Source organism: Microlunatus sagamiharensis, from assembly GCF_900105785.1.
GTDB lineage: Bacteria > Actinomycetota > Actinomycetes > Propionibacteriales > Propionibacteriaceae > Microlunatus > Microlunatus sagamiharensis.
Window position 1 is genome coordinate 3086301 of record NZ_LT629799.1, and the last position, 228764, is coordinate 3315064.

The 228764-nt window shown below is 73.0% G+C and carries 210 protein-coding genes, 8 tRNA genes and 6 pseudogenes (2 of these 224 cut by a window edge); 75 read left to right on the plus strand and 149 right to left on the minus strand.

The annotated features are described in order from the left end of the window. The 23 genes and pseudogenes from secY to rpsJ form a co-directional block, all read right to left on the minus strand. A protein-coding gene (gene secY / locus BLU42_RS14195) for a preprotein translocase subunit SecY (RefSeq protein ID WP_091075543.1) crosses the window boundary here: on the minus strand, nt 1-623 show its beginning. 685 nt of this gene lie to the left of the window's left edge; 623 of the gene's 1308 nt are visible here — the first part of the coding sequence; it begins with the start codon at nt 621-623; its stop codon lies beyond the left edge, outside the window. A 462-nt stretch (nt 624-1085) separates the two neighbouring features. Next, complete coding sequence (locus BLU42_RS14200; protein ID WP_091075547.1) at nt 1086-2069, minus strand: SMP-30/gluconolactonase/LRE family protein; 984 nt, start codon at nt 2067-2069, stop codon at nt 1086-1088. A 160-nt stretch (nt 2070-2229) separates the two neighbouring features. Continuing rightward, complete coding sequence (gene rplO / locus BLU42_RS14205) at nt 2230-2673, minus strand: 50S ribosomal protein L15 (RefSeq protein WP_091075551.1); 444 nt, start codon at nt 2671-2673, stop codon at nt 2230-2232. A 1-nt stretch (nt 2674) separates the two neighbouring features. Continuing rightward, the gene (rpmD, locus tag BLU42_RS14210) at nt 2675-2857 is read right to left on the minus strand and encodes a 50S ribosomal protein L30 (RefSeq protein WP_091075554.1); all 183 of its coding nucleotides are present in this window, start codon (nt 2855-2857) and stop codon (nt 2675-2677) included. Continuing rightward, complete coding sequence (gene rpsE / locus BLU42_RS14215; protein ID WP_091075558.1) at nt 2854-3459, minus strand: 30S ribosomal protein S5; 606 nt, start codon at nt 3457-3459, stop codon at nt 2854-2856. Before rpsE ends, rpmD begins: the two co-directional genes overlap by 4 nt. Nucleotides 3460-3493: 34 nt before the next feature. Continuing rightward, complete coding sequence (gene rplR, locus BLU42_RS14220; RefSeq protein ID WP_091075562.1) at nt 3494-3877, minus strand: 50S ribosomal protein L18; 384 nt, start codon at nt 3875-3877, stop codon at nt 3494-3496. After that, nucleotides 3877-4419, minus strand: coding sequence for a 50S ribosomal protein L6 (rplF, locus tag BLU42_RS14225; RefSeq protein WP_091075566.1), 543 nt, complete (start codon nt 4417-4419; stop codon nt 3877-3879). The genes rplR and rplF overlap by 1 nt, the downstream gene beginning before the upstream one ends. 27 nt (nt 4420-4446) lie before the next feature. Next, nucleotides 4447-4854 carry a 30S ribosomal protein S8 gene (rpsH, locus tag BLU42_RS14230; protein WP_091075570.1) on the minus strand — a complete coding sequence of 136 codons (408 nt, stop codon included), beginning with the start codon at nt 4852-4854 and terminating at the stop codon, nt 4447-4449. Nucleotides 4855-4939: 85 nt separating this feature from the next. Next, nucleotides 4940-5125, minus strand: a complete 186-nt coding sequence (locus BLU42_RS14235) for a type Z 30S ribosomal protein S14 (protein ID WP_091075573.1) — start codon at nt 5123-5125, stop codon at nt 4940-4942. Nucleotides 5126-5136: 11 nt separating this feature from the next. Further along, nucleotides 5137-5724 (minus strand): 50S ribosomal protein L5, encoded by a 588-nt coding sequence (rplE, locus tag BLU42_RS14240; RefSeq protein ID WP_091075576.1) that lies wholly within the window; start codon nt 5722-5724, stop codon nt 5137-5139. After that, nucleotides 5724-6134 carry a 50S ribosomal protein L24 gene (rplX, locus tag BLU42_RS14245; RefSeq protein ID WP_091075577.1) on the minus strand — a complete coding sequence of 137 codons (411 nt, stop codon included), beginning with the start codon at nt 6132-6134 and terminating at the stop codon, nt 5724-5726. Before rplX ends, rplE begins: the two co-directional genes overlap by 1 nt. A gap of 1 nt (nt 6135) precedes the next feature. Further along, a complete protein-coding gene (gene rplN, locus BLU42_RS14250; RefSeq protein WP_091075581.1) occupies nt 6136-6507 on the minus strand; it encodes a 50S ribosomal protein L14 in 372 nt (123 codons plus the stop codon). A gap of 126 nt (nt 6508-6633) precedes the next feature. After that, a complete protein-coding gene (gene rpsQ, locus BLU42_RS14255) occupies nt 6634-6927 on the minus strand; it encodes a 30S ribosomal protein S17 (RefSeq protein ID WP_091075584.1) in 294 nt (97 codons plus the stop codon). Next, entirely contained in the window at nt 6924-7163 is a 240-nt protein-coding gene (rpmC, locus tag BLU42_RS14260; protein ID WP_091075588.1) for a 50S ribosomal protein L29, read from the minus strand. Before rpmC ends, rpsQ begins: the two co-directional genes overlap by 4 nt. After that, nucleotides 7163-7582 carry a 50S ribosomal protein L16 gene (rplP, locus tag BLU42_RS14265; RefSeq protein WP_091075591.1) on the minus strand — a complete coding sequence of 140 codons (420 nt, stop codon included), beginning with the start codon at nt 7580-7582 and terminating at the stop codon, nt 7163-7165. The genes rpmC and rplP overlap by 1 nt, the downstream gene beginning before the upstream one ends. 2 nt (nt 7583-7584) lie before the next feature. After that, nucleotides 7585-8433, minus strand: a complete 849-nt coding sequence (gene rpsC, locus BLU42_RS14270; RefSeq protein WP_091075597.1) for a 30S ribosomal protein S3 — start codon at nt 8431-8433, stop codon at nt 7585-7587. 2 nt (nt 8434-8435) lie between these two features. Further along, on the minus strand, nt 8436-8846 hold the full coding sequence (gene rplV / locus BLU42_RS14275; protein WP_091075601.1) for a 50S ribosomal protein L22: 411 nt from the start codon (nt 8844-8846) through the stop codon (nt 8436-8438). Between the two features lie 31 nt (nt 8847-8877). Then, nucleotides 8878-9159 (minus strand): 30S ribosomal protein S19, encoded by a 282-nt coding sequence (gene rpsS / locus BLU42_RS14280; protein WP_091075605.1) that lies wholly within the window; start codon nt 9157-9159, stop codon nt 8878-8880. Nucleotides 9160-9176: 17 nt separating this feature from the next. Beyond that, complete coding sequence (gene rplB / locus BLU42_RS14285) at nt 9177-10013, minus strand: 50S ribosomal protein L2 (protein ID WP_091075609.1); 837 nt, start codon at nt 10011-10013, stop codon at nt 9177-9179. Between the two features lie 17 nt (nt 10014-10030). Further along, the gene (rplW, locus tag BLU42_RS14290; RefSeq protein ID WP_172825798.1) at nt 10031-10339 is read right to left on the minus strand and encodes a 50S ribosomal protein L23; all 309 of its coding nucleotides are present in this window, start codon (nt 10337-10339) and stop codon (nt 10031-10033) included. A 101-nt stretch (nt 10340-10440) separates the two neighbouring features. Further along, a pseudogene (gene rplD, locus BLU42_RS14295) lies at nt 10441-11127 on the minus strand (50S ribosomal protein L4); the annotation flags it as partial. Next, nucleotides 11124-11801, minus strand: a complete 678-nt coding sequence (rplC, locus tag BLU42_RS14300) for a 50S ribosomal protein L3 (RefSeq protein WP_091075618.1) — start codon at nt 11799-11801, stop codon at nt 11124-11126. The gene rplC and the pseudogene rplD, both read right to left, overlap by 4 nt. A gap of 14 nt (nt 11802-11815) precedes the next feature. Next, complete coding sequence (gene rpsJ, locus BLU42_RS14305) at nt 11816-12124, minus strand: 30S ribosomal protein S10 (RefSeq protein ID WP_091075623.1); 309 nt, start codon at nt 12122-12124, stop codon at nt 11816-11818. A 427-nt stretch (nt 12125-12551) separates the two neighbouring features. Between rpsJ and BLU42_RS14310 the strand changes: the two genes are divergently transcribed. Further along, nucleotides 12552-13997 carry a gamma-glutamyltransferase gene (locus BLU42_RS14310; protein WP_197680446.1) on the plus strand — a complete coding sequence of 482 codons (1446 nt, stop codon included), beginning with the start codon at nt 12552-12554 and terminating at the stop codon, nt 13995-13997. 165 nt (nt 13998-14162) lie between these two features. Beyond that, the gene (gene treY / locus BLU42_RS14315) at nt 14163-16439 is read left to right on the plus strand and encodes a malto-oligosyltrehalose synthase (RefSeq protein WP_091075627.1); all 2277 of its coding nucleotides are present in this window, start codon (nt 14163-14165) and stop codon (nt 16437-16439) included. Nucleotides 16440-16503: 64 nt separating this feature from the next. On the opposite strand, the gene BLU42_RS14320 is transcribed toward treY, so the two are convergent. The 8 genes from BLU42_RS14320 to BLU42_RS14355 form a co-directional block, all read right to left on the minus strand. Beyond that, a complete protein-coding gene (locus tag BLU42_RS14320; protein WP_091075630.1) occupies nt 16504-17304 on the minus strand; it encodes an amino acid ABC transporter ATP-binding protein in 801 nt (266 codons plus the stop codon). Continuing rightward, entirely contained in the window at nt 17301-18773 is a 1473-nt protein-coding gene (locus BLU42_RS14325; RefSeq protein ID WP_197680447.1) for an ABC transporter permease subunit, read from the minus strand. The genes BLU42_RS14320 and BLU42_RS14325 overlap by 4 nt, the downstream gene beginning before the upstream one ends. A gap of 164 nt (nt 18774-18937) precedes the next feature. Next, complete coding sequence (locus BLU42_RS14330; RefSeq protein ID WP_091075637.1) at nt 18938-19648, minus strand: GNAT family N-acetyltransferase; 711 nt, start codon at nt 19646-19648, stop codon at nt 18938-18940. Nucleotides 19649-19780: 132 nt separating this feature from the next. After that, nucleotides 19781-20974: an elongation factor Tu gene (tuf, locus tag BLU42_RS14335; protein ID WP_091075641.1), complete on the minus strand. Its 1194-nt coding sequence runs from the start codon at nt 20972-20974 to the stop codon at nt 19781-19783. 164 nt (nt 20975-21138) lie between these two features. Further along, a complete protein-coding gene (gene fusA / locus BLU42_RS14340) occupies nt 21139-23232 on the minus strand; it encodes an elongation factor G (RefSeq protein ID WP_091075644.1) in 2094 nt (697 codons plus the stop codon). A 155-nt stretch (nt 23233-23387) separates the two neighbouring features. Next, a complete protein-coding gene (gene rpsG, locus BLU42_RS14345) occupies nt 23388-23858 on the minus strand; it encodes a 30S ribosomal protein S7 (RefSeq protein WP_091075648.1) in 471 nt (156 codons plus the stop codon). Beyond that, nucleotides 23858-24229 carry a 30S ribosomal protein S12 gene (gene rpsL, locus BLU42_RS14350; protein WP_091075652.1) on the minus strand — a complete coding sequence of 124 codons (372 nt, stop codon included), beginning with the start codon at nt 24227-24229 and terminating at the stop codon, nt 23858-23860. Before rpsL ends, rpsG begins: the two co-directional genes overlap by 1 nt. A 291-nt stretch (nt 24230-24520) precedes the next feature. Beyond that, nucleotides 24521-25216 (minus strand): MOSC domain-containing protein, encoded by a 696-nt coding sequence (locus tag BLU42_RS14355; RefSeq protein ID WP_231918167.1) that lies wholly within the window; start codon nt 25214-25216, stop codon nt 24521-24523. Nucleotides 25217-25382: 166 nt separating this feature from the next. Here BLU42_RS14355 and BLU42_RS14360 point away from each other — a divergent pair, with 166 nt between their 5' ends. Together BLU42_RS14360 and BLU42_RS14365 are read left to right on the plus strand one after the other, a co-directional pair. Then, nucleotides 25383-26405, plus strand: a complete 1023-nt coding sequence (locus BLU42_RS14360; protein ID WP_091075655.1) for an ATP-binding cassette domain-containing protein — start codon at nt 25383-25385, stop codon at nt 26403-26405. Next, nucleotides 26402-27202, plus strand: coding sequence for an ABC transporter permease (locus tag BLU42_RS14365; RefSeq protein WP_091075658.1), 801 nt, complete (start codon nt 26402-26404; stop codon nt 27200-27202). Before BLU42_RS14360 ends, BLU42_RS14365 begins: the two co-directional genes overlap by 4 nt. Before the next feature lie 23 nt (nt 27203-27225). Here the strand turns inward: BLU42_RS14365 and BLU42_RS14370 are convergent, their stop codons facing one another. The 7 genes from BLU42_RS14370 to rplJ all read right to left on the minus strand — a co-directional run bounded on the left by BLU42_RS14370 (nt 27226) and on the right by rplJ (nt 39494). After that, a complete protein-coding gene (locus tag BLU42_RS14370; RefSeq protein ID WP_157719980.1) occupies nt 27226-27681 on the minus strand; it encodes a hypothetical protein in 456 nt (151 codons plus the stop codon). A gap of 63 nt (nt 27682-27744) precedes the next feature. Next, the gene (locus BLU42_RS14375) at nt 27745-28194 is read right to left on the minus strand and encodes a hypothetical protein (RefSeq protein WP_091075665.1); all 450 of its coding nucleotides are present in this window, start codon (nt 28192-28194) and stop codon (nt 27745-27747) included. 77 nt (nt 28195-28271) lie between these two features. Further along, nucleotides 28272-30287, minus strand: coding sequence for a PPC domain-containing protein (locus BLU42_RS14380; protein ID WP_091075669.1), 2016 nt, complete (start codon nt 30285-30287; stop codon nt 28272-28274). 238 nt (nt 30288-30525) lie between these two features. After that, the gene (locus tag BLU42_RS14385) at nt 30526-34380 is read right to left on the minus strand and encodes a DNA-directed RNA polymerase subunit beta' (protein WP_091075671.1); all 3855 of its coding nucleotides are present in this window, start codon (nt 34378-34380) and stop codon (nt 30526-30528) included. A gap of 109 nt (nt 34381-34489) precedes the next feature. After that, on the minus strand, nt 34490-37975 hold the full coding sequence (gene rpoB, locus BLU42_RS14390; RefSeq protein ID WP_157719981.1) for a DNA-directed RNA polymerase subunit beta: 3486 nt from the start codon (nt 37973-37975) through the stop codon (nt 34490-34492). A 436-nt stretch (nt 37976-38411) separates the two neighbouring features. After that, entirely contained in the window at nt 38412-38804 is a 393-nt protein-coding gene (gene rplL, locus BLU42_RS14395; RefSeq protein WP_091075675.1) for a 50S ribosomal protein L7/L12, read from the minus strand. A gap of 15 nt (nt 38805-38819) precedes the next feature. Next, the gene (gene rplJ / locus BLU42_RS14400; RefSeq protein WP_091075676.1) at nt 38820-39494 is read right to left on the minus strand and encodes a 50S ribosomal protein L10; all 675 of its coding nucleotides are present in this window, start codon (nt 39492-39494) and stop codon (nt 38820-38822) included. 417 nt (nt 39495-39911) lie between these two features. On the opposite strand from rplJ, the gene BLU42_RS14405 reads away from it, so the two are divergent. Continuing rightward, nucleotides 39912-40496 carry a C40 family peptidase gene (locus BLU42_RS14405; protein WP_197680448.1) on the plus strand — a complete coding sequence of 195 codons (585 nt, stop codon included), beginning with the start codon at nt 39912-39914 and terminating at the stop codon, nt 40494-40496. A 34-nt stretch (nt 40497-40530) separates the two neighbouring features. After that, complete coding sequence (locus BLU42_RS14410) at nt 40531-41070, plus strand: GNAT family N-acetyltransferase (RefSeq protein WP_091075678.1); 540 nt, start codon at nt 40531-40533, stop codon at nt 41068-41070. Here the strand turns inward: BLU42_RS14410 and BLU42_RS14415 are convergent. The 8 genes from BLU42_RS14415 to BLU42_RS14450 all read right to left on the minus strand — a co-directional run bounded on the left by BLU42_RS14415 (nt 41028) and on the right by BLU42_RS14450 (nt 47821). After that, a complete protein-coding gene (locus BLU42_RS14415) occupies nt 41028-42461 on the minus strand; it encodes an MFS transporter (RefSeq protein WP_231918168.1) in 1434 nt (477 codons plus the stop codon). The two genes, BLU42_RS14410 and BLU42_RS14415, sit on opposite strands and share 43 nt — an antisense overlap. Nucleotides 42462-42510: 49 nt before the next feature. After that, nucleotides 42511-43323: a hypothetical protein gene (locus BLU42_RS14420; protein ID WP_091075680.1), complete on the minus strand. Its 813-nt coding sequence runs from the start codon at nt 43321-43323 to the stop codon at nt 42511-42513. 47 nt (nt 43324-43370) lie between these two features. Further along, complete coding sequence (rplA, locus tag BLU42_RS14425; RefSeq protein WP_091075682.1) at nt 43371-44075, minus strand: 50S ribosomal protein L1; 705 nt, start codon at nt 44073-44075, stop codon at nt 43371-43373. 233 nt (nt 44076-44308) lie between these two features. Continuing rightward, the gene (rplK, locus tag BLU42_RS14430; protein ID WP_091075684.1) at nt 44309-44740 is read right to left on the minus strand and encodes a 50S ribosomal protein L11; all 432 of its coding nucleotides are present in this window, start codon (nt 44738-44740) and stop codon (nt 44309-44311) included. Nucleotides 44741-44812: 72 nt separating this feature from the next. Next, complete coding sequence (gene nusG / locus BLU42_RS14435) at nt 44813-45703, minus strand: transcription termination/antitermination protein NusG (RefSeq protein ID WP_091075687.1); 891 nt, start codon at nt 45701-45703, stop codon at nt 44813-44815. Nucleotides 45704-45739: 36 nt separating this feature from the next. Further along, a complete protein-coding gene (secE, locus tag BLU42_RS21460) occupies nt 45740-46171 on the minus strand; it encodes a preprotein translocase subunit SecE (protein WP_231918169.1) in 432 nt (143 codons plus the stop codon). Nucleotides 46172-46201: 30 nt separating this feature from the next. Beyond that, nucleotides 46202-46274, minus strand: a tRNA-Trp gene (locus tag BLU42_RS14445). A 275-nt stretch (nt 46275-46549) separates the two neighbouring features. After that, nucleotides 46550-47821 carry an aminotransferase class I/II-fold pyridoxal phosphate-dependent enzyme gene (locus BLU42_RS14450; RefSeq protein ID WP_091075689.1) on the minus strand — a complete coding sequence of 424 codons (1272 nt, stop codon included), beginning with the start codon at nt 47819-47821 and terminating at the stop codon, nt 46550-46552. A 50-nt stretch (nt 47822-47871) separates the two neighbouring features. On the opposite strand from BLU42_RS14450, the gene BLU42_RS14455 reads away from it, so the two are divergent. Next, nucleotides 47872-49452, plus strand: coding sequence for a long-chain-fatty-acid--CoA ligase (locus BLU42_RS14455; RefSeq protein ID WP_091075692.1), 1581 nt, complete (start codon nt 47872-47874; stop codon nt 49450-49452). A 103-nt stretch (nt 49453-49555) separates the two neighbouring features. Here the strand turns inward: BLU42_RS14455 and BLU42_RS14460 are convergent, their stop codons facing one another. The 3 genes from BLU42_RS14460 to BLU42_RS14470 form a co-directional block, all read right to left on the minus strand. Further along, nucleotides 49556-50599 (minus strand): alpha/beta hydrolase, encoded by a 1044-nt coding sequence (locus tag BLU42_RS14460; protein ID WP_157719982.1) that lies wholly within the window; start codon nt 50597-50599, stop codon nt 49556-49558. Between the two features lie 106 nt (nt 50600-50705). Then, a complete protein-coding gene (locus BLU42_RS14465) occupies nt 50706-52148 on the minus strand; it encodes a sensor histidine kinase (RefSeq protein WP_172825799.1) in 1443 nt (480 codons plus the stop codon). Then, the gene (locus BLU42_RS14470; protein WP_091075698.1) at nt 52145-52981 is read right to left on the minus strand and encodes a phosphatase PAP2 family protein; all 837 of its coding nucleotides are present in this window, start codon (nt 52979-52981) and stop codon (nt 52145-52147) included. Before BLU42_RS14470 ends, BLU42_RS14465 begins: the two co-directional genes overlap by 4 nt. Before the next feature lie 157 nt (nt 52982-53138). On the opposite strand from BLU42_RS14470, the gene BLU42_RS14475 reads away from it, so the two are divergent. Next, a complete protein-coding gene (locus BLU42_RS14475) occupies nt 53139-53870 on the plus strand; it encodes a response regulator transcription factor (protein WP_091075700.1) in 732 nt (243 codons plus the stop codon). Between the two features lie 21 nt (nt 53871-53891). Here the strand turns inward: BLU42_RS14475 and treZ are convergent, their stop codons facing one another. The 8 genes from treZ to BLU42_RS14515 all read right to left on the minus strand — a co-directional run bounded on the left by treZ (nt 53892) and on the right by BLU42_RS14515 (nt 59091). Beyond that, nucleotides 53892-55712 carry a malto-oligosyltrehalose trehalohydrolase gene (treZ, locus tag BLU42_RS14480; RefSeq protein ID WP_172825800.1) on the minus strand — a complete coding sequence of 607 codons (1821 nt, stop codon included), beginning with the start codon at nt 55710-55712 and terminating at the stop codon, nt 53892-53894. Between the two features lie 207 nt (nt 55713-55919). Continuing rightward, nucleotides 55920-56990, minus strand: coding sequence for a UDP-N-acetylmuramate dehydrogenase (locus BLU42_RS14485; protein ID WP_231918170.1), 1071 nt, complete (start codon nt 56988-56990; stop codon nt 55920-55922). After that, nucleotides 56987-57403, minus strand: a complete 417-nt coding sequence (locus BLU42_RS14490) for a MaoC/PaaZ C-terminal domain-containing protein (protein ID WP_091075702.1) — start codon at nt 57401-57403, stop codon at nt 56987-56989. The genes BLU42_RS14485 and BLU42_RS14490 overlap by 4 nt, the downstream gene beginning before the upstream one ends. Further along, complete coding sequence (locus BLU42_RS14495) at nt 57400-57822, minus strand: FAS1-like dehydratase domain-containing protein (RefSeq protein ID WP_091075704.1); 423 nt, start codon at nt 57820-57822, stop codon at nt 57400-57402. Before BLU42_RS14495 ends, BLU42_RS14490 begins: the two co-directional genes overlap by 4 nt. Before the next feature lie 9 nt (nt 57823-57831). After that, a complete protein-coding gene (locus BLU42_RS14500) occupies nt 57832-58584 on the minus strand; it encodes a sirohydrochlorin chelatase (RefSeq protein WP_091075706.1) in 753 nt (250 codons plus the stop codon). 22 nt (nt 58585-58606) lie between these two features. Next, complete coding sequence (gene rpmG, locus BLU42_RS14505; protein ID WP_091075708.1) at nt 58607-58774, minus strand: 50S ribosomal protein L33; 168 nt, start codon at nt 58772-58774, stop codon at nt 58607-58609. A gap of 85 nt (nt 58775-58859) precedes the next feature. Then, a tRNA-Met gene (locus BLU42_RS14510) sits at nt 58860-58932 on the minus strand. A gap of 86 nt (nt 58933-59018) precedes the next feature. Further along, nucleotides 59019-59091, minus strand: a tRNA-Thr gene (locus tag BLU42_RS14515). 404 nt (nt 59092-59495) lie between these two features. On the opposite strand from BLU42_RS14515, the gene BLU42_RS14520 reads away from it, so the two are divergent. Next, a complete protein-coding gene (locus tag BLU42_RS14520) occupies nt 59496-60227 on the plus strand; it encodes a dienelactone hydrolase family protein (protein WP_091075710.1) in 732 nt (243 codons plus the stop codon). A 21-nt stretch (nt 60228-60248) separates the two neighbouring features. On the opposite strand, the gene BLU42_RS14525 is transcribed toward BLU42_RS14520, so the two are convergent. Then, complete coding sequence (locus BLU42_RS14525) at nt 60249-61805, minus strand: dihydroxyacetone kinase subunit DhaK (protein WP_172825801.1); 1557 nt, start codon at nt 61803-61805, stop codon at nt 60249-60251. Between the two features lie 32 nt (nt 61806-61837). Further along, nucleotides 61838-61919, minus strand: a tRNA-Tyr gene (locus tag BLU42_RS14530). Nucleotides 61920-62028: 109 nt separating this feature from the next. On the opposite strand from BLU42_RS14530, the gene BLU42_RS20900 reads away from it, so the two are divergent. From BLU42_RS20900 to BLU42_RS14565, 7 genes are all read left to right on the plus strand, one after another. Next, complete coding sequence (locus tag BLU42_RS20900) at nt 62029-63063, plus strand: methylenetetrahydrofolate reductase C-terminal domain-containing protein (protein ID WP_172825717.1); 1035 nt, start codon at nt 62029-62031, stop codon at nt 63061-63063. Beyond that, complete coding sequence (locus BLU42_RS14540; protein ID WP_197680449.1) at nt 63035-63835, plus strand: methyltransferase domain-containing protein; 801 nt, start codon at nt 63035-63037, stop codon at nt 63833-63835. Before BLU42_RS20900 ends, BLU42_RS14540 begins: the two co-directional genes overlap by 29 nt. 63 nt (nt 63836-63898) lie before the next feature. After that, nucleotides 63899-64387, plus strand: coding sequence for a YajQ family cyclic di-GMP-binding protein (locus BLU42_RS14545; RefSeq protein ID WP_091075717.1), 489 nt, complete (start codon nt 63899-63901; stop codon nt 64385-64387). Between the two features lie 105 nt (nt 64388-64492). Continuing rightward, a complete protein-coding gene (locus BLU42_RS14550) occupies nt 64493-65116 on the plus strand; it encodes a hypothetical protein (RefSeq protein WP_091075719.1) in 624 nt (207 codons plus the stop codon). A 115-nt stretch (nt 65117-65231) separates the two neighbouring features. Then, entirely contained in the window at nt 65232-66212 is a 981-nt protein-coding gene (locus BLU42_RS14555; protein WP_231918171.1) for an alpha-hydroxy acid oxidase, read from the plus strand. 3 nt (nt 66213-66215) lie between these two features. Continuing rightward, nucleotides 66216-66647, plus strand: coding sequence for a VOC family protein (locus BLU42_RS14560; protein ID WP_172825802.1), 432 nt, complete (start codon nt 66216-66218; stop codon nt 66645-66647). A 175-nt stretch (nt 66648-66822) separates the two neighbouring features. Then, entirely contained in the window at nt 66823-67266 is a 444-nt protein-coding gene (locus tag BLU42_RS14565) for a hypothetical protein (RefSeq protein WP_091075721.1), read from the plus strand. 35 nt (nt 67267-67301) lie between these two features. Here BLU42_RS14565 and BLU42_RS21465 read toward each other — a convergent pair whose 3' ends face one another. The 3 genes from BLU42_RS21465 to BLU42_RS14580 are packed head-to-tail and all read right to left on the minus strand — an operon-like array spanning nt 67302 to nt 68619. Continuing rightward, nucleotides 67302-67643, minus strand: a complete 342-nt coding sequence (locus tag BLU42_RS21465; RefSeq protein ID WP_091075723.1) for a 4Fe-4S binding protein — start codon at nt 67641-67643, stop codon at nt 67302-67304. Then, complete coding sequence (locus tag BLU42_RS14575; protein WP_091075726.1) at nt 67640-68203, minus strand: NADH-quinone oxidoreductase subunit C; 564 nt, start codon at nt 68201-68203, stop codon at nt 67640-67642. Before BLU42_RS14575 ends, BLU42_RS21465 begins: the two co-directional genes overlap by 4 nt. Then, a complete protein-coding gene (locus BLU42_RS14580; protein ID WP_091075730.1) occupies nt 68200-68619 on the minus strand; it encodes an NADH-quinone oxidoreductase subunit B in 420 nt (139 codons plus the stop codon). Before BLU42_RS14580 ends, BLU42_RS14575 begins: the two co-directional genes overlap by 4 nt. Before the next feature lie 272 nt (nt 68620-68891). Between BLU42_RS14580 and BLU42_RS14585 the strand changes: the two genes are divergently transcribed. Beyond that, nucleotides 68892-70805: a 2-oxoacid:acceptor oxidoreductase subunit alpha gene (locus BLU42_RS14585; RefSeq protein WP_091075733.1), complete on the plus strand. Its 1914-nt coding sequence runs from the start codon at nt 68892-68894 to the stop codon at nt 70803-70805. Continuing rightward, complete coding sequence (locus BLU42_RS14590) at nt 70802-71890, plus strand: 2-oxoacid:ferredoxin oxidoreductase subunit beta (RefSeq protein ID WP_091075737.1); 1089 nt, start codon at nt 70802-70804, stop codon at nt 71888-71890. Before BLU42_RS14585 ends, BLU42_RS14590 begins: the two co-directional genes overlap by 4 nt. A gap of 81 nt (nt 71891-71971) precedes the next feature. Here the strand turns inward: BLU42_RS14590 and BLU42_RS14595 are convergent, their stop codons facing one another. Further along, entirely contained in the window at nt 71972-73243 is a 1272-nt protein-coding gene (locus tag BLU42_RS14595) for an RNA polymerase sigma factor (RefSeq protein ID WP_091075741.1), read from the minus strand. Nucleotides 73244-73251: 8 nt separating this feature from the next. After that, a complete protein-coding gene (locus BLU42_RS14600; RefSeq protein WP_091075745.1) occupies nt 73252-73644 on the minus strand; it encodes a YciI family protein in 393 nt (130 codons plus the stop codon). A 169-nt stretch (nt 73645-73813) separates the two neighbouring features. Between BLU42_RS14600 and rarD the strand changes: the two genes are divergently transcribed. Both rarD and BLU42_RS14610 read left to right on the plus strand, forming a co-directional pair. Beyond that, nucleotides 73814-74734 (plus strand): EamA family transporter RarD, encoded by a 921-nt coding sequence (rarD, locus tag BLU42_RS14605; RefSeq protein WP_091075748.1) that lies wholly within the window; start codon nt 73814-73816, stop codon nt 74732-74734. Nucleotides 74735-74823: 89 nt separating this feature from the next. Beyond that, complete coding sequence (locus BLU42_RS14610) at nt 74824-75828, plus strand: aldo/keto reductase family protein (protein WP_091075752.1); 1005 nt, start codon at nt 74824-74826, stop codon at nt 75826-75828. Nucleotides 75829-75924: 96 nt separating this feature from the next. Here BLU42_RS14610 and BLU42_RS14615 read toward each other — a convergent pair whose 3' ends face one another. The 4 genes from BLU42_RS14615 to BLU42_RS14630 are packed head-to-tail and all read right to left on the minus strand — an operon-like array spanning nt 75925 to nt 79611. Continuing rightward, on the minus strand, nt 75925-76830 hold the full coding sequence (locus BLU42_RS14615; RefSeq protein WP_197680450.1) for an ABC transporter permease: 906 nt from the start codon (nt 76828-76830) through the stop codon (nt 75925-75927). Then, a complete protein-coding gene (locus BLU42_RS14620; protein ID WP_091075755.1) occupies nt 76827-77657 on the minus strand; it encodes an ABC transporter permease in 831 nt (276 codons plus the stop codon). Before BLU42_RS14620 ends, BLU42_RS14615 begins: the two co-directional genes overlap by 4 nt. Continuing rightward, nucleotides 77654-78502 carry an ABC transporter ATP-binding protein gene (locus BLU42_RS14625; protein ID WP_231918172.1) on the minus strand — a complete coding sequence of 283 codons (849 nt, stop codon included), beginning with the start codon at nt 78500-78502 and terminating at the stop codon, nt 77654-77656. Before BLU42_RS14625 ends, BLU42_RS14620 begins: the two co-directional genes overlap by 4 nt. Nucleotides 78503-78510: 8 nt before the next feature. Beyond that, complete coding sequence (locus BLU42_RS14630) at nt 78511-79611, minus strand: ABC transporter substrate-binding protein (protein ID WP_091075759.1); 1101 nt, start codon at nt 79609-79611, stop codon at nt 78511-78513. 243 nt (nt 79612-79854) lie between these two features. Here BLU42_RS14630 and BLU42_RS14635 point away from each other — a divergent pair, with 243 nt between their 5' ends. Genes BLU42_RS14635 through BLU42_RS14650 form a run of 4 tightly spaced genes read left to right on the plus strand, consistent with a single transcriptional unit; the run spans nt 79855 to nt 85441 of the window. Then, nucleotides 79855-81201: a hypothetical protein gene (locus BLU42_RS14635; protein WP_091075762.1), complete on the plus strand. Its 1347-nt coding sequence runs from the start codon at nt 79855-79857 to the stop codon at nt 81199-81201. Nucleotides 81202-81241: 40 nt separating this feature from the next. Continuing rightward, nucleotides 81242-83227 (plus strand): M13 family metallopeptidase, encoded by a 1986-nt coding sequence (locus BLU42_RS14640; protein WP_231918173.1) that lies wholly within the window; start codon nt 81242-81244, stop codon nt 83225-83227. Between the two features lie 58 nt (nt 83228-83285). Further along, nucleotides 83286-84092: a GolD/DthD family dehydrogenase gene (locus tag BLU42_RS14645; RefSeq protein ID WP_091075765.1), complete on the plus strand. Its 807-nt coding sequence runs from the start codon at nt 83286-83288 to the stop codon at nt 84090-84092. A gap of 35 nt (nt 84093-84127) precedes the next feature. Beyond that, complete coding sequence (locus BLU42_RS14650) at nt 84128-85441, plus strand: NupC/NupG family nucleoside CNT transporter (RefSeq protein ID WP_091075769.1); 1314 nt, start codon at nt 84128-84130, stop codon at nt 85439-85441. Between the two features lie 12 nt (nt 85442-85453). Here the strand turns inward: BLU42_RS14650 and BLU42_RS21625 are convergent, their stop codons facing one another. The 16 genes from BLU42_RS21625 to BLU42_RS14725 all read right to left on the minus strand — a co-directional run bounded on the left by BLU42_RS21625 (nt 85454) and on the right by BLU42_RS14725 (nt 103441). Then, the gene (locus BLU42_RS21625) at nt 85454-85585 is read right to left on the minus strand and encodes a hypothetical protein (RefSeq protein WP_269457993.1); all 132 of its coding nucleotides are present in this window, start codon (nt 85583-85585) and stop codon (nt 85454-85456) included. Between the two features lie 46 nt (nt 85586-85631). Beyond that, nucleotides 85632-86612 carry a polyprenyl synthetase family protein gene (locus BLU42_RS14655; protein ID WP_231918174.1) on the minus strand — a complete coding sequence of 327 codons (981 nt, stop codon included), beginning with the start codon at nt 86610-86612 and terminating at the stop codon, nt 85632-85634. Nucleotides 86613-86738: 126 nt separating this feature from the next. Next, a complete protein-coding gene (nuoN, locus tag BLU42_RS14660; RefSeq protein WP_231918175.1) occupies nt 86739-88343 on the minus strand; it encodes an NADH-quinone oxidoreductase subunit NuoN in 1605 nt (534 codons plus the stop codon). Continuing rightward, entirely contained in the window at nt 88343-89908 is a 1566-nt protein-coding gene (locus BLU42_RS14665) for an NADH-quinone oxidoreductase subunit M (protein ID WP_091075772.1), read from the minus strand. The genes nuoN and BLU42_RS14665 overlap by 1 nt, the downstream gene beginning before the upstream one ends. A 10-nt stretch (nt 89909-89918) precedes the next feature. Then, on the minus strand, nt 89919-91814 hold the full coding sequence (gene nuoL, locus BLU42_RS14670) for an NADH-quinone oxidoreductase subunit L (RefSeq protein ID WP_091075776.1): 1896 nt from the start codon (nt 91812-91814) through the stop codon (nt 89919-89921). A 25-nt stretch (nt 91815-91839) separates the two neighbouring features. Continuing rightward, nucleotides 91840-92136 carry an NADH-quinone oxidoreductase subunit NuoK gene (nuoK, locus tag BLU42_RS14675; protein ID WP_091075780.1) on the minus strand — a complete coding sequence of 99 codons (297 nt, stop codon included), beginning with the start codon at nt 92134-92136 and terminating at the stop codon, nt 91840-91842. A 130-nt stretch (nt 92137-92266) separates the two neighbouring features. Continuing rightward, on the minus strand, nt 92267-93160 hold the full coding sequence (locus BLU42_RS14680; RefSeq protein ID WP_091075784.1) for an NADH-quinone oxidoreductase subunit J: 894 nt from the start codon (nt 93158-93160) through the stop codon (nt 92267-92269). Beyond that, on the minus strand, nt 93160-93825 hold the full coding sequence (nuoI, locus tag BLU42_RS14685; RefSeq protein ID WP_091075789.1) for an NADH-quinone oxidoreductase subunit NuoI: 666 nt from the start codon (nt 93823-93825) through the stop codon (nt 93160-93162). The genes BLU42_RS14680 and nuoI overlap by 1 nt, the downstream gene beginning before the upstream one ends. Then, on the minus strand, nt 93825-95156 hold the full coding sequence (gene nuoH / locus BLU42_RS14690; protein WP_091075792.1) for an NADH-quinone oxidoreductase subunit NuoH: 1332 nt from the start codon (nt 95154-95156) through the stop codon (nt 93825-93827). Before nuoH ends, nuoI begins: the two co-directional genes overlap by 1 nt. Continuing rightward, the gene (locus tag BLU42_RS14695; protein WP_091075796.1) at nt 95153-97690 is read right to left on the minus strand and encodes an NADH-quinone oxidoreductase subunit G; all 2538 of its coding nucleotides are present in this window, start codon (nt 97688-97690) and stop codon (nt 95153-95155) included. The genes nuoH and BLU42_RS14695 overlap by 4 nt, the downstream gene beginning before the upstream one ends. A 136-nt stretch (nt 97691-97826) precedes the next feature. Next, a complete protein-coding gene (gene nuoF, locus BLU42_RS14700) occupies nt 97827-99146 on the minus strand; it encodes an NADH-quinone oxidoreductase subunit NuoF (RefSeq protein WP_091075800.1) in 1320 nt (439 codons plus the stop codon). Continuing rightward, nucleotides 99143-99874, minus strand: a complete 732-nt coding sequence (gene nuoE / locus BLU42_RS14705; RefSeq protein ID WP_091080618.1) for an NADH-quinone oxidoreductase subunit NuoE — start codon at nt 99872-99874, stop codon at nt 99143-99145. Before nuoE ends, nuoF begins: the two co-directional genes overlap by 4 nt. A 201-nt stretch (nt 99875-100075) precedes the next feature. Continuing rightward, a complete protein-coding gene (locus tag BLU42_RS14710) occupies nt 100076-101482 on the minus strand; it encodes an NADH-quinone oxidoreductase subunit D (protein WP_091075803.1) in 1407 nt (468 codons plus the stop codon). A gap of 10 nt (nt 101483-101492) precedes the next feature. Beyond that, nucleotides 101493-102401, minus strand: a complete 909-nt coding sequence (locus BLU42_RS14715; protein ID WP_091075806.1) for an NADH-quinone oxidoreductase subunit C — start codon at nt 102399-102401, stop codon at nt 101493-101495. 23 nt (nt 102402-102424) lie between these two features. Beyond that, on the minus strand, nt 102425-102979 hold the full coding sequence (locus tag BLU42_RS21155; protein ID WP_091075809.1) for a NuoB/complex I 20 kDa subunit family protein: 555 nt from the start codon (nt 102977-102979) through the stop codon (nt 102425-102427). Between the two features lie 99 nt (nt 102980-103078). After that, nucleotides 103079-103441 carry an NADH-quinone oxidoreductase subunit A gene (locus tag BLU42_RS14725; RefSeq protein ID WP_091075812.1) on the minus strand — a complete coding sequence of 121 codons (363 nt, stop codon included), beginning with the start codon at nt 103439-103441 and terminating at the stop codon, nt 103079-103081. A 266-nt stretch (nt 103442-103707) separates the two neighbouring features. Between BLU42_RS14725 and BLU42_RS14730 the strand changes: the two genes are divergently transcribed. The 4 genes from BLU42_RS14730 (at nt 103708) to BLU42_RS14745 (ending at nt 107746) form a co-directional block, all read left to right on the plus strand. Beyond that, nucleotides 103708-104943 carry a geranylgeranyl reductase family protein gene (locus BLU42_RS14730; protein WP_091075815.1) on the plus strand — a complete coding sequence of 412 codons (1236 nt, stop codon included), beginning with the start codon at nt 103708-103710 and terminating at the stop codon, nt 104941-104943. A 285-nt stretch (nt 104944-105228) separates the two neighbouring features. Further along, nucleotides 105229-105843, plus strand: a complete 615-nt coding sequence (locus tag BLU42_RS14735) for a PadR family transcriptional regulator (protein ID WP_197680451.1) — start codon at nt 105229-105231, stop codon at nt 105841-105843. Then, complete coding sequence (locus tag BLU42_RS14740) at nt 105836-107368, plus strand: MFS transporter (RefSeq protein ID WP_091075819.1); 1533 nt, start codon at nt 105836-105838, stop codon at nt 107366-107368. The genes BLU42_RS14735 and BLU42_RS14740 overlap by 8 nt, the downstream gene beginning before the upstream one ends. 24 nt (nt 107369-107392) lie before the next feature. Then, nucleotides 107393-107746 carry a VOC family protein gene (locus BLU42_RS14745; protein WP_091075823.1) on the plus strand — a complete coding sequence of 118 codons (354 nt, stop codon included), beginning with the start codon at nt 107393-107395 and terminating at the stop codon, nt 107744-107746. Nucleotides 107747-107753: 7 nt separating this feature from the next. On the opposite strand, the gene mobA is transcribed toward BLU42_RS14745, so the two are convergent. Both mobA and BLU42_RS14755 read right to left on the minus strand, forming a co-directional pair. Beyond that, nucleotides 107754-108323, minus strand: a complete 570-nt coding sequence (mobA, locus tag BLU42_RS14750) for a molybdenum cofactor guanylyltransferase (protein ID WP_157719984.1) — start codon at nt 108321-108323, stop codon at nt 107754-107756. Between the two features lie 5 nt (nt 108324-108328). Next, a complete protein-coding gene (locus tag BLU42_RS14755) occupies nt 108329-109582 on the minus strand; it encodes an isochorismate synthase (protein WP_197680452.1) in 1254 nt (417 codons plus the stop codon). A 109-nt stretch (nt 109583-109691) separates the two neighbouring features. Between BLU42_RS14755 and BLU42_RS14760 the strand changes: the two genes are divergently transcribed. Continuing rightward, a complete protein-coding gene (locus BLU42_RS14760; protein ID WP_091075835.1) occupies nt 109692-110558 on the plus strand; it encodes a class II fructose-bisphosphate aldolase in 867 nt (288 codons plus the stop codon). Nucleotides 110559-110609: 51 nt separating this feature from the next. Here the strand turns inward: BLU42_RS14760 and BLU42_RS14765 are convergent, their stop codons facing one another. Then, nucleotides 110610-112427: a DUF6297 family protein gene (locus tag BLU42_RS14765; protein ID WP_091075837.1), complete on the minus strand. Its 1818-nt coding sequence runs from the start codon at nt 112425-112427 to the stop codon at nt 110610-110612. Next, entirely contained in the window at nt 112424-113068 is a 645-nt protein-coding gene (locus BLU42_RS14770; protein WP_091075841.1) for an ABC transporter ATP-binding protein, read from the minus strand. Before BLU42_RS14770 ends, BLU42_RS14765 begins: the two co-directional genes overlap by 4 nt. Before the next feature lie 133 nt (nt 113069-113201). Between BLU42_RS14770 and sigK the strand changes: the two genes are divergently transcribed. The 4 genes from sigK (at nt 113202) to BLU42_RS14790 (ending at nt 117352) form a co-directional block, all read left to right on the plus strand. Beyond that, nucleotides 113202-113906 carry an ECF RNA polymerase sigma factor SigK gene (gene sigK, locus BLU42_RS14775; RefSeq protein ID WP_231918176.1) on the plus strand — a complete coding sequence of 235 codons (705 nt, stop codon included), beginning with the start codon at nt 113202-113204 and terminating at the stop codon, nt 113904-113906. After that, the gene (locus BLU42_RS14780) at nt 113903-114730 is read left to right on the plus strand and encodes an anti-sigma factor (RefSeq protein ID WP_091080630.1); all 828 of its coding nucleotides are present in this window, start codon (nt 113903-113905) and stop codon (nt 114728-114730) included. The genes sigK and BLU42_RS14780 overlap by 4 nt, the downstream gene beginning before the upstream one ends. 67 nt (nt 114731-114797) lie before the next feature. Next, nucleotides 114798-115523, plus strand: coding sequence for a demethylmenaquinone methyltransferase (locus BLU42_RS14785; RefSeq protein WP_091075845.1), 726 nt, complete (start codon nt 114798-114800; stop codon nt 115521-115523). Between the two features lie 23 nt (nt 115524-115546). After that, nucleotides 115547-117352, plus strand: coding sequence for a TM0106 family RecB-like putative nuclease (locus BLU42_RS14790; RefSeq protein ID WP_157719985.1), 1806 nt, complete (start codon nt 115547-115549; stop codon nt 117350-117352). 49 nt (nt 117353-117401) lie between these two features. Here the strand turns inward: BLU42_RS14790 and menD are convergent, their stop codons facing one another. Together menD and BLU42_RS14800 are read right to left on the minus strand one after the other, a co-directional pair. Continuing rightward, nucleotides 117402-119033: a 2-succinyl-5-enolpyruvyl-6-hydroxy-3-cyclohexene-1-carboxylic-acid synthase gene (gene menD, locus BLU42_RS14795; protein WP_091075851.1), complete on the minus strand. Its 1632-nt coding sequence runs from the start codon at nt 119031-119033 to the stop codon at nt 117402-117404. Then, nucleotides 119026-120054: an o-succinylbenzoate synthase gene (locus tag BLU42_RS14800; protein WP_172825803.1), complete on the minus strand. Its 1029-nt coding sequence runs from the start codon at nt 120052-120054 to the stop codon at nt 119026-119028. Before BLU42_RS14800 ends, menD begins: the two co-directional genes overlap by 8 nt. A 21-nt stretch (nt 120055-120075) precedes the next feature. On the opposite strand from BLU42_RS14800, the gene BLU42_RS14805 reads away from it, so the two are divergent. The 4 genes from BLU42_RS14805 to BLU42_RS14820 all read left to right on the plus strand — a co-directional run bounded on the left by BLU42_RS14805 (nt 120076) and on the right by BLU42_RS14820 (nt 124912). Beyond that, nucleotides 120076-121263, plus strand: coding sequence for an AMP-binding protein (locus tag BLU42_RS14805; protein WP_231918177.1), 1188 nt, complete (start codon nt 120076-120078; stop codon nt 121261-121263). Continuing rightward, complete coding sequence (locus BLU42_RS14810; RefSeq protein ID WP_091075856.1) at nt 121260-122165, plus strand: 1,4-dihydroxy-2-naphthoate polyprenyltransferase; 906 nt, start codon at nt 121260-121262, stop codon at nt 122163-122165. Before BLU42_RS14805 ends, BLU42_RS14810 begins: the two co-directional genes overlap by 4 nt. Nucleotides 122166-122593: 428 nt before the next feature. Then, nucleotides 122594-124162, plus strand: coding sequence for a glycosyltransferase family 2 protein (locus BLU42_RS14815; RefSeq protein ID WP_197680453.1), 1569 nt, complete (start codon nt 122594-122596; stop codon nt 124160-124162). A 126-nt stretch (nt 124163-124288) separates the two neighbouring features. Next, nucleotides 124289-124912, plus strand: a complete 624-nt coding sequence (locus BLU42_RS14820; RefSeq protein ID WP_091075860.1) for a hypothetical protein — start codon at nt 124289-124291, stop codon at nt 124910-124912. Nucleotides 124913-124949: 37 nt separating this feature from the next. Here BLU42_RS14820 and cds1 read toward each other — a convergent pair whose 3' ends face one another. The 3 genes from cds1 to BLU42_RS14835 form a co-directional block, all read right to left on the minus strand. Then, a complete protein-coding gene (gene cds1, locus BLU42_RS14825; protein WP_091075863.1) occupies nt 124950-126041 on the minus strand; it encodes an L-cysteine desulfhydrase Cds1 in 1092 nt (363 codons plus the stop codon). Continuing rightward, complete coding sequence (locus tag BLU42_RS14830; protein WP_091075867.1) at nt 126031-126990, minus strand: RNase H family protein; 960 nt, start codon at nt 126988-126990, stop codon at nt 126031-126033. The genes cds1 and BLU42_RS14830 overlap by 11 nt, the downstream gene beginning before the upstream one ends. Nucleotides 126991-127192: 202 nt before the next feature. Then, a complete protein-coding gene (locus tag BLU42_RS14835; RefSeq protein WP_091075870.1) occupies nt 127193-127468 on the minus strand; it encodes a GlsB/YeaQ/YmgE family stress response membrane protein in 276 nt (91 codons plus the stop codon). 124 nt (nt 127469-127592) lie between these two features. Between BLU42_RS14835 and BLU42_RS14840 the strand changes: the two genes are divergently transcribed. Next, nucleotides 127593-128270 carry a response regulator transcription factor gene (locus BLU42_RS14840; protein ID WP_091080642.1) on the plus strand — a complete coding sequence of 226 codons (678 nt, stop codon included), beginning with the start codon at nt 127593-127595 and terminating at the stop codon, nt 128268-128270. A gap of 178 nt (nt 128271-128448) precedes the next feature. On the opposite strand, the gene BLU42_RS14845 is transcribed toward BLU42_RS14840, so the two are convergent. Then, nucleotides 128449-129345, minus strand: a complete 897-nt coding sequence (locus BLU42_RS14845) for a glycosyltransferase family 2 protein (protein WP_231918178.1) — start codon at nt 129343-129345, stop codon at nt 128449-128451. Further along, the gene (locus tag BLU42_RS14850; protein WP_091075874.1) at nt 129342-130130 is read right to left on the minus strand and encodes a CDP-alcohol phosphatidyltransferase family protein; all 789 of its coding nucleotides are present in this window, start codon (nt 130128-130130) and stop codon (nt 129342-129344) included. The genes BLU42_RS14845 and BLU42_RS14850 overlap by 4 nt, the downstream gene beginning before the upstream one ends. A 102-nt stretch (nt 130131-130232) precedes the next feature. Between BLU42_RS14850 and BLU42_RS14855 the strand changes: the two genes are divergently transcribed. Further along, the gene (locus BLU42_RS14855) at nt 130233-130493 is read left to right on the plus strand and encodes a PLD nuclease N-terminal domain-containing protein (RefSeq protein ID WP_091075877.1); all 261 of its coding nucleotides are present in this window, start codon (nt 130233-130235) and stop codon (nt 130491-130493) included. A gap of 7 nt (nt 130494-130500) precedes the next feature. On the opposite strand, the gene BLU42_RS14860 is transcribed toward BLU42_RS14855, so the two are convergent. After that, the gene (locus BLU42_RS14860; protein ID WP_091075880.1) at nt 130501-131739 is read right to left on the minus strand and encodes a hypothetical protein; all 1239 of its coding nucleotides are present in this window, start codon (nt 131737-131739) and stop codon (nt 130501-130503) included. After that, entirely contained in the window at nt 131736-133238 is a 1503-nt protein-coding gene (gene gndA / locus BLU42_RS14865; protein ID WP_091075884.1) for an NADP-dependent phosphogluconate dehydrogenase, read from the minus strand. The genes BLU42_RS14860 and gndA overlap by 4 nt, the downstream gene beginning before the upstream one ends. A gap of 127 nt (nt 133239-133365) precedes the next feature. On the opposite strand from gndA, the gene BLU42_RS14870 reads away from it, so the two are divergent. Further along, on the plus strand, nt 133366-134331 hold the full coding sequence (locus BLU42_RS14870) for a helix-turn-helix domain-containing protein (protein ID WP_157719986.1): 966 nt from the start codon (nt 133366-133368) through the stop codon (nt 134329-134331). A gap of 122 nt (nt 134332-134453) precedes the next feature. On the opposite strand, the gene BLU42_RS20650 is transcribed toward BLU42_RS14870, so the two are convergent. Further along, on the minus strand, nt 134454-134600 hold the full coding sequence (locus BLU42_RS20650) for a hypothetical protein (protein WP_157719987.1): 147 nt from the start codon (nt 134598-134600) through the stop codon (nt 134454-134456). A gap of 509 nt (nt 134601-135109) precedes the next feature. Between BLU42_RS20650 and BLU42_RS14875 the strand changes: the two genes are divergently transcribed. Both BLU42_RS14875 and BLU42_RS14880 read left to right on the plus strand, forming a co-directional pair. Next, on the plus strand, nt 135110-136603 hold the full coding sequence (locus tag BLU42_RS14875) for a protealysin inhibitor emfourin (protein ID WP_197680454.1): 1494 nt from the start codon (nt 135110-135112) through the stop codon (nt 136601-136603). A gap of 351 nt (nt 136604-136954) precedes the next feature. Beyond that, entirely contained in the window at nt 136955-137812 is an 858-nt protein-coding gene (locus BLU42_RS14880; RefSeq protein ID WP_157719988.1) for a DUF2804 family protein, read from the plus strand. Nucleotides 137813-137825: 13 nt separating this feature from the next. Here the strand turns inward: BLU42_RS14880 and BLU42_RS14885 are convergent, their stop codons facing one another. The 6 genes from BLU42_RS14885 to BLU42_RS14910 are packed head-to-tail and all read right to left on the minus strand — an operon-like array spanning nt 137826 to nt 143043. Next, nucleotides 137826-138539 (minus strand): ZIP family metal transporter, encoded by a 714-nt coding sequence (locus tag BLU42_RS14885; RefSeq protein WP_157719989.1) that lies wholly within the window; start codon nt 138537-138539, stop codon nt 137826-137828. A 9-nt stretch (nt 138540-138548) separates the two neighbouring features. Continuing rightward, the gene (locus BLU42_RS14890; RefSeq protein WP_091075897.1) at nt 138549-139565 is read right to left on the minus strand and encodes an ankyrin repeat domain-containing protein; all 1017 of its coding nucleotides are present in this window, start codon (nt 139563-139565) and stop codon (nt 138549-138551) included. Beyond that, nucleotides 139562-139954, minus strand: a complete 393-nt coding sequence (locus BLU42_RS14895) for a universal stress protein (protein WP_091075900.1) — start codon at nt 139952-139954, stop codon at nt 139562-139564. The genes BLU42_RS14890 and BLU42_RS14895 overlap by 4 nt, the downstream gene beginning before the upstream one ends. Then, nucleotides 139951-141447 (minus strand): tripartite tricarboxylate transporter permease, encoded by a 1497-nt coding sequence (locus BLU42_RS14900; protein WP_091075903.1) that lies wholly within the window; start codon nt 141445-141447, stop codon nt 139951-139953. Before BLU42_RS14900 ends, BLU42_RS14895 begins: the two co-directional genes overlap by 4 nt. A gap of 52 nt (nt 141448-141499) precedes the next feature. Continuing rightward, entirely contained in the window at nt 141500-142069 is a 570-nt protein-coding gene (locus BLU42_RS14905) for a tripartite tricarboxylate transporter TctB family protein (RefSeq protein ID WP_157719990.1), read from the minus strand. Then, nucleotides 142066-143043 (minus strand): Bug family tripartite tricarboxylate transporter substrate binding protein, encoded by a 978-nt coding sequence (locus BLU42_RS14910; protein WP_172825804.1) that lies wholly within the window; start codon nt 143041-143043, stop codon nt 142066-142068. The genes BLU42_RS14905 and BLU42_RS14910 overlap by 4 nt, the downstream gene beginning before the upstream one ends. A 174-nt stretch (nt 143044-143217) precedes the next feature. Between BLU42_RS14910 and BLU42_RS14915 the strand changes: the two genes are divergently transcribed. Beyond that, complete coding sequence (locus tag BLU42_RS14915; RefSeq protein ID WP_091075911.1) at nt 143218-144450, plus strand: TerC family protein; 1233 nt, start codon at nt 143218-143220, stop codon at nt 144448-144450. Nucleotides 144451-144522: 72 nt separating this feature from the next. Here BLU42_RS14915 and asnB read toward each other — a convergent pair whose 3' ends face one another. Beyond that, nucleotides 144523-146415 (minus strand): asparagine synthase (glutamine-hydrolyzing), encoded by a 1893-nt coding sequence (gene asnB, locus BLU42_RS14920; RefSeq protein ID WP_231918179.1) that lies wholly within the window; start codon nt 146413-146415, stop codon nt 144523-144525. 56 nt (nt 146416-146471) lie between these two features. Here asnB and BLU42_RS14925 point away from each other — a divergent pair, with 56 nt between their 5' ends. Both BLU42_RS14925 and BLU42_RS14930 read left to right on the plus strand, forming a co-directional pair. After that, nucleotides 146472-147065, plus strand: a complete 594-nt coding sequence (locus BLU42_RS14925; protein ID WP_091075915.1) for a TetR/AcrR family transcriptional regulator — start codon at nt 146472-146474, stop codon at nt 147063-147065. Between the two features lie 43 nt (nt 147066-147108). Continuing rightward, nucleotides 147109-148011, plus strand: coding sequence for a 2-deoxy-5-keto-D-gluconate 6-phosphate aldolase domain-containing protein (locus BLU42_RS14930; protein WP_157719991.1), 903 nt, complete (start codon nt 147109-147111; stop codon nt 148009-148011). 3 nt (nt 148012-148014) lie between these two features. On the opposite strand, the gene BLU42_RS14935 is transcribed toward BLU42_RS14930, so the two are convergent. The 4 genes from BLU42_RS14935 to BLU42_RS14950 form a co-directional block, all read right to left on the minus strand. Then, nucleotides 148015-148704, minus strand: a complete 690-nt coding sequence (locus tag BLU42_RS14935; protein WP_157719992.1) for a hypothetical protein — start codon at nt 148702-148704, stop codon at nt 148015-148017. A gap of 182 nt (nt 148705-148886) precedes the next feature. After that, nucleotides 148887-151361, minus strand: a complete 2475-nt coding sequence (locus tag BLU42_RS14940) for a phosphoketolase family protein (protein ID WP_091075925.1) — start codon at nt 151359-151361, stop codon at nt 148887-148889. A gap of 51 nt (nt 151362-151412) precedes the next feature. Then, nucleotides 151413-152474: a glycosyltransferase family 9 protein gene (locus BLU42_RS14945; RefSeq protein ID WP_091075929.1), complete on the minus strand. Its 1062-nt coding sequence runs from the start codon at nt 152472-152474 to the stop codon at nt 151413-151415. After that, entirely contained in the window at nt 152471-153655 is a 1185-nt protein-coding gene (locus BLU42_RS14950; RefSeq protein ID WP_091075932.1) for a glycosyltransferase, read from the minus strand. Before BLU42_RS14950 ends, BLU42_RS14945 begins: the two co-directional genes overlap by 4 nt. A gap of 93 nt (nt 153656-153748) precedes the next feature. On the opposite strand from BLU42_RS14950, the gene BLU42_RS14955 reads away from it, so the two are divergent. The 3 genes from BLU42_RS14955 (at nt 153749) to BLU42_RS14965 (ending at nt 157279) form a co-directional block, all read left to right on the plus strand. Beyond that, nucleotides 153749-154591 (plus strand): glycosyltransferase, encoded by an 843-nt coding sequence (locus BLU42_RS14955; RefSeq protein ID WP_197680455.1) that lies wholly within the window; start codon nt 153749-153751, stop codon nt 154589-154591. A gap of 105 nt (nt 154592-154696) precedes the next feature. After that, nucleotides 154697-156358 carry a catalase gene (locus tag BLU42_RS14960; RefSeq protein ID WP_091075936.1) on the plus strand — a complete coding sequence of 554 codons (1662 nt, stop codon included), beginning with the start codon at nt 154697-154699 and terminating at the stop codon, nt 156356-156358. A gap of 129 nt (nt 156359-156487) precedes the next feature. Then, nucleotides 156488-157279, plus strand: a complete 792-nt coding sequence (locus BLU42_RS14965) for a lipase family alpha/beta hydrolase (RefSeq protein ID WP_091075940.1) — start codon at nt 156488-156490, stop codon at nt 157277-157279. Between the two features lie 182 nt (nt 157280-157461). Here BLU42_RS14965 and BLU42_RS14970 read toward each other — a convergent pair whose 3' ends face one another. Genes BLU42_RS14970 through BLU42_RS14980 form a run of 3 tightly spaced genes read right to left on the minus strand, consistent with a single transcriptional unit; the run spans nt 157462 to nt 160291 of the window. Then, nucleotides 157462-158274 (minus strand): ABC transporter permease, encoded by an 813-nt coding sequence (locus BLU42_RS14970; RefSeq protein ID WP_091075943.1) that lies wholly within the window; start codon nt 158272-158274, stop codon nt 157462-157464. Then, nucleotides 158271-159215 (minus strand): ABC transporter ATP-binding protein, encoded by a 945-nt coding sequence (locus BLU42_RS14975; RefSeq protein ID WP_091075947.1) that lies wholly within the window; start codon nt 159213-159215, stop codon nt 158271-158273. The genes BLU42_RS14970 and BLU42_RS14975 overlap by 4 nt, the downstream gene beginning before the upstream one ends. Continuing rightward, on the minus strand, nt 159212-160291 hold the full coding sequence (locus tag BLU42_RS14980; protein ID WP_157719993.1) for a transcriptional regulator: 1080 nt from the start codon (nt 160289-160291) through the stop codon (nt 159212-159214). The genes BLU42_RS14975 and BLU42_RS14980 overlap by 4 nt, the downstream gene beginning before the upstream one ends. Nucleotides 160292-160472: 181 nt before the next feature. Between BLU42_RS14980 and BLU42_RS14985 the strand changes: the two genes are divergently transcribed. Further along, nucleotides 160473-161795 carry a hypothetical protein gene (locus BLU42_RS14985; RefSeq protein WP_091075953.1) on the plus strand — a complete coding sequence of 441 codons (1323 nt, stop codon included), beginning with the start codon at nt 160473-160475 and terminating at the stop codon, nt 161793-161795. Nucleotides 161796-161855: 60 nt separating this feature from the next. Here BLU42_RS14985 and BLU42_RS14990 read toward each other — a convergent pair whose 3' ends face one another. The 7 genes from BLU42_RS14990 to BLU42_RS15020 all read right to left on the minus strand — a co-directional run bounded on the left by BLU42_RS14990 (nt 161856) and on the right by BLU42_RS15020 (nt 171165). Further along, entirely contained in the window at nt 161856-162464 is a 609-nt protein-coding gene (locus BLU42_RS14990; protein WP_197680456.1) for a pyruvoyl-dependent arginine decarboxylase, read from the minus strand. Beyond that, on the minus strand, nt 162461-165904 hold the full coding sequence (locus BLU42_RS14995; RefSeq protein WP_091075956.1) for a hybrid sensor histidine kinase/response regulator: 3444 nt from the start codon (nt 165902-165904) through the stop codon (nt 162461-162463). Before BLU42_RS14995 ends, BLU42_RS14990 begins: the two co-directional genes overlap by 4 nt. A 185-nt stretch (nt 165905-166089) precedes the next feature. Further along, on the minus strand, nt 166090-167166 hold the full coding sequence (locus BLU42_RS15000) for a vWA domain-containing protein (protein WP_091075959.1): 1077 nt from the start codon (nt 167164-167166) through the stop codon (nt 166090-166092). Next, nucleotides 167163-168164, minus strand: a complete 1002-nt coding sequence (locus BLU42_RS15005; protein ID WP_091075963.1) for a VWA domain-containing protein — start codon at nt 168162-168164, stop codon at nt 167163-167165. The genes BLU42_RS15000 and BLU42_RS15005 overlap by 4 nt, the downstream gene beginning before the upstream one ends. Continuing rightward, nucleotides 168161-169180, minus strand: coding sequence for a DUF58 domain-containing protein (locus BLU42_RS15010; RefSeq protein ID WP_231918180.1), 1020 nt, complete (start codon nt 169178-169180; stop codon nt 168161-168163). The genes BLU42_RS15005 and BLU42_RS15010 overlap by 4 nt, the downstream gene beginning before the upstream one ends. A 3-nt stretch (nt 169181-169183) precedes the next feature. Further along, entirely contained in the window at nt 169184-170224 is a 1041-nt protein-coding gene (locus BLU42_RS15015) for an AAA family ATPase (RefSeq protein WP_091075966.1), read from the minus strand. Further along, complete coding sequence (locus BLU42_RS15020; protein ID WP_197680457.1) at nt 170221-171165, minus strand: S1C family serine protease; 945 nt, start codon at nt 171163-171165, stop codon at nt 170221-170223. Before BLU42_RS15020 ends, BLU42_RS15015 begins: the two co-directional genes overlap by 4 nt. A 155-nt stretch (nt 171166-171320) precedes the next feature. Between BLU42_RS15020 and BLU42_RS15025 the strand changes: the two genes are divergently transcribed. Further along, nucleotides 171321-172148, plus strand: coding sequence for an SDR family NAD(P)-dependent oxidoreductase (locus BLU42_RS15025; RefSeq protein ID WP_091075968.1), 828 nt, complete (start codon nt 171321-171323; stop codon nt 172146-172148). A 40-nt stretch (nt 172149-172188) separates the two neighbouring features. Continuing rightward, nucleotides 172189-172662, plus strand: a complete 474-nt coding sequence (locus BLU42_RS15030; RefSeq protein ID WP_091075972.1) for a DUF3592 domain-containing protein — start codon at nt 172189-172191, stop codon at nt 172660-172662. Nucleotides 172663-172774: 112 nt separating this feature from the next. On the opposite strand, the gene BLU42_RS15035 is transcribed toward BLU42_RS15030, so the two are convergent. Genes BLU42_RS15035 through BLU42_RS15045 form a run of 3 tightly spaced genes read right to left on the minus strand, consistent with a single transcriptional unit; the run spans nt 172775 to nt 175919 of the window. Continuing rightward, nucleotides 172775-173605, minus strand: coding sequence for an oxidoreductase (locus BLU42_RS15035; RefSeq protein ID WP_091075975.1), 831 nt, complete (start codon nt 173603-173605; stop codon nt 172775-172777). A gap of 47 nt (nt 173606-173652) precedes the next feature. Beyond that, on the minus strand, nt 173653-174756 hold the full coding sequence (locus BLU42_RS15040; protein WP_091080668.1) for an epoxide hydrolase family protein: 1104 nt from the start codon (nt 174754-174756) through the stop codon (nt 173653-173655). Continuing rightward, nucleotides 174753-175919: an epoxide hydrolase family protein gene (locus BLU42_RS15045; RefSeq protein ID WP_231918181.1), complete on the minus strand. Its 1167-nt coding sequence runs from the start codon at nt 175917-175919 to the stop codon at nt 174753-174755. The genes BLU42_RS15040 and BLU42_RS15045 overlap by 4 nt, the downstream gene beginning before the upstream one ends. 62 nt (nt 175920-175981) lie before the next feature. Here BLU42_RS15045 and BLU42_RS15050 point away from each other — a divergent pair, with 62 nt between their 5' ends. Beyond that, nucleotides 175982-176563 (plus strand): CGNR zinc finger domain-containing protein, encoded by a 582-nt coding sequence (locus BLU42_RS15050; RefSeq protein ID WP_091075982.1) that lies wholly within the window; start codon nt 175982-175984, stop codon nt 176561-176563. Nucleotides 176564-176875: 312 nt separating this feature from the next. On the opposite strand, the pseudogene BLU42_RS21720 reads toward BLU42_RS15050, so the two are convergent. The 3 genes and pseudogenes from BLU42_RS21720 to BLU42_RS21165 form a co-directional block, all read right to left on the minus strand. Further along, nucleotides 176876-177106: pseudogene (locus tag BLU42_RS21720) on the minus strand (SDR family NAD(P)-dependent oxidoreductase); the annotation flags it as partial. A gap of 199 nt (nt 177107-177305) precedes the next feature. Then, nucleotides 177306-177378 (minus strand) — tRNA-Lys (locus BLU42_RS15060). 12 nt (nt 177379-177390) lie between these two features. Then, the gene (locus BLU42_RS21165; protein WP_231918182.1) at nt 177391-178347 is read right to left on the minus strand and encodes a DnaJ family domain-containing protein; all 957 of its coding nucleotides are present in this window, start codon (nt 178345-178347) and stop codon (nt 177391-177393) included. A gap of 36 nt (nt 178348-178383) precedes the next feature. On the opposite strand from BLU42_RS21165, the gene BLU42_RS15070 reads away from it, so the two are divergent. The 4 genes from BLU42_RS15070 to BLU42_RS15085 all read left to right on the plus strand — a co-directional run bounded on the left by BLU42_RS15070 (nt 178384) and on the right by BLU42_RS15085 (nt 180773). Then, nucleotides 178384-179076 carry a hypothetical protein gene (locus BLU42_RS15070; protein WP_091075985.1) on the plus strand — a complete coding sequence of 231 codons (693 nt, stop codon included), beginning with the start codon at nt 178384-178386 and terminating at the stop codon, nt 179074-179076. Then, nucleotides 179073-179981: an EamA family transporter gene (locus tag BLU42_RS15075; RefSeq protein ID WP_091075988.1), complete on the plus strand. Its 909-nt coding sequence runs from the start codon at nt 179073-179075 to the stop codon at nt 179979-179981. Before BLU42_RS15070 ends, BLU42_RS15075 begins: the two co-directional genes overlap by 4 nt. Nucleotides 179982-180049: 68 nt before the next feature. Further along, the gene (locus BLU42_RS15080) at nt 180050-180430 is read left to right on the plus strand and encodes a YidH family protein (RefSeq protein ID WP_091075991.1); all 381 of its coding nucleotides are present in this window, start codon (nt 180050-180052) and stop codon (nt 180428-180430) included. A gap of 10 nt (nt 180431-180440) precedes the next feature. Continuing rightward, nucleotides 180441-180773 carry a DUF202 domain-containing protein gene (locus BLU42_RS15085; RefSeq protein WP_091075995.1) on the plus strand — a complete coding sequence of 111 codons (333 nt, stop codon included), beginning with the start codon at nt 180441-180443 and terminating at the stop codon, nt 180771-180773. Between the two features lie 25 nt (nt 180774-180798). Here the strand turns inward: BLU42_RS15085 and BLU42_RS15090 are convergent, their stop codons facing one another. Further along, a complete protein-coding gene (locus BLU42_RS15090) occupies nt 180799-181176 on the minus strand; it encodes a metallopeptidase family protein (protein ID WP_091075998.1) in 378 nt (125 codons plus the stop codon). A 310-nt stretch (nt 181177-181486) separates the two neighbouring features. Here BLU42_RS15090 and BLU42_RS15095 point away from each other — a divergent pair, with 310 nt between their 5' ends. Both BLU42_RS15095 and BLU42_RS15100 read left to right on the plus strand, forming a co-directional pair. Then, nucleotides 181487-182815 (plus strand): SH3 domain-containing protein, encoded by a 1329-nt coding sequence (locus BLU42_RS15095; protein WP_091076001.1) that lies wholly within the window; start codon nt 181487-181489, stop codon nt 182813-182815. A gap of 147 nt (nt 182816-182962) precedes the next feature. Next, a tRNA-Glu gene (locus tag BLU42_RS15100) sits at nt 182963-183038 on the plus strand. A gap of 17 nt (nt 183039-183055) precedes the next feature. Here the strand turns inward: BLU42_RS15100 and BLU42_RS15105 are convergent. Next, nucleotides 183056-184867 (minus strand): BCCT family transporter, encoded by a 1812-nt coding sequence (locus BLU42_RS15105; protein ID WP_091076005.1) that lies wholly within the window; start codon nt 184865-184867, stop codon nt 183056-183058. A 163-nt stretch (nt 184868-185030) separates the two neighbouring features. Next, nucleotides 185031-186184, minus strand: a pseudogene (locus BLU42_RS21725) (PQQ-dependent sugar dehydrogenase). 152 nt (nt 186185-186336) lie between these two features. Here BLU42_RS21725 and BLU42_RS15115 point away from each other — a divergent pair. From BLU42_RS15115 to BLU42_RS15140, 6 genes are all read left to right on the plus strand, one after another. Further along, a tRNA-Asp gene (locus tag BLU42_RS15115) sits at nt 186337-186410 on the plus strand. 64 nt (nt 186411-186474) lie between these two features. After that, nucleotides 186475-186548 (plus strand) — tRNA-Phe (locus BLU42_RS15120). Nucleotides 186549-186590: 42 nt separating this feature from the next. Then, nucleotides 186591-187154, plus strand: coding sequence for an RNA polymerase sigma factor (locus tag BLU42_RS15125; RefSeq protein ID WP_091076008.1), 564 nt, complete (start codon nt 186591-186593; stop codon nt 187152-187154). Continuing rightward, nucleotides 187135-187962 (plus strand): anti-sigma factor domain-containing protein, encoded by an 828-nt coding sequence (locus BLU42_RS15130; protein WP_091076011.1) that lies wholly within the window; start codon nt 187135-187137, stop codon nt 187960-187962. Before BLU42_RS15125 ends, BLU42_RS15130 begins: the two co-directional genes overlap by 20 nt. Beyond that, nucleotides 187959-188750, plus strand: coding sequence for a fructosamine kinase family protein (locus BLU42_RS15135; RefSeq protein WP_091080676.1), 792 nt, complete (start codon nt 187959-187961; stop codon nt 188748-188750). Before BLU42_RS15130 ends, BLU42_RS15135 begins: the two co-directional genes overlap by 4 nt. A 28-nt stretch (nt 188751-188778) precedes the next feature. After that, nucleotides 188779-189657, plus strand: coding sequence for an SDR family oxidoreductase (locus tag BLU42_RS15140; RefSeq protein WP_091076015.1), 879 nt, complete (start codon nt 188779-188781; stop codon nt 189655-189657). Between the two features lie 16 nt (nt 189658-189673). On the opposite strand, the gene BLU42_RS15145 is transcribed toward BLU42_RS15140, so the two are convergent. The 7 genes from BLU42_RS15145 to purF all read right to left on the minus strand — a co-directional run bounded on the left by BLU42_RS15145 (nt 189674) and on the right by purF (nt 197561). Further along, entirely contained in the window at nt 189674-191308 is a 1635-nt protein-coding gene (locus BLU42_RS15145; protein WP_091076018.1) for a glycoside hydrolase family 13 protein, read from the minus strand. Continuing rightward, entirely contained in the window at nt 191305-192567 is a 1263-nt protein-coding gene (locus tag BLU42_RS15150) for an NAD(P)/FAD-dependent oxidoreductase (protein ID WP_231918607.1), read from the minus strand. Before BLU42_RS15150 ends, BLU42_RS15145 begins: the two co-directional genes overlap by 4 nt. A 79-nt stretch (nt 192568-192646) precedes the next feature. Next, nucleotides 192647-193615 (minus strand): alpha/beta hydrolase, encoded by a 969-nt coding sequence (locus BLU42_RS15155; protein ID WP_091076026.1) that lies wholly within the window; start codon nt 193613-193615, stop codon nt 192647-192649. A 7-nt stretch (nt 193616-193622) separates the two neighbouring features. Beyond that, entirely contained in the window at nt 193623-194483 is an 861-nt protein-coding gene (locus BLU42_RS21170) for a DUF4870 domain-containing protein (protein WP_197680458.1), read from the minus strand. A gap of 51 nt (nt 194484-194534) precedes the next feature. Further along, nucleotides 194535-194774: a DUF3073 domain-containing protein gene (locus BLU42_RS15165; protein WP_091076030.1), complete on the minus strand. Its 240-nt coding sequence runs from the start codon at nt 194772-194774 to the stop codon at nt 194535-194537. 154 nt (nt 194775-194928) lie between these two features. Then, nucleotides 194929-196008 (minus strand): phosphoribosylformylglycinamidine cyclo-ligase, encoded by a 1080-nt coding sequence (purM, locus tag BLU42_RS15170; RefSeq protein ID WP_091076033.1) that lies wholly within the window; start codon nt 196006-196008, stop codon nt 194929-194931. Continuing rightward, nucleotides 196005-197561 (minus strand): amidophosphoribosyltransferase, encoded by a 1557-nt coding sequence (gene purF, locus BLU42_RS15175; RefSeq protein WP_091080683.1) that lies wholly within the window; start codon nt 197559-197561, stop codon nt 196005-196007. Before purF ends, purM begins: the two co-directional genes overlap by 4 nt. Before the next feature lie 65 nt (nt 197562-197626). Between purF and BLU42_RS15180 the strand changes: the two genes are divergently transcribed. Next, nucleotides 197627-198994, plus strand: a complete 1368-nt coding sequence (locus tag BLU42_RS15180; RefSeq protein ID WP_091076037.1) for an 8-oxoguanine deaminase — start codon at nt 197627-197629, stop codon at nt 198992-198994. Nucleotides 198995-199107: 113 nt separating this feature from the next. Here the strand turns inward: BLU42_RS15180 and zwf are convergent, their stop codons facing one another. Further along, a complete protein-coding gene (gene zwf / locus BLU42_RS15185; RefSeq protein ID WP_172825883.1) occupies nt 199108-200541 on the minus strand; it encodes a glucose-6-phosphate dehydrogenase in 1434 nt (477 codons plus the stop codon). A gap of 302 nt (nt 200542-200843) precedes the next feature. Between zwf and BLU42_RS15190 the strand changes: the two genes are divergently transcribed. The 7 genes and pseudogenes from BLU42_RS15190 to BLU42_RS15220 all read left to right on the plus strand — a co-directional run bounded on the left by BLU42_RS15190 (nt 200844) and on the right by BLU42_RS15220 (nt 212123). After that, the gene (locus BLU42_RS15190; protein WP_091076041.1) at nt 200844-201842 is read left to right on the plus strand and encodes a Gfo/Idh/MocA family oxidoreductase; all 999 of its coding nucleotides are present in this window, start codon (nt 200844-200846) and stop codon (nt 201840-201842) included. Continuing rightward, nucleotides 201839-202876, plus strand: a complete 1038-nt coding sequence (locus BLU42_RS15195; protein WP_091076045.1) for a Gfo/Idh/MocA family protein — start codon at nt 201839-201841, stop codon at nt 202874-202876. Before BLU42_RS15190 ends, BLU42_RS15195 begins: the two co-directional genes overlap by 4 nt. 187 nt (nt 202877-203063) lie before the next feature. Then, nucleotides 203064-205919: a hypothetical protein gene (locus tag BLU42_RS15200; RefSeq protein WP_157719994.1), complete on the plus strand. Its 2856-nt coding sequence runs from the start codon at nt 203064-203066 to the stop codon at nt 205917-205919. A gap of 71 nt (nt 205920-205990) precedes the next feature. Further along, a complete protein-coding gene (locus tag BLU42_RS15205; protein ID WP_157719995.1) occupies nt 205991-206179 on the plus strand; it encodes a hypothetical protein in 189 nt (62 codons plus the stop codon). Then, the gene (locus tag BLU42_RS15210; RefSeq protein ID WP_091076057.1) at nt 206176-207183 is read left to right on the plus strand and encodes a hypothetical protein; all 1008 of its coding nucleotides are present in this window, start codon (nt 206176-206178) and stop codon (nt 207181-207183) included. Before BLU42_RS15205 ends, BLU42_RS15210 begins: the two co-directional genes overlap by 4 nt. 79 nt (nt 207184-207262) lie before the next feature. Next, complete coding sequence (locus tag BLU42_RS15215) at nt 207263-211519, plus strand: FtsK/SpoIIIE domain-containing protein (RefSeq protein ID WP_091076060.1); 4257 nt, start codon at nt 207263-207265, stop codon at nt 211517-211519. A gap of 12 nt (nt 211520-211531) precedes the next feature. Then, a pseudogene (locus tag BLU42_RS15220) lies at nt 211532-212123 on the plus strand (DUF4291 domain-containing protein). Nucleotides 212124-212254: 131 nt separating this feature from the next. Here the strand turns inward: BLU42_RS15220 and BLU42_RS15225 are convergent. The 6 genes from BLU42_RS15225 to purL form a co-directional block, all read right to left on the minus strand. Then, nucleotides 212255-212599, minus strand: coding sequence for a hypothetical protein (locus BLU42_RS15225; RefSeq protein WP_091076061.1), 345 nt, complete (start codon nt 212597-212599; stop codon nt 212255-212257). 242 nt (nt 212600-212841) lie between these two features. Beyond that, nucleotides 212842-214836 carry a serine/threonine-protein kinase gene (locus tag BLU42_RS15230; protein ID WP_091076064.1) on the minus strand — a complete coding sequence of 665 codons (1995 nt, stop codon included), beginning with the start codon at nt 214834-214836 and terminating at the stop codon, nt 212842-212844. 135 nt (nt 214837-214971) lie between these two features. After that, nucleotides 214972-215190 (minus strand): hypothetical protein, encoded by a 219-nt coding sequence (locus tag BLU42_RS15235; RefSeq protein WP_157719996.1) that lies wholly within the window; start codon nt 215188-215190, stop codon nt 214972-214974. Nucleotides 215191-215228: 38 nt separating this feature from the next. After that, nucleotides 215229-216575 carry a dipeptidase gene (locus tag BLU42_RS15240; RefSeq protein WP_091076069.1) on the minus strand — a complete coding sequence of 449 codons (1347 nt, stop codon included), beginning with the start codon at nt 216573-216575 and terminating at the stop codon, nt 215229-215231. Between the two features lie 23 nt (nt 216576-216598). After that, nucleotides 216599-217570 carry an IS481 family transposase gene (locus BLU42_RS15245; protein WP_091079479.1) on the minus strand — a complete coding sequence of 324 codons (972 nt, stop codon included), beginning with the start codon at nt 217568-217570 and terminating at the stop codon, nt 216599-216601. A gap of 183 nt (nt 217571-217753) precedes the next feature. Next, nucleotides 217754-220021 carry a phosphoribosylformylglycinamidine synthase subunit PurL gene (gene purL / locus BLU42_RS15250; protein ID WP_091076071.1) on the minus strand — a complete coding sequence of 756 codons (2268 nt, stop codon included), beginning with the start codon at nt 220019-220021 and terminating at the stop codon, nt 217754-217756. Between the two features lie 149 nt (nt 220022-220170). On the opposite strand from purL, the gene BLU42_RS15255 reads away from it, so the two are divergent. Continuing rightward, complete coding sequence (locus BLU42_RS15255) at nt 220171-220725, plus strand: hypothetical protein (protein WP_091076075.1); 555 nt, start codon at nt 220171-220173, stop codon at nt 220723-220725. A gap of 326 nt (nt 220726-221051) precedes the next feature. Further along, nucleotides 221052-221597 (plus strand): hypothetical protein, encoded by a 546-nt coding sequence (locus BLU42_RS15260; protein WP_091076079.1) that lies wholly within the window; start codon nt 221052-221054, stop codon nt 221595-221597. 31 nt (nt 221598-221628) lie between these two features. On the opposite strand, the gene BLU42_RS15265 is transcribed toward BLU42_RS15260, so the two are convergent. From BLU42_RS15265 to BLU42_RS15290, 6 genes and pseudogenes are all read right to left on the minus strand, one after another. After that, the gene (locus tag BLU42_RS15265; protein ID WP_157719997.1) at nt 221629-222999 is read right to left on the minus strand and encodes an endonuclease/exonuclease/phosphatase family protein; all 1371 of its coding nucleotides are present in this window, start codon (nt 222997-222999) and stop codon (nt 221629-221631) included. 68 nt (nt 223000-223067) lie between these two features. Then, nucleotides 223068-225140 carry a hypothetical protein gene (locus tag BLU42_RS15270; RefSeq protein WP_157719998.1) on the minus strand — a complete coding sequence of 691 codons (2073 nt, stop codon included), beginning with the start codon at nt 225138-225140 and terminating at the stop codon, nt 223068-223070. A gap of 15 nt (nt 225141-225155) precedes the next feature. Continuing rightward, nucleotides 225156-225836: a phosphoribosylformylglycinamidine synthase subunit PurQ gene (purQ, locus tag BLU42_RS15275; RefSeq protein WP_091076088.1), complete on the minus strand. Its 681-nt coding sequence runs from the start codon at nt 225834-225836 to the stop codon at nt 225156-225158. 104 nt (nt 225837-225940) lie between these two features. Next, nucleotides 225941-226177 (minus strand): annotated as a pseudogene (gene purS, locus BLU42_RS15280) (phosphoribosylformylglycinamidine synthase subunit PurS); the annotation flags it as partial. A gap of 95 nt (nt 226178-226272) precedes the next feature. Next, a complete protein-coding gene (locus BLU42_RS15285) occupies nt 226273-227439 on the minus strand; it encodes an RtcB family protein (RefSeq protein WP_091076095.1) in 1167 nt (388 codons plus the stop codon). Between the two features lie 116 nt (nt 227440-227555). Beyond that, nucleotides 227556-228428 (minus strand): annotated as a pseudogene (locus BLU42_RS15290) (phosphoribosylaminoimidazolesuccinocarboxamide synthase); the annotation flags it as partial. 148 nt (nt 228429-228576) lie between these two features. On the opposite strand from BLU42_RS15290, the gene BLU42_RS15295 reads away from it, so the two are divergent. Then, entirely contained in the window at nt 228577-228762 is a 186-nt protein-coding gene (locus tag BLU42_RS15295; protein ID WP_091076104.1) for a PspC domain-containing protein, read from the plus strand. Here BLU42_RS15295 and BLU42_RS15300 read toward each other — a convergent pair. Further along, nucleotides 228740-228764, minus strand: the 3' end of a protein-coding gene (locus BLU42_RS15300) for an alpha/beta hydrolase family protein (protein ID WP_091076106.1). It continues 1136 nt past the right edge of the window; the window shows 25 of its 1161 coding nt (coding positions 1137-1161); its start codon lies beyond the right edge, outside the window; the stop codon is at nt 228740-228742. The genes BLU42_RS15295 and BLU42_RS15300 overlap by 23 nt on opposite strands.

Here is a 228764-nt window from a genome sequence, read left to right on the forward strand (position 1 = left end):
AGGCTCCACAGCGCGGAGGGGAAGGTGGCGGCGATCTGGGTGAAGATCAGGACCGACATGCCGTTGCCGACGCCGCGCTCGGTCACGAGCTCACCGAGCCACATGATGACGCTGGTGCCGGCCGTCATCGTCAGGATCATGACGATGACCGGGAAGTAGCCCTTGTCGTAGACGATGCCGGTGCAGCCGGTGAAGAGCCGGTCGTTGACCGCGACGGTGACGAACGCCGTTGAGTTCAGCAGCGCGAGGACCAGGGTCAGGTAGCGCGTGTACTGCGTGATCTTCGTCTGGCCGGACTGGCCCTCCTTCTTGAGGGCCTCCAGCCGCGGGATGACCACGGTCAGCAGCTGCAGGATGATGCTCGCCGTGATGTACGGCATGATCCCGAGCGCGAAGATCGCCAGCTGGAGCAGCGCCCCGCCGGAGAACAGGTTGATCAGCGAGTAGAGCCCCTGCTGGTCACCCGAGGTCGCCTGGCGCAGGCACAGGTTGACCTGGGCCGCGTTGACGTTGGGCGTGGGGATGATCGAGCCGAGCCGGAAGATGGCCAGGATCCCGAGCGTGAAGAGGATCTTCTTGCGCAGGTCCGGCGTACGGAAGGCGTTGGCGAACGCGGAAAGCACTCCGGCCCTCCCTTTCAAGTCGCGAGGCGTCCTGGCGAGGGTACGCGCCGCCTGAGGACCGCCCGAGACTATCAAGCGAATCCGCGTCCGCCGCATCCGTCGGTCGGCGGCTGTCCAGTCGGTGGAGCCCGACCCCGCCCGGCCGGGGCGCCGGCGCCTGGACGACCGAGCGGGCAGGACACGCTTTTCGTCCTGCCCGAGAGGGAGGAGGGCGCCGGACCAGAGCACCGGCCGCGTCCGAGCGCAGCGAGGACAGAAGGAACGTGCGCCGGCGCCTGGACGACCGAGCGGGCAGGACACGCTTTTCGTCCTGCCCGAGAGGGAGGAAGGCGCCGGACCAGAGCACCGGCCGCGTCCGAGCGGAGCGAGGACAGGATGCGCGAGGCGCACCCTCCCCCACCCCGCGCACCCTGCGGGGTGCGCCTCGTGGCGGAGGGTGCGCCTCGTGGCGCCGCTACCGGGTCAGCGGGCGACGCGGTTGATGCTGTACGCCAGCGTGGCCGGGTCCCCCGTGGCGCCGAAGCGGGCGTTGGGCAGGTAGAGGTACCGCCCCGATGCGGCGACGGTGCTGGGCACGTCGAAGGCCGGGCTGGTGATGGTCCGCACCAGGCGGCCCTGCGTGCCCGTCCGGTCCAGGGACACGACGGCGACCTTGTTGAGGCGGTTCTGCACGGCGTACAGCGTCCGGCCCTGCAGGAGGAGCCCGTCGCCGTTCGTCAGGGCGTAGCCGCCGAGGTCGACGAGGCTCGCCCGTCCCGAGGGCTCCACGCGGAACAGCTGGCCGGTGTCGGACTTGACCACGAGCAGCGCGCGGCCGTCGGGCGTACGCGCGATGCCGTTGGCGTTGTTGACCCCGGGCGTCTGGCTCCAGTCCCCGGTCAGCGGGACCGTCTTCACCGCGCGGTCCGGGTGGGCCCGGTCGACGCGGTAGAGCTGGGCCTGCAGCGAGTCGGTGAACCAGACGTAGCGCCCGGCGACCACCTCGTCGTTGACGAAGGTCGAGCCGGCCGGGGCCGACGTGAGCTCGATGCTGGCCCGTACGCGGCCCATCCGGGTGTCGATCACCCGGGCATCCCCGCCCGAGCCTCCGGCGACCCACAGCCGGCGCCCGTCGACCTTGAGGCCCAGGGACGGCGTGCCCGGGCCCGTCGACAGGACGCGGCCCTTGCCGGTGCGCAGGTCGGCCGCGTAGATGTCGCCGCTCACCCGGGAGCCCGAGTAGACGGTCTTCCCGCCGATGGCGATGCCCTCGGGCTGGAACCCGGTCGGCAGCGCGATGCTCGCGGGGCTCTTCGACCCGTGGTCGTGGCGAGGGCCGGCCGAGGCGGCGCCCGCGCCCACGAGGGTCAGCCCGGCACCGAGGCCGAGCGTGGTGACGGTGACGACCGCTCGCCTCAGGCTGCGCGAGAGGCGGGATCGGGTGGCGGGGCGGTGCGTCGGTTCCATGGCGGTCTCCAGTGATCGGCGGGCCTGTGGTTGAGCAGTCAACGTCACCGGGCCGGTCAGGCGGAAGGTCCACCGCCTAGGAACTCGCTGAGACCCCGGACGGATGCAGGGAACGACGAAAGGCCGCCCGCTGGTGCGGGCGGCCTTGCGACGTGCGTGCTCAGAGCTCGGTGGTGCTCCCACCGGCCGCGGCGATCTTCTCCTTGGCGCTGGTGGAGAAGGCGTGCGCGCTGACCTGCACCGCGACGCCGATCTCCCCGTTGCCGAGGACCTTGACCGGCTGGTTGGCGCGGACCGCGCCGGCGGCGACGAGGTCGTCGACGCCCACGGTGCCGCCGCCCGGGAACAGGTTCCCGAGCTTGTCGAGGTTGACGACCTGGAACTCGACGCGGAACGGGTTCTTGAACCCGCGCAGCTTCGGCAGGCGCATCTGCAGCGGCATCTGGCCGCCCTCGAAGTTGGCCGGGGTGCCCTTGCGAGCGCCCGTGCCCTTGGTGCCGCGGCCGGCGGTCTTGCCGCCCTTGCCGCCCTCACCACGACCCACGCGGTGCTTCGCGGTCTTGGCGCCGGGGGCCGGCCTCAGGTGATGGACCTTCAGAGCCATGTCAGCTCACCTCCTCCACGGTCACCAGGTGGGCGACCGTGTTGATCATGCCACGGACCTCGGGACGGTCCTCGCGGACCGACGAGTCCCCGATCTTGCGCAGACCGAGGGTGCGCAGCGTGTCGCGCTGGTTCTGCTTGCCGCCGACGCTGCTGCGGATCTGACGGACGAGGAGCTGCGTCACGACGCGCTCACCGCCTCGCGGGCCCGCAGGATCGCGGCCGGGGTGACCTGCTCGACCGACAGCCCACGACGGCGGGCGACCTGCTCGGGCTGCTCGAGGCTCTGCAGGGCCGCGACCGTCGCGTGGACGACGTTGATCGCGTTGGCCGAGCCGAGCGACTTGGCGAGCACGTCGTGCACGCCGGCGCACTCGAGCACCGCACGGGCCGAACCGCCCGCGATCACACCGGTACCGGGCGACGCCGGACGCAGCATGACCACGCCGGCCGCCTTCTCGCCCTGGACGGGGTGCGGGATGGTGCCCTGGATGCGGGGCACGGCGAAGAAGTGCTTCTTGGCCTCCTCGACACCCTTGGCGATCGCCGCGGGCACCTCCTTGGCCTTGCCGTAGCCGACGCCGACGTTGCCGTCACCGTCGCCCACCACGACCAGCGCGGTGAAGCTGAAGCGACGACCACCCTTCACGACCTTCGCCACCCGGTTGATGGCGACGACGCGCTCGATGTAGTTGCTCTTCTCGGCGGGCCCGCCGCGGCCGCCGTCACGGCCGCCACCGCGACGGTCACCACCTGCGCCGCCTCCGCGGCGCTGGGTTCCACTCATCTGACTTACCTCTTCCTATTCCGGCGCGTCGCGGTCAGAAGCCGAGGCCGGCTTCGCGGGCCGCGTCGGCCAGGGCCGCGATCCGTCCGTGGTACTTGTTGCCGGCCCGGTCGAAGACGACCTGCTCGACCCCGGCGGCCTTGGCGCGGGTGGCGACGAGCTCGCCGACCTGACGCGCCTTGGCCGACTTGTCACCGTCGTTGCCACGGAGGTCGCCCTCCATGGTCGAGGCGTACGCCAGCGTGTGGCCGGCGACGTCGTCGATCACCTGGGCGGTGATGTGACGGGCCGACCGGGTGACGACCAGCCGCGGACGGTCGGGGGCGCCGAAGATCTTCTTGCGACCACGGACCTGACGGCGCAGCCGCGAACGGGTCTTGACCGCGGTGCCCTTGTGCTGCGACAGCGAGACAGCCATCACTTACCAGCCTTTCCAGCCTTCATGCGGACGTGCTCGCCCACGTAACGCACGCCCTTGCCCTTGTAGGGCTCCGGCTTGCGCAGCTTGCGGATGTTCGCGGCGACCTCGCCCACCATCTGCTTGTCGATGCCGATGACCGAGAAACGGGTCGGCGCCTCGACGTTGAACGTGATGCCCTCGGGGGCGGTCACGTGCACGGGGTGGCTGTAGCCGAGCGCGAACTCCAGCTGCGTCGGGCCCTTGGCCACGACGCGGTAGCCGACGCCGCGGATCTCGAGCTTCTTCTCGTAGCCCGTAGTCACGCCGGCGACCATGTTGGCCACCAGGGTGCGGGTCAGGCCGTGGAGCGAGCGGCTGACGCGCTCGTCGTCGGGGCGGTTGACCTCGAGCTCGCCGCTCTCGGCGCGCTCGACGGTGATGGGACGTGCGACGACGTGGCTCAGGGTGCCCTTGGGCCCCTTGACCTCGACGTTCTGCCCGTCGAGCGTCACGGTGACGCCGGCCGGGACGGGAACCGGCAGCCTGCCGATGCGGGACATGTCTTCAGATCCTCTCGGGTGTCCGGGTCACCAGACGTAGGCGACGACTTCGCCACCCACGCCGTTGCGGTGGGCCTGACGGTCGGTCAGGAGCCCCTGGGAGGTCGAGATGATGGCGATGCCGAGGCCGCCGAGGACCTTGGGCAGGCCGGTCGACTTCGCGTAGACGCGCAGGCCGGGCTTCGACACCCGGCGGACGCCGGCGATCGCGCGCTCGCGGTTCGTGCCGTACTTCAGCGTGATCGAGAGGGTCCTGCCCACCTCGCCCTCGCTCGGCTCCTTCACCTCGTAGCCCGCGATGTAGCCCTCGGACGTCAGGATCTCGGCGATGCCGACCTTGATGGTGCTGCTGGGCATGATCGCCTCGTCGTGGAACGCCTGAGAGGCGTTCCGGACGCGGGTCAGCATGTCCGCGATCGGGTCTGTCATGGTCATGGGTGCTGCTTCTTTCTCGCGCGGTTTCCCGTCCCCGGGACCTGCAGCGTGGGATCGGTGGCCTGGGCCCGCTCAGGGGCTCTGGTCACCAGGAGGACTTGGTGATGCCGGGCAGCTCGCCCTTGTGCGCCATGTCGCGGAAGCAGATCCGGCACAGGCCGAACTTGCGGTAGACCGCCTGCGAGCGCCCGCACTTCTGGCAACGGGTGTACGCGCGCACCGCGAACTTGGGCTTGCGGGCCTGCTTGACCTTGAGTGCTGTCTTCGCCATCTGTCGATTCCTCAGTTGGTCCGGAACGGGAAGCCGAGGCCGCGCAGCAGGGCGCGGCCCTGCTCGTCGGTCGTGGCGGTCGTCACGAAGGTGATGTCCATGCCCCGCGTGCGGTCGATCCGGTCCGGGTCGATCTCGTGGAACATGACCTGCTCGTTCAGCCCGAAGGTGTAGTTGCCGTTGCCGTCGAACTGCTTCGGCGACAGCCCCCGGAAGTCACGGATGCGGGGCAGCGCGAGGCTGACCAGACGGTCCGCGAACTCCCACATCCGGTCGCCGCGCAGCGTGACGTGCGCGCCGATCGGCATGCCCTCGCGCAGCTTGAACTGCGCGATCGACTTGCGGGCCTTGGTCACCTGCGGCTTCTGCCCGGTGATCGCCGCCAGGTCCTTGGTCGCCCCGTCGATGAGCTTCGAGTCACGGGCGGCGTCGCCGACACCCATGTTCACGACGACCTTGACCAGGCGCGGGATCTGCATGACGTTCGCGAAGCCGAACTCGGTGTTCAGCGCCGGCGCGATCTCGTCGCGGTAGCGCTGCTTGAGCCGGGGCACGGCCCGCGGCTCGCGGATCGTCGGCTCGGTCTCGGTGGCCGTCATCAGATCTCCTCCCCGGTCACCCGGGCGATCCGCATGCTGCGGGTCGACTTGTACTCGCTGCCGTCGGGACGGCGCTTGGTCACCTCGACGCGCTCGTGGCCCACGCGGGTCACGACCTCGTCGCCCTCGGCGTTCTTCACGACGAGCTGGACGTTGGACGCGTTCACCGGCGCCTCGGACGAGACGATGCCGCCCTTGGTCGTCTGGCGCGACTGCGGCTGCGCCGAGCTGTCCTTGAGGTGGCGCTTGACGATGTTCACGCCGGCGACGGTCACGGTGCCGCGCTCGGGCTGGGTCGCGAGGACCTCACCGACCAGGCCCTTGTCCTTGCCGGCGATGACCTTCACGCGGTCACCCTTGCGGACGTGGAGCTTGACGCTCTTCGTGCTCTTGGTGGACGTACGGGCCATGTCAGATCACCTCCGGGGCGAGCGAGATGATGCGCATGAAGCGCTTCTCGCGGAGCTCACGGCCGACCGGGCCGAAGATGCGGGTGCCGCGGGGCTCCGCGCTGTCGGCGCGGAGGATCACCGCGGCGTTCTCGTCGAACTTGATGTAGGAACCGTCGCCGCGACGGTTCTCCTTGACGGTGCGCACGATCACCGCCTTGACGACGTCGCCCTTCTTGACGTTGCCGCCCGGGATGGCGTCCTTGACGGTGGCGACGATGACGTCGCCGATGCCGGCGTAGCGACGACCGGACCCGCCGAGCACGCGGATGCACAAGATCTCCTTGGCACCCGTGTTGTCGGCGACCTTGAGCCGCGACTCCTGCTGGATCATCTGATGTCTCCTGGTTGTCTCACCGGTTCCCTCACGGGCCTGGTGGAACTGACGTTCCCTGAGCCCGTGGGGCTCCGGGTCTTGCTGAGCCGCCCCGCGACGAGCGCGGGGCAGGCGGGCGTGGTGCTACTTGGCCTTCTCGAGGATCTCCACGACGCGCCAGCGCTTGGTCGCGCTCAGCGGCCGGGTCTCCATGATCCGGACCCGGTCGCCGACACCGGCGGCGTTCTCCTCGTCGTGGGCCTTGAGCCGCGTGCTCTGGCGCAGCACCTTGCCGTACAGGCGGTGCTTGACGCGGTCCTCGACGCTGACCACGACGGTCTTGTCCATCTTGTCGCTGACCACGTAGCCCTCGCGGACCTTGCGCGCGGTGCGCTCGGTCGCGGAGGCCTCGACGGTCTCGTTGGTCGTCTCGCTCATGCGTTCACTTCCTCGGCGTCAGGATCGGTCGTGATCCCGAGCTCGCGCTCGGTCAGCACGGTGTAGATCCGGGCGATGTCCTTGCGCACGGCGCGCAGCCGGCCGTGGCTCTCCAGCTGCCCGGTGGCGTTGGAGAAGCGGAGCCCGAAGAGCTCCTCCTTCAGCTCGCCGACCTTGCGGTCCAGCTCGCTGCGCGACAGGCCGCGCAGCTCAGCGGCGGTCAGTCCCTTGGCCATCAGATGTCACCTGCTTCGCGCTTGATGAAGCGCGCCTTCATGGGCAGCTTGTGGATCGCCAGGCGCATCGCCTCACGAGCCACCTCTTCGTCGACACCGGCGAGCTCGAAGAGCACCCGGCCCGGCTTGATGTTCGCGATCCACCACTCCGGGGAGCCCTTGCCCGAACCCATGCGGGTCTCGGCGGGCTTCTTGGTCAGCGGGCGGTCGGGGTAGACGTTGATCCACACCTTCCCACCGCGCTTGATGTGGCGGGTCATGGCGATACGGGCGGACTCGATCTGACGGTTGGTCAGGTACGAGGCCTCCACGGCCTGGATGCCGAAGTCGCCGAAGGCGAGCGACGTGCCGCCCTTGGCCGCACCGGTCCGCTTGGGGTGGTGCTGCTTGCGGAACTTGACCTTGCGAGGGATCAGCATGCTCAGGCCTCCTGCGTGCTCGGAGCGGTCTCGGTCGCCGCACCGGCGCCGGCCGTGACGGCCTCGGCCGGGGCGTCCTCGCGACGACGGGCGCCGCCGCGCTCGGGACGGTCGCCGCGGGCCGGACGGTCACCACGGGCCGGACGGTCACCACGGCCACCCGGACGGCTGCGACCGCCGGCGGCGTTGCGGGCCGCCTTCTGGGCCGCGCGCTCGGTGCGGGTGCCCGAGACGTCGCCCTTGTAGATCCAGACCTTCACGCCGATGCGGCCGAAGGTCGTCTTGGCCTCGAAGAAGCCGTAGTCGATATCGGCGCGCAGCGTGTGCAGCGGGACCCGACCCTCGCGGTAGAACTCCGAGCGGCTCATCTCGGCGCCACCCAGACGGCCCGAGCACTGGATCCGGATGCCCTTGGCGGCACCGGAGCGCATGGCCGACTGCTGCGCCTTGCGCATTGCGCGACGGAACTGCACGCGCGAGGCGAGCTGCTCGGCCACGCCCTGCGCCACGAGCTGGGCGTCGGTCTCGGGGTTCTTGACCTCGAGGATGTTCAGCTGGACCTGCTTGCCGGTGAGCTTCTCGAGCTCGCCGCGCACGCGCTCGGCCTCGGCGCCGTTGCGGCCGATGACGATGCCCGGACGCGCGGTGTAGATGTCGACGCGGACCCGGTCACGGGTGCGCTCGATCTCCACCGAGGAGATGCCGGCGCGCTCGAGGGTCTTGGTGAGCATCGCGCGGACCTTGATGTCCTCGCCGATGTACTCCTTGTACGCCTTGTCGGTGTACCAGCGGCTCTTGTGGTCGGTGCTGATGCCCAGACGGAAGCCGTACGGCTGGATCTTCTGGCCCATGCTCAGGCCCCCTTCTCGGACGTGCTCTTGGGCTCGACGACGACGGTGATGTGGCTGCTCCGCTTGAGGATGCGGCTCGCGCTCCCCTTGGCCCGCGGGCGGATGCGGCGCATCGTCACGCCCTCGTCCACGAACGCGGCCGAGATGAACAGGTCGTCGCGGCGCAGGTTGTGCGTCTGCTCCGCGTTGGCCGCCGCGCTGGCGACGACCTTGTAGACCGGCTCGCTCGCGGCCTGCGGCGCGAACTTGAGGGTGTCCAGGGCCGCGTTGACGTCCATGCCGCGCACCAGGTCGACGACCCGGCGGCTCTTGGTCGCCGAGATGCGGACCTGCTTCGCGATCGCGAACGACCCGGGACGGTCGCCGAGCAGCGACTTGCGCCGGCTCGGGCGGGAGTCCTTGTCCTTGCTCATGACTTCTCTTCTCCTCTACGCACCACCGCGGTCAGCGGCGGCGCGCCTTCCGGTCGTCCTTGACGTGGCCGCGGAAGGTCCGGGTGGGGGCGAACTCGCCCAGCTTGTGACCGACCATCGACTCGGTGACGAACACCGGGACGTGCTTGCGACCGTCGTGCACCGCGATCGTGTGACCGAGCATGTCCGGCACGATCATCGAGCGACGCGACCACGTGCGGATGACGTTCTTCGTCCCGCGCGTGTTCTGCACCTCGACCTTCTTGGCCAGGTGGTCGTCGACGAACGGGCCCTTCTTCAGGCTGCGTGGCATCTTCTACTCGCTCCTGCTCAGCGCTTCTTGCCGGACTTGCGGCGGCGGACGATCTGGCGGTTGCTCGCCTTGTTGGGGTTGCGGGTGCGGCCCTCGGGCTTGCCCCACGGGGTGACCGGGTGGCGACCACCGGAGGTCTTGCCCTCACCACCACCGTGCGGGTGGTCGATCGGGTTCATCGCGACACCGCGGACGGTCGGGCGCTTGCCCTTCCAGCGGTTGCGACCCGCCTTGCCCCAGTTGATGTTCGACTGCTCGGCGTTGCCGACGGCGCCAACCGTGGCGCGGCACCGCACGTCGACCATCCGCATCTCGCCCGACGGCATGCGCAGCGTGGCGTTCTTGCCCTCGCGGGCGACCAGCTGGATGCTCGCACCGGCCGAGCGGCCGAGCTTGGCCCCACCGCCGGGACGCAGCTCGACGGCGTGGATCGTGGTGCCGACCGGGATGCGCGACAGCGGCAGGTTGTTGCCCGCCTTGATGTCGGCGGCCTCGCCGGCCTCGACCTCGGCGCCCTGGTTCAGCCCGTTCGGCGCGATGATGTAGCGCTTCTCGCCGTCCGCGAAGTGCAGCAGCGCGATGCGCGCCGTGCGGTTCGGGTCGTACTCGATGTGCGCGACCTTGGCCGGCACGCCGTCCTTGTCGTAGCGCTTGAAGTCCACGAGGCGGTAGGCCTGCTTGTGACCGCCACCGATGTGCCGGGTGGTGATCCGGCCGGTGTTGTTGCGGCCACCGGTCTTGGGGCTCGGGACGAGGAGCGACTTCTCCGGCGTCGACCGGGTCAGCTCGACGAAGTCGGCCACGGACGAGCCACGACGGCCCGGGGTGGTCGGCTTGTACTTACGGATACCCATTCGAATCAGTCCTTCGCTCAGCTCGCCGGAGCCGAGAAGATGTCGATGCGCTGGCCGTCGGCCACCGAGACGATGGCGCGCTTGGTGTCGGCGCGCTTGCCCGTGCCCGAGCGGGTGCGCCGCTTCTTGCCGGTGCGGTTCAGCGTGTTGACGCCGGTCACCTTGACGTCGAACACCGACTCGACCGCGATCTTGATCTCGGTCTTGTTGGCGTCCGGCGCGACGAGGAACGTGTACTTGTTCTCGTCCAGCAACGCGTACGACTTCTCGCTCACGACCGGCGCGAGCAGGATGTCGCGGTGGTTCCGGATCTTGATGGTGCTCACTTGGCGTCCTCCTCGGTGACGTCGGTGCTCGGCTCGAGGACCTCGGCGACGCTGGCGGCGGAGGCCGCGAGCTCGGCGTCGGTCGGCTCGGCCGAACCCTCGACCGAGGCGGCGTCCAGCTCGGCCTCGCTGACGCGGGCCGTGGCCTTGGCCGAGCGGCCCGAGACCGGGCCGGCGACGAAGGTGTCGAGCGCGGCGGAGGTGAAGACCACCTCGTCGCAGACGAGCACGTCGTAGGCGTTGAGCTGGTCGACCGTGATCACGTGGACCGTCGGGACGTTGCGCAGGCTGACCCAGGCGAGGTCGTCGTCGCGGTGCAGGACGACGAGCACCTTGTCGGTGGTCGCGACCCGGTCGAGCGAGACGAGCGCGGCCTTGGTCGACGGCACCTCGCCGGCGACGAGGTCGCTGACGACGTGGACGCGGCCGTCGCGGGCCCGGTCGGAGAGCGCACCGCGCAGGGCGGCGGCGATCATCTTCTTGGGCGTGCGCTGCGCGTAGCCGTGCGGGACGGGCCCGTGGGCCACGCCACCGCCGGCGAACTGCGGCGAGCGGGTCGAGCCCTGGCGGGCGCGGCCGGTGCCCTTTTGGCGGTACGGCTTCTTGCCACCGCCGCGGACGTCGCCGCGGGTCTTGGTGGCGTGGGTGCCCTGACGGGCCGCGGCCAGCTGGGCCACCACGACCTGGTGGATCAGCGGGACGTTCGCGGTCACGTCGAAGAGCTCCGCGGGGAGCTCGGCGGTGCCGGCGGTGCTGCCGTCGGCGGCGAGGACGTCAACGGTGCTCACTTGGCGTCTCCCTTCTTGCTCGCGCTGCGCAGGACGACGAGGCCGCCCTTGTTGCCGGGGATGGCGCCCTTGATCAGGACGAGGCCGCGCTCGGCGTCGATCGCGTGCACCTGCAGGTTCTGCACGGTGACGCGCTCGACACCCATGCGGCCGGCCATCTTGAGGCCCTTGAAGACGCGACCGGGGGTCGCGCAGCCGCCGATGGAGCCGGGCGAACGGTGCTTGCGGTGCACACCGTGGCTGGCGCGCAGACCGTGGAACCCGTGGCGCTTCATGACGCCCGCGGTGCCCTTGCCCTTGCTGACGCCGGTCACGTCGATGACCTCGTCGGCGGCGAAGAGCTCGGCCGTGACCTCCTGGCCGAGCGTGTACTCGCTGGCGTCGGCGGTGCGGATCTCGACGAGGTGCTTGCGCGGGGTGACCCCGGCGCGCTCGAAGTGCCCGGCGTCGGGCTTGGTGACCTGCTTGGCCTTCACGGCGCCGTAGCCCAGCTGGACGGCGGAGTAGCCGTCGGAGGCGGGCGTGCGGACCTGGGTCACGACGCAGGGGCCGGCCTGGACGACCGTCACCGGGACGACGCGGTTGTTGGCGTCCCACAGCTGGGTCATGCCGAGCTTCTTGCCCAGCAGGCCCTTGACGGTGCGGCCGCTCGTGGATGTGGCAGTGGTGCTCATGCTGTTCGCGGTCCTCAGAGCTTGATCTCGATGTCGACCCCGGCCGGCAGGTCGAGGCGCATCAGAGAGTCGACGGTCTTCGGGGTCGGGTCGATGATGTCGATGAGGCGCTTGTGCGTGCGCATCTCGAACTGCTCCCGGCTGTCCTTGTACTTGTGCGGGGAGCGGATGACGACGTAGACGTTCTTCTCCGTCGGCAGCGGCACCGGACCGGCGACGCGGGCACCCGTGCGGGTCACCGTGTCGACGATCTTGCGCGCCGAGGAGTCGATGACCTCGTGGTCGTAGGCCTTGAGCCTGATGCGGATCTTCTGTCCCGCCACCGTGTCCTCTTCTCGCTTCACTCGTGCTGTCTGTGTGCGGCGTGGTGCTCGTGCCGCAGTCCTGCTCTCGGTCCTTCTTCTCCGACCCCCGCGGTCGGGCGTGTCGCCCGTCCTCCGGCAAACCACGACTGCTTCTTGCCCTGCCGTGGGATGTGGCCCGGCTGCCCGGACGAGGTCCAGGTGGCCGAGCGAGCGGGATCTCCTGGTGCGGCGGCACCGCTCGGGCCCACGGAAGGACCCCTGAACAGCGCACACCCCGGCGACCTCGTCGGAGCAACCGGACAATCTTGTCAGAAGGGCCCAGACGGATCAAATCCGGCCGCACATCCTTGGACGCGGCTCAGGGTCCGGCGCGGCGATCCGCGGCGGGGCGGGGCCCCTAGGCTGGGTCGGTGCGTCAGCAAACCGCCGCCCAGCGGCTCCGTCGGTGAGCGTACCCGTCGGGGTCGCCGCCGGGCACGAGGCGACCGTGGAGGCCGGGCGCGTCGTCCTCGAGGGCGGCGGCGGGGCCGTCGACGCGGGCGTGGCCATGATGCTCGTGAGCTGCGCGGCCGAGACGATCTTCACCGGCCTGGCCGGGGGCGGCTTCGCCACGGTCTACGAGGCGGCGACCCGCACGGTGACCTGCGTCGACTTCTTCGTCGCCGTCCCCGGTCTGGGCGAGCGGCGGGCCGGGCCGGGCACGGCCATCGAGATCACCTTCGTCGGCCAGCGCGTCCCCTACGAGATCGGGCCCGCGACGGTGGCCGTCCCCGGCGTCCCGGCCGGCGCGCGGCACCTGTGGTCGCGCTGGGGCCGGCTGCCCTGGGCCGACGTCGTCGCGCCCGGGCTCGCCGCCTCGTACGGCACCCCGTTCCCCCGCACCCACGCCGAGCTGCTCCCCCGCGTCGCGCCGGCGATGTGCGTGGGCGAGGGCGACCTCGTCTACCGCCACGGTGACGGTTCGCTGCTGGAGGCGGGCGACCCGCTGCGCCACCCCGACCACCACCGCGCGTACGAGCTGCTCGCCCGCGACCCCGACGCCTTCTACTCCGGCGAGTTCGCCGACGCCCTCCTCGAGGCCCTGGCCGACGGCTCCGCGCTGTCGCAGGCCGACCTCGACGCGTACGCGGTCGTCGAGAGCCGACCCTCCGTGGCCCGCTTCGACGACCTGACCGTGCACGCGCGCGGTGACGACCTCGACGACGTCCTCGGCACGCTGCAGGCGGCGGGCCTGGCCGTGCCCGGCGACCCCCACCACGACGTCGCCTCGACGCTGGGGCTCGTCGCCGCGCTCCGGGCGCCCGACCGCCGCGCCGAGACGACCAACCTCGTCGCGGTCGACGAGCGCGGCGACGCCTGCGTGATCACGACCAGCCTCGGCCTCGGCTCGGGGGTGTGGGTGCCCGGCTTCGGCGTGCACCTCAACTCCATGCTCGGCGAGGGCGAGCTGATCCGCGCCGAGCTCGACCCCGGCGTGCGGATGGGCTCGATGATGTCGCCGCTCGTGGCGCTGGACGCCGACGGCGCCCTCGTCGCGGCCGCCGGTGCCGCGGGCGGCAGCCGCATCCGGCCCGCGCTCGTGCAGACCCTGCTGCGGGTCCTGCGCGGCACCCCGCCGCAGCAGGCGATCGACGCCCCGCGGCTCAACGCGCTGCCCGACCTCGTCCGCCTCGAGCCGGGCTTCGACGCCGCCGTCCTCGAGGGACTCGCGCTCGCCGGCGTCCCCACCGCGGTCGCCGACGGCCTCGACCCGTACTTCGGCGGGGTGTCCGCGATCAGCACCGGCGGTGCGGGGTCGGACCCGCGGCGGAGCGGCCACGCGTGGCTTCTGCCTCCGCTCCGCTCCGGCGCGGCCGACGCTCTGACCCTCCGCCTTCCTCCCTCCCGCTGACGACGGAGAAGCGTGTCGTCAGCGTCCGGTCGTCCAGGCGGAGGCGCGTCGGCCGGCGAAAGCCGGGTTCGCTGACGCGCCGATCTGCGTCCTGGTCCAAGCGCGAGGGGTTCACGGACGGTTGGGCACATTTGAGCGTCTCCGGCGGCCTCTAGGGTTCTCGGCGTGACCGCGAACGTGCCCAGCTCGACCTACCGGCTCCAGATCACCGGGTCCTTCACCCTCGACCACGCCGCCGAGGAGACCGCGTACCTGCGCGACCTCGGTGTCGGCGCCGTCTACTGCTCGCCGCTGCTGCAGGCCGCGAGCGGCTCCGACCACGGCTACGACACCGTCGACCCGACGCGGGTCGACGCCGACCGGGGCGGGGCGGAGCAGCTGGACGCGCTGCTGGCCCGTGCGCAGGACGAGGGCCTCGGGGTCGTCGTCGACATCGTCCCCAACCACCTCGGCATCGAGGAGCCCTCGGAGAACCCGGCCTTCTTCGACGTGCTGCGCCTCGGCCAGGACTCGCCCTACGCGCCCTGGTTCGACATCGACTGGAGCGCCAACGGCGGCCGCCTGCTCCTGCCCGTGCTCGGCGACGACGCCGTGCTGAGCGTCGAGGACGGCGAGCTGCGCTACTACGACCACCGCTTCCCGCTCGCTCCGGGCACCTGGGTCGAGGGCGACCCCGACGAGACGGCCGACGCGGTGCACGCGCGCCAGCACTACGAGCTCGCGCACTGGACGCGGGCCAACGAGGAGCTGAACTACCGCCGCTTCTTCGCCGTCACCACGCTCGCGGGCGTCCGGCAGGAGGACCCGGAGGTCTTCTCCGCGACGCACGAGCTCGTCGCGAGCTGGCCGGGCAAGGGCGTGACCGGGCTGCGCGTCGACCACCCCGACGGTCTGGTCGACCCGGCCGGCTACCTCGCGCAGCTGCGCGACCTCGCGCCGGACGCCTGGATCACCGTCGAGAAGATCCTCGAGCCGGGCGAGGAGCTGCCGCCGTGGCCGGTCGAGGGCACGACCGGCTACGACGCCATGCGCGAGGTGAACGGGGTCTTCGTCGACCACGAGGCCGAGGCGGGCCTGACCGACCTCTACCGCCGCCTCACCGGCGACGAGCGCACCCTGGCCGAGCACGTCGAGACCGGCAAGCGGATGGTCGACGAGACCCTGCTGCCCGCCGAGCTGCACCGCATGGCCCGCCTCGTGCCCGAGGTGCCCGACGCCGAGCCCGCGCTCGCCGAGGTCGCCGTCGCCTTCACCGTCTACCGCTCCTACCTCCCGGCCGGCGCCGAGCACCTCGACGAGGCGCTGGCGCTCGCCGCGCAGCGCAGGCCCGAGCTCGCCGAGCGGCTCGACGCCCTCAGCCCCCGTCTGCACGACCCCGAGGACGAGCTGGCGAAGCGCATGCAGCAGCTCTCCGGCGCGACGATGGCCAAGGGCGTCGAGGACACGGCGTACTACCGCTACGCCCGCTTCATCGCGCTCAACGAGGTCGGCGGCGACCCCGACGAGGTCGGGATCCCGCTCGCCCGCTTCCACCAGCTGCAGGCGGAGCGCCAGCAGGCACAGCCCCGGTCCATGACGGCGCTCTCCACGCACGACACCAAGCGCGGCGAGGACGTCCGGGCCCGGCTCGCCGTCCTGACCGAGGTCAGCGACGCGTGGACCCGCTTCGCCGAGCGGGTGCTCGAGGTCAGCACCGTCCCCAACCGGGCCTTCGCCTACTTCGTGGCCCAGACGCTCGCGGGCGCGGGCCGGGTCGAGGACGAGCGCATGCATGCCTACGTCGAGAAGGCGATGCGCGAGGCGTCGGACGGCACCACCTGGACCGAGCCCGACGAGGCCTTCGAGAAGACCGTCCACGCGCTGGTCGACGCCGCGTACGACGGTCCGCTCGGCGACGACTGGGACGCCCTCACCGCGCTCCTCGCCGCTCCGGGCTGGTCGAACGCGCTGGGCCAGAAGCTCGTCCAGCTGACCATGCCCGGCGTCCCCGACGTCTACCAGGGCACCGAGCTCTGGGAGGACTCGCTCGTCGACCCGGACAACCGGCGCCCGGTCGACTACGCGGAGCGGCGCGCGCTGCTCGCCGCCCTCGACACGGCCGAGGAGCCGCCGGCCGTCGACCGGACGGGCGCGGCCAAGCTCTGGGTCGTCCGCCAGGCGCTGCGGGCCCGGCGCGAGCACCCGGAGCTGTTCACCGGCTACGACCCGGTCGCCGCGGACGGCCCGGCGGCCGCCCACCTGGTCGGGTTCGACCGGGGCGGGGCCATCACGCTGGCCACCCGGCTGCCCGTCACGCTCGAGGCCGAGGGCGGCTGGCGCGGGACGGCCATCACGCTGCCGGAGCGCCGCGTCGACGTGCTGACCGGGCGCGAGCACGAGGGCACCCTCGACGTCGCCGAGGTGCTCGACCGCTACCCCGTCGCCCTGCTGCTGCCCGTCTGAGGCCGCTGCGGCTGGCGAGCCGCGTCTCCCGGTCCCACCGGACCGGGCGACGCGCCTCCCGGCCTCAGATGGGGTCCAGCACCCGCTTCAGGAAGGTCCGGGTGCGGGCCTCGCGCGGGTCGGTCAGCACGGCCTCGGGCTCGCCGCGCTCGACGACGACGCCGCCGTCCATGAACAGCACCTGGTCGGCCACCGAGCGGGCGAAGCGCATCTCGTGCGTGACGACGAGCATGGTCCGGCCGGCGTCGGCCAGGTCCTTCATCACGCCCAGCACCTCCCCCACCAGCTCGGGGTCGAGCGCCGACGTCGGCTCGTCGAACAGCAGCAGCTCGGGCTCGAGGGCGAGCGCGCGGGCGATGCCGACCCGCTGCTGCTGGCCACCGGAGAGCTGGTACGGGTGCTGGTCGGCCTTGCCGCCCAGGCCGACGCTCTCCAGCAGCGCGTGGGCCTGCTCCTCCGCCTCGGCCCGCGGCTTGCCGTGGGCGACCACCGGGCCCTCGGTGACGTTGCGCAGCACGCTCAGGTGCGGGAAGAGGTTGTGGGCCTGGAAGACCATCGCGCTCTGCGCCCGCAGCCGCGTCAGGTCCCGCTTCCCGGGACGCGCGGCGTAGTCGAGCTGGACCTCGCCGATGCGCACCGTGCCGGCGTCGGCGGTCTCCAGGGCGTTCAGGCAGCGCAGCACGGTGGTCTTGCCCGAGCCGGACGGCCCGATCAGGACGGTCACCGACCCCGACGGCACGGTGAAGGCGACGTCGCGCAGCACCGCCACCGCGCCGAACGCCTTGGCCAGGCCGGCCACCTCGACGAGCGGCCGGCCGGTGCCGCCCGGCTCGTCGCGCCGCTCGGGTCCCTCGGTCTCGCTCATCGGGCCACGTACCTCTCCAGCCGGTGCTCGAGCCGGCCCTGGGCGAAGGACAGCACCAGGCAGATCACCCAGTAGTACGCCGCGGCGACGCCGTACAGCGCGAAGAACTTGAAGGTCGGCGCCGCCGCGACCTGGGCCACCCGCAGCAGCTCGGTGACCAGCACGACCGAGGCGAGCGAGGTGTCCTTGACCAGGGAGATCAGGGTGTTCGACAGCGGCGGCACGGCCGTGCGGGCCGCCTGCGGCAGCACGATGCGCCGCAGCGTGGTCGTGTAGCCCATCCCGACCGTCTGCGCCGCCTCCCACTGCCCGCGGGGCACCGACAGGATCGCGGCCCTGATGATCTCGGCCGCGTACCCGCCGACGTTCAGGCTGAAGGCGATGACGGCCGCCGTGAACGGGTTGAAGGTCAACCCGATCGCCGGCAGGCCGTAGAAGATCAGGAAGAGCTGGACCAGCAGCGGGGTCCCGCGGATCAGCGAGATGTAGACCCGCGCCACCTGCGAGACCACCGCGACCCGCGAGAGCCGCATCAGGGCGACGACCAGGGCGATGGCGAGGCCGATCACGAAGCTGATCGCGGTCAGCGGGATGGTGGCCTTGAGCGCGGCGAGGGCCATCGGGCCCGCCGTCTGCTTCACGAGCTCCCAGGTCGACTGCTGGGCCGCCGCCTGCGCGGGCGCCTCGGGCGAGGCCTCGCCCGAGCTGACGTCCTCGCCGAAGTACTTCTCCGAGATCTGCGTGAGCTGGCCGTCGGCGCGGACCTGGCCCAGCGCCGTGTTCACCGCGTCGCGCAGGGAGGTGTCGCCCTGGCGCATCGCGAAGACCTGCTCGCTCGTGTCGCCGGTCTTGGCCGCGATCTTGACGCTGGTGTCACCGGTGGTCTTGGCGTACTCGGCGACGGCGAGGTTGTCGTTGACCGTCGCGTCGACCCGGCCCTGCTTGACCAGCGTGACCGCCTGGGTGAAGCCCTCGACGGCCTGCACCTCGGCGCCGGCGTCCTCGGCCACCTGGGCCCAGTTGCTCGTCGAGCTCTGCGCGGTCGTCTTGCCCTTGAGGTCGGCGAGGCTGGTGATCGAGTCGTCGTCGGCGCGCGTGACGATGACGCCGTCGGAGACCGTGTAGGGCTCCGAGAGCGCGTACGTGGCCTCGCGCTGCGCGTTCTTGGTGACCTGGTTGGCGACGAGGTCGAAGCGGTCGGACTGCAGGCTCGCGAAGATCGAGTCGAAGGGGGCCTCGACGAACTCGGTGCGCAGCCCCATCTTGGCCGCGACGGCGTCGATGACCTCGACGTCGTAGCCGGTCAGCACGTTGGTGCTGGGGTCGTGGTAGGTGAACGGCGAGTAGGTGCCCTCGGTGCCGACCCTCAGCACACCGGACTCACGGACCTTGTCCAGCGTCGTCTCCGGAGCGCCGGACGAGCAGGCGCTCGCCAGCAGGCCCACCACCAGGGCGAGCAGCAGTCCCACGACGCGTCTGATGGCCGGTCTCCCTCGGTGCGGACGTTCCCGGGTGTCCTACCCGGGATTGCTCGACCGTAGCCGACCGGGAGCCTCGTCCGGGGGGTGGTCCGCGGCAGCGCCGCCCGCGCCGACCGGGCCGACCGCACCGACCGGGCCGACCGGGTGCGGGTTCAGGAGGGCAGCAGCACCGTGGTGCGCGTCCCGACCGGGCGGAAACCCAGCCGGCGACCCAGGGCCGCTGCGGCCACGTCGTCGCCGCGGGTGCGCCACTGCGCCACCAGACCGGAGTCGAGCGCGTCGTTCAGCGCCAGGGCGCCGGCGAGGAGCCCGTGGCCCTCCCGCCGCAGCGACGGCGGCGTGAGCACGCCGAGGTCGGCGAGGATTCCCTGCTGCTCGGCGTAGCCGGAGCCCGACACCGGGGCCTCCCGGTCGTCGAGCACCACGAAGCGCTGCGCCAGGGCACCGAGGCCCACCTGCGTCACGTCGTCGGGCGGGCACTCGCGCTCGAGGTCGTGCACGGCCTGCGGGTCGTCGGCCACCACCGCCGACTCCAGCTGGGGGTGCTCCACGTACGCGTCCGCGAACGCCAGCACCGACTCCTCCACGAGCCGGCCCCCGATGGCCCCGTCGGGGCCCTGCCCGGCCAGCCGCAGGAGGCCGGTGCCCGAGGCCAGGGTGACGTCGTCGACGTCCGTCGCGCGGTCCAGCAGCCAGCCGGGCCCGACCAGCACGCGGTGCTCCCACAGGGCCACGTACGCCACGCGCTCGGGGTTGGTCCGCGTCAGCCTCTCCCCCGGCTCCTCGAAGGAGAAGGCGTCGTCGAGCAGCCCGAGCCCGCGCGCCCAGGCCAGCTCCACGATCGCCCGCGTCCCGTCGTCCACACCCACGAGCCTAGGGAGTCGCGGCTGCGCGGACGACCCGTGGACGACCGCGGCTGGAGTCGTCCGGGACGCAGCAAGGCCCCGGGTCGAGACCCGGGGCCTTGCTGGATGGTGCTCTGGGACTGCGTCAGATCACTTGAGGATCTTGGTGACGCGACCGGCACCGACCGTACGACCACCCTCGCGGATGGCGAACTTCAGCTCCTCCTCCATGGCGATCGGCTGGATCAGCTGAACGCTCATGTCGGTGTTGTCGCCCGGCATGACCATGTCGGTGCCCTCGGGGAGGTTCACCACACCGGTCACGTCGGTGGTGCGGAAGTAGAACTGCGGGCGGTAGTTGTTGAAGAACGGGGTGTGACGGCCACCCTCCTCCTTCGACAGGATGTAGACGCGCGCCTCGAAGTCCGTGTGCGGGGTCGTGGTGCCCGGCTTGATGACGACCATGCCGCGCTCGACGTCCTCGCGCTTGGTGCCACGGAGCAGGAGGCCGACGTTCTCGCCCGCCTGGCCCTCGTCGAGGAGCTTGCGGAACATCTCGACGCCGGTGACCGTGGTGGTCTGCTTGGTCGTGCGGATGCCGATGATGTCGACGGTCTCGTTGACCTTGACGATGCCGCGCTCGATGCGGCCGGTGATGACGGTGCCACGACCGGTGATCGTGAAGACGTCCTCGACGGGCATGAGGAACGGCTTGTCGATCTCGCGCTCCGGCTGCGGGATGTGGCTGTCCACGGCCGCCATGAGCTCCATGATCGACTCGCCCCACTTGGCGTCGCCGTTCAGGGCCGGGAAGGCCGCGACCTTGACGACGGGGATGTCGTCGCCGTCGTACTCGTACTCGCTGAGGAGCTCACGGACCTCGAGCTCGACGAGCTCCAGGATCTCCTCGTCGTCGACCATGTCGCACTTGTTGAGTGCCACGACGATGGCCGGCACGCCGACCTGGCGGGCGAGCAGCACGTGCTCACGGGTCTGCGGCATCGGGCCGTCGGTGGCGGCGACCACGAGGATCGCGCCGTCCATCTGGGCCGCACCGGTGATCATGTTCTTGATGTAGTCCGCGTGACCGGGGCAGTCGACGTGCGCGTAGTGCCGGTTCTCGGTCTGGTACTCGACGTGCGCGATCGAGATCGTGATGCCGCGCTGACGCTCTTCGGGCGCCTTGTCGATCTGGTCGAACGCCGACGCCTGGTTCAGGTTCGGGTACTTGTCGTGCAGCACCTTGGTGATCGCCGCGGTCAGCGTGGTCTTGCCGTGGTCGATGTGCCCGATGGTGCCGATGTTGACGTGCGGCTTGGTCCGCTCGAACTTGGCCTTGGCCACTGCTGGGGCTCCTTCTAGGTGTTCGCCGCGCGTTCGCGCGGCGCATTCTGGGTGACTGGCTGGTTGCCGGTTCTGACCCGGCTGTCAAGTTTTCCCGCCCGTACGGCTCAGGTCAAACCGAGCCGTACGAGCGGGGGCGGCGTCCGCGCGCGGACGCCGGTGGCTCACTCGCCGCGAGCCTTCTGGATGATCTCGTCGGAGATCGACTTCGGCGTCTCGGCGTAGGAGTGGAACTCCATCGAGTACGACGCCTGGCCCGAGGTCTTCGACCGCAGGTCGCCGACGTAGCCGAACATCTCCGACAGCGGCACCAGGGCCGAGACGACCTTGTTGCCGTGCATGTCGTCCATGGACTGGATCTGACCGCGACGCGCGTTCAGGTCACCGATCACGGTGCCGAGGTAGTCCTCGGGCGTCGTGACCTCGACGGCCATGACCGGCTCGAGCAGGGCCGGGTCGGCGCGACGGGCGGCCTCCTTGAAGACCATCGAGCCGGCGATCTTGAACGCCAGCTCGGAGGAGTCGACGTCGTGGTACGCACCGTCGGTCAGGGTGACCTTGATGTCCTCGATCTGGTAGCCGGCCAGCACGCCGAACTGCATGGCGTCCTGGATGCCCTCGTCCACCGCCGGGATGTACTCGCGGGGGATGCGACCACCGGTGACCGCGTTGACGAACTCGTAGCCCGAGCCCGGCTCCAGCGGCTCGAGGCTGACGATCACGCGGGCGTACTGGCCCGAGCCACCCGACTGCTTCTTGTGGGTGTACTCGACCTTCTCGACCGGGCGACGCAGCGTCTCGCGGTAGGCCACCTGCGGCTTGCCGATGTTGGCCTCGACGCGGAACTCGCGCTTCATGCGGTCGATCAGCACCTCGAGGTGCAGCTCGCCCATGCCGGCGATGATGGTCTGACCGGTCTCCTCGTCGGTGTGGACGCGGAAGGTCGGGTCCTCCTCGGCGAGCCGCTGGATCGCGGTGCCGAGCTTCTCCTGGTCGGACTTCGTCTTCGGCTCGATGGCCTGCTCGATGACCGGCGCGGGGAAGTCCATCGACTCCAGCTGCACGGGGCTGGCCTGGTCGGACAGCGTCTCACCGGTGGTGGTGTCCTTCAGACCCATCACGGCGACGATCTGCCCGGCGCCGACCGACGCGATCTCCTCGCGCTTGTTGGCGTGCATCTGGTAGATCTTGCCGATCCGCTCCTTGCGGCCCTTGGTGCTGTTCAGCACCGTGGAGCCGGCCTCGAGCTTGCCCGAGTAGAGGCGGATGTAGGTGAGACGACCCAGGTGCGGGTCGGCCGCGATCTTGAAGGCCAGCGCCGAGAACGGGTCGTTGCTGTCCGGGTGGCGCTCGATGACGGTCGACTCGTCGCCGGGCTTGAACCCGTTGATGGCCGGGACGTCGAGCGGGGACGGCAGGTAGGCGATGACCGCGTCGAGCAGGGGCTGGACGCCCTTGTTCTTGAACGCGCTGCCGCACAGCACCGCGGTGAAGCTCGCGGCGAGCACGCCACGACGGATCGCGGCCTGGAGCAGCTCCGGGGTGACGGCGTCCTCGAGGTAGGCCTCGGCGAGCACGTCGTCGTGGTCGGACACCAGCTCGATGAGGGCGGCGTGCGCCTCCTCGGCGGCGTCGACCATGTCGGCCGGGATCTCCTCGACGGCGTAGTCCTCGCCGATCGTCGTCTCGCCGCGCCACGTGAGCGCGCGCATGTTGACGAGGTCGACGACGCCCAGGAAGCCGCCCTCGGAGCCGATCGGCAGCTGCAGCACGGCCGGCGTCGCGTTGAGCCGGTTCTTGATCGTGGAGACGCAGAAGTCGAAGCTCGCGCCCGTACGGTCCAGCTTGTTCACGAAGCAGATGCGCGGCACGCCGTAGCGGTCGGCCTGGCGCCACACGGTCTGGCTCTGCGGCTCGACGCCGGCGACCCCGTCGAAGACGGCGACGGCACCGTCGAGGACGCGCAGCGAGCGCTCCACCTCGACGGTGAAGTCGACGTGGCCCGGGGTGTCGATGATGTTGATCTGGTGGTTCTTCCAGTGGCAGGTCGTCGCGGCGGACGTGATCGTGATGCCGCGCTCCTGCTCCTGCTCCATCCAGTCCATCGTGGCGGCGCCCTCGTGGACCTCGCCGATCTTGTAGTTGATGCCGGTGTAGAACAGGATGCGCTCGGTCGTCGTGGTCTTGCCCGCGTCGATGTGCGCCATGATCCCGATGTTGCGGACCTGGGACAGGTCGGTCTTGATGTCGACAGCCATGAAGGTGGCTACTCAACCTCTCGTGTGCTCGTGGGTGCCGGTGGGTGCTGTCCAGGGACAGCGTCGCGGAGGGTGAATTTGTTCCGCAGCCGGCGTGGAAGGGCGCTACCCGGACGGCCCAGGGGCGCACGGCAGAGCCGTACGCCCCCGGCGCGTCACCAGCGGTAGTGCGCGAACGCCTTGTTGGCCTCGGCCATCTTGTGGGTGTCCTCGCGGCGCTTGACCGCGGCACCCAGACCGTTCGAGGCGTCGAGGATCTCGTTCATCAGACGCTCGGCCATCGTCTTCTCGCGACGGGCGCGGGAGAAGCTGACCAGCCAGCGCATGGCCAGCGTGGTCGCGCGGGCCGGCTTGACCTCGATCGGCACCTGGTAGGTCGCACCACCGACGCGGCGGCTCTTGACCTCCAGCGCCGGGCGGACGTTGTCCAGCGCGCGCTTGAGCGTCTGCACCGGGTCGATGCCCGTCTTGGTGCGGGTGCCTTCCATGGCGGTGTAGACGATGCCCTGCGCGACGGTCTTCTTGCCGTCCTGCAGGATCTTGCTCACGAGCTGGCTGACCAGCGGCGAGCCGTAGACCGGGTCGGCCGGGAGCGGCCGCTTCGGGGCGGGACCCTTGCGGGGCATTACTTCTCCTTCTTGGCGCCGTAGCGGCTGCGGGCCTGCTTGCGGTTCTTGACGCCCTGGGTGTCGAGCGTGCCGCGGATGATCTTGTAGCGCACACCCGGCAGGTCCTTCACGCGACCGCCGCGCACGAGCACCATCGAGTGCTCCTGCAGGTTGTGGCCGACGCCGGGGATGTAGGCGGTGACCTCGACACCCGAGCTCAGTCGGACACGCGCCACCTTCCGGAGCGCCGAGTTCGGCTTCTTCGGCGTGGTCGTGTACACCCGGGTGCACACGCCCCGGCGCTGGGGCGAACCCTTGAGGGCCGGCGTCTTGGTCTTGGAGACCTTGTCCTGCCGGCCCTTGCGGACGAGCTGCTGAATGGTGGGCACCGCGTCGATTCTCTTTCTGTTCTCCAGCAAAGTGGTCTGTGTTCCTCGCGCACCGCAGGGCATCGCCCACGGCACGGGTGCGACCACCTGCACTGGTCGACGTCCCTGCAGGAGGGCCCGGAGGCCTTCGTCGAGGGAGTCGCAGCCATGGAGCTCGCGCGAGAGGTCGGGCAAGCCCGAACACACAAGGGATTAGGTTATCCCGCCAGTCCAAAGGGGTCAAAGTAGGCCATCCGGACCCCCGGTCGCGCGCCCTCCCTCCGGCGCGCCGCCCGCTCGCCGGGGCCCGGCTCAGGCGTCGTCGAGGGCGAACGAGCCGTTGCGCCCGACCAGCGCCAGGGTCTCGGCGTCGAGGAACTCGCGCGCCGCGAGGAGGCGGGGCAGCAGCTCGCGCTGCGTGGTCGTCGCCCGGAACAGCAGGCCCGAGGTCACGTCGTGGTCGGGCACGAAGGTGCGGGTGATCTCGTCCCCGGCGCGCACCGTGCCCGCGCGCAGGACGGACAGGTACGTGCCGGTGCGCGCCTCGGCGGTGAACCGCCTGACCCAGCCCCGCTCGGACAGCCAGCCCGCGAAGGTGCGGCAGGGGACCCGCGGGTCGGTGACCTGCAGCTCCACGGAGCGCTCCGGGTCGTCGGGGTCGCCCACGACCCAGCGCTCCCCCACCAGCGCGTCGGCCAGGTCGAGGCCCACCGTCGTCAGGTTCTCCCCGAAGGTCCCGTCGCCCAGGCGACGCCCGAGCTCGGGCTCCCAGCGGTCGAGGTCCTCGCGCGCGAAGGCGTACACCGCCTGCCGGTCACCGCCGTGGTGGCGGGAGTCGCCGATGTAGTCGCCGACGAGCCCGCTGCCCAGCCCACCGCGCCGGGGCCCCGGCGGCCGGACCTCCACGGGGCCGACGACCGGGCGCTTGTCGATGCCGGTCATCCCGGTCTTGGTGCTGAAGGGCTGCTCGATGCCGGTCGACACGTTCACGGACAGGACCCTGGGCACACCCGAAGGCTAGTGGACCCGGGCCCGTACGCACCCCGGTTTCCCGACGTGGCGCGACGACCCGGCGCGCAGGACCCCGATGAGCCGGCGGCCCGCGCCGGGTCGTGAGGGCGTGCGGGCACCGGAGGACCAGGATCTGTCAGGAGGGCGGGCTAGCGTGCGCGGCATGGACCTGGGCATCGAGGCGGTCGGCCTGACCAAGCGCTACAAGGACGTGGTGGCGCTCGACGGCGTCGACCTCGCGGTCCCGCGCGGGACCGTGCTGGGCCTGCTCGGCCCCAACGGGGCCGGCAAGACCACCACCGTGCGCGTGCTGACCACGCTCCTGCAGCCCGACGGCGGGAGCGCGCGGGTGGCCGGCGTCGACGTGCTGGCCGATCCCGCCGCCGTCCGCAGCCGCATCGGGCTCTCGGGCCAGTACGCCGCCGTCGACGAGTACCTCACGGGCTACGAGAACCTCGAGATGGTCGGCCGGCTCTACCACCTGGGCCGGCGGCGCAGCCGCGAGCGGGCCCGCGAGCTGCTCGAGCAGTTCTCCCTGACCGAGGCGGCCAACCGACCGGCGAAGACCTACTCGGGCGGCATGCGACGACGGCTCGACCTCGCCGGCGCCCTGGTCGCCGACCCGGAGGTGATGTTCCTCGACGAGCCGACGACGGGGCTCGACCCCCGCGCCCGGCTCGACATGTGGGAGGTCATCTCCTCGCTCGTGGCGGGCGGCACCACGCTGCTGCTGACCACGCAGTACCTCGAGGAGGCCGACCGCCTGGCCGACGAGATCGCGGTGATCGACCGCGGCCGCGTCATCGCGCGGGGCACCTCCCGGGAGCTGAAGGCGCAGATCGGCGGCGAGCGCGTCGAGCTGACGGTGCGCGACGCGACCCAGGTCGGCGCCGCGGTGGCCGCGCTCGCCGACCTGGCCTCCGGCGAGCCCGAGGCCGACACCGGCACCCGCTCGGTCGTCGTGCCGGTCGCGGGCGGGGCGGGTTCCCTCGCCGAGGCGCTGCGCCGGCTGGCCGACGCCGGCATCGACCTCGAGGACGTCGGGCTGCGCCGCCCGACGCTCGACGAGGTCTTCCTGACCCTCACCGGGCACGCCAGCACCGACGGGGCCAGCCCGGAGCCGGAGCCGCCCGACGAGCCCGCACCGTCCGGGCGGTCCGCCCGACGGGTTGGAGGAGACCGATGAGCCTCGCCACCACCGTCGGGGACAGCTTCGTCGTCGCCCGCCGCAACCTCATCAAGATCAAGCGCGTCCCCGAGCTGCTCGTGTTCACGACGCTGTCGCCGATCATGTTCGTGCTGCTCTTCGCCTACGTCTTCGGCGGTGCGATCGCCGGCGGTGACCCCCAGCAGTACCGCGAGTTCCTGATGGCCGGCATCTTCGCCCAGACCGTCATCTTCGGCGCGACGACGACCGGCGCCGGCCTGGCCGACGACGTCCAGAAGGGCATCGTCGACCGCTTCCGGTCGCTGCCGATGGCGCCGTCGGCCGTGCTCACCGGCCGCACGCTCTCCGACGTGATCAACAACGTCATCGTCCTGGTCGTGATGTCGCTGACCGGGCTCCTCGTCGGGTGGCGCATCCACACCTCGGTCCTCGAGGCGCTCGACGGCTACGTGCTGCTGCTGCTCTTCGCGTACGCCATCTCGTGGGTGATGGCGTGGGTCGGGCTGCTCATCCCGAGCGTCGAGGTCCTCAACCAGGCGTCGTTCATCGTGATCTTCCCGCTGACGTTCCTCGCCAACACCTTCGTGCCGCTGGAGTCGCTGCCCGGGCCGCTGCGGGTCTTCGCCGAGTGGAACCCGGTCTCGGCGATCACGCAGGCCGCGCGGGAGCTGTTCGGGAACACGGCCCTCGTCGCCCCGAGCGACGCCTGGCCGCTGCAGCACCCGGCGCTGTACACGCTCGTCTGGGTCGTCATCATCCTCGCCGTCTTCGTGCCGCTGACGAACCTGCAGTACCGCCGGGCCGCCAGCCGCTGAGCCGGCTCCCGAGCCGGCCCCGCTCAGCCTCCGGGGCAGCGGGTGTCGCCGCCGCTGTGCTCCTGGCAGGCGCCCTGGTGGGTCTCGGACCGGACGGGCGCTCCCGGCGCCGGTGCGGGCACCGTCCCCAGCCAGAGCAGCGCGAGGACGAGGGTGGGCAGCCCGAGCAGGGCGAACACGGTGGCGGCGGCGTTGCTGCGCGCCTGGACCGCCAGGACCAGGCCGACGACGACGACCGCCGCGCTGACCCCGACGGCGACGCCGAGGTCGTGGTGCTGCGCGGCCCGGTCGGCGGCGTCGGGCTGCTCCCCGAAGAAGACGGCCGTCTCCAGGACCGCCCTCAGCGTGAGCACCGGCACCACGCACGTCCAGCCGAGGCCGAGGAGTGCGGCCGGGGCCAGGAGCAGTCGGCGCCACTCCTGCTGCTCCGGGGCCGAGGACGGGGGCGGGGTCGACGAAGAGGCGGGCGGCTGGGGCACGTCACGACGCTACGGACGCCGACTCCGCACGGCGTCCACCCGCAGGATGACGCGGGTCAGCCCTTAGTGGCCGCTGACCCGGGCGTAGCGCCCGCGCAGGAAGGGCGTGCGCGGCTGCCCGGTCAGCTCGAGGTCGACGGCGTACGCGAGCTGCTCGCCCTCGAGGGCGAAGAGGTGGTGCGCGCTCCCCCGGACCGTCGTCCTCACCAGCGCGAGGCGGCCCGCGTCCCACGTGCCGCGGGCGACCGGCGGCACCTGGGCCGTGGTGTCGAACAGCCACCACAGGAGCCCGGCGGGCGCCTCGGGATCGGCCAGGAGGACGCCGTGGGCCGAGAGCTCGGCCCCGTCGTCGCGGACCTGCCGGTAGTCCTGGACGACGGCCGTGCCCGCCAGGTCCTGCTTGAAGGTCATCATCGCCCGTGTCCGGGCCGCCGGGGCGAAGGGCGACGCCTGCTGCTCCTCCGTTCCCGACCAGTTGCCCAGCAGGTGCCACAGCAGCTCGGCGACGGGCACGTCCCACTCCTACGCCACCGGCCCTGGCCCGGGCAAGCCCGGCCCGGCGCCGGCGTGGTCATCGGCCGCTCGCCGGCTCAGCCCTGCGGCCGCACGAACGCCCACGCGGAGACGTTCAGCGTGTTCTCCTGCCCGGAGTAGGTCTCCAGCCGGGAGTAGGCGTCGGTGCGGAACCGGACGTCCTCGTCGTCCCTCGTGCCGCCCACGCCGTCGCGGCCGACGCCGTAGAGGTTGGCGCCGAAGTTCGACCCGCCCTCGTCCATCAGCGTGTGCGTGGAGTCCTGGCCGTCGGTGTGGAAGTTGCCGACGTAGTGCCCGACCTCGTGCGAGGCCACGTTGGCGATCGCCTGCGCGACGAAGTCGAGCCGGTCGCTGCCGGGGCGCAGGTAGTGGTTCAGCGAGGCCTCGTTGTCGGTGTCCGGGCTGGCGAGGGTGTCCAGCAGCACGAGCGCGGTGTCGGTGTGGCTGTAGTTGCCGGGGTCGATCGTCGAGGAGATGCCGATCGTGTCGATGCCGGCCTCGGCGGTCGTGCCACCGATGACGACCCGCGACACGTCCGGGCGGCCCCAGGCCGTCGACCCGGTCGCCTTGGTCGTGACGTCGACGGCGAGGCGCTTGTTGAGGCCCCGGGCGGCCAGGTCGCGGCGCAGGTTCACCTTCATCGCCGCGACGACCCGGTCCCGCAGCGCCTTCTCCTGCGACGCCTTCAGGCCCCAGGCCGGGAGGAAGTCGCGCAGCGGGGAGAGCCTCCGCTCCCCCGGGCCGCCCAGGTCGGTGGTGTCGACCGTGCCGCCGTCGAGGTCGAGCAGGATCGTCTGCGTCCGCGTGGCGCCGCGGCCCTCGGTGCCCGGGCGGTAGGCCTCCACGCGGACGGCGTACGTCCCGGGCGGCCCGTCGACCTGGAGCGCGTACGCGCCCGCCCGCTCGGCGACGTAGGCGATCGAGACGTTCCCGCCGCGCGGCAGCGGCGACTCCTCCGGGTAGAGGCCGGAGAGGTCCGACCCGCTCGCCCCGACCATCGCCGTGCCGTCGGGCCGGACGACGCGCAGCGTCGTGGCTCCGCTGGTGGCCGTCGCCCCGATCACGTCCCCGGCGGCCAGGTCCAGCCGGTAGTAGTCGGTGTCCAACTTCACCGCGCTGATGTCGAGCGCGTAGCGCCCGGTGCTGGCGTCACCGAAGCCGCTGCCGGAGTCCTCCGGGTCGGGCGGCAGCCCGCCCGAGGGGGCGAAGCCGGCGACCAGCGCGTAGTAGGTGCCCGGCTTGGTGACGGCGTAGGTGAGGAGGCTGTCGGTCGTGCCCGCCACGGCCTCGTCGTTCACGGCCAGGACGGTGCCGTAGGGGTCGTAGAGGGCGACGACCGTGTCGACCTCGCTGCCGGCCGTGCTGATGGTGATCCGCTCGCCCGCAGAGGCCGCGAGCGAGTAGAAGTCGTAGTCGTTGTTGCCGTCGGCCCCCGGCTCGGTGCCGTGCGGGCCGTCGCCGAGCACCCCCGTGCCCCGGACGCGGCCGGTCCCGCGGATGCCGGTCGGCGTGGCGAGGCTGAGCTGGCCGTCGTCCTCCTGCACCGCGGGCAGGGCGCGAGCCGCCACCTCGTAGCCGGAGATCGCCCCCGTGATGGCCACCGCGGCACGGTCGCCCTTGCCCGTGCCGAAGGCACCCACCTTCTCCGCCGTCGCCCGGGTGTCGTTCGAGCCGGGCCGCGAGGCCGGCTCGGTCTCGGGGTGGTCGAGGACCTTCGCGCTCGCCCGGCCGGTGCGGCCCACCCGGGCTTGCGCCCGGCTCCCGGCGCGCGCCTCCGCCTGGGCGGCGTCGCGCGTGCGCCAGCCGCTGTAGTCGGCGCGCCGCAGCGAGGGCAGGGTCGAGAGCGCGGGGTCGGGGTCGAGCGTGGCGCTGCGCCGGGCCGAGGGCAGACCCTTGGGGGCCACCTGGAGCCCCGCCTGCAGGGCCGCGTCCTGGGCCGCCCGCAGCTGCTCCGCCCGCGACGCGGTCGGCGGTGCCGCCTGGCTCGCCGTCGGCCCCGAGAAGGCCGCCCCGACCACCAGGAGCCCCCCGAGGACCGGTACCAGGACACGTCGGACGATCCGCTTCGACACGTGAGCTCCCCGTCAGCGCGGACGCGCTCGGCCCGCTGCGAGCGAACCGTACGGGCTGAGGAAGTCCTGAGAGTGCTCGTGTCCCGCATTTCGGGCTCAACCCGTAATTTGTTATCGGACAGTGATCCAGGGCTGGGTGAGCACCCCTGGAGACGCCGCAGGGCGGGCCCGGCCGGAGCCGGACCCGCCCTGCGGATCAGTCGTGCCGATCCAGCGAGCGGATCGGTGGTGGGACCGACTAGCGGTAGTCGCCCAGGTCGAACTCCTCGAGCGGCACCGCGGCACCCGAACCCTGGCCGAAGTCGTAGTCGAAGGTGTCGTACCCGACCATCGAGTACGCCTGCGCCTTCGCCTCCTCCGTCGGCTCGACCCGGATGTTGCGGTAGCGGTCCAGGCCGGTGCCGGCCGGGATCAGCTTGCCGAGGATGACGTTCTCCTTCAGGCCGACGAGGCTGTCGGACTTGCCGTTGATCGCCGCGTCGGTGAGGACCTTGGTCGTCTCCTGGAAGGAGGCGGCCGAGAGCCACGACTCGGTGGCCAGCGAGGCCTTCGTGATCCCCATGAGCACCGGACGGCCGGAGGCGGGGGTGCCGCCCTCGGACACGACCTGGCGGTTGGCGGCTTCGTAGGCGCGCCGGTCGACCAGGTCACCGGTGAGCAGGTTGGAGTTCCCCGACTCGATCACCGTCACCCGGCGCAGCATCTGCCGGATGATGATCTCGATGTGCTTGTCGTGGATCGGCGCACCCTGCGTCCGGTAGACCGACTGCACCTCGTCGACCAGGTGCTCCTGGACCCGGCGCACACCGAGGATCCGCAGGACGTCCTGCGGGTCTGGCGTGCCGGCGGTGAGCTGCTGGCCCACCTCGACGTGGTCGCCGTCCTCGACGAGCAGCCGCGAGCGGCGGCTGACGACGAACTCGGTCGGCTCGGAGCCGTCGTCGGGGGTGACGACGACCTTGCGCGAGCGGTCGGCGTCCTCGACGGCCACGCGACCGGCGGCCTCCGAGATCGGCGCCTTGCCCTTGGGCTGGCGGGCCTCGAAGAGCTCGACGACACGCGGCAGACCCTGCGTGATGTCGTCACCGGCCACACCACCGGTGTGGAAGGTGCGCATCGTGAGCTGGGTGCCGGGCTCGCCGATCGACTGCGCGGCGACGATGCCGACGGCCTCGCCCACGTCGACGAGCTTGCCCGTCGCCAGGGAGCGGCCGTAGCACATGGCGCACGTGCCGGTCACGGCCTCGCAGGTCAGGACGCTGCGCACCCGCACCTGCTTGACCCCGTGCCCGATCAGGGTGGCGATGTTCACGTCACCCAGGTCGACCCCGGCCGGCAGCAGCACGGTGCCGTCGGCGTCGAGGACGTCGGTGGCGAGCGTGCGGGCGTACACCGCGGTCTCGACGTGCTCGTCGGCGACCAGGCGCTCGCCCTCCTGCGTGGCGATGACCTTGGTCAGGCCGCGCTCGGTCCCGCAGTCCTCCTCGCGGATGATGACGTCCTGGCTCACGTCCACCAGACGACGCGTCAGGTAGCCGGAGTCGGCCGTGCGGAGGGCGGTGTCCGCCTGACCCTTGCGACCACCGTGGGTGGAGATGAAGTACTCCAGGACCGAGAGGCCCTCACGGAAGTTCGACTTGATCGGGCGGGCGATGATCTCGCCCTTCGGGTTCACCACGAGGCCACGCATGGCGGCGATCTGGCGCATCTGCACCATGTTCCCGCGGGCACCGGAGTGGACCATCATGTAGATCGGGTTGGTCTTGGAGAAGTTGGCCTCCATCGCCGCGCCGAGCCGCGAGGTCGCGTCGGTCCAGATCTCGATGAGCTCCTGGCGACGCTCGTCCTCGGTGATCAGACCGCGCTCGTACTGCCGGTCGATCTTGCTCGCCCGGTCCTCGTAGCCGGCCAGGAGCTCCGCCTTGTTGGGCGGGGTCTCGACGTCGCCGATGGAGACGGTGACGCCCGAGCGCGTGGCCCAGTGGAACCCGAGGTCCTTGAGCGCGTCGAGGCAGTTGGCGACCTGGACCTTGGGGTAGCGCTCCGCCAGGTCGTTGACGATCTGGCCGAGCTGCTTCTTGCCCACCTCGTAGTCCACGAAGGCGTAGTCGGCCGGCAGCGCCTCGTTGAACAGCGCGCGACCCAGCGTCGTCTCGAGCGTGATCGAACCGCGCTCGTTGAGCTCGAAGCCGGCCGGCGGACGGATGCCCTCGAGGCGCAGCTTGATCTTCGCCTGGACGCTCAGCTCGCCGCGGTCGAAGGCCATGAGCGCCTCCGACACCGAGCCGAACGCACGACCCTCCCCGGCGACGCCGTCGTTCTGCATCGTCAGGTAGTACATCCCGATGATCATGTCCTGGGTGGGCATGGTGACCGGCCGGCCGTCGGCCGGCTTGAGGATGTTGTTGGTCGACAGCATGAGGATGCGGGCCTCGGCCTGCGCCTCCGCCGACAGCGGCAGGTGCACGGCCATCTGGTCACCGTCGAAGTCCGCGTTGAACGCGGTGCAGACGAGCGGGTGGATCTGGATGGCCTTGCCCTCGATCAGCTGCGGCTCGAAGGCCTGGATGCCGAGGCGGTGCAGCGTGGGCGCCCGGTTCAGCAGGACCGGGTGCTCGGTGATGACCTCCTCGAGCACGTCCCAGACGACGGGACGCTGGCGCTCGACCATGCGCTTGGCGGACTTGATGTTCTGCGCGTGGTTGAGGTCGTCGAGGCGCTTCATGACGAACGGCTTGAACAGCTCGAGCGCCATCGCCTTGGGCAGGCCGCACTGGTGCAGCTTGAGCTGCGGGCCGACCACGATGACCGAACGGCCGGAGTAGTCGACGCGCTTGCCGAGCAGGTTCTGGCGGAACCGGCCCTGCTTGCCCTTGAGCATGTCCGAGATCGACTTCAGCGGCCGGTTGCCCGGGCCGGTGACCGGACGGCCACGACGGCCGTTGTCGAACAGCGAGTCGACGGCCTCCTGGAGCATCCGCTTCTCGTTGTTGACGATGATCTCGGGCGCACCGAGGTCGAGCAGCCGCTTCAGGCGGTTGTTGCGGTTGATGACGCGGCGGTACAGGTCGTTCAGGTCGGAGGTCGCGAAGCGGCCACCGTCGAGCTGCACCATCGGACGCAGGTCCGGCGGGATGACCGGGACGGCGTCCAGGACCATGCACGTCGGGCTGTTCTTCGTGGAGAGGAACGCGGAGACGACCTTGAGCCGCTTGAGGGCGCGCGTCTTGCGCTGGCCCTTGCCGGTGACGATCGTGTCCTTGAGCTCGGTGGCCTCGGCCTCGAGGTCGAAGGTGTCGAGCCGCTTCTGGATCGCGTCGGCACCCATGGAGCCGGCGAAGTACTTGCCGAAGCGGTTCTTCATCTCGCGGTAGAGGATCTCGTCGCCTTCGAGGTCCTGGACCTTGAGGTTCTTGAACCGGCTCCACACCGCGTCGAGGCGGTCGAGCTCGCGCTGCGCACGGTCGCGCAGCTGCTTGACCTCGCGCTCGGCGCCCTCGCGGACCTTGCGCTTGGCGTCGGACTTGGCGCCCTCGGCCTCGAGCGCGGCGGTGTCCTCCTCGAGCTTCTTCATCCGGTTCTCGATGTCGGAGTCCCGACGGCCCTCGAGCTGCTTGCGCTCGACGTCGATCCGGGCCTCGAGCGAGGACAGGTCGCGGTGGCGCGCCTCGTCGTCGACCGAGGTGATCATGTACGCCGCGAAGTAGATGACCTTCTCGAGGTCCTTCGGGGCGATGTCGAGCAGGTAGCCCAGGCGCGACGGGACGCCCTTGAAGTACCAGATGTGCGTGACGGGCGCGGCCAGCTCGATGTGGCCCATGCGCTCGCGACGGACCTTGCTCCGGGTCACCTCGACGCCGCAGCGCTCGCAGATGATGCCCTTGAAGCGGACCCGCTTGTACTTGCCGCAGTAGCACTCCCAGTCCCGCGTGGGACCGAAGATCTTCTCGCAGAACAGACCGTCGCGCTCCGGCTTGAGCGTGCGGTAGTTGATGGTCTCGGGCTTCTTCACCTCGCCGTGCGACCACTGACGGATCTCGTCGGCGGTGGCGAGGCCGATCCGGATCTCGTCGAAGAAGTTCACATCGAGCACGTTGGGTTTCTCTCTTCTTTCGTTACGCGCGGTGATTCACAGGTGGTGCGACTGGGGTGGTCCCCCGGCCGGTCCCGGGCTGAGCCGGGACCGGCCGGAGGACGAGACCTCAGACTTCTTCGACGGCCCCGAAGCCCTCACCCGGGCGGCGGGACAGGTCGATGCCGAAGTCCTCGCTGCTGCGGTAGTCGTCCTCGGAGTCGCGGAGCTCGACCTCGGTGCCGTCGGAGGAGAGCACCTCCACGTTCAGGCAGAGGGACTTCATCTCCTTCACCAGCACCTTGAAGGACTCCGGGATCCCGGGCTCGGGGATGTTCTCGCCCTTGACGATGGCCTCGTACACCTTCACGCGGCCCGGCACGTCGTCGGACTTGATGGTGAGCAGCTCCTGCAGGGCCCAGGCCGCGCCGTACGCCTCGAGGGCCCAGACCTCCATCTCGCCGAACCGCTGGCCACCGAACTGCGCCTTACCACCCAGCGGCTGCTGCGTGATCATCGAGTACGGGCCGGTCGAGCGCGCGTGGATCTTGTCGTCGACCAGGTGGTGGAGCTTGAGCATGTAGATATAGCCCACGCCGACCGGGTCGGGGAAGGGCTCCCCGGAGCGACCGTCGAACAGGTGCGCCTTGCCGTCGCCGTTCACGAGGCGGTCGCCGTCGCGGGTCGGCAGCGTCTGGGAGAGCAGACCGGTGATCTCCTCCTCCGTCGCGCCGTCGAAGACCGGCGTCGCGAGACGCGAGTTGGCCTCCACGTGGCCGACGCCGACGTCGCGCAGGCGCGCCGCCCACTCGCCCTCGACGCCCTCGAGGTCCCAGCCGGTCTTGCCGAGCCAGCCGAGGTGGGTCTCGAGGACCTGGCCGACGTTCATCCGGCTCGGCACGCCGAGCGGGTTGAGCACGATGTCGACCGGCGTCCCGTCCTCGAGGAACGGCATGTCCTCGACGGGCAGGATCTTGGAGATGACGCCCTTGTTGCCGTGACGGCCGGCGAGCTTGTCGCCGTCCTGCACCTTGCGCTTCTGGGCGACGTACACCCGGACCAGCTGGTTGACCCCGGGGGCCAGCTCGTCGTCGGAGTCGCGGTCGAAGACCCGGACGCCGATGACGGTGCCGGACTCGCCGTGGGGCACCTTGAGGGAGGTGTCGCGGACCTCGCGCGCCTTCTCGCCGAAGATCGCGCGGAGCAGCCGCTCCTCCGGCGTCAGCTCGGTCTCACCCTTGGGCGTGACCTTGCCGACGAGGATGTCGCCGGTCGAGACCTCGGCACCGATGCGGATGATGCCGCGCTCGTCGAGGTCGGCGAGCATCTCCTCGCTGACGTTGGGGATGTCGCGGGTGATCTCCTCCGCCCCCAGCTTGGTGTCGCGCGCGTCGACCTCGTGCTCCTCGATGTGGATCGAGGTCAGCATGTCCTCCTGCACGACACGCTGGCTGAGGATGATCGCGTCCTCGTAGTTGTGGCCCTCCCACGGCATGAACGCCACGAGCATGTTGCGCCCGAGCGCCATCTCCGCGCCGTCGGTGCAGGGCCCGTCGGCGAGCGGCGAACCCTTCTCGACGCGCTGGCCCTCGCTCACCAGCGGACGCTGGTTGATGCAGGTGCCCTGGTTGGACCGCTTGAACTTGCTCAGGCGGTACGTGGTGTAGCTGCCCTCGTCCTCGGCGACCTCGACCAGGTCGGCCGACACCGAGGTGACGACGCCGGCCTTCTTGGCGGTGGTGACGTCACCGGCGTCGACGGCCCCGCGGTACTCCATGCCGGTGCCCACGAAGGGGGCCTCGGAGCGGAGCAGCGGCACGGCCTGGCGCTGCATGTTCGCGCCCATCAGGGCACGCGACGCGTCGTCGTGCTCGAGGAACGGGATCATCGCGGTGGCGACCGACACCATCTGGCGCGGCGAGACGTCCATGTACTGGATGTCGTTGGCCGGCACGGTGTCCGGGTCGGCCTTGCGGCGGCGGGCGAGGACGCGCTCCTCGGCGAAGTGCCCGTCCTCGGTGAGGGCGGCGTTCGCCTGGGCGATCGTGTAGCGGTCCTCGACGTCGGCGGTCAGGTAGTCGATCTGGTCGGTGACCTGACCCTCGACGACCTTGCGGTAGGGCGTCTCGACGAACCCGAACGCGTTGACCCGCGCGAAGGACGCGAGCGAGCCGATGAGGCCGATGTTCGGGCCCTCGGGCGTCTCGATCGGGCACATGCGGCCGTAGTGCGACGGGTGGACGTCACGGACCTCCATGCCGGCGCGGTCGCGCGACAGACCACCCGGGCCGAGGGCGTTCAGACGCCGCTTGTGCGTCAGGCCGGCGACCGGGTTGGTCTGGTCCATGAACTGGCTCAGCTGCGAGGTGCCGAAGAACTCCTTCAGCGCCGCGACGACCGGGCGGATGTTGATCAGGGTCTGCGGCGTGATCGCCTCGACGTCCTGGGTCGTCATCCGGTCGCGCACCACGCGCTCCATGCGGCCGAGGCCGGTGCGAAGCTGGTTCTGGATGAGCTCGCCGACGGTGCGGAGGCGACGGTTGCCGAAGTGGTCGATGTCGTCCTCCTCCACCAGCAGGTCGCCGCGCGGGGAGTCGAGCATCTCCTTGCCCTCGTGCAGCGCCACGATGAAGCGGATGGCGGCGACGATGTCCTCGGTCCGCAGCACCTGCTGGTCGAAGGGCGCGTCCAGGCCGAGCTTCTTGTTGATCTTGTACCGGCCGACCTTGGCGAGGTCGTAGCGCTTCGGGTTGAAGTAGTAGTTCTCCAGCAGCGCCTGCGCGGCCTCGCGCGTCGGCGGCTCGCCCGGGCGCAGCTTGCGGTAGATGTCGAGGAGCGCCTCGTCCTGGGTGGTGACGTGGTCCTTCTCGAGGGTGAGCCGCATGGACTCGTACTCGCCGAACTCCTCGAGGATCTGCGCGTCGGTCCAGCCGAGCGCCTTGAGCAGGACGGTGACGTTCTGCTTGCGCTTGCGGTCGAGGCGGACGCCGACCATGTCGCGCTTGTCGATCTCGAACTCGAGCCAGGCGCCGCGGCTCGGGATCATCTTGCAGGTGAAGATGTCCTTGTCCGAGGTCTTGTCGGTGGTCTGCTCGAAGTAGACGCCCGGCGAGCGGACGAGCTGGGAGACCACGACGCGCTCGGTGCCGTTGATGACGAAGGTGCCCTTGTCGGTCATGAGCGGGAAGTCGCCCATGAAGACCGTCTGGCTCTTGATCTCGCCGGTCTCGTTGTTCATGAACTCGGCGGTGACGAAGAGCGGGGCGGCGTACGTGACGTCGCGCTCCTTGCACTCGTCGACCGAGTTCTTCGGGGGCTCGAAGCGGTGGTCGCGGAAGGACAGCGACATGGTGCCGCTGAAGTCCTCGATCGGGGAGATCTCCTCGAAGATCTCCTCCAGCCCGGACTTGGTGTTCACGTCGGTCTTGCCCTCGGCCAGGGCGGCGTCAACCCGCTCGCGCCAGTCGGCGTTGCCGACCAGCCAGTCGAACGCGTCGACCTGCAGGTCCAGCAGGTCGGGGACTTCCATGGGTTCGGCGATCTTCGCGAACGAGATCCGGCCGGTGGTCGAGATGACCGGGTTGATGTTCTTCGAGGCGGTGCGCGAGGCGGCCAACTGCTGTGTCCTTCCGAGGCACTCGGGTGCTGTCGAGCTGTGTCTCAGCTCTTGTTAGCTGGTGAGCTGCTGCCCGCGCGCACGGCAAGTGACCCGAAGGGTGATCCGGGTCGACAAGATGGCGAGGGCAAACCCCAAGGTTAGCCGCTACAACCGGTCCGGTCAAGGAACGGGAGCAGGCCAAACCGAACCACGCAAACTGCGCGGCTCGGGGAAGAGCATACCGCCGGGAGGCCGGCTGACAAGGAGTGACGCGAAAACACGGGGTCCGACCCTGCGCGTGTCGTCCTCCCGGCGCGCACGACGGGGACGCGACGAGGCCCGGCCCCCGCGGACGGGGACCGGGCCTCGGTGTCGTGCGGCGCTCCCCCGCGGCAGGAGGAGCGGCCTGCCCGTACGGACTCCGCCGTGGCGGGTCCGCGGGGCAGGCCTCAGATCACTTGTAGGAGACCTTGGCGCCGGCAGCCTCGAGGGCGGCCTTCGCCTTGTCGGCGGTCTCCTTGTTGACCTTCTCCAGGACGGCCTTCGGCGCGGCCTCGACCAGGTCCTTGGCCTCCTTGAGACCGAGGCTGGTGAGGGTGCGCACCTCCTTGATGACCTGGATCTTCTTGTCGCCGGCCGACTCGAGGATGACGTCGACCTCGTCGGAGGCCTCCTCCTCGGCAGCGGCGCCGTCGCCGCCACCGGCGGCCGGGGCCGCCGCGACGGCGACCGGAGCGGCGGCGGTGACGCCGAACGTGGTCTCGAACTCCTTCACGAACTCGCTGAGCTCGATGAGGGTGAGCTCCTTGAACGCGTCGAGGAGCTCGGCGGTGCTGAGCTTCGCCATGGTGGCAGTCCCTTCTTAGTTGTTGTCCGCAGCAGGAGCTGCCGTCTCGGCGGAGTCCTCCGCCTGGGGTGCAGCGGCTGCTGCGGAGTCGGTCTCGTCAGAGACGGGACCGGTGGTGTCGGGCTCCTGGTCGGTGCTCGCGGCGGGCGTCCCGGCCCCGGCGATGACCGCCGGGTTCTCGGTGGCGGCCTGCTCCAGCGCCGCCAGCAGTCGGGCGGCCTGGGAGAGCGGGGCGGAGACGAGACCGATGGCCTGCTGCAGGACGCCCTGCATGCCACCGGCGACCTTGGCCAGGAGGACCTCGCGGGACTCCAGGTCGGCCAGCTTGCGGAACTCGTCGGACGTCATGGACTTTCCGTCCAGGACGCCACCCTTGATGATCAGGAGCGGGTTGGCCCGCGCGAAGTCACGCAGCCCCTTCGCGACGGCGACGGCGTCGCCCTCGATGAAGGCGATCGCCGTGGGCCCGCTGAGGTGCTCCTCGACGCCGGGGACTCCGGCGTTGCGGGCGGCGATCGTGGTGAGCGTGTTCTTCGACACGGCGTAGGTGGCGTCGTCACCGAGCGAACGGCGCAGGTCCTTCAGCGCCTTCACGGTGAGTCCGCGGTACTCGGTCAGCACGGCGCCCTGCGAGCCCTGGAACTTCTGGGTGAGCTCAGCGACCGCGGCTGCCTTGTCCGGCCTCGCCATGGGTCTCCTCCACTTCGTCACGCACTACGGCTGTAGCGCTTCCGAAGGAGCTGGACCCGGCGCGGGGTGGTCACGCGCAGCGAGGCGGGCAGCGGTCACGCCACGAGGGCGTGGTCCTGCTGATCGGTCTCACCTGCGCGGGCCACCCTGACGGGCTCTTCGGGCACCGCCCGTGGGGCGGCGCCGACCAGCGGTCTTCGGCGTCGCTCATCGTACGCGGACCGTCACCGCACACCCAAATCCACCGGTCGCGCTCCACCGCACGAGGTCGCCGCCGCTCACCGGAGCGCCGATTCTTTCGACCCGAACCGGATATCACGGCGCGATCACGGTAACAGTGGGCTGAATCACGACGACTTCACAGACGTATCTCGGGTTGATAACGTCCGGCCCTGATCAAGACCAAAGGAGTTCTTCGTGAAGGTTCAGTCTTCCCGCATCGCGACCGGCCTGGTCGCGCTGGCGATGTCCGTCGGCCTCCTGGCCGGTACCGCCCCCGCCGCGTCGGCGGACGACCCGGCCCCGGCGCCCAGCGCCGCCGTCATCACCGGCACCGCCGCACCGGCCGCCGCCCCGGCGACGACGACGGCCAAGGCGTCCACGGCCAAGGCGTCGACGGCGAAGAAGGCAGCCGCCAAGAAGAAGAAGGCGAAGACCCGCGGCGACAAGGCCCTGGCGTACGCGAAGAAGCAGCTCGGCGACAAGTACAAGTACGGCGCCGCCGGGCCCAACCGCTGGGACTGCTCGGGCCTGACCATGAAGGCCTGGGGCTCGGCGGGCAAGAAGCTGCCCCACAGCGCGAAGGGGCAGTCCACGAAGGGCAAGAAGGTCAAGAAGTCGCAGCTCCGCAAGGGCGACCTCGTCTTCTTCTACTCCGGCACCTCCCACGTCGGCATCTACGCCGGCGACGGCAAGGTCATCCACGCGCCGAAGCCCGGCTCGAAGGTGAGCTACATCAAGATGAAGTACATGCCGTTCAAGACCGCCCGCCGACCCGGCTGAGCACCCGCGCGGGCTGGCCGGGCACAGTACGGCCATGACCGCCCAGCACTCCGCCGCCCCCTTCGGACCGACCGCCACCGTCCGTGAGGGACGCTCCGCCGACGTCGAGACCGTCGTGGCGATGGTCCGTGAGCTCGCCGAGTACGAGCGGGCGGCCGACCAGGCCCGCATCACCCCGGAGCAGCTGCACCGGGCGCTCTTCGAGGGCGCCGCGCCCGACGGGCACGCGGCGGCGTACCTGCTGGTCGCCGAGGTGCCGGGCGAGGACACCGCACCGACCACGGTCGGCTTCGCCCTGTGGTTCCTGAACTTCTCCACCTGGGAGGGCGTGCACGGGATCTACCTCGAGGACCTGTACGTGCGCCCGGCCCACCGCGGCAGCGGGGCCGGGCGCGCGCTCCTCACCGCGCTCGCCCGCACCGCCACCGAGCGCGGCTACGCCCGGGTCGACTGGTCGGTCCTCACCTGGAACGAGCCGGCGATCGGCTTCTACCGCCGCATCGGCGCCATCCCGCTCGAGGAGTGGCGCACCTACCGGCTGACGGGCTCGGCGCTGGCGTCGCTGGCCCGCTGAACCCGCGCGCCGCGACCGAGACCGAACCAGCTGACGCCGGCACCCACGAGCAGCGCGACGGCGCCTGCGAGCATCGCGGTCGGGAAGCCGCGCTCCAGCGCGGCGGGGTCCTCGGTGCTCGCGGTCGACAGGCCCGCCACGGCCGGGATCACGGCGACGGCCAGCAGGCCCGCCGTCCGCGCGACCGCGTTGTTCACCCCCGAGGCCGCCCCCGACAGCTGCTCGGGCGCGGCGGCGAGGACGGTCGCGGTCAGCGGGGCGACCGCGAGCGACAGCCCGAGCCCGAGCAGCACCGCCGACGGCGCGAGGTCGGTGACCCAGCGCGCGTCCGGCCCGATCCGCGCGGCCAGGGCGAAGGACGCCGCGGCGAGCAGGCTGCCTGCGCCCATGAGGACCCGGGGGCCCGTCCTCACCGCGAGCGCCCCCGTCCGCGAGGACAGCAGCAGCATCAGTACGGTGGCCGGCAGCATCGCGGTGCCGGCGGCGATCGGCGACCAGCCGGCCACGACCTGCAGCTGCAGCACGACCAGGAAGCCGTAGACGCCCAGGCCGCCGTAGATGAAGAAGGTGGCGACGTTCGTCGCGCTGAAGACCCGGTCGCGGAAGATCCGCAGCGGGACCAGGGGGTGGGCGCTGCGGTCCTCGACGACGACGAAGAGCGCACCGGCCACGACGCCGACGACCCCGGCCGCGACGACCGGCGCGGTCCAGCCGCGGCTGCCCGCCTCGGTGAGCGACCAGGTCAGCCCGGAGAGGCTGACGACCACCGCGAGCGTGCCGAGCAGGTCGAGCCGCCCGGTCGCGTCGAGGCTGTCGCGCGACTCGGGCACGTGGCGCACGGTGCCCAGCAGCACGACCGCGGCGACCGGCAGGTTGACCAGGAAGACCAGGCGCCAGTCCAGCGCGACCAGCCAACCGCCCAGGAACGGCCCGACCGCACCGGAGAGCCCGCTGAGGCCCGCCCACATGCCCACGGCCCGCGGCTGGTCGGCGGGCACGAAGGCCGAGGAGAGGATTGCGAGGCTGCCCGGCGTCAGGAGCGCGGCGCCCACGCCCTGCAGGGCGCGCGCACCGATGAGGAAGCCCGCCGACGGGCCGGCCGCGCACAGCGCCGACGCCACCGCGAACCACACGACGCCGAGCAGGAAGACGCGGCGCCGCCCGAGCCGGTCGCCCAGCACGCCGCCGAGGAGGATCAGCGCCGCGAGGGTGAGCGTGTAGGCGTTGGTGATCCACTGCAGCGCGGTGAAGCCGGCGTCGAAGTCCTGCCCGATGCGGGCCAGCGCGACGTTGACCACCGTGGCGTCCAGGAAGGCCATCCCCGAGCCGGCGATCGTCGCCGCCAGCACCCACCGGCCCTGGGCCGTCCCCAGCCGTACGGTCCCGGCCACGTCCCTGCCACCCCCCGGCCCACCGGTGCCGGCGCGGCGGGCCCCGCGCCTACTCGGCGAACCTGACGATCCAGACCGTACCGGCCACGGCCAGCACGAAGCCGAGGCCGGCGACCGGCAGCTGCCCGGGGAGCACGCCGTCCCCGAACAGGACGACGCCGAGCAGGGACGGCACGAGCAGCTCGAGCATGAAGGTCACCGCCGTGACCGTGGTGACGTCGCCGCGCTGCAGGGCGAGGGCGAAGAAGACCGTGCCCAGCACGCCCTGCACGACCACCGTCCAGACCAGCGGGTGCGCCAGGGCCGACCACGCGAAGGGCTCGGCCGAGAAGGCCCGGGAGGCGAGCGCGACCCCGGTCCAGGCGAGCCCGGCCGCGGCCGCGAGGACGACGGCGGCCGTCTTGCCCCGCAGCCGCAGCCCGACGAGGCCCACGGCGACGGGCACGACGGTCGCGCCCAGCAGGACCCACTGCCCCGCCGGCAGCAGCGGCGCGGCGGGACGCGGGTCGGCGGTGACGCACAGCAGCACCAGCCCGGCGCCGAGGGCGGCGAGCGAGGCCCAGTCGCGCCAACCGAGCCGCTGCCCGCGGAGCGCGGCGATCACGGCCGTGACCCCGACGCTGCCGACGAGGACCGACTGCACGAGGAACAGCGGGAGCCGCTGCAGGGCGACGACGTTGCCCAGGAACCCGACGCCGTCGAGCCCGAGGCCCACGAGGTACGGCAGCTGCCGCAGGATCCGGGCGACCCCCACCAGCCCGGTGGCCTCGGCCGTCCGGTTGGCGCCGACCGACTGGAGGACGGAGCCGACGCCGTACCCCAGGAGCGCGACGAAGGCCGCGACCCAGCTCAGTGCGAGCACGGGACGCGGCCTCCGGTCACTGCGGCGACGGGGTCGGCGGGAGCGGTCTACTGCTCCGCGTCGGCCTTCACACGGTTCGGGTCGACCGGGATGCCCGGGCCCATCGTCGTGGAGAAGGTGATCTTCTTGAGGTAGCGGCCCTTGGACGCGCTCGGCTTGAGCCGGAGCACCTCGTCGAGCGCGGCGTAGTAGTTCTGCTGCAGCTGCTCGCTGGAGAACGACGCCTTGCCGATGATGAAGTGCAGGTTGGCGTGACGGTCGACGCGGAACTCGATCTTGCCGCCCTTGATGTCGGTCACGGCCTTGGCCACGTCGACGGTCACGGTGCCGGTCTTCGGGTTGGGCATCAGGCCGCGCGGGCCGAGGACGCGGCCGAGACGACCGACCTTGCCCATGAGGTCCGGGGTGGCGACGACGGAGTCGAAGTCGAGGTAGCCGCCGGCGACCTTGGCGATCAGGTCGTCCGAGCCGACCTCGTCGGCGCCCGCGTCGAGCGCCTGCTGCGCACGGTCACCGGTCGCGAAGACCAGGACGCGGGCGGTCTTGCCGGTGCCGTTGGGCAGGTTGACGGTGCCGCGGACCATCTGGTCGGCCTTGCGGGGGTCGACCCCGAGGCGCATGGACACGTCGACGGTCTCGTCGAACTTCGCCTTGACGTTCGCCTTCGCGAAGTCGAGGGCCTCGCCCGGGCCGTACAGCTTGTCGGCGTCGACCTGCTCGGCGACGGCGTTGTAGTTCTTGCTGCGCTTCATGCCTGGTCCTTTCACTGGCCAGTTCTGGTACGAGCTGCGCGCTCTCCCAGGTTTTTCGTGGTGGTCGTGCTCAACCCGCGACGGGGCTTCGTGCGATCCGGACCGGCACCGAGGATCACCTCCGGTGTCTTGGCGAGGGAGGGGTGAACACGCTTTTCGTTCACCCCGAGCTCGTCAAGTCACCGGGTCAAGGTGATCCGAGCGCGATCCGCGAGCCTGCGAGCGGGCGCAGACTACTCAGCGACGGTGACGCCCATCGAGCGGGCGGTGCCCTCGACGATCTTCATGGCGGCGTCGACGTCGTTCGCGTTCAGGTCCGGGAGCTTGGTGTTCGCGATCTCGCGGACCTGCTCACGGGTGAGCTTGCCGACCTTGTCGGTCTGCGGCACGCCCGAGCCCTTGGCGATCCCGGCGGCCTTCTTGATGAGCTCCGCGGCCGGCGGGGTCTTGGTGATGAACGTGAACGAGCGGTCCTCGTAGATCGTGATCTCGACCGGGATCACGGTGCCACGCTGGGCTTCCGTCGCGGCGTTGTACGCCTTGACGAACTCCATGATGTTGACGCCGTGCGGGCCGAGGGCCGTACCGACGGGCGGCGCGGGGGTCGCGGAACCGGCGTTCAGCGCGACCTTGACGAGCGCGGCGACCTTCTTCTTGGGAGGCATTGCTGTGGGTCCTTCGTGGGTGGGTTGGTGCCTGTGCTGCCTGGTGCCCCGGGACGGGCCCGGGGCCGGAGGCTAGATCTTCTGGATCTGCGGGAAGGTCAGGTCGACCGGGGTCTCGCGACCGAGGATCTCGACCAGGGCCTTGAGACGCTGGTTGTTGACGTTGATCTCGGTGATGGTGGCGTGCACACCCGCGAACGGACCGTCCACGACCATCACGGAGTCCCCGACCGCGAAGTCGGCGACCTCGACCTTCTTCTTGCGCTTGGTCGGGGCGTCGGAGGCGGCGTTCGCGGCCGCGACGACGGACGGGGCCAGCATCTTCTCGACCTCGTCCAGGCTCAGCGGCACGGGCGAGTTGGAGTGACCCACGAAGCCGGTGACCGACGGCGTGTGACGCACGGTCGACCAGGACTCGTCGGTCAGGTCCATCCGCACCAGCACGTAGCCGGGGAGCACGGTGCGACGGACCTGCTTGCGCTGGCCGTTGCGGATCTCGGTGACCTCTTCGGTGGGGACCACGATCTCGAAGATGTAGTCCTCCATGTTCAGGGAGGTCACGCGGTTCTCGAGGTTCTGCTGCACGCGGTTCTCCATGCCGGAGTACGTGTGCACGACGTACCAGTCACCGAACTTGGAGCGCAGCTCCGTGCGGAAGGTCTCGAGCGCGGCCGCGCCAGCGTCCTGCCCCTCGTCGTCGGACCCGTCCTCGTCGTCCTCGGCCTCCGGCTTGGCACCGAAGTCGAGGTCGATGTCGCCGTCGGACTCCGCCTCCTCCGTGCTCGTGGGGCCGCCGAAGTCGAGGTCGATGTCGACGTCGTCCTCGGTGCTCGAGGAGGAGGTGGTGGGGCCGAAGTCGATGTCGAAGTCGGTGTCGCTCTCCGGAGCGGCGTCGCTGTTCAGGGCAGAGCCTTCCGTCGACCCCGCCTCAGGGCGTGTGTCGTCGTCGAAGGTGTCGGGCACGTCAGTCGTCTCCAGGTGTTTCGGGTGCGGGCGGGCTCAGCTGAAGATCGCGAAGACCAGCTTGCCGATGCCCAGGTCGAGCAGGCTCACGTACGCGATGATGAAGAGCACGAAGACCAGCACGACCAGGAAGTAGTTGCCGAGCTGCTGACCGGTCGGGTAGACGACCTTGCGCAGCTCGCCGACGGACTGCCGGACGAAGGCCGCGGGGGTGGTCCGCCGCTCCTCCGGGGCCGCGTCCCGCTTGGCGGTCGGCGTGCCCTTCGGCGTCGGGCCGGACTTGCGGGTCAGCGAGGAGGACGCGCCTGCGCCCGCCGCACCCACACCGGCGGTCTCGAGCTCGGCGGGCTCGAGGTCGTCGGACGCGACCCGCTCGGAGCCCGACGGGTCGGGCTCGGCGAGCTCGGCCGGGAGGTCGGCGTCGTCCGACGACGGGCCCGAGGGCACCGCCTCGTCCTTGTCTGCCACGTGTCCTCCCGGTCGTCTCGTTCGCGTTCGCAGGGCAAGAGGGACTTGAACCCCCAACCTTCGGTTTTGGAGACCGATGCTCTGCCAGTTGAGCTATTGCCCTTCGGCATCCCGTCCTCGCGACCTCCGGGCCCGGGTTGCGGGCACGGCGGGGCAGGGGTGGAACGCCAAGAGTCGAGTGTAGTCCAGCGGCACGGCCGGAGCGAACTGCGTCTTCGGTCCTCGCTCCGCCCGGACCCGGACCCGGCTCTGGTCCCCTGCCTTCCTCGTCGCCCGTGAGACGGAAGGTCGTCACGCGCTCCTCGTCCAGGCAGGGGCGCCTGGTCCGGCTGAGGCTGGGACCACGGCGTGCGCGCCCTGGTCAGCCGAGAGGCGGCCCTACTCCCCCAACCGCTGCTCGGCGGCGGCGAGGAGCACGCAGGTGGCCAGGCCGTCGATCGCGGCGGCGACGTCGGCGGGGGCCGGCATCGACGGGGCGATGCGGATGTTGCGGTCGCGGGGGTCGCGGCCGTACGGGAAGGCGGCGCCGGCGGCGGTCATGGCGATGCCGGCCTGCTTGGCCAGGGCCACGACGCGCGAGGCGGTGCCGTCGGGCACGTCGAGGCTGATGAAGTAGCCGCCCTCGGGGTCGGTCCACGAGGCCAGCTCGTGCTCGCCGAGGCGCCTGGTGAGGATCTCGGCGACCTGGTCGAACTTGGGCCGCAGGATCTCGCGGTGCGCGCGCATCAGGCGGCGCACGCCCTCGGCGTCGCGCAGGTAGAGCGCGTGGCGCAGGTGGTTGAGCTTGTCGGGGCCGATGGTCCGCACGGCGAGGTGGCCGAGGTACCAGGCGACGTTGGCCGGGCTGCTGCCGAAGAACGAGACACCCGCCCCGGCGAAGGTGATCTTGGAGCTCGAGGCGAAGACGAAGACGCGGTCCGGGTGCCCCGCCGCCTCGGCGAGCCCGAGCACGTCGATCGCCGGGCGCTCGTCCTCGGTGAGGTGGTGGACGGCGTAGGCGTTGTCCCAGAAGATCCGGAAGTCCGGGGCCGCGGTCTCCATCTCGACGAGCGCGCGGGTGACCTCCTCGGAGTAGACCGCGCCGTCGGGGTTGGCGTAGGTCGGCACGACCCACATCCCCTTGACGCTCGGGTCGTCGGCGACGAGGGCGCGGACCTGGTCGAGGTCGGGCCCGTGCGGCCCGAGGTCGACCGGGACCATCTCGATGCCGTACGCCTCGCACAGCGCGAAGTGCCGGTCGTACCCCGGCACCGGGCACAGGAACTTGACCGGCTGGTCGACCCAGCGGGGCCCGTCGGTGGTGCCCTTCAGGAGGCTGAAGACGAGCGCGTCGTGCATGATCGACAGGCTCGCGTTGTCGCCCGCCACGAGCTGCGCGGCCGGGACGCCCAGCAGCGGCGCGAAGATCTCGCGGACCTCGGTGAGGCCCTGCGTGCCGCCGTAGTTGCGGCAGTCGACGCCGGCGGCGTCGGTGTAGCGCCCGGCGCCCGGCAGCTCGAGCAGCTCGTTCGACAGGTCCAGCTGCGCCGCCGAGGGCTTGCCGCGCGTGAGGTCGAGCTTGAGGCCGCGCTCGAGGAGGGCGTCGTACGCCGTCTGCGACTCGGTGCGGAGGGCGACCAGCTCGTCTCGGGACAGCTCGGACAGGCGCATGGCCTCGATCCTATCGAGCGGCGCCGCGCCGTCCCTGCCATTCTTGGCGGGTGACAGCGTCGTCGAGCACCGTCCCGCCGAGCCCCTCCGAGGAGGCGCGGACGAACCTCGCGCACTGGGTGCGCGAGCGGGCGCAGAGCCACCCCGACGCCGTCGCCGTGCGCCAGGGAGCCACGACGCTCACCTACGCGGGGCTCGACCGGGCCTCGGCGGCCTTCGCCGCACGGCTGCGCGACCTGGGCGTCGGACCGAGCGACCGGGTGGCGCTCGTCGCCCCCAACGTGCTGGCCTTCCCCGTCGCCTACTACGCGATCCTGCGCTGCGGCGGCGTCGTGGTCCCGATGAACCCGCTGCTCAAGGCCGGCGAGGTCGCGTACACGCTGCGCGACGCCGGGGCGCGGGTGGCCGTCGTCTTCGCCCTCTTCGCCGAGCAGGTCGGGGCGGCTGGGGTCGAGACGGGCACCGAGGTGGTCGTGGTCGCCCCCGGCGAGATCGAGGCCGCTCCCCCGGCCGACGCCGACGTGGACCTCGAGGTCGTCGACCGGGCGCCGGAGGACGTCGCCGTCATCCTCTACACCTCGGGCACGACCGGACGCCCCAAGGGCGCCGAGCTGAGCTTCGCCAACCTGCGCAGCAACGTGCTCGCCTGCGTCGAGACGCTCTTCCTCAACGGGCCCGACGACGTGCTCTTCGGCGGGCTCCCGCTCTTCCACTCCTTCGGCCAGACCTGCGCCCTGAACACCGCGGTCGCGGGCGGCTCCTGCCTCACGCTGCTCCCCCGCTTCGACCCGCGCGAGGCGCTCGAGGTCGTGACGCGCGACCGCGTCACCGTCTTCCTCGGCGTCCCGACCATGTACATGGCGCTGCTCGGGGTGGATGCCAAGGACGCGTACGACACCAGCACCGTACGGCTGGGGGTCTCTGGCGGCTCGTCGCTGCCCGTCGAGGTGCTGCACGGGGTCGAGGAGGCCTTCGGGCTGAAGGTGCTCGAGGGCTACGGGCTGTCGGAGACCTCGCCGGTCGCCTCGTTCAACCACCCCGACCGGCCGCGCAAGGCGGGTTCGGTGGGCTTGCCGATCCGCGGGGTCGAGATGGCCCTGGCCCGCCCGCCCCAGGAGGACGAGGAGCCCGGCGCGGAGAGCGGCGTCGAGCTGCTCGACCCGGCCGACACCGACGCGGTCGGCGAGGTCGTCGTCCGCGGGGAGAACATCATGCTCGGATACCGCGGCAACCCGGACGCGACGCGGGCGGCGGTCCGCGAGGGCTGGTTCCACACCGGCGACCTCGCCCGGCGCGACGCCGACGGCTACTACTTCATCGTCGACCGGGTCAAGGACCTGATCATCCGCAACGGGTTCAACGTCTACCCCCGCGAGGTCGAGGAGGTGCTGTACGCGCACCCGGCCGTGGCCGAGGCCGCCGTCGTCGGCCTGCCCGACCCGGTCCACGGCGAGGAGGTCGGCGCGCTCGTCCAGCTCAAGGAGGGCGCCCAGGTCGGCGAGGACGAGCTGCGCGACTTCGTCGCCGAGCAGGTCGCCGCCTTCAAGTACCCGCGGGTGATCCGCTTCGGGCCGGTGCCCAAGGGCCCGACCGGCAAGGTCCTCAAGCGCGAGATCCACCTCGAGCGCTAGCGCGGCACGAGCCCGAGGACCCGGCCCGCGAGGACCGCGCCGCCCCGGGGGGACAGGGCGGCGCGGTCTCGCGCGCCGGGCTCGGGGGCCGGGCGTGGGAGCGTCAGCCGTGGTGGCGGAAGAGCCACTCCAGGCTGCTCGGCAGGTAGGCCGCGTAGTTGCGGTAGTTGTGCCCGCCGGTCGGGAAGACCACCGACGAGACGCCGGGGTCGTGGCCGACGAGGCGGAGGAAGGCCTCCGTCATCGGGTACGAGTCCTTGTCCTGCGCCCCGGTGACCACCAGCAGCCGCCGGCCCCTCATCCCGCCCGCGTGGGCGTACAGCCAGGCGGGCGAGTTCTCCTCGCGCACCTTGGGCCGGTTGCCGAAGAGGTTGCCGGTCGTGCGGTCGGTGAGCGGGGTGTAGTAGCCGCCCAGCCCGACCGCGGCGGCGTACTGCCGCGGGTGGCCGAGCACGAGCTTGGCCGCGCAGAACGCCCCCGTGCTCCAGCCGATCTCCGTCCACGGCTTGCCGTCGGTCGGCAGGTCGCGGTCCACGGCGTCGTACACGTCGTGGTCGAGCCAGGTCTCGGCCTGCGGCCCGCCGGGGACGTCGGTGCACTCGGTGTCGCGCGGCGGGTCGGTCATCAGCGGCGGGAAGACCGCGATGAACGGGGCGACCCGGCCCTCGCGGACCTCTCGGCTGGCGGTCGCGGCGAAGTCGAAGTGGCTGAAGGTGGTCACCGGGTCGGAGGGCTGGCCGGGCAGGAACATCATCACCGGGTAGCGCGTCGGGGAGGCCGGGTCGTAGCCCGGCGGCAGCCAGGCGAGCACCTGGTGGTCGCCCTCGTTGGTCGGGCCGCCCGCCACCGACAGCACCTTGAGCGTGCCCTGGCCCTGCGCGACCAGACCCGCGGTGCGGATGCCGGGCGTGGGCGCGGAGCGGCCGAGCAGGTCGTCCCAGGAGCTGTAGAAGCTGTACTGGTCGTTGACCGCGAAGAACAGGGCCGACCCCGCCACGGCCTGGCACAGCAGCACCCCGAGGAACCGCGACAGCGTGCCGAGCACCCGGCCGCGAGGACGTCCCCGCCAGCCCAGCGCCAGCGCCAGCGGCGCGAGCCCGGCCAGCACGAGCGCCAGCACGAGCAGCGAGTGGCTGGTCAGAGCCATCGGTCCCTCCTCCACGTCGGCCGCCGTCCTCGGCCCCGACCCGGGGAGCGTGCCCGGCACGGCTGAGCCCGGGCTGTGCAGCGCCCGGTGGACCGGCCGGCGTGGGTCAGGTGGCGACGGGGAGCACGACCGTGAACCGGCACCAGCCCTCGGGCGTCACGCCGGTGCTGATCGTGCCCCCGTGCGCGTCGACGACGGCCGCGCTGATCGCGAGGCCGAGCCCGCTCCCCCCGGCCTCGCGGGCCCGGCCCGGCTCGAGGCGGACGAAGCGCTGGAACACGCGGAGCCGGTCCGCGGGCGGGACCGGCGGGCCGTCGTTGTCGACGTCGACGCGGACCTCGCGGGCCCCCGGGTGGACGGTGACCGCGACGCTCGAGGCGGCGTGGCGCACGGCGTTGTCGAGCAGGTTCCGGAAGACCTGGCTCAGCCGGCCGGCGTCGCCGGGCACCTGGGCCGGCGGCAGGTCGGCCCGGACTGACACCCCGCCCAGGGCGCGCAGCCGGCGCACCTCCCCCTCCAGGACGTCGTCGAGGTCCACGTCGCGCAGGGTCGGCAGCAGCGTGCGCGCGTCCGCCTTGGCCAGGGTCAGCAGGTCCTCGACGAGGCCCTGCAGCCGCTGCACCTCCGAGCGCAGCACCGGCCCCAGCTCGAGCCGATCCACCGTCCCGCGGTCGTCGGCGGCCAGGTCGAGCGCCGCGACCAGCGTGGCCAGCGGGCTCCGCAGCTCGTGGCCCGCGTCGGAGAGGAAGGCCCGCAGCGCCTCGTCGGAGACCTGCAGCCGCTCGAGCATGGCGTTCATCGTCTGGGCGAGCAGCGCCACCTCGTCGCCGGTGGGCGGCACCGGCACCCGGGCCTGGAGGTGCTGCGCGTCCACCGCGGCCACCCGGCGCCGGATCTGCTCCACCGACTGCAGGGAGCGGCCGACGAGGAAGCGGACGGCGAGGCCCACGAGGAGCAGGAGCAGCGGGACGGCCAGGAGCAGGAAGAGCGCGACCGTGCGCACCGTGTCGGCCTGGACCTGGACGGGGGCGGCGACCAGCACCCAGTACGGCTGGCCGTCGCTGACGACGCGGCGCACCGCCACGAGGTGGTCGTCGTCGTCGTCCAGCAGCGGCAGGTCGGGCAGCGCACCGATCACGGTGCGGTCGTCGGTCGGCCGCAGCGAGGACACCGGTGCCGCGGCCGCGCGGGGGTCGGAGGTGGCGAGCACCTGCCCCTCGGCACCGACGAGCTGCGTGACCGCCCCCCGCCGGCCGCCCCGCTCCACCGCGAGCGTGGCGGCGCGCAGCCCGTCGCTGCGGACCAGCGCGGCGATGTCGCTGCTGCGGTTCGTCACCTCGGTCCGCACCGTCGAGACCAGCGCGGCCTGGAGGAGGACCAGCAGCACGGCCGAGCCGGCGAGCAGGGCCACGCCGACCACGACGACCGCGGTCACCACCGAGCGGCGGCGCAGGCCCCAGCGAGCGGGTCCCCAGACGCGCAGCAGTCCGCGGCGGGCGCCCTCGTCCGGGACCTCTTCGGCCGCCGGGGTGGAGGTCGTTCCGCTCACCGCCCCAGTGTGGTGCCGCCGTCGCCGGTGGCGCGTCCAGGCGGCGTGTCGGCGTCCGCGGGCAGGACGGGGTCGGGCAGGACGGGCCAGGTCGCGAGCAGCGCCGCGGCGACCCCGACGGCGGCGGCGCCGAGCAGCCAGCCGGCCAGGACGTCGGTGGGCCACGCGTGCGCGCGGTCGAGCTGGCCCCAGGCCACGAGGCCGCTCAGCAGCAGGCCGGCCACGACGCACAGCACCCGGCCGGCCCGGCGGCGGACGAGGAGCACGCCCGTCACGGCCAGGCCGCCCCACAGCGCGACCGCCGCGGCGGTCCGGACGGAGGGGAAGGAGCCGTCGAAGACGGGGAGGCCCAGGAGGACGGTGGTCGAGGGCCGTACGCCGGAGAGGGCCAGCGCGAGGAGCTGGACCAGCGCGGTGGTGGAGACCGCGACGGCGAGCAGCCCCGCGCCGAGCACCGGGCGCCGCGCGCCGCGCCACAGGGCGACCACGGCCGCGACCGTCGCCGCGGCCACGAGCACCGGGGAGGCCAGACCGCCCGCGAGGTGGGCGAGGCCGGTCGCGGGTCCGTCGTCACGGAGCAGGTCGTGGTGCAGCAGGTTCCGCCGCACCACGACGTCGAGCCGGTCGTGCCCGCCGCTCGCCAGCACGGCGGTGGCGACGACGGCGAAGAGGGCGAGCGCGCCGGCCGCGAGCACCGTGCCCGCCCGCGCCACCCCGCGTACGGCGGCGCGCGGGTCCACCGCCGGAGCGGGAGGTGCCGCGGCGGACGGCGGGGGTCCGGCACCGGTGGTCGGGCGGCCGTGCCGGGCCGGCAGGAGCGGCGAGTGGCGCACGGGTGATCCTCCTCACCCCGACCTGTGGTCACACTGAGCACCGAGCGATCGCACCCGGCCGTGCTCAGCCCGATCACAGGACCACGGTCGACCCTCGAGCCCGGTCGTGCGGGCGAGGTGGGGCACCGGAGGGTGCCCGGGGCGGGAAGGTGGAGCGATGCGGGTGCTGCTGGTGGAGGACGAGGCGCTGCTGGCGCGGACCGTCGTGGCCGGGCTGGTGGCGGAGGGCTTCCGCGTCGACCACCACGCCAACGGCGTCGACGGGCTGTGGGCGGCCACCGAGAACCACTACGACGTCGTCGTGCTCGACATCATGCTGCCGGGCCTCAACGGCTACGACGTGCTCAAGCGGCTGCGGGCCCGCGAGGTCTGGACCCCCGTGCTGATGCTGACGGCGAAGGACGGCGAGTACGACCAGACCGACGCCTTCGAGCTCGGCGCCGACGACTACCTGACCAAGCCCTTCACCTTCTCGCTCCTGGTCGCCCGGCTGCACGCGCTCGCGCGCCGCGGACCGGGGACGCGTCCGACGGTGCTGAAGGTGGGTTCGCTGGCGCTCGACCCCGTCCGCCGGACGGTCCACCGCGGCGCCACGGAGGTGCCGCTGACCGCGCGCGAGTTCGGCCTGCTCGAGTACCTGGCCCGCAACGCCGGAGCGACGCTCACCAAGGGCCAGATCCTCGACAACGTCTGGGACCCCGCCTTCGAGGGCGGGATGAACGTCGTCGAGATCTACGTCGGCTACCTGCGGCGCAAGATCGACGAACCGTTCGGCCTCAGCACGCTGACCACGATCCGCGGCGTCGGCTACCGCCTGGTCGCCGACGACACCGCCGAGCCGGTCCGCGTCCCGAGCGGTCCCCTGCGCGGCCGCGGCGCCCGGCGCTGAGCGCTCGGACGCTCGACGGGCCTAGCCGCCGGGCGTGAAGGACGTCGGGAGGTTCGGCAGCTCGACCTGCGCGACGAAGGCGCTGGTCGGGCCCAGGTGCAGCGTGCGGCCCTCGACCTCGGTCGAGCCGACCGAGAGCAGGTGCCGGGTGACGGGCTCGTCGAGACCCACCTCGGCGGCGTCGCTGCCGAAGTTCACGGCCACGACCACGTCGTCGCGTCGCAGCACGAGCCAGCCCTCGTCGTCGTCGGAGCGGGAGTGCCCGGCGTCGAAGCGCGGGTCGGTGAAGGCCGGCACGGTCCGCCGGATCTCGAGCAGGCGCCGGTAGAGGTCGAGCAGCGTCGCATGGTCCCCGCCGGTGGGCTCGGACCAGTCGAGCTTGGAGCCGTGGAAGGTCTGCGGGTCCTGCGGGTCGGGGATGTTCGAGGTGTCCCAGGCCATGGCCTTGAACTCCTCCTTGCGCCCCTCCTGGACCGCCGAGGCCAGCTCGGGCTCGGGGTGGGAGGTGAAGAACTGCCAGGGCGTGCTCGCGCCCCACTCCTCGCCCATGAAGATCATCGGGGTGAAGGGGCTGAGCAGCGTGACGACCGCCGCGATCGAGAGCTGGTCGGTGGTCAGCCGCGTCGACAGCCGCGCGCCGGTCGCCCGGTTGCCGATCTGGTCGTGGTTGTCGGAGCAGACGACCAGGCGCCAGGTGCGCGTACGCAGGGTGTCGATGGGGCTGCCGTGGCTGCGGCCGCGGAACGACGAGCGCGTACCGGTGTGGAAGAAGCCCGCCTCGGTGACCTTGCCGAGCGCCTCGAGGGAGTCGAAGTCGGCGTAGTAGCCGCTCGTGTCGCCGGTGAGGCTGACGTAGAGGGCGTGGTGGAAGTCGTCGCTCCACTGGGCGTCGAGGCCGTAGCCGCCGCCCTCGCGCGAGGTGATCAGGCGCGGGTCGTTGAGGTCGGACTCCGCGATGAGCGACAGCGGCCGGCCGACGAAGGCGCTGAGCACCTCGGCCTCGATCGCGAGCTCCTCGAGGATGTGGGTCGCGCGGGTGTCGTGCAGGGCGTGCACGGCGTCGAGGCGCAGGCCGTCGACGTGGTAGTCGCGCAGCCACTGGTGCACGTTGTCGACGATGTAGGCGCGGACCTCGTCGGAGTCCTCGCCGTCGAGGTTCGGGGACTCGCCCCAGGTGTTCGTGCCGCCGGCGTTGAGGTACGGGCCGAACTCGGGCAGGTAGTTGCCGCTCGGGCCCATGTGGTTGTAGACGACGTCCTGGATGACGCCCATCCCGCGCGCGTGGCAGGCGTCGACGAAGCGCTGGTAGGCCTCGGGGCCGCCGTACGCCTCGTGCACGGCGAACCACAGGACGCCGTCGTAGCCCCAGTTCCAGGTGCCGTTGTAGTCGTTGACCGGCATGATCTCGACGAAGTCGATGCCCAGCTCGACGAGGTGGTCGAGCTTGCCGATCGCGGAGTCGAGGGTGCCGTCGGGGGTGAACGTCCCGACGTGCATCTCGTAGATCACGCCGCCCGGCAGCTGCCGGCCGGTCCAGCGCTCGTCGGTCCAGCCGAAGGCGAAGGGGTCGTACGTGCGCGACCAGCCGTGCACGCCCTCGGGCTGGCGACGCGAACGCGGGTCGGGCCGCACCTCGCCGGAGCCGTCGAGCTCGTAGCCGTAGTCGAACTCACCGACGCCGGGCTCGCCCGAGGGGCCGGCGGGGAGGGTTCCGTCGACGGTCCACCAGCCCTCCTCGTCGCGGACCATCGGCAGGGTCGTCGCGGTGCCGCCGACGGGGCGGAGGTGCAGGGTCACCGTGCTCGGCACGGGTGCCCACACGGCGAACTGGGGGATGCTCACGGCGTCGTTACTCCTGGTCAGGCACGTGGTCTGCGAAGGGGCAGGCGTCGCGGTGACGCTACCGGCGTTCGGGCAGCCGTGGCTGCGGGTCTTGCGGCTGCCCTCGTGCTGAGATCGCCTCACTCGATGCGCTCCACCACGCCCGGACGAGCCTGGGAGGCGGCGGGGGTCGCGATCGAGTGAGGGGATCTCAGCAGGGCGCGGGGCTCAGAGCTCGCAGCCGACGAGGACGGGCTCGGGCTCGAGCGTGATCCCGTACGCCTCGCGGACCCCGTCGCGGACCTGGCGGGCCAGCGCGACCACGTCGGAGGCGTGGGCGGTGCCGCGGTTGGTGAGCGCGAGCGTGTGCTTGGTCGACAGCCGGGCGGGCCCGTCGCCGAAGCCCTTGGCGAAGCCCGCGTGGTCGATCAGCCACGCGGCGCTGGTCTTGACCTGCCCGCCCGGCTGCGCGAAGCGCGGCGCGCCCTCGGGCAGCGCGTCGGCGGCGGCCTCGTCGAGCACCGGGTTGGTGAAGAAGGAGCCCGCGCTCCAGGTGTCGGGGTCGGCGTCGTCGAGCACCATGCCCTTGGAGGAGCGCAGCCCGAGCACGGCCTCGCGCACGTCCGCGGCGGGCACCCGGGCGCCGACCTCGACGCCGAGGACGCGGGCCAGCTCGGGGTAGCGGACCGGGGCCGACAGCGAGCCCAGCCTGAGCTGGAAGGTCACGTCGAGCACCACGAACCGGCCGGGCTGGGCCTTGAAGACCGAGCTGCGGTAGCCGAACCCGCACTCGACGGCGAAGAGGGTCCGGACCTTCCCCGTGCTGCGGTCGAGCGTGCGGACGGTGGTGACGTGCTGGCCGACCTCCGCCCCGTACGCGCCGACGTTCTGGATCGGGGTCGCGCCGACCGAGCCCGGGATCCCGGACAGGGCCTCCATCCCGCTGAACCCCCGCTCGACGGTCAGCGCCACGAACGGGTCCCACGGCTCCCCCGCCTCGACGGTGAGCACCGCGCCGGAGCAGGCGGCGACGTCGTCGCGCACGCCACGGGTGGCGACCTTGACCACGGTTCCGTCGAAGCCGGCGTCGCCGACGAGGAGGTTCGACCCGCCGCCGAGCACCAGGACGGGCTCGCCGGCCGCGTCGAGCGCGCGCACGACCTCGACCAGCTGGGCGCTCGTGGTCACCTCGACGAGGTCGCGGGCAGCGCCGCCCACGCGCAGGGTCGTGAGGCTCGCGAGCGGGACGTCGTGCCGCACCTCGAGCCCGCCGAGCCCGTCGAGCACCGACGTGGTCACGCGGGGTCCACCCCGAGCACGACGCGGGCCGCACCGAGCACCTTCTCGCCGCCGCAGGTCGCCTCGAGCGTGACCGTGGTGGTCTCGGCGTCCGCGGCGGTGACGCTGCCGCTCACCTGCAGCTCGGCGCCCACGCCGTCGTCGGGCACGGGGACCGGCTTGGTGAAGCGCACCGCGTACGACACGAGCCGCGCGTCGGGCCCGGCCCAGGCGGTCACCGCACGGGCGGCGACGGCCATGGTCAGCATCCCGTGGGCGACGACGCCGGGCAGGCCCAGCGAGGTCGCCGCGTGGTCGGAGTAGTGGATCGGGTTGAAGTCGCCGGACGCGCCGGCGTAGCGCACGAGGGACTCACGCGTGAGGTGCACCGACAGCGCCGGCAGCACCGTGCCGACCTCGGGGCCCGCGCTCACGCCACCGCCTCGCGCGTGTGCAGGAACGTGGACGCGGCGCTGAGGACGGGCGACCCGAGGGCGTCGTCGACGTCGACGGTCACCGAGACGATCTCGGCCGCGCCGCGGACCCGCACCTTGTCGATGCGCAGTGTCGCGGTCACGACGTCGCCGGCGCGGAGCGGCCGGGCGTAGCGGAACTGCTGGTCGGCGTGCACGACCCGGCGCAGGCTCAGGTCGAGCTCGGGATCGGTGAACAGCGAGTCCCAGGCCGCGTTGGTGACGACCGCGGCGAAGGTCGGCGGCGCTGCCGGGTGGGCCTCCTCGAGGAGGTCGGGCTCGCCGACGGCCGCGGCGAACTCGGCCAGCTTGACCCGGGTGACCTCGTACGGCGCGGTGGGCGCGTACACCTTTCCGGCGTGGTCGGGCGTGATGGGCACGCGTCGAGGTTACTGGTCGCGCGCGACCGCGTAGCGCCGTAGCACCAGCGGGGCCGCGAAGGCGCCCAGCGGCTCGACGAAGGGCCAGCCGCGCTGCTCGGCGAGCCGGCGCACGGGGTCGAGGAGGAGGCCGTCGGCGAGGAAGAGCGGCCACAGCGCGACGGGCGCGTCCAGGTCGTCGACGACCGCGGCGAGCTTGGGCCGGCAGGTGCCGAACGCCTCCCGCACCCGGCCGCGGCGACGGTCGGAGAGCCGGACGGCGAGGTCGGCCACGGCCGCGTTGGCGTCGGGGCGCGAGGAGCCCACGGCGAAGAGCGCGGCGTCGAGGTCGCCGTCCACCTCGGCCGCGTCGAGGGCGGAGAGCAGCACGTCGGCGACGTCGTCCCCGGTGCCCAGGATGTCGGCGACGACGAGCTCGACCCCGCTGGTCCGCGCGGCCTCTGCGACGGCCTCGGGCACGTCCACCGTCGCGTGGAACGCCTGGGTGAACAGCAGCGGGACGACCACCGCGCGGGTGTGGCCCTCCTCGGCCAGGAGCGCGGCGACGCCCGCGAGGTCGGGCTCGGCGAGGTCGAGGTACGCCGCGTGGGCGGGCACGCCGGCCGCGGCCCCGACCGCGATCATCAGGGCCTCGATGGCGTCGGCCCCGCGCGCATGCCGGCTGCCGTGGGCGAGGCCCACGACGGGGACGGGCTGGTGCTGCTCGGCCCGGGAACGGGACGAGCCGCCCGCGTCGGCGGGCGGCTCGTGGAAGAACGTCATGCGGGGATTGTCCCCGCGGACCTCAGCGGGTCTCGCGGTGGACCGTGTGACGACGGTCGCGCGGGCAGAACTTCTTCAGCTCCAGGCGGTCGGGGTCGTTGCGCCGGTTCTTCTTGGTGATGTAGTTGCGCTCCTTGCACTCGGTGCAGGCGAGCGTGATCTTCGGTCGGACGTCCGAGGACTTGGCCATGGTGGTGCTTCTTCCTGGTGGGGTGCCCGGACCGACTGTGTGATGCCCGAGCCCTGGCCGCCTCTCGCGAGACGGGTCTAGCGCGTAGCGGGAGCGGGACTTGAACCCGCGACACAGCGATTATGAGCCGCTTGCTCTACCACCTGAGCTATCCCGCCATGGTCCGGCTACCGGATGACCGGCCGACCCGGTGAGGCGCTGCCGCCGCCCGGGCCGCCGGTGCGGCACCGGAACCTTCTGACCGAGCCCCCATGCGGAATCGAACCGCAGACCTTCTCCTTACCATGGAGACGCTCTGCCTACTGAGCTATAGGGGCACTTCCCTGCTGCCGGCGCCTCTCCCGCAGGGGGTCGGCACCGGCGCATAAAGATACACGGGACCCGGCCCCGAGTGCGAACCGAGACGAGACGTGATCGTCTGCCGTAGACGTCCAGCGGCCCACGAGCCCCTCGCCCGGACCGGACGACGATCCCTGAGCCTGTCGAAGGGCCCGGGACGGGTCGTGTTCCATGCCGTCCCACCCGAGGTGATCGGAGGCCCTTCGACAGGCTCAGAGATCGTGGTGAAGTTCACCGACAAAGCCCACCCGACGCGCTCCAGCCCTTCGACAGGCTCAGGGATCGTGGTCAAGTCCACCGAGAAGGCTCAGCCGGCGCGGCCCAGCCCCTCGACCCGCTCAGCACGAACCGTCGGGGAGCCGCGTGGCCTAGGGTGCCGCGCGTGAAGACCCGGGAGCAGCGCATCGTCATCCCCGCCGCGGACGTCGAGATCCAGGCGGTCGTCATCGAGCCGGTCGGCAGGCCGGCGCGGACCGGGGTCCTGTACTTCACCGACATCTTCCAGCTCACCGAGTCGACGCTGCGGACCGCGCGGCGCCTGGCGGCCGAGGGCTTCCTGGTCTGCCTGCCGGAGATCTACCCGCGCGACTTCCCCGGCGCCGCGCTCGCGTTCGACGACGCGGGCAAGGCCGACGGGCTGGCGGGGGCGGCGGCCACGACGACGGCGCAGTTCGACGCCGACCGGGCCGTGGTCCTCGACCACCTCGCCGCGCGCGACGACCTCGACGAGGTCGTGGCGGTCGGCTTCTGCCTCGGCGGGCACCTGGCCTTCCGGGCGGCCTTCGACCCGCGCGTGGCGGCGACCGTCTGCTTCTACCCGACCGGGCTGCACGACGGGAAGCTCGGCGCGGACGTCGCCGACTCGCTCGCCCGTGCCGGCGAGGTCCAGGGTCGGCTGATGGTGATCTTCGGCAGCGCCGACCCGCACGTCCCCGCCCCCGCGCGGCTGCAGACGATCACCGCGCTGTACGAGGCCGGCCACACCGAGCTCGAGCTGCACGTGTTCTCCGGCGGCGAGCACGCCTTCATGCGTGACGTCGGTCCGCGCCACGACCCCGAGCTCACCGACCGGGCGCTGGTGGAGGCGGTGTCGTTCCTGCGCGGACGCTCCTGACGACGGGAGCGACCCGCGCCGTCACCAGGTCAGCGCGGGGGTGCTGACCGGCGCGTCCCACAGCGCGGTGCGCCGCTCGTCGAACGGCACGAGCGTGAGCAGCATCCCCGGCTGGTCGAGCGAGGTCACGAGGTCGCCGACCAGGCTGCGGACGACCGTGCGGCCCGCGGCGGTCAGCACGTCGACCACGTCGGCGTAGGTCGCCTGGAGGTCGAGCAGCGCGGTGCCGCCGAGGCCGGAGAGCAGCACGAGCAGCGGCGCGGCAGGGTCGACCTCGGCCAGCAGCGGGTCGCAGAGCGCGTGCGCCAGCGCACTCCCGTGCCGGCGCGGCTCGCGCGGGCGGCCCGGCTCGCCGTGGATGCCGACGCCCTGCTCCATCTCCTCGCCGCGGAAGGCGATGCCGTAGGACCGGGCGTCGTCGGCCACCGCCTGGCCGAGCGCCCGGCAGGACCCGAGGTCGGCGCCCTCGGCCGCGAGCGCCCCGGCGAGCTTCTCGACCGCGACGGTGGCGCCGGTGCCGCGCCGGCCCGGGCCGTCGTCGACCGCCGTGGCGACGTCGTCGGCGACCAGCACGGTCGCGCTCGTGCCGCCGAGCGACTGCGCGGCGAGCCCGAAGTTGAGCACGTCGCCGGTGTAGGCCTTGACCACGAAGAGGACGCCGGCGCCCTGGTCGACCGCCTCGGCAGCGGCCAGCACCTGGGCGCTGGAGGGGGAGGTGAAGACCGCGCCGGGGCAGGCGGCGTCGAGCATGCCTGCGCCGACGAAGCCGGCGTGCAGCGGTTCGTGGCCGGCGCCGCCGCCGGAGACCAGGACGACCCGGGGCGCACCCTCGGAACCGGCACCCGCGTCGGCGCGCACGACGGCCCGGACCCCGGGCAGGCGTCGCAGCGACGGGTGGGAGGCGACGAGGCCGGCGACGGCGCGGTCCACGCGGTCGTCCTCGGCGGACCCGGCGTCCTCGCCGGCGGGCTCGCCGACCCGGTCCAGCAGCGCCTCCCAGGTCGGAGGCTCCCCCGCGACCCAGGCCTCGAGCACGTCGGCCACGGCGACCGCACCGGGGTCCACCGCCCCGACCGAGCGCTCGCCGGCGTACGCGCTGCGGCCGCGTCGGGCGGTCAGCCCGGCCGTGGCGTAGGCGGCGCTGCGGGCGGCGGCCACCGCGGCCGTGACGCCGCCGTCGCGCAGCGCCGTGGCGGCCGGGTGGAGCGCGTCGCGCAGCGTCTTGTCGCCCAGGGCGGCCCCGCCGAGCTCGGCGACCGCCGCGTCCGCGTCGAGCAGGGCAGCGCTCACCCGATCGGCGTCGGAGTCGTCGGCGAGCCCGTGGCCGTCGAGCCGGACGAGGGCGGCGCCGAGGAGCGCGCCCGACGAACCGCCGGCGGCCGCGGCGAAGGCGAGGCCCGCCGTACGCAGGCTGTCGGGGCGCGCCCGGACCACGGCGGCGGCGCCGCGGGCGAAGGTGGAACCGAAGTCGCCGTCGCCGGTCACGGCGTCGAGGGCGTCGTAGGCCTGCCGCCGCTCCAGGGCGACGGCCGCCAGCACGCGGAGCGCGCGGTCGACGCCGTCAGGCAATCCGGTCATGGGCGTCAGTCCATCACGCCCCGACATCGGGGTGGCAGGTGTTGGGTTCGAACCAACGTAGGCGATGCCGGCAGATTTACAGTCTGCTCCCTTTGGCCACTCGGGCAACCTGCCATGCCGGGCGGACCCGGCGGAGCGAAACCTTACCAACGCAACCGACGACCCGCGAACCCGTTCGCCCGCGCGGACGCCGACCGTGGAAGCGGCCTGCCAGGCTGGGGCCGTGCACGTGATCACCGAACCGCCCCGGGCCGGCTGCCCGAAGCGCATGCACCACGGCCCCTGCGGCGGCGTACGGGTGGACGGGCTGTGCGAGATGGCTCCGGCGCCGTGCGTGTTCCTCGAGCCGTCGGCCTGGCCGGCGGCGCCCGAGCCGGTCCGCACCGGTGCCCGCGTCCGCGCCCCGCTCGTGCTCACCGACCTCAGCACCCCGCCGGCCGACGCCGCCACGCTGCGGCGGGTGGTCGAGCTGCTGGCCCCGACCTGCGACGCCGTCCTCGCCGGCGACCACCAGGACCGGCCGGACTTCCCGCCCAGCACGATCGCGCGCCTCGTCGACGCGGCCGGCGGCGTGCCCTGGGTGACCATCGCCTGCCGCGACCGCAACCGCATCACCCTCGAGGCCGAGCTGCAGGCGCTCGCGCTCGACGGCCTCGCCACCGTCCTCTGCGTGACCGGCGACGGGCGCGCGTACGACGTCCGTCCCGACGTCACGCAGGTCTTCGACCTCGACGGGACCCGGCTCGCCTCCCTGGCGGCCGGGCTCGGGCTGCCGGTCGCGGTCCCGGAGACGCCGAGCGCCCCGCCGCGCGCCTTCCGGCCGGAGCGGCTCGTGCACAAGCAGCGGGCCGGCGCGGGCGTCGCCGTGCTCAACCACGTGCCCCTTACGGCCGACGTGGCGGCCTTCGTCGGACCCGCCCGCGCCCTCGGGCTGACCGTGCCCGTCGTCGCGTCGGTCCCCCTGTTCACCGACGCGCGCTCCGCGGCCGTCCTCGACGCGCTGCCGGGCCTCGAGATCGACCCGGTCCGCGTCGAGGAGGTGCTCGGCGCGGACGACCCCGTCGAGGCCGGCGTCGCGTCGGCCCTGGACGCCGCCCTCGCGCTGCTCGAGGTCGAGGGGGTCGCGGGGGTGAACCTGTCGGGCATGGCGTCGGCGCGCGGGGTGCTCCCCGCGGCGGAGATCCAGGCCGAGACGGGTCGGCGGGTGCGTGCGCGGGTAACGGCGAGCCGTGGACGAAGCGCACCGCCAGGACCCTGACGCCGAGGTCGCGGACGAGCAGGACCCGATGGCCGCCGAGTTCGACACGGTCGCGGCCTGGACCGCCGACGTCGCGCTCGACCTCGGCCCCGACCACCACGTGCCGGCGGGGTGCCGGGGCAGCGGCGGGCCGGCGGCCCTGCACTGGTTCCTCGACCACCTGGCCCCCGCGCCGGGCTCGACCTTCCTCGACGTCGGCGCGGGCGTGGGCGGCCCCGCGGGCTTCGCCGCGCAGGAGGCGGGCGTGCGGCCCGTCCTCACCGAGCCCCAGGCGGGCGCGTGCCGGGCGGCGCGACGCCTCTTCGGCGTCCCGGTGGTCCGGACCGGAAGCGCGCTGCCGGTGGCCGGCGCCTCGGTCGGCGCCGGGTGGTGCCTCGGCGTGCTCTGCACCGTGGCGGACCAGCCGTTCTTCGTCTCGGAGCTGCGGCGCGTGCTCGCCGACGACGGCCGCCTCGGGCTGCTCGTCTACGTGGCCCGCCAGGAGCACGTCGAGGACGCTCCCGAGGGCAACCAGTTCCCCACCGCCGACGGGCTCGCGCGGCTGCTGGACGACGCCGGGCTGGTCGTGCAGGACAGCGCGCACCTCGCCGACTTCGCCGGCACGCCCGGCCTGTGGCAGGAGCGGGCCGACGCCGTCGACGCCGAGCTCGAGCGCCGGCATGGCGACGACGCGCGCTGGCGCACCGCGGAGGACCAGTCGGGCCGGATCGGCCGGCTGATCGCCCGCGGGGACGTCGAGGGCTCGATGCTCGTGGTCCGTCCGCGCCCGTGAGGCCCACGCCCTCGGGGTCGGGGTGGCCCACCGCCCTGACCACGTCCTTGGCAGGATGGGTCCGTGGCTGAGAGCTCGATGGACATCGTCAGCAAGGTCGACCGCCAGGAGGTCGACAACGCGCTCAACCAGGCGGCCAAGGAGGTGCGGCAGCGCTTCGACTTCAAGACCGCCGACGCCTCGATCGCCTGGTCCGGCGACGCGATCGAGATCGAGGCCAACTCCGAGGAGCGGGCCAAGGCCGTCCTCGACGTCTTCCAGTCCAAGCTCGTGCGCCGCGGCGTCAGCCTCAAGTCCCTGGACGCCGGCGAGCCGCGCTCCTCGGGCAAGCTCTACAAGATCACCGCGACCACGACCGAGGGCATCAGCACCGAGAACGCCAAGAAGGTCGCCAAGCTGATCCGCGACGAGGGCCCCAAGAACGTCAAGACACAGGTCCAGGGCGACGAGCTGCGCGTGAGCAGCAAGAGCCGCGACGACCTCCAGGCCGTCCAGGCGCTCGTCAAGGGCGCCGACTACGACTTCGCCGTGCAGTTCACGAACTACCGCTGAGCCCGGTTCGGTCGAGCCCGACCGGCACCGGGCAGACCGCGCAGCACCGCAACCGCACCGCACAGACCCGCACAGCACCGCAGAGACGCAGACAGGGAGACGGTCATGGGCATCCTCGACGGCCTGAGGCACAAGGTGGAAGAGCTCGGCGAGAAGGCCCGCGAGGGCCTCGACGACGTGCGCGACAAGGCGGGCGACCTCCTCGACGACGCCCGTGACAAGGCCGGCGACGTCGTCGACGACGTGCGCGAGCGCCTCGGGCAGGACGACGAGCACGACGGCGACCAGGACGGCGACCAGAAGGGCGACCGCGCCCCGACCACCGAGAGCGAGGACATCGGCCCCGACTCCTCGAGCACGGACGCGGTCCAGCCCGGCTACGTGACCGGCGAGGACGCCGACGACAGCGACGGCGACGACAGCGACGACGAGGCGGGCTCCGAGCCGGACGCCGGTGACGCCACGGTCGGTGCCGACGACGACGGGGCCACGACGACGGACACCGACGCCCCCGGCGGGACCGAGGCCGAGCCCGCGGACCTCGCCACCGACCCGGCCCCGGCCGACGCCCCGGTCCCCACGGACGACGCCCCGCTCGAGCCGGTCGCGAAGGACGTCGACCCGTACGACGAGCCGCTCTCGGAGTCGATCGGCTCCGAGCTGTCCGACGCCGACCGGGAGGCCCTGGCCGGGGTCGTCGACGACGGCGACACGGACAAGGACGCCTGACCTGAGTGCGACGGGCGGGCCCGCCACCGCGACGGACGACCCCACGGCGAGCGGGGCCGACCCGCTCGACCGCGCCCTGCCGGACGTCGACGGCCTCGAGGCCGAGGCCGCGGAGGTGCTGCCCGAGCACGTCCTCGGCTACTTCCGCGGGCCGACGGGCGCGTACGGGGTGCCGACCGACGCCGAGCGCTGGTCGCAGGTGCGGTTCCGCCCGCACGTGCTGCGGCCGACGGGCGGGCTGAGCCTGGCCACCACGGTCCTCGGCACGCCCGTCGCCAGCCCGGTGCTGGTGGCGCCGATGGCGCAGCAGCGGGCCGCGCACCCCGACGGCGAGGTCGCGACGGCCCGCGCCGTCGCACGGCGCGGGACCCTGCTGGGCGTCTCCACCAACACCGGCGTGCGCTTCTCCGACATCGACGCGGTCGGGGCGCCGTGGTGGTTCCAGGTCTACGTGATGGACGACCGCGCGGTCACCGGCGAGCTCGTGACCCGCGCGGCCGACGCCGGGGCGAAGGCGTTGGTGCTCACCGTCGACGCGCCCGCCGTGGACCCGCGGCGTCCGGAGCTCGAGCCGCGGACGTGGCCGGAGCGCTACGGCATGCAGGTCAACATCCCGGGCGGTGAGGACGGCGGCATCGTCTTCCGCGGCAGCGGGGACCTGTCGGTCGCCGACATCGGCTGGCTCCACGAGCTCACCGGGCTGCCGGTCGTGGTCAAGGGCGTGCTGCGCGGCGACGACGCCGCCGCCTGCGTCGAGGCAGGGGCCGCTGCGGTGGTCGTCTCCACGCACGGCGGCCGCTGCCTCAACCAGACGGTGCGGCCCGCCGACGCGCTGCCCGAGGTCGTCGCCGCCGTCGGCGACCGGGCTGAGGTCTACGTCGACAGCGGCGTGCGTACGCCCGAGCACGTCGCGGCCGCGCTCTGCCTCGGCGCGCGGGCCGTGTTCCTGGGACGACCGGTGCTCTGGTCGCTGGCCACCGGCGGCGACCGGCGCGTCGAGCAGCTGCTCGAGGGCTTCGACACCCAGCTGCTCCGGGTGCTCCGCTCGCTGGGTGTCGGTTCGCTGGACGAGCTCGGGCCCGACCTGGTGGTCTGAGCCGTGGCCCTGCGGATCAGCCACCTCAGCGTCGACTCCCGCGACGCGTACGCGCAGTCGCGCTGGTGGGCCGAGGTCCTCGGCTGGTCGGAGGACCCCGGGGACCCGAACCTGCCCGGCCACGAGGAGTGCATGATCCTCGCGCCGGACGGACGCTCGCTGATGCTGTTCATCGAGGTCCCCGAGGCGAAGTCCGTCAAGAACCGCCTGCACCTGGACCTCGTCCCCACGGACGGCCATACGCGCGAGGAGGAGGTCGAGCGCCTGCTCGACCTCGGCGCCACCCGGGTCGCCGACCTCCGCACGCCCGACGGACGCGGCTGGGTCACGCTGGCCGATCCCGAGGGCAACGAGCTGTGCGTCCTGCGGACGGGTTTCGACTGGCCGGTGCCCGACCGGCAGCAGCTCGACCCGACGCCGGCCACCGACGGATGACCTGGCCGTGCCTCTCGATCCCGGCACGCGCTGACGTGGCATCCGCGCCCGGTCCGGCAAGTCGGGGGAGCGAGAACGCAGCGGGCTGCGCCGAGCGAGGCCGGCGCCGCCGGTCGGGATGCGGGGCCCCGTCAGCGCTCGTCGGAATGGAGAGGCAGGGCCTAACCTTCCGCGTGTGGTGATGACCGCGCGGGTGGACGGGACCGAGCTGGAGGTCTCGCGCCTCTGGGCGCGACGGCCCCACGTCAGCGTCCGTGGCCAGGAGCTGCCCAAGGACGGCCAGGGCCGCTACGAGCTGCGCGACCGCCGCGGCGTGCGCCGGGTGGAGGCGTCCTTCGACTGGCGGGAGTTCGGGCCGCGGCTGCGGGTGGGTGAGCACGACCTGCTGCTCGGCCGGCCGATCCCGCTCTGGGTCCGCGTCGGCTACCTCGTGCTCCTCGTGCTGGGCATCGGCTTCGGCGGCGCCCTCGGCGGTCTGCTCGCGGGCGGCAGCGCGGTCGCGAGCGCGGCCCTGCTGCGCCGCGAGGACCGACCGGGCTCGATCGTCTTCCTCGCCGCGCTGCTGCCCTTCGCCGCGGTCGTCCTCTACCTCGGGCTGGCCACGCTCCTCGCACGCTGACGCGGTCCGCGGGCCCGGGCAGTCGCGGGACCGGCTCAGGCCAGCTCGGCGATCCCGTGGCGCAGGTCCAGCGAACCCTCCGCCGGCGCCGGGTGCGCGTCGTCCCACTCCAGCGCGTCGAACGGGCACTCCTCGACGCAGATCCCGCAGAACATGCAGGTGCCCCAGTCGATCTCGAAGTGGTCGAGGACGTTGACCGTGCGCGGCCGCGCGCCGGCGGGCACGTCCGGGTCGGGCTCGGTGTGGGAGTCGAGGGAGATACACCAGACCGGGCACTCGCGGACGCAGAGCATGCACGACGTGCAGGCCGGCTCGATCAGCCGGATCCGCCCGTGGGCGGGACCGCCGACCGGGACCACCGGCTCGGGCGCGCTCATCGGGACCGCCGGCGTACGCGGCCACCGGTCGAGGCCGCGGCGATCTCGGCCGGGTCCGGGTCCGGGCCGTCGGGGTCGCGGTCGCCCCAGACCTCGGGCGCGGGGACGCCGGGCGGGACGGTCCGCCGACGGCTCGGCGAGGCACCGCCCTCCGTGCTCTCCCCCGGCTCCTTCGCACCCGGCCACGGGCCGGCCGTCCGCGCGGCGAGGACCTCGTCCTTGCGCAGCGGGGCCTCGACGGACGCGTCGAGCAGCAGGCGGCGACGGTCCCCGCCGACCACCTCCAGCCCGAACTCCTCCGCCGCCTCCCGCTCGTGCCACGCCGCCCCGGCGAACACGTCGCGGACGCTGTCGACCCGGGGCTCGGAGCGCGGCACCCGGCACTGCAGCAGGAGCTCGGGGGCGCTCGCGTCGTCGAGCCGGCGTAGCGAGAGCACGACCCGCAGCTCGTCGGCGACGCCGATCTCGTCGACGCAGCCCAGCCAGTCGAACCAGCCGTAGCCGTCCTCGCGGGCGGCCAGCACCGCCGCGTGCCAGTCCTGCGCGGCGACGTCCCTCATGCCGTGGCTCCGCGCGCGGTCCGGCCACTCACGCCGTCGAGGACCTCGCGCAGCGCCGCCGGGGTCGGCGGGCAGCCGGGCACGTAGACGTCGACCCCCACCAGCGCGTCGACGCCCTTGGTCACGGCGTAGGAGTCCCAGTAGGGCCCGCCGGTGGTGGCGCAGACCCCGTACGCGACCACGACCGGGGCAACGGTCTGACGGGCCCGGACGCTGTCCACGACCGCGGCGACGGCGGGCGCGAGCCGGTCGGTGACCGTGCCGGAGACGACGACGGCGGTGCGGCCGTCCGTGGGCGGCTCGACGGCCGGGCCGGCCGTGGCGGGCGCGGCCGCGTCGAACTCGAGCGAGCAGCAGGCCAGGGCCACGTCGAGCACGTGCAGGGAGGAGTCCCCGTACCAGTCGACCCAGCGCACGGCGCCACGCTACGTGACCCCACCCGCGGCGGTCGCGCCCACGAGGGCCTCGTGTGACCTTGGCTGCACCGGGCTCTCAGCGGGCGAACGCCCCTGGTGAGCGGTTAGGGCGCCCTTATCATGGACGACGGTCCATCGCCAGGAACCAGACCTGCCCCAGCGGTCCGGACGACGGCCCCGAGACGGAACTCACCGTCTCTCGGGAGTCCGAGGGCCGCACGCGCTCCGAACCCTGGCCCGACGACCGCTACGAGGAAGAGAGCACCTGCTCCATGACTGAGGTCCGCACGCTCGACCGGGTGGTGATCCGTTTCGCGGGTGACTCCGGTGACGGCATGCAGCTCACCGGTGACCGCTTCACCGCCGACTCGGCGACGTTCGGCAACGACATCTCGACGCTGCCGAACTTCCCCGCCGAGATCCGCGCGCCTGCGGGCACGCTGCCCGGGGTGTCGAGCTTCCAGCTCCACTTCGCCAACTACGACATCATGACCCCGGGCGACCGGCCCGACGTGTTGGTGGCGATGAACCCGGCCGCGCTCAAGGCCAACATCGCCGACCTGCCCCGCGGCGGGCTGATCATCGCCGACACCGCGGACTTCACCACCCGCAACCTGGCCAAGGTCGGCTACGCGGCCAACCCGCTCGAGGACGGGTCGCTGGGCGACTACCAGCTGCACGCCCTCGACCTGACCGGCATGACCGTCGCGGCGGTCAAGGACTTCGGGCTGTCGCGCAAGGACGCCTCGCGGGCGAAGAACATGTTCTCGCTCGGGTTGTTGTCGTGGCTCTACCACCGCCCGACCGAGGGCACGATCAGCTTCCTGTCGACCAAGTTCGCGAACAAGCCCGCGATCCGCGACGCCAACATCACCGCGTTCAAGACCGGCTACGCGTTCGGTGAGACCACCGAGGTCTTCGCGGTCTCCTACGAGGTCGCGCCGGCCCCGATGCCGTCGGGGCGCTACCGCCAGATCAACGGCAACCTCGCCCTGGCGCTCGGTCTCGTGGCCGCGGCGCGCAAGGCGGACCTGCCGATGTTCCTCGGCAGCTACCCGATCACCCCGGCGTCCGACATCCTCCACGAGCTGAGCAAGCACAAGCGCTTCGGGATCACGACCTTCCAGGCCGAGGACGAGATCGCCGGGGTCGGTGCTGCGCTGGGCGCGAGCTTCGCCGGCCACATCGGCGTCACCACGACGTCCGGGCCGGGGATGGCGCTCAAGGCCGAGACGATCGGGCTCGGGGTGATGACCGAGCTGCCGCTGGTGGTCATCGACGTGCAGCGCGCCGGCCCGAGCACGGGCATGCCGACCAAGACCGAGCAGGCCGACCTGCTGCAGGTCATGTACGGGCGCAACGGCGAGTCCCCGGTCCCGGTGATCGCCGCCTCCACGCCGTCGGACTGCTTCGCCACCGCGATCGAGGCCGTGCGGATCGCGGTCAAGTACCGCACCCCGGTCGTCGTGCTCTCCGACGGCTACATCGCCAACGGCGCCGAGCCGTGGCAGGTCCCCGACGTCGCCGCGATCCCGGCGATCGACCCCGGCTTCGCCACCGAGGCCAACGCCACCGACGCCAAGGGCGAGCCGCTGTTCCTGCCCTACCGCCGCGACCCCGAGACCCTCGCGCGCCCCTGGGCGATCCCCGGCACCGCCGGCCTGCAGCACCGCATCGGCGGGATCGAGAAGGCCCGCGACACCGGCGCCGTCTCCTACGACCCCGCCAACCACGACGAGATGGTCCGCACCCGCCAGGCCAAGATCGACGGCATCGTCCAAGACATCCCCGACCTCGTCGTCGACGACCCGACCGCCCCCGACGGCAGCCAGGCCCGCACCCTCGTGCTCGGGTGGGGCTCGACGTACGGGCCGATCGCGGCGGCCGTGCGGCGTGTGCGGAACACCGGCCGGCAGGTCGCGCAGGCCCACCTGCGCCACCTGAACCCGTTCCCGGCCAACCTCGGGGAGGTGCTGCGTTCCTACGACCGCGTCATCGTCCCCGAGATGAACCTCGGCCAGCTCGCCCTGCTGCTGCGCGGCAAGTACCTGGTCGACGTCCACAGCTACTCCCGGGTGCGCGGGCTCCCGATCTCGCTCAGCGAGCTCGCCCGTGACCTGGAGCTCGAGATCGACGCCCTTCCCGACGTCGAGGAGAGCCCCCTGAAGGAAGGTGCGTTCGCATGACCGCTCTCGACCAGCCCACCCACCGCGTCGTGGAGACCGGCGGCCTCGCCGGCGTCCCGCTGTCGCTGGAGCCGCTGACCCGCAAGGACTTCACCTCCGACCAGGAGGTGCGCTGGTGCCCCGGGTGCGGCGACTACGCCGTGCTCGCCGCCTTCCAGGGCTTCATGCCGGACCTCGGCATCAAGAAGGAGAACACGGTCATCGTCTCGGGCATCGGCTGCTCCAGCCGCTTCCCGTACTACGTCGACTCCTTCGGCATGCACTCGATCCACGGGCGCGCGACGGCGATCGCGACCGGCGTGGCGACGGCGCGGCCCGACACCGCGGTGTTCGTGATCACCGGTGACGGCGACGCGCTGTCGATCGGCGGCAACCACCTGATCCACGCGCTGCGGCGCAACGTGAACGTGACGATCCTGCTGTTCAACAACCGGATCTACGGCCTGACCAAGGGCCAGTACTCCCCGACCTCCGAGATCGGCAAGGTCACCAAGTCGACGCCGCTCGGCTCGCTGGACAACCCGTTCAACCCGGTGTCGCTGGCGCTGGGCGCGGAGGCGACGTTCGTCGCGCGGACCATCGACTCCGACCGCAAGCACCTCACGTCGGTGCTCAAGGCGGCGGCGGCCCATCGCGGCACGTCGTTCGTGGAGATCTACCAGAACTGCCCGATCTTCAACGACGACGCCTTCGCCGCCGTCAAGGACCGCGACACCTCGGCCGACGCGATCATCCCGCTGACCCACGGCGAGCCGATCCGCTTCGGCGTGGACAGCCGCCTCGGCGTCGTCCGCGACCCGCGGACCGGCGAGTTCTCGGTCGTCGACGTCGAGTCGGTCGGGGTCGACGCCCTGGTCGTGCACGACGCGCACATCTCCGACCCCTCGTACGCCTTCGGCCTCTCGCGGCTGACCGACGCCGGTGTCCTGCACCGCGCGCCGATCGGGATCTTCCGCGAGGTCGAGGCGCCCGCGTACGACGACCTCGCCCGCGAGCAGGTCGCGCTGGCCACGGCCGGTCGCAGCAACGACGACGCGGCCCTGCAGGACCTCGTCAACGGCGGCGACACCTGGGTCGTCGACTGAGGCCAGACAGGCCCCCAGCCTCCTGACCTCCCGCCGAGCGGTAGGTTGCCGCGCCTTTTCCACCGGAAAAGGCGCCGCAACCTACCGCTCGGCGTCGTTCGGGGGGTCCAGTCGGGCGAGCCGGGCGTTCAGGTAGCGCTGCTCGGGGATGCTCGCGGTCATCCGGGCAGCGGTCGCGTACGCCTCGCGGGCCTCGTCGAGGCGTCCGGCCCGCTCGAGCAGGTGGGCCCGGACCGCGTACGTGCGGTGGTGGCGGCTCATCGTCCGGTCAGCCAGCAGCGGCTCGAGGACCTCGAGGCCCTGCTCGGCGCCGTACGCCTCGGCGACGGCCACGGCGCGGTTCAGGGTGACGGCCGGGCCCGGCGCCCGCTCGGCGAGCATCGCGTAGAGCAGCGCGACCTGGCGCCAGTCGGTCGCCTCCGTGCTCGGCGCCTCGGCGTGCACCGCCGCGATCGCCGCCTCCAGCTGGAACCGCCCCACGTGGCCGCGCGGGAGGACCTCCTCCAGCAGGGCCACGCCCTCGGCGACCATCGCGGCGTCCCAGCGCGAGCGGTCCTGCTCGGCGAGCGGGACCAGGTCGCCCGCCGCGTCCACCCGGGTCGCCTCGCGCGCCGACGTCAGCAGCATCAGCGCGAGCAGCCCGGCGGCCTCGTCGTGGTCGGGCAGCGCCGCCCGCAGCCCGCGCGCCAGCCGGACGGCCTCGGCGGTGAGCGAGACGTCGACCACCGCCGGGCCGGCGCTGGCGGCGTAGCCCTCGGTGAACACCAGGTGCAGCACGTCGAGGCAGGCGGAGACCCGGGCCGGCAGCTCCTCGGGCGGCACCGCGACGAACCGCGCCCCCGCCGTCCGCAGGGTCGCCCGCGCCCGGCTCAGGCGCTGCGCCATCGTCGCCTCGGGCACGAGGAAGGCCGCGGCGACCTGCGCCGTGCTCAGTCCCGCCACCGCGCGCAGGGTGAGCGCGACCTGCGACGCCGGCGGCAGGGCCGGGTGGCAGCACAGCAGGAGCAGCCGGAGGCTGTCGTCGACCTCGCCGACGCCCTGCTCGTCCGCCGCCGGCGCCCGCAGGTGCTCCTCGGGCTCCCGCGCGGCGAGGGCCGTCTCCCGGGCCGCACGGGCGCGTTCGGCCCGCACCTGGTCGACGAGCCGCCGCGACGCGACCGTCACGAGCCAGCCCCGCGGGTGGTCGGGCACCCCGTCGCGCGGCCACTGCACGGCCGCGGCGGCGAGCGCCTCCTGGGCCGCGTCCTCGCAGTCGGCGAGGTCGCCGTGGCGGCGCAGGAGCGCGGCGAGGACGTGCGGCGACTCCCGCCGCCACACGTCCTCGAGCGACGCGTCGAGCGGCCCCTCGGTCATCGGCGTGCTCAGGCCTCCTCGGCGCTTCCGCTCATGGTCGGCCTCAGCTCGACGGTCTCGCCCGGGCCGCTGAAGTGCCGCACGACCTCCTCGGCGCGCTCCTGGCTCTCGACGTCGATGAGGAAGAAGCCGGCGAGGTGCTCCTTCGCCTCCGCGTACGGGCCGTCCGTGACGACCGGCGCACCGGCCTCCCAGCGGTAGAGCCGGGCGCTGCGCGGGTCGGCCAACGCCTCGCCGCCGACCAGCTCGCCGCGCTCGGACAGCTCGGTCAGGGCGGCCTCGAAGGCCGCCTGGTTGCGCCGGCGCTCCTCGTCGGGCAGGGCGCGCTGCTCGGCGATGTAGTCACCGGTCGGGTGACCCCACGGCCGGGGGTCGGAGTGGATGAGGACGACGTACTTCACGGCTGCTTCCCTCTCGTCTCGGCGGACTCTCGCGGCCCTCCGACCAGGACGTCGGAGCGGGCCCGCCGATCTCGACACGGCACCCGCGATCCCACCATCTCGCGTGCGCCTGGAACCCGGGAGGTGAGCACATAGAGGGGCTAGCCTCCTGGCGGGAAGAGGAGGGCAGATGTCCGACGAGGGACGCCGCGGGATCGGTTACGGGCTGGCGGCGTACGCGGTCTGGGGTGCGGTCCCCCTCTTCTGGCCGCTGGTCGCGCAGGCCGGCTCGCTCGAGATCCTGGCGCACCGCATCGTCTGGTCCTTCGTGATCTCCCTGGTGCTCGTGCTGACCGTCGTCCGCCGCGGCTTCTGGTCCCGGATGGGCCACCGCCGCACCCTGGTGCTGCTCGGTTCCGCCGCCGCGATCGTCTCGGTCAACTGGGGCACCTACATCTGGTCGGTCAACCACGGCCACGTCGTCGAGACCGCGCTCGGCTACTACATCAACCCGATCCTCTCGATCGTCCTCGGCGTCGTCGTGCTGCGGGAAAAGCTGAGCCGCGCCCAGTGGGTGAGCCTCGGGCTCGCCGTCGCCGCGGTGGTGGTGCTGACCGTCGACTACGGCACGCTGCCCTGGATCGCGCTCGTGCTCGCCGTCAGCTTCGCGACGTACGGCTTCATCAAGAACCGCCTCGGCGCCGGCGCGGTGGACAGCCTGGCCGTGGAGTCCGCGCTGCTCACGCCGATCGCGCTGGTCTACCTGGGCTTCCTCGAGGTGACCGGGCGGGCGACGTTCGGCCACCTGGGCTGGGGCTTCAGCCTCCTGCTCGTCGCGACCGGGTTCATCACGCTGGTGCCGCTCCTCTTCTTCGCCTCCGCCGCGACCCGGCTGCCGCTGAGCACGCTCGGGCTGCTGCAGTACCTGGCGCCGACGCTGCAGTTCGTCCTCGGCATCACCTACTTCGGCGAGGCGATGTCGCCGGGCCGCTGGGTCGGGTTCGGGCTGGTGTGGGTGGCCCTGGTGATCATGTCAGTCGACGGCCTGCGCCGCGCCCGCCGCAGCCGGACGAGCACCGCAGCACCCGAGGCCGAGCCCGCCCAGGTCTGACCTCGGCGGGGTCGACTTCTGCATCGTTCTTCTGCATCGTTGTAGACCCACCCCGAGCGCCCGCGCGGCGGCCACGTATAACGGGACCCATGCACTTTCGTTACCTGGGCAACTCCGGCCTCAAGATCTCCGAGATCACCTACGGCAACTGGCTGACCCACGGGTCCCAGGTCGAGAACGAGATCGCCACGCAGTGCGTGCGCGCCGCGCTCGACGCCGGCATCACCACCTTCGACACCGCCGACGCGTACGCCAACACCAAGGCCGAGGTCGTCCTCGGCGACGCCCTCAAGGGCGAGCGGCGCGAGTCGCTCGAGATCTTCACCAAGGTGTACTGGCCGACGGGCCCCGCCGGGCCCAACGACTCCGGGCTGTCGCGCAAGCACATCATGGAGTCGATCAACGGTTCGCTGAGCCGGCTCGGCACCGACTACGTCGACCTCTACCAGGCGCACCGCTTCGACTTCGAGACCCCGCTCGAGGAGACGATGCAGGCCTTCGCCGACGTCGTCCGCCAGGGCAAGGCCCTCTACATCGGCGTCAGCGAGTGGACCGCGGACCAGATCCGCCAGGGCCAGGAGCTCGCGCGCGGCCTCGGCTTCTCGCTGATCTCCAACCAGCCGCAGTACTCGATGCTCTGGCGGGTCATCGAGGGCGAGGTCGTCCCGACCTCGAAGGAGCTCGGCCTCAGCCAGGTCGTCTTCTCGCCCATCGCGCAGGGCATCCTGACCGGCAAGTACGTGCCGGGCCAGCCGCTGCCCGAGGGCTCGCGGGCGACCGACGAGAAGGGCGGCGCCGACATGATCAGCCGCTTCATGAACGACGACCTCCTCGGCCGCGTGCAGGAGCTCAAGCCGGTCGCGAGCGACCTCGGCCTGTCCATGGCCCAGCTCGCCGTGGCCTGGGTGCTGCAGAACGACAACGTCGCCACCGCGATCATCGGCGCCTCCAGGCCCTCGCAGGTCGAGGACAACGCCGGCGCCAGCGGTGTGAAGCTCGAGGCCGACGTGCTGTCCCGCATCGACGAGGTCCTCGGCGACCTCCCCGAGACCGACGCGAGCAAGACCCAGTCGCCGGAGTCGCGCCCCAGCTGAGCGGTGCTCCGCTGAACTTCTCGCCTTCTGTGCACCGCAGCGGTGCACAGAAGGCGAGAAGTTCGAGGCGGCTGACCTGGGTACGGGCGAAGCCGCTCAGCGACGCGCGGAGCGGCCCGCCTCGGGGCCCCAGGCGGCCAGGGCGGCGGCCTCGACGACCGCGGCGACCGCGTAGCCGACGATCGAGGTGACGACGGAGACGACGACGATCGCCCAGACGCCGGAGAAGTTGCCGCGGCCCTTGTAGGCGTTGAGGATCCCGCCCAGCCCGGTGAACCCCGACAGCCACTCGGCGAGCATCGCGCCGACGATCGCGCCGGGCACGGAGATCCGTACGGAGGCGAAGAACGCGGGCAGCGCCGAGGGGACCCGCACCAGCAGCAGGGCCTTCAGCTCCCCGCCGCCGTTGACCTTGACCAGGTCGAGCGCCAGCGGCGAGGCCGAGCGCAGCCCGAGCACGATGTTCACCAGCGCAGGGAAGAGCACGACGATCGCCCCGATCGTGGCCACGCCGAGCCGGCCCTGGCCGAAGATCAGCAGAAGCACCGGCGCCATCGCGACCAGCGGGACCGAGCGCAGCAGCATCGCGATCGGCATGAACGCGAACTCGAAGGGCCGCACGACGACGAAGAGCGCCGCGACGACGCTCGCCACGAGCAGGCCGGTCGCGAAGCCGATCGCCGCGTCGGCCAGCGTCACCAGCCACGCCCCGAGGAGCTGGGACCGGGCGGCCTCGGCGGTGATCGACGAGGCCCGCACGGCCCGCGGCGGCGTCTCGGCGACGAGGTAGGACCACACGTCGAAGGGCGTCTTGCCGACGAACGTCGACACGTCGAGCAGCCGCAGGAGCGCGACCCAGAGCACGGCCAGGACGACGAGGGCGACGACGACCACGAGCAGGGAGGCCCCGAGCCGACGGAGCGCCGCGGCGGCGACGCCGGCCCCCGAGGTCTGCGACGTGGCGCCCGTCTCCCCGACCGTGGGCACGGCCGCGGCGGTCACGGGCGGCTCCCGTCGGAGCCGGAGGACCACGGCGTGACGAGGCGGCCGACCAGGCCGATCAGCGCGTACGCCAGCCCCGCGACCCCACCGGACACCAGGGCCAGGAACCACAGCTGCGGGGCGTCGGAGTTGCTCTGCGCCGCGATGAGCGCGCGGCCGAGACTCTTGTCCCCGCCGCTGCCGAGGTACTCCGCCAGCACCGCCCCGAGGAAGGCCGCCGGCGCGGCGATCTTCAGCGCGCCGAAGAGGTTGGGCAGCGCCGCGACGAGGCGGACCATCCGCAGCTGGGTCAGCCGGGAGCCGCCGTACGCCGCGACGACGTCGAGGGTGGTCGTCGGCGCCGCGCGCAGCCCGAGCAGCGCGCCGACGACGGTGGTGAAGAAGACGCTCAGCGCGGCCAGGGCGACGGACGCGCCCGAGGGGGCGTCCCGCCCGGCGACGATGACCAGGATCGGGCCGATGGCCACGAGCGGCAGGCAGTAGGTGACGATCGCGACCTGGGTGACGACCTGCTCCAGGCGCGGCACGAGCAGCACGAGTGCGGCGAGGACGAGCGCGACGACGTTCCCGACCAGGTAGCCCTCGGCGGCCGCGACCAGCGTGCCCGACAGGTTGGCCAGGGTGTCGGACCAGGTGACCGGCGCGACGACCTTGGCCAGCACGGCGGCCGGGTGCGGGATGGCGCCGCTGGCGGTGAAGAGGGTCTGGGACGCGACCCACCAGACGACGACGATGGCGACGACGCCGATGACCCCGCCGACCCAGCCGGGGACCGCGGTGGGTCGCGCGACACCCGCTGCGGGAGCGGCGGCCTGGTCGGTGCTCACCCGTCCGCCCCGGCCCGGCCGAACAGGACCTCCGAGAGCCGGTCGTGGTAGGCGTGGAACTCGGGCGTGCGCATCAGGTCGGGTGTGCGCGGGCGCGGCAGGTCGATCTCCACGACCTCCACGACCCGGCCGGGGCGCGGGCTCATCACGGCGACGACGTCGGAGAGGAAGACCGCCTCGGCGATCCCGTGCGTCACCATGAGCGTGGTCGCGGGCTTCTCGGTCCAGATGCGCAGCAGCTCGACGTTCAGCCGCTGCCGGGTCATGTCGTCGAGCGCGCCGAAGGGCTCGTCGAGCAGCATCACCGACGGCTTGACCACCAGGCAGCGGGCGATGGCGACGCGCTGCCGCATGCCGCCGGAGAGCTGCGCCGGCTTGGCCTTCTCGAAGCCCTGCAGCCCGACGAGGGCGATGAGGTCCTCCACCAGGCCGGGCTCGGGCCGGATCCCGGCCACCTCGAGCGGCACCCGGATGTTGCTCTCCACGGTCCGCCAGGGCAGCAGGGCGGCGTCCTGGAAGGCGATGCCGAGGTGGTGCTCGCGCTGCACCTGTCCCGTCGACATCCCGTTGATCAGCGCCTTCCCCGAGGTCGGCCTCTCGAGGCCGGCGAGGATGCGCAGGATCGTCGACTTGCCGCAGCCCGACGGCCCGAGCAGCGACAGGAAGGTGCCCTCCGCCGTGCCGAGGTCCGTCGGCGCCAGCGCGTGGACCTGGGTGCGGCCGAGCGCGAAGGTCTTGCTCAGCCCCTGCAGGTTGAGCCCCGTCGCCGCACCGGGCTCCCCGGACGGGTCCCGGGTCGCGAGCGGTGCGGGCTCCACCAGGCCGTCCGCGGGCAGCACCTCCACCGCGGCGCTCAGGCCTTCAGGCTCGCGTCGGCGGCGTAGACCTCGTCGAGCAGGCTCATGTCGAAGAGGTCCGCCGCGGTGATCGTCGTGCCGAGGGCACCGATGGCCGCGACGATCTTCTCCTGGAAGTCCGGCGTGAGCGTGAAGAGCCCGTTCGCCTTCGTGTCGTCGGAGACGATCAGCTTCAGCTGCGCCTCGAGCTGCTCGGTCTGCCCGGCCACGTCGAGCCCGAGGCCCTTGCCGTACGTCTCGGCGGCCAGCTTGGCGCCGGCGGCCGGGTCGGCGACCGCGTCCTTCCAGCCCTTGATCTCGGCGGTCAGGAAGGCCTTGAGCTTGTCGCGGTCCTCCTCGATCGTCTGCTGGAGCACCACGAAGGTCTCCGAGGCGAGCGGCAGGCCGTTGTCGGCGAAGCTGAGCGTGACCGGGGTGAAGCCCTTGGACTTGACGATGAACGGCTCGTTGGTCAGGTAGGCCATGAAGCCGTCGATCTTCTTCTCGGTCAGCGGCGTCGGCTCGTACTGGACGACCGTGGTCTTGATCGTCGACGGGTCGACGTTGTTCGCCTTGAGCAGGCCCTCGAAGATCGACTGGTTGGTGCCCGCCTGGATGCCGATGGTCTTGCCGGCGAGGTCGGCGATCGTGCGGATCGGCTTGCCCTCCTCCAGCGAGAGGATGCAGAAGGGGTTCTTCTGGAACGTGGCACCGATGATCTTGAGCGGGGCGCCTTGCTCGGCGACCAGGCGGGCGGTGGCGTCCGGCGCGGACAGGCCGACGTCGACGGTGCCTGCCACGACGAGGGCGTCGGCGCTGTCCACGGGCCCGGTCACCAGGTCGACGCTCTCGAAGCCGGCGTCGGTGTAGTAGCCCTTCGAGTCGGCGAAGAACTCGCCCGCGAACTCGATGTTCTTGATCCAGGACAGCTGGAGCGAGAGCTTGCCGTACGTGCCGGGGGCGACCGAGCTCGGTGCGGCGGCGGCGCTGCTGCTCGCCGAGCCGGCGGGCGCGGCGCTGCCGCCCCCGCAGGCGGCGAGGGCGCCGAGCGCGAGCGCTCCCAGGCCGCTGCTGGCCAGGAAGCGGCGGCGGGTGGACGTCGGCTCGAACCAGGTCACGGGTGCCTCCACGGGCGGTGCTCGGCGGTGCGGTGCAAGAGTGCGGGCCCTCCCCTGAGAGGCCCGCGCACAACCTCTCAGCCGGTCTTGGCGGTGCGGTTCCAGCCGTGTGACGGCCAGGTTTCTGCGGCGCGGGTGACTTTGCTGAGAGGCCGCCGAACTCGCCGCCCACGGACCCCCGGACCGTTAGGGTGTCGCGCGCCGAGCACCCGCACGCACAGCCAGCACGAAAGAGCACGAGCCATGAGCCAACCGCCGCAGGACCGCCCGCAGGACCAGCCCGAGGGGCGCCCGCAGGGCGGCCCGGGTGCTCAGCAGCCCGGGCAGGGCGGGCCGCAGGGCGGCTACCCGCCGGCTCCCGGTGGCGGCTACCCGCAGGGACCTCAGGGGTACCCCCAGGGCGGCTACCCGCAGCAGGGGCCCCAGGGCTACCCGCAGCAGGGCGGCTACCCCGGGCAGCCGGGCCGACCCGGTCCGCAGGGGTACGCCGGCGGACCGTACGGCCCCGGGCAGCCGGGTGGCCCGTACGGCCCCGGGGCGCAGCCGCCGTCCGGCCGGCCCCCGTACGGCCAGCCCCCGCAGCCGCAGGGTCCCAAGAAGCGGACCGGGCTCCTCGTGCTCATCGGCGCCGGGGCGCTCGCCCTGGTCCTCGCCGTGGTCGCGGTCGCGGTGAACCTCGGTGGTCGCGACGACAGCGCGGGCGGTTCGTCGACGAGCCAGGCGCCCGAGGCGAGCAAGCCCTCCGACGCCGTCCGGGGGTTCCTCGAGGCGGTCGCCGCCAACGACTCCGCCCGCGCGCTGGGCTACGTCTACAAGCCGCCGTCCGACACCACCTTCCTGACCGACGTGGCCCTGCAGGCGTCGTCGAAGATCGCCCCGATGACGGACATCTCGGTGCCCGAGGTGGACCAGATGACCGCCGCCACCGTCCCGGCGACCTTCTCGCTCGGCGGCAAGTCCTACACCCGCGAGTTCACCCCCTTCCGCGACGGCGACAACTGGAAGGTCTACGACGGGGTGAGCGAGGTCAGCGTGGGTTACCGCCGTGCGCAGACGCTGCCGATGCTGGTCAACGGGACCAAGGTGGAGGCCGACAGCGTGTTCCTCGTCCCCGGGACGTACGTCTTCACCACCGGCTCCAAGTGGGTCTCCTACGGCTCGTCGAACAAGCTCGTGGCGACCGAGCAGTACGTCTCGCTCCCCCAGGAGCTCCAGCCGACGCTGACGAAGGACGGGTCGAAGGCCGTGCTGTCGAAGACGAAGTCGGCCTTCGAGTCCTGCCTGAAGCAGCACAAGCTCAAGCCGAAGGGCTGCCCCAACCGGATCGACGACACGCGGGGCATCAAGGTCGACGAGAGCACCGTGCGGTGGCGGGTGACGAAGGACCCGTTCCGCAACGCGAAGCTCCGGCTCGACAGCACCGACCCCACCGTGGCGGAGGGCACCTTCTACCCCGAGTACCGGATCAAGTTCCGCGGTTCGCAGAACGGCCGGACCGGGACCGTGGACAGCGACGTCACCGGGCTGTACTCGTTCAGCGCGGTGGCCGACCTGTCGAAGTCGAGCGTGAGCGTCAAGCTCGAGGGCTGAGCACCCCGGGGCGTCGGAGCCCGTCAGTAGCATCGCAGCCGTGACGCAGACCGCTGACGAGACCGTGCCCACCCCCGACGTCCCGGCGCTCGACGTGTCCGACCTCGACCCCGCGGTCCGCCCCCAGGACGACCTCTACCGCCACGTCAACGGGGCCTGGATCGCGCGCACGCCGATCCCGGAGGACAAGCCGATGACGGGCGCGTTCGTGCAGCTGCGCGACGCCTCCGAGCAGGCCGTGCGCGACATCATCACGACGATCGAGCCGGGTGCGGTGGGCAGCGAGGCCCAGCAGATCGCCGACCTCTACGCGAGCTTCATGGACGCCGACGCGGTCGAGGCGGCGGGCGCCTCGCCGCTCGCCGAGCCGCTCGCCGCGATCGCGGCGGTGGGCTCGGCCGAGGAGCTCCTCGGCCTGGTCGGGCGCCACACCCGCCGCGGCGTCCGGGGCCTGCTCGACCTCGAGGCCGAGTCCGACCCGGGCGACCCGTCCCGCTCGGTGATGTTCGTCGGCCAGGGCGGCCTCGGGCTGCCCGACGAGGAGTACTACCGCCTCGAGGACTACGCCGACATCCGCCGGGCGTACCGCGACCACGTCGCCCGCTCGCTGGCCCTCGCCGGCCTCGACGACGCCGAGGCCCGGGCCGACGCGGTCCTCGCGCTCGAGACCGATGTGGCGGCCTGCCACTGGGACAAGGTCCGCACGCGCGACCTGCGCGAGATGTACAACCTGATGACCCTGCGCCAGCTCGAGGAGTCCGCGCCCGGGCTGCCCTTCGTCGCCTGGCTCGACGGGCTCGGGGTGCCGCACGAGGCCGTCGCCGAGCTCGTCGTGACCCAGCCGTCGTTCTTCTCCGACGTCGCGGGGCTGCTGACGCCCGAGCGGCTGCCGGACTGGCGCTCGTGGGCGGCCTGGAGCCTGGTCTCGTCGCGCTCGCCCTACCTCGCCTCCGCCTTCGTGCAGGAGCGCTTCGGCTTCTACGGCACCGTCCTGTCCGGCACGCCGGTGCTCAAGGAGCGCTGGAAGCGCGGTGTCGACCTGGTCGAGGGCGCGCTCGGCGAGGCCGTCGGCCGGGTGTACGTCGAGCGGCACTTCTCCCCCGTCGCCAAGGAGCGGATGGACACCCTGGTCGCCAACCTCATCGAGGCGTACCGGCGCTCCATCACCGGCCTGGAGTGGATGACCGACGAGACCCGCGAGCGAGCGCTCGACAAGCTGGGCAAGTTCCGGAGCAAGATCGGCTACCCCACGCGCTGGCGCGACTACAGCAGCCTCGAGATCGTCCCCGGCGACCTGATCGGCAACGTGGAGCGCGCCACGGCCTTCTCCGTCGAGCGCGACATCGCCAAGATCGGCGCGCCGGTCGACCGCGAGGAGTGGCTGATGACGCCGCAGACGGTCAACGCCTACTACCACCCGCTGCGCAACGAGATCGTCTTCCCCGCGGCCATCCTGCAGCCGCCGTTCTTCAGCGAGACCGCCGATGACGCGGTCAACTACGGCGGCATCGGCGCGGTCATCGGCCACGAGATCGGGCACGGCTTCGACGACCAGGGCTCGACCTGCGACGGCGACGGCCGCCTGCAGAACTGGTGGACCGACGCCGACCGCACCGCCTTCGAGGAGCTCACCAAGGTGCTCGTCGAGCAGTACGACGCCCTCAGCCCGCAGCAGGCGCCGGACCTGCACGTCAACGGTTCGCTGACCATCGGCGAGAACATCGGCGACCTCGGCGGCCTGGCCATCGCCCACCTCGCCCACGCGATCGCCCAGGAGGGCGCGGAGGCGGGCGAGATCGACGGCTACACCCCCGACCAGCGGCTGTTCCTGTCCTGGGCGACGGTCTGGCAGACCAAGAGCCGCGACGAGCTGGTCCGCCAGCGCCTGGCGACCGACCCGCACTCGCCGCCGGAGTTCCGCTGCAACCAGATCGTCCGCAACCTCGACCCCTTCTACGCGGCGTTCGACCTGGCCCCGGGCGACGGCCTGTGGCTCGACCCGGAGCAGCGCGTCAGCATCTGGTGACGTCGTCCGCCGACGACCCGGCCCCGCGTCCCGCCGCCACGGTCGCGAGGATGAGGTCGTGAGCACCGAGCAGAGCACCGACGCCGCCGAGACCTCCGAGACCGCCGAGCCCCGGGTCGACCTGACCTTCCGGCTGGACGGGCGCGTCGCGCTCGTCACCGGCGGGGCGTCCGGCATCGGGGCGGCGGTGGCCGACGTCTTCGCCGACGCGGGCGCACGGGTGGTGGTCGTGGACCTCGACGGCGACGCCGCGGAACGGCGCGCCGCCGAGCTCGGCCGGGACGCCCTCGGGCTGCGCGCCGACGTCTCCGACCCCGCCTCCGCCGCCGCGGCCGCCGACCGGGCGGTCGAGGTCTGCGGCCGGGTGGACGTCCTCGTCAACAGCGCCGGCATCGTCGACCTCGCGCCGGCCGAGGAGCTCGGCCAGCGCGCCTGGGAGCGCACCCTCGCCGTGAACCTCAGCGGCACCTTCTACATGAGCCAAGCCATCGGCCGGCACATGCTCGAGGCCGGCCGGGGCAAGATCATCAACCTCGCCTCGCAGGCGGCGACCGTCGGCCTGCTCGAGCACGCGGCGTACTGCGCCTCCAAGGCCGGCGTGCTCGGCCTGACCCGCGTGCTCGCCACCGAGTGGGCGGGCCGCGGCGTGACCGCGAACAGCATCTCGCCGACCGTCGTGCTCACCGAGCTCGGGCGCAAGGCGTGGTCGGGCCCCAAGGGCGACGCCGCGATGAAGGAGATCCCGGTCGGCCGCTTCGCGCTGCCGCGCGAGATCGCGGGAGCGGCGCTGTTCCTGGCCTGCGGCGCGTCCGACATGGTCAACGGCGCCGACCTCGTCGTCGACGGGGGCTACACCATCCGCTGATCCCTCCCGCCGGCGCGTACCTCTAGATTGCGGCCATGGACGCGCTGCGTGGTCTGCTCGGGTTGGTCCTGCTGCTCGGGATCGCGGTGCTCGCCTCGCGCGACCGCCGGGGCATCCGCTGGCGCACGGTCGGCGTCGCGCTCGCCGTGCAGGTCGTCTTCGCCTTCCTCGTGCTCCGGACGAGGCCCGGGCAGGCGGTGCTGGACTTCCTGTCGCGCCGGGTCGAGACGCTGATCGGCTACACCCAGAGCGGCACCGACTTCGTCTTCGGGCCCCTGGCCCAGGTCGGGGCGCCCAACGGCGTCGCGTTCGCCCTCCAGGTGCTCCCGGTGATCATCTTCCTCGGCGCCCTGATCTACCTGCTGCTGTACCTCCGCGTCATCCAGCTCGCGACGCACTACGTCGGCGGCGCCATCGGCAGGCTCCTGCGGGTCAGCAAGGTCGAGTCGATGTACGCCGCGGTCGTGGTGTTCCTCGGCATGTCCGAGGCGCCGCTGCTGATCAGCCCGTACCTCAAGCGCCTCACCTCGGCCCAGCTCTTCACCGTCGTCGTCGCGGGCCTCACCGCCGCCTCCGGCTCGACCTTGATCGGCTACGCGCTGCTCGGGGCGCCGCTGCCGTACCTGCTCGCGGCCACCGTGATGAACGCGCCCGCCGCACTCGTCATGGCCAAGATCATGTGGCCGGACTCGGTCCGCGAGCCCGTCGAGGCCGTCGAGGGGTCCGGGTCCTCGACCGCGGCACCCGCGGAGGAGCCGGAGCCCGCCGCGGCGCCGCGCGCCACGGGTGCGGACGACGACTTCGACGTGCGCGACGTCCGCGACACCGAGTCGGCGAACGCCATCGACGCCCTCGCCCGCGGCGCCCTGGCCGGCGGCCGGGTGGCCGTCACCATCGCCGCGCTGCTCGTGGCCTTCGTGGCCCTCATCGCGCTGGCCAACGGGATCATCGGCGGGATCGCCGGGTGGTTCGGCGTGGAGGGCCTGACGTTCCAGCAGCTCCTCGGCTACGTGATGGCGCCGGTCGCCTGGCTGCTCGGCGTGCCGTGGTCGGAGTCGGTCCGGGCCGGTCAGTTCATCGGCATCAAGACGGTGCTGAACGAGTTCGTCGCGTACGGGGAGTTCGGCGCGCAGGTGGGTTCGCTGAGCCCGGTCACCGTCGTCGTGGTCAGCTTCGCCCTCGCCGGCTTCGCGAACTTCGGCTCCATCGCCATCGCCATCGGCGCGCTCGGCTCGCTGCGGGCGCAGATCCGCGGGTTCGTCGCCCGGGTCGGCGTCCGCGCCCTCCTCGCCGCCACCCTGGCCAACCTCGCCAACGCCGCCATCGCGGGCCTGGTCTTCGCCCGCTGAGCCGGCCCGCGGTCACGGGGTGCGTCGCCGGTTCTCCGCGATCAGACCCACGCCCAGGACCAGGAGCGCCACGAACACGGCGATCCAGGAAGCGGTCGAGGAGCGACGGCTCATCTCGCGGTGACGGCGCGAGACCAGCGCCATGGTCGCCTCGGTCCGGTCGGACGAGGAGACCCAGGACCCGCAGCGATCAGACCGTACGGCTCACGACGCTGTCGCAGAGCTCCTCGAGGGAGGTGCGGGCGGGGCCGGCCGGGAGGCCGTCCAGGAGGAGGCGGGCGGACTCGGCCCGCCGGCGTACCTCGGCGCGGGCCTCGTCGATGCTCCGGTGGCGCCGGAGGAGGCCGAGCACCTCGGCGAGGTCGGCGTCGGAGGACAGGTCGGAATCGAGCAGGGTGAGCAGGCGGGCGTCGGCCGGGTCGGTCGAGGTGCGCGCGAGCAGCGTCGGGAGCGTGGGGATGCCCTCGCGCAGGTCGGTGCCCGGCGTCTTGCCCGTCTCGTCGCTGGTGATGTCGATGATGTCGTCGCTCAGCTGGAAGACGACGCCGACCTGCTCGCCGAACTCGGCCATCGTCCGCTGCTGCTCGGCGGTCGCGCCGGCGAGCTTGGCCCCGAACAGCGCCGAGGTCGCGATCAGCGAACCCGTCTTGTCGGCCACGACCTGCAGGTAGTGGCGCAGCCGGTCCTGACCCGGCGTCGGGCCCACGGTCTCGGCGAGCTGGCCCTGCACGAGACGGGCGAAGGTCCGCGCCTGGAGGCGGACGAACTCGGGACCGAGGTCGGCCACCAGGTCGGACGCGCGGGCGAAGAGCAGGTCGCCGACGAGGATGGCGACCGTGTTGCCCCAGCGGGAGTTGGCGCTGACCGAGCCGCGGCGCAGCCCGGCCTCGTCCATGACGTCGTCGTGGTAGAGGCTCGCGACGTGGGTCAGCTCGACGACCACCGCGGCCCGCTCCACGTCGGCGTCGACCGCGGCCGGGCCCAGGTGGGAGGCGAGGACCACGAGCAGGGGACGGAACCGCTTGCCGCCGGCCAGGATCACGTGCTGGGCGGCCTCGCGCACCATCGGGCTGTCGGCGTCCGCCGCCTTCACCAACGCCGACTCGATGCGGTCGAGCTGGTCGCGCACCGCGGTCTCGAAGACCGGGTCGCGCGTCTGGCTGGCGAGCACGTCACTCCTTCACGGCGGCGCCGTCTCGGCCGGCCTCACCTGCAGGATATCGGCCCGGCCAACGGCCCCGCGCCTCTCAGCCGCTGCTGGTGACCAGCGACACCGAGATGTTCGCGGCCAGGCCGTTCAGCGGATGAACTCTCCCGCCGCCTGCGCCAGGTCGAGCAGCGGGCCGGGGTAGATGCCGAACACCACGGTCGCCGCGACGCCCACGCCGACGGCCAGGAGCGTCGTCCAGCCCGGCCGCACGACCGCGGCCGTGCTGATGCCGGAGGCCTGACCCTTCGGCTCGTCGGTGAAGAACATCATGACGATCACACGGATGTAGAAGAACGCGGCGACGACGCTGATCACCACGGCGACCACGACGAGCCAGTGCATGCCGCCGCTCCACGCGGCGGCGAACACCGACCACTTGCCGATGAACCCGCTGGTCAGCGGGATGCCGGCGAAGCTCAGCAGGAAGACCGAGAAGACGAGGGCGACCAGCGGCGACCGCTTGCCCAGCCCGACCCAGCTCGACAGCTGCGTGGCCTCGCCGGTGGAGTCGCGCACCATCGTCACGAGGGCGAAGGAGCCGATCGTCGCCGCGCCGTACGCGACGAGGTAGAACATCACCGACGAGACGCTCGTCAGCGAACCCTCCCGGGCCCCGGTGCTCGCCTGCGAGGCGCCGACGAAGGCGGTGAGGATGAAGCCGGCGTGGGCGATCGAGCTGTACGCGAGCATCCGCTTCACGTCGGTCTGGGTGATCGCGAGGACCGAGCCGACGGCCATGGTCGCGATGGCGACGACGGCCATCATCGGCTGCCAGTCCCAGCGGTCCGAGCCGAGGGCGACGTAGAAGACCCGCATCAGGGCGCCGATGGCGGCGATCTTGGTGCAGGCCGCCATGAACGCGGTGACCGGCGTCGGCGCCCCGGTGTAGACGTCGGGGGTCCAGGAGTGGAAGGGCACGGCGCCGAACTTGAACAGCAGCCCGACCGCCATCAGGCCCATGCCGGCGAGCAGCAGCCCGGTGCCCTGCGGACCGGTGCCGGCGACGCCGTTGCGGATGGCGTCGTCGATGCCCGAGAGCAGGAACGAGCCGGAGTAGCCGTAGAGCAGCGCCGCGCCGTAGAGGAAGAACGCCGAGGACAGCGCGCCGAGGAGGAAGTACTTCATCGCCGCCTCCTGCGAGAGCAGGCGCCGGCGGCGGGCGAGCCCGCAGAGCAGGTAGAGCGGCAGGGACAGGATCTCCAGCGCCACGAACATGGTGATGAGGTCGTTCGCGGCGGGGAAGAGCATCATCCCCGACAGCGCGAACAGCGCCAGCGGCAGCACCTCGGTGTGCTCGCGACGCGCCTCGATGGCCTCGCGCTCGGCCTCCGTCCCCGGCACGGCAGCGGCCATGGGCGCGAAGGCGCTCACGCCCGCCGTCACCTTGCGCTCGGCGAACATCCCGAACGAGACCGCGCCGAAGACCAGCAGGATGGTCCAGATGAACGACGTCGGCCCGTCGACCGCGACCGAGGCGACGCCGACGACGACGTCGCCGCCCGCGGCCCAGTTGGACACCGTGACGACGAGCGCGACGGCGACGGCGACGAAGGCCAGCAGCAGCTGGGCTGCCCGGCGCAGGTCGCGCGGCACCACGGCCTCGAGGAGGATGCCGACGCAGGCGGCGGCGAAGATGACGATGAACGGCAGCAGCAGCGCATAACCGATCGTCGGTGCGGCGATGGTGCCCACTACCGGGTCCCTTCCACGACGGGGGCGGGGTCGCTGACGCCCACCGAGGTCTGCAGCAGCGTGGTCGACTCCTCGATCATCGACAGCACGGGCTTGGGGTAGACCCCGAGCACGAGGATCAGCACGACCAGCGGGGCGATGGCCACCCGCTCGCGGACGCTCACGTCGGTGACGCGCTCGGCGACCGCCGGCTTCACGGGCCCGGTCATCGTGCGCTGGTACATCAGGAGGATGTAGAGCGCGGCGAGCACGATGGCGAGCGTGGCGGCGCCCGCGTACACGGGGTGCTTGCCGAAGGTGCCGGCCAGCACCATGAACTCGCTGACGAAGCTCGACAGCCCCGGCAGCGACAGCGTCGACAGGCCGGCGAACAGCAGCAGCCCGGCCGCGACGGGCGCGACCTTCTGCACCCCGCCGAAGTCGTCGATGTTCGCCGAGCCGCGCCGCTTCACCAGGTAGCCCGCGACGAGGAACAGCGCGGCCGTGGACAGCCCGTGGTTGAGCATGTAGAAGGTCGAGCCGGTCAGCGTCTGACGGGTGAGCACGAAGATGCCGAGCACGATGAAGCCGAAGTGGCTGATCGAGGTGTACGCGACGAAGCGCATGAGGTTCTTCGAGCCGATCGCCAGGATCGCGCCGTAGAGGATCGAGACCACGGCGAGCACCATGACGACCGGCGTCGCCCACTGGCTCGCCTCGGGGAACAGCCCCAGGCAGAACCTGATCATGCCGAAGGTGCCGATCTTGTCCATGATCCCGACCATCATCGTGGCGCCGCCGGGGCTGGACTGCTCGGCCGCGTCCGGCAGCCACGAGTGCAGCGGGACCAGGGGCGCCTTGATCGCGAACGCGAATATGAAGCCCAGGAACAGCCAGCGCTCCTGGCCGGTACCCAGCGTCAGACCGGACAGGTCGGAGAGCAGGTAGCTCGGGTTGCCCGCGTCGGCCGAGGCGACGTAGAGCCCGATGACCGAGGCCAGCATGACGAACCCGCCGAGCAGGCCGAAGATCAGGAACTTCGCCGCCGCGTACGAGCGCCGCGCCCCGGGGCCGAAGCCGCCGATGAGGAAGTACATCGGGACGAGGATGACCTCGAAGAAGACGTAGAAGAGGAAGACGTCGGTGGCGAGGAAGAGGTAGAGCGCACAGGTCTGCACGGCCAGCACGAGCGCGTAGAAGACCTTGCTGTCGTAGCGCGCGGTCTCCCCCTCGGCGATCGCCGAGAGCGACCCGTCGGGCGCCCGGTCGTAGTCCGACCACGTCGCGAGGACGACCACCGGCGTGACGATCGAGGCGAGCAGCACCAGCGTCGCGCCGATCCCGTCGAGCCCGAGCGCGTAGTGGGCGCCCAGCGGGCGGATCCACACCGCGTCCTCGACGAGCTGCATCGCGCCGCCACCACGCAGGCCGACGGTCAGCACGACCGCGAGCACGACGGTGACCAGCGAGGTGGCCAGGGCCACGACCTTGGCGGCCCGGCTGCTGCCGAGCAGCACCACGGTCGCCCCGACCGTGGGCAGCAGGGCCAGGACGGTGAGCCAGGGGACTCCGGACGAGTAGTTCATGTCGCCTCCCTCAGCCCAGCCGACCGAGCAGGATGATCGCGCCGACGACGGCCGCGCCCGCGGTCATGGTCAGCGCGTACGAGCGGACGAAGCCGTTCTGCACGCGGCGCAGCCGGCTCGAGAAGCCGTGGATCACCGTCCCCGTCCCGTCGGCGACGCCGTCGACGACCGCGCCGTCGAAGCGGAGGAGGTCGTTCGTCATCCTCAGGCCGGGCCTCATGAACACCGCCTCGTTGAACGCGTCGCCGTACAGGTCGCGACGCCCGGCGCGCACGAAGGGCGAGCGGGTGGCGGGCTGGACGTCGGCGATGGCCTTCTGCGGGCCGAAGAAGAGGAAGCCGACGCCCACCCCGGCGAGCACGACGACCATCGTCACGATGCCGACGGGGGTGACGTGGACGAGCCCCTCGGTCTCGGCCTCGCCGGCGACCGCCGGGTTGAGCCACCCGGTGATCCAGCCGTTGAGCAGCAGGCCGCCGACGACGGACGCGGCGCCGAGGATGATCAGCGGGATCGCCATCACGAGCGGCGACTCGTGGGGGTGGACGCCTTCCCGCCAGCGCTTGCGCCCGGCGAAGGTCATCAGCATCAGCCGCGTCATGTAGAAGGCGGTGACACCGGCGCCGACCAGCGCGCAGACACCCGCCACCGGGCTCGCGTGGAACGCGGCCTCGATGATGTGGTCCTTGGAGTAGAAGCCGGCGAAGAACGGGAAGCCGATGATCGCCAGGTAGCCGGCGGCGAAGGTCACGAAGGTGATCGGCAGCGCCCGGGCCAGCGCGCCGTAGTGGCGCATGTCGACGTCGTCGTCCATCGCGTGCATCACCGAACCCGCACCGAGGAACATGTTGGCCTTGAAGAAGCCGTGGGTGACGAGGTGGAAGATCGCGAAGGCGTAGCCGACCGGGCCGATGCCCGCGGCCAGCATCATGTAGCCGATCTGGCTCATCGTCGAGCCGGCGAGCACCTTCTTGATGTCGTCCTTCGAGCACCCGATGTAGGCACCGAAGAGCAGGGTGACCGTCCCGACCACGACGACGGCGACGCTGGCCGCCGGTGCCGCGGTGAAGATCGCGTGGCTGCGGACGACGAGGTAGACCCCGGCGGTGACCATCGTCGCCGCGTGGATGAGCGCCGACACCGGGGTCGGGCCCTCCATGGCGTCGAGCAGCCACGACTGCAGCGGCACCTGGGCGGACTTGCCGCAGGCGCCGAGGAGCAGCAGCAGCCCGAGGGTCGTGGCGAGCGTCGGGCTCACCCCCGCGATGCCCTCGTTCACGTCGGTGAAGGAGGACGAGGAGAAGGCCGCGAGCATCAGCATGATCGCGAGGGACATCCCGAGGTCGCCGACGCGGTTGACCACGAACGCCTTCTTGGCCGCGGTCGCCGCGCTCGGGCGCTCCTGCCAGAAGCCGATCAGCAGGTACGACGCGAGGCCCACGCCCTCCCAGCCGACGAAGAGGACCAGGTAGTTGTCGGCCAGGACCAGCAGCAGCATGGCCGCCACGAACAGGTTGAGGAAGCCGAAGAAGCGGCGCCGGCGCGGGTCGTGCGCCATGTAGCCGATGGAGTAGACGTGGATCAGGCTGCCGACGCCGGTGATCAGCAGCACGAAGACGATCGAGAGCTGGTCGAGCTGCAGGCCGACCCGGATGTTCCAGCTGCCCGAGCTGATCCAGTCGTAGAGCGGCACGCTGACGGAGCGCGACGCCTCGTCACGCCCCAGCAGCTGGACGAAGTAGCAGAGCCCGATGGCGAAGGAGGCGATCGGCGCCAGGGTGCCGAGGAGGTGGCCCCAGCGGTCCCCCGCGCGTCCGACCAGCAGCAGCACCGCTGCGCTCGCGGCCGGCACGGCGACCAGCAGCCAGGCCAGGGTGAAGAAGCCCGTCCCGAGGACGGGCGTCACGGTTTCCACGAAGATCCAGGCCTTTCTAGAACTTCAGGAGGTTGGCGTCGTCGATCGAGGCCGACCGTCGGGTGCGGAAGATGGTCACGATGATCGCGAGCCCGACCACGACCTCGGCGGCCGCGACCACCATGACGAAGAAGGCCGCGATCTGCCCGTCCAGCGCACCGTTCTTGTGCGAGAAGGCGACGAGCGCGAGGTTCGACGCGTTGAGCATCAGCTCGACGCACATGAAGGCGACGATCGCGTTGCGCCGCGTCATGAAGCCGATCGTGCCGATGGCGAAGAGGATCGCCGACAGGACGATGTAGTGGTCGGTCATGCCCACGCTCCTCCGTCGATCGGCCTGACCACGATCCGTGAGCCTGTCGAAGCGGTGTCCTGAGCCTGTCGAAGGGGGCGCCCTTCGACAGGCTCGGGGAACGTGGCTGGGTGTGCTGTGTCCCCGATGGTCACTCGGTGCCTCCGTCCGGCTCGGAGCCCGGGCCGCGGGTCTCGTCGTGGTGCCTGTCGTCGGTCGGGACGAGGTCGTCACGCCGGGTGAGCGCGGCGCCGGGCCGGGTCACCTGCGGCAGCTCGCCGTCGCCCTGGAGCTCGGCGACGGTGCGCTGGATCGGGCGTACGAGGTCGCGCCGGTCGGCCTGGCCGCTGCGGTTGCGCAGGGTCGCCGACACCGAGAGCTCCGACAGCGAGCCGTCGGGGAGCATCGCCGGGGTGTCGACGGCGTTGTGCCGCGCGTACACGCCGGGGGTCGGCAGCGGGCCCGGGTGCTCGCCGGTCTCGGCGTAGCGGCGCATCCGCTCCCCCACCAGGTCGCCCTGCGTCTTGCGCTTGGTCAGCCGCTCCCGGTGCGCCAGGACCATCGCCCCGACGGCCGCGGTGATCAGCAGCGCCGAGGTGGCCTCGAAGGCGACGACGTACTTGGTGAAGATCAGGTTCGCCAGGCCCTGGACGTTGCCGCCGTACGCCTGGTTGTCGGCCGCCAGCCCGATGTCGGTGCCCTGCACGGCGTTGCCCACCGCGAAGACCAGCAGCAGGCCGAAGCCCACCCCGGCCAGCACAGCCAGCGGCCGCTGCCCCCGGATCGTCTCCACGAGCGAGTCGGCGGCGTCGACGCCGACGAGCATCAGCACGAAGAGGAACAGCATGAGGATCGCACCGGTGTAGACGATGATCTGCACCGCGAAGAGGAAGGGTGCGTCCAGCGCCGCGTACTGCACGGCGAGCGAGATCATCACCGCCGCCAGGCACAGCGCGGAGTGCACCGGCTTGCGCGACAGGATCATGCCGAGGGCTCCGAGCACCATCACGGGAGCGAGAAGCCAGAACGCGATCTGAGCGCCCATCAGCGCAGCCTCCCGTTGCTCTCGTTCGCCTGCACGCTGGACACCGAGTCCTGCGGCTTCGGCTTGCCACCGAGCTTCTTGTGCTTCCGACGGTTCTCGTAGCCCGCGTTGACCGGCTCGGGCTCGTAGCGGGCGATCGACCCGGCGCGCTCGTCCGGCGTGCCCATCGCGGGCAGCCCGAGGAAGTAGACCTGCTCGTCGTCTCCGAGGCGGCGCGGGTGCGGCGGCTGCTCCATGCCCGGCAGCAGCGGCGCCAGCAGCTTGTCCTTGTCGTAGATCAGGTCGCCACGGCTGTCGTCGGCCAGCTCGAACTCGTTGGTCATCGTCAGCGCGCGGGTGGGGCAGGCCTCGATGCAGAGCCCGCACAGGATGCAGCGCAGGTAGTTGATCTGGTAGACGCGGCCGTAGCGCTCGCCCGGGGAGAAGCGCTCCTCCTCGGTGTTCTGCGCGCCCTCGACGTAGATCGCGTCGGCCGGGCACGCCCAGGCGCACAGCTCGCAGCCGACGCACTTCTCGAGGCCGTCGGGCCACCGGTTGAGCTGGTGGCGGCCGTGGAAGCGCGGCGCCGTCACCTTCGGCTTGTTCGGGTACTCCTCGGTGAAGGTCTTGCGGAACATCGTCCTGAAGGTGACGCCGAAGCCGGCCACCGGGTCGAAGAGGCCCATCAGGCACGTCCTGTCTCGGAGTCGTCGGGCACGCGCTCACGTCGAGGTGTCGGTGGTCCCCCACCGCCGTCGCCGGGCACCACCTGGGCCAGCTCGGGCAGCACCTGGTCGCCCTGCGGCGGCACGGGGTAGCCGCCGGCGAAGGCGTCGAACTCGCCCGGCTCGTCCGGCTCCTGGTCCTTGTCGTCGCCCTTGGCGAAGAAGGTCGCCGCGAGCAGGACCACCACGACCACGCCGATCCCGCCGAGCAGGAAGTTCCGGTTCACCCGGAGGGCCGCGATGAGGACGATCCAGACGAGCGAGACCGGGATCAGCCACTTCCACCCGAAGCGCATGAACTGGTCGTAGCGCAGGCGGGGCAGCGTGCCGCGCAGCCACACGAAGACGAACAGCAGCACGAGCATCTTGACCAGGAACCAGATGATGCCGAGGTAGCCGGCGTCCGCGCCCGGGATGAGGTTGAACGGGAAGATCGCGTGCCAGCCGCCGAGGAACAGCGTCGTGGCCAGGGCGGAGACCGTGATCATGTTCATGTACTCGGCCATGAAGAACATGGCGAAGCGCATCGAGGAGTACTCGGTGTGGAAGCCGCCGACGAGCTCGCCCTCGGCCTCCGGCAGGTCGAACGGGGCCCGGTTCGTCTCGCCCACCATGGAGATCAGGTAGATCGCGAAGGACGGCAGCAGCTGCAGCGCGAACCAGATCGGCATCTCGTGGCCGAGGACGTTCACCGGCCGGTCCTGGGCGGCGACGATCTCCGAGGTGGACAGCGAACCGGCGTAGAGGAAGACCCCGACCAGGGCGAGGCCCATGGCGACCTCGTAGCTGATCACCTGCGCGCTGGAGCGCAGCGAGCCGAGCAGCGCGTACGTCGAGCCCGACGACCAGCCGGCGAGCACGATCCCGTAGACCCCGACCGAGGCCAGCGCCACGACGAAGAGGACCGAGACCGGGATGTCGGTGACCTGGAGCGGCGTGGTGATGTCGGTGAAGGGCACCTTCACCTCGCCGGCGATCGGGATGACCGAGATCGCGACGACGGCCGGGATCGCCGAGACGAAGGGCGCGATGGTGAAGACGACGCGCTCGGCGGCCTTCGGGGTGAAGTCCTCCTTGAACATCAGCTTCATGCCGTCGGCGAGCGACTGCAGGGAGCCGAAGGGGCCGTTCATGGTCGGGCCCTTGCGGTGCTGCATCAGCCCCACGACCTTGCGCTCGTAGACGATGGTGAACAGCGTCAGCACCATCAGCAGGACGAAGGCGAAGAGCGCCTTGACCAGCACGAGCCACCAGGGGTCGTTGAAGAAGGGCGTGAGGTCCAACGGGCTCACGATGCGGCCTCCTCCTCGTCGATGCCGGTGACCGGCTCGGTCCTCAGCGCTCGTCGCGGGACGCTCTCGACGACGCGCGGCTCGATCGCCGCGGTCACGAGGTCGCCCGGCAGCAGGGCCAGGTGCTCGGCGACCGCGAGGCCCGGCGGCTTGGCCGGCACCCAGACGACGCCGTCGACCATGCCGGGCTCGATCACCAGCGGCAGCGTGAGCTCGCCGCGGTCGTTGGTCAGGACCACGTCCGCACCGGCGTCGTCGACCGGGTCGTCGGCGGGTCCGATCCCGTACGCGGCCGCCGTCGCCGGGCTCACCCGGGCCACGGCCGGGCGGGCCGTGGCGGCCAGGTAGGGCTCGTGGGCGAGCGCCCGGCTGTCGTCGAGGCCCATCCGCCACGTGGCCAGCACCAGCGCGTCGCGCGCGGGCCCGGCCGGCTCGGCCGCGCCGAAGTCGGGCGCCGCCGCCGGCGTCCCGTCCCAGGGACCCAGCTCGTCGAGCTCGGCCAGGGCGGCCTCCGGCCTGCGGAAGCCGAGGGGCTTGCCGAGGGCGTCGGCCAGGGCCGCGAGGATCCGCAGGTCGGACATGGCGTTCGGGCTCTCGAGCACCGCGGGGAACGGGCGTCGACGCCCCTCCCAGTCCACGAACGTCCCGGACCGCTCGGCCACCAGCGACACCGGCAGGACCACGTCGGCGCGCTCGGTGACGAGCGACGCGCGGGTCTCCAGGCTCACGACGAAGCCGACCCGCTCCAGGCCGTCGAGCGCGGCGGCCGGGTCCGCGAGGTCGGTCGGGTCGATCCCGCCCACGACCAGGGCGGCGAGGTCGCCGTCGGCGGCGGCGACGAGCATCTCGTCCCCGTCGGCCCCCTCGGTGCGCGGCATCGACCCGGTGCCCCAGGTCGAGGCGACGTCCACGCGGGCCGACGGGTCGGCGACCGGACGGCCGCCGGGCAGCAGGTTGGGCAGGCAGCCGGCCTCGACCGCACCGCGGTCGCCGGCCCGGCGCGGCACCCAGGCGACGCGGGCACCCGTGCGGGCGGCGAGCCGCAGGACGGCGCTGAGCGTGCCGGAGAGGGCCGCCGCCCGCTCGCCGACGAGGACGACCGAGCCGGGCCCGAGGTCCACCCCGCTCGCCGCCGTCCAGCCGTCGAGCCATGCGGCCTCCGCCCCGGGGACGGTGGGCACGAGGGTCGTGCCGGACTTGGCCGCACCACGGCTGCGGTACGGGGCGAGCGTCCACGACGCGAGGCTCTTCTTGCGCCACGCCTTGCGCAGCCGCAGGAAGATCGCGCCGGCCTCCTCCTCGGGCTCGAGGCAGACCAGCAGCACCGACGAGGCCGACTCGAGGTCGGCGTAGGTGACGCCGCGGCCCGTGCCCGCCACTGCGGCGGCCAGGAAGTCGGCCTCCTCCGCGCTGTGCGGGCGGGCGCGGAAGTCGATCGAGTTGGTCCCGAGGACCCCGCGCGCGAACTTGCTGTACGCGTACGCGTCCTCGAGCGTCAGCCGACCGCCGACGAGCACGCCGACCTTCTCGCCGCGCGTGCCGGCCATGGCCCGCTCGAGGCCCTCGGCCGCGACGTCGAGCGCCTCGGGCCAGGACGCCGGGCGCAGCACGCCGTCCTCGCGGACCAGCGGGTGCGTCAGCCGGTCGTCGCCGCGCCCGTACGCGAAGGCGAAGCGGTCCTTGTCGGTGATCCACTCCTCGTTGACCTCGGGGTCGTCGCCGGCCTGGCGCCGCATCACCTTGCCGCGGCGGTGGTCGACCCGGATCGCCGAGCCGCACGCGTCGTGCTCGGCGACCGACGGGGTGGAGACGAGGTCGAAGGGGCGCGAGCGGAAGCGGTACTCGGCGCTGGTCAGCGCGCCGACCGGGCAGATCTGGATCGTGTTGCCCGAGAAGTAGGACTGGAACGGCTCGCGCTCGTAGATGCCGACCTGCTGGAGCGCGCCGCGCTCGATGAGGCTGATGAAGGGGTCGCCCGCGACCTGCTCGGAGAAGCGGGTGCACCGCGCGCAGAGCACGCAGCGCTCGCGGTCGAGGAGCACGTTCGGCGAGATCGCGACCGGCTTGGGGTAGGTCCGCTTGACGTCGGTGAAGCGGCTCTCGCCGTAGCCGTTGCTCATCGACTGGTTCTGCAGGGGGCACTCGCCGCCCTTGTCGCAGATCGGGCAGTCGAGCGGGTGGTTGACGAGCAGGAACTCCATGTTCCCGTGCTGCGCCTTGTCGGCCACGGGCGAGGTGACCTGGGTCTTGACGACCATCCCGGCCGCGACCTCGAGCGTGCAGGAGGCCTGCGGCTTGGGGATGCCGCGGCCGTTGCCGGCGTCGGGCACCTCGACCAGGCACTGGCGGCACGCGCCGACGGGGTCGAGCAGCGGGTGGTCGCAGAAGCGCGGGATCGCGACGCCGATCAGCTCGGCGGCGCGGATGACGAGCGTGCCCTTGGGCACGGACACCTCGACGTCGTCGATGGTCAGCGTGACCAGGTCCTCGCGCGTGGCCAGGTCGCCCGTCGAGGGCTTGGCGGTGACGGTCATCGACGCTCCTCGGTCGGGTCGACGAGGGGACGCTCCCTGAGCCTGTCGAAGGGCCTCGAAGAGGTCGGCGTCCCCGTTGTGGCGACGCAAGCCCTGACGAGCCCTTCGAGGGCCCCGGGCCGCGTGCTGGTGACGGTCATGCCTGCGCTCCTGCCGGCTCGCGGACGAAGACGGTGCTGCGCTCGTAGGGGAAGAGCTCCCACGCCGGGGTGTGCATCCCCTGCTCGAACTCGTCGCGGAAGTACTTGATCGCCGAGCTGATCGGGCTGGTCGCGCCGTCGCCGAGCGCGCAGAACGAGCGGCCGAGGATGTTCTCGCAGAGGTCGAGCAGCTTGTCGATGTCGCCCTCCTGGCCCTGGCCGGCCTCGAGCCGGTGGAGGATCTGGACGAGCCACCAGGTGCCCTCGCGACACGGCGTGCACTTGCCGCAGGACTCGTGCTTGTAGAACTCGGTCCAGCGCAGCACGACGCGCACGACCGAGGTCGTCTCGTCGAAGCACTGCAGGGCCTTGGTGCCGAGCATCGACTTCTGCGCCGCCACGCCCTCGTAGTCGAGCGGCACGTCGAGGTGCTCGGGCATGAGGATCGGCGTCGACGATCCGCCCGGGGTCCAGAACTTCAGCTCGTGGCCCTCGCGGATCCCGCCGGCCAGGCCGAGCAGCTCGCGCAGCGTGATGCCCAGCGGCGCCTCGAACTGGCCCGGGTGGGTCACGTGGCCCGAGAGCGAGTAGATCGTCATGCCCTTGGACTTCTCGGTGCCCATCGAGGAGAACCAGGCCGCACCGTTGCGGACGATGCTCGGGACCGAGGCGATCGACTCGACGTTGTTGATCACGGTCGGGCTCGCGTACAGGCCGGCGACGGCGGGGAAGGGCGGCCGCAGCCGCGGCTGACCCCGGCGCCCCTCGAGGGAGTCGAGCAGCGCCGTCTCCTCGCCGCAGATGTACGCCCCTGCGCCCGCGTGCACGATGATGTCGAGGTCGTAGCCGGTGCCGAGGACGTTCTTGCCGACGTAGCCCGCCGAGTACGCCTCGCGCACGGCCTGCTGCAGGCGGCGGACGACGTGCAGGACCTCGCCGCGGACGTAGATGAAGGCCGTGCTCGCGCGGATCGCGTACGCCGAGATGATCACGCCCTCGACCAGCGTGTGCGGCGAGGCCATCATCAGCGGGATGTCCTTGCACGTGCCCGGCTCGGACTCGTCGGCGTTGACCACGAGGTACTTGGGCTTGGGGTTGTCCTGCGGGATGAACGACCACTTCATGCCGGTCGGGAAGCCCGCTCCCCCGCGCCCGCGCAGCCCGGAGTCCTTGACGAGGGAGACGACCTCGGAGGGTTCCATCCGCAGCGCCGTGCGCAGGCCCTCGTAGCCGCCGCGACGCTCGTAGTTGCCGATCTTCCAGGCCCGCTCGTCGCCCCAGTTGGCGGTGAGGACGGGGGTCAGCGTGTCGGTCACTTCGTCTCCTCCGAGGAGTCGTCAGTGGTGCGGACGTCGGCCGGGTCGGGCGCGGACCACCCGCGCTCGCCGGCGATGCGCAGCCCGAGCTGCGAGGTGGGGCCCGACGTCGGGCCCTCGTCGGCGCGGCCGTCCGGGAAGCCGGCGAGCACGCGCTCGGCCTGCTGCCAGGTGACGACGCGCGCCCCGCGGGTGGCGCTGACCTCCTCGCCGGCGCGCAGCGCGTCGACGACCTCGCAGGCCCGGCGCGGGGTGGTCTGGTCGAAGAACTCCCAGTTGACCATCATGACCGGGGCCATGTCGCAGGCCGCGTTGCACTCGAGGTGCTCGAGGGTGATGGCCCCGTCCTCGGTGGTCTCGTCGTTGCCGATGCCGAGGTGCTCCTGCAGGCGGGAGTAGACCTCGTCGCCGCCCATCACCGCGCAGAGCGAGGTGGTGCAGACCCCGACGTGGTACTTCCCGACAGGGCGCCGCTTGTACATCGTGTAGAAGGTCGCGACGCCCGAGACGTCGGCCGTGCTGAGCCCGAGCAGGTCGGCGCAGGCCTCGATGCCGGCCGGCGTCACCCGCCCCTCGACGCTCTGCACCAGGTGCAGCATCGGCAGCAGCGCCGAGCGCGGCTGCGGGTAGCGCGCCGCGATGCTCGCGAGCTCCTCCCGGACGCCGTCGTCGATGAGCGTCTCGGTCACCTCGTACTCGAGGCTCGGCTCGTCGAAGTAAGTCTTCATCTCGCCGTGACCGACGAGCTCCTCGCTGCCGACGTCGCCGCCGGCGTGCCCGCCCGGGGTCTGCGGGCGCGGTTCCAACAGCTCAGCCACGTGCGACCTCCGACCACTGGTCAGTAGGGGGCGAAAAGAGGGGGCTAAAGCGACCACAAGTGACCAGTGGTCGACCCGGGGCCAAGGACGGGACGGAGGTAGGAGCTCTCATCAGCGGTCGACACCTCCCATGACGGGGTCGAGGCTGGCCACGGCCACCACGACGTCCGACACCATCGAGCCCTCGCAGAGCGCGGGCATGGCCTGCAGGTTGCTGAAGCTGGGGTCGCGGAAGTGCGCCCGGAAGGGGCGCGTGCCGCCGTCGCTCACCACGTGGGCGCCGAGCTCGCCGCGGGGGGACTCGACCGGCACGTACGCCTGCCCCGGCGGCACCCGGAACCCCTCGGTGACGAGCTTGAAGTGGTGGATCAGCGCCTCCATGGACTGGCCCATGATGTGGCGGATGTGCTCGTTGGAGTTGCCCATGCCGTCGCTGCCGACGGCCAGCTGCGCCGGCCAGGCGATCTTGTTGTCGGCGACCATGACGGGCTGGCCCTCGGTGCGCTCGAGCCGCTCGACGCACTGCTCGATGATCTTGAGGCTCTCCCACATCTCGTTGACGCGGATTCGGAACCGCCCGTACGCGTCGGCGGTGTCCCAGGTCTGCACGTCGAAGTCGTAGGTCTCGTAGCCGCAGTACGGCTGCTTCTTGCGCAGGTCCCAGTCGTAGCCGGTCGCGCGCAGCGGCGGGCCGGTGACGCCGAGTGCGAGGCAGCCGGCGAGGTCCAGCTCGCCGACGCCGACGAGGCGGCCCTTGAAGATCGGGTTCTCGTTGCAGAAGGCCGCGTACTCGGGCAGGTGCTTGCGCATCCAGGCGACGAGGTCGCGGACCTTGTCCAGGCCGCCCTTGGGCAGGTCCTGGGCGACGCCGCCGGGACGGATGTACGCGTGGTTCATGCGCAGGCCGGTGATCGTCTCGAAGACGTCGAGGACCATCTCGCGCTCGCGGAAGCCGATCGTCATGACCGTCAGCGCGCCGATCTCCATCCCGCCGGTGGCCAGGCACACGAGGTGGGAGGAGATGCGGTTGAGCTCGAGCATCATCACGCGGATGACGCTGGCCCGCTCGGGGACCTGGTCCTCGATGTCGAGCAGCCGCTCGACGCCGAGGCAGTAGCTCGTCTCCTGGCTAAACGGCGACAGGTAGTCCATCCGGGTGCAGAACGTGACGCCCTGCGTCCAGGAGCGGAACTCCATGTTCTTCTCGATGCCGGTGTGCAGGTAGCCGATGCCGCAGCGGGCCTCGGTGACCGACTCGCCCTCCATCTCGAGGATGAGGCGGAGCACGCCGTGGGTCGACGGGTGCTGCGGGCCCATGTTCACGACGATGCGCTCGTCGCCGCGCTCGGCCTGGTCGTCGGCGATCGTGTCCCAGTCCTGGCCGGTGACGGTGTAGACGTGACCCTCGGCCGCCCCGGGCGCCTCGCTCGGACCCGCCTGGAAGGGGTCCTCGACGGCTTCGGCCGGGTCGAACCTGGCCTTGCCCTCGGCGAAGGGTCCGGTCGTCTGGGTGCTCATGCTGCGGCCCTCACGTGTAGCTCCTGCGCTGGTCCGGCGGGGGCACGGAGGCGCCGTGGTACTCCACGTCGATGCCTCCGAGCGGGTAGTCCTTGCGCTGCGGGTGCCCGGGCCAGTCGTCGGGCATCAGGATGCGCGTCAGAGCGGGATGGCCGTCGAAGACGATCCCGAACATGTCGTACGTCTCCCGCTCGTGCCAGTCCGCACCCGGGTAGGTGGGGACGACCGAGGGGATGTGCGGGTCGGCGTCGGGGACGCTGACCTCGAGCCGGATGCGGCGGTTGTAGGTCATCGACTGCAGGTGGTAGACCGCGTGCAGCTCACGCCCGGCGTCGCCCGGGTAGTGCACGCCCGACACGCTGCTGCAGAGCTCGAAGCGCAGGTGCGGGTCGTCGCGCAGGTGCCGGGCGAGCGTCGCGATCTGGCTGCGGACCACGTGGAAGGTGATCTCGCCACGGTGGACGACCACCTTCTCGATGATGTCGCTGCTGTTGGTGGCCAGCGACGTCATCCGCTCGTGCACGTCGTCCCACCAGCCCCCGTACGGCGGCTGGCCGGCGGCCGGGAAGTCGATGACGCGCGAGAGGCCGCCGTAGCCGGAGGTGTCGCCGCTGCCCTTGACCCCGAACATGCCGTGCTGGACACGCAGCACCTCCGTGTCGGCCTGCGTCGTCGCGATCGCCGTCTCGCCCTCGGCGACCTGGTCGGTCTCGGCCCGGTCCTCGGCGGCCTCGGTGGAGGCCGTGCTGACGGGCGCGGCGGAGCCCGTCCTCGAGCCGGCCTCTGTGCCGCGGTCGGGGGCCGACTCGCCCTCGGCGACCGCGCCCTTGACCGGGGCGTTCGCGTCGGACTCGCCCGTGACGCGCTCGGCCTGGGCCGCGTCCGCGGTGGCCTTGGCGTTGTCCTCGTTGCCGTCCACGTTCCCTGAGCCTGTCGAAGGGGTCACCGCAGGAGCCCGGTGCGCTCGAGGTTGGCGGGCGCCTCCAGCGCCTGCTGCTCGGCGGTCTCCGCGGCCTCGACCGCGTGGTGGCCGATGGGGGTGTTGCGGACCTTGTCGCGCAGCTTGAACATCGCGTCGATGAGCATCTCCGGGCGCGGCGGGCAGCCCGGCAGGTACATGTCGACGGGCACGACGTGGTCGACGCCCTGGACGATCGCGTAGTTGTTGAACATCCCGCCCGTGCTGGCGCAGACGCCCATCGCGAGCACCCACTTGGGGTTGGGCATCTGGTCGTAGATCTGGCGCAGGACGGGCGCCATCTTCTGGCTCACCCGGCCCGCCACGATCATCAGGTCGGCCTGGCGCGGCGAGGCGCGGAAGACCTCCTGGCCCCACCGGCCGGAGTCGTAGCGGGGCGCGCCGTAGGTCATCATCTCGATCGCGCAGCAGGCGAGCCCGAACGTCGCCGGCCAGAAGGACGCGCTGCGCATGTAGCCGAAGATGTTCTCGACGCTGGTCAGCAGCACGCCGGTCGGCAGCTGTTCCTCGACACCCATAGCTACTTCTTCCCAGGTTGGTGAGCGGGCAGACCGGGAATTCCGAGCGCCAGCGAGGAGCTCCCAGCGGGGGTGTGGGGGGTCGTCCCCCCTCATGAGTCAGTCCCACTCGAGTCCCCCGCGGCGGAGCACGTAGAAGTACGCGACGAAGACGGTGACGATGAAGAGCACCATCTCGACCAGCGCGAACGTCCCCATCAGGTCGAAGCTCACTGCCCACGGGTAGAGGAAGACGATCTCGATGTCGAAGACGATGAAGAGCATCGCGGTGATGTAGTACTTCACCGGGAAGCGGCCGCCGCCCACCGGCTGCGGCGTCGGCTCGATGCCGCACTCGTACGAGTCGTACTTGGCCCGGTTGTAGCGGCTCGGGCCGACGAGCAGGCTCGTCACGACGGTGAGGGCCACGAACCCGGTCGAGATGATCAGCAGGATGACGATGCCGAGGTAGCCGCTGCTCACGAGCGCACCCCGTCTCCCGGGCACGGCGTCGCCGCACCCTGTCGGGTCGTCAGAACGGCCATCGTTCTCCTCCTGCGCTGGAGTCCCGGACTGCGCTCGTGAATTTCTTCACGAAGTCCGCCGTCACTGTACGACGACCGCGCCGACAAGGGAACAGCGCCACGACCAGGGCAAATGCCCTCAATTTCGCAACGCGCGCCGCGCGAAAAACCGACGCGGTTCGGGCCTGGTGCCCGCTGGCACACTTCTCGCGTGGAGGCAGCGTCGTGAGCGAGCAGCCGCTCTCGGCCGAGGTGCTGGTGGTCGGGGCCGGTCCGGCCGGTTCGGCGGCGGCGGCCTGGGCCGCCCGACGAGGGCTCGACGTGCTCGTGGCCGACGCGGCCCACTTCCCCCGCGACAAGGCGTGCGGCGACGGCCTGACGCCCCGCGCCATGGCCGAGCTCGACCGGCTCGGGCTCGGCGACTGGGCGCGCGGGCGCGTGACCAACCGCGGCCTGCGCGCGCACGGCTTCGGCCAGGTCCTCGAGCTGCCCTGGCCCGGCGGCCACCTCCCCGACCACGGCTCCGCCGTGCCGCGCACCGAGCTCGACGACCGCGTCCGCCGGACGGCCGAGGAGTCGGGCGCCCGGATGCTGCTCGGCGCCCGCGCCGTCGACGTGGTCCGCGAGGGTGCCCGCGTCGTCGCGGTCGTCCTCGACACCGCCGACGGACGGGTGGAGGTCCGCTGCCGGCGGCTCGTCGTCGCCGACGGCGTCCGGTCCCCGCTGGGGCGCCTACTCGGGCGGACGTGGCACCGCGAGACCGCGTACGGGGTCGCCGCCCGCGGCTACGTCGAGACCGGTCGCGACGACGACTGGATCTCCTCCCACCTCGAGCTGCGCGGCGAGCAGGGCGAGCTGCTGTCCGGCTACGGCTGGCTGTTCCCGCTCGGGGCGGGGCGCATGAACGTCGGGGTCGGCACGCTGGCCACCGCCAGGCGGCCGGCGAACGTCTCGCTCAAGCCCCTGATGCGCTACTACGCCGACGGCCGGCGCGCGGAGTTCGCGCTGGAGGGCGACGTGCAGGACCCGTCGTCGGCGCTGCTGCCCATGGGCGGCGCGGTGAGCGGGGTGTCCGGACCCAACTGGCTGCTGGTCGGCGACGCCGCCGCGTGCGTGAACCCGCTCAACGGCGAGGGCATCGACTACGGGCTGGAGACGGGGCGGTTCGCTGCCGACCTGCTCGCCGGCGACAAGGACCTCGAGCGCGCCTGGCCGACGCTGCTGCGGAGCCACTACGGGACGTCGTTCGCCGTCGCGCGGCGCCTCGCCGGGCTGATCACGGTGCCCGGCCTGCTGTCGACGCTCGGGCCGGTCGGGATGCGGTCGCGGCTGCTGATGACGGTCGCGCTGCGGGTGATGGGCAACCTCGTGACCGAGGAGGACCGTGACGTCGTGGCGCGTACCTGGCGCACGGCCGGTCGGGTGACGGCCGCGTTCGAGGACCGCCCGCCCTTCTCCTGAGCGCCATCGCCGCGGCGCGGAAGCGGCTCCAGACGTGACGAGAGTCAGCGACTGCCTGCTCGGGGGTTCAGGTAGTCGCTGACTCTCGACACTCCTATCGCCGCGCCGGTGTGCGGCGTTACCGATCCGGGACGGTTTTCTGCGGCTCGTTCACGCCCGGCTGCTCCCTGAACCCCTCGACGACCGACGAGCCGCAGAGAACCGTCCTCGAGAGGTCTGCGGGAGCGTCAGCCCGGCCCATCGGCGCCTTTTACAACGAACGACTACTCATGCGAGAGTAGTCGCGTGTCCTCGATCCGGCTCTACATCCTCGACGCGCTCGCGCGCCGCGGTGAGATGCACGGTCACCAGCTGCGGTTGCTGGCCGAGCAGGAGCACGTGCACCTCTGGACCGACTTCTCCGTCGGTGCGCTCTACGGAGCGCTCAAGCGGCTCGCCGCGGAGGGCCTGCTGGCTGAGGTCCGCACCGAGCGCGAGGGCGGCTACCCCGAGCGGCAGGTGTACGGCATAACCGACGCCGGCCGCACCGTGCTCGACGGGCTGCACCGCGAGCACCTCGAGCACGTCGCCTTCAAGCCCGACCCGTTCGACCTCGCGCTCAGCCGGCCGGACCCGACCCGGCTCGACGAGCTGCCCGACGCCCTCGCCGCGCGGCTGGCCGCGCTGCGCCGGCTGCTCGAGGACACCGAGCGGCAGAACGCCCACGCCCGCCCCTACCTCTCCCTCGGCGAGACCCACGCCCTCCTGCACCGTGAGCACCGGCTGCGCGCCGAGCTCGCGTGGCACGAGGCGCTCGCCGAGGCCCTGCCCGACGTCATCGCCGACGAGCGCACCCGGGCGCTGACGCCCGAGCCGCTGCCCACCGCTGCACCCGCTCACCCGAAGGACCCGCATGACTGAGCAGACCGCCGCCCGCGCGGCCACCACCCTCGCGGGCGGCCCGCCGCCCGCCACCGTCCCTCCCGAGGCCTGGCGCGCCCTGGTCGTGCTCCTCGCGGGCATGTTCATCGCCCTGCTGGACACCACGATCGTCAACGTCGCGCTGCCCACCATCCGCACCAGCCTCGACGCGTCGGAGTCGACGCTGTCGTGGATCATCTCCGGCTACGCGCTCGCCTTCGGCCTGGCGCTGATCCCCGCCGGCCGCATCGGCGACCGCTTCGGCCACAAGTGGGTGTTCTTCACCGGCATCGCGCTGTTCACGCTCGCCAGCGCCGCGTGCGGGCTGGCGCAATCCGACACCCAGCTCGTCGTCTTCCGGGTCGTCCAGGGCCTCGCCGGCGGCATCTTCGTGCCGGCCGTCACCGCGTACATCCAGCTGCTCTTCCCGGGCCGGGCCCGCGGCAAGGCGTTCGCGGTGATGGGCGCCGTCATCGGCGTCTCCTCCGCCCTCGGCCCGATCGTCGGCGGCCTGATCATCCAGGCCTTCGGCGAGACCAGCGGCTGGCGCCTCGTCTTCGGCGTCAACCTCCCGATCGGCGTCGCGACGCTGATCGCCGCCGCCCTGCTCCTGCCGGCCCAGCGCGAGCGCGCCGGCCGCGCCGGGATCGACTTCGTCGGGCTGCTGCTGCTGACCGCCGGGCTGGTCGCGGTGCTCGTCCCCCTCATCGAGGGCCAGGACAAGGGCTGGCCGGCCTGGACCTACGTCACCCTCGCCGCCGGCGTGGTCGTGCTCGTGGTCTTCGCCCTGTGGGAGATCGTCCACACCCGTCGCGGCGCCAGCCCCCTCGTGCCGCCGCACCTGTTCAGCCACGCCTCCTTCACCGGTGGCGTCGTGCTGGCGCTGGTCTACTTCGCGGCCTTCACCAGCATCTTCTTCACCCTCTCGATCCTGTGGCAGACCGGCCTGGGCCACACCGCGCTCGAGTCCGGGGTCGTCTCGATCCCCTTCGCGATCGGCAGCATCATCGCCTCGTCGCAGAGCAACCGGCTCGCGCAGCGACTGGGCCGTACGGTCCTCGTCATCGGCACCGCGCTGGTCACCGTCGGCCTGGTCTGGGTGTGGCTGCTGCTGCGCTCGGCCGACCCCGCCACGCTGACGCACTGGGACCTGCTGCTGCCGCTGTTCATCGCCGGCCTCGGTAACGGGGCCTTCATCGCCCCGAACGCGCAGTTCATCATCGCCACGGTCGACCGGGCCGAGGCCGGCGCCGCGAGCGGCGTCGTCTCCACCGTCCAGCGGGTCGGCAGCGCCGTGGGCATCGCGATCATCGGCAGCGTGCTCTTCGGCTCGCTGGAGATCACCGGTCCGGACACCGTCGCGTCGGGGTTCACCCGCGCGGCGGGTGACGCCATGGCCGTCAGCGCAGCGTTCAGCGTCGTGGCCCTGCTGCTCGTCTTCGTGCTCCCGAAGCGGACCGGTGGACCGGCCGCGCCGGCCCCCCGGCGGGCGGCCGACCCCGAGGTGGCCCAGACGACCGCCTGAGGCGGTGCTGGCAGCCTGGTGCCCGTGGAACGGGTGCTGGGCGTCGGCGGCTACTTCCTGCGTGCGCAGGACCCCGAGCGGCTGCGGGCCTGGTACCGCGACGCCCTCGGGATCGAGGACGGCGACGACGGGCTGTGGCCGGCTGCGGCCGGCCCGCTCGTCTTCGCCACCTTCGAGGCCGGCACGGACTACCTCGGCTCCCCCGACCAGCGCACCATGCTGAACCTGCGGGTCGCCGACCTCGACGCCATGCTCGCCCAGCTGCGGTCGCTCGGCGCCGAGGTCGACGCCGGGACGCAGGAGCTGGACGGGGTCGGCCGGTTCGGCTGGGTGCGGGACCCGGAGGGCAACCGGGTCGAGCTCTGGCAGCCCGCCTGACCCGGGCCTAGGCGGTCCACTGGTCCCGGACCGCGCCGAGGTCCTCGGGACGGTCCACGTCGCGCAGCGCCGACGGACCAACCTCCACCCGGACCGGGTCTAGCGGCGCGAGCAGGCGACGTGGGGACAGCCCGGCGCCGTCCCCGGCCGCCGCGAGGAACCGGGCGGCCCCGCCCCGGGTGCACGCCAGCTGCAGGGGGAACACCTGGCCGTCGTCACCGACGGCCACCGCGAGGTCGTGGTCGGCGAGCGCGGCGAGCAGGAGGCCGGTCCCGCCGCCGGCGCCCGGCGCGTCACCGGGCAGCGTCGTGACCTGCTCCGCCCCGGCGTCGAGCGCGGCGCGCAGCCCCGTCACCAGGCCCGCGGCCGGTCCGCCGCCCGGGGGGTCCTCACGGACGAAGTCGACCGAGCGCCCGACCGGGCGCTCCGGGCCGACCACGACGACGGGCAGGCCGTCGGGGACCGAGGACAAGGTGGCGTCGAGCAGCGTGCGGCCGTCCAGGTCGGCGGCGAGCTTGTCGCTGCCGAAGCGGCGCGAGGCCCCGCCGGCGAGGACGACGACCCAGGTGCCGGGCACGGCGCTCAGCGGGTCGTGGTCAGCGCGCCGATCATCGGCGCGAGCTTGGCCTGCGCCTCGGCCCACTCGGCCTCCGGGTCGGAGCCGGCGACGATGCCGCAGCCGGCGAAGAGCCGGATCCGGCGGGGGTCGGTCTCGTCGAGGATCCCGCAGCGCAGGGCGATGCCCCACTCCCCCGCCCCGCTCGCGTCGGTCCAGCCCACCGGGCCGGCGTAGCGCTCGCGGTCCAGGTGCTCGAGCGCGGCGATGAGGTCGCGCGCCGTGCCGGTCGGGGTCCCGCAGACGGCGGCGCTCGGGTGCAGCGCGGCGGCCAGGCCCAGCGCGGTGACCCCCGGCTCGACGGCGGCGGTCACGTCGCTGGCCAGGTGCAGGACGTTGGGGAGCTCGAGGACGTACGGGTTCTCGGGCACGTTCAGCGCCGAGCAGAAGGGCGCCAGCGCCGCGGCGACCGAGGCGACCGCGTACTCGTGCTCCTCCAGGTCCTTGCTGCTGCGCGACAGCGCCGCGGCGAGGGCGAGGTCCACCTGGTCGTCGCCGGTGCGCTGGATCGTGCCGGCGAGCACGCGGGAGGTCGCGAGCCCGGCCTCGAGGCGCACGAGCATCTCCGGCGTCGAGCCCACGAGGCCGTCGACGAGGTAGGTCCAGCAGCGGGGGTAGGTCTCGCCGAGGCGGCCCACCAGCCAGCGCGGGTCGAGGCGCGACTCGGCCGTGGCGACGAGGTCGCGGGCGAGCACCACCTTGTCGAGGTCCCCGGCGGCGATCGTGCCGACCGCCCGGGAGACCGCGGCGCGCCACTGGTCCGACGTCAGCGAACCCCCCTCGAAGCGCACGCCGCGCGGTGCGGGCGGAACCGGCCCCGCGCACGGGGCGGGCCGCTGCTCGCCGGCCTCGAGGCCGATCTCGGTGAGCCAGGCCCGGCCGCCCCGGCGGCCGAGCACGGTGCGCGGCACGACCAGGCCCGAGGAGGCCGAGGTGTTGTCGGGGTCGAAGACGAAGCTGCCGAAGGCCACGAGGCCGCTGCCCGGGAGGGCGACGTCGAGGTCGGAGACCTCGTCGCTCGAGGCGACGAGCGTGGTCCACCACTCCTCGGCCTCGGCGGGAGAGGTGGCCTTGTGCCGCACGACCTCGCCCCAGGCGACCATGCCGTCGCCGCCGCGGACCCAGGCCAGCGCGTCGGTCTCCGGGAGCAGCGCGACGAGTGGTCCGGGATCGGGCACCGCCACCGTGCGCACCCGCAGGCGCGGGGCGGTCGGGGTCACTTCACCGAGCACGGGATGCTCACGCACCCAGGGTAGTGCTCCCCCTAGGCTGGCGAGCCGTGATCAATCCCACGGGCCCGCACACCTCCCGCCGCATCCGGACGAGCCGATGACCCTGGTCAGCACGGCCACCCTGCTCCAGGACGCGTACGCGCGGGGCACGGGCGTCGCCGCCCTCAACGTCATCACCCTCGAGCAGGCCGAGGGCACCGTCCTCGGGGCCGAGCAGGCCGGGCTGCCGGTGATCCTGCAGGTCAGCGAGAACGCCGCCAAGTTCCACCTCGACGACCCGGGCCCGCTGGCCGCGGCGCTCGCGGTGCTGGCGCGCACGAGCCAGGTCGACGTGTCGCTGCACCTCGACCACGTCACCCGGACCACCCTGCTGCACCGGGCGGCGGAGTGCGGGTTCAGCTCGGTGATGTTCGACGCCGGCCCCCTGCCGTACGAGGAGAACGTCGCGACCACGCGCGAGGCCGCATGGTGGGGCCACGAGCACGGCCTGCTCGTCGAGGCCGAGCTCGGCTACGTCGGCGGCAAGGCGAGCCAGGTCGAGTCGGCCCACGGCGACGGCGTTCGCACCGACCCCGACCAGGCGCGCGAGTACGTCGCCGAGACCGGCGTGGACGCGCTGGCGGTGGCGGTGGGCAGCAAGCACGCCATGACCACGGCCGAGGCCGAGCTCGACCTCGACCTGGTCGCCCGGCTCCGGGAGGCGGTCTCCGTGCCGCTGGTGCTGCACGGCTCCTCCGGCGTCCCCCAGCCGACGATCGCCGCGGCGATCCGGGCGGGCATCACCAAGGTCAACATCGGCACGATCACGACGATCGCCTTCACCCGCCCGATCCGGCAGAAGCTCGCCGACCTGCCCGCGCTCAACGACCCGCGCCAGTACCTGGAGCCGGCACGCACGTCGGTCAGCGCGGTCGTCGCCGAGATGGTGGCGACGGTGGGGCTGGCGGGTACGCAGCGCTCCTGAGCGCCGTGCGCGGTGGGCCGTCCGCCCGGGCGGACAGCCTGACCGCGGGCCTCAGCGCTTGCGCTGGCGCGCCATCGCGGCCTGCGACTCGCGCTCGCGCTTCTGCAGGTCCATCTGCCGCTGCGCCTCCTTCTGCTTGGCCTGCATCGACTCCGCGTCGAAGGAGTTGAAGAGCACGATCGCGGTGATCGCCTCGATGGCCAGCGACCACAGGGGGGAGAACCCGAGCAGCATCGGCGCCGTGGCCAGCAGGCAGACGTCGAAGCCGCGGAAGAGGTTCGTGACGAGACCGGGCGGCAGGGCGCCGGCCTGGGTCGAGACCATCGGCTTGCTGAAGTCGACGCCCTTGGCCTGGGTCCAGCGGATCGCCGCCAGCAGGCCCGCCGCGGCGGTGGCCACGGCCATCAGCGAGGCCTCGCCGAAGGTCCGTCCCGCCGCACCGCCGGCCACCCCGGCGAACGCCGGCCCGACGGCCACGGCCCAGACGGCGGCCAGGATGGCCGGCGCGGTGACGACCGCTAGCTTGATCTGCGCCATGGAGAAGGGCAGGCAGCGCGCGAGCCCGCCGGTGCGGGTCAGGACGCGGAGCCCGTTGAGCATCGGCACCGTCGCGCCGAAGAGCGCGAGCGCGCCGAACACCGGCGTCACCGCGCTCAGGCCGAGGGCCTCGGACGCGTACGGGACGACGATCGTGCCCGCCCAGGCGACGAGCGGCTGCGGGAAGCGGCGCAGGCGCTGCCACTCCCGCCAGGTCAGGGCCTGCAGGCCCTCGCCGTGGCCCCGCCTGGGCGTCACGTGCCCGACCTCCATCGTGCGGCGCTGCACGACGATGTCGCGCGCCAGCCCGATGTCGAGGGCGAAGAAGGCGCCGGAGATGCCCTTGACCAGCGACCCGCCGCTGACCAGCCGCGTACGGCGGATCGACGAGAGCCGGGAGGCGGCCAGGACGGTCCCGCCGAGCAGGAGGACGACGGCGAGCCCGGCGACGACGGCGCCGATCTCGGTGCCGAGCGTCGTGGACAGGCGCAGCGTGAACCAGTCGGCGGCGACACCCACCACGCCGAGCAGCGCGACGACGCCGAGGAGGCCGAAGACGAAGGAGGCCGCCCGGCTGAGGCGGTGGCGCTCCCGGCCCTGCTGGGCGGCGGACGCCGCGACCGCGGCGGAGGCCGACAGCCCGGTCGCGACGGCCCACACGGCCGACTCGGGCCCGCCCGAGCCGGTCAGCAGGGAGATCAGGCCGCCGATCACCGCGCCCCCGACGAGCGCGCCGACCAGCGCCGCGACGAGGCGCGAGCGCAGCAGCTTGGACCGCGAGACCGGCGCGTCGAGCAACCAGAAGCCCTCGGCCGCGGAGGCCAGGACCGGGCCGAAGAGCCGGGCGACCGCGAGCGCGGTCGCGACGGCGGCCAGCACCGCGGCCCAGGGCAGCAGCGCCCGGGCCGACAGGCAGGAGGCGCTCGAGCAGTCGGCGACGACGCGCTGGGCCTTGATGATGACGTTGACGGTCATCGCGCCGAGCATCAGCGCGGCGATGACCGCGACGTACGCGTCGCTGAGCGCCTGCCCCAGGTTGCGGGTGGCGCGGCCGCGGCGCCAGTCCTTCATCAGGCCGCGCAGCTCCCGAGGCGAGGCCGCGGGGAGCGCCGGGGAGGGCGTCGGCTCGACGTCGGGGCCGTCGTCGGAGTCGTCGGGGGGACGGACGTCCTCCCGGGCCTCGAGACGGTGCTCCTCCGCCGGGGCGGCGTGCAGGCCGGTCGACGGCTGCTCGACGACCTCGTCCGTCGTCGCGTAGACCGGCGTCCCGGTTTCGCCCCGGGGACCGACCTCGAACCCGCGGGTGGCCTGCTGCCCCCTGCGCCGGCTCATCCGCGCGGCGCCCCGAGCGTGACGACGCGGGTCGCCACGCTCTCGACCAGGGTCGGCTCGTGGCTGGCGAAGACGATGGCCAGGCCCTGCTGGCGCTCGGCCTGCAGGCGGCGCGACAGCCAGCCGACGCCCTCGACGTCGAGGCGCTGCTCGGGCTCGTCGAGGATCAGCAGCCGCCGCGGGCGCACGAAGGCCGTCGCCAGCGCGAGGCGGCGTCGCTGCCCGGAGGACAGCGTGCCGGGCAGCTGGCCCGACTGCGGCACCAGCTGCACCTCCTCGAGGACCTCGTCGACCTGGGCGTCGGGGTCGGTGATCCCGTGCGCGCGGGCCAGGAGGTCGAGGTGCTCGACCACCGACAGGTCGGGGAAGAAGTCGAGGTCGTCGATCACGGTCGCCACGTCGCGGCGCACCTGCGGGTTGGTCTCCGACATCGGGTTGCCGCAGACCTCGATGGTGCCGTCGTCGGGCCGGTCGGCCCCGACCAGGCAGCGCAGCAGCGTCGACTTGCCGGCGCCGTTGCGGCCCGTCAGCGCGATCGCCTCGCCGGCGCGCACCTCGAGGTTGAACTTCTCGAAGATGGTGTTGGGGCCGAAGGCACGGCGCAGCCCGGACACCTTGAGCACGGTCGCGCGTTTCGCCACCGGAGAAGTGTGCCTCAGCGCCGGCCACGACCGGTCTCGCCGGCGGGACCAAACCTTCTGCCCGAGGCTTCCGAACCCTGTGCTGACGGCCGTCCGGCTCGTCGTCCCCAGCCCGAGGTCGGGAGGTCTCCGCGTGTCCGCACTCCTGCTCGCGCCGCCGCTGCGGCCGCTGGGCGTGAGCAGCAGGTACCGTCGCCGGATGAACGTCCAGGTCGTGCCCGACGAGCCGGAGCCCTCCGGCCTGTCCGCGGACGCCCTGACCGAGCAGCACCGCGTGGAGCGTGCCCGCGAGGCCGCCCAGCTGTCGGCCCTGATGCTCGAGGTCGCGACCGGCGACCAGGACGCCTTCGCCCGTCTCTACGACGCCACCTCCGCACGGACGTACGCCGTCGTCTGGCGGGTGCTGCGCTCCAGCGACCACGCGGCCGAGGTGACCCAGGAGGTCTACACCGAGGTGTGGCGCCAGGCGGCGCGCTTCGACCCCGCCAAGGGATCGGTGAACGGCTGGATCACCACCATGGCCCACCGCCGGGCGATCGACCGCGTGCGGTCGGTCAGCAGCGAGGTCGCCCGCGACGAGCACTACGCCGTCAGCGAGGCCGGCCGCGAGGTCGACCAGGTCTGGGAGGGCGTCTCCCAGCAGCTCGACGCCGAGCGCGTCCGCAAGGGCCTGGCCGCGCTCACCCCGATCCAGCGCGAGGCGCTCACCCTCGCCTACTACGGCGGCTTCAGCCAGAGCCAGGTCGCCGAACGGCTCAAGCTCCCCCTGGGCACCGTGAAGACGCGCATCCGCGACGGTCTTGCCAACCTGCGCACCGTGCTGGGGGTGGAGGCATGAGCGGGCTGCACGACGACGCGGCGGCGTACGCGCTCGACGCGCTGGACGCCGCCGAGCTGGAGAGGTTCGAGGAGCACCTGGCCACGTGCGAGGCCTGCCGTCAGGAGGTCGCCGCGCTGCAGGACGTCGTGTCCGGCCTGGCGATGGCCGAGCCGGCACCCCTGCCGCCGTCCTCGCTCCGCGCCTCCGTGCTCGGAGCCGTCGCCGGCGTCGAGCAGCTCCCGCCCCTCGAGGAGCGGTCCGCACCGGCACCGACCCTGACCCCCGTCCCGGCTGCGCCTGCCGCTCCCGTGGTGGCCGCCGCGCCCGACCCGGTCGTCGACGAGCTCGCCCTGCGCCGGGCCAGCCGACGCACCCGCCTGCTGTCCGTGGCCGTCGCCGCGGTCACGGTGGTCGCGCTCGCCCTCGGCGGCACCGTCTGGGGCCTCGTGCGCCAGCAGCAGGACCAGCCGCCCGTGGCCGGTCCGGCGCCGACCGTGACGGTCCCGCAGGTCGACCCGTCCCTCCTCGCGGCCCCGGACGCACGGATCTACAACGTTAGGCTGAGCGGGACCGACGCCTCCTTCGTGGTCTCCAAGAGCCTGAACCGGGCCGCCTTCGTCAGCACGAACCTCCCGGCCCCGCCCGCCGGGGACGTTTACCACCTGTGGCTCGTGAACGGGGTCACGCCCGCGCCCGACAACACCTTCGCGGCCAGCGGGCAGACGGCTCAGTCGTTCTCCGGACCGGTGGCGTCTGCGGACGGCCTGGCGATCAACCTCGAGCCGGCGGGCACCTCACCGCAGCTCCCGACGACGCCCGTCCTCGGGATCGCCACCTTCTGAGCGTCCGACCTCCGGGCCCGGACGCGGGCGTGCGTTTCTGTCGGTGGGCCGTGGAAGAGTTCTGCCCATGGTCGACGACGTAGACGCACCCAGAGGCCGGGCCGGAGCCCGGGCGACCCTGGCCAAGCGCCGGGCCGACGTCGCGGTCATGTTCGACCACGTGGCAGCGCGCTACGACCTCGCCAACGACGTGCTCTCGCTCGGCCAGGACCGGGCCTGGCGCCGGGCCGTGCTCGAGGCCGTGGGCGCACGGGCCGGCGAGCGCGTGCTCGACCTCGCCGCCGGCACGGGCACCTCGAGCGAACCCTTCGCCGCCGCCGGCGCCACCGTCGTCCCCACCGACCTGTCGCTGGGCATGCTCACCGTCGGCAAGCAGCGACGGCCCTCGCTGTCCTTCGTCGCCGCCGACGCGCTGCAGCTGCCGTACGCGGACGCGTCCTTCGACGCGGTCACCATCTCCTTCGGCCTGCGCAACGTCGAGGACACCCACGCCGCCCTGAGCGAGATGCGGCGCGTGACCCGGCCCGGCGGCCGGCTGGTCGTGTGCGAGTTCTCCTCACCGACCTGGGCACCCTTCCGCGTCGTCTACACCGAGTACCTGATGGCCGCGCTCCCCCGGATCGCCCGTGCGGTCTCGTCCAACCCGGTCGCGTACACCTACCTCGCCGAGTCGATCCGCGCCTGGCCCGACCAGGAGCAGCTGGCGGGGCGGATCAGCGCCGCCGGGTGGCGCGACGTCGCCTGGCGCAACCTCTCGGGCGGGGTCGTCGCCCTCCACCGGGCCGTGCGGTGACCGCGTACGCGGAGCCGTCCCCGGTGACGACGGAGCCGGCCGACGAGGCGGTGGCCGGCACCGTCGCGGAGCCGGCCGTGACGAGGGGCGGGCCGCTGCTGCTCGACGCCCGCGCGGCGCGCAGCTGCCCGGTGAAGACGCAGCGCCGCTTCGACGGGACGAGCGTGCTCCCGCCGGCCCAGCCGCAGGCGTTCGACGACCCCCTCGCGCTGCGCGCCGAGGCCGGGCGCCGGCACCGCCAGGTCGTGCTCGAGGAGCTCATCGACCGCTGCCGCGGCCGGGTCGTCGACCTGCGGCTGCTGGCCGCCGACGGGTCCGACGTCCAGGTGGCGGCGACGCGACGCGCGCTGGCCGACGGCGTCGACGTGGTCGTCGGCGGCGTGCTCCCGCCCGACCACGACGGGCACCGCACCGGCACGCCCGACCTGCTCGTCCGGGGCGCCGACGGCCCGCAGGGCCCGACCTACCACCCGGCGCTCGTCGTCTGGCACCACGTGCTGGCGCTCCAGACCCCGCGCACCGGCCAGGACCCCGTCGAGGAGGGCGCGCCCGGGCTGGCCTGGACCTCCTTCGAGGAGCCGGCGCCGGTCGAACCCCGCCGCCGGCGCGACGCGGCCCTCCGGCTGCGCTCCGAGGAGCGCGACCTGCGCGAGCTCGCCCACCACCACCGGCTGCTCGAGGCGGCGGGCTTCGGCGGTGGCCCGGCGTGGGGCGGCCTGGTGGGCACCGACGTGCCGACCGGGACGGGACGGGCGCTGGTGTGGGCCGACCTGGCCGAGCCGCTGCTGCGGACGTACGACGCCGAGGTCGCCGGCGGCTACCGGCTCGAGACCGTGCTCGAGCGCTACGACGGCGCCTTCGCGCGGCGGCTGGCGGTGGCGCAGGCCGCCCGGCGCGGGGAGCCGCTGCTGGCCCCGGTCGTGGTCCGCGAGTGCGCGACCTGCCGCTGGTGGCCCGTCTGCCGCGCCGAGCTCGACGACGACGACGTGAGCGTGCGCATCGACCGGGGCGCGCTCGACCGCCTCGAGGTCGAGGCGCTGCGCGGGCTCGACGCCGGCACCGTGACGGCGCTGGCGCACGCCGACACCGACGCGCTGCTCGAGCGCTACCTGCCCCTCGTGCCGCACCGCAGCCACGCCGAGTCCCGGCTCCGCACGGCCGTGCGCCGGGCCCGCCTCCTCGAGGGCGGCGTGCCCTTCGTGCGCGAGACGTCGGGCCCGATCGAGGTCCGCGCCGGCTCGCTCGAGGTCGACCTCGACATCGAGAGCTCGGCCGACGGCCGGGTCTACCTCTGGGGCTTCTGGGTGGAGCGTCCGGACCGGCCGGACGAGGGCTCCTACCGCGCGTTCGCCGCGTTCCGCGACCTCGACTCGGAGGCCGAGACCGCGCTCGCGGTCGAGGCGTTCACCTGGCTCCGCGCTCTCGTCGAGGGCGAGCAGGAGGCCGGCTCCGGTCCGGGCGTCGCGGTCTACCACTACAGCGGCTACGAGCCGAGCACGATTGACGCGCTCGCCCGGCGCTCCGGGCACCCCGTGCTCGCGTGGGCGTCGGCGTACGCGCGGGAGGGCTTCGTCGACCTGCTCGACGTGGTCAAGGAGCACTGGTTCGGGGTGAGCGGCCTGGGGCTCAAGCTGGTCGCGACGCACGCCGGCTTCGCCTGGCGCGACGAGGACCCGGGCGGCCTCAACTCCCAGCGCTGGTTCGCCGACGCCGTGCACGCGCCCGAGCCGGAGGCCCGGGCGGCCGCCGAGGCGCGCGTGCTCGCCTACAACGAGGACGACGTCCTGGCCACGCGGCATGTGCGGGCCTGGCTGCGCGCCGCGGGCTGACGCCCGAGCGGCCTGCCCCGGGCGGGCCACGACGACGGCGAGAGCGGGCTCAGACCCGGGTGCCGAGCGCCCTGACCGCCTCGTCGAGGGCGCGCCGGTCGGTCCGGCCGAGCGCGACCTCCAGCAGCTCGACGCCGCGCGGCGGCCGGCCGAGCGCGTCGTCGAGGGCGTCCAGGTCGTCGACCCGCCGGTACGCGGCGCCGGCGGCCGCGGCGAAGCCCGCGAAGCGCACCCCCTGCGGGGTCCCGAAGACCCGCTCGAACGCCGCCTCGTGCTCGGGCCCGCCCTGCTCGAGGGTGGAGAAGATGCTGCCGCCGTCGTCGTTCACCACGACCAGGCGCAGGTCGGGACGCACCTCGAGGGCACCGACGACCAGGGCGTTCGCGTCGTGGAGCAGCGACAGGTCGCCGAGCAGGGCGGTCACCGGACCGCCCGAGCCCCGGGCGAGACCCAGGGCCGTCGACACCAGCCCGTCGATCCCGGCGAGGCCGCGGTTGGCGTGCACGGCGGGCGGGCGGGCGGCGACGGGCGCGAGGTCGAGGTCGCGGACCGGGTTCGACGAGCCGACGAGCAGGACGTCGTCCTCGCCCAGCGCGGCCAGGACGTGCCGCGCCACCTCGGCCCCCGTCAGCGCCGGCCAGCCGTCGAGCAGCTGGTCCAGCCGTCCCCGCGTCCGCGACTCGGCGTCCTGCCACCGCGCGAACCACGCCCGCTCGGCCGGTCCTGGTGCGGGCAGCGCCACGTCGTCGACGACCGTCGTCGCCGCGCGACCCGGGTCGGGCCAGTCGGCGTACGGGGTGGTCACGACGAGCTCGACGTCGGCGCGGGAGAGCAGCTGCTGCACCGGGCGCGAGAGCGTCGGGTGGCCGACCACGACCACCCGCTCGACGTCCGGGGCGAGCGCGGTGAGCAGCAGCCGGTAGGTGCTGAGCGCGGCCGGTCCGGAGCGGGCGTTGCTCGAGGGCTCGGCCAGCAGCGGCACGGACGCCACGGCGGCGCGGTCCGCCCAGACGCGCCCGAGCGCGGGCGGGGCGTCGCCGGCGACGACGACCGTCCGCCGTCCCGGGGCCAGCGCGAGCGGTTCCGCGGCGGGGGCCGGCCGGACCTCGGGCAGCCGGACCTCCGGCAGCGGCCGCGCGAGCGCGGCCGGGTCGGGCACGAGCGGGTCGACGAGCTCGACGTCGAGGTGGACGGGTCCGGGCAGCCGGCTGCGGACGCCGGTCGCGGCGGCCAGCAGCCGCGCCACCTCGAAGGACGCGTCCCGGGGCTCGGCGAGCGTGGCCGCGGCACGGACGTGGCCGGCGAAGAGGTCCTGCTGGTGCGTCGTCTGGTTGGCGCCGGTCCAGCGCAGCGCCGCCGGGCGGTCCGCGCTCACCACGACGAGCGGCACGTGGGCGTGCCAGGCCTCGAGGACGGCCGGGTGCAGGTTCGCGACGGCGGTGCCGGACGTGGTCACGACGGCCACGGGCCGCCCGGTCGCCTTGGCCAGGCCGAGCGCGAGGAACCCGGCGCCGCGCTCGTCGACCCGGACGTGCAGCCGGAGCGTTCCGTCACGGTCGGCCGCCCAGAGCACGAGGGCCAGGGGCGCGCTGCGCGACCCGGGGGCCAGGACGACGTCGCGCACCCCGGCCTGCCGCAGCGCGGCGACGACGATGGCGGCCAGCGCGCCCGCGTCAGCCACGCCCGCTCCCGGCGGCCTCGTCCAGCGCACGCGTCCGCGCCAGCCTCTCCGACCACGACGCCTCGTCCGCCGTCGCCATCCGGTGCTGCGCGAGCCGTCCCTCGTCGACCTCGACCGCCCGGACGGGCAGGGCCCCGTCGGCCGGGACGAGCGGGTCGATGACGACGTCACCGTCGAGCAGGGAGGTCGTCGCGAGGCCGCAGGCGTACGGCAGCGCGGACAGGGCGGCGGCGAGGGCGACGCCGGCGGCGAGACCGACGGAGGTCTCCACCGCGCTCGACACGACGACGGGCAGGCCGATCCGCTCGGCCACCTCGAGCGCGGCGTGGACCCCACCCAGGGGCGCGACCTTGAGCACGGCGACGTCGGCGGCGTCGAGGGCGACGACGCGGTAGGGGTCGTCGGCGCGGCGGATCGACTCGTCGGCGGCGACGGGCACGGGCGCACCGGCCCGCGCCAGCCGGACCCGGAGCGCGGCCAGGTCCTCGACGGCCCAGCAGGGCTGCTCGACGTACTCGAGCCCGTAGCGGTCGAGGGCCCGGACGGCGGCCTCGGCGGCGTCGAGCTCCCAGCCGCCGTTGGCGTCGACGCGCAGGTGGCCGTCCGGGCCGAGCGCGTCGCGCACCGCCTCGCAGCGGGCGAGGTCGTCGGCGAGCGCCTGGCCCCGCTCGGCGACCTTGACCTTCGCCGTGCGGCACCCCCAGCCGGAGACGGCACGGGAGACGATCGCGTGGGCCTGCTCCGGGCCGACGGCCGGCACCGTGCAGTTCACGGGGACGGCGTCGCGGACCGGCGCCGGCCAGCCGCGGTCGGCCGCCTCATCGGCTGCGCGCAGCCACGGCACGAGCTCGGCGCCGGAGTAGTCGAGGAACGGGCTCCACTCCGCCCAGCCGGCCGCGCCGCGCCAGAGCAGGCCCTCGCGCCGGGTCAGCCCCCGGAACCGCACGGGCATCGCCAGGGCGTAGCCGCGCACCTCAGCCCGCCGCTGCCCACCGCCCGTCACGCCGCGAGTCTCCCCCATGACCCCACCTAGGCTGACGAGGTGACCTCCGGCAGCGCCCCCTCGCGGCTGCGCGGGGTCGACGAGAGCGGGCTGGTCGCCGCGCTGGCCAGCGCCCTCGAGGGCGGTCCGCCGGTGGCCCCGCTCCCCCACGACGCGGTCGAGCGGGCCCGCGCCGTCTCCGCCCTGCACCTCGACGGGTCCGGCGAGGCGTCGGCCGACCCGCTCGACGAGGAGGCCGCGGTCGTCGTGCTCAGCTCGGGCTCGACCGCCGAGCCCAAGGGCGTCGTGCTGTCCGCCGCCGCCCTGCGCGCCGGGGCCGAGGCGACCCACGCCCGGCTCGGCGGGCCCGGGCACTGGCTGCTGCCCCTGCCGCCCCACCACGTGGCCGGGCTGATGGTGCTCGCGCGCGCGCACCTGGCCGGCACGTCGGTGCTGCCCCTCGCCCGCGACCTCGCCGACCTGCCCGACGCCGCGCTTACGCAGGGGCGGCGCTACCTCTCCCTCGTCCCGACGCAGCTCGTCCGGGCCATGGCCCAGCCCCGCCTGGTCGACGCGCTCGCCGGGCTCGACGCGGTGCTGGTCGGCGGCGGCGCGACGGACCCGGGGCTGCTGCGCCGGGCGCGCGACGCGGGCGTCAGCTGCGTGACCACGTACGGGATGAGCGAGACGTGCGGGGGCTGCGTCTACGACGGCGTGCCCCTCGACGGCGTGGACGTGCGGCTCGAGCAGGACGGCGGGCGGATCAGCATCGCCGGGCCCGTCCTCTTCTCCGGCTACCGCGGGCGGCCCGACCTGACCGCCGAGGCCGTCGTGGACGGCCGCCTGCGCTCCGCCGACCGCGGCCGCTGGGTCGACGGACCCGACGGCACGCGGCGCCTCGAGGTCCTCGGGCGCACCGACGACGTGGTCGTCAGCGGCGGCCACAACGTCGACCTCGGCGCGGTCGAGGCGCGGGCGCACGCCTGGCCGGGGCGCGGCACCGCCGAGCTCGCCGTCGTCGGGGTCCCGGACCCGGACTGGGGCACCGCGGTCGTGGCGGTGACCGACGACCCGGGCCTCACCCTCACCGCCCTGCAGGGCTGGGTGCGCGACGCGCTCCCGGCCTACGCCGCCCCCCGCCGGCTGGCCGTCCGGGTGCCGCTGCCCCGTACGCCGAGCGGCAAGGTCGACCGCCGCCGGCTGCAGACCGAGCTGGCCGGCCCGAGCACCGAGAAGGAGCCGACATGAGCGCACCCGTCGAGGGCGCCGCACCGCGGGCCACCCCCGCCCAGTGGGTCGAGGGCGCTCGCCCCCGCACGCTGCCGGCGGCGGTCAGCCCCGTCGTCGCCGCGACCGGCGTCGCCGCGTACACCGGCGGGGCCGACCTCCCGGTCGCGCTGCTCGCCCTGCTGGTCAGCCTCGCGCTGCAGGTCGGCGTGAACTTCGCCAACGACTACTCCGACGGGATCCGCGGCACCGACGCGGTCCGGGTGGGCCCGCTGCGCCTCGTCGGGAGCGGCCTCGCCCGGCCGGCCACCGTGCGCGCGGCGGCGTTCGCCTGCTTCGCGCTCGCCGGCGTCGCGGGGCTCGCCCTGGTCGTGCTCACCGGCCACTGGTGGCTCCTCGCCGTCGGCGTCGCCTGTGTGCTCGCGGCCTGGTACTACACCGGTGGGCGGCGCCCGTACGGCTACGCGGGCCTCGGCGAGGTTTTCGTCTTCGTCTTCTTCGGCCTGGTCGCGGTGTGCGGCACCGGCTACGTCCAGACCGGCCACGTCGACGCGGCGCTGCTGCTGACCGCCGTCTGGGTCGGCTGCCTGACCACCGCCGTCCTCGTGGCCAACAACCTCCGCGACCTCGCCGGCGACGCCGCCGTGGGCAAGCGAACCCTCGCCACGCGGCTGGGCGACCGCGGCACCCGGCTCTTCTACGTCGGCCTGGTCGTCGTCGCGGCCCTGGCGCTGGTCGGCGTCGCGGCGCTGACCACCGCCTGGGTGCTGCTGGCGCTGCTGGCGCTGCTCCTGCTGGCCGGCCCGGTCCGCGCCGTGCTCGGCGGTGCGCGCGGTCGCGACCTCATCGCGGTGCTCAAGGCGACGGGCCTGGCCGGCCTGGCCGCGTCCCTCGTCAGCGCCCTCGCCCTCGTCCTCGCCTGACCCGTCCGGCACGCCCGACCATCCGACGGTCCTGCTTCCTGAACCGACCCTGGGCACGTCCGCAGCCGCACCGCCGGGCCCTACGCCGCAGCCAGCGGTCAGCGCCACCGCGAGACCCGGGTGGCCCACGGGGACGGACCCCTCGACCGGTCGCGCACACCGGACCGGGCGTCATCCGCACGCTGGCTGGGGTCCAGGAGCCGGGGCGTCAGCCGCCTCCGGGACCCGACACCGGTGTCAGAGGTGGCGTTGACGACTTCCTGCGGTACCTCAAGGAACTCTCAGGAGCCTCAGGACGGTTGAGCCGTCGAGAGTCGATGCTGAGGAAGACCTGGTTGTCTCTCGCAGCTCTCTGAGTAGGACCTGAAGGTTGAAACCTGAACCTTGTTGATGTCAGCACACGGCTGGCGGACACGAGGAGAACCCCGATGAGCATCAACTTCGACCTCCCGCAGGGCGGCGCCGACGCCGAGCACACCGCCGCGCACGCCGCCGAGCGCACCGTCGAGACCGTCGAGCTGGCCGACCTCGCGGAGGTGACGCCCGTCGCCACGGCTGCTGCCGCCGACGAGCAGGAGCAGGCCACCGGCGGCTCCCTCTCGCGCTACCTGCACCAGCACCTGGCCGACATCGAGGCGCTGCCCACCTACCGGCCCAGGATCGGCGTGATCATCCCGGCGTACAACGAGGCCGAGTCCATCGAGGACGTGCTGCGCGGCCTGCTGGCCCAGACGCGGCTGCCCGACGAGATCCACGTGATCATCAACAACACCAAGGACAACTCCTTCGAGCTGGCCGCGGCCTTCGCCGGCCCGCACAAGGGCGCCAAGGTCAAGGGCCAGAAGCGCCAGCGCACCGAGGTCTTCGTCCACGACATCGGAGAGAACCCCGACAAGAAGGTCGGCGCGCTCAACTACGGCTTCAACCTCATCCAGGACGCCGAGTACCTGCTGGGCGTCGACGGCGACACCGTCCTCGCGCCGAACGCGGTCGAGAAGCTCGAGCAGGAGATCGTGTCCGACACCCGCATCGGCGGGATCTCGGCGATCTACTCGATCGACGACACCTTGATCAAGGGCCCGGTCGCCAAGCTCCTCATCGCCGGCCAGCGCACCCAGTTCGCCGCCTTCAACATGCAGAACATGCTCCGCGGCCGCAACATGGCGGTCCTCGGCGGCCAGTGCTCGATCTTCTCGATGAAGGCGCTCCGCGCGGTCATGGTCGAGAACCACCAGCAGACCCCGTGGGTCAACGACTCCGAGGTCGAGGACTCGCTCCTCAGCCTCCAGATCAAGTCGGCCGGCTACCTGACCAAGATCTCGGCGCAGGCCCGCGCCGACGTCGGCGGCATGACCACGGTCCGCTCGCTCGACGGCCAGCAGGTCAAGTGGAACTACGGCGCCATCGACCTGATGTGGCCGGGGCAGCGCGGCGACACCAAGGGCCAGCCCTTCCACCCGAACCTGCGGCTGCGCTGGGCCGAGAACTTCGGCATGGCGACCAACATCTTCACCCGCATCATGTTCGTGCTGCTGCTCGCCGCGTCGCTCAGCATCAACGCCTTCGTGTTCAGCCCCATCTGGCTGATCCCGCCGGTCGTCGCCATCCTGCTGAACGTCCGCATCGCCTTCTCGATGAAGAACCGCAACGCCCGCGACGTGCTCTTCGCGGCCACGGGTATCCCGGCGGAGATCTACATGTGGCTGCGCGCCGGGCACTTCGTGCGCGCCTGGGCCAAGTTCCTCTCCCGCGTCAAGGTCGACAACTGGGCCGAGCAGGCCAAGGCCGAGCGCGGCTCGGGCAAGGCGTACCTCACGCCCCTGATCGTCCTCGGCGTCTCCTTCCTCGTGCTCGGCTACACCTGGTTCCATCTGCCGATCCTGATCCAGACCTCGATCCTCTGGCTCGGCTGGCCCGTCCTCTACGTCGTGACGATCGCCCAGACGGTGGTCATGATCAGCAAGCTCTTCCGCCGGCAGCGCGGATACAAGGTCTGAGCCCTCCCCCTCGGCTCGGAAGCCGCTCCGCCTCGCCGGATCCAGGCCGGCGAGGCGTGAGCGGTGTTATCTTGCGGCTCTCGGACGATCCGACGGCCGTTCCACCTCCCCCGACAGGAACCCCCGATGAAGCTCCGTCGCGCTCTCTCCGCCGCCGCCGCGGTGTCCGCCCTGCTCGTCGCGGCCGGCTGCAGCACCCCGCCGTGGGAGGCCGCCCAGGTCAGCGCGAAGCCGTCGGCCGCCCCGACGCCCACCGTCGTGGCCACCCCGACCCCCACGCCGGTCAAGGCCCGGGTCAAGAACGACCTGAGCAAGGGCGTCGCCAAGCACACGCTCAACGCGGGCGCGATCGAGCTCAAGACCGTCTACTACTCGACGATGCCGATGGCCCAGTGGACGCCCGAGGAGGCGAGCAAGCCCCTGACGCTGTCGCTCACCGCCGGCTTCCCGGGCGGCTACAAGCAGGACATCTACCTCGCCGAGCTCGACGTGCGGATGGACGTCACCGGACCGGACGGGCCGCTCGCCGCCCCGGCGCCGATCGTCGACAGCGCGACGGTCTCGCCCGGCTACCTGATCAAGAAGCCCAACTCGTACGGCAACGTCTTCACCGTGCCGGAGCTCCCGGCCGGCGCGCAGTCGGTGACGCTGACCTTCACCTACCAGCTGCTGTCGCCGAACAAGCCGAAGTCGAAGGTCTACACCAAGCAGGTCGCCACCGACACGGTCACCGTCGCCATCGCCTCCTGACCCACGCAGCCGCGGGCCCGGTGACCGGGGCAGGAGGTCAGACGGGGTCGGACCACTCACCGGTGGCCAGGAAGTGCTCGAGCGTCCGCGTCGGCGGCGCGAGGTCCCAGCCGCGCGAGGCGACCCAGGCGTCGTCGTAGTAGCTGTTCGCGTAGCGGCGGCCGTCGTCGCACAGCAGGGTGACGACGCTGCCCCGCCGGCCCTCGGCCACGAGCTCGGCGACGAGCTGGCAGGCGCCCCAGAGGTTCGTCCCGGTCGAGCCGCCGACGACCCGGCCGAGGTGCCGTGTGCCCCAGCGCATCGCGGCGACCGACGCGGCGTCGGGCACCGCGACCATCCGGTCGACGACCTCGGGGACGAAGCTCGGCTCGACCCGGGGGCGGCCGATGCCCTCGATCCGCGAGCCGCGGGCCGTCACGTCGAGCTCCCCCGTGCGCCACGAGCGCTCGAACGCCGAGCCCTCCGGGTCGACCACGCACAGCGAGGCCGGCAGCTGGTTGAGCCGGAGGTAGCGCCCGATGGTGGCGCTGGTCCCGCCGGTCCCGGCACCGACCACGACCCACGCGGGCACCGGGTGCGGCTCGCGCCGGAGCTGGGCGAACATCGACTCCGCGATGTTGTTGTTGCCGCGCCAGTCGGTCGCCCGCTCGGCGTAGGTGAACTGGTCGAGGTAGTGCCCGCCGGTCTCGGCGGCGAGCCGCTCGGCCTCGGCGTAGATGGTGCCCGGGTCGTCGACGAGGTGGCAGCGCCCGCCGTAGAACTCGATGAGCTCGCACTTCTCGCGCACCGTGGTCGCCGGCATCACCGCGACGAAGGGCAGCCCGAGCAGTCGGGCGAAGTAGGCCTCGCTGACCGCCGTCGAGCCCGACGATGCCTCGACCAGCGTCGTGCCCTCCTCGATCCAGCCGTTGCACAGCCCGTAGAGCACGAGCGAGCGCGCGAGCCGGTGCTTGAGGCTGCCGGTCGGGTGCACCGACTCGTCCTTGACGTAGAGCGAGACGCCCCACTCCGGCGGCAGCGGGAAGACGTGCAGGTGGGTGTCGGCGCTGCGGTTGCTGTCGGCCTCCACCTGCGTCAGCGCCCAGTCGAGCCAGCGGCGGTCCTGGCGGCCCCCGGGGTCACCGCGCACGGCCGGCCTCCGGCGTGCCCTGGTGGAAGCGCTGGCGCCAGCGTCCGCCCGAGCGCACCCAGAGCGAGCTGCGCAGCACCGAGCGGTCACCCGTACGGCTGCGCCAGACCAGCAGCACCAGGTCGGCCGCGAGCCGGTCGACGCTCACGACCTCGAGCTCGACGTCGTCGAGCGGGGCGATCACGTCGAGCATCGCCTCGCGCGTCCAGAGCCGCCCCGACGCCCCGATCTCGGTCCAGGCCGGGTCCAGCAGCGCGTCGACGGCCCTGCGCTCGGAGCGGACCCGGTCGCTGAGCAGGGCGCGCTCGAGGGCGACCACCTCGTCGAGGTCGTCCCCGGTCGAGATCACGACCGCCGGGGCCGCGGCGGAGCTCCCCGCGGCCCGTGCGGGGGTGTCGCCGGAGACCGAGAACAGGTCGTCGTCGGCCGGCAGCGCCTCGGGCCCGGGGTCCGGCGCGGAGCCAGGAGCGCCGGCCGCGCCCTCGAAGCCCGGCCCGGGCTCGGGCTCGCGCCGCTCGCGGAACGCGGTGGAGGCGGCCACGGCCAGGCGGTCGGCGGCCTCGTTGAGCGGGTGGCCGGCGTGGCCCTTGACCCACTCGAAGCGCACGTCGGTGTTGACCCGGTCGTCCAGGGCCTGGTCGAGCGCCTTGACCAGCTCGACGTTCAGGACCGGCTTGCCGTCCTTCTTGCGCCAGCCCTTGCGCTTCCAGCCCTTCATCCACTGCGTGACGGTGTTGATCACGTAGAGGCTGTCGCAGTAGACGAGCAGGTCGTCGTCGAGGTGGGCCGTCTGGTGGAGCAGGTCGAGCACGGCCTTGAGCTCGCCCATGTTGTTGGTGCCCCGCGGCCAGCCGCCGCTCGCCCAGTGCTCGTCGTCGACGTACCAGGCCCAGCCCGCCGGTCCGGGGTTGCCCAGCGCCGATCCGTCCGCCGCCGCCGTGATCGTCACCGCGCGATCGTGCCACGTCGCGCGCACGCGGCCCGACCGTTCCTGCCCTCGCACGCCCCCTCGAGGACGCAGCAGGCGACCCCCACCCCCCGGTGAGAGCCGCCTGCGCGAACCGTCCTCGACGCTCCGGGCGCGTCCACGCCGCGCCGGCCCCTGCCTCACGACCCCCCACGGACCGTCGACCCAGGGGCGGAGGCACGTCTCAGACGGTCGTCCTGGTGCGCGACCGGCCCGTGAGCGCGGAGGCGATGACGACCAGCACGGCCGCGACCAGCACGGCGACGAGCCAGCGGGTCCAGTCGATGCCGGGGCTGCCGTTGCCGCCGAAGGCGACGTAGACGTACCAGCCGATGACCACACCGCCGATGCCGCACAGGATGGTCAGCCAGAGCGGGATGTTGTCCCGGTTGCCGGGGGCCACGAACTTGCCCAGCAGGCCGATGACGATGCCGGCCACGATGACGCCGATGATCTCCACGATGTTCCTCCTCGAGATCTGCCGTTGCGAGCGGCTCGGGCCGGAGACGTTCCGGCCCTCCGTCATCGATCAGACCACCGGTGAACCCGGGGCTGGTACATCCCTGCGGGTGTACGGTCGGCGCATGACGAGCGCGACGACGACGAGGACGCGACCCATCACGGTCGCCCTCGTGAACGACTACGACGTCGTCGTGCTGGGGGTCGCGAACATCCTCGGGCAGTTCCCGGAACGGGTCGTCATCGCCGAGATCGACACCAACCGTGGGCTGCACGACGAGGTCGACGTCGTCCTCTACGACTCCTTCGGCCAGCCGGAGTCCGACCGCGACGAGGTCCGCGTGCTCGTCGAGAACCCGAACGCGCGCCGCGTGGTCGTCTACACCTGGAACTTCCACCCCGACCTCGTCGAGCGCGCCCGCAAGCAGGGCGTGCACGGCTACCTGTCGAAGTCGCTGTCCGCCGCCGGGCTCGTCTCGGCGCTCGAGGCGGTGCACGCCGGGGAGATGGTCGTCAGCGAACCTCCACCGCGCGCCCGCCCGGCTAGCGGCTCGGACTGGCCCGGTCGCAGCCGCGGCCTCAGCGACCGGGAGTCGGAGGTCCTGGCCCTCATCACCCAGGGCCACAGCAACGAGGAGGTCGCCGGCCTGACCTACCTCAGCATCAACACGGTCAAGTCCTACATCCGGTCGGCCTACCGCAAGATCGGCGCCGTCAACCGTACGCAGGCCGTCCTCTGGGGCGTCGAGAACGGCTTCAAGCCCGACCACCGCCGCATCGACCACTGGCGCGGCGGCCCCTAGGCGTAGTGCGCGGACGCTCCCTGAGCCTGTCGAAGGGCCACGAAGTGGTTGGCGTTGCCGTGGGGTGGCGGGGGGAGACAGCCCCGCTCGAGCCAGGGACGCCGACCGCTTCGCGGCCCTTCGACAAGCTCAGGGGGCGTTGGCCGCGGGGCCCTTCGTCAGGCTCAGGGGGCGTCGGTCAGAGGACGGGCGGGTGCCCGGCCCTCGTCATGCGCCAGACGGTGCGCCAGGACATGGGGCGGCGCTCCCCGCCGTCGTCGCGCAGGCCGATGCGGTAGCCGCGCAGCGTCTCGCGCACCGCCTCGGAAGTCCGCAGCCGGCTGCCGCCGATCGCGGCCCACGCGGCGACGTACGCGACCCCGACTGGCGCGGGCAGGTTGCGGCGCGCGAGCCAGACCCGGTTGCGGGCCTGATAGCGGTAGAACTCGGCGTGCCGGGTCGGCTGGATCGCCGGGTGGTGGACCTCGATGCTGCCGTCGTAGCGCACGTGGAAGCCCGCGTCCCACACCCGCCAGGCCAGCTCGACGCCCTCGTGGGCGTACCAGAAGGGCTCGGGCCAGCCGCCGGCGTAGTCGAAGGCGCTGCGCCGCATCGCGACCGCGCCCTCCCAGACGTTCATGGCCGGGCTGCTGCGACCGGGATCGCCGACCCGGACGCGCGGGGTCCAGCGACGCGGTGCCTCGCGGCCCTCGGGGTCGACCACCCGCGGCTGGATCAGCCCGAGCGTCGGGTCGGCGGCGAACTGGGCCGCCATCCGCGAGAGGACGTCGTCGCGGGGCAGCTCCGCGTCGTCGTCGAGGAAGAAGAGCAGGTCACCGGCCACCTCGGGCACACCGGCGTTGCGCCCGGCGGGGATGCCGAGGTTGCGGGGCAGGCCGAGCGCGCGGACGCCGTCGGGCAGGTCGACCGGCTGCCAGCCGTTGCCCACGACGACCACGTCGAGCTCGACGTCGCGCTGGGCCAGCAGCGACTCCAGCCCGGCGCGCAGGTCGTCGGGCCGGTTGCCCATCGTCAGCACCACGACGCCGAAGCGGGTCGGCCCCGAACCCACCCCGGCGCTCCCCGCGGCGCTCACCGCAGCCTCGACGAGCCGAGCACGGCGGCGAGGTGGCCGACCACGGTGACGACGGCCGAGACGAGCATCGCGACCAGCAGCACCTTGGTGGCCCAGCCGTCGACGAAGAGGTCGACCACGGCCGCCAGGAGGATCAGCAGCGACATCTCGATGGAGTGGAAGATCCGGTGGAAGGGCACCAGCCTCGCGGCCCGGCGGGCGGTGCGCAGCAGGCCCGCCTGCGGCACGCGGACGCTCTCGACGTCGGCCATCTGCGTCATGCCCGCGTAGTGCCGCGCGACGTGGACGAGGTCGTTCTCGACCTTGTTGAGGCAGACGAGCAGGCCCAGCGCGAGGCCCGCGCTGATCCACACTCCGTCCAGCGCGGGGCCGCCGTTGGCCCGCACGCCGAGCGCGACGGCGATCCCGCACTCGGCCGTGTAGTGCCCGACCCGGTCGAGGTAGACGCCGCGGGGCGAGGAGGTCTGGCGCCAGCGGGCGACCTCGCCGTCGCAGCAGTCGAGCAGCTGCTGCAGCTGGGCCAGCACGACGACGCCGATCGCGCCCGCGAGCGTCGGCCAGCCGGTGGAGACCGCGGAGAGCGCGGCGCACAGGATCATCAGCCACGTGACGGCGTCGGCGGAGAAGCCGAGCCGCAGCAGCGGCCGGGTCAGGTAGGGCGACAGGTCGCGCAGGTAGAGGTGCGCGACCCAGTGCTCGGCGCCGGCGCGGGTGCGGACGCTCGGCGGCTGGGTCACCTCGCGCAGCTGCGCGATCGTCGGCCGGGCGGGGCGCTCGGTGAGCATCGGACCAGCCTAGGACGGCCGGGCCGGGGCTCCGACGAGCCGCGCGGGACGGCCTCCGACGACTCTTGCCCACGGTTGGGACCCCACGCATACTCTTGGGCCATGGGGCGTTTCCTCCCGCTGGTGATCGTGGCTCTGCTCACGATCTACTGCGTGGTCGAGGTCGCCCAGGCCCCTCCGTACGCCGTCCGCCGCGCCCCGCGCTGGCTCTGGGCGGTCGCGGTGATCTGCCTGCCGCTCGCCGGTTCGCTGGGCTGGCTGTTCTTCGGGCGCCCGACCGCTGCCTCCCGCGGCGAGGCCGCCGGGGAGCTGCGTCGCCCGAAGGCGCCGGACGACGACGTGGACTTCCTCCGCGGGCTCTGAGCCCCGCTCAGCGCGCGGCCAGGGCCAGCGCGTCGGCCACGGCGGCCTCGAAGCGCCGGGTGCTCGCCCCGTCCGCGGTCTCGCCGAAGTAGTACGCGGCGAGGTCGCGCAGCAGGGCTGCTGCCGGACCCTCACCCGCGGCGCCGGCGCCCAGCCCGCGCTCCCGGAGCAGCGCGAGCGCCGAGCCGGCGTCGACGGCGGGGAGCAGCGGCAGCTCGTCGAGCAGGCGTGAGGCCGGCCGGTACGCGGCCGCCGCGGTCGGCTCGGTGACCACGAGCGGCTTGCCCGTGGCCAGCCAGTCGTAGGCCACCGAGGAGACGTCGGTGACGCAGGCGTCGGCGAAGTCCCACTGCCAGCCGTACGGGCCGTCGTCGACCAGGTGGCGCTCCCCGTCGCGGCGGAGCACCTCGCGGACGGCGCGGTCCGCGGCCGCGTGGGCCGGCGAGGACAGGCCGGTGCGCGGGTGCGGCCGGTAGACGACACGGACCTCCGGGTCGGACATAAGCGACTCGACGACGGCGACGCCGTGGCTGACCAGCGAGCCGTACGCGACGCTCGGCCGGTCGCCCTCCCAGGTCGGCGCGTACCAGACCCGCAGCCCGCTGCCGCGTGACCAGTCCGGCGCACCGGGGTAGGCGTGGTCGAGCTGCGGGCGTCCGACCCCGACCGTGCGCTCCTCCGCGTCGAAGCCCCGCAGGGCCGCGCCCAGCCGGTCGCGCCCGGCGGCCCCGCCGACGAAGGTGAGGTCGTACGCCTTGTGCTGGTTGGAGACGCTGTAGGCCTTGTCGCTCTCCCCGTGGCCGAGCTGGACGTGCACGGGCCCGGGGAAGCGCAGCATCCGGAAGTTCCGCTCGACCTGGTTGACGTAGAGCGCCACGGCGACGTCGTGCTCCTCGACGAGCCGCTCGAGCGCACCGCTGCCCGCCGCGAAGGCGACGGGCAGGGTGCTGCGGGCCAGCACGGCCTCCCCGGTGTCGGGGCGGTCCACGACGACGAAGACGCCGTGCGTGCGCGCGAGGTGCTCCAGCGGCAGGCGCCACTGCTCGAGCTGGAAGAGGTTCTCCGGCCCGGTGCAGAAGAAGACCGCGACGCCGCCGTCCGGCACCTCGCCGCCCCGGCGCGCGCGCTCGGCGAAGCCGCGCGACGACGCGGCGTTGCGGATGCGTCGCAGCGCCTCCGCACCGAGCCCGTGGACGCGGGCGGCGCGCCGCGCGCCGGGCAGCTCTGGCAGGCGGGTCGACCTCACGAGATCGGCTGGTCGACCTTCTTCTCGTCGGTGTGCGCGCTCTTGTCCTCGGTGAAGCCGCCGTCGACCGCGGTCTCGGAGCGGTCGGCACCCCACTCGGTGTGGAAGGTGCCGTCGGCGTCGGTGCGCCGGTAGGTGTGCGCGCCGAAGAAGTCGCGGAGTCCCTGGATCAGCGCCGCCGGCAGCCGGTCGGCGCGGACGCCGTCGTAGTAGGCGAGCGAGGAGGAGAACGCCGGGGTCGGGATGCCGTTCTGCGCGGCCCCCGCGACCACCCGCCGCCACGCCTCGAGGCACTGGGAGACGACGTCGACGAAGAAGTCGTCGGCCAGCAGCAGCGGCAGCTGCTCGTCGCGCTCGTAGGCCTCGGTGATGCGGTTCAGGAAGCGCGCGCGGATGATGCAGCCGCCCCGCCAGATCCGCGCCATCGCGCCGCGGTCGACGCCCCAGCCGTACTCCTGGCTCGCGGCGGCGATCTGGTCGAAGCCCTGGGAGTAGGCGACGACCTTGGAGGCGTACAGCGCGCGGCGGACGTCCTCCACGAACGCGTCGGGGTCGTCCACGTGCCACTCGACGGTGCCGGCGGGCAGGGCCGCGCGGGCGGCCTCGCGCTGCGGGACGCCGCCGGAGAGCGCCCGGGCGAAGGTGGCCTCGGCGATGCCGGTGATCGGCACGCCCAGGTCGAGCGCGTTCTGCACCGTCCAGCGGCCGGTGCCCTTCTGCTCGGCCTGGTCGAGGATCACGTCGACCAGGGCCTTGCCGGTGCGGGCGTCGTCCTGGGCGAGCACCTCGGCGGTGATCTCGATGAGGAAGCTCTCGAGCTCCCCGGAGTTCCACTCGCGGAAGATCGCGGCGATCTCGGCCGGGGACTTGCCGGTGCCCCGGCGGATGAGGTCGTAGGCCTCGGCGATCAGCTGCATGTCGGCGTACTCGATGCCGTTGTGCACCATCTTGACGAAGTGGCCGGCGCCGTCGGGGCCGACGTAGGTGCAGCAGGGGACGCCGTCGACCTTGGCCGAGATGTCCTCCAGCAGCGGGCCGAGGGACTCGTAGGACTCCCGCGAGCCGCCCGGCATGATCGAGGGGCCGTTGAGCGCGCCCTCCTCGCCGCCGGAGACGCCGCTGCCGACGAAGTGCAGGCCGCGCTCGGCGAGCTCCTTCTCGCGGCGCACGGTGTCGGGGAAGTGGGCGTTGCCCGCGTCGACGATGATGTCGCCCTCCTCGAGCAGCCCGGCGAGCTCCTCGATGACGGCGTCCGTGCCCGGGCCGGCCTTGACCATGATGATCACCTTGCGCGGCCGCTCGAGCGTGGCCACGAAGTCGGCCATGCTCTCCGACGCGATGAAGGTGCCCTCGTCGCCCGCCTCGTCCAGGAGCGCCTGGGTCTTGGCGTAGGTGCGGTTGTGGATCGCCACCACGTGCCCGTGCCTGGCGAAGTTCCGCGCCAGGTTGCGTCCCATCACCGCGAGCCCGGTCACGCCGATCTCGGCACGCTGCTCCACGCCGCTCTCCTGTCCTCTTTATGACATGATCTGCGCAGCGTCGCCACGCCGTTGCGAGCGTAGCCGCACGCGTCGGTCCGGAGATCCCTCCCCCAGACCCTGGTCGCCGACGCGGGAGGGCCGACCCGTGCTGGAGCCGTTGGGCATCCCCGCTGATGCCGAGGCGCTGTACGTCGTGCTCGCAGCCCTGGAGGACACCTCGCCCGAGGAGCTGGCGGTGCGCACCTCGCTGAGCGCGCACCAGGTCGGCACCCACCTCGACACCCTCGCCGACCTCGGGCTCGCGGTCGCCCTCGGCCGCGGCCGGTGGAAGGCCCTCCCCCTCACCGACGTGGTCAAGGGCCTCAAGGCACGCCGCGTGGCCGAGATCGAGGCGGCGGCCATCGCCGCGGACACCCTCCACAACCAGATCCTGGCCGCCTCGCACAGCACCGAGGACGACGTGCAGGTCTTCGTCGGCCAGACGTCGTACGCCGAGTACACGCGGCTGTGCAACGAGACCGTCGACGAGATCTGCCTGTTCGACAAACCCCCGTACGTCGGCGGGCCCTCGATGCTGTCGATCGAGGAGCTGCGGGAGCAGTCCGGGGAGTGGCGGGCGCTGGAGCGCGGCGTCTCCCAGCGCAGCGTCTACCACCCGGGCTTCGACCCCGAGCGGCTCAAGGAGATGGCGCTCTTCGCGCAGGTCGGGGAGAAGTCGCGGACCGCGCCCGTCCCGATGAAGCTCGTGCTCTTCGACGCGAAGATCGCCTGGATCCCCTCGATGCCGTCCTACATGCCCGGGCACGAGCGGCGGGCGAGCTTCGTGCGGCACCCGCTGATCGTGGAGTCGCTCGTCTGGCTCTTCAACGCGGTGTGGGACACGGCCATCCCGATCACGGCGGGCACCTACCTGAACGGCGACCCGCGCCGGCAGATGCTGATCTCGCTGATGATGAGCGGCTCCACCGACGACGCGATCGCCAACCAGCTGGGCATCAACGTCCGCTCGGTGCGGCGCTGGATCGCCGAGCTGATGGACGAGCTCGGGGTGACCACCCGCCTGCAGCTCGGCGCCGCCCTCGTGCGCGCGGACTCGATGCGCAACCCCTAGCGGGAGACGCCCGAGCCCGGGCAGCACGAAGGGCACCTCCCGGAGGAGGTGCCCTTCGCGTACCGACGTCGAGGCTCCCGCTCAGGGGGCCTTCGCCGGCCGGAGCCGGCCGGCCGGGTGGATCAGTAGCCGCGGCCCTGGAAGACGGCCTTCGCCACGGTGGCCGCGTCGGCCGGCGCGCCCAGGAAGACCAGCGCCAGCGCCGCACCGGCGACGGTGGAGGTGGCGGCGACGCGGACGGCCTTGCGGGCGTTGAAGGAGGAGAACATGAGAATTCCTTTCGCTTTCGGCCGTCAGTGCGAGATTTTTTTGCACTGACGGCCGTGTTGGGGGGTCGTTCTGAACGCTATGCGAATCGGGCACGCTCGTCACGCCGAGAGACTGTCAGGTAGCGGACATGCCATGAAGCGGACATGGCAAAATCGCGTTAGGTGCTGTACCTGACCTAACGCGTGTGATCGTGCGGTGCACGACCGGCTCTCTCGGACCTGGGCGACTCCCTTGCTGCTGCGACCCGGAAACGCTTCGACGACCGAGGGGCGTTCGGCCGAGCTCGACGAGGGTGCGGGGCGCAGCACGGCGGGGGCACGCCTGACACGCGACCCGCTGTTGTGTGACAGACTTCACCCGCCGCGACCGGAGGTCAAGCACCTCCGTACGCGTCCACGCCTCCGGCGAGGGGCACCGCCGGACCCGGGTCCGCCGGCGGGCGGAGCCGCCACCACCGGGCGAGCGGGCTCGCCCCAGGACTGTCGGACCCGGGTGTCACTGTAGTGCCATGACGCCCACCGCAGACGCTGATCGTCGAAGCCCGCAAGCGATCCGCTGCAGCTTCGTCCCGCCCTACCTGCTGCGACGCCTCGCCGAGAGCGACCCCGGCAGACGCCTGCTGGCCGACGGCCGCGACACGCTCGCCGTGGACGAGCGGATGCGCTCGCGCCGCGAGGCGGCCACCGCGACCACGGCCCCGGCGGTCCCGGACACGGGCGGCAACCGCGTGGTCTACGACGCCGGCGGCGCCGAGGAGCTGCCCGGGCGCCGGGCGCGCGACGAGGACGACCCAGCCACGGGGGACGCGGCCGTCGACGAGGCGCACGCGCACTCCGGCGTCTCGTGGGACCTCTTCGCGGAGGTCTTCGACCGTCCGTCGGTCGACGGCCGGGGCACGCCGCTGACGGTGACCGTGCACTACGGCCGCGACTACGACAACGCGTTCTGGGACGGCGAGCAGCTCGTGTTCGGCGACGGCGACGGCGAGGTCTTCGACCGCTTCACCAAGCCGCTCGACGTGACGGCGCACGAGTTCACCCACGGGGTCACGCAGTTCAGCGCCGGCCTGACCTACCAGGGCCAGTCCGGCGCGCTGAACGAGAGCGTGAGCGACGTCTTCGCCTCGCTGGCCAAGCAGCGCTCCCTCGGACAGGACGCCTCGCAGGCCGACTGGCTGATCGGGCAGGGGCTCTTCATGCCCGACGTCAAGGCCACCGCGCTGCGCTCGATGCTCGAGCCGGGCACCGCGTACGACGACCCCCGCCTGGGGCGCGACCCGCAGGTCGGCAGCATGGACGACTACGTCGACACCGAGGAGGACAACGGCGGGGTCCACCTCAACTCGGGCATCCCCAACCGCGCCTTCGCCCTCGCGGCGCGCGCGATCGGCGGACCGAGCTGGGAGAAGGCCGGCCAGGTCTGGTACGCGGCGCTGACCGGCGGGGCGGTGACGCCCTCGACCGACTTCGAGGGGTTCGCGGCCGCGACCGTGGACGCGGCCGCCCGGCTCTACCCCGAGGACACCTCGGTGGCCGACCACGTCCGGGAGGCCTGGCAGCAGGTCGGGCTCGCGCGCGGCACCCAGGCGGTCGCGGCCCAGACCCCGCCGAGCGGTGGTCCGGCTCCCGCGGGCCCGGGGGGCGGCAGCCCGTCGGCGAAGCCGCAGGCTCCGGCCGGTGCGCCCGACCCGGTGGGATCGGCCGGCGTCCCGTCGCTGCCCGGCCAGCCGGGGGACGACGTCGTCGCCGTGCGGCGCTCGGGCGGCTTCACGGGCGCCTCGCAGTTCGCCCAGCTCAGCCTCACCGACGACCCGGCCGGGACCGAGCTGCGGCGCCTCCTGGACCAGATCAGCGTGTCCGACCTGGGCCGCTCGGAGCCGCAGCCCGACCGGTTCACCTACACCGTCGCGTGCCGGTCCTTCGAGCTCACCGTGCCCGAGCAGGACCTGACGCCCGAGCTCACCCGGGTCGTGCAGATCGTGCTCGACCAGCGCGCACGGTGAGCAGCAGCGCGCCGAGCTAGGTCGTTTCTCTCAGTTCCGGCAGGTGGTGGCGCGGCAGCCGCGCCCGGTCCGGCCATCCGGAGGAGCGAGATCGCAGCGGGCTGCGCCGAGCGAGGCCGGCACCGCCCGGTCGGGCGCGGGCCGCGCCAGCACCCGTCGGAATGGGAGACGCGGCCTAGGTCAGCTGCAGGATCACGATCACGAGGATGATGATCACCAGGATGCCGATGATCGTTCCGATGAGACCTCTGTTCACGACTGCTCCTTGGGTGGTGCGGATGGTGACGAGAAACCTAGACCACTGGCACTGCTGGTCTGCACCCGGTCGGAGGCGTGTCGGCGGGGGGATTTGTGCCTGACCGGGGGAAACGTAGGACGGTCGGCTACCGCGGCGACGGCAGCGACCGGCCCGACGACCTACCGCTGCCGCCCCGCACCGCGCCGCTGCTAGACCGCTGGCGGCTGCGCAAGCACTGGCGCTACGTCGGCTTCTTCAGCGCCGACCACCTGGTCTGCGCGGCCCGCGTGCACGTCGGGCCGGTGGCCCAGGAGTTCTGGGGCGTGTGGGACCGGGACGGCCGCGTGCTCCACGAGCACACGCGCCTGCGGGCGGGACGGGTGCACCTGCCGCCCGGCCGGGTGCTCGTGGCCGACCGCGGCGCCGAGCTCGACCTCGCGCTCGACGAGAGCCCGTCGAGCGCCGTCGAGGTCGTCACGCCGGTCGGGCACGCCTGGACCTGGACCCGCAAGCAGCTCGTGCCGGCCCGCGGGACCTTCCGCCTCGGCGGGCGCGAGCACCACCTGGACGGGCACGCGCTCGTCGACGACAACGACGGCTACCACCCGCGGCTCACCCGGTGGTGGTGGAGCGGTGGGACGGCGGTGGTGGACGACGGTCGCACGGTGTCGTGGAGCGTCATCGTCGGCCTCAACGACACGCTGCCCGACGTGGAGAACACCCTGTGGGTCGACGGTGTGCCCCGCCCGCTCGGCCCGGTCGTGTTCGCCCCCGACCTGGCGTGGGTGCGCTTCGCCGACGGTCGTGAGCTGCGCTTCCACGCCGAGGCCGAGCGCGCCAAGGTGGTGGACCTCCTGGTGATCAGGTCGGCCTACCGCCAGCCCTTCGGGACCTTCACGGGCACCCTCCCCGGCGGCCTGGTGGTCCAGCATGCCTGGGGCGTCATGGAGCAGCACCGCGCCCTGTGGTGAGCGGGCGGGCGGGTCAGACGAGCTCGGAGAGCACGAGGTAGATCAGGAAGCCGACGAAGAACCCGACGCTGCCGATGCTCGTCTCGCCCTTGGCGTGGGCCTCGACGAGCAGCTCCTCGGTCGCGAGGTACATGAAGGCGACCGCGCCGAAGGCGAGGACGCCGGCCAGGACGGACGGGCTCGCGGAGGCGAGCAGCACCACGCCCAGCGCGGTCCCGACGACGGTCAGCAGCGCGAGCACGACCGGGGCGAGCGCCACGAAGCGCCGAGTGACCGAGCCGGCCAGGCTCGCCGACAGCGACAGACCGACGAACAGGTACTCCACGGCCAGCGCGACCGTGAGCAGGACCCCGACCCGCTGCTCGGCCGCGAAGCCGGCACCGAGGATCAGCCCGTCGATGAAGAAGTCGACGCCGATCGCGACGGCGAGCCCGATCGGCAGCCCGGCGCGCCCGGAGGTCGCACGCCGCTCCTCGAGCCGCTCGCCGACCGCACGGAAGCCGAACATCACCGCGATGCCCACCGCGAAGCCGACGACGGCGACGAGGGGCGAGCGCTCCAGCACCCCGGGCAGCAGCTCGATCGCCGCGGCCGCGAAGACCACGCCGGCGGCGAAGTGCTGCAGCCCGCTGGTGAGCCGGACCCCGGGTGGCCGCAGCGCCGCGACCGCGCCCGACACCGCCGCCGCGAGCACCGGGACGAGGGCGAGCAGCAGCACGACTCCCACGGCCGGCGCCTACCCCGTCCCGGCGCGCGTCACCGGCCGCAGCAGGGCGGCGGTGGCGTCCGCGTACGCCCACTCCGCCCACCCCAGCGGGGTCGCGTCGTGCGCGTCGTCGCGCACCTGAGGGTCGGCGCCGACCTCGAGCAGCGCGGACACCAGCTCGACGTCGCCGATCCAGGCCGCGTGGTGGAGCAGGGTGCGCCCGTGGGCCCGGGCGTCGGGGTCGGCCCCCTCGGACACCACCCGCCGCACCCCCAGCGGCGTCGCGGAGGCGAAGACCGGGGGCAGCGGCTGCCGCTCGCGCCAGGGCGAGGGCTCGTCCGCGGGCGTGCCGTCGGTGAAGCCGTGCGCGGCGAGCAGGGCCAGCCGGTCGGTGAGCCCGTGCTCGCGCGCCCAGTCCACCTGCAGCGCCACCATGCGCTGCGGGGAGTCCTGCCGCTCCCCCAGCCGCCGGCGCCACGCCCCGGCGTCCCCGCGCCCGAGCCCGTGCGCGAGCAGCAGGCGGAGGTGGCCGTCGTCGCGGGCGAACATCCGGTCGTAGAGCGCCTGGCCGTCGTGGGGGTCGGCGCCACGCTCGAGCAGCAGCCCGGCGAGCAGGTCGCCCTGGGGATGGCGCGGCGTCCGGCCCGGGCCCTGCTCGCCCTCGCCGAAGCAGCCCGTGAGCACGGTGAACGGCGGCACCCGGCCGCCGAGCTGGACGCCGGCGTCGGGGTCGGCGCCCGCATCGAGCAGCAACCGCGCGGTGGCGTACGGGTCCCGCTGCCGGACGCGGGCGTAGGCGAGGCACATCAGCGCCGTCCAGCCGTCCTCGCGGCGGGTGGCGGTGGCGAGGCCGGGGTCGCGTCGGAGGTGGCGTCGGACGGCCTCGGCGTCCCCGACGGCCGCGGCCACGAAGGGGTCCTCCGCGACCAGGCCGGGGTGCTCGGCGAGCAGCGCCTCGGCGCGCGCCCAGCGGTCGGGACCGTCGTCGAGGTAGGTGAGCCGGGCGAGCGCGAGGACGTCCTCGCCCGCACCCGGCCCCGCGGTCATGCCTTGACGGCCAGGACCGCGTGCTGCGCCGTGAGGAGGATCCGGCTGGCCGCGCTGCCGAGGATGAGCTTGCCGACGGGGGAACGCCGCCGCAGCCCGATGACGATGAGGTCGGCGTCGAGCTCCTCGGCCACGGCGTCGAGGTCCTCCGCGACGTCGTCCCAGGTCTGCGGCTGCCGGAGCTCGGCCTCGACGTCGAGACCCTCGAGCTCGGCCCGCAGCTCATCGAGCGCGTCGCCCGCGAGGTAGCGGTCGTCGACCAGCGAGTCGCCGCGGGAGGTGTTGACGACCACGAGGCGGACGCCGCGCAGCCGGGCCTCCTCGATCCCGGTGGCGAGGGCCGCCCGGCCCTCCGCGCTGGGCACGTAACCGACCACGACACCGCTCACGCGGCCACCTCCTGACGACGACGGAACCGGCGCAGCACCGGCGGGCCGACGACGGCGAGCACCGCCACGAGCAGCACGACGACGCTGAAGGGCGAGGAGACGAGCACGCTCGTGTCGCCGTCGCTGATGGCCAGCGCGCGGCGCAGGTTGGTCTCGGCGACCGGGCCCAGGATCAGGCCGATGACGGCCGGCGCCACCGGCCAGCCGAAGCGCCGCATCGCGAAGCCGAGCAGGCCCAGGACCAGCAGGATCACGAGGTCGAAGGGGTCGGCGTTCACCGCGTACGAGCCGAGCGAGGCGAACATCAGGATCCCGGCGTACAGGTAGGGCCGCGGGATCTTCAGCAGCTTCACCCACACGCCCACGAGCGGCAGGTTGAGCACGAGCAGCATCGTGTTGCCGATGAACAGCGACGCGATGAGCGTCCAGACGAGGGCCGACTCGGTGGTCAGCAGCGTCGGGCCGGGCTGGATGCCGTAGCCCTGGAAGGCGGCCAGCAGGATCGCGGCCGTGGCCGAGGTCGGCAGCCCGAGGGTCAGCAGCGGCACCAGGACGCCGGCCGCCGCCGCGTTGTTCGCCGCCTCGGGCCCGGCGACGCCCTCGATGGCCCCCTTGCCGAAGTCCTCCGGGTGCTTGGTCAGGCGGCGCTCGGTGGCGTACGAGAGGAAGGTCGGGATCTCCGCGCCGCCCGCGGGCAGCGCGCCGAAGGGGAAGCCGAACGCGGTCCCGCGCAGCCAGGGCTTCCAGGAGCGGCGGAGGTCCTCGCGGGTCATGAACCTCCCGGTCGTGCTCATCACCCGGACCGGCCCGTGCCGCAGCCGCGACGCGACGTGCAGGGCCTCGCCGACCGCGAAGAGGGCGACGGCCACGACGACCACGTCGATGCCGTCGCTCAGCTGCGGGACGCCGAGGGTGAAGCGCTGCTGGCCGGTGAGCAGGTCGGTGCCGACGAGGCCGAGGAAGAGCCCGATGCACAGCGACGCGAGGCCGCGCAGCGGCGAGGCGCCGAGCACCGTGGAGACCGCGACGAAGGCGAGCAGCGCGAGGGCGAAGTAGTCGGCGGGCCCGATGGCGACCGCGAGCGAGACCACGACCGGGGCGAGGAAGGCGAGCGCGAGGGTGGCGATCGTGCCGGCCACGAAGGACCCGATGGCCGCGGTCCCGAGCGCGGCGGCGCCGCGGCCGGCCTTGGCCATCAGGTTGCCCTCGAGCGCGGTCATGATCGAGGACGACTCGCCGGGGGTGTTGAGCAGGATCGAGGTCGTCGACCCGCCGTACATGCCGCCGTAGTAGATGCCGGCGAACATGATGAACGCGCTCGTCGGCTCGAGCACGTAGGTGATCGGCAGCAGCAGCGCGACGGTCATCGCCGGGCCGATGCCGGGCAGCACGCCGACGGCGGTGCCGAGCAGCGTCCCGATCAGCGCGAAGAGCAGGTTCAGGGGCGTCACCGCGTCGGCGAAGCCCTGCATGAGCTGGCTGAAGGCCTCCATCAGTGTCCTACCTCCTCAGGGGGACGACCCCCTGGAACCCCCGCAAGAAGCATCAGCCGATCCACCCCGTCGCGAGCTCCAGCAGGATCCCGCCGGGCAGCAGCACGCCGAGCGCCTTCACGAAGACGAGCCAGACGACCACCGAGACGATGCCGCCCGCCACGAGCGGCCGGACGATCCCCCGCGCCCCGAGGCTCCAGGACACGGCCCCGAACATCAGGGTGACCGCGAGCGGCCAGCCGATCACGTTGATCAGCAGGGCGTGGGCGAGGAAGGCGAGCGCGATGGTGCCGACCGAGCGCCACGAGGTCCGCGCGTCCGGGTCGACGTCCTCCCCGCCCTCCTCCGGGCCCTGGTCGCCGCGCAGCACGCGCACCGCGAGCATCCCGCCGACGACGATCGTCGCGGCCCCGACGAGGTAGGGGAAGAAGCGCGGGCCGACCGTGTTCGAGGACCCGGGCACGATGATGCTGCCGGCCCCGACGACCAGGTAGACCCCGAGCAGCGCCAGCAGGACGCCGAGCGCGAGCTCGCCCCAGTTGCGCGGCCGCTCCGGCGGTGCGACGACCTCCGAGGGGGGCGGCGTCCGGGGCTGCGTGGCCGCCGGCTCGGCGGTGCTCACACGAGCCCGATCTCGCGCAGGATCTCGCCCACCCGCTGCTCCTCGGCGGCCAGGAAACGGCCGTAGTCGGGACCGGTCTGGAACTCGTCGTCCCAGCCCTGCTTGGCCAGCACGTCGCGCCACTCGGGCGTGTCGTGGGCCTGCTGCACGATCTCGGTCAGGTCGGCCAGTGCCTGCTCTGAGATGTCCGGGTGGGTCATCAGCCCCCGCCAGTTGGACACCACCAGGTCGAAGCCGGCCTCGGTCAGCGTCGGGACGTCCGGCACCTGCGCGGAGCGCCTCTCCCCCGAGACGGCCCACCCCTTGAGGTCGCCGGAGAGCACCTGCTCGCCGTACTCGCCGACGCCGGAGATGCCGGCGGCGACCTGGTTGCCCAGCAGGGCGGCGAGCGACTGCCCGCCACCGGAGTAGGCGATGTAGTTGATCTGCTTGGGGTCGACGTCGCCCGCCTGGGCCAGCAGCCCTGCGAGCACCTGGTCGGTGCCGCCCGCCGAACCACCCGCGATCGGCAGCGAGCGGGGGTCCTTCCGCCAGGCCTCGACGAACTCGGCCAGCGAGGCGTACGGGCTGGCGGCCGGCGCCACGACGATCTCCGGCTCCCCGATGACCCGGGCCACCGGCGTGACGTCGCCCAGCCCGACCGGGGACTCGTTGGTCTCGATCGCGCCGACCATGACCAGGCCCATCATCATCAGCAGCGCGTCGTCGCTCTCGCGCGCGAGCTGGCCGAGCCCGATGGTGCCGCCGGCGCCCTCGACGTTGAAGACCTGGACGTTGCGGGCCAGGCCGGCGGAGCGGATCACCCGCTGCAGCAGGCGGGCGGTGGTGTCCCAGCCGCCCCCCGGGCTCGCCGGCGCCATGATGCGCAGCCGGGACAGGTCGCCGGGCTTGGCCACGGTCCCGGCGCACCCGGTCGCGGCCAGGGCCGTCGTGCCCAGCGCCCCGGCCAGGAACCCCCGGCGGCTCAACCCCACGCGGTCCTCCTCGACGTCGTCGTCAGGAAATCGTGACCCGGACTAGGAAGCCGGGCAATGGAAAGGCGGCACCTTACGCCCTGCCCCTCCCGTCGGCGAAACCGGGGCCCCGAAAAGCCACTATCCTTGAGGTTCTCGCCCGTTCCCGGCCCACCGACAGGAGAAGCGCCCCGAATGGACGTCTCACCCCTCGCCTGGACCCTCACGATCGCCTTCGTGGTGGCTCTGCTGCTGTTCGACTTCATCTTCCACGTGCGCAAGGCGCACACCCCCTCGCTCGGCGAGGCCGCCCGCTGGTCGGCCGTCTACGTCGGGATCGCGATCCTCTTCGGCGTCGGCGTGCTGGTGCTCGGCGGCAGCGAGGCGGGCGGTGAGTACTTCGCCGGCTACATCACCGAGAAGGCGCTCAGCGTCGACAACCTGTTCGTCTTCCTGATCATCATGACGAGCTTCAAGGTGCCGCGCGCCGACCAGCAGAAGGTGCTGCTCTTCGGCATCGTCTTCTCGCTGATCGCCCGGACCGGCTTCATCTTCCTCGGCGCCGCGCTGATCAACAGCTTCGCCTGGGTCTTCTACCTGTTCGGCCTGATCCTGCTGCTCACCGCCGGCAACCTGATCAAGTCCCAGGGCGAGGACGGCCACGAGGCCGACAACATCATGATCAGGGTCGCCCGGAGGCTCTTCCACACCTCCGACCGCTACGACGGCGACAAGCTGTTCACCGTCGAGAACGGCAAGCGCGTGATGACCCCGATGCTGCTGGTGATGGCGGCCATCGGCGGCACCGACATCCTCTTCGCCCTCGACTCGATCCCGGCGATCTTCGGCCTGACGCAGAACGTCTTCATCGTCTTCACCGCGACGGCCTTCTCGCTGCTGGGCCTGCGCCAGCTCTACTTCCTCATCGACGGCCTGCTCGACCGGTTGATCTACCTGAGCTACGGCCTCGCGGCGATCCTCGGCTTCATCGGCGTGAAGCTCATCCTGCACGCCCTCCACGAGAACAACGTGCCGTTCATCAACGACGGCGAGCACGTGGACGTGGTCGAGATCAGCACCCCGGTGTCGCTCTCGGTGATCATCGGCGTCCTCGTCGTCACCGTCGTCGCCTCGCTCGTGAGCCCCAAGGGCCGTGCGCAGAACGCGGTCTCCGGCGCCCGCCGGCACGCGACGCAGTACCTCGACGCCAACTTCGAGGCCGACCCCGGGCTGCGCCAGAAGATCTACGACGACCTCCTCGACGAGGAGCAGACGATCCTCGGGCTCCCGGAGAAGTACCGCTCCCGGATCCGCGAGGAGGACAAGCTGATGCGGCTGCTGAAGGACGCGCACGCCGAGCACGACGCGTACCTCGCCGAGCCGGGGACCACGGGCGACGCCCGCGAGCACGCCCGGATCGTGCAGTAGCCGAGCCGCCGCAGGGCGGGACGCACCGCACGGCGTCGGCCGCGGTGCGTCCCCGCCGGTCCCGGCCGCGCCTCAGCCCGCGAGGTCCAGGGTCGGCGCGTACTCCTCGATCCACGTGGCGAGGTCGAGGGTGCGCTCCAGGCCCGCCCGGCCGAACATGGTCGGGTTGTCGCTCAGCGCGACCTCGTGGGCGAGCCAGTCGCGGTCCATGATCTCGAACACCGCGTGGTCGCCCTGCGACAGCAGCTCGCGGCCCTGGGCCCGCAGGGCGGCGGCGTACGCCGGGTCCTGGGTCGAGGGGTAGGGCGACTTGACGCGCTCCACGACCGAGTGCGGCAGCACGTCGGCGGTGGCCCCGCGCAGCAGCGACTTCTCCCGCCCGTCGTAGGTCTTGAGCGCCCAGGGCGCGTTGTAGACGTACTCGACGAGGCGGTGGTCGCAGAAGGGCACCCGCACCTCCAGCCCGGTGGCCATGCTCGTGCGGTCCTTGCGGTCCAGCAGCACCCGGACGAAGCGCGTCAGGTGCAGGTGGCTGATCTCGCGCATCCGGGCCTCGAGCCCGGTCTCGCCCTCGAGGGGCTGCACGTCGGCGAGCGCGGAGCGGTAGCTGTCCTTCACGTAGCCCTGGAGGTCCAGCCGGCCGCGCAGCCCGGGCTCGTACATCGAGGCCGTCGCCACGTCGTGGTCGCTCCGCCGGGCCGTCCGCAGCGCGATCCAGGGGAACGTGTCGGCCTCGCGGGCGACGGGCGAGAAGAACTGCTGGTAGCCGCCGAACACCTCGTCGGCCGACTCGCCCGAGAGCGCCACCGTGGAGTGCTGCCGGACCGCCTTGAAGAGCAGGTAGAGCGAGGCGTCCATGTCGCCGAGCCCGGCCGGCAGGTCGCGCGCGGTGATCACCGTGCGGCGGACCTCGGGGTCGGCCAGCTCGGCGGAGGACAGCACGATGTCGCGGTGCTCGGTGCCCGACAGGGCGGCGACGTCGTGCACGTACGGCGCGTCCGGCGTCCCGCGCATCTCGTCGGGGACGAAGTTGTCGGCCTGGCCGACGAAGTCGACCGCGAAGCTGCGCACCTGCTCGCCCTGCCCGGCGAGCTGCCGGGCGGCGAGGGCGGTCAGCGCCGAGGAGTCGAGGCCTCCGGACAGGAGCATGCAGCGCGGCACGTCGGAGACGAGCTGGCGCGCGACGACGTCGTCGAGCAGGGCGCGGACGTGCTCGACCGTCTCCTCCTGCGAATCGGTGTGCGGGCGCGTCTCCAGGCGCCAGTAGGTGCTCGTGCGCAGGCCCCGGCGGTCGAGGGTGACCACCGTGCCGGGCACGACCTCGGCCATGCCGTCCCAGACCGCGTGGCCCGGCGTCTTGACGAAGGCGAAGAGCTCCCGCAGCCCGTCGAGGGTGACCCGCCGCCGCGCCAGCGGGTTCGCCAGCACGGCCTTGGGCTCGGAGCCGAAGAGCACCCCGTCCGGGGTCTCGTAGTAGTAGAGCGGCTTGACGCCCATGCGGTCGCGGACCAGCGTCAGGCTCTCGTCGCGGGCGTCCCAGACGGCGAAGGCGAACATGCCGTTGAGCCGCTCGGCGACCGCGCTCCCCCACTCGAGGTAGCCGTGCAGCACGACCTCGGTGTCGGAGTCGGTGACGAAGCGGTGGCCACGGGCCGCGAGCTCGGCGCGCAGCTCGGTGAAGTTGTACGCCTCGCCGGAGTAGACGAGCGCGACCGCGCCCTCCGGCGTCTCGTACGTCATCGGCTGGCGCCCGTGCTCGACGTCGATGATGGCGAGCCGGCGGTGTCCGAGCGCGGCGTGCGGGGCCACGAAGGTGCCCTCGTCGTCCGGCCCCCGGCAGGCCATGGTCTGCGTCATCGCGTCCACCGCCCGCGTCTGCGTCCTCAGGTCGTGGTCGAAGCCCACCCACCCGGCGATCCCGCACACGTCGTCCTCCTCGTCCCGCGCCGCGTCCGTGCGGCGCATCTCGATAGCGTGGCTAACTGCTCGCCAAACTAGCACCGTCGTGCTAGAACGAGGGCGTGCCCCGGGTCGTCGATGGAGAGCAGCGTCGCCGCGCCATTGCGCACGCCGTCTTCCGCGTGGTCTGCGCCCGCGGCCTGGACGCCGTCACGCTCGGCGGCGTGGCCGCGGAGGCCGGCCTCGCGACCGGGTCGGTCCGGCACTTCGTCGGCAGCCGCACCGACCTGCTCGTGCTCACCCTGCGCACGCTGCGCGACGACGTGCGCCGTCGCGTGCAGGCCCTCGACGACCACGACCCCGAGGCCGCGCTGCAGGAGCTGCTGCCCCTGGACGACGTCCGGCGCACCGAGGCGGTGGTCTGGCTGGCCTTCGAGGCCGCCGCCCGCACCGAGGGGACGCTGCGCCCGCTCCTGCTCGAGGTCGTCGACGACGTGCGCGGCCTGCACCGGCGAGTGGTGGCCGAGCTGTGCCCCGGGGCGGACGAGGAGTCGGTCGCCGCGGCGGCGGACCGCGTGGCGGCGGTGCTCGACGGGCTCACGGTCGGGGCCGTCCTCGTGTCGGATCGGACCGACGCGGGCCGGATGCGGCGGGTGCTGGCCGACGAGCTCGCCGCGATCGCCGGGCGCTCCGGGCGCGTGGGCACCGGCGCCTGAGCCGCCCGTCCGACCGCTCCGGGCCGGGCGCACGATGGGAGGCATGGAGCGCCCCACGTCCGACCTGCCGCTGCTCGTCCTCGCCCTCGACCAGCGCGGCTCCTTCGCCAAGCTCTTCGGCACGGAGGAGGCCTCGGCGAGCGAGGAGGACGTCGCCCGGATGCGGGCGGCCAAGACGCTGGTCTACCGCGGCGTCGCCGAGGTCGCCGCTGCGGTCGAGGGCGCGCAGGTCGGCGTGCTCACCGACGAGGAGTACGGCGCCGAGGTGCTCGGGCGGGCCCGGGCCGACGGCCGAGTCGTCGCCTACCCGGTGGAGAAGAGCGGGCAGCAGCTCTTCGACCTCGAGTTCGGCGACGAGACCGCGGAGCACGTCGAGCGGTGGGACCCCGACTACGTCAAGGTGCTCGTGCGGATGAACCCCGACGACGACGCCGACGACACCCGCGGCCAGCTCGACCGGCTTCGCGCGCTGTCGGAGGAGCTGCACGACTCCGGCCGGCCCTTCCTGCTCGAGCTGCTCGTGCCGGCGTCGGAGGCCCAGCTCGCCTCGGTCGGTGGCGACAGCACCGCGTACGACCGGGACCTCCGACCGGGCCTGGCCGCGCAGGTGATCCACGCGGTCCAGGACGCCGGGGTCGAGCCGACCCTGTGGAAGATCGAGGGCCTGGAGACCACCCAGGCGGCCGAGCAGGTGGTCGCGGCGGCGCGGCGCGGTGGACGCGACGCCGACTGCATCGTGCTCGGGCGCGACGCCCCGCAGGAGACGCTCGACCACTGGCTCCGGGTCGCGGCCCCGGTGCCGGGCTTCGTCGGCTTCGCCGTCGGGCGCTCGATCTGGAAGGAGCCGCTCGAGCAGTACCTGGCCGACGACGACGAGGCACGGCTGCTCGAGGTCGTCGGCCAGAACTACCTGCACTACGTGCGGACCTACCTCGCCGCACGCTGAGGCCTACCGCTGCAGCGAGGCGTTCGTCCGGACGAGCCGGAGGATGGTGCCGAAGCCGCCGAGCACCCCGAAGACGACGAACAGCACGATGTCGCGCGTGTACTCGCCCAGCACGGGGCCATAGGTCAGGTTCTCGCGGACGAACGCGCCCCGGCTCGGGTAGGAGCCGGTGATCTCCGCGTCGAGCGTCGGGAACACGGTCCAGAGGTCGGTGGCCACGGCCGCGAAGAAGCTCGCGACGATGCCGAGGGCGATGATCGCGGCGACGACCGGGATGCCCTTCTTGACCCGGCCGCCGGAGCCGCGGGCGTAGAGCACGGCCGCGCCGGCCGCCACGACGACGCCGGACAGCGAGGCGACGAAGCCGAGGCGCCAGATGATCGCCGACAGGACCGCACCCACGGGCACGGCGAGCAGGGCGAGCAGCGCGCCGTGGCCGACCCGCTCGGGCGGCAGGACCACGGTCGGCGTCGCGACGAGGCCCTCGGGACCGTAGCGGTGCTCCACCACCTCCTCCGGCCGGGCCCCGTACGCGGCGGGTGCCTGCGGTGCCGCATCCTGCTGCTGCACGTTGGGCTGCTGTGCGTACGGCTGCCGGGGCTCGGCCGGCGGCGGGACCTGCGGCGCCTGCGGCGGGGCGTACGCCGGGCCGGGCTGGCCGTTGCGGTCGCTCGGGGTCGGGTCGATGCTCATGATCATCCTCGTGGAGGGCGGTCGGGTCGGAGCAGTCGACCATGATCAGGGGTCGTGCGCGGCGGGATCGCGAGTTGTCCACAGCCCGACCGGCGAACTCTTCACCGGCGTTCAGGTTCCATCGCCGGTCTATGCACCTCGAGGCCCGCCCGCGCCGGCGGCGGGCGGGCCCGGAGGGTCGCTCAGAAGGGCCAGGTCCAGCCCGCGACGGCCGGGTCGTCGACGCCGTTCTCGCGCGTGTAGGTCCGCGCCCGGAGGCGGGCGTCGGCCATCTCCTGGCGCAGCCCGGCCGCGCTCGCGCCGAGCGAGGGCACGCGGTCGATCACGTCCATGACCAGGTGGAAGCGGTCGAGGTCGTTGAGCATGACCATGTCGAAGGGCGTGGTCGTGGTCCCGCGCTCCTTGTAGCCGCGCACGTGGATGCCGGAGTGGTTGGCGCGGCGGTAGGTGAGCCGGTGGACAAGCCACGGGTAGCCGTGGAAGGCGAAGATCACCGGCTGGGTCGCGGTGAAGAGCGTGTCGAAGTCGCGGTCGGACAGCCCGTGCGGGTGCTCGTCCTCGGGCAGCAGGCGCATCAGGTCGACGACGTTGACCACGCGGACCCGCAGGTCGGGCAGTCGCTCCCGCAGGATCGCCGCGGCGGCGAGCACCTCGAGCGTCGGGATCTCCCCGGCCGCACCGAGGACGACGTCGGGCAGCGTGCCGGCGTCGTCGTGGCTCGAGGCCCAGTCCCAGATCCCCGCGCCGCGGGCGCAGTGCAGCCCGGCGTCCTCGACCGACAGGTAGTCGAACTGCGGCTGCTTGCCCGCGACGACGACGTTGACGTAGTGCCGCGACCTGAGGCAGTGGTCGAAGGTCGACAGCAGTGTGTTCGCGTCCGGGGGCAGGTAGATCCGCACGATCGACGGGTCCTTGTTGAGCACGACGTCGAGGAAGCCCGGGTCCTGGTGGGTGAAACCGTTGTGGTCCTGGCGCCACACGTGCGAGCTCAGCAGGTAGTTCAGGCTGGCGATCGGGCGGCGCCACGGCACCTGCGCGCTGGCCTGGAGCCACTTGGCGTGCTGGTTGAACATCGAGTCGACGATGTGGATGAACGCCTCGTAGCAGGTGAAGGCGCCGTGCCGCCCGCTGAGCAGGTAGCCCTCGAGCAGGCCCTCGCAGAGGTGCTCGCTCAGCACCTCGATGACCCGGCCCTGCCGGTCGAGCCGCTCGTCGAACTCACCCTCCTGGGCCTGCCACCGCCGCCCGGTCACCTCGAGGATGTCCTGCAGGCGGTTGCTGGCCAGCTCGTCCGGCGCCATGGTCAAGAAGCTGGTCGGGTTGTCGCGGGTGACGTCGCGCAGCCACGTGCCCAGCACCTTCGTCGCCTCGTGCGCCGTGGTGCCCGGGTTGGGCACGTCGACGCCGTAGTCCCGCCAGTCGGGCAGGCGCAGGTCGCGCAGCAGCGCGCCGCCGTTGGCGACCGGGTTGTCGCTCATCCGGCGGGTGCCGGTCGGCGGCAGGTCGAGCAGCTCCTGGACCGGCCGGCCCTCGTCGTCGAACAGCTCCTCCGGGCGGTAGCTGCGCAGCCACTGCTCGAGGACCGCGCGGTGCGTGCCGTCCGTGCGTGCTGCGGGCAGCGGCACCTGGTGGGCGCGGAACGTCCCCTCCACCTGCTGGCCGTCGACCTGCGGCGGGCAGGTCCAGCCCTTCGGGGTCCGCATGATGATCATGGGCCAGCGGGGTCCGGCGTCGTCGGGGCCGGGGACCTCGTCGGTGCTGCGGGCGCGCCGCTGGATCTCCGCGATGGCGTCGAGGCAGGTCTCGAGCGTCTCGGCGTACAGCTGGTGGACGGTGCCCGGGTCGTCGCCCGCGACGACGTGCGGGTCGTAGCCGTAGCCGCGCATCAGCTCCAGCAGCTCGGCCTCGGGGATGCGCGCGAGCAGCGTCGGGTTGGCGATCTTGTACTCGTTGAGCGCGAGGATCGGCAGCACGGCACCGTCCCGCGCGGGGTCGATGAACTTGGCCGCGTGCCAGCTGCCGGCCAGCGGCCCGGTCTCGGCCTCGCCGTCCCCGACGACGCAGAAGACGGTGAGCTCCGGGCTGTCGAGCGCGGCGCCGTACGCGTGCAGGAGCGAGTAGCCGAGCTCGCCGCCCTCGTGGAACGAGCCGGGCGTCTCGGGTGCGCAGTGGCTGGGGACGCCGCCGGGGAAGGAGAACTGGTGGAAGAAGGCACGCATGCCGCGCTCGTCACGCCCGATGTGGCTGTAGAGCTCGGAGTAGGTCCCCTCCAGCCAGGCGCAGGCGTTGGGGCCCGGGCCGCCGTGGCCGGGACCGGCGACGAAGACCGCGTTCAGGTCGCGGGCCTTGATCGCCCGGTTGGCGTGGACGTAGGCGAGGTTGAGCCCCGGCACGGTGCCGAAGTGGCCGAGCAGGCGCGGCTTGACGTGCTCGGCCTGCAGCGGTTCGCGCAGCAGCGGGTTGGCCATCAGGTAGATCTGGCCGACCGCGAGGTAGTTGGCCGCCCGCCACCAGGCGTCGACGAGGCGCAGCTCCTCGGCGCCCAGGACGCCCTCCGGCGTGCCGAGGTCGTACGGGGTGGGCGCGACGGTCGGACCGTTGGAGCCGCCCTCGTTGTCGGCGGCGGTGTCGCCGCCCATGCTCGCGAGCTGCGTCATGACGACACGGTAGGGCTGCCCGACCGGCTCCCGGAGGGCGGTCGGGTGAACCTACGGCGACGCCTCCGGGTGGACACGCGAGGCGAGCACGACCGCCGCGACGCGGTCCACCGGCAGGTCGGCGAGGCAGGCCGGGGCGTCCCCGGTCAGCGGGCAGCGCGCCGACCACCAGCACTCCTGCTCGCTGATGGCGAGCGGGCGGCGGACCTCGCAGCCGGGCAGCCCCTGCAACGAGGAGCCGGAGCGCGGGTCGAGCCCGTAGCGGCCCGCGACGGTGGGCCCGAAGAGGGCGACCGCGCGGGCGCCGACCGCGGTGGCGAGGCGGACCGGCCCGGTGTCGCCGCCGACGACGACGCCGCCGGCCTCGCCGACGACGGCCAGGTTGGCGGCGAGCTCGCGGAGGCTGCCGGGCGGGAGCAGCGTCGTGCCCGGGACCGGTTCGCTGCCGGCGGCGCCCGCGGTGAGGACGGGGTGCCCGCCGGCCGCCGCACGGGCGGCGAGCGCGACCCAGCGCTCCGCCGGCCACTCCTTGACGCGCATCCCGGAGCCCGGCACGAGCACGACCGGTGAACTTCTCGCCCTCTGACCACCGCTGAGGTGGTCAGAGGGCGAGAAGTTGGGCAGACGGTCGCGGGCGGCGGACCACTCGGTCTCCGTGAGGGTCACCGTCGGGGGTTCGTCCACGAAGCGGGGGTCGACCAGGCCGTCCTCGACCAGCAGCCGCACGAACCTCCGGTCGATCAGCTCGTCGACCGGCGGGCTCCGCCAGAGGTTGGTGACCGCGCGCGGGGCGCGGGCGGCGCAGAGCTCGCCGATGCCGTCGTAGGTCGTCGTGGTGACCACGAGGTCGTACGCCCGCCCCGCGCGCTCCGCCGCGTCGAGCTCCGCCTCCACCACGGTGCGCGGGACGCCGTCGGTGTGGTCGCTCGTCGCGACCACCCGGGCGACGAGCGGGTCGTGGGCCAGCAGCACGTCGCCGGGGGTGAACGTCAGCACGGTCAGCTCGGCGGCGGGGTGGCTGCGGGCCAGGGCGTGGATCGCGGGCAGCGCGAGGAGCACGTCGCCGAAGCCGCCGAGGAGCTCGACGACGAGGATCCGGCGCACCGCGCTCACGCCTCGAGCGCCGTCCGGTAGACCGCTCGGTGCGCCGCCGCGATGGCCGGCCAGTCGCGGTTGGCGGCGAAGGCCTGCCCGCCCTGCGCCACCCGGGCGGTGAGCGCCGGGTCGCCGAGCGCGCGCCGGACCGCGGCCGCGATCGCCGCCGGGTCGCGCCGGGCGGTGACGTCGAGCACCGTCACCCCGTCGACCAGGTCGGCGTCGCGCTCGTCCGCGACGGTCGCGAGCACCGGGGCACGGTGCGCCAGCGCGGCCAGCAGCGAACCGCTCTTGGTCGTCACGCCGGCGGTGAACGGCAGCACCACCAGGTCGGCCGCGGACAGCAGCTGCGAGACCTCGTCGCCGTCGACCCAGCCCGTCAGCGTGACCCGGTCGGCGACCCCGCGGTCGGCGACGCGCTGCTCGACCTCGGCCCGGAACGAGCGCGCCTCCTCCCCCGGCAGCGCGAGCGAGGCGAACCCGCCCGCCCCGACCACGTGCACGTCCACGCCCTCGTCGCGCAGCAGCGCGGCCGCGTCCACCAGCTCGCGGAAGCCCTTCACCGGGTGGACGAAGCCGAAGAAGACCAGCAGCGGCACGCCGTCGGCGAGCCCGAGCCGTGCCCGCACCCGCTCCCGCGCCCCGGCGGCGTCCGGGCCCGGGCCGGGGACGTTCGGTCCGATGGGGATCGTCGTGGGCTCGCGCCCGAGCCGGCGCCGGACCACCTCGGCGTGCCCGGCGTTGGTGGTCACCAGCGCGCGGCTGCGCGGCCCGAGCAGCCCGCTCTCGCGGTCGTACCGCCCGTGGCCCTCGACCAGCGGCCAGGCGCGGCCCGGGACCCAGCCCGGCCAGCCCCACCAGCCGTACTCGTGCAGCGTGGTCACGACCGGCGTCCGCACCAGGGCGGGCAGCCAGCCGACGGCTCCCGACCAGCCGTACGCCGAGGGCGCCCACTGCACGTGCAACAGGTCGGCGCCCAGCCCGTCGAGGGCCCGCGCGGCTCCGCGCAGGTGGCGCGGCGACCAGTCCGGGGCGAGGGCGACGGCCCCGTCCGGCTCGCGGCCGTCCTCGGCCCGGGCGGCGACGACGACGTCGAGGGCGTCGGGTCCGGAGCGCAGCTCCTCGGCCAGGCGCCGGACGTAGTCGGCGACGCCGTCGCGCTCGGGCGCGTACGTCCCGCAGACCAGCGCGACCCGCACCCGCCCTCCCCTCCACGTCCGTCTCACGCCCATCGGTCGACGGGTTCGGCGTGCCACGATCGGCGGCGTGCCGGCCCCGATCCTTACCCACCCGTGACCCAGGACGTGCCCCACCGCGGGGACCTGGACGTGCTGGTCCCCACGCGGGACCGCCGCGAGGCGCTCGCCGTGACGCTGTCCGGCCTCCTCGCCCAGGACCTCAGCGCCCGGCTCGTGCTGGCCGACCAGACGCCCGGCACGAGCGCCGCCGAGCAGCCCGAGATCGCCAGCCTGCTCGGCGTCATGCGGCTGCGCGGGTGGGAGGTCGAGGTCGAGCACCGCACGGGCCCGGCGCGCGGTGTGACCGAGCAGCGCCAGCACCTGCTCGACCGGGCGCGGCGGCCGTACCTGCTGATGCTCGACGACGACGTGCTGCTCGAGCGCTGGGTGCTGCGCCAGCTGGTCGAGGCGATGGACGTGCTCGGGTGCGGGTTCGTCGGGATGGCGCACGCCGCGGCCTCCTACCTCGACGACGTGCGTCCCGCGGAGCTCGAGTCCTTCGAGCTGTGGGAGGGCGGTCGCGTGCGCCCCGAGCGGATCCGCAAGGGCGACCCGGGCTGGGAGCGCTGGCGGCTGCACAACGCCGCGAACGTCCAGCACCTGCTCGACCGGGTGCCCGGCGGCGCGCTCGACGCGCACGGCTGGGTGCCGTACAAGGTCGCCTGGGTCGCCGGGTGCGTGCTGTTCCGGACCGAGGCGCTGCGCGACGTCGGCGGGTTCGGCTTCTGGGCCGACCTGCCGCCCAACCTGCGCGGCGAGGACGTGGTCACCCAGCTCCAGGTCGCCGAACGGTTCGGAGGGGCGGGGCTGCTGCCCTCCGGCGCGTGGCACCTCGAGCTGCCGACCTCGATCGAGGACCGCTCGGTCGACGCGTACGCCGCCGTGCTGGAGGCCTGAGCTCCACTCCCCCGGCGCGGGTTGATCGCGCCGCCGCTGGGTAGGTCCCGGTGAGGGCGCCACCGCGAGGCTCGGCGCCCGGACCCCACCAGCAAGGAGATCAGCGTGACGGACGTCGCCAGCCAGGGACCGGCCGCGAGCGAGCAGGACCGCGCGGTCCTGACCAACCGCCAGGGCCACCCGGTCTACGACAACCAGAACCAGCGCACCGTCGGCGCCCGCGGCCCGGCGACGCTGGAGAACTACCAGTTCCTCGAGAAGATCAGCCACTTCGACCGCGAGCGCATCCCCGAGCGGGTCGTGCACGCGCGCGGCGCGACGGCCTTCGGGACGTTCGTCGCCGACGGCACCGTGGGCGACGAGCCGGTCGCGAGGCACACCCGAGCCAGGCTCTTCCAGACGGCGGGCCAGGAGACCGAGGTCGCCGTCCGCTTCTCCACCGTCGCCGGCGGCCGGGACTCCTCCGAGGCCGCGCGCGACCCGCGCGGGTTCGCGGTGAAGTTCTACACCGAGGACGGCAACTGGGACCTCGTCGGCAACAACCTCGGCGTCTTCTTCCTCCGCGACGCGATCAAGTTCCCCGACTTCATCCACTCCCAGAAGCCCGACCCCGTGAGCTTCGACCGCCAGGTCGCCAACCGGGTCTTCGACTTCGCGAGCCAGACGCCCGAGTCGATCCACATGTTCTGCCTGGTCTTCAGCCCGCGCGGCCTGCCGGCGAGCTACCGCACCCAGCAGGGCTTCGGCGTGAACACGTACAAGTGGGTCAACGAGGCCGGCGAGACCCAGCTGGTCAAGTACCACTGGCTGCCCCAGCAGGGCGTGAAGTCGTGGACCGCGGCCGACGCCGCCGTCGTCCAGGGCCGTGAGCTCGGCGTGCACACCAAGGACCTGTACGAGGCGATCGACGCGGGCGACTTCCCGTCCTGGGAGCTGCACGTGCAGCTGATGAGCGACGACGAGCACCCCGAGCTCGACTTCGACCCGCTGGACGACACCAAGGTGTGGCCGGAGAACGACTTCCCGCTGCGCAAGGTCGGCACCATGACCCTGAACCGCACCCCGCAGAACTTCTTCACCGAGAGCGAGCAGATCGCGTTCGGCACCGGGGTGCTCGTCGACGGGCTCGACTTCTCCGACGACAAGATGCTCGTCGGGCGCACGTTCAGCTACTCCGACACCCAGCGCTACCGCGTCGGGCCGAACTACCTGCAGCTGCCGGTGAACGCGCCGAGGACGCGCTTCGCCACCAACCAGCGCGACGGGCAGATGGCGTACGGCGTCGACCTCGGTGAGGGGCAGAACCCGCACGTCAACTACGAGCCGTCGATCCTCGGCGGCCTGCGCGAGGCGCAGTACCCGACGCACGACGACCAGGGTCCGGAGATCACCGGTCGGCTGACCCGCAAGCGGATCCCGCGCACCGACGACTACACGCAGGCCGGTCAGCGCTACGTCTGCAGCGAGCAGTGGGAGCGCGACGACCTGGTGGCCAACTTCGTCGACGCCCTGTCGCAGTGCGACCGCCCGATCCAGGAGCGGATGGTCTGGCACCTGTTCATGGCCGAGGACGAGCTGGGCCAGCGCGTGGGCGACGGTCTCGGCATCAGCGCGGACGACGTCCGCGGGCTCGAGCAGTTGCAGACGCAGACGCTCACCGAGGCCGAGCTCGAGCGCGCCGCGAACCTCGGCAAGAACGGCCCCCGCGACGTCACCGGGCTGGTGATGACGCACTGCGTGCCGAACGAGCACGTCGTCGTCAGCTGACGTTCGCGCCCTGAGCCTGTCTGCCCCGTTCCCTGAGCCTGTCGAAGGGCCGAGCGGTAGGTTGCCGCGCCAATTCCCCCAGGAATCGCGCCGCAACCTACCGCTCGGCGGTCCGGGGACACTGGGGTCGTGCCCAGCGCCCTCTCGGCCCTCTCGCCCCAGCGCCGCCGGCTCGTGCTGGTCGTGGTCGGGCTCGTCGGCGTGCTCGTGCTCGCCCTCGCGGCGACGCTGGTCGTCCGCGCGCTGACCCGGGGCCGGCCGGTGCCGCAGGACCGGCCCGGTCCGGTGCTGCTCGTCCCCGGCTACGGCGGGCGGACGGCGTCGCTCGACCCGCTGGCCGCCGTGCTCCGCGCCGAGGGCCGTGACGTGACCATCGTGAGCCTGCTCGGCGACGGCACCGGCGACCTCGACGCCCAGGCCGGCCACCTCGCCGACGTGGCCGACGACGTGCTGCGGACGAGCGGCGCGCCCTCGGTCGACGTGGTCGGCTATTCCGCCGGCGGCGTCGTCGTCCGCCTGTGGGTGCGCGACCACGGCGGCGACGTCCAGGCGCGACGCGTCCTCACCCTCGGCTCCCCGCAGCACGGAACGAGCGTCGCCGCGCTCGGGGCCGAGGTCGCCGGCGGCTGCCCCACCGCCTGCGAGCAGCTCCTGCCCGACAGCAGCCTGCTGCGCCGCCTGAACGCCGGCGACGAGACCCCGTCCGGGCCGGAGTGGGCGACCGTCCGGTCGGCGAGCGACCAGGTGGTGACGCCGACGGGCTCGGCGGCGCTCGACGGCGCCCTCAACGTCCTCGTGCAGGACGCGTGCCCCTCGGCGACCACCTCGCACTACCAGCTGCCGGCCGACGCGGTCGTCGCGGCGACGGTCCGCTCGACGCTCGGCGCCGGCCCGGTGGCCGCGCCCGAGCCTGGCTGCTGACCGGGGAGTCGCGGTCCTTCGCCGGGACCACCACCGGGTCGAGCGCCGACGCCTGGACGACCGGATCGTGACGCCGCGCCCTGGTGCGGGAGGCGGCAGGGCTACGGCGTCACGAGGAGGGAGGAAGGCGTCGGACCGGAGCGAGATCCCGCGTCGGAGCGGAGCGGAGACAGGAGGTACGGCTACTCGTCCACGTCCGAGGTCGAGAAGTTCGCCCAGGCGGCGAGGCTGAAGACGACCAGGTAGCCCAGCTGGACGAGCAGGCCCCGGACCACGTCGTCCCACAGGATGGGGTCGCGGAACAGGTCGACGAAGGCCAGCCAGTAGCGCGTCGGCAGGTAGGGGTGCAGCGCCGAGGCGGCGTCGAGGCCGAGCAGCACGGTCGAGGCGATGAGCAGCCCGACGGTGCCGAGAGCCGCGCCGATCGAGGAGCTGCTGACCGTGGACAGGAACAGCGCCACGGCGGCCACCCCGAGCATGCAGACGACCATGTACGCCAGCGCGAGCGCCGTGCGCCAGGCCAGCTGCTGCGGCGTCAGGGTCGAGCCGCTCAGGCTGACAGTGCCGGTCGCGGGCGCCGTGCCGAGGAGGAGCCGCCCCTCGACGGCCGCGACGGCGGCCACCACGAGCACGGCGGCGACGACGAACACCACGACGGTGACGAGCTTGGCCACGAGCAGCCGGAGCCGGCTGACCGGCCGGACGAGCAGGTAGCGCAGCGTGCCCGACTGGACCTCGCCGGCCACGGCGTCGCCGCCGAGGACGGCCACGGCGATGGGCAGGAACAGCGGCAGCACGACCCCGAGGGCCGCGAGCGGGAAGAGCGTCCCGTCGCTCAGCACCGCGGAGAGGAAGGGCGGGCCCTCCCCCGGCCCGGGTGCCACGTCGGTGATGGCCAGCAGCACCGCGACGAGGGTCGGCAGCGCGACGAGCATGCCGAGGACGACCCAGGTCCGCGGACGCAGCACCAGCTTGACGAGCTCGACGCCGATCACGCGCTCAGCACCTCCGCCCGCGGGAGCTCGGCCGGGGCCGGCGGGGCGCTGCTCGCCTCCAGGACGACCTGCTCGAGGTCGCGCTCGTAGGGCCCGAGCCGCTCGACGCCGACGCCGGAGGTCACGAGGTGGTGGTTCAGGGAGGCGGCGTCCTCGGCGCGGACCAGCAGCCGCGCGCAGGTCACGTCGACGACCGCGTCGCCGAGCAGGCGGGCGGCCGTCGCGGCGTCGGGGCTGTGGACCTCGACCAGGCCCGTCGGGCGCAGCAGCGTCTCCAGCCGCTCCTGCAGCACCAGCCGCCCGCGGTCGAGGACGCCGACGTCGGTGCACATCTGCTCGATCTCGGCGAGCAGGTGGCTGGACAGGAAGATCGTCGTGCCCTCGGCGTTCAGCGCCAGCAGCAGCGCGCGGATCTCGCTGATCCCCTGGGGGTCGAGGCCGTTCGTCGGCTCGTCGAGCACCAGCAGCCGCGGGCGGCGCACCAGCGCGGCCGCGAGGCCGAGGCGCTGGCGCATGCCGAGCGAGTACGCCCGCACCGGTCGGCGGTCGGCCGGGTCGAGGCCGACCTGCTCGAGCACCTCGCCGACACGGGCGCGCCGGCGCGACCGGGGCAGCGGGTCGGGTCCGGCGGCGTCGAGGAGCGCGAGGTTGAGCCGGCCCGAGAGGTGGTCGTACGCGCCCGGGCCCTCGACGAGCGCGCCGACCTGCGGCAGGACGCTCGTGCGCGCCGACGGCATCGGCTGCCCGAGCACCTCGGCGTAGCCCTCGGTGGGCAGGACGAGGCCGAGGAGCATCCGCACGGTCGTCGTCTTGCCCGACCCGTTCGCCCCGAGGAAGCCGTAGACCGAGCCCTCGCCGACCTCGAGGTCGACCGCGTCGACGGCGCGCAGCTCGCCGTAGCGCTTGGTGAGGCCGCGCGTACGGATGGTCGGGTCGCTCATGCGCGCTCCTGCAGCTGGTCGGCGGCCTGCGCCAGGGTCTCGGGCGTGACGGTGCCCGCGAGCAGGTAGCCGCCGCCCCGGCCGGGGAAGCGGGTGAGCAGGAGGTTGACCGGCCCGACCGGGGCGAGGGTGCCCTGCCGCGACCGGCTGGCGGCCCCGTTGCGCTCGAGCTGCTCGCGCAGCGGTCCGGCGACCGACCCGCGCAGCGGGAAGACGATCATGGTCGTGGGACCGCGCCCGTAGACGCCGACCGCGCCCGGCGCGTCCCCGCCGCGGGTGCCCAGGCCGGCCAGGGCGCGGGGCAGCCGGGCGGCCTGCAGGCCGTTCGCGGCCGCGACCACGTCGGTCGACTCCTCGTAGCTGAGCGAGACGCTCGCCGGCGGGTCGAAGCGCACGTCGGCCGGGTCCGGGTCGCGCAGCGTCAGCTCGGTCAGGGTCGTGCTCAGCACGGGCACCGCACCGCCCTTGGCGTAGAGGTCGACGCGGACCGGGAGCCCGGTCCGCGGCTCGAGCCACAGCTCGACGCGCCCCACGGTGGTCCCCGTCTGCGACGGCGTCAGCACGTAGCCGACCGCGTCCACCCCGGCGATCCGGCGACCCGCGACGGCGGTGAGCTCGTCGGGCGTGGCGCCCTGCAGCAGGTCGCGCCCGAGCGTGGGGGGCAGCACGTCGACGGCGTCGGGCAGGCGGATGGTCGAGACCGGCGAGTAGGTGGCGCGCTCGGACTCGAAGATCCAGCGGACCTGCCCGTTGCCGTCGCGGAAGGTGTCGGTCTCGCCGGTGCTGCGGACCCGGTCGACCCGCCAGCTGCGCTCGCCGCGCCACCAGGCCCGCAGCTCGACCTGCTCGCCCAGCAGCTGGCCGAGGGTGGCGAAGGAGTCGCTGCTCGGCAGCTGCAGCGAACCCGTGCTCTCCGCCCGGCCCGACCAGCCGACCGAGCCCGAGGCGCGGACCTGCGCGATCAGCTCGGCGGTGGGCCGGGTCGGGGGTCCGCCGCCGGGTCGGTGGGCGACCAGGAGCGGCGCCACGACCAGCAGCACGGCGGCGCCGAGCACGACGAGCCAGCGCCACCTCACGGGCGCCAGGGTAGGCGCGCAGGCCTAACCCGCCAGGCCGGCCACGAGCCCGCTCACGGGCACGGCCGGGAGCCGGGCGGGGCTCCGCGGCGGCTCGGGGTGCGCTGTCGAGATGATCACGTCGGCCCGGCGCGCCCTGTATCGATTCGGTAGCGGCCCCGCGCGCCCTACACTCCGACTCGTGCAGGTCCGTGCTGAGACCGTCCTCGACGGCCCTGATCTCGAGGTGCTGCACCCGCTGTACCTCGGGGCGATGGCCCCCCTCGCCACCCGGGCTGCGGCACGCCACGTGCTGTCCCGCGCCGAGTTCGACGAGGAGATGGCCGACCCGCGCATCATCAAGTTCCTCGTGCGCGACGACGACGGCACGCCCTTCGCGCTGACCACCCTCACCAAGGACCTGTCCGCGGTGCCCTGGATCAGCCCCTCCTACTTCGAGACGCGCTTCCCCGACGCGGTCGGGCGCGACGCGATGTTCTACCTCGGCTACACCTTCGTCGCCCCGGACCGGCGACGCTCGCAGGCGCTGCTGCTGATGGCGTCGGCGGTCAAGAACCAGCTCGAGTCGACGCGGGGCGTCGTCGGCTTCGACACCTGCGCCTACAACGACGAGCACGGCGTGGGCCGCTGGTCGGGCTGGCTCTTCGGCCCGATGAGCTCGGTCTCGAGGCTCGACGCGCAGAGCTACAGCGTGGCCGACTACCGCCACGGGCGGATCCCGGTGCCGACGACCGACCCGCGCCGGCTGGCGGCCGACGACCTCCGGCTGCTGAGCCTGGCCGACCGGCCCGACCTGGCCGACGAGGTCGGCGCCCTGCTGGCCTCCCGCTGGCCGACCTTCATGCTCGCGGGTCGCCCGGGCCACGACGAGGACCTCTTCGCGCTGCTGCAGGCGGCGCCGGAGCACCAGGTCGTCGCGGTCGACGCCGACGACCGGGTCCGCGGGGCGGCCTTCTCGCTGCCGATCACCTGGGACGGCACCGAGGCCGACCTGCCGCTCGGCTGGGACGACGCCGTGAGCCGTGCCGGCCGGCACGAGCCGGGGTCCCCCGTCCAGGCGGCGACCGCGCTCTCGATCACGGTCGCCCCGGACGCGACGCGGCGCGGGCTCGCCGTACGGCTCATCGAGGCCCTGCGCGCCGCGACGGCGAAGGCGGGCGGCCGGGCCCTCGTGGCCCCGGTGCGGCCGGTGCTCAAGGAGCGCTACCCCCTCGTCGCCATGGACGACTACCTCACCTGGCAGACCGCCGACGGCGTCGCCTTCGACCCCTGGGTGCGGACCCACCTCCGCCTCGGGGCGCGCCTGCAGGGGGTCGCCGAGTCCTCGATGACCATCAGCGGGTCGGTCGAGGACTGGCGCCGCTGGCTCGACGACCCGATCCCGGGCCCGGGCCGCTACGTCGCCCCGGGCGGGCTGGCGCCGGTGGTGATCGACGGCGACTCCGGCACCTACGTGGAACCCAACGTCTGGCTCGTCCACGACGTGACCCCGGCCGCCGCCTGAGGCGGAGGGGCGGCGTCCGTCCCGGGCGTCGGCTCGGTCGGACCAGTCGTACCGGTCGGATCAGGCCGGCCAGCTCGGTCTAGGGCCCCAGCCGACGGCGGCGTACGGCACGACCACGAGCGCGCAGACCGGTCGGTCCTCGCAGGTCACGCCCTCGAGGACCCACTCGGGCGGCCCGAAGGCCACGTCCTCGTCGGCCACCATGTCGGTCAGGCTGGCCCGGATCTCGGCGACGACCACGTCGGGGTCGTCGCCCTCGTGCTCCACGAAGTAGCCGCCCTGGCCGTCGGTGCGCTGCACCCAGCCGACCCCCGCCCAGGCCTGCTCACCGGGCACCTCGGTCGACTGCTCGGCGTAGACGCAGTAGACGCGGTCGCCCCAGCGGCCGTCGGCGAACTCGACCGGGCGCTCGGAGGGCCGCAGCGACCGCAGGCCCGGTGCCCCGTGCGGGCGACCGGCGACGACCTCGGTGTCCGGCGGGATCACGCTCGAGAGCCGGACGAGGTTGTAGTGGGCCAGCCCCATGGTCCGCAGCGCGCGGTGGAAGGCCGCGAGCCGGGTGCCGGCCGCGGCGGACGCGCGGAGCACGGGCAGCCGCTCCGGGACGAGCCCGGCCCCGGGCGCGCTCGCACCCGGCAGGCCGGGGCCGACCACGGCGTCCGCGCTCACGCGGCCCTGGCGGCGGCGATGGCGTCGAGCTCGTCGACCGCCAGCCGCAGCTCGACCTCGAGGTCGTCCAGCACCGTGGGGCGGCGCCCGAGCACCCGCGAGCCCTCGTGCTCGAGCTCGGCGCACAGCGACGCCACCCGCGTGGCGCCGATCGTGGCCGCCGAACCCTTCAGCTCGTGGGCGGCGGCCGCGAGGGCCTCGTCGTCCGCCCGGCCGCAGGACGTGCGGATCGCGTGCAGCCGGTCGTCCGCCCGCCGGGTGAAGGAGGAGATGAAGGTGGTGAGCAGGTCCGCGCCGTCGCGCGAGCGGAGCTCGGCGAGCCCCTCGATCTGCTCGGCGTCGATCCGGCCGCACGCCCGGGACGGCGCCTCGAGGTCCTCGACGAGCGTCGGACCGCCACCCGCGGCGCCCGGGGACCCGTCGTGGCCGTGCGCCACGGGCACCCACCGGTCGAGGGCCACGGCGAGCGCGTCCGGGTCGATGGGCTTGGCGATGTAGTCGTCCATGCCGGCGGCCAGGCAGCGCTCCCGGTCCGACACCATCGCCCCCGCGGTCAGGGCGATGACCGGCGTACGGCTGCGGCCCTGCTCGCGCTCGCGGATCCTCCGGGTGGCGGCGTAGCCGTCCATCAGCGGCATGTGGCAGTCCATGAGCACCGCATCGTAGGTCGCCGCCTCCAGCGCGGCGAGCGCCTCGAGCCCGTTGCCCGCGACCGCCGTGCTGAAGCCGAGCCGCTCGACCAGCCCGCAGGCCACGAGCTGGTTGAGCTCGTTGTCCTCCACCACCAGCACCCGGCCGCGAGTCGCGGTGGCCGCGACCGGCTGGGCGGCCCCGGTCCCGCGCTCCTCGACCGGGGACACCGGGCGCGGGGCGCTGCGTCCGACGAGGCGCACGATGGCGTCGTACAGCGCCGCGGCCCGGACGGGCTTGTTGAGCCAGCGCGCGACGCCGACCTCCTCCAGCATCGGCAGCGGCAGGCGCGGTGCCGAGCTCAGCATGATCATCGGCAGCCCGGTCAGCTCGTCGTCGCGGTCGATGCGGCGGGCGAGCTCCATGCCGTCCACGTCGGGCATCAGCATGTCGAGGATCGCGAGGTCGTGACGGCGGCCCTCCGTCCGCGCCGCCCGCAGCGCCGCCAGCGCCCCGTCCGCGCTGTCCACCGCGTCGACGGCGATCCCCCACGCCCCGAGCTGGGCAGCCAGGATGGTGCGGTTGGTCGCGTTGTCGTCGACGACGAGGGCGCGGAGGTGGGACGGCAGGCTGCCCGGAGCGAGGTGGTCGCCGGTCTGCTGCGGCTGGGCCTCCACGACGGGCAGCCGCAGGTCGAACCAGAAGGTGCTGCCCAGCCCGGGCACGCTGCGCACCCCGATCTCGCCGCCCATGGCCTCGACCAGGCGCCGGCAGATGGCGAGGCCGAGCCCGGTCCCGCCGTAGCGGCGGGTGGTGGAGGCGTCGGCCTGGGAGAAGGACTCGAAGACCCGGGGCTGGTCGGCCTCGGCGATCCCGATGCCGGTGTCGACCACCTCCACGTGCAGGTCCGCCGTGCCGTCGTCGGCCAGGGTCGAGCCGACCTTGATCTGCACCTCGCCCGCCGCGGTGAACTTCACGGCGTTGGACGCGAGGTTGAGCAGGACCTGGCGGACGCGGACGTGGTCGCCCCGCACCGAGCGCACCGCGGTCGGGTCGAAGTCGACGAGCAGCTCCAGGCCCTTCGCGTACGCCGCGGGCGCCAGCAGGTCGCCGACCTCCTCCACGAGCCTGCGCAGGTCGAAGTCGTCGGAGTCGAGGACGAGCTTGCCGGCCTCGAGCTTGGAGAAGTCCAGGATGTCGTTGATCACGTCGAGCAGCGCCTGGCCGGCGTGGTGGACGCCCTCGGCGTAGTCGCGCTGCTGCTGGTCGAGCTCGGTGTCCAGCAGCAGCGACACCAGCCCGATGACGCCGTTCATCGGGGTGCGGATCTCGTGGCTCATCGTCGCGAGGAACTCCGACTTGACCCGCGCCGACTGCAGCGCCTCCTCGCGGGCCTGCTCCAGCACCTCGGCCTCGCGCCGGCGCTCGGTGATGTCCTGCGCCGAGACGGAGATGCCGACCACCTCGTCGCCGTCGAGGACCGGGGAGACCGTGAAGGCGACCGGGATGGTGGAGCCCGACGGCCGCTGCCACTCGGCCTCGTAGCTCTCGAGGGGCTCGCGCCGGACGGCGGCCCCGAGCAGGCGGGTCACCCGCTCGCGCGTCGCCTCGGGCAGGAAGCCGAAGTCGCGCCCCAGCGTCTCGGTGGCCGGGTGACCGAACAGCTCCTCGGCGGCGGGGTTCCAGGCGATGATCGAGCGGTCCAGCCCGAAGCCGACGACCGCGTCGCGCGAGGACGTGACGATCGAGCCCAGCGTGGCGAGCTCGGCGGTGCGCTCCGCGACCTTGCGCTCGAGGTCGCGGGTGAGCGTCAGGTTCTCGTAGACGATCATCACCTGGCGCGCGGCGACGGTGACCAGGAGGACGACCGCGCCGACGAGCAGGAAGGGGTCGTCGCGCACGGGTCGCGTCGCGACGACGACGGCCGCGCCGATCACCGGCGCGTACGGGATCAGCTGCGAGGCAAGGTCGAGGTCCCGGTGCCGCCCGGTGCGGAGGCCGGCCGTCTGCGAGGCCAGGCCGATCAGCAGCGGTGCCGCCACCCAGCCCAGCACCAGCGGCGTGCCCGTGGCACCCATGGTCCCCGCGGCCAGCTCGCGGACGTAGACGCTGTCGGTCACGGCGAGGCTGAGCAGCCCGGCGCCCATGCAGAGCCAGACCAGCCGGTCGGCCGGGGCCTGCCGCATGCCGAGGGTGAGCACGACGGCGCAGATGGCGACGTCGGCCACCGGGTACGCCAGCGTGGCCAGGCCGGTGGGTGAGGAGAGGTCCATCGCCTGGCGCAGCACGCCGAGGACGGTGCCCTCGCTGACCAGCAGCACGCCGGTCGTGATGACCACGGCGTCGACGACCCCCCGGAAGCGGGAGATCAGGCGCTCCGGCGGCCGCGGGAAGAGGAAGAGGGCCACCAGCAGGGGCAGCGAGTAGCCGAGGTAGGCGAGCGTGTCGGTGAGGGGCGACGGCTTCGGCGCCGCACCCTGCAGCACGGCCGAGGTGAACAGCGCCTGCCCGGCGGCACCGAGGCAGAGCGCGAGCGAGATGAGCACCCAGGCCGCACGTCCCGGCGCCCGGCGCCGCGCCGCGACGACGCAGCAGCCGACGCCGAAGACCATGGCCACCAGCAGCGCGAGGTTGCCCACGAGCAGCCTGCTCCCGCTCGTGGGGGGACCGCCGTGCAGGTACGCCGCCACCGCCACCATGGCGACGACCAGCACGACCAGCTGGACGAGGACCGCGGTCCGCCGGTCCCGGAGCGGGCTCGGGACGGCCAGGGGGTCGCCCAGCGCGAGGACCGTACGGTCGGCGGTCATGCCCGCCGTCCGCAGCCGGTCCCGCGCGTCACGCGAGACATCATGTGGGGTTCTTCCGTCGTCCCCCGAGGACGATGCTGGGAGGGTTGTGCTGGCCGCCAACCTATCCCACCGCGGCGACACCTGCCGAGGCTCGCGGTGGTGCCCCGGGGCGCCGCGCCGACGCCGCGTGCCCGCACACCGGCTCAGGGCCCGGGGAATCTCCGGACGCGCCCCCACCACAGCGAGAGGCCGAGCGCCGTGGCCACCAGCAGGCCGCCCGCGCCGGCGAACCACGAGGCGACGTCGACGTCCTCGCGGGCGACCGTGACGTGGGTCGGGAGGTCGCCGAGCGCCTCGGCGAGCTGGTCGGCGTTCTCCGCGCGGTAGTACTGCCCGCCGGTCGTCTCGGCCACGCCCTGCAGCGCGGGCTCGTCGATCACGAGCGGGCTCCGCCCGCCGAACCGTCCGCCGCCGCCCCCGCCGAAGCCGCCCCCGCCGTACCCGCCGCCGCCGTACCCGAGACCGCCGGCCTGCTGCCCGGTGCAGGCCATCCGCGTGGGCGAGGTCGTGCCGAAGCCGATCGTGAAGACCCGCAGGCCGCGCACCGCCGCCGCCTCGGCCGCCGTCGCCGGGGCGGGTCCCTGGGTGTTCGCGCCGTCGGTCAGCACCACGACCACGTCGGGCGCGACGCCGTCGCGCTGCGCGGTCTCGGCGTCCACGCCGCTGGGGGCGACGGTCGGGTCGACCAGGGCGATCGCGTCGACCGAGGTGAGGATCGCCGAGCCGATGGCCGTGCCGCGCGCCGTGGACAGCGCGCCGATCGCCTCGACCAGGGCATCGGTGTCGGTGGTCGGCGCCACCCGCACGCCGGCCACGCCGGCGAAGGCCACGAGCCCGATCTTGACGTCGCCGCCCTCGGACTCGATGAACCTGGTCGCCGCCTGCTGGGCCACCGTGAGCCGGTTGGGCTCGACGTCGGTGGCGCACATCGAGCCCGACACGTCCATCGCCAGCATGATCGTGGTCGAGTCCGAGGCGACCGGCACGCGGGCCTGCGGCCGGGCGGCGGCCACCGCGACGAGGACGAGGCCGAGCAGGAGCAGCGCGGGCGGCAGCAGCCGGACGCGGCGGGAGCGCGGCGGCAGCGCCTCGCGCACCAGCGCGATCGAGGTGACCCGTACGGCGGCCGCCCGGCGGCGGCGCCGCCCGAGCCAGGCCACCGCGAGCAGCAGCGGGACGACGAGCAGCGACAGCAGGGCCCAGGGCCAGGCGAGGGTCACACCAGCCTCCCGGTGCGCAGCACGGTCAGGGCCGCCCCGGCCACGAGGAGGGCGAGCGCGACCGCGGCGACGCCCCCGGCGAGGGGCACGTCCTGGCGCGCGACGGTGAGCCGCAGGTCGATGCCCGAGGCCACGTCGTCGAGCTCGGCCGCGTCGGAGGCCGGGTGGTACGCCCCACCGGTCGTCTCCGCGAGCGCGGTGAGCCGGTCGGCGTCCAGCGCGGTGCGGATCGAGTAGCCGTCGACCTGCACGTCCGCGCCGGCGGCCGTGCCCACCCCGACGGTCTCGAGGTGGACGCCGGCGTTCTGGGCCAGCGTCGCCGCCTGCTCCGCTGCGGCGTCGGCCGTGCCGCCGGCGCCACCGGCCGCCCCGCCGTCGGAGAGCAGCACGATCGTCGCCGAGCCCCACTGCCCGATGTCGGGCAGCGACCCGTCCTCGCCGACCGTCACCGCCCTGCCGGTGATCGCGCTGAGCGAGCCGAGGATCGCCGCGGCGAGCGAGGTGCCGCCCGAGAGGCGGAGGTTCTGCACGGCGGCCTTCGTGACCGCGCGGTCGGCGGTCGGCGGCGAGGTCGTCAGCGCGCCCTGGTCGAAGCCGACGACGCCGATGTCGACGGTGCCCGGCTGGGCGTCGACGAACGCGTCCGCCACCTGCTGCGCCGCGGCCAGGCGGTTCGGGGCCACGTCGGTCGCCCCCATGCTGTTCGACACGTCCATGGCCAGGACCACTGTGCCCGCGCTGCGACCCACCGGCAGGGCGGCGGCCGGCCCGGCCCACGCGAGCGCGAGCAGCAGCACCCCGCCGAGGCTCAGCCAGCGGCCGAGCGGCAGCACGGCCCGTGTGCGCCGCCCGGGCACCGAGACCCCGGCCGCGGCCAGGGCGGCGCCCCGGCTCCGGGTCAGGCGTACGGCGAGCGCGACCAGGGCGGCCGCGACCAGCAGGCCGACGACGAGCAGCACCGGGTGCGCGACGCTGAGCGCCCCGCCGTCGTCGTTCACCGCGCCTGCCCCGGGACGCCTCGGCGGGTGCGCGCGAGGACGTCGACGAGCGTGGTCACCAGGTCGGCGTCGGTCCCGACGCGGTGCAGCGCGACGCCGGCCCGGCGCGTCCCGGTCCGCAGCTCGTCCTCGCGCCGGTCCACGCCCTCGCCGAACCGCGACCGGAACCACGGGTCGCCCGAGTCGACGAGCAGCTGCTCCCCCGTCTCGGCGTCCTCGACGACGACGAGCCCGACGTCGGGCAGCGCGTCGTCGGCGGCGTCGACCACGCGCAGCGCGACCACCTCGTTGCGGTGGGCCAGGCGGACCAGGGGCCGCTGCCAGTCGCCGGTGCCGATCAGGTCCGACACCACGACGACGAGGCTGCGGCGGGCCAGGCCGGCGACGGTGGTGAGCATCTCGGCGAGGTCGGTGGTCCCTGTGGCCTCGATGGGTCCGGGGGCACGACGCCACCAGCCGCGCGCCCGCCGGCGGACCGGCTCGACGCCCGAGCCCGGATCGGGGAGGGGGTCGGGCCGGTCCAGCTCGCGCGCGATGCGCAGCGCCTGGTTGCGCCCGGTGCCCGGCGGCACGATCCGCGGCGACCCGGCCCCGTAGAGCACGGCGCCGACCCGGTTGCCCCCGCGCCCGAGCAGCCGCGCGAGCACCAGGGCCAGCTCGGTGAGCACCTCGGCCTTGCCGCGCCCGGTCCCACCGCCGTCCCGGCCGCCGCCGACCCGCATCGACGCGGACCGGTCGAGGACCAGCCACGAGGTCAGCTCGCGGTCCTCGGTGTGCTCGCGGACCTGCGGCTCGTCGAGGCGGGCGGTGACGTTCCAGTCGATGTGGCGCGCGTCGTCGCCGTCGGTGTACGCGCGGAGCCCGGCGAGGTCGAGCCCGCTGCCGCGCCGGCTCGTGCGGTAGCCGCCCTGGACCCGCCCGTCGAGCTGCCGCAGCACCCGCCACTCGAGGCGGTGCAGCAGCGCGTCCGGGGTCGGGCCGGCGCTCACCGGCGTCGACGGGAGGTCGAGAGGCACGGCCTAGTCCTGCAGGACCACGTCGGGCGCGGGGACCGCGCGCAGGACCCGTACGAGGATCGTGTCCGCGTCGAGCCCGTCGGCCAGCGCCTCGTACGACAGCACGACCCGGTGGCGGAGCACGTCGAGACCGATCTCGTCGACGTCGTGCGGCAGCACGTAGTCGCGGCCCCGCAGGAAGGCCAGCGCCCGGGCGCCCAGCACGAGCGCGATGCTCGCCCGCGGGCTCGCGCCGTAGGTCACGTAGCGCTCCAGGTCGCCCTGCCCGACCGACGCCGGGGCGCGGGTCGCGGCCACGAGGCGTACGGCGTAGTCCACGACCGCCGGGTCGACGTAGACGCGCTCGACCTCGCCCCGCATGGCCACGAGGTCCTCGGGCGTCAGCATCGCCTGCGGCGCCGGACCCGGCTCCAGCGCGCGGCCCACGATGGCGTTCTCCTCCGCCGCGGTCGGGTAGCCGACCAGGACCTTCATCATGAAGCGGTCGACCTGCGCCTCGGGCAGCGGGTAGGTGCCGTCGGACTCGACCGGGTTCTGCGTGGCCATGACGAGGAAGGGCTCGGGGACGCGGTGCGTCTCGCGCCCGATCGTGACCTGGCGCTCCTGCATCACCTCGAGCAGCGCGCTCTGCACCTTGGCCGGCGCCCGGTTGATCTCGTCGGCCAGCAGCAGGTTGGCGAAGACCGGTCCGAGGACCGTCTGGAACTCCCCCGTCCGCTGGAGGTAGACCCGGGTGCCGACCAGGTCGGCGGGGACCAGGTCCGGGGTGAACTGGATCCGCTGGAAGGCGCCGCCGACCGCGCTCGCGAGGGACTTCACGGCCAGCGTCTTGGCCAGCCCGGGGACGCCCTCGACGAGCAGGTGACCGCCGGCGAGCATCGCCACGGCCATGCGCTCCAGCAGCAGGTCCTGGCCGACGATCGTGCGCTTGACCTCGAAGAGGACCCGCTCCAAGGGGTTGGCCGTGGGGCCGGGCCGCGGCGCGACCGGCTCGGGCTCGCGTTCGACGCTCTCGCGCGACCACGCGTCGGGTGCCTGGGTCATATCTGGGGTCCTCCTCCTGGTCCGGTCCCGTCCCCGCCACCGGCCAGCGCGGTGGCGATGGGCACCGCGAAGCCGATGCCGGCCCACGCCTCGTCCTTGCCGGGGTCGGCGATCGACACGACCACCCCGACCAGCAGCCCCTGGCGGTCGAGCAGGGGCCCGCCCGAGCTGCCCGGGTTGACCGCGGCGTCGAACTGGACCAGCCCCTTGACCGTGCCGCTGCGGGTCCGGCTCGTGCGGTCGAGGCCGGAGACGATGCCCGAGGTCGTCGTCTGCCGCAGGCCCAGCGGGTTGCCGATGGCCACCACGTCGGCGCCGACCGCCGGCGGTCCGCCGATCGCCGCCGGGACGACGACCTCCGGCAGCTTCTGCGGCTCGAGGACCGCGGTGTCGTTGCGCGGGTCGGCCGACGCGACCTCCGCGCGGCTCCGGGTGCCGTCGGCGAAGACCACCGTCAGGTCGCCCCCGCCGGCGATGACGTGGTTGGCCGTGAGGACGAGCCCCTTGTCGGTCACCACCGTCCCCGACCCCAACGAGCCCCGCGAGGTCGTCACGAGGACGACCGACGGCACGAGGCGGGTGTAGAGGTCGGTCGTCGCCAGCGGCGTCGCGCTCGCCCGCGGGGTCGGGCTCGGCGACGGGCTGCTGCGCTGGTCGAGGGCCGCCGAGGTCGACCCGAGCCGGAAGGCGAGGGTCCCGATCACCGCCATCGCGACCACGAGCACCGCCCCGGCCGCGACGAGCCAGCGCCACGACGACGTGCGCCCGCCCCCGTTCCCGGAGCCGGACGCGACGACGTCCTCGACCGCGTCCCCTGAGCCGGACCCGACCACGATCCCTGAGCCTGTCGAAGGGCCGCTCCCGGCACCCTCCGCACCCGCCCGCTCGCCGGCCCCTGGCGCACGGAACCCGCGCAGCCGACCAGCCCCGCGGGGGTCCATGCCGCCCAGCCTAAGGACGCTGCCTAGCCCCGGTCTGGGCGTCGACGGGTCTGCGGCCGTGGGGCTCGCACTGATCCGGGTGGGCGGGGTCCCGAGAGTTGGTGGCCTCCGGCACGCTGTGCGGGACCGTCGACCGACCCCGGAGGCCCGCCCGCATGGACCGCAAGACCATCGTCATCACCGGCGCCAGCGACGGCATCGGCGCCGCCGCGGCCCGCGAGCTCAAGCGCGAGGGCCACGAGGTCGTGCTCGTGGGGCGCTCGCCGGCCAAGACCGGGGCGCTGGCCGCCGAGCTGGGCGCGCCGTCGTACACGAGCGACTTCGCCGACCTCGACGACGTGCGCCGCCTCGCCGGCGAGCTCGGCACGAACCACCCGCGCATCGACGTCCTCGCCAACAACGCGGGCGGGATCATGGGCCACCGGTCGCTGACCACGGACGGCTTCGAGTCGACCTTCCAGGTCAACCACCTGGCCCCGTTCCTGCTCACGAACCTGCTCCTGCCGACCCTGACCAGCAGCCGCGCGACGGTGGTGCAGACGGCCAGCATCGCGGCCCGGCTCTTCGGCCACGTCGACCTCGACGACCTCCAGCTCGAGCGCGGCTACAGCCCCGACCGGGCGTACGGCAACGGCAAGCTGGAGAACATCCTCTTCACCCGCGAGCTCGACCGCCGTCACTCGGCGGACGGGATCGCGGCGGCGGCCTTCCACCCCGGCGTCGTCGGCACGAGCTTCGCGCGGGACACGACGCACCCGATGCGCTTCCTCTACCACACCCCGGTGATCAAGAACCTGTTCACGATCAGCCCGGAGCGCGGCGCGAAGGGCCTCGTCTGGCTGGCCACCCAGGAGCCCGGGCGCGACTGGCCGACGGGTGAGTACTTCGAGCGCAACAAGGTCGCGAAGTCCAACCCGCAGGCTCGCGACGCCGACCTCGCCCGCGGCCTGTGGGACCGCAGCGCGGAGCTCGTCGGGCTCTGACCCGGGTCAAGGCCGCCCGTCGCTGCTAGCGTCCGGCGGCATGTCCTTCGGCCGAGGGTTCCGGCTCGTCGCCGTCGCGCTCGGCGGGCTGGCCGTCGTGCTGACGATCGTCTGCGTGGTGGACGTGGTGCGTACGCGCGCCTTCCTCGCCGAGAGCGCCGTCGCCACCGGGCAGGTCGTCGAGCTGGTCGAGCGTCAGAGCTGCCGCGACGACGACCAGGACGAGGACCGCGACCGAGAGGTCTGCAGCACCATCTGGGCCCCGCGGATCGTCTTCACCGCCGAGGACGGCCGTGACGTCGACTTCGTCTCGGCGGTCGCCGAGGCCCCGCCCGCGTACGCGGAGGGCGACCTCGTGGACGTCCGCTACGACCCGCGCCGCCCGGCGCAGGCGCGGGTCGACTCGGTGATGGGGCTCTGGCTCGCCGCGATCGTCACCGGCGCCCTCGCGGCGGTGTTCGCGGGGATGTGCGCGATCTGGATGGTGCTCGCGGTCAGGTTCCGGCGGGAGTGATCTGCTGACTTCGGCTCACTCGATGTCGGGCGGCCGTCGCGCTGAGCGTGGCCCGACGCGTCGCCGCCCGTCGAGTGAGGCGAAGTCAGCAGACGACCCGGTCAAGGGCCGGTCATTCGTCGAAGTCGGTGCTCCGGCTGAGCGTCTCCCACTGGTCGACCTCGTCGAGCAGGGCGTGCAGCGCCGTCCGGAAGTTGTCCGAGGCGTCGTTGCCGAGCAGCAGCATGTACGGCGGCTGGTCCGACTCGACGGCCTCGATGAGCGCGGCGGCGGCCTTGGCCGGGTCGCCCGGCTGGGTGCCGTGGACCGTGTCGTTCTCCTTGCGGCGCTTGCCCGCGGTGTCGGCGTAGTCGGCGATCGGCTCGGTCGACTGCGTCAGCGAACGTCCGGCGAAGTCGGTGCGGAACCCGCCCGGCTCGACGACCATCGCGCGGATCCCGAGCGGGGCGACCTCCTTGCGCAGCGAGAGGGTCAGCGCCTCGACCGCGGCCTTGACCGCGGCGTAGTAGCCCGAGCCCTCCGGCGCGACGCGCGCGCCGATCGAGGAGAGGTTCACGATCGTGCCGGAGCGGCGCTCGCGCATCGCCGGCAGCACGGCCTTCGTCAGCCGGACGGTGCCGAAGACGTGGGTCTCGAAGAGCTGGCGCACGTCGGCGTCCACGCCCTCCTCGAGGGCGCTGCGGTAGCCGTAGCCGGCGTTGTTCACCAGCACGTCCACGCCGCCGAACCGCTCCTCCGCGGCCCGCACCGCCGCGCCCACCTGCGCGTCGTCGGTGACGTCGAGCGCCACAGCCAGCGCCGTCTCGGGATGCGCGTCGGCCAGGTCCTGCACCGACGCGACGTCGCGCGCGGTGACGACGACGTCGTGCCCGCGGTCGAGGACGGCCTCGGCGAACGCGCGCCCGAGGCCGGTGGAGCAGCCGGTGATCAGCCAGGTGGTCATGCGTCCACCCTGCCTCACCGACGAGCGTCGCTCGGGGCGCGGGTCCCTCAGGCCAGGGCAAGCGCCGCGCGCACCCCCGCCACGTAGTCGTCCGGGCGCTCCCACGCGGCGAAGTGCCCGCCCGCGTCGTGCTCGCGCCACGACCGGACGTCGTAGAAGCGTTCGGCCCACGACCGCGGGGCACCGACGAGGTCGTGCGGGAAGAGCGTGAACGCCGTGGGCACGGCGGTCCGGCCCGAGCGCCCCGAGGTGGACCGCTCGACGTACGGGGTGAACGACGTCTCGATCGCGCCGGTCGTCCAGTAGGCCATGACCCAGGTGAGCAGCTCGTCGGGGCTGAACACCGATCCGACGTCGCCGCCGCAGTCGGTCCAGGACCGCAGCTTCTCGACGACCCACGCCGCCAGCCCGGCCGGGGAGTCGCCCAGCCCGACGGCGAGCGTGTGCGGCTTGGTCGACTGCTCGTGCCCGTACGCCCCCTCGGCCGCCTGCCACGCGTGTCCTCGGGCGACGTACGCCTCCTCCTCGGGCGTCAGGTCGGTCGGCGGTTCGACCAGGTAGTGCTGCTGGGGCGCGTCGGTCAGGTGCAGCGCGGCGACCCGGTCCGGGTGCTGCTGCGCGAGCGCCCTGGCCACGTTGGCCCCCACGTCGCCGGCGGAGAGGACGAAGCGCTCGACCCCGAGCTCCGGCAGCGCAGCGGCGAGGGCCGACGCGATGGCCACGGAGGACAGGCCGCCCCGGGCGACCGGCGCCGCGAAGGGGTAGCCGGGCAGCGCCGGGACGACCACGTCGACGTCCCCGAGCAGCGGGAGCACCCGCTCGAAGCGCAGCACCGAGTCGGGCCAGCCGTGCAGCAGCACCACGGTCGGCGCGTCCGGGCGCCCGCTGCGGACGTGGACCGCCCGGACGGGCACCTCGGCGTCCTCGGTCAGGACCCACGGCAGGTCGCGCGGCCGCGCCTCGTGCGGGCGCCAGTCGTAGCGCTCGCGCCAGTGGTCGACCAGGTCGGCCAGGAAGTCGGCGTCGGTCCCGCGGTCCCAGCCGTGCCCGGACGGCAGGGTCACCCGCCGGTACGCGGCGAGGCGCCTCCGCAGGTCGTCGAGCTCGTCGTCGGGGACGCGCGGCGGCGCGGCGGCCGTTCCGGTGGTCACCACGGCAGCGCCCCCAGCCCGGCGCGGAGCTCGGCGACGTAGGTCTCCGGCACCTCGAGCATCGGGAAGTGCCCGCCGCGCTCGACGACGCGGAACGAGCGCAGATCGGTGTAGCGGCGCTCGACCCAGGGCCGCGGGAGCTTCTCGATGTCGGCCGGGAAGACCGTCACCGCGCTCGGGACCGTGATCTCGCCGGACTCGTCGGGCGGGCTGTTCTCCCAGTAGAAGCGGGCCGACGACGCGGCCGTCGCCGACAGCCAGTACAAGGTGACCAGGTCGAGGACCTGGTCGCGGCTGACCGCCGTCTCCAGGTCGCCGTCGTGGTCGGTCCAGGCCCAGAGCTTGTCGAGCACCCAGGTCAGCTGCCCGACCGGGGAGTCGGTGAGCGCGTAGCCGATCGTCTGCGGGCGGGTCGACTGCTCCATCGAGTAGCCGCGCCCGTGGTCCATGAAGTCCTGCCGGTCGCGCAGCCAGCCGCGCTCCTGCTCGCTCAGGGGCCCGTACGCCTCGGGGTCGCCGGGCGCCTCCACGTACGGGGTGAAGCTGTGCACGCCGGCGACCCGCTCGGCGTGCCGGACGGCCAGGCCCGCGGTGACCCGCGCGCCCCAGTCGCCGCCCGCGGCGTAGAAGCGGTCGTAGCCCAGCCGCGTCATGAGCTCGGCCCACGCGTCGGCGGTGCGTTCGGCGCTCCAGCCGGGGCTGCTCGGACGGGTCCCGAAGCCGTAGCCGGGGAGCGACGGTGCGACGACGTGGAAGGCCGGTTGGTCGGGGTCGTCGGGGTTCGCGAGCGCGTCGGCGACGGCCAGCGGTTCGAGGACCGCGCTCGGCCAGCCGTGCGTGATCACCAGCGGCTTCGCGTCCGGCCGGGGCGAGCGGACGTGCAGCAGGTGGACCTCCTGCCCGTCGACCTCGGTCAGCGCCTGCCCGTGCGCGTTCAGCGCCGACTCGACCGGGCGCCAGTCGTACGCCAGCCAGGCCTCGACGAGCTCCCGCACGTACGCCAGCGGCGGTCCCTGCTGCCAGCTCGCGCTCGTGCCGTCCGAGACGGTCTCGCGCTCGGGCCACCGGGTGCGGCGCAGGCGCTCGCGGAGGTCGTCGAGCGCCTCCTCGGGGACGTGCAGCGCGAAGGGACGGACCAGGTCGTTCTCGGCGTGGCTCGACACCAGCACAACGTAAAGCCGGTGTCGCGAGTTCGTCAACACCGGCATCGCGCTACGCTGGTGTCGTGGACGAGGTAGGGCTGGTGGCGGTGGTGGACCTGCTGAACACGCTCGACCAGCGCACGTTCCTCCGCCTCGGCACCGTGCACCAGGCCGAGGACCGGCTGACGACGGTCGAGGCCCTGGAGGGATGGTTCGGCGAGCACGGCCTGCCGACCACCGCCTCACCCGCCGACCTCGGCGCCGCCCGGACGCTCCGCGACGGGCTCCGCGCAGCCCTGCTCGAGACGCTCCCTGAGCCTGCCGATGCCGGCACGCCCCCTGAGCCTGTCGAAGGGCCTCGAAGAGGTCGGCGTTCCGACCCGGCCACCGACGTCCTCCGCGCCTTCCCCCTCCGCCTCCGCGCGGACGACGGCCGGCTCCGCCTTGCCGCCGACACCGGTTCGGCCGGCCTCGACGCGGTCGTCGAGACGGTCGCGACGGCCGTCGCCGACGGGCGCTGGAAGCGGCTCAAGCTCTGCGCGTCCGAGGACTGCCACTGGGCCTACCTCGACACCTCGCGCAGCGGCGGCGGCCGCTGGTGCTCGATGGACACCTGCGGCAACCGCCACAAGACGCGGGCCTACCGGCAGCGGAAGGCCGGCTGAGCCCTGCCGGCCCGGGAGGGCGGGAGGACCCGCCCGGCCCGAGCCGCAGGTAGCCCTAGAGGGTCGGGACCGTTCCGCCGACGATCCTGCACTCCGCTCCGACGATCGCGGACGCCCGGTCCGAGACGAGGAAGCCCACCAGGTCGGCCACCTCCTCGGTGCTGGCGAACCGACCGAGCGGGATCCCGCCGAGGGCGTCGAGGACGCTCTGCCGCGCCTCCTCGCGCGACCGGCCGCTGCCGTGAGCGATGGTGTCGACGTCGCGAACGCCTCCGTCTGGATCCCGCCCGGGCTGATGGTGTTGACCCGCACGCCCTTCGGGGCCAGCTCGTTCGCGAGGCCCTTGCTGTCCGTGCGCAGCGCGGCCTTCGCCGCCGTGTACGGCAGCGTGGCGTCGTGCAGGGGCATCTCGCGCTGGATGGACCCGAAGTGCAGCACGACGCCCGAGCCCTGCGCGATCAACGTCGGGAGGAGCGCCCGGTCGAGCCGCACGGCCCCGAGGAGGTTGAGGTTCAGCTCGAGGAGCCACTGGTCCTCGGTGATGACCGCGAACCCGCCGGGCGGCGTCGACGACCCGCCGACGACGTGGACCGTGCTCGCGCTCGCGGTGGGCGCGACGCCTCGGGGGGTCGTGCGAGCAAGTTACGACCGGATCCATAGGAAAGGGAAGGAGTTCGTCCACGCCAGCGACGGCCTCGGCCGCCCTGCGGTGCGACCCTCGGCGGGCGGCGTCGGAGCCGGGTGGGCCCCGTGGGGATCGAACCCACAACCCGCGGATTAAAAGTCCGCTGCTCTGCCAGTTGAGCTAGAGGCCCGGCCCGCTCAGCCTAGGTGAGGGCGGAGCCGGCGTGCCGTCCCCGCTCGCTCCCGGTCGAGCGCCGGACGGCCGCGCCGCTGACGGCGCCGAGCGCGGCCGGAACGCCGACCAGGACGAGGAAGAAGAGGAGCGACGACGGGAGGTCGGCGGCGTCCACCCGGAACGACTCCCGCAGCGCCCTCCGGCCGTCCCCGTCGACCAGGCCGTCGATCGTCGGCTGGAAGCTCACGAGCAGGCTCACGAGCACCGTCACGACGGACCAGACGAGCACCAGCGGCCGAGCCTTGAGCACGAGGCCGTCGAGGAGCGCGAGCACGAAGGCGAGCGCCGCGATCACGGCGAAGGCGAGGAGGCCGGCACCGAGTGCGTCGTCCTGGGTCCGGGCGGTCAACGAGGCCGCCACCTCGATCACCAGGGGCCACAGGAGCAGCCGGAGCCCCACGGCCCAGGGACGGCGGAGCAGCGAACGCATCGGCGAGGGGTCCATGACCTCAGCGTCGCCAGCCGGCTCGGCCGGCGCGTCCACCCCAGGGGGGACCTCGCCCGCCTGAGGGTGGGTCCTCCGGAGGCCCCGCCGCTCGCGCCAGCGCTCGACGACGGCGTCCAGGTCGACCTTCGCCGTGATCACGGGCGGGCCGTCGACCCGGCGCCGGTGGGAGTCGAGGATCCGCTCGTTGAGCTCGTCGACAACGTCGCGGACGCCGGCCTCGTCGCGGCAGCCGGCGACGGTCTCGTCGATCTCCCTCGCCTCGCGCCGCAGCTGGAGCGACGTCGGCAGGGGCATCCGGATCTGCTCGCGCTCGAGCAGCCCCTTGACCCACCAGTTGGGGTCGCGGTCGTCGAGGTTCAGCGGCTTGCCCTGGCCGGGCAGGTCGTCGAACTCGCCCCGCTCCATCGCCTCGCGCACCTTGCGCTCGGCGACCGTCTCGGGGCGCCGAGCGGGGTCCGGTGCCCACCATCTCGCCACCCAGCCAGGCTATGAGGTCTGTGGCACGCTGAGCCGGTGCAGGCGTGGGTCGTGGTGATGGTCGTGGTCCTCGTGGTCGCGCTCGCGCTCACCGTCTACGGGGCGCTGCACGACCGCGCCCTGAACCGCCGCCGCGCTGCCGAGATGCTCGGCCCGCCCGCGCGCGACATCCCGAACCTGCCGTCCGACGCGCCCTCCCCCGCGTACGTGACCGAGGCCCAGGCCCGGAGGCGTCCGGAGACAGCGCGCGACACGCTCGGCGAGCGTGACCGCGACGCCGAAGGCACGGTCGAGGTCGCCGCCGGCCACGCCTCGGCCGACTTCGCCACCGACACCCGGACGGGGACCGCCGTCCTCGACGCACCGCTCGTCCTGGTCTGCGAGGGCGGCGTGGGGACGATCCGTGAGCTGCTGCCCGCGCTGGAGCACGCGATCAGGGCGTCGCGGCCGCTGGTCGTCGTCGCCCCGTCGATCGCGCCCGACGTGCTCGGCACGCTCGAGGTCAACGCGATCCAGGGGCTCGTCCCTGGGGTCGCGGTCCTCGCCGACGACGCCGTCCGCGCCGAGATCGCCTCGCTCAGCAGAGCCGTGCCGGTCGACGCCACCGACCGCCGCTCCGGCTGGACCGACCCGGCCGCGTTCGGCCGCCTGGCCCGCTGGACCAGCACCCGTACGTCGAGCCGGCTGACCCCGGCCGCCTCCCTGTCGAGCGCCGAGGTCGCCGAGTGAGCGAGCAGGAGGGCGGCAGCCGCTTCGCCTACGTCAGCGCGCTCACGCCGCTGATCTTCGGCACGACCTACCTGCTCACCACGAACTTCCTGCCGCCCGACCGGCCGCTGCTCGCCGCGCTGATGCGTTCGCTGCCGACCGGGCTGGTGCTGGTGATCGGCAGCAGGCTGCCGAACCGGCTCTGGCTGGGCCGCTTCCTGCTGATGTCGGTGCTGTGGGCCTCGGCGGTCTTCCCGCTCCTCTTCTTCGCCGCCTACCACCTGCCCGGCGGCGTCGCGGCGGTGATCAACTCGCTCGGCCCGATCTGCGTCGTGGTCCTGGCCGTGCCGATCCTGGGCAACCGGATCAGGCCGTTGCAGGTCGTCGCCGGGATCATCGGGGTGGTCGGCGTCGCGCTGCTGGTGCTGCGGGCCAACGCCAAGCTCGACCTGCTCGGCATCCTGGCCATGGTCGCCGTGGTGGTCATGATGGCGTTCGGCACCGTGCTGATGAAGCGTTGGGGCAGCCCGCCCGGCATGGGCCCGATCCGGGTGACCGGCTGGACCTTCCTCTTCGCCGGGCTGACGCTGCTGCCCTTCACCCTCGTCTTCGAGGGCCTGCCCCGCTCGGTCACCCCGACGCAGGTCGGCGGCCTGGTCTACCTCGTGGTGATCAGCGGGATCTTCGCGTACGCGCTGTGGTTCTGGGCGATCGGGCAGCTGAGCGCGGCGTCGGTGACCTTCCTCGGCCTGCTCAACCCGGTCATGGCCACGTTCCTCGGCTGGTGGGTGCTCGACCAGCGGCTCAACCTGCTGCAGGTGCTGGGCGCGGCCCTCGTGCTGGTCTCGGTCGTGCTGGGCCAGCAACGGCGCGTACGCCCGCCGGTGACGGTCGAGCAGCCGGTCGAGGCCGCGGCCCGCTCCTAGTACCCCACCGCACCACCCGGCTGGCTCGGGACCCCACGCCGCCGCGGCGGCTCCGTACGCTGCCGTGCGTGAGCGACGAGCAGGCCGACCGGCGCTGGCCGCGCAGCGTCTACGGCGTCGGGAGCGAGCCGGACCCGCGCTTCACCTTCGCCAACGAGCGCACCTTCCTGGCCTGGATCCGGACGGGGCTCGGCTTCCTGGCCGCCGGCGTGGCCGTCGCGGCGGTCGCCCGGATCGACCAGCGGCTGAGCCTGGAGGTGCGCCTCGCCTCCCTGCTGCTGGTGGCCTGCGGCCTGGGCTGCGCAGTCGGGGCCTGGCTGCGCTGGGTGGGGAGCGAGCGCGCGATGCGCGAGGGGCGGGCGCTGCCGTCGTCCCCGCTGCTGCTCGTGCTGGTGGGGGTCCTGGTCGTGGTCGCGCTCATCGCCGCCGTCGTGCTCTTCGTCGGGTGAGGCGTCCGCGGTGACGCACGAGGCCCCGCCGCCCTGGGACTCGGGGCTGCAGAACGAGCGCACCGGGCTGGCCTGGCAGCGCACGATGCTCTCCGGCCTGGCCTGCGGGCTGCTCGTCGCCCGGCTCCTCGTCGACGTGTCGCTGGCCCTGGCCGTCCTCACCGGCGCGCTCTCCCTCGGCGCGACCGCGGCGTTCGGCCTGGCCGCGCTGCGACGGTTCCGGCTCAACGCCGAGGCGCTCGTCGGGGGCGGCACGCTCGGCGACGGCCGTCCCGTCGCGCTCGCGGTCCTGCTGCTCGGGCTGACCGCCCTCGGCGGGCTGGGGTTCGTGCTGCTCGCCTGAGCGCTCTCGCCACGAGGGAGAATGCTCAGGCGTACCCGAGCTCGTGCAGCCGGTCGTCGTCGATGCCGAAGTGGTGGGCGATCTCGTGGACGACGGTGATGTGGACCTCCTCGACGACGTCGTCGAAGGTCTCGCAGATCGCCAGGATCGGCTCGCGGAAGACGTAGATCCGGTCGGGCAGCACCGCGGAGTAGAACTCACCGCGCTCGGTCAGCGGGATGCCCTCGTAGAGCCCGAGGAGGTCGTCGGGTGCGTCCTCCGGCGGCCGGTCCTCGACGAGCACCACGCAGTTGTCCATCAGGTCCGCAAGCTCGGACGGCACGCGGTCGAGCGCCGCGGCGACCAGGTCGTCGAACTGGGCGGCGCTGAGGGGGCCGAGCGGTTCGGGCGGGGTCTCGACCATCACTCGAGCCTACGGGCGGCGGCCCGGTCGGTGGCCGAGCCGGCGCGACGGGCAGTCGTGGGGCCCGTTCCACGCGGGGAACAGCTCTGGAGGCAAGGAATGACACTTGTGGAATTATCACCATGTCATCCGCGTGTCGCCTTGCTTCCTGACTGCGAAATCTACTCAACCCTTGCTGTGGTGACTGAGACGTGATTAAAGTCCTGCGCAGTTTGAGGTTGATGTGACGAATGTGACCTAACGGTGACCCTCCGGCGCATCACCCGGGCGACGCCCCCACGCACTCGGGATCGACGGAGGAAACCACCGCATGCGCTCGACCCTGATCCGCGCCGTCCTGGTCGCGGTCCTGACCATCGCCACGACGATCGGCCTGCTCGGATCGGGCGCGGCCACGGCCAGCACCCCGGTCACGGCCACCACCGAGCTCAACGTACGGGCCAAGCCCAGCACCAGCGCCAAGATCCTCGGCAGCCTGCACCGCGGCCAGACCGTGAAGGCCAGCGCCGAGAGCGGCGGCTGGACCACGATCACGTTCAAGGGCGCGAAGGCCTACGTCTCGAGCCGCTACCTGACCGGCGGCGACGACCTGCCCGACAGCGACGACGTCGACAAGGGCGCGGCCAAGGTCACCACGACCCAGGTCAACCTCCGCGAGGGCCCCAGCCTGACCGACGACGTCATCGTCGTGCTCGACCAGGGCACCCGCGTGACCACGACGGGCAAGACGGCGAAGGGCTGGACCGAGGTCACGGCCGGCTCGCGCAAGGGCTGGGTGAGCAGCCAGTACCTGACGGCGGCCACCAGCAACGGCGGGCTGCCCAAGCCGATCGGCACCCGCAAGACCACCGCCGACCTGAACGTCCGCGCCACCAGCGCCGAGGACGGCAAGCTCCTCGGGCTGGCCCGCAAGGGCACGACGGTCTCGATCACCGGGGCCACCGACAACGCCCGGGCGCAGATCATCTTCGAGGACACGGTCGGCTGGGTGCTCGCCAAGTACCTCACCAACGGCGACACCGACCAGCCGAGCGCCCCGCCGCTCCCGGCCGTGACGGGCACCCGCTACGCGACGGCCGACCTCACCATCCGCACCACGAGCGGGGCGGACTTCGAGGACCTCGGGGACATCCCCAAGGGCACCAAGATCTCGATCACGGGGAAGACCGAGAACGCCCGGGCGCAGATCATCTGGGACGGCGCCGTCCGCTGGGTGACGGCGCAGTACCTGTCGAAGACCAAGCCGACGAGCGGCTCGACGGCCGGCAGCACCAAGGGCCTCAAGCCCAACGGGGTCAAGGTGCTGGAGGCGGTGCGCAAGAACTGGCCGCAGATCAAGACCATCGGCACCGTGCGTCCCGACGCGCTGCCCGACCACCCGTCGGGCCGGGCGCTGGACCTGATGATCCCCGACTACAAGTCGAAGGCGGGCAAGCAGCTCGGCTACGACCTGTCGCGCTGGCTCCGGGCGCACCACTCCGAGCTCGGCATCAACTACATCATCTGGGACCAGCACATCTGGAACGTGCAGCGCGACAGCCAGGGCTGGCGCTCCATGGCCGGCCGCGGCAGCGACAGCGCCAACCACAAGAACCACGTGCACGTCACCGTGCTGGCGAAGGGCTACGCGCCCATCTGATCCCGCCCGTACGCCGCTCGCCGCCACCCGGTCGCCCCTCGGAAGAGGCCGGGTCGGTGACGGGCGGCGTACGGTCGCGCGACGCTACAGTGGGGGCCGCTGCGCCGCGAGCGTCGTGGCTCTGAGCACGACAGAGAAGCACCACAGGTCCCCATCGTCTAGCGGCCTAGGACTCCGCCCTTTCAAGGCGGCAACGCGGGTTCGAATCCCGTTGGGGGTACCAGCGGCGCTCGGCGCCGGTCACGGGGTCTCCTGCGCCGACGGCCCGACCCGACCGTCCTCCTGCGGCTCCGGTGCGACCGCTGCCGCCCGCCCGGTCCCCTGCCCCGCCGAGGTGTCCGGCGCCGCCGGGGCCGCGCGGTCGTCACCGCGCCGCCCCCTCCTGCGCTCCTCCCACTGCTGCGTGATCGGACCGCGCGCCCTCGCCCGGGTCGGCGCGTCGACCTCGAGCCCGTAGTAGTCGCCGACGTGCTCGAGGAGCACCTCGCGCTCGGCCCGGTCGTAGGCCCGCCGCTCACGGGTGAAGGCGAGCGCGGTCGACCAGCAGGTGAGCAGCAGGACGACGCTGAAGGGCAGCGCGGTCGTGATCGCCGCCGTCTTGAGCGCGTTCAGGCCGCCGGTGAGCAGCAGCGCCACCGCGAGCAGCGAGGCCGCCGTCGCGAAGAAGACCCGGAGCCAGTTCCGGGGCTCGAGGTCGCCGCCCGAGGCGATCATCGCCATGACGAGGGAGCCCGAGTCCGACGAGGTCACGAAGAAGACCCCGATCAGAAGGATCGCGCCGAAGGTCAAGACCGTCCCGGCCGGGAGCCCGCCCAGCAGGGCGAACAGCGAGCCCTCGACGTCGACCGACCCGTCCGCACCCACGAGGCCGCCGGCCCCGTCGGTCTGCTGGTGGATCGCCGCGCCGCCCAGCACCGCGAACCAGAGGAAGGTGAGGGACGTGGGGACCAGGAGGACACCCGCGACGAACTGGCGGACCGTCCTCCCCTTGGAGATGCGGGCGATGAAGATCCCGACGAACGGGGCCCACGACATCCACCAGCCCCAGTAGAAGGTCGTCCAGGCGCCCTGCCACTCCTCACCCGCGGCCCCCTGCTGGGCGGTGATGTTGAACGACAGACCCACGACGTTCTGCAGGTAGGCACCGATCGACTGGACGAAGTCGCGCAGGAGGAACTGCGTCGGCCCGACGACGAGGACGAACACCAGCACGGCCGCGGCCAGGACCAGGTTGAAGTTCGACAGGATCTTCATGCCCCTCGTGACCCCGGTGACCAGGGAGACGATGGTGACGGCGGTGATCACGGCGATGATCGCCAGCTGCTCGACGACGCTGCTCTCGACGAGACCGGCGCTCTCGAGCCCTGCCCCGATCTGGATGACCCCGAGCCCGAGCGACGTGGCGACGCCGAAGACGGTCCCCACCAGGGCGACGACGTCGATGACGTTGCCCCAGCCGCCCCGCACGCGGTCCCCCAGGAGGGGTTCGAGGGCCCAGCGGATGGAGACGGGGCGACCACGCCGGTGGATCGCGTAGGCGAGGGCCAGGCCGAGGACGACGTAGATCGCCCAGGCGTGCAGCCCCCAGTGCAGGAAGGTCTGGGTCAGGGCCTGCTGCGCCAGCTGGTCCTCCGAGCCGGTGACCCCGGGGCGGGGCGAGACGAAGTGGCTCAGCGGCTCGGAGACGCCGTAGAAGACGAGCCCGATCCCCATGCCGGCCGCGAACAGCAGCGAGAACCAGGACGCCGTCGAGAACTCGGGCTCGTCCGCGTCCTTGCCGAGCTTGATGCCCCCGAACGGGCCGAACCCGAGGAAGAGCGAGAAGCCCACGAAGAAGGCCACCACCAGCACGTAGTACCAGCTGAAGTTGGAGACGATCCCTTCCTGCAGGCTCAGGAACAGCGCCTCGGCGCTGCCGGGCGCCACGAGCGTGAAGGCGACGAAGCCGAGCACGATCACGGCGGCCGGCCAGAACACCCACCGCTTCAGCTGGCGGGGCGCTTCGTGCGGGCCAGTGGCGGTGTCCGGACGTGGGGTGACGTGCGTAGACATCCGTTCATCGTGCCCGGCGAGCGCCCGTCCGCCGAATGGGAGGCGTACCGGTCGGGCCGGTCGGACCGGTTGATCGGCCCGAGCTGGCCGTCCCGGCCGAAGGCCCGCCTGGGCCGGTGCGCGAGCGAGCGCCCGTACGGCACGGTCAAGCCGGGTCGGTGGATCAGCGAGCGACGAGCCGGAGCACCTGGCCCTCGTCGGTGAGCAGCCAGATCGTGCCGTCCGGGGCCTGCTCCACCTCCCGGACCCGCTGGCCCAGGTCCCACTGCTCGGCCTTGGCGGCCTCGGTGCCGTCGAGGTCGACGCGGACCAGCGCCTCGCCGGACAGGGCGCCGAGGAACGCGTCGCCCTGCCACGCGGGGAACTCGGAACCGCTGTAGATCATCAGGCTGCCCGGCGAGATCGACGGGTTCCAGGACGCCTTCGGGGCTTCGAAGCCGTCGCCCTCGGCGTGGTCGGGGATCTCCCCACCGCCGTACTGCGACCCGTTCGACGCCTCGGGCCAGCCGTAGTTCGCCCCTTCGCGGACCACGTTCAGCTCGTCGCCGCCCTGCGGCCCCATCTCGGAGCTCCAGAGGTTGCCGTCGGCGTCGAAGGCGAGCCCGAGCGGGTTGCGGTGCCCGTAGCTCCACACCTCGGAGGCGACCTCGCCGCGATCGGCGAACGGGTTGCCCTCGGCGGCCGTGCCGTCGGGGCGGAGCCGCACGATCTTGCCCAGGCTGGAGCCCAGGTCCTGCGCGGGCGCCATCTTCTGGCGCTCCCCGAGGAGACGAAGAGGTGCTGGCCGTCCGGGGAGAACGCCAGGCGGTGCCCGTAGTGGCCGTTGCCGCTCACCTTCGGGCGCTGCCGCCAGACGACGGAGAGGCCCTCCAGCCGGGCCGACCCGCCGTCGTCGACCAGCGTCGCCCGCCCCACGGCCGCGCCGGAGCCCCCGTCGCCGGCCTCGGCCCAGCTGAGGTACACGGTGCCCGTCGACGCGAAGTCAGGCGCCGCGACGACGTCACCCAGCCCGCCCTGGCCGGAGTCCTCCACCTCGGGCACCCCCGCGACGTCGGTGAGGCCGCCGCCGGTGGCGCGAAGGGTGAGCTCGCCGCCCTTGCCGGTCACGAGCGCCCGGCCGTCGGGCAGGAAGGTCATCGCCCAGGGCTCGTCCAGCTCCGCGACCTCCTCGACCACGAACGGTCGGTCTGCGGCGCCGGCCTGCGTCGGCCGGCTGGCCGGGGCGGGCGCGTCACGCGACGACGGCGACGTGCACCCGGCGAGCAGAGCCCCCACGGTCATGGTGGCGGCGGCGGTCAGTCCCCACGTGGCTCTCATCGACCGAAACTACCCGGGGGCCGAGCGGCACCTCGTTGGTCGGCCGGGGACCCGTACGCCCGCCGGTTCTCACCCCGATCTTCTCGGTTCGGCGGCAGGGCGCTGCTGCGCTATAGTTCTGCGGGCGCCCGGAAGGGCGTTCTGGGCCATGAGGCCCCGTAGCGCAGTTGGTTAGCGCGCCGCCCTGTCACGGCGGAGGTCGCGGGTTCGAGTCCCGTCGGGGTCGCGGAAGCGGCAGCAGACGCCTAGCGCGTCTGGTGCCGTGGGCGGGCAGGTCCTGCCTGACCCACGGCCAGGTAGCTCAGCTGGTAGCAGCGTTCGCCTGAAAAGTGAAAGGTCGCCGGTTCGAACCCGGCCCTGGCCACGTAGAGTCGCGGTGCCCACCGCACCGGGAGGAACACGACGCGTGACTGCCGCGCCTGACGACGAGGAGCGCGACGCCCTCGTGGCGGCGTTCCTCGACGGGGACGAACGAGCTCTCGAGCAGATCTACCGCCGCTACTCCTCGCTCGTGTACAGCGTCTGCCTGCGCTCGCTCGGCGAGGTCACCGAGGCCGAGGACGTCACCCAGAAGGTCTTCGTCGCCGCCTGGGACAAGCGGCACAACTACAAGCCCGAGCGCGCCAGCATCTCCGCCTGGCTGATGGGCATCACCCGCAACAAGATCGTCGACGCGCACCAGGGCCGGGCCCGGCAGCGAAGAATCGCCGACCAGGTGGCGTCCAACACCGAGCCTGCGCGCGAACCCCTGGACGTGGCCGAGCGCCTCATCGTGGCCGACGAGATCGCGCGGCTCGACGAGATGCCGCAGAAGGTGCTCCGCCTCGCGTTCTACGAGGACCTCACGCACATGCAGATCGCCGAGCGGCTGCAGCTGCCCCCGGGGACGGTCAAGAGCCACATCAGGCGCAGCCTGATCAAGATCAGACGGAGACTGGAGGAGTCAGGCGATGGCCCATCCGGCTCCTGACCTCCTGGCGCTCCTCGCCCTGGGCGAGGACGCCGACCAGAGCCTGCTGGACCACGTCTCCTCCTGCCGCCCCTGCACCGACGAGGTGCACGCCCTCCAGCAGGTCGTCGCCGTCGGGCAGTCGCTCGGCCCCCAGGACCGGATCTCCGCGCCGCACCCGCGCGTCTGGCAGCGCATCGCCAGCGACGTCAACGACGGGCGCGTCATCCCGCTCCCCGGCGCCGTCGTCCTGCGCGAGCGACCCGTCGTGCCGCCCGCCGCGCCCGCGCCCGTCCCGCTCGGCGGGGTGGGCGAGGAGACCCGCCGGTCCGGCGAGGCGTCCGAGGACCGGGGGCACGAGGACCGGGCGCGTGGGGCCGGTCGTCCCCGGCGCCGCTGGTTCGTCCCGGCGCTGGCCGCCGCCGTGGCGCTCGTCGCCGGCCTGGCCGGCTTCGGTCTGCGCGGCGTTCTCGACCCCGCGCCTGACGTCGTCGGCGTCACCCAGCTGAACGCGCTGCCCCGCTTCCCCGGCGCCAACGGCACGGCGACCGTCGAGGAGGACCCGGACGGCCAGCGGACGCTCGTCGTCTCGATGGAGATGCCCGCGACGGCCGTCGCCGACGGCCGGCTCGAGGTGTGGATGACCGACAGCCGCGCGACCGACATGGTCCCGATGGGGATGATGACCGGCCTGTCCGGCCGCTTCCCCGTCCCGGCCGGCATGAGCCTCGAGGGCCACCCGATCGTGGACGTGTCCCTCGAGCCGACGGACGACGCCGACCCGGCCCACTCCTCGGTGTCGGTCCTCCGCGGGCGGCTGAAGCTCTGAGCGGCTCCGGGCCGTCCCCGACAGGGGCCGGCGAGCCGTACGTCAAGCACGGCGGCCCGAGCACGCCGCCGGAGTACTTCGCGGTCGAGGCGGCGGGTCTGCGCTGGCTCGCGGCGGCGCCGGACGGTGCGGCCGTCGTCGGCGTGCGGGAGGTCGGTCGCCACCGGATCGTGCTCGACCGCCTCGAGACGGCCCGGCCGACCGCCGACGCGGCCGAGTCCTTCGGGCGGGCCCTCGCCCGGACCCACGCCGCCGGCGCCCCGGCCTTCGGCTCCCCGCCCGCAGGGTGGGAGGGCGACGGGTTCATCGGGCGGCAGCGGATGAGCATGCGGCCCACCGCGACCTGGGGCACCTTCTACGCCGAGCAGCGCGTGCTGCCGTACGCCCGCGAGGCCCACGACGTCGGGCACCTCTCGGCGGCCGCGCTCGCCGCCGTCGAGCGGGTGGCGGAGCGGCTGCGCGGCGGCGACCTCGACGACGACCGCCCGCCGGCCCGCGTCCACGGCGACCTGTGGTCGGGCAACGTCGTCTTCACCCCGGGCGGCGTCGTCGTCATCGACCCGGCCGCGCACGGCGGCCACGGCCTGACCGACCTGGCCATGCTCCACCTCTTCGGCGTCCCCGGGCTCGAGCGGATCAGCGCCGCGTACGCCGACGAGGCCGGGCTCGACGCCGGCTGGGAGGACCTGATCGGTCTCCACCAGCTGCACCCGCTGCTCGTGCACGCGGTCAGCCACGGGCCCGCGTACGGCCAGGAGGCCGGAACGGTGGCCCGCCGCTACCGGTGAGGTGGGAGCTCGGGGGTAAGAAGGCTGCATGACCCTGATCAACCCCGTCACGCAGTACCCGTCGAACACCGAGGAGCAGTCGCAGCCGGCGCCCGGCCTGGACGCCGACATGACGCCCAAGGCCGACCACGGCGAGGGCTCCTACGTCGGCAGCGGCAAGCTGGCCGCCCGCAAGGCGCTCATCACCGGCGCCGACTCCGGCATCGGCCGGGCCACCGCGATCGCCTTCGCCCGTGAGGGCGCCGACGTCGCGCTCAACTACCTGCCCGGCGAGCAAGAGGACGCCGACGACGTCGCCAAGATTATCGGCGAGGACGGCCGCAAGGTCGTCCAGCTGCCGGCCGACGTGTCCGTCGAGGAGAACGCCCGCAAGGTCGTCACCGACGCCGTCGAGCAGCTCGGCGGGCTCGACGTCCTGGTGATCGTCGCCGGCAAGCAGCAGTACGTCGACGACCTCGCCGACGTCACGTCGGAACAGTTCGACCAGACCTACAAGACCAACGTGTACGCGCTGTTCTGGATGGTCCAGGAGGCCCTGAAGCACCTGCCCGCAGGCTCGAGCATCATCACGACCTCCTCGATCCAGGCCTACAGCCCGAGCCCCGGCCTGGTCGACTACGCCAGCACCAAGGCGGCGATCAACACCTTCAGCAAGGCCCTCGCCCAGCAGGTCGCGCCGAAGGGCATCCGCGTCAACGTCGTGGCCCCCGGACCGGTCTGGACCCCGCTGCAGGTCACCGGAGGCCAGCCGACCGAGGCCCTCGGCGAGTTCGGCCAGCAGACCCCGCTGGGGCGCGCCGGCCAGCCGGCCGAGATGGCCGCCGCGTACGTCTACCTCGCCTCGCCCGAGTCGAGCTACGTCACCGGCGAGACCCTGAACCTCAACGGCGGGATGCCCACCCCCTGAGGCTCCTCCTCCCGGGTCAGCCGTCCGCCGCTCGGCGCCACCACACGGTGGTGCCGGGCGGCACGGCCCGGCCCGCGCCGGGGTCGCTGCTCAGCAGCACCTCGGCCCCGGCCGGCAGCGCGACCATCTGCGTGGACGCGTTCGCCGTGACCGAGACCCCCGCGGACTCGAAGGCCAGCACGGCGTCGCCGGGCGCCGAGCGCCAGGTCAGCTCCCCCGCCCCCAGCTCCAGCGCACGGCGCAGCCGCAGCGCGTCGGTGTAGAGCGCGAGCACGGAGCCCGGGTCCTGCCGCTGGCGATCACGCGCCAGGGGTGCGTACGACTCGGGCTGCGGCAGCCACGGCCGACCCGCGCCGAAGCCCAGGTGGGGCTCGTCGGCCACCCACGGCATGGGTATGCGGCAGCCGTCCCGGCCCAGGTCGACCCCGCCCGTCCGCGCGAACGCCGGATCCTGCCGGTCGGCGTCGGCCAGGTCCACGTGCTCGGGCAGGCCGAGCTCCTCGCCCTGGTAGACGTACGCCGAGCCCGGCAGCGCGAGCATCAGCAGCGCGGCCGCCCGGGCCCGCCGCAGGCCTGCCTCGGCGTCGGGCTGCGCCGTGCGCGGTCCGACCCGCCGCGGGGCCTCGCCGGGCGGGAAGCCCAGCCGGGTCGCCACGCGCAGCGAGTCGTGGTTGCCGAGCACCCAGGTGGACGCGGCGCCCACCTCGCCGTACGCGACGAGGGTCTCCTCGATCACGGCACGCAGCGCCGGCCCGTCCCACGGCGCGACGAGGTAGGGCCAGTTGAAGACCTGGTGCAGCTCGTCGGGGCGGACGTAGCGCACCGCCCGCGGGACCGGCACGTTGACCTCGCCGCAGAGCATCCGCGGCCGCCGCTCGCCCGTCGTCGCGTACTCGTCGGCCAGGGCGCGCCAGTGCCGGTGCAGGTCGTGGACGCCCTCCTGGTCCCAGTACGGCGCCTGGGCCTTGGCGCCCGAGGCCAGCGGCGAGGCGGGGAAGGACGGGAAGCGGGGATCCTTGACCAGGCCGTGCCCGACGTCGATGCGGAAGCCGTCGACGCCGCGGTCGAACCAGAAGCGCAGGACGTCGTCGAACTCGGCCACGACCTCGGGCGAGGACCAGTTCAGGTCGGGCTGGGAGGAGTCGAACAGGTGCAGGTACCACTGGCCGTCCTCGACCTGGGTCCACGCGCTCCCGCCGAAGACCGAGAGCCAGTCGGTCGGCTCGTCGCGGAAGTGGTACCGCGCGCGCTCCGGCGAACCCGGACCGGCGGCCAGCGCCGCGGCGAACCACGGGTGGGCCGACGACGTGTGGTTGGGCACCACGTCGAGCAGCACCCGCAGCCCGAGGGCGTGCGCCCGCTCGAGCAGGGCGTCGACGTCGAGGAGCGTCCCGAAGAGCGGGTCGACCCCGCGGTAGTCGGAGATGTCGTAGCCGGCGTCGACCTGCGGCGACGGGAAGAACGGGGTCAGCCAGACGGCGTCGACCCCGAGGTCGGCCAGGTCGTCCAGGTGCGCCGTGACGCCGCGCAGGTCGCCGAGCCCGTCACCGTCGGAGTCGGCGAAGGAACGCGGGTAGACCTGGTAGACGACGGCGGAGCGCCACCAGTCCCGACCGCCCGCGGCGGCCGGGACCGTGAGTCCTTCGGTCAGCCCCGGCTGCCGGCGCGGAGCTTCGGCGTCTCCATCACGTCACCCACGATGGCGTTGCTGCGGCGCGGCAGCAGGTAGCGCGAGGTGAGGCTGAGCAGGGTCTGGACGCGGTTGCGGCCACCGAGGATGTAGACGATGTGCAGGCCGATCCAGCCGAGCCAGGCCAGCACGCCCTTGAGCTTGAGGCCGAACGGCGTCTGCAGCACGGCGTCGCCGCGACCGATCGTCGCCATGGTGCCCTTGTTGTGGTACTCGAACTTCTCCGTCGGCACACCGCGGTGCAGGCGGGCGATCTGGCGGGCGACGAAGTGGCCGCCCTGGATCGCCGGCTGCGCGAGCTGCGGCAGCGGGTTGTCGACGGTGAGGCTCGCGTCCCCGGCGGCGAAGATGCGCTCCTCGCCCATCACGCGCAGGTCCGAGTTGACCTCGATGCGGCCACCGCGGCCGATCGGGATGCCCCACTCGCGCAGGATCGGGTTGCCCGAGACGCCCGCGGCCCAGATGACCAGGTCGACCGGCATGGACGAGCCGTCCTTGAAGTCCACCTTGTCGGCGTGGACCTCCGAGATCGCCGTGTTGAGCTTGACGTCGACCCCGCGCTTGATGAGCTCCTCGAGGGCGTACTTGCGCAGCGAGTCGTCGAAGGGCGCGAGCACGAAGGGCGCCATCTCCACGAGGACCACGTGCACCTGGGCCGGGTTGAGCTCGGGGTAGGTCTTGGGCAGGGCCTCCTGCTTGAGCTCGGCCAGCTGCCCGGCCATCTCGACGCCGGTCGCGCCGCCACCGGCGATGAGGACCGTGAAGCCACCCGTGTTCGGGTGCGACTTGCCGGCGATGATCTCCATGCTGCCGAAGATCGTGTCGCGCACCCGCAGGGCCTCGGCCCGCGTGTACATCGACATCGTGAACTCGGCGGCACCCGGGATGCCGAAGTGGTTGGTCGTGATGCCCGTGGCCAGGACGAGGTAGTCGTAGCCGATCGTCACGCCGTCGTCGCAGACCACGCGCTGCTCGGCGTGGTCGATGCCCGTCACCGAGCCGCGACGGAACCGCACGCCATGGTGGCGCGCGGCGAAGTAGCGCAGCGAGTAGGTCACGTCACCGGCGTTGAGGCCTCCGGTCGCCACCTGGTAGAGCAGCGGCTGGAACGTGTTGTACGGGTGCCGGTCGACGAGCGTGACCCGGAACCCCTCCTTGGCCAGCTCGCTGGACGCCGACAGCCCGGCGAAACCTGCACCCACCACGACGACATGCGGCATCTCAGTCACCCGCCTATCTAACCAGCCCCACGGGAACCGACGAAGCGCGCCCGCTCGTTGGTAGATGTCGCTCGCGGCCTCAGGCCGCTGTCTCGGGCACGTAGCCGTGCACGAACCGGCTCATCTCCTCCAGCACCTGCTGACGCACCGCCGGGGCGGAGAGCACCAGGTCGTGCATGCCGTCCTCGACGCGGACGACCGTGACGCTGCGGCCGAGGCGGACCGCGCGGGCGGCGATCTGCTCGACGTCGAGGACGGTGTCGACGACGCGGAGGTCCTCGCTCCAGCGGCGGGCGAAGCTCGTCCGGGTCGAGGCGAGCGTCAGCACAGGGACCTCGATGCCGAGCCCGGCGGCCACGCGCCGCTGCCCCTGCAGGACCGCACGGAGCCAGCCGACCCGGATCGGCGGGCCGGGCGAGAGCTTCATGTCGAGGTCGTAGTCCCACTCCCCCTCGAGCGTGCGGTGGAGCGTCCGCGCGTAGTGGCCCGGGTCGGCGGCGCGCAGGACCGCGTACGGGTTGCGGGCGCCGAGCGCGTCGATGACCGGGGCGCCGAGCGCGCGCACGAGGGCGGAGCCCTGCAGGTCGAGCCACGGCGAGTTCAGGACCAGCGCGTCGACCACGCCCGGGCGCCGGGCCGCCCACAGCGACGTCACCAGGCCGCCGGTGGAGTGGCCCATGACGACGAGCTGGTCGTGCTCGGCGCGGATCAGCTCCGCCGCGGCGTCCAGCTCGGCGTCGTAGTCCCCCAGGTCGGTGGTGAAGCCGCGCAGGTGGCCCACCCGGGCGCTGCGCCCGTAGCGACGCAGGTCGAGGGCGTAGAAGTCGAAGCCCAGGCCGGCCCAGTGGTCGGCGAGGTGGGTCTGGAAGAAGTAGTCGTTCCAGCCGTGGACGTAGAGGACGGCGCGGCGGGAGGGCGACGGGGCGTCGCGTCGCACGAGCGTGGCGACGACCTCGACGTCCTCCGGCTCGCCCGGGTAGCGCGCCGCGTCGGGCAGCGCGATCTCGGTCGAGACGTAGCCGTCCAGCAGGTCGGGGTCCCAGGGCACGGAGGTGCTACTTCACCAGCCGCCAGTTGAGCGGGTAGCGGTAGACCTCGCCCTTGTTCGACGCCACCGCGGCCAGGATGCACAGGACCAGGGCACCGACGCCGGCGACGAGCAGGATGAACGCGCCGACGAAGACGGTCGTCAGGACGATGCCGACGACGTACACGATGCTGTAGAGGATCGAGAAGTTCAGCGCCTCGGTCGTCGCGGCCTTGAGGAACGGGCTGCGGTCCTTGAGGACCAGGTAGGCCACGAGCGGCCCGACGAAGGTGAAGAACGGGATGCTGATGTGGGTCAGCGTCGCCCAGAGCCGCTGGTCGCTGTCGGCCATTGGCGCTGGCGGCTGACCCGGCTGGGCCGGGTACGGCTGCTGCCCGGGGTAGGGCTGCCCGGAGTAGGGCTGCCCGTACCCCGGCTGCTGCCCGTAACCCTGCGGCTGGCCGCCCCACGGCTGCTGCTGGCCGTAGCCCTGCTGGCCGTACGGCGCCTGCCCGTAGCCCTGCTGCCCGTAGGCCTGCTGCCCGTACGGCTGCTGCCCGCCCTGCGGGGGATAGGGCTGCTGGCCGTAGGGCTGCTGCCCGTACGCCTGCTCGGGCGGCTGGTAGCCGCCGCGGCCGGTCCCGGGTGCGGGAAAGCCCTCCTGGGCGTACGACGCCTGACCGTGGTCGGGCTGGCCGTACTGCTGCGGCCCGGGTCCCTGCACCGGCGCCGACTGACCGTCCGCCGCAGGCGGCTGGTAGCCGGTCGACGGCGGCTGCCCGTACTGCTGGGCGCCGCTCGGCACGTCGTACGGCTGGCCGTGGGCGTGCTGGACGCCGTCCTCCGAGGAGGACGGGTCGTCAGGCCGGGGAGCAGGGTTCTCGCTCATGGCGACCAGGGTAACGGTGGCCCAGGTCGCCGGGCCCGAGGTCAGGCTGGGTCAGCCGGACTTGCGGAGCTCCGTGTAGCCGTCGTCGTCCTCGTCCCAGGAGCGAGGTCGGTCCTCGTCGCTCTCGTCGGCGTCCGGGGACTCCTCCGCGAGGTCCGCGTACGCCGGAGGCACCTCAGAGCCTTCGTGGCGGAGCTCAGCGGCGAGCGACCCGAAGTCGGTGCCGAAGGAGCGGTACTTGAGTTCGCGAGCGACCTTGGTCTGCTTCGCCTTTGCACGGCCGCGCCCCATTGGGTCGACCCCCTCGCTTTGTCAGCCGGCGGCTGGGCCGCGGCTCCATCTGGTCAATGTCGTGCCGCAGAGACTACGCGATGGACATGACAAGGCAAAGCAACCGCCCGTCGGCGGGACTGCAACCTCGATCACGCCGGGCGGCGCGCGACCCTCAGGAGTGCGCGCCGACCAGGCGTACGCGGGCCTGGTCGGGACCGCTCGCGGCGTCCACGGAGCCGCACACCCACGCCCGCAGCCCGCGGCGTCCGAGCACCTCGACGGCCTCCGCCACGCCCGCCTCCGGCAGCACGGCGACCATCCCGACGCCCTGGTTGAGCGTGGCCTCGAGGTCGGGCTCGCTCACCCCGCCGAGGTCGCGGACCATCCCGAAGACCGGGGCCGGGGACCACGTCGAGCGCTCGATCGTCACCGTGCACGAGTCCGGCACGACCCGCGCCAGGTTGTTCGCGAGACCGCCACCGGTGACGTGGCTCATCGCGTGCACCTCGACGGCGTCGATCAGCGCCAGGCAGTCGCGCGAGTAGATGCGCGTGGGCACGAGCAGCTCCTCGCCGACGGTGCGCCCGAGCTCGTCGACGTGGCGGTCGTAGCCCCAGCCGGCCTCGCGGAGCACGTGGCGCACGAGCGAGTAGCCGTTGGAGTGCAGGCCCGACGACTCCATCGCCAGCACGACGTCGCCCGGCCGCACGCGGTCCGGGCCGAGGATGCGGTCGCGCTCCACGACGCCGGTCGCGGCCCCCGCCACGTCGTAGTCGTCAGGGGCGAGCAGGCCCGGGTGCTCGGCCGTCTCGCCGCCGAGCAGCGCGCAGCCGGCCTCGGCGCACGCCTCGGCGATGCCCTTGACGATCGCCGCGATCCGCTCGGGGACGACCCGGCCGCAGGCGACGTAGTCGGTCATGAAGAGGGGCTCGGCCCCGCAGACCACGAGGTCGTCGACGACCATGCCGACGAGGTCGAAGCCGATGGTGTCGTGCACGCCCATCGCCTGGGCCACCGCCACCTTGGTGCCGACGCCGTCGGTCGAGGTCGCGAGCACCGGGTGGGCCATCCGTGCCAGCGGAGCGGCGTCGAAGAGCCCGGCGAACCCGCCGAGCCCGCTCATCACCTCGGGGCGCCGGGTCTTGGCGACCCAGCCCTTCATCAGCTCGACGGCCCGGTCGCCGGCCTCGATGTCGACGCCGGCGGCCGCGTACGCGCTCGGCCCGCCCGGCGACGCTGCGGGGCCCGTCACGGCCGGCTCAGCGCGTCGGCGGCACCCACGCCCGCGACGGCGGTCTCGAGGCCGTCCACGTCGGTGCGGCCCTCCTGGCGGGCGCCGTCCTCGAGGATGCTCTTGCCGAGCCGCTCGGCCAGCGGCAGCTCGACCGGGTAGACCCCGTCGAAGCAGGCCCGGCAGAGCTGGTCCTTGCCGCGGTTCGTCGCCGCGACCAGCCCGTCGAGGCTGACGTAGCCGAGCGAGTCGGCGCCGATCGAGCGGCAGATCTCCTCGTCGGTCAGCCCGGTGGCGATCAGCTCGGCGCGCGAGGCGAAGTCGATGCCGTAGAAGCACGGCCACTTCACCGGCGGAGAGGAGATGCGGACGTGCACCTCGGCCGCGCCGGCCTCGCGGAGCATCCGCACCAGGGCGCGCTGGGTGTTGCCGCGCACGATCGAGTCGTCGACGACGACCAGGCGCTTGCCGGCGATCACGTCGCGCAGCGGGTTGAGCTTGAGCCGGATGCCGAGCTGGCGGATCGTCTGGCTGGGCTGGATGAAGGTGCGCCCGACGTAGGAGTTCTTGACCAGGCCCTGCCCGTACGGGATCCCCGACGCCTCGGCGTAGCCGATCGCGGCCGGCGTGCCCGACTCCGGCACCGGGATGACCAGGTCGGCCTCGGCCGGGTGCTCACCAGCCAGCGTCCGGCCGACCTCGACGCGGACCGAGTGCAGCCGGCTGCCGTTGATCAGGGTGTCGGGCCGGGCGAGGTAGACGTACTCGAAGAGGCAGCCCTTGGGGTCGGGCGTGGCGAAGCTGCGGGTGCGCAGCCCGTTCTCGTCGATGCTGATGAGCTCGCCGGGTGCCACCTCGCGGACGAAGGAGGCGCCGACGATGTCGAGGGCCGCGGTCTCGCTCGCGACGACCCAGCCTGACTCCAGCCGGCCCAGCACCAGCGGCCGGATGCCCTGGGGATCGCGGGCGGCGTAGAGGGTGTGGTCGTCCATGAAGACGAGGCAGAAGGCGCCGCGCAGCCGCGGGAGCACCTGCATCGCGGCCTCCTCGGTGCTGGAGCCCGGGAAGGTCGCCATCAGCGCGGTGATGAGCGCGGTGTCGGTCGTCGCCTCGTGGAGCAGCGAACCGGGGACGAGCGAGTCGTCGGTGTCGCGCTCGGCGAGCCACGACTGCAGCTCGAGGGTGTTGGTGAGGTTGCCGTTGTGGCCGAGCGAGAGGCCGCCGGTCGCGGTGCTGCGGAAGGTCGGCTGCGCGTTCTGCCAGACGCTCGCGCCGGTCGTGGAGTAGCGGCAGTGGCCGATGGCCAGGTGCGCCCCGCCGAGCGACTCGAGCGTCGACTCGTTGAAGACCTGGCTGACCAGCCCCATGTCCTTGAAGACCATGGTCTGGCTGCCCTTGACCACCGCGATGCCCGCGGACTCCTGGCCGCGGTGCTGCAGCGCGTAGAGCCCGAAGTAGGCGAGCTTGGCGACCTCCTCCCGGGGAGCCCAGACCCCGAAGACGCCGCAGGCGTCCTGAGGACCGCGGTCCTGAGGGTCGAGGTCGTGGTTCAGCAGGCCGTCTCCACCAGGCACGGTCCCCATCGTACGGGGAGCGGGCCTGCTTGCCGACCGCCCGCGGGGTGCGCCAGAGTGCGCGGATGGTGCAGCCGGGCCTCGTCATCGACCACGCGCACGTCTACACCGCCGACGACCAGCGGCACGAGTGGGCCGACGGGCACGTCGTGGTCCGCGACGGCGTCGTCGTCGCGGTGGGCGACGGACCCGCCGACGCGTCGTGGACCGGGCCCCGGCTGAACGCCCACGGCTGCCTCGTGACTCCGGGGCTCGTCAACACCCACCACCACCTGTATCAGTGGGTGACCAGGGGCTTCGCCGTCGACGGGACGCTCTTCGAGTGGCTGACCACGCTCTACCCGGTGTGGGGCCACCTCGACGAGGACACCACCCGGACGGCGGCCACCGGTGCGCTCGCCACGCTCGCGCTGACCGGGTGCACGACCACGACCGACCACCACTACGTCTTCCCGCGTGCGGGCGGCGACCTGCTCGCTGCCGAGGTGGAGGCGGCGCGGACGGTCGGGCTGCGGTTCCATCCCACGCGCGGTTCGATGGACCTCGGCCAGAGTCAGGGCGGGCTGCCCCCGGACCACGTGGTCGAGGACATCGACGCGATCCTCGAGGCCTCGGCGTCGGCGGTCGACCGCTTCCACGACCCCTCGCCGGCCTCGATGCTGCGGATCGCCCTGGCGCCGTGCTCGCCCTTCTCGGTGACCGCCGACCTGCTCCGCGCGTCGGCCGAGCTGGCCCGCGAGCGCGGCGTACGGCTCCACACCCACCTGTGCGAGACGCTCGACGAGCAGGACTACTGCCGCGAGCACTTCGGCTCGACCCCGGTCGAGTACATGGAGTCGCTCGGCTGGCTCGGGCCTGACGTCTGGTACGCGCACGCCGTCCACCTCGACGACGCCTCGATCGCCCGGATGGCGGCGACCGGGACCGGGGCCGCCCACTGCCCGTCGTCGAACGCGCGGCTCGGCGCCGGGATCGCGCGGGTGCGCGACCTCGGGGACGCAGGCGTGCCCGTCGGGCTCGGCGTCGACGGGGCCGCCTCGAACGAGGCCGCCTCGATGTGGGAGGAGCTGCGCCACGCCGTGCTCTTCGCCCGGGCCCTCGGTGGGCCTCAGGCGCTCGGCGTGCGCGACGCCCTCGACCTGGGCACGCGCGGCGGCGCCCGGGTGCTGGGCCGGGAGGCCGAGATCGGTCAGCTGGCGGTCGGGTTCCAGGCCGACCTGGCCGTCTGGGACCTCTCGGGCCTCGGCCACGTCGACGTGGCCGACCCGGTCGCCGCGCTGGTGCTGGGCAGCCAGCCGCCGCTGCGGCTGCTGCTGGTCGGCGGCGAGGCGGTCGTCAGCGGCGGCGCGCTGACCACGGTCGACCCCGAGGCCGTCGCGGCGGAGGTGGCTGCCTCGAGCCGGGCGCTGCTGGAGCGGGCCGGCGTGGCCTGAGCGGGAGCCCGCGCTGACATCGGCTCACTCGATGACGTGCCGCGGCCTCGACGAGCGTGACCGCTCGCGTCAGCCGCGATCGAGTGAGCCGATCTCAGCAGCGACCCGCGTCCTCAGCTCTTCTTCGTCCGCCAGGCGCGCTCGAAGGGCAGACGCCAGGCGTGCGGGGCGATGAGCTGGTGGATCGCGTTGGGGCCCCAGGAGCCCGGGGCGTACGGCTTCACCGGTGGCGGGTTCCGCAGCAGCGGCTCGGACCGCTCCCACAGCGACTCGATGCCCTCGGCGGTGGTGAAGAGCGTGTGGTCGTCGCGCATAGCGTCGAGGATCAGCCGCTCGTACGCCTCGAGGACGTCGCCGGCCTGGTCGGTCTCCTGGGTGGAGAACTGCATGCTCAGCTTGTCGAGCTTCATGCCCGGGCCGGGCCGCTTGCCGTAGAAGGACAGCGACACCTTGGACTCGTCGGCCAGGTCGAAGGTGAGGTGGTCCGGGCCCGACGCGCCGACGCCGGAGCCCTGCGGGAACATCGACTTCGGGGCCTCCTTGAACGCCACCGAGATGATGCGCTGCCCCTCGGCGAGCCGCTTGCCGGTGCGGCAGTAGAAGGGGACGCCGGCCCAGCGCCAGTTGTCGATGCCGGCCTTGAGCGCGATGAAGGTCTCGGTGTCGGAGTCGCGGGCGACGCCGTCCTCCTGGCGGTAGCCGGTGTACTGCCCGCGCACGACCTGGTTGGGGTCGAGCGGCAGCATCGAGCGGAAGACCTTGTTCTTCTCCTCGCTGATGGCCCGCGGCTCCAGCGCGGTCGGCGGCTCCATCGCGACGAAGGCCAGCACCTGGAAGAGGTGCGTCACGACCATGTCCTTGTACGCACCCGTCACCTCGTAGAAGGAGGCGCGGCGGTCGAGGCCCAGGGTCTCGGGGATGTCGATCTGGATGTGGTCGATGAAGTTGCGGTTCCAGATCGGCTCGAAGAGGCCGTTGGCGAAGCGGAAGGCCAGGATGTTCTGGGCCGCCTCCTTGCCGAGGAAGTGGTCGATCCGGAAGATCTGGCGCTCGCGGAACGTCTCGTGCAGCTGGTCGTTCAGCGTGATCGCGCTCTGCAGGTCGGTGCCGAACGGCTTCTCCATGACCACCCGCGAGCGCTCCACGAGGTTGGCGTCGCGCAGGGTCTGGATGACGGCGGGCGCGGCCACGGGCGGGACGCTCAGGTAGTGCAGGCGGCCCACCTCCCCGCCGAGCTTCTCCTCGGCGAGCTTGACCGCCTCGCGCAGGCCGTCGGGACCCTGGCTCTGGGGCACGTAGGTCAGGCGCTGCTTGAACTGCTCCCACTGCTCCGCGGTCAGCGGGTGGTGGGTGAACTCGTTGACCGCCTGCTTGGCGAAGGCGCGGAACTGGTCCTCGTCGAAGTCCTCGAGCGAGGTGCCGATGACCTGGATGTCGGGCGCCAGCGCGGAGAGGGCGAGGTGGGCCAGGCCCGGCAGCAGCTTGCGGCGGGCCAGGTCGCCGGTCGCGCCGAAGAGCACGATGACGTGCGGCGAGATCGCCTCCATCCCGTTGCGGGTCGCACGAGCGCCGATGGCGGGGTAGGCGATGGTCTGAGCCTCGAGGGTCACGTCGTGATGTTCCCACCCCTGATCGGCGACAAACAAGGACCCGGGGCCGCCCGCGCCGGGCCGTTCCACGATCGTCACGCCGCCCGTCACACCGCCGTCACCGCCCGTACGCGGGCCGCGCGGCCGTCCGGCGGCACGCGTCGGCCCCGCCGCTCCTGCCCGCGGACGCGCCGCTACGGTTTGTCGTGACAAATAGGCCGAGGTGGCCGGAGCAGGTCGGGACGCGAAGGAGCGGTGACGTGGTCGTACGGGTGGGGATCGTCGGGGCGGGGATCATGGGCGCGGACCACGCGCTCACGGTGCAGCGGTTCGTGTCGGGCGCGGAGGTGTCGCTGCTCGCCGACCCCGACCTGCAGCGGGCGGGCGCCGCGGCGCAGGCGGTCGGGGCACGCGCGGTCGACGACCCCTTCGGTCTGGTCGCCTCCGACGAGGTCGACGCCGTCGTGGTCGCCTCGCCCGACGCCACCCACCCGGCGCTGGTCCGCGCGTGCGTCGAGGCCGGCAAGCCGGTGCTCTGCGAGAAGCCCCTCTCGCCCACCCTGGCCGACTCCGCCGCGCTGCTCGACGACCTCGGCGAGCGCGCCTCGCTGGTCTCGCTCGGCTTCATGCGCCGCTTCGACCCCGGCTACACCGACCTCCGCGCGACGCTGGCGGCGGGCACCGTCGGCGCGCCCGTCCTCGTCCACAGCACCGGGCGCGGCGTCTCCTCGGCCCCGGGCGCGACGTCGGAGTCCGCGGTGACGAACTCCGCCGTCCACGACCTCGACATCGTCGCGTGGCTGCTCGGCTCCCCCGTCACCGAGGTGAGCTGGCACGCCCCCCGCCAGACCTTGGCCGCCGCCTTCGCCGACCCGCAGCTGGTCCTGCTGCGCACCGCCGACGGCGTCCTCTCCACCGTCGAGATGTTCCTCAACGCCCGCTACGGCTACGACGTGCGCTGCGAGGTCGTCGGCGAGTCCGGCACCGCGAGCCTGCGCGAACCCGCCCGTACCGAGGTCGACACCGCCCTCGCCCACGGCCACGCGTACGGCGCCGACTGGCGCCCGCGCTTCGCCGACGCCTACCGCCTCGAGCTGCAGGCCTGGGTCGACGGCCTCGGCGGGGGCGACGCAGGGCCGCTGGCCAGCGCGCACGACGGGCTGGTCGCGAGCGCCGTCGCCGACGCGGTGATCACCTCGATGCACACCGGTGGAGCCTGGACCCCGGTCCAGGTGCCCGCGGTCGGCAGCGTCGCGTGAGCCCGACCGCCGCCACGTCGCTGCCCGCCTCGCGGGTGCCGGACCCGCGGGAGGCGCCCGCGCTGCGCTGGGGCGTCGTCGGCACCGGCTGGATCGCCGAGCGCTTCGTCGCCGCGCTGCAGCGGCTCACCGTCCAGGAGGTCGTGGCCGTCGGGAGCCGTTCCGAGGCGTCGGCACGGGAGTTCGCCGGGCGGTTCGGCCTCACGCACGCGCACGGCTCGTACGAGTCGCTCGTGGCCGACCCGGACGTCGACGTCGTCTACGTGGCGACGCCGCACAACCGGCACCGACCGCACGCGCTGCTCGCGCTCGAGGCCGGCAAGCACGTGCTGGTCGAGAAGCCGATCGCGCTCAACGCCGCCGAGGCCCGCGAGATCGCCGACGCGGCCGCCGCCCGCGGGCTCTTCTGCGCGGAGGCGCTCTGGTCGCTGTTCACGCCCAAGTTCGACGTCGTGCGCCAGGTGCTCGACTCCGGGCTGCTCGGTGACATCAGCAGCGTGGTCGCCGACAACGGGGAGTGGTTCGCGCCCGACCACCGCATCCAGCGCCACGACCTGGCCGGCGGGCCGTTGCTCGACCTGGGCACCTATCCGCTCGCGCTCACGCACTGGGTGCTCGGGTCGTCCACCGACGTGCTCGCCCGCGGCACCGACGCGCCGAGCGGGGTGAACGGCCAGGTCGGCGCGCTGCTGGGCTTCGAGGGCGGCGCCCGTGCCGTCGTGCACACCTCGATCCTGGCCAACACCCCGGTGGCCCTGACCATCGCGGGGTCGGAGGGTTCGCTGGAGGTGCCCGGCGTCTTCTACCGGCCCGGGCCCTTCTCGGTGGTGCTCACCGACGGCACCCGTCTGGACTACGACGAGACGGCCATCGCGTACGACGCCCTCGCCCACCAGGCCGCGGAGGTCGCGCGCAGGGTGCTCGCCGGGGACACGGAGACGCCCGTGCGCCCCCTCGCCGACTCGATCGCGACCATGGCGCTGATCGACGCCGTGCGCGCCCAGATCGGTCAGGTCTGGGACGAGGAGCGCTGAGGGCGGCTCCCCGCACGTCCCCTCACCGCAGGTCCCGCCGCCGCGAGCCGACCTGGACCTCCAACAGGAAAAGGTCCTGTGGATATCTCCCGTTCCGTTCGTGCGGTGACCTCCGGGCTGCTTACCATTCCCCCGCCTGGACCTCGTGGAGGACGGACCTGGCGTGTCCATCGGAAGGAAAGTGCTCGTGGCTGGCGGTTCCGCCCTCCTCAAGAAGCGTCCGCTCGTGCTCGGTGCCGTCGCCCTGGTGCTCGCGCTCGCGCTGGCCGCCCTGCTCGTGACGAAGCCGTGGGCCGGCACCAAGACCCGTGACGACGTCGCGGCCCCGGCCGCCGGCGACCGGGTGCTGCAGTCGGTCGACGTGACGATGCAGGGTGACGGTTCGCTGACCCGGGTCGGCGACACCGTGGTGATCGCCCGCGCCTCCGGCGGGCAGGCCGACAGCTACTCCACGACGTACGACCCGACCAAGGTCGTCGACCAGCTCCCGGTCCGGATCCTGACCTCCTACCAGACGGACAAGGGTTCGGGGACCGACCTGGACGACCTCGAGGGCTACACGGGTCGTGTCTCGATCAACCTCTCGGTGCAGAACCTGACGGTGCGGCCGCAGGAGATCACCTACGACTCCGCCGGCCGGTCGCGCACCGCGACGGCCCAGGTCGGCGCCCCCCTCACCGTGGTGGCCTCCGCCGCGCTCCCGGGCATCGACCCCGCCACCGTCGTCACCGCGTCGACCGACGCCACGACGGCCCCGGGCGAGGACGCCGGCTCGACCAACGGCGTGCTCAGCCGCTCGACCGACGGCACCACGCAGGTGCAGTGGGCGAGCATCCTCGCCCCGCCGCAGCTGAGCCCGACGGCGACTTTCCGCGTCGTGCTCGACGCCAAGGACCTCGTCGTCCCGACCCTCGACGTCAGCGTGCAGCCCGGCCTGGTCACCGACCCCTCGGTCGGTGCTCTCATCGACTCGGCCTTCAACCCCAAGAACTCCTCCGAGCTCGCCCTCGAGACCCGCACGATCAAGCTCATCGGGGACGTGAACGACGTGCTCGGCCGCGCGAGCGGCACCATCTCCGGCGTCCGCAAGACGCTCGACGCCTCCTCCGAGACGCTCGGCACCAAGACGGTGCAGTCGCTGACCGAGGACACGAAGACGATCAGCACCTCGCTGAAGACCTCCAGCGAGGACATCGACGCGCTGGGTGACGACCTCAAGGGCTCGCTCACGACGACCCAGTCCGCGACGCTGCAGCGGATGTCGGAGACGGTCTCGGGGCTGCAGGACCTGATCGGCGACACCTCGGCGCCCGCGCCGAGCGTCTCGACCTCGGGCACCGGCTGCGCGACGACGGTCAAGGCCTCCGGCGGCGACGGCGTCTACGGCAACCTGCTCCGGGTCACCGCGCAGCTGGAGGCGTACGCCGCCTCGACCGAGGCCTGCAAGACCGAGCTGCAGGGCTCGATCACCTCGACCATCGGGACCGTGAACACCGACGGCACCGCCGCCGACTGCGCCGACACCGACACCAGCGTCGTCTGCTCCCTGCAGCGCGCGCAGACGCAGTTCACCGACGCGGTCGACCAGGTCAACGACTCCGTCGACCGCGCGCAGGCCGCGGCGACCGTGCTCGACCCGGGCACCGCGGGCGGCTCGGCCGCCCAGCTCCAGCAGGTCTCGAACCGGCTGGCCGCACTCGTCGACGGCCTGCTCGGCGACGAGGCGTCGAGCGACGAGGGCAAGGCCCTGCAGGGCCGGGTCGACGTCACCCGGCTGGCCATTATCGAGCAGGCGCTGGCCGCGGCGACCGACACCACCCCGGCCGACGGGCAGCCGTCGCTGGCCACGGTGGACGCGACCCTCGGCCGGGTGACGACGGCGCTGCAGCAGATCAACACCACGGCCACCACGAACCTCACCGAGCTCGGCGCGACGAGCACGCAGAACGCGGCGCTCGCCGCGCAGCTCTGCACCTTGGGGACGGCCGGGCGCCTCACCCAGGTCGAGGTGAACGCCCTGCGCGGCTACCTGACCGCGACGCGCTGCGAGGGCGCCGACGAGACGGACCCGGCCACCGCGCCGACTCCGCCGCCCGGCGGCCGCTCGATGGCGGCTCGCCTCGACGCCCAGGAGACCGCCTGGCGCACGCTGCGCGACCAGACGAGCGCGGACGGCACCCTGCTGACCGAGCTCGCGGCCTCGCGTACGAGCCTCGGGGCGGTCGTCGACCGCCTGGACGAGGCACGCACGTCGCTGGCCGACGACCGGACCACGCTCGCCGACGTGCTGGGCGACATCAACGACGCGCGCAAGGAGGCGGACGACACCGCGGAGGACCTCACCTCGCTCAGCGACCACGTCACCGGCGTCGAGGGCCGCTACTCGGCCGCCCAGTCCGCGCTGACCGCCGCCCTCACCGACGCCAAGACGGCGGCCTCCACCGCGCAGGCCGTCGACCTGCAGCAGGAGATCAAGGACGTGGCCGCCCAGGGCGTGCAGTCGAACGAGGACCTCGAGAAGGCCTTCACCAGCTCCTCCCAGGGCCTGGCCGCCGCCGCGGACGAGCTCCGCGACGGCACCGCGCGCACGCTCAAGCAGCAGCAGAGCGAGCTCGCCTCGTCCGAGAGGGAGAGCGAGGAGGAGCTGAGCAGCCGGACCGAGGCGGGCCTGCGGACGATCGCCGGCAGCGTCGGCTCCGCGACCCGCGACATCGACAGCACCCGGACGACGCTGACGGCCGACCTCAACAACGTGCTGCTCGACCTCGGCAACCCCGACCAGCCCGGCAAGGGCCTGCTGGGCACCCTGGGCAAGAGCGCCCGCGCGGCGGACTCCGCCGACTACCAGCTCGGGCTCGCCTCCGACACGGTGAGCTCGTACTCCTCGGTCCGCAGCCAGGAGGTCGACGGCATCCTCCTGCGGCAGGCGCAGGCCGAGGCCGCCCTGCAGCGCCAGGCCGAGCTGCCCGCCTTCGCCACCGAGCTGCCCTCGAACGTCCAGCACCGCACCGTCTACCTCTTCCACCTGGGTGGAGACCGTTGACCGCACGCGCGGGCAGGGTCGCCCTCGCGGTCGCCGGCGGGCTCGTTCTGACGGTGGGCGCGGGGTGCAGCGTGAGCACCCCGCCGACCGGGCTGGCGCAGCCGGTGCCGGTTGAGCTGCGCGCCGACGTCCCCGGACGGCTGACCATCGGCGTCCAGCTGACGCTGACCGGCGCACCCGGCGAGGGCGCGGAGTGGCGTGACGCCGCGCAGGGCGCCGTCGTCGCGGCCCGGCGCTTCGCGCTCGGGGCACGGACGTGACCCTCGTGCCGGTCAACGACAAGGGCACGAGCGACGGGGCGACCGCCGCGGTCAAGCAGCTCGCCGGGCGCGACGTCGCCGGGATCGTGGTCGCGACCGACGGACCGCACGTCGCCGCGGGGCTGGCCGAGGCCGCGGCCGACTCGATCCCTGTCCTGCTGCCCTACGACCAGGGCGCCGGCGGCGCGGAGGGCCGGGCCTGGTCGACGGGACCCGGCCGCAGGGCCAGCGACGCCCGCCTGGTCGAGACGCTCGCCCAGCGGCGGCTCGACGCGCCCCTGCTCGTCGACGCGGGCGGCGGCCAGGTCACCGGCCTGGCGCCGCGCGAGATCGAGACGTACGCCGCGGGCGACGACGCCGCCGCGCTCGCGCAGCGGCTGGCCCGACGGCAGCGGCAGCTCGACACCGCCGTCGACAGCGTGGTCGTGTCCGGTCCTCCCGAGCTGCAGGCCCCCGTGGTGGCCGCGCTGCAGGGCAGCGGGATCGACGTCCCGGTGCTGCTCACCGGCTCCGCGCTGAGCCCCGGCTTCGCCGACGCGCTGGTGCAGGCTGGGGGCTCGCTCTCGGCGCCGCTGATCTCCGTCGGCCTGGACGACGGGGACGCGACGGCGCTCGAGTCCAACGAGGCCGGGCGGGCGCTGGCGGCGTACTTCTCCGCCCTGCAGCTGACGGCCGGCGACCCCGGCGCCAAGGACCTGTTCGGCGACCGGCCGTTCGCCGAGGTGGCCGGCGCCGCCGACGTCTCCAGCCACGACGCCGTCGTCGCCCTGGTCCGCGCCGCCGCGGTCGCCGGCAGCGCCGACCCCGCCAAGGTCGCCGCGGCTGTCCCGGGCCTGCGCCTGGGCGTCGGGGACGGTCTCGCCGGTCCCCCGCTCGACTTCGGCAGCACGGTGGCGACCGCGGACGGGTCCGTGGTCACCCTCGCGGCGACGAGCGTCTCCCCGGGGGTCCGGCCCGCGTCGGACGCACCGGCGCTCTACTGGTTCGAGAGCACCCGCCCCTGAACCGGCACCCGCGGTATCCGTCACACGAGACCCGCAGACTCTCTACGGTGGGACCAGCGACGAGCGAGGAGCAGACCCCGTGCACCTGGTGATCGAGGTCGACGGCACCCGCCGCGAGGTCGAGCTCGCCCAGGCGGCCGACGCGGCCACGCTGGCCGACCTCGTCGAGCACGCCTGCGGCGTACCCGTGCCCACGGACGTGCCGCTCTGGGTGGACGCCCGCCGCCACGAGGCCGGCGACCTGGTCCGCGACGTCGCGCTCATCGAGGGCAGCCGGATCGGCCGCTCGCCCGCCGAGGAGGCCGGGCCCGTCACCGGCTGGGCCGCGTCGCTGTCGGCCGGCCTCGAGGCCGGGTGGACGGTGCCGGTCCCGGTGGGACGACCCCTGCTCGTGGGCCGGTCGCCGCAGGCCGACATCACCGTCGACTCGCCCAGCGCCTCCTGGAGCCACGCCACCATCGAGGTCGACGGCGAGGTCCTGCGGGTGCGGGACGCCGGGTCGACGAACGGCACCTTCGTGGACGGGGAGAAGGTCGGCGAGGACGGGGCCACCCTCGACGACGGCGACGTCGTGGTGGTCGGCGGCGCCGCGGTGACCGTGTGGCGCGGCGCGGACGAGGCCCTCGCCCCCGCGCCGGGCACCCTGCACAACCTCACGCACGCGGCGACCGTGCCCTTCAACCGTCCGCCGCGCCCGGGCCTGCCGCCCGAGCCCACCGCGTTCGAGCCGCCGACCCGCAAGCCCGAGCCGCCGCCCGCCCGCTTCGGCATCGCGACGATCGTCGCGCCGCTGCTGATGGCCGGGGTGATGGTCGCCGTCATGCGCAACCCGGCCTTCGCCATGCTGGCGCTGCTCAGCCCGGTGCTCGTCCTGGGCACGACGGTCGAGCAGAAGCGTCGCCGCAAGAAGGACATCCAGGACAACGACAGCACGTTCGCCAAGGCCTTCGACGAGTTCAAGGACGACCTGGCCCAGGCGGCCGCCGTCGAGCGCGCCCGCCGCCGCGAGCTCGCCCCCGACCCCGCCCGTACGCTGCGCCGCGCCGCGCTGCCCACGACGATGCTGTGGCAGCGTCGCGCCGGGGCGAGCGACTTCCTCACCCTGCACGCCGGCGTCGGCAACGTCGGCTGGAAGCCGCCCGTCGACCCGGCCAACGTCAAGCGGTCCGGCGACGACGTCAAGCAGGTCGTCGAGGACGCCGTGCTCCCGGCGGCACCGGTCGACGTCGAGCTCACCGACGCCGGGGTCGTCGGCATCGTGGGCGAGCGGGCGGACGCGCTCGCCGTCGCCCGCAGCCTGCTGTGCCAGGCCGTCACCCACTGCGGCCCCGCCGACCTCACCGTCGGCGTCTTCTGCGACCCCGGGCGCGAGGAGGAGTGGACCTGGACCGGGTGGCTCCCCCACGTGCGCCGGCTCGGCGACGCTTCCGGGGGGCAGTGGCTCTCCACCGAGCGTGCCCGCAGCGAGTCGATGCTGCGCGCCGTGCGCGACGGGATCGAGTCCTTCCCGACCCCGGCCGTCCTGCTGGTGCTCGACTCCGACGTCCTCACCGAGGGCCGCGACGCACCGGCGCGCTGGCTGCTGGGCCACGGCCGGCCGCTCGACCGGGCGTTCGTCGCCGACAAGCCGCAGACCCAGGTGTCGGGCATCGTCATCGCCGCCACCGTGGAGCAGCTCCCGGCGGCGTGCACGACGGTCGTCGAGGTGGGGCGCGACGCCAACGGCACCGTCGCTCGCCCGCTCGACCGCGTCCGCATCGAAGACGTCGTCCTGGCCGGCGTCTCCGTCGACACCGCGCGGTCCTGCGCCGCCGACCTGGCGCGGTTCGACGACCCGGAGCTGTCGATCCCCGGGGCCTCGCTGCCGGGGCTGGTCCGGCTGCCGCCGCTGCTCGGCATCGACGAGGTCAACGCCACGGCCATCCGGCGCAGCTGGTCCTCCTCGACCCGCATCGACACCCCGCTCGGCGTGGGCGAGGACGGCGTGTTCGGCATCGACCTGGTCCGCGACGGGCCCCACGGCCTGGTCGGCGGGACGACCGGGTCGGGCAAGAGCGAGTTCCTGCGCTCGATGGTCGCCGGGCTCGCCGCGCGCAACGACCCGACGCGGCTGACCTTCATCCTCATCGACTTCAAGGGCGGCGCGGCGTTCAAGACCTGCGAGCGCCTCCCGCACACCATCGGCACGGTCAGCAACCTCGACGAGCAGCTGGCTGACCGCGCGCTGACCGCGCTGGAGGCGGAGCTGCGCTACCGCCAGGAGGTCTTCGCCCAGGCCGGCGAGGGCGTCGACAACCTCGACGCCTACCTGGCGACCAACCCCGAGGTGCCGATGCCGCGGCTGCTGCTCGTCATCGACGAGTTCGCCATGCTGGCCAAGGACTACCCCGACGTGCTCAAGTCGCTGGTCAGCGTCGCCGCGGTCGGTCGCACCCTCGGCGTCCACATGATCCTGGCGACCCAGCGCCCGGCCGGCGTGGTCAACGAGGACATCCTCGCCAACACCAACCTCCGGGTGGCGCTGCGCGTGCAGAGCCGCGACGACTCCAACAACGTCATCGGCGTGCCGGCCGCAGCCGCGATCGGGCGTACGCAGTGGGGCCGCGCCTACGTCAAGCTCGGCCAGGACGACATCTCGCCGGTGCAGACCGCGCTGGTCACCGGGCGCGCGGAGGCGCAGATGTCGCAGCTCGTCGACCTGCACCCGGTGCACTTCGGCCAGGACGTCCAGCGCGACAGCGGCACGACCACCCGCGAGGACGACGCGACCGACCTCGACCTGCTCATCGACGCGATCGTGGAGGCCAACGCCGAGCTAGGCTTCGCGCCACCCCGACCGGTCTGGCCCGAGGCCCTCGGAGAGCGGGTCGCCCTCACCGTCGCGGGCGAGGAGGCACCGGCGGGGATGCCCGGCGTCGGCGCCGTTCGCGGTTCGCTCGTGCAGTTCGCCGTCGCCGACGACCCGCGCCGCCAGCTGCAGCTGCCGGTCGGCTGGGACCTCGACCGCGGCAACCTGCTCGTCCTCGGCATCCCCGGCAGCGGCACGACCACCACCCTGTCGACGATCGCCCTGACGATGGCGGACGCCTGGTCGCCCGACGACCTAGACCTGCTGGTGCTCGACCTCGGCACCCGCGAGCTCGCCCCGCTCGGCGACCTGCCGCACACGGCGGCGTACGTCGGTGCCGGTTCGGGGACGCGGGAGCAGCAGGTGCGCTTCCTCAAGTTCATCCGCACCGAGCTCGACCGCCGCCGCGCGGCGCCCGGCCCGCACCGCAAGATGGTCATCCTCATCGACGGGCTCGGCGTGCTGAAGGACGAGTACGACGACTTCGAGGGCCTGCGGCTGCTCGACGGGCTCTACCGCGTCTTCTCCGACGGTCCCGACGTGCAGATGTGGACCGCGATCACCACCTCGCGCTCCAAGGCCGTGCCCAGCGCGGTCGAGGAGGTCGCGACGCAGCGGTGGCTGTTCCGTCTCGCCGACCCGTACGACTACAGCATCTCCGGCGTGCCGACCAAGCTCGCGCCGCCGCCGGTCCCGGGGCGCTGCGTCCTGGCCGAGACCAAGCTGCACGCCCACGTGGCCACACCGGACGGCACGCTGCAGGAGACGGTCGCGACGATCACGAAGCGGTGGGGCGACGTCACCCCCAAGGCTCCCGTGGTCGGCCAGCTGCCCACGTCGGTCACGATCGACGAGCTCGGCGTGCCCGCGCAGCTCGAGGTCGAGCCCTGGCGCCTGCCCGTCGGCATCCGCGAGTCCGACCTCGGCATCGCCGAGCTCGAGGTCTACGAGGGCGAGCACGTGATGTTCTGCGGGCCGGCCCGCTCGGGGAAGTCGACCCTGCTGCTCGCGGTGGAGGAGCTCGTCTCGTCCCAGGGCGTCGAGGTCTGGGGCGTCTGCGGACGTCGTTCGCCGATCGCCCAGGCCGGCCTGACGCGCTGCGCCGTCGGCGAGGAGGAGGCCTCGGCGCTGCTCGCCGCCGCGCGGGTGCAGACCGGCAAGCTGGTGCTGCTGGTCGACGACGCCGAGCAGTTCGCGGACAACGACCAGGCCTTCGCCGGCCTGCTGTCGGCCCGGACGACCGACCTGCTCGTCGTCGCGGCGGGACGTTCCGACGACCTGCGCACCATGTACTCGCACTGGACCAAGACCGTCCGCAAGGCCCGCTGCGGGGTGCTCCTGCAGCCCAACCTCGACTACGACGGCGAGCTGCTCGGGGTCACCCTTCCCCGCCGGGCGCCGGTCGAGATCACCCCCGGCCGGGGGTACGTGATCTCCAGCGGTTCCGTGGACCTGCTCCAGGCCGTGAGCCCGTCGAAGTCGGCCTGACTGGCGGCGTAGGTGACGACCCCGTTCCGGCAGGTCCGCGCGGACTTCGACGACGAGACCGTCGTCGTCTACCAGGCCTACCCTCGCGAGATCGCCGAACCGGCGGTGTCCGCGCAACGCTTCGTGGCGCCCTTCAGCCTGACGCGCATGACGTGGATCAAGCCGTCGTTCCTCTGGATGATGTACCGCTGCGGCTGGGCGACGAAGCCGGGCCAGGAGCGCGTCCTCGCGGTCCGCATCACCCGCTCCGGGTTCGAGGACGCCCTTCGCCAGTCGTGCCTCGGCCACTTCGACGCCGCCCTCCACCCCGACCGCGAGACCTGGCAGCGACGGCTGGCCTCCTCGCCGGTGCGCATCCAGTGGGACCCGGAGCGCGACCGCGCTCGAGCCGCTGCCCTGGCGCTCGTTGCAGGTCGGACTCGGAGCAGCGGTGGTGCCGGACTACGTGGACCGCTGGACCGTCAGCATTGAGGACGTCACCCCGCGCGTGGAGCGGCTGCGCGACCTGCCCGCCCGCGAGCGCACCGACCCCCGGGTCGAGCGTCCCTACCCGCTTCCGCCCGAAGTCGCCGCGGCGGTCGGTGCGGCAGGCGGACCGACCTGACGAGCCGGCTCCGCCACGGCACGAAAGCGCGGAGCAGGTCCACCAGCCCGCACCGGCACACCGCCGCCGGACGACACCGCGTCGAGGGCTGGGCTCGGGCCTCCTCCTGCGCCCGTACAGAGCCCGTGCCCTCAGTCCCAGACCAGCCCGTGCTCCTCGACGTGGGCGAGGAAGCGACGGGCGCACACCGTGCAGGCGAAGTCTCGCTGGGGGCGGAAGGGAGAGCGGATAACGGCCACGTCGGCAACGGGAATGCCGCACCAGGTCCGGTCCTCATGGACCCCGTGGGCGTCACCGGCAACCGCGTCGTCGCCGACCACGTGCACCCGGGCGTTCGGGCGAGGTCCCCGGTCGCCCTGACGGTGCCACGTCTCGGTCAGCTCGACGTCCTGCCGGTGCAGCTCGCGCTCGGCGGCGGTGAGCGGCCGCAGGTCGCTGCGCCGCACAGCAAGGGCCGAGATGAAGTCGCGCCTCATGCAGCGGACGCTAGCTCGACCTCACCTGCCAACCGAAGCGCCATACCTGCTCGACGACCCCGAGCTCCAGGCCGTCGTCGGCCAGCTGGTACAGCCAGGCACCCGAAGTCCCTGTCCTGGCACGGCGTTCCCACCGAGGACGCCCTTTCGTGACCACCACACAGCTCTGCGGCAGATCGAGGTGTCAGCGGCGAGGGCGCTCCACACGCGCGAACTCACGCTGGACCGGCGTCGCGGTCGGGTCAGCTGCCCCGCGTCGTGATCTCGAAGGGCTGACTGGCGAGGTTGGTGAAGTTGCCGACGCGGGCGCCGATCGTGCAGTCCTGGGCCACCGACTGCGCCTGGACGACGAGCCCGTCCTTCGAGATCGAGAGCGCCCCGGAGCACTGGTCGAGGAACCGCACCCCGCTGGTCCCACCAGCCACGGCCTGGAGCGACTGGGCCGGTTCGCCGGTGTCCGGGCTGACGAGCATCGGGTGCAGCTCGTCCTGGCCGCTCGGCCAGACCGGCAGCAGCCGGATGCGGAGCACCTGCCCGCTCACCGTCCGCGTGGGCCCGACGACCTGGATGTCGGTGAGCCGCTGGGCCGGGTAGGCCGTGCTGGTGACCTGGCTGTCGCTCGTCGCGCTCTGCGTGGCCTCGCCCGCCGAGCGCACCCACTCCTGCAGCTGCGCCGTCGGGTCGCCCGCCCCCAGGGGGAGCAGGACCGACGCGGTCGCCGTGACCGTGCCCTGAGCGGGGACGAGGCCGGGGTCCACGGACCAGGCGCAGGGCGTCTCGATCCCGGTCACCGAGCGGACGTTCGGCTGCGCTGCCGTGCCCTGCCACTCCACCGCGGGGCAGGCGCCTGCCCCGCCCACCGCGGGCAGGACCTCGAGGAAGGGTCCACGGAGCGGCGCCGCCTGCGCCGTATAGGTGATCGTGAGCGACGCCGTCCGGCTCGTCGGGTCCCATGTGGCCGAGCGGGCGATGCCGAGGCCGCTCTTCGCCGCGCTGCTCTGCTGCTGGGCCTGGACGGGAGGTGCGGTGGCCGTCTCCGCCCCCGTCCGACCCGCGGCGCGCACGATGAAGAAGACGCCCAGCCCCACGAGCAGGGCACCGGCCACGATCACCGCGATCACGCGGGGGTCGCGCCAGCTCCAGCGCCGGGCGGGCGCGTCCGGGGTCGTCGTCGCCGGGGTCGCCTCGGCCGGCAGCACCGGCATCGAGCGCAGCATCGTCGCCTGGGTGGCGGTACCGAGGTCGGGCAGCGGCTCGACCGGTCGGGTGGTGGTTTCACCGGCAGGCGCGTCGGACGAGGACCCGGTCGCCTCCGGGACGGCGATGCCGCGGACCTCGGTGGCCGGCCCTCCGGCCGACCGGAACTCCTCCGGCGGCGCCTGCTCCGGCAGGGCGTCGACGTCGCTGACGGCGGGCGCCACGCGGCGCAGCTGCGCGGCCGCGACGCGCGCGGTGGGCCGGCGGGCCGGGTCCTTGGCGAGCATCCCGGCGATGGCGTCCCAGAGGGGGTCGGGCACGTCGAGCCGCGGCGCCTCGCTCGTGACGTGGCGGTGCGCGACGACGTAGCCGGTGCCGGGGCCGGCGAAGGGCGTACGGCCGGCCAAGAGCTCGTAGAGCAGGATGCCCGCGCCGTACACGTCGGCGGGCAGGTCGCCGACGCCGGTCACGAGGAGCTCGGGCGCCATGTACTCCGGCGTGCCGACGAGGCCGGTGCTGCCGCCGCGGCGGTCGGCGACCATCTCGGCGATGCCGAAGTCGGAGAGCTTGACCGCGCCCGGGCCGAGGTACTGCCACGAGGTGGCGAGCAGGACGTTGTCGGGCTTGACGTCCTGGTGGGCGACACCACGGTCGTGCGCGGCCGCGAGCCCGTCGAGCACCGCGGCGACGACGCGCAGCGCCACCGCAGGACGGAGTGGCCCGCGCTCCCGCAGGGTGTCGCGCAGCGAACCCCCGCCCACGAGCTCCATGACGATCGCGAGGCGCTCGCCCTCGACGACGAGGTCGCGGACCCCGACGACGTTGGGGTGGCGCAGCCCGACGAGGATCGAGCGCTCGCGGACGAACCGCTCCACGAGGGTGTCGTCCTCGAGGTGCTCGCGGTGCAGGATCTTCGCCGCGACGGGCTCGTCCGTACGCCGGTCGACGCCCCGCCAGACCTCGCCCGTGGCTCCGCGGCCGACGCGTTCGTCGAGCCGGTAGGAGGCACCGAGAGCGGTGTCGAACGCCTCGGCGGGCACGGTTCCACCACCTTCTCGGGGCCGGACAGGACGCGCCCTACGCTAACGGGCCCGCGGGTCGGCGGGGTCCGGTCTGCACAGGCCGTTGTCAGCGGCTCTTCTCGCCCAGCTAGACAGCAGAGGTCTTCGCCGGGCTCACCCGCGCTGGCCCTCCACCCCGAGCACCGAGACGATCGCGGCGCGGAGCTCCTTCTCGTCCGCGTACGGGCGGCCGGCCTTCGGCGCGTAGAGCGCAAGGACCTCGAGGAGTCCCTCCTCGTCGTCCCGCCGGTCGAGGAGCAGCGCGCTCTCCAGCGCGTTCGCGGCGGCGATGGAGGTGTCGCCCCGCACGATCCGGCGCGCAGCCTCCTGCACGGCCTCGGAACCTCGGAGGCGCGGGAGCTCGGCGTCCGTCACGAGGCCGCGCCGGTACCTGCGTCCGCGAAGCCCTGGAGCATCAGCGTCTCGGCGACGCAGGCGCGCTCGAAGTCACCGAGGTGCAGCGACTCGTTCGCGCCGTGCGGGCGGCTGTCGGGGTCGCTGATCGCCGTCACCAGCACGGTCGAGCCCGGGAACGCCTCCTGGAACGCCGCCACCATCGGGATGCTGCCGCCCTGACCGGTGAACACGGGCTCCGTCGACCACGCCTCGCGGAACGCCGACCGCGCCGCCTCCGCGTACGGGCCCTCGAAGGGGATGCGTGCCGGCTCGCCGCTGTCGCCGCGAGCGACGTCGACGCGCGCGCCCCACGGCGCGTGCTGGAGCAGGTGCTGCTCGAGGTGGTCGAGCGCGCGCTCGGCGTCGTCGCCGGGCGCCACCCGCAGGCTGATCTTGGCGCGGGCGGCGGGGATGAGCGTGTTCGACGCCTTGTCGACCCGCGTCGCGTCGAGTGCGATGACCGAGAGCGCCGGCTTGCACCAGAGCCGCTCGACGACGGTTCCCGTGCCGATCCAGTCGACGCCGTCGAGCAGCCCGGACTCCGCGCGGAGACGCTCCTCGGGGTAGTCGAGCTCAGGCGGTTCGGTGGTGGCGAGCCCGGCGACCGCGACGTCGCCCTGGTCGTCGTGCAGCGTGGCGAGCAGGCGGCAGAGGGAGGTCAGGGCGTCGGGCACGACGCCGCCGAAGCTTCCGCTGTGCACCGCGTGGTCGAGCGTCGACACCGTGACGACGCAGTCGGCCAGGCCGCGCAGCGTGGTCGTGAAGGCCGGCTGGCCCACGTCCCAGTTGCCGGAGTCGGCGATGACGAAGACGTCCGCGCCCAGCGCCTCGTGCTCCTGGGCCAGCATCCGGTCCAACGTGGGCGAGCCGACCTCCTCCTCGCCCTCGACGAAGACGGTCACGCCCACCGGGGGCCGGCCGTCGAACGCGCGGAGCGCGGCTAGGTGCACCGCGAACCCGCCCTTGTCGTCCGCGGCGCCGCGGCCGAAGAGCCGGTCGCCCTGCTCGGTCGCGACGAAGGGTTCGGTGCGCCAGCCCGCGCGCTCGCCCTCGGGCTGCACGTCGTGGTGCGCGTAGAGGCAGACCGTCGGCTGGCCCTCGGGAGCCGGGTAACGGCCGATGACGGCCGGAGCCCCGCCTGCGTCGACGACCCGCACGTCTGGGCAGCGCGCGTCGCGGAGCAGCTGCGCCACCGTCTCCGCGCTGCGGAGGACCTGGTCGGCCCGAGCAGGGTCGGCGCTCACCGACTCGATCGCGACGAGATCGCGCAGGTCGGCGAGGACCTGCGGCTGCTGGGCACGGACGGTGTCGGCGAGGTTCACCGCGGCAGCCTAGGTGTACCCGGTCATGAGGTTGGTGACAGTCGCGCGAGTGGGGTGAGTCCATCGAGTGCGGAGTGGGCTCGTTCAGTGTTGTAGTGCTCGACCCAGGGAGCAAGCGCTGCAGCGCGGGCGGCGTTCGACGTCCAAACCTGTCGGTAGGCCCACTCTGAGGCAAGGGTGCGGTTGTAGCGCTCCGCCTTGCCGTTCTGCCAGGGGCAGTGCGGCTTGATGAACTTCTGGGCGATTCCGTGCTCGGCGCAGACCGTGACGAGGGAGTAGCGGTAGGCGAAGGCGTTGTCGGTCATCAGCCGCTCGACTCGGTCGACTCCTCGCTCGGCTAAGTAGGCCAGCGCGCGCTCGAGGAACGCCGCGCACGTCACGCCTTTCTCATCGGTAAGTACTTCGGAGTAGGCGAGCCGGGAGTGGTCATCGACGACCGAGTGGACGTAGTCGTAGCCGATCAGGGCCCGCTTGTGCTTGTCGCTGTTGGTCGCGAGGCGCCCGTGGGCGCGCCAGCCGCCGCCGGCGGGGATCCGGCCGATCTTCTTGACGTCCATGTGGACGAGCTCGCCCGGGGCGTCCTTCTCGTAGCGGACGGCGGTGGTCTTCGACGCGCGGATCACCTCGCCGGTGACCGGGTCCAGCACGGCCAGCCTGGGCAGCTGGTGACGGACCAGGACCCGCGACACCGTCCGGGCGCAGACCGGGTGCCGAGCGGCGATCCACGCCGGCCCGCGGCGGTACTCGACCCGGTCGGTCGTGATCGCCTCCTCGACCACGGCCGGGGTCTGGCCGGGGCTGTGGTGCGGGCGCGAAGACCGATCGAGCAGCCCTGCGTCGCCCTCGGCCCGCCAGCGGCGGACCCAGCGATAGGCGCACTGGCGCGAGATCCCCATCGCCTTCGCGGCGTGGGCGACGGGCCAGTGCTGGACGACGACGCGTTCGATCAGCAGCAGCCGACCATGACGATTGAGCCGGGCGTTAGCGTGAGCCACCTGAGGGCCTCCGAGCGGTAGAAGACGACACATCTCCCACCGCACTCGGAGGTCCTCTTCACGTCAAGCACTCGAACCGAGTGTCACCAACGTCCTGGCCCAGTACACCTAGGCCGGGCCCTCATTGGGGATGATCCAGCACCGCTGAGGTGCCGAATCATCCCCGCTCTGCGCAGACTGCGTTCAGGAGGCGAGCGCCGCCGGAATCGTCGCGGACCAGGCCGTACGGATCTGTTCGACGAGCAGGCTGAACTGGCCCTCGACCTCGAGCGTCGCCCCGGTCCGACCCGTGGTCGTGCCGAGCCGCTCGAGCGGGACGCCGATCTCGGCGCAGAGCGCGGCGAGGTCGTCCTCCGCGTCCGGCGCGAGCGAGACGAGCACCCGGCCCGCGCTCTCGGAGAACAGGGCCACGAAGGGGTCGAGACCGGTCGGCACGCCGACCGAGACCCCGAACCCGCGCCGAAGGCACGACTCGACCAGCGCCTGCGCGAGACCGCCGTCGGACAGGTCGTGAGCGCTGCGGAGCAGCCCACGACGGCTCGCCCGCACGAGCAGCTGCGCGAGGCGCTGCTCGTGGGCGAGGTCGACCTTCGGCGGCCTCCCGCCCTGGTGCTCGTGCACGACGTCGGCCCACGCCGACCCGTCGAGCTCGTCGCGGGTCTCGCCGAGGAGGTAGACCGGGTCGCCCTCGCCGCCGAAGCCGACCGGCGTACGCCGCGTCACGTCCTCGATGACGCCCATGACGCCGACGACCGGCGTCGGGAGGATCGGCTGGGTGCCGGTCTGGTTGTAGAAGCTCACGTTGCCGCCGGTGACCGGCGTGCCCAGGACCTGGCAGCCGTCGACGAGCCCGGCGATCGCCTGCGTGAACTGCCACATGATCCCGGGGTCCTCCGGCGAGCCGAAGTTCAGGCAGTCGGTGACGGCGACCGGCTCGGCGCCGGAGCAGGCGACGTTGCGATACGCCTCGGCCAGCGCGAGCTGCGCCCCGGCGTACGGGTCGAGCAGCGCGAAGCGGCCGTTGCAGTCCGTGGCCAGCGCGACCCCGAGGCCGGTCTCCTCGTCGATGCGGAGCATCCCCGCGTCCTCGGGCTGCGCGAGGACGGAGTTGCCGCGGACGTAGCGGTCGAACTGGTCGGTGACCCAGGACTTGTCGCAGAGGTTCGGGGACGCGACGAGCGTGAGGAGCGTGTCGGCGAGCTCGTCGCCGGTGCTTGGGCGGTTCAGATCGGCGGTGGTGCGCTCCTGGATGCGGTCCTGCCAGTCGGGGCGCGCGTACGGGCGCTCGTAGACCGGGCCCTCGTGGGCGACGGTGCGTGGGTCGACGTCGACGACGGTCTCGCCGTGCCAGTCGATGATCAGGCGGTCGTCCTCGGTGACCTCGCCGACGACCGTGGCGAGCACGTCCCACTTGCGGCAGATCTCCATGAAGCGGTCGACGTCGGCGGGTTCGACGACGGCCATCATGCGTTCCTGCGACTCGCTCATGAGGATCTCCTCGGGGCTGAGCGAGGGGTCGCGGAGCGGCACGCGGTCGAGCTCGACGTGCATGCCGCCGTCGCCGGCCGCGGCCAGCTCCGACGTCGCGCAGGAGATGCCGGCGGCGCCGAAGTCCTGGATGCCCGTGACGATGCCCGCGGCGAAGAGCTCGAGCGTGCACTCGATGAGCAGCTTCTCCATGAACGGGTCGCCGACCTGGACGGCCGGACGCTTGCTCGGCTTCGTCGCGTCGAACGTCTCGCTCGCGAGGATCGACGCGCCGCCGATGCCGTCGCCGCCGGTCGCGGCGCCATACATGATCACCTGGTTGCCCGCCCCGGTCGCCTTGGCGAGGTGCAGGTCCTCGTGGCGCAGCACGCCGACGCAGAGGGCGTTGACGAGCGGGTTGCCGAGATAGGTCTTGTCGAACACGACCTCGCCGCCGATGTTCGGCAGCCCGAGGCAGTTGCCGTAGCTGCCCACGCCGGACACGACGCCGGGCAGGACGCGCGCGGTGTCGGGCTCGTGCAGCGGGCCGAAGCGCAGCGGGTCCATGACACCGATCGGGCGCGCGCCCATGGCGAGGATGTCGCGGACGATGCCGCCGACGCCGGTCGCGGCGCCCTGGTGCGGCTCGACGTAGCTCGGGTGGTTGTGGGACTCGACCTTGAACGTGACGGCGTAGCCCTGGCCGATGTCGACGACGCCCGCGTTCTCGCCGATGCCGGCGAGGAGCGTGCTCCCGTTCGGGGTCGTCTGCGGGACCTCGCCGAAGCGGCGCAGGTGCACCTTGGACGACTTGTACGAGCAGTGCTCGGACCACATCACCGAGTACATGGCGAGCTCGGCGCCAGTCGGGCGGCGACCGAGGATCTCGCGGATGCGGTCGTACTCGTCGGCGGTGAGCCCGAGCTCGGACCACGGCTGGGTCTGCTCGGAGGTGCGGGCAGCGTTCTCGACGGTGTCGACCACGGGCTCACGCTACCGGGACGGCCGGGCCCGACTCCCCCGTCGTGCACAGGCGAGAGCGCCCTGTGATCCACGAGCACCGGGTTATCCACAGACGGCGCGCCGAGGAACCGCGGAATCGGTAATCTGGCGCCTCTGACCGGGGGGTTCGGATGGGGCGCAGGCACGCGGGGCGAGGGTTCGTCCTCGGCGTCAGCCTGCTCGCGCTCCTGGGCGCCGGCTGCACCCCGGCCACCACGACCCCTCCTCCGGCGACCAGCACCAGCGCGACCCCGACGGAGTCCGCCCAGGAGCGCGAGGAGCGGGTCGCCTACGAGGCGGCGGAGAAGAGCTACCGGGACTTCCGCGCGGACTACCGGCGGGTACTTAATGACGGTGGCGCACGCGACGCAACCAAGGTGATGAAGGCGACTGCCGGAGGTTCATACTTGGCGGAGGCGACCGAGGTCTTGCAGGCCTATCGGGGACTGTCCAACCACAGCACTGGCACGGGCAGCGTTGTGTACGTGAGGGGCCAGGGCTACTCCACTGACTCGCTCGTCCTCGAGGCGTGCGAGGACACTCGAGCAGTAAAGATCTTCAACAAGTCGGGCAAGGTCATCGGCCGCGGAGAGCAGCGCCTTGCGGAGATAGAGGTGCGGCAGCAGGGCGGCGCCTGGAAGCTTTGGTCTGGGCGCGGACGAAAGGTCGACTCATGCGACGAGTAGTCGGCCTCGCCGCACTAACTCTGCTCTTAACTACCGCCACGCTAGACACGGCTTCTGCCGACGGCGACTGGGGAAGCGCAACGACCGAGTCGTCGGACTCGGTCGCAGTGAAGGCTTGGAAGTCCCGGTCGAAGCCATCCGAGTCCTCCTCGCGATCGACCAACAAGCCTGGGGCTGGGCGATCCACCTCAGCTCGCACTACGTCCGCCAAAGCACCTTCTCCCTACGAGACCCAGATCGCGAACTACAAGCGCTACCTGACGGCGCGAAGCGCCTGGGACTCGTGCGTCGCTGCCGGCACCGGCGCGTGCCAGCGGCCGGCCGACGTGGCGCTACCCCAGGCACCCGAACCCGCGGCGCCACACCAAGCGGCTCGTCCCGACGTCCCCCAGATCTCGCCCGAGCAGGCCGCCTACGCCGCCGTCGCTCGCCTCCGTCTCACGCCACCGAAGCCGGTCATCGGCCCCTCGCCGGAGATCAACGAGTGGAAGATCGCGGCGGTCGGCTACCCGTACTGGCTCTGGGCCGACGGGAACCTCGACCCCGCGCCGGTGTCGACGACGGTCCAGGACCTCACGGTCCGCCTCGACGCGCACCTGCAGAGCACGACGTTCGACATGGGTGACGGCACCGAGGTGAGCTGCACGGACCTCTCCGCGCGCTGGAGCCCGGCCGTCGAGCCCGGGGCGGCGTCGCCGGCGTGCGGGCACACCTACACGAAGCCGTCGCTGCCGCGCGGCGCGTACACGATCACCGCCTACAGCACGTGGGCGGTCGACTGGTCGGTCAACGGTGTGGGCGGGACGATCCCGCTCTACCAGCAGGCGTCGACGACGGTCCCGGTCGGTGAGCTGCAGGTCCTGACCCACTGAACCCCGGCACCGCGTGACATCGGGCGGACCGTCAGAAGGTCGGCAGCACCACGTCGGCGTAGACCATGTTGTGGTCGGAGTTGCGGGCCGGGTCCTTCTGCTTGACGACCTGGGCGAAGGTCTTCGACCCGACGGTGCCGTAGACGAGGATCTGGTCGACGCGGCGCGCGTAGCCCTGCGGGTCGGCCTTCAGCGTCGTGTCGAAGTGGTTGAGGCTCGGCAGGTCGAGGTCGACCTGGCGCTCCGCGCCGGCCGCGTCGTAGAAGCCCTGCGACACGAGGTAGTCGTGCGGCGCGTTGCCACCCTTGTCCGTCTGGCTGGCGTTGAAGTCGCCGGCCACGATCACGGGCTGCCCGGGCTTGCGGATGAGGTTCATGTTCGCCCAGATGGTGGCGGCCTGGACCCGGCGCAACTCGTTGTACTTCGCCTCGAGCGACGCCTTCTTGCTGTGGCGATAGTCGAGGTGCGCGGACACGGCGAGGAACGTCTTGCCGGTCGCGAGGTCCATGAACTCCGCGTACGCCGCGCTCCGCTGCCAGATCGGCGAGTCGCCCGGCGCGATCGGCAGGTCGAAGCTGCAGGTGTTGCTGTAGTCCAGCGCTGCCCCGTTCAGGACCGTGGTGTCGGTGCAGGGCGTCAGCAGCTGGTAGCGCGACGAGTCGTACAGCAGGCGGGCGGCCTGGCTGCCGTGCGGGGTGCCGGGCGCCACGTAGACCGAGCTGCGCGTCAGCGTGTAACGCGCCATCGCCGGGTCGGCCCGGATCAGCGCCGCCTGCAGGCTCTCGGTCTGGCGCAGGGCCCCGAACCGTCCGGGGCTGGCCTCCTGGATCGCGACGATCCCCGGCTGCACCGTGAGGATGTCCGCGGCGACGCCGGACGCACGCTGCGACCAGGGCCGCCTGTCGTCGCCGTCGTACTTGGCGCTGCGGATGTTGTAGCTCGCGATGCGCAGCGGCGACCCCGTCGTGGGCGGCGGCACCGCGCGCGAGGTCGTGGCGACCAGCGCCGAGGCCTTGCCCTTGCGGGCGCCGCTGCGGGTCTGGTCGACCGGGACGACCCGGACGTAGAGGTGGTTGCCGGTCGCCGGAGCGGCACCGGCCTTACGCACCGTGTCGGCGCTGAGCGTCACCGAGCGCTTGGACCCGCTGACGGTGACCGTGGAGGCGCCGCGTCCGTCGTTCGAGGAGCCGAAGGGCGTCAGCGCGGTCTCGACCCGGAACTTGTCCGTACGGGCACCGCTCGCCCGCCAGCTGACCTTGATCTCACCGGACTGGGCGCCGGGCACGGCGGAGACGCTGGTGACCGCACCGGGCGAGCCGGCGGCGAAGGCGGTGGTGGGCAGCACCGAGAGTGCGGCCGCCAGCGCACCCGTCACCGCGGCGGCTCGAACTGCAACGCGCACTGCCCACTCCTGGCTCCGAGGACGCCGAGCACGACTGCTCGACGACGCCCCCGGTCATCGCAGGAAGCCTAAGCCCCGCGGGGGCCCTTCCGCAGGGCTGGGGCGGAATCGACCAGCCCTTCTCCCGAACCGGTCCTCGACCGCAGGGAGGCGGCCCAGAGGCAGCCGACGACGGTCGTCGCGTACGCGGTCGCCGGCTGCCAGACGCCGATGCCGCCGTCGTTGGCGAGCGTCCCGACGACACCCATGATCAGCACGGCGACGAGGGTGAGCCGCAGGGTGCGGAACCGTCCCTGGAGCCGGGGCACGCCCCACCGGAACATGGCCCACCACAGCGCCGCCCCGACGACGACCGAGACGATCCCCTGGACGGAGAAGATCGTCTCCGCCGAGGCCACGGCCTTGCGGCTCACGACGTCGACCGCGTCCCCGTCGAGGACGCGCTGCACGAAGTTGCCGAGGTGGCTGCGTCGGTCGGGACCGCGCGCCCAGTCCGCGACCGATACCGCACCCACCGCGACGACCGCGGCCGCGCCGACGAGCAGCACCCGCACCCAGGTGATGCGCACGCCGGACAGCACCAGGCAGAACCAGACGACCGCGGGCACCATCCCGACGATCCCGCCGAAGTCGCTGCCCATCGAGGGCCAGCCCTCGCAGAGCGCCATCACGGCTCCGATCGCGCCGACCGCGACCACGGCCGCGCGACGTCGGCGGGCCAGCAGGAGCCGGTGGGCCACCCAGCCCGCGACGACGAGTGCGGCGGCGGCGTACGCGGCGAAGGTGACGTTGCCGAAGCCGTACCAGCGCAGCCCGAAGACAGGACGGGAGTTGAGCAGCGAACCAGGCTCGAACGGTCCGCCGAGGGCGGCGTCGACCGTGAACGCGACCGCGCTGATGACCGCACCGGCGATGGGCGGTGGCACCCGCAGGAGCCTCGACAGCCCGAGCGCGGCGAGGGTCAGCACCGTGATAACCCCCCAGACCGTCACGCTGACCGCGAGCCCCGGCGACGCCGACCGGGCCCACGGGACCGCGCCGGTGAACATCATGCCGGCGAGCAGGACCGAGCCGAGGGTGAGGACGCGCTCGGGCAGCAGCCACCGGCGACGCCACACGCCGACGAGGGCGAGCAGAGCCAGCAGCGTCCCACCCCCGGCGAGCGCGAGGTAGCCGGTGACCGAGGCGTCGGAGAGCGCGGCCACCTCCCGCACCTGGCCCTCGATCGCCGGCAGGGAGAGGTCGGCCGGGTAGACGGCGAGCGGGGAGCCGTCGATCGTGTTCACCGCGCTCGATGAGCCGCGCCCGACGTCGACGAGCTCGCGGGTCACATCGGTGAGGGTGACGATGCCCTCGCGCCGGGTGCTGGCCGAGGTGACGAACCCGGGCAGGGTCGTCCCGACCCGGTAGAAGACGCCCATCGCCGGGTCGTCCGAACCGGCCGCCGGCCCCATGCCGCTCACCAGCAGCGTGACGTCGTCGCGCCCGGCGAGGTCGGTGATCACGCGGTCCGACGCCGCCCCGGCGTCGACGAGCGTGACGGTGCACGAGAGCCGCTCGCCGCTGGCCACCCAGGCGTCGGGCTCGGCGTACGTCGCGACGGTCCCGTCCGGTCGGGCGGCCGCCAGGGCCGCACCCGGTCCGACTGCCGCCACGCAGCCGGGGACGGAACCGGCGAGGTTGCCGAGCCGGGCGTCACCCCGGCTCGCCGACGCCGCCGCGAGCCGGGCGTCCCAGTCGGTGACGCGGGCCCCATCGCCGTCGGCGACGACGGACGGGGTGCAGAGCCCGTCGATCCCGGCCCGGCGACCCGCGCCGAGCGTCGTCCAGGCCCCGGCCGCGCAGGCGCCGTCGAGGTAGCGGGCCCGGGTGTTGACGGTCCCGGTCTGCGCGTCGTCGAGGTGCGCGGCGAGGACCGTACGGTCGGTGCCGGTCAGGACCGAGCGGCCGGGGACGCCGACGAGGACGACGTGGTCGGTGAAGACGTCGCTCGGGGTCGGGTCGGGCGCGAGGGAGGCGACGCCGCGCAGCAGCGCGAAGACCAGGGCGCCGAGCACGAGCAGCACGACCCCGAGGCCTCGACGCGGCGGCCGTACGGGCACGGGGACGGGAGCGTTGCGCGCCCGGGGCCGGTTGCTCACGGCGGGGCCGCCCGCCTAGACGCGTGCGGCCAGGAAGTCGAGCACGCTCTCGAAGATCGGGCGGCCGTCGAGCGTGGGGCCGGTGAGCGGGTCGACGTTGTGCTCGGGGTGCGGCATGAGGCCGACGACGTTGCCGCGGTCGTTGCAGATGCCGGCGATGTCGTTCATCGAGCCGTTCGGGTTGCCGCCGGTGTAGCGGAAGACCACACGACCCTCGCCCTCGAGACGCGCGAGGGTCTCGGCGTCGGCGACGAACCCGCCCTCGCCGTTCTTGAGGACGATCTCGATCTGCTGCCCGACCTCGAACCGGCTCGTCCACGTCGTGTCGGTCGACTCGACGCGCAGCCCCTGGTCGCGGCAGACGAAGGTGCGGACGTCGTTGCGGATCAGCGCGCCGGGCAGCAGGTGCGCCTCGCAGAGGATCTGGAAGCCGTTGCAGATGCCGAGCACCGGCATCCCCTCCCCGGCCGCGCGGACGACCTCGTCCATCACCGGCGCGAAGCGGGCGATCGCCCCGCAGCGCAGGTAGTCGCCGTAGGAGAAGCCGCCGGGCAGGACGACCGCGTCGACGCCGTCGAGGCTGTCGCTGCCGTGCCACAGGGCGACGGCCTCGGCGCCGGCGACCCGGACCGCCCGCAGCGCGTCGTGGTCGTCGAGCGAACCGGGGAAGGTGACGACGCCGATGCGCGGGGCCATCAGGCGCCCGTCTCCTCGTTGAGGTGGTCCACGTCGTGCCCGGGGTGGTCGGTGCCGCCCTGCGCGGTCGGCGCCGCCTCGTCGACCGTGCCAGCGACCTCGGTCTCGACCCGGACGTCGAACGTCTCGATCACGGTGTTGGCCAGGAGCGTCTCCGCCGCCCGCTCGATGTCGGCCAGCGTGTCGGGGGTCACCTCGCCGTCGACCTCGATCTCGAACCGCTTGCCCTGCCGGACCGCGAGCCCGGAGAAGCCGAGGCGGCCCAGCGCCCCGGTCACCGCCTTGCCCTGCGGGTCCAGGATCTCGGGCTTGGGCATGACGTCGACCACCACGCGTGCCATGGGCCCGAGTCTAGGGCTGCAGAACTTCTCGCCCTCTGAGTACCGCAGGGGTGGTCAGAGGGCGAGAAGTTCGGCTCGCGCACGCGCGAGAGCGCTCAGGCTCCCTTGACGTTCACCAGCTGGTGGAGCGTGTGCCGGACGCTCACCAGGTCGGAGGCGTCCGCCATGACCTGGTCGATGTCCTTGTACGCCCCGGGGATCTCGTCCAGGAACGCCTCGGTGTCCCGGAACTCGATCCCGACCATCGCCTCCCGCAGCTGCTCGTGGGTGAAGCGCTTCCGCGCCGCCGAGCGGGAGAACATCCGGCCCGCCCCGTGCGGCGACGAGCTCAGCGACACCGGGTTGCCGAGCCCCTCGACGACGTAGCTGGCCGTCCCCATCGAGCCCGGGATCAGGCCGGGCTGGCCCGGCCGGGCCTCGATGGCGCCCTTGCGCGAGACCCAGACCCCCCGGCCGAAGTGACGCTCCTGCTCGGTGAAGTTGTGGTGGCAGTTGATCCGCTCCTGCTCCACCACGGCCTCACCGGTCCAGTCCGCGACGCACCGGACGACCCGGTCCATCATCTCCTCGCGGTTGAGGAGCGCGAAGTGCTGCGCCCACCGGAGCTCGCGGACGTACGCCCAGAACTCGTCGGTCCCCTCGACGAGGTACGCGAGGTCCGGCTCCGCGAGCGGGATCCACCACCGCGTCGCCAGCTCCTGCGCGACCTTGACGTGGTGCGAGGCGATCTTGTTCCCCACGCCCCGCGAGCCCGAGTGCAGGAACAGCCACACCCGGTCCTGCTCGTCGGCGCTGACCTCGATGAAGTGGTTCCCCGAGCCCAGCGACCCGAGCTGCAGGTCCCAGTGCGCGCCGTAGCGGGCCGGGTCGAACCCGGCCTGCTCGGCCAGCGCGACGAGCTCGGCGACCCGCGGCTCGGCCGTCTCGCGCACCTTGCGGTTGCTGTGGCCGGCCGACAACGGCACCGAGCGCTCGATCGCCTTCCGGACGAGCGACCGGTCCTCCGGCAGCTCCTCGACGTGCAGCTGGGTCCGGACCGCGATCATCCCGCAGCCGATGTCGACGCCGACCGCCGCCGGCATGAGCGCGCCGAGGGTCGGGATCACCGAACCGACCGTGGCCCCGCGACCCAGGTGCGCGTCGGGCATCAGGGCGACGTGCGGGAAGACGAAGGGCATCCGCGCCGTGCGCTCGGCCTGCTCGCGGGTGCTCTCCTCCAGGATCGAGGCCCAGCTCCAGAGCTTGTCGTTGATGCGGTCCATGACGGCTCCTCCGTCCTTCCGTGCGTACGCGCCGGGTGGCGCGACGGCACAACCTACGGAGCCGAATTCGCCTGGTGCCGCCGGTTTTCGCCGTGCTAGGCGGGGACGAACGCCGAACCGGTGAGCCGCTCGTACGCGTCGAGGTAGCGCTGGCGGGTGTCGGCCACGACCTGCGCGGGGACGGGCGGCGGCGCGGCGCCGGAGCCGCGGTCCCAGCCGGAGTCGTGCAGCAGCCAGTTGCGGACGAACTGCTTGTCGAAGGAGTCCAGGCGGGCGCCGGGCGCCCAGGTCGCGGCGTCCCAGTAGCGCGAGGAGTCGGGGGTGAGGACCTCGTCGGCCAGCACGACCGTGCCGTCGGCGCGGAGCCCGAACTCGAGCTTGGTGTCGGCCAGGACCAGGCCGCGCTCGCGGGCGATGCCCTCCGCGCGGTCGTAGACCGCCAGCGTCAGGTCGCGCAGCCGCGCGCCGAGCTCGGGACCGGTGGTCTCGACCATCGTGTCGAAGTCGACGTTCTCGTCGTGCTCGCCGAAGGCGGCCTTGGTCGCCGGCGTGAAGATCGGCTCGGGCAGCCGTGAGCCGTCGACCAGCCCGTCGGGCAGCGGCACGCCGCAGACGGAGCGGCTCTGCTGGTACTCGACCCAGCCGGACCCGGTGAGGTAGCCGCGGGCGACGCACTCGACGGGCACCATGGCGAGCCGCTCGCAGACCACGGCCCGGCCCCGCACCGGCTCGGGCACGTCCAGGCCCAGGACGTGGTCGTCCACGAGGTCCCTCAGCTGGGCGAACCACCACTGCGACAGCTGCGTGAGGACCGCGCCCTTGTCGGGCACGAGGCTGTCGAGGACGAAGTCGAAGGCGCTGATCCGGTCGGTCGCCACCATGAGCAGGGCGTCGGCGCCGTCGCGGTCCTCGTACGCGTAGAGCTCGCGGACCTTGCCCACGTGGACCAGCGGCAGGCCGAGCCGGTCGGCGAACCCTCCGACGGTCAGGGTCGGGGGCGCGCCACCGCCCGAGGAAGGCACGGAGGAAGACCCTGGCTCGCCCATGATCGGGCCACCCTAGCCTGGTGCGACGGCCCGGCCGGACGGCACAGTGGAGCCCGGAACACCCGACTCCCACAGCAAAGGTAGGCACCCCATGGCCTCGCTCACCCGCCCTCGTCACGGTCGCGTCGTCGCGGGGGTGTGCGCCGCGATCGCCAACCGGTTCGGGATCAGCCCGTTCCTGGTGCGCGTGATCTTCCTGGTCAGCATGCTGCTACCCGGTCCGCAGATCCTGATCTACCTCGGCGGCTGGCTGCTCATCCCGAACGAGCGCTTCTGAGC

Coding starts and splice junctions, on each gene's coding strand:
- BLU42_RS14695 (WP_091075796.1), bottom strand. CDS start 97,690: ATGACCGTCACCGCCAAGCCCTCGACGGGCGACCTGGCCACGCGCGAG.
- BLU42_RS21170 (WP_197680458.1), bottom strand. CDS start 194,483: ATGAGCGAGAACCCTGCTCCCCGGCCTGACGACCCGTCCTCCTCGGAG.
- rplN (WP_091075581.1), bottom strand. CDS start 6,507: ATGATCCAGCAGGAGTCGCGGCTCAAGGTCGCCGACAACACGGGTGCC.
- BLU42_RS14740 (WP_091075819.1), top strand. CDS start 105,836: ATGACTGAGCAGACCGCCGCCCGCGCGGCCACCACCCTCGCGGGCGGC.
- rplO (WP_091075551.1), bottom strand. CDS start 2,673: ATGGCTCTGAAGGTCCATCACCTGAGGCCGGCCCCCGGCGCCAAGACC.
- BLU42_RS14450 (WP_091075689.1), bottom strand. CDS start 47,821: ATGCGCCTGTCCGAGCTGTCCCGAGACGAGCTGGTCGCCCTCCGCACC.
- nuoE (WP_091080618.1), bottom strand. CDS start 99,874: ATGAAGACTTACTTCGACGAGCCGAGCCTCGAGTACGAGGTGACCGAG.
- BLU42_RS14665 (WP_091075772.1), bottom strand. CDS start 89,908: ATGAACTACTCGTCCGGAGTCCCCTGGCTCACCGTCCTGGCCCTGCTG.
- BLU42_RS15095 (WP_091076001.1), top strand. CDS start 181,487: ATGCGCTCGACCCTGATCCGCGCCGTCCTGGTCGCGGTCCTGACCATC.
- BLU42_RS14320 (WP_091075630.1), bottom strand. CDS start 17,304: ATGAGCGAGACCGAGGGACCCGAGCGGCGCGACGAGCCGGGCGGCACC.
- BLU42_RS15035 (WP_091075975.1), bottom strand. CDS start 173,605: ATGACCACCTGGCTGATCACCGGCTGCTCCACCGGCCTCGGGCGCGCG.
- rplF (WP_091075566.1), bottom strand. CDS start 4,419: ATGTCCCGCATCGGCAGGCTGCCGGTTCCCGTCCCGGCCGGCGTCACC.
- BLU42_RS15020 (WP_197680457.1), bottom strand. CDS start 171,165: ATGGACCCCCGCGGGGCTGGTCGGCTGCGCGGGTTCCGTGCGCCAGGG.
- BLU42_RS14875 (WP_197680454.1), top strand. CDS start 135,110: ATGACGCCCACCGCAGACGCTGATCGTCGAAGCCCGCAAGCGATCCGC.
- rplC (WP_091075618.1), bottom strand. CDS start 11,801: ATGAGCACCACTGCCACATCCACGAGCGGCCGCACCGTCAAGGGCCTG.
- BLU42_RS21625 (WP_269457993.1), bottom strand. CDS start 85,585: ATGGCGCTGGTCTCGCGCCGTCACCGCGAGATGAGCCGTCGCTCCTCG.
- rplA (WP_091075682.1), bottom strand. CDS start 44,075: ATGAAGCGCAGCAAGAACTACAACGCCGTCGCCGAGCAGGTCGACGCC.
- BLU42_RS14850 (WP_091075874.1), bottom strand. CDS start 130,130: ATGCTCACCGAGCGCCCCGCCCGGCCGACGATCGCGCAGCTGCGCGAG.
- zwf (WP_172825883.1), bottom strand. CDS start 200,541: ATGGAGGCGATCTCGCCGCACGTCATCGTGCTCTTCGGCGCGACCGGC.
- BLU42_RS15090 (WP_091075998.1), bottom strand. CDS start 181,176: ATGGTCGAGACCCCGCCCGAACCGCTCGGCCCCCTCAGCGCCGCCCAG.
- rpmG (WP_091075708.1), bottom strand. CDS start 58,774: ATGGCCAAGTCCTCGGACGTCCGACCGAAGATCACGCTCGCCTGCACC.
- BLU42_RS14820 (WP_091075860.1), top strand. CDS start 124,289: ATGAAGCTCCGTCGCGCTCTCTCCGCCGCCGCCGCGGTGTCCGCCCTG.
- BLU42_RS14785 (WP_091075845.1), top strand. CDS start 114,798: ATGGTCGACGACGTAGACGCACCCAGAGGCCGGGCCGGAGCCCGGGCG.
- BLU42_RS15180 (WP_091076037.1), top strand. CDS start 197,627: ATGGTGCAGCCGGGCCTCGTCATCGACCACGCGCACGTCTACACCGCC.
- rplX (WP_091075577.1), bottom strand. CDS start 6,134: ATGGCCCGTACGTCCACCAAGAGCACGAAGAGCGTCAAGCTCCACGTC.
- BLU42_RS14635 (WP_091075762.1), top strand. CDS start 79,855: ATGAGCCAACCGCCGCAGGACCGCCCGCAGGACCAGCCCGAGGGGCGC.
- BLU42_RS14975 (WP_091075947.1), bottom strand. CDS start 159,215: ATGAGCGACCCGACCATCCGTACGCGCGGCCTCACCAAGCGCTACGGC.
- BLU42_RS14760 (WP_091075835.1), top strand. CDS start 109,692: ATGACCCTGGTCAGCACGGCCACCCTGCTCCAGGACGCGTACGCGCGG.
- rplJ (WP_091075676.1), bottom strand. CDS start 39,494: ATGGCGAGGCCGGACAAGGCAGCCGCGGTCGCTGAGCTCACCCAGAAG.
- BLU42_RS14650 (WP_091075769.1), top strand. CDS start 84,128: ATGGACGCGCTGCGTGGTCTGCTCGGGTTGGTCCTGCTGCTCGGGATC.
- BLU42_RS15105 (WP_091076005.1), bottom strand. CDS start 184,867: ATGTCTACGCACGTCACCCCACGTCCGGACACCGCCACTGGCCCGCAC.
- BLU42_RS14935 (WP_157719992.1), bottom strand. CDS start 148,704: ATGAGCATCGACCCGACCCCGAGCGACCGCAACGGCCAGCCCGGCCCG.
- BLU42_RS14200 (WP_091075547.1), bottom strand. CDS start 2,069: ATGGAACCGACGCACCGCCCCGCCACCCGATCCCGCCTCTCGCGCAGC.
- BLU42_RS14815 (WP_197680453.1), top strand. CDS start 122,594: ATGAGCATCAACTTCGACCTCCCGCAGGGCGGCGCCGACGCCGAGCAC.
- BLU42_RS14765 (WP_091075837.1), bottom strand. CDS start 112,427: ATGAGCCGGCGCAGGGGGCAGCAGGCCACCCGCGGGTTCGAGGTCGGT.
- BLU42_RS15165 (WP_091076030.1), bottom strand. CDS start 194,774: ATGGGGCGCGGCCGTGCAAAGGCGAAGCAGACCAAGGTCGCTCGCGAA.
- BLU42_RS21155 (WP_091075809.1), bottom strand. CDS start 102,979: ATGGGTGTCGAGGAACAGCTGCCGACCGGCGTGCTGCTGACCAGCGTC.
- BLU42_RS15130 (WP_091076011.1), top strand. CDS start 187,135: ATGGCCCATCCGGCTCCTGACCTCCTGGCGCTCCTCGCCCTGGGCGAG.
- BLU42_RS15030 (WP_091075972.1), top strand. CDS start 172,189: ATGTCCTTCGGCCGAGGGTTCCGGCTCGTCGCCGTCGCGCTCGGCGGG.
- BLU42_RS14900 (WP_091075903.1), bottom strand. CDS start 141,447: ATGGAGGCCTTCAGCCAGCTCATGCAGGGCTTCGCCGACGCGGTGACG.
- BLU42_RS15295 (WP_091076104.1), top strand. CDS start 228,577: ATGGCCTCGCTCACCCGCCCTCGTCACGGTCGCGTCGTCGCGGGGGTG.
- rplK (WP_091075684.1), bottom strand. CDS start 44,740: ATGCCTCCCAAGAAGAAGGTCGCCGCGCTCGTCAAGGTCGCGCTGAAC.
- rpsH (WP_091075570.1), bottom strand. CDS start 4,854: ATGACCATGACAGACCCGATCGCGGACATGCTGACCCGCGTCCGGAAC.
- BLU42_RS14680 (WP_091075784.1), bottom strand. CDS start 93,160: ATGGGCGCTCAGATCGCGTTCTGGCTTCTCGCTCCCGTGATGGTGCTC.
- BLU42_RS15285 (WP_091076095.1), bottom strand. CDS start 227,439: ATGGACCGCATCAACGACAAGCTCTGGAGCTGGGCCTCGATCCTGGAG.
- nuoK (WP_091075780.1), bottom strand. CDS start 92,136: ATGACCGACCACTACATCGTCCTGTCGGCGATCCTCTTCGCCATCGGC.
- BLU42_RS15150 (WP_231918607.1), bottom strand. CDS start 192,567: ATGCCGCATGTCGTCGTGGTGGGTGCAGGTTTCGCCGGGCTGTCGGCG.
- BLU42_RS14360 (WP_091075655.1), top strand. CDS start 25,383: ATGGACCTGGGCATCGAGGCGGTCGGCCTGACCAAGCGCTACAAGGAC.
- BLU42_RS14810 (WP_091075856.1), top strand. CDS start 121,260: ATGAGCGCACCCGTCGAGGGCGCCGCACCGCGGGCCACCCCCGCCCAG.
- rplB (WP_091075609.1), bottom strand. CDS start 10,013: ATGGGTATCCGTAAGTACAAGCCGACCACCCCGGGCCGTCGTGGCTCG.
- BLU42_RS14890 (WP_091075897.1), bottom strand. CDS start 139,565: ATGACCGCGGGGCCGGGTGCGGGCGAGGACGTCCTCGCGCTCGCCCGG.
- purQ (WP_091076088.1), bottom strand. CDS start 225,836: ATGGCCCCGCGCATCGGCGTCGTCACCTTCCCCGGTTCGCTCGACGAC.
- BLU42_RS14585 (WP_091075733.1), top strand. CDS start 68,892: ATGACTGAGGTCCGCACGCTCGACCGGGTGGTGATCCGTTTCGCGGGT.
- BLU42_RS14500 (WP_091075706.1), bottom strand. CDS start 58,584: ATGACGTTCTTCCACGAGCCGCCCGCCGACGCGGGCGGCTCGTCCCGT.
- BLU42_RS15255 (WP_091076075.1), top strand. CDS start 220,171: ATGGGGCGCAGGCACGCGGGGCGAGGGTTCGTCCTCGGCGTCAGCCTG.
- rplR (WP_091075562.1), bottom strand. CDS start 3,877: ATGGCTGTCTCGCTGTCGCAGCACAAGGGCACCGCGGTCAAGACCCGT.
- BLU42_RS14235 (WP_091075573.1), bottom strand. CDS start 5,125: ATGGCGAAGACAGCACTCAAGGTCAAGCAGGCCCGCAAGCCCAAGTTC.
- rpsC (WP_091075597.1), bottom strand. CDS start 8,433: ATGGGCCAGAAGATCCAGCCGTACGGCTTCCGTCTGGGCATCAGCACC.
- rplV (WP_091075601.1), bottom strand. CDS start 8,846: ATGAGCAAGGACAAGGACTCCCGCCCGAGCCGGCGCAAGTCGCTGCTC.
- BLU42_RS15025 (WP_091075968.1), top strand. CDS start 171,321: ATGGACCGCAAGACCATCGTCATCACCGGCGCCAGCGACGGCATCGGC.
- BLU42_RS14550 (WP_091075719.1), top strand. CDS start 64,493: ATGGGCATCCTCGACGGCCTGAGGCACAAGGTGGAAGAGCTCGGCGAG.
- BLU42_RS14800 (WP_172825803.1), bottom strand. CDS start 120,054: ATGGGGGAGACTCGCGGCGTGACGGGCGGTGGGCAGCGGCGGGCTGAG.
- BLU42_RS14575 (WP_091075726.1), bottom strand. CDS start 68,203: ATGAGGGACGTCGCCGCGCAGGACTGGCACGCGGCGGTGCTGGCCGCC.
- asnB (WP_231918179.1), bottom strand. CDS start 146,415: ATGCGCCGCACGGACGCGGCGCGGGACGAGGAGGACGACGTGTGCGGG.
- BLU42_RS15140 (WP_091076015.1), top strand. CDS start 188,779: ATGACCCTGATCAACCCCGTCACGCAGTACCCGTCGAACACCGAGGAG.
- BLU42_RS14595 (WP_091075741.1), bottom strand. CDS start 73,243: ATGACCGAGGGGCCGCTCGACGCGTCGCTCGAGGACGTGTGGCGGCGG.
- BLU42_RS21465 (WP_091075723.1), bottom strand. CDS start 67,643: ATGAGCGCGCCCGAGCCGGTGGTCCCGGTCGGCGGTCCCGCCCACGGG.
- nuoI (WP_091075789.1), bottom strand. CDS start 93,825: ATGGGCCTCTTCGACCCGGTGGCCGGCTTCGGCGTCACCTTCAGGACG.
- rplE (WP_091075576.1), bottom strand. CDS start 5,724: ATGACGGCCACCGAGACCGAGCCGACGATCCGCGAGCCGCGGGCCGTG.
- rpsE (WP_091075558.1), bottom strand. CDS start 3,459: ATGAGTGGAACCCAGCGCCGCGGAGGCGGCGCAGGTGGTGACCGTCGC.
- BLU42_RS14475 (WP_091075700.1), top strand. CDS start 53,139: ATGCGGGTGCTGCTGGTGGAGGACGAGGCGCTGCTGGCGCGGACCGTC.
- rplP (WP_091075591.1), bottom strand. CDS start 7,582: ATGCTGATCCCTCGCAAGGTCAAGTTCCGCAAGCAGCACCACCCCAAG.
- BLU42_RS14840 (WP_091080642.1), top strand. CDS start 127,593: ATGACGAGCGCGACGACGACGAGGACGCGACCCATCACGGTCGCCCTC.
- BLU42_RS14855 (WP_091075877.1), top strand. CDS start 130,233: ATGGGGCGTTTCCTCCCGCTGGTGATCGTGGCTCTGCTCACGATCTAC.
- rpmC (WP_091075588.1), bottom strand. CDS start 7,163: ATGGCCAAGGGACTGACCGCCGCTGAGCTGCGCGGCCTGTCGCGCAGC.
- rpsS (WP_091075605.1), bottom strand. CDS start 9,159: ATGCCACGCAGCCTGAAGAAGGGCCCGTTCGTCGACGACCACCTGGCC.
- BLU42_RS14995 (WP_091075956.1), bottom strand. CDS start 165,904: ATGACCGCCGACCGTACGGTCCTCGCGCTGGGCGACCCCCTGGCCGTC.
- rpsQ (WP_091075584.1), bottom strand. CDS start 6,927: ATGAGCGAGACGACCAACGAGACCGTCGAGGCCTCCGCGACCGAGCGC.
- BLU42_RS14525 (WP_172825801.1), bottom strand. CDS start 61,805: ATGACCGGATTGCCTGACGGCGTCGACCGCGCGCTCCGCGTGCTGGCG.
- BLU42_RS14940 (WP_091075925.1), bottom strand. CDS start 151,361: ATGACGCAGCTCGCGAGCATGGGCGGCGACACCGCCGCCGACAACGAG.
- rpsG (WP_091075648.1), bottom strand. CDS start 23,858: ATGCCCCGCAAGGGTCCCGCCCCGAAGCGGCCGCTCCCGGCCGACCCG.
- BLU42_RS14590 (WP_091075737.1), top strand. CDS start 70,802: ATGACCGCTCTCGACCAGCCCACCCACCGCGTCGTGGAGACCGGCGGC.
- BLU42_RS14365 (WP_091075658.1), top strand. CDS start 26,402: ATGAGCCTCGCCACCACCGTCGGGGACAGCTTCGTCGTCGCCCGCCGC.
- BLU42_RS14930 (WP_157719991.1), top strand. CDS start 147,109: ATGGAGCGCCCCACGTCCGACCTGCCGCTGCTCGTCCTCGCCCTCGAC.
- BLU42_RS20650 (WP_157719987.1), bottom strand. CDS start 134,600: ATGTTCTCCTCCTTCAACGCCCGCAAGGCCGTCCGCGTCGCCGCCACC.
- BLU42_RS14460 (WP_157719982.1), bottom strand. CDS start 50,599: ATGGCTCTGACCAGCCACTCGCTGCTCGTGCTGGCGCTCGTGCTGGCC.
- BLU42_RS15225 (WP_091076061.1), bottom strand. CDS start 212,599: ATGAGGCGCGACTTCATCTCGGCCCTTGCTGTGCGGCGCAGCGACCTG.
- rplL (WP_091075675.1), bottom strand. CDS start 38,804: ATGGCGAAGCTCAGCACCGCCGAGCTCCTCGACGCGTTCAAGGAGCTC.
- BLU42_RS14780 (WP_091080630.1), top strand. CDS start 113,903: ATGAGCGGGCTGCACGACGACGCGGCGGCGTACGCGCTCGACGCGCTG.
- BLU42_RS15015 (WP_091075966.1), bottom strand. CDS start 170,224: ATGACCCAGGCACCCGACGCGTGGTCGCGCGAGAGCGTCGAACGCGAG.
- rarD (WP_091075748.1), top strand. CDS start 73,814: ATGTCCGACGAGGGACGCCGCGGGATCGGTTACGGGCTGGCGGCGTAC.
- BLU42_RS14410 (WP_091075678.1), top strand. CDS start 40,531: ATGACCGCCCAGCACTCCGCCGCCCCCTTCGGACCGACCGCCACCGTC.
- BLU42_RS14710 (WP_091075803.1), bottom strand. CDS start 101,482: ATGAGCACCCAGACGACCGGACCCTTCGCCGAGGGCAAGGCCAGGTTC.
- BLU42_RS14915 (WP_091075911.1), top strand. CDS start 143,218: ATGGACGTCTCACCCCTCGCCTGGACCCTCACGATCGCCTTCGTGGTG.
- fusA (WP_091075644.1), bottom strand. CDS start 23,232: ATGGCTGTCGACATCAAGACCGACCTGTCCCAGGTCCGCAACATCGGG.
- BLU42_RS14610 (WP_091075752.1), top strand. CDS start 74,824: ATGCACTTTCGTTACCTGGGCAACTCCGGCCTCAAGATCTCCGAGATC.